The organism is Acinetobacter sp. YH01007, assembly GCF_013420425.1.
Taxonomy (GTDB): Bacteria; Pseudomonadota; Gammaproteobacteria; order Pseudomonadales; family Moraxellaceae; genus Acinetobacter; species Acinetobacter towneri.
Genome location: NZ_VOYC01000003.1, coordinates 1 through 223,356 on the forward strand (window position 1 = coordinate 1; position 223,356 = coordinate 223,356).

193 protein-coding genes, 8 tRNA genes and 4 pseudogenes are annotated in these 223,356 nt (G+C 42.5%); 89 read left to right on the forward strand and 116 right to left on the reverse strand.

Features of this window, described 5'->3' with window-relative positions; translation table 11 throughout:
* From FTT74_RS01360 to FTT74_RS01380, 5 genes and pseudogenes are all read right to left on the reverse strand, one after another.
* Positions 1–228 (reverse strand): annotated as a pseudogene (locus FTT74_RS01360) (IS982 family transposase); the annotation flags it as partial.
* Between the two features lie 86 nt (positions 229–314).
* Positions 315–890, reverse strand: a pseudogene (locus FTT74_RS01365) (YeeE/YedE thiosulfate transporter family protein); the annotation flags it as partial.
* A 236-nt stretch (positions 891–1,126) separates the two neighbouring features.
* A complete protein-coding gene (locus FTT74_RS01370) occupies positions 1,127–2,113 on the reverse strand; it encodes a malate dehydrogenase (protein ID WP_019836931.1) in 987 nt (328 codons plus the stop codon).
* Positions 2,114–2,317: 204 nt separating this feature from the next.
* Positions 2,318–2,965 (reverse strand): ribonuclease I, encoded by a 648-nt coding sequence (locus tag FTT74_RS01375; protein WP_179988453.1) that lies wholly within the window; start codon positions 2,963–2,965, stop codon positions 2,318–2,320.
* Between the two features lie 106 nt (positions 2,966–3,071).
* Entirely contained in the window at positions 3,072–4,958 is a 1,887-nt protein-coding gene (locus FTT74_RS01380) for a lytic transglycosylase domain-containing protein (protein ID WP_179988513.1), read from the reverse strand.
* Between the two features lie 358 nt (positions 4,959–5,316).
* Between FTT74_RS01380 and miaB the strand changes: the two genes are divergently transcribed.
* The 3 genes from miaB to ybeY are packed head-to-tail and all read left to right on the forward strand — an operon-like array spanning position 5,317 to position 8,410.
* The gene (gene miaB, locus FTT74_RS01385; protein ID WP_179988454.1) at positions 5,317–6,771 is read left to right on the forward strand and encodes a tRNA (N6-isopentenyl adenosine(37)-C2)-methylthiotransferase MiaB; all 1,455 of its coding nucleotides are present in this window, start codon (positions 5,317–5,319) and stop codon (positions 6,769–6,771) included.
* Positions 6,772–6,810: 39 nt separating this feature from the next.
* Positions 6,811–7,884 carry a PhoH family protein gene (locus tag FTT74_RS01390; protein WP_004976193.1) on the forward strand — a complete coding sequence of 358 codons (1,074 nt, stop codon included), beginning with the start codon at positions 6,811–6,813 and terminating at the stop codon, positions 7,882–7,884.
* Positions 7,885–7,927: 43 nt separating this feature from the next.
* Positions 7,928–8,410 carry an rRNA maturation RNase YbeY gene (gene ybeY / locus FTT74_RS01395; RefSeq protein WP_179988455.1) on the forward strand — a complete coding sequence of 161 codons (483 nt, stop codon included), beginning with the start codon at positions 7,928–7,930 and terminating at the stop codon, positions 8,408–8,410.
* 212 nt (positions 8,411–8,622) lie between these two features.
* Here ybeY and FTT74_RS01400 read toward each other — a convergent pair whose 3' ends face one another.
* Positions 8,623–9,480, reverse strand: a complete 858-nt coding sequence (locus FTT74_RS01400; RefSeq protein WP_171062604.1) for an energy transducer TonB — start codon at positions 9,478–9,480, stop codon at positions 8,623–8,625.
* Between the two features lie 275 nt (positions 9,481–9,755).
* On the opposite strand from FTT74_RS01400, the gene FTT74_RS01405 reads away from it, so the two are divergent.
* From FTT74_RS01405 to FTT74_RS01420, 4 genes are all read left to right on the forward strand, one after another.
* A complete protein-coding gene (locus FTT74_RS01405; protein ID WP_004976182.1) occupies positions 9,756–10,430 on the forward strand; it encodes a hypothetical protein in 675 nt (224 codons plus the stop codon).
* A gap of 141 nt (positions 10,431–10,571) precedes the next feature.
* On the forward strand, positions 10,572–11,285 hold the full coding sequence (locus tag FTT74_RS01410) for a DUF3108 domain-containing protein (protein WP_004976176.1): 714 nt from the start codon (positions 10,572–10,574) through the stop codon (positions 11,283–11,285).
* 128 nt (positions 11,286–11,413) lie between these two features.
* The gene (locus FTT74_RS01415; RefSeq protein WP_004976172.1) at positions 11,414–11,989 is read left to right on the forward strand and encodes a xanthine phosphoribosyltransferase; all 576 of its coding nucleotides are present in this window, start codon (positions 11,414–11,416) and stop codon (positions 11,987–11,989) included.
* Positions 11,990–12,252: 263 nt separating this feature from the next.
* Entirely contained in the window at positions 12,253–12,654 is a 402-nt protein-coding gene (locus tag FTT74_RS01420) for a hypothetical protein (protein ID WP_179988456.1), read from the forward strand.
* Positions 12,655–12,712: 58 nt separating this feature from the next.
* Here the strand turns inward: FTT74_RS01420 and FTT74_RS01425 are convergent, their stop codons facing one another.
* Positions 12,713–12,904: a hypothetical protein gene (locus tag FTT74_RS01425; RefSeq protein WP_004976167.1), complete on the reverse strand. Its 192-nt coding sequence runs from the start codon at positions 12,902–12,904 to the stop codon at positions 12,713–12,715.
* 569 nt (positions 12,905–13,473) lie between these two features.
* On the reverse strand, positions 13,474–14,070 hold the full coding sequence (gene wrbA / locus FTT74_RS01430) for an NAD(P)H:quinone oxidoreductase (protein ID WP_026438329.1): 597 nt from the start codon (positions 14,068–14,070) through the stop codon (positions 13,474–13,476).
* A gap of 114 nt (positions 14,071–14,184) precedes the next feature.
* Here wrbA and FTT74_RS01435 point away from each other — a divergent pair, with 114 nt between their 5' ends.
* Positions 14,185–15,432, forward strand: a complete 1,248-nt coding sequence (locus tag FTT74_RS01435; RefSeq protein ID WP_131261034.1) for a YihY family inner membrane protein — start codon at positions 14,185–14,187, stop codon at positions 15,430–15,432.
* A 146-nt stretch (positions 15,433–15,578) separates the two neighbouring features.
* Here FTT74_RS01435 and FTT74_RS01440 read toward each other — a convergent pair whose 3' ends face one another.
* From FTT74_RS01440 to FTT74_RS01465, 6 genes are all read right to left on the reverse strand, one after another.
* Positions 15,579–16,517, reverse strand: coding sequence for a DMT family transporter (locus FTT74_RS01440; RefSeq protein ID WP_131261036.1), 939 nt, complete (start codon positions 16,515–16,517; stop codon positions 15,579–15,581).
* Positions 16,518–16,683: 166 nt separating this feature from the next.
* Entirely contained in the window at positions 16,684–17,088 is a 405-nt protein-coding gene (locus tag FTT74_RS01445; RefSeq protein WP_004976158.1) for a biopolymer transporter ExbD, read from the reverse strand.
* A complete protein-coding gene (locus tag FTT74_RS01450; protein WP_096901723.1) occupies positions 17,088–17,711 on the reverse strand; it encodes a MotA/TolQ/ExbB proton channel family protein in 624 nt (207 codons plus the stop codon). Before FTT74_RS01450 ends, FTT74_RS01445 begins: the two co-directional genes overlap by 1 nt.
* Before the next feature lie 20 nt (positions 17,712–17,731).
* A complete protein-coding gene (locus tag FTT74_RS01455; protein WP_104853035.1) occupies positions 17,732–18,523 on the reverse strand; it encodes an energy transducer TonB in 792 nt (263 codons plus the stop codon).
* A 261-nt stretch (positions 18,524–18,784) separates the two neighbouring features.
* Positions 18,785–19,651, reverse strand: coding sequence for a formyltetrahydrofolate deformylase (purU, locus tag FTT74_RS01460; RefSeq protein ID WP_004976151.1), 867 nt, complete (start codon positions 19,649–19,651; stop codon positions 18,785–18,787).
* 91 nt (positions 19,652–19,742) lie between these two features.
* The gene (locus FTT74_RS01465) at positions 19,743–20,444 is read right to left on the reverse strand and encodes a TetR/AcrR family transcriptional regulator (RefSeq protein WP_004976150.1); all 702 of its coding nucleotides are present in this window, start codon (positions 20,442–20,444) and stop codon (positions 19,743–19,745) included.
* A 117-nt stretch (positions 20,445–20,561) separates the two neighbouring features.
* Between FTT74_RS01465 and FTT74_RS01470 the strand changes: the two genes are divergently transcribed.
* From FTT74_RS01470 to FTT74_RS01485, 4 genes are all read left to right on the forward strand, one after another.
* Positions 20,562–22,010: a coniferyl aldehyde dehydrogenase gene (locus FTT74_RS01470; protein ID WP_004976148.1), complete on the forward strand. Its 1,449-nt coding sequence runs from the start codon at positions 20,562–20,564 to the stop codon at positions 22,008–22,010.
* 163 nt (positions 22,011–22,173) lie between these two features.
* Entirely contained in the window at positions 22,174–22,410 is a 237-nt protein-coding gene (gene rpmB / locus FTT74_RS01475) for a 50S ribosomal protein L28 (RefSeq protein WP_004976147.1), read from the forward strand.
* A 16-nt stretch (positions 22,411–22,426) separates the two neighbouring features.
* A complete protein-coding gene (gene rpmG, locus FTT74_RS01480) occupies positions 22,427–22,582 on the forward strand; it encodes a 50S ribosomal protein L33 (protein ID WP_004976146.1) in 156 nt (51 codons plus the stop codon).
* A 158-nt stretch (positions 22,583–22,740) separates the two neighbouring features.
* A complete protein-coding gene (locus tag FTT74_RS01485; RefSeq protein ID WP_179988457.1) occupies positions 22,741–24,456 on the forward strand; it encodes a cation:proton antiporter in 1,716 nt (571 codons plus the stop codon).
* Positions 24,457–24,646: 190 nt separating this feature from the next.
* On the opposite strand, the gene FTT74_RS01490 is transcribed toward FTT74_RS01485, so the two are convergent.
* The 10 genes from FTT74_RS01490 to FTT74_RS01535 form a co-directional block, all read right to left on the reverse strand.
* The gene (locus tag FTT74_RS01490; protein ID WP_131261040.1) at positions 24,647–24,925 is read right to left on the reverse strand and encodes a hypothetical protein; all 279 of its coding nucleotides are present in this window, start codon (positions 24,923–24,925) and stop codon (positions 24,647–24,649) included.
* A 103-nt stretch (positions 24,926–25,028) separates the two neighbouring features.
* Positions 25,029–25,532: a DUF6586 family protein gene (locus FTT74_RS01495; RefSeq protein ID WP_179988458.1), complete on the reverse strand. Its 504-nt coding sequence runs from the start codon at positions 25,530–25,532 to the stop codon at positions 25,029–25,031.
* 175 nt (positions 25,533–25,707) lie between these two features.
* Positions 25,708–25,962, reverse strand: coding sequence for an RNA-binding protein (locus tag FTT74_RS01500; RefSeq protein ID WP_004976139.1), 255 nt, complete (start codon positions 25,960–25,962; stop codon positions 25,708–25,710).
* A 79-nt stretch (positions 25,963–26,041) separates the two neighbouring features.
* On the reverse strand, positions 26,042–28,030 hold the full coding sequence (locus FTT74_RS01505; RefSeq protein WP_179988459.1) for an ATP-dependent helicase: 1,989 nt from the start codon (positions 28,028–28,030) through the stop codon (positions 26,042–26,044).
* A gap of 147 nt (positions 28,031–28,177) precedes the next feature.
* Entirely contained in the window at positions 28,178–28,933 is a 756-nt protein-coding gene (locus FTT74_RS01510) for a hypothetical protein (protein ID WP_179988460.1), read from the reverse strand.
* Between the two features lie 14 nt (positions 28,934–28,947).
* Positions 28,948–29,916: an NYN domain-containing protein gene (locus FTT74_RS01515; RefSeq protein WP_154321061.1), complete on the reverse strand. Its 969-nt coding sequence runs from the start codon at positions 29,914–29,916 to the stop codon at positions 28,948–28,950.
* Positions 29,917–29,927: 11 nt separating this feature from the next.
* Positions 29,928–32,567 (reverse strand): type I DNA topoisomerase, encoded by a 2,640-nt coding sequence (gene topA, locus FTT74_RS01520; RefSeq protein ID WP_179988461.1) that lies wholly within the window; start codon positions 32,565–32,567, stop codon positions 29,928–29,930.
* A 34-nt stretch (positions 32,568–32,601) separates the two neighbouring features.
* Positions 32,602–33,051, reverse strand: a complete 450-nt coding sequence (locus FTT74_RS01525; protein WP_004976129.1) for an ammonium transporter — start codon at positions 33,049–33,051, stop codon at positions 32,602–32,604.
* Positions 33,052–33,312: 261 nt separating this feature from the next.
* Complete coding sequence (locus tag FTT74_RS01530; RefSeq protein ID WP_179988462.1) at positions 33,313–34,278, reverse strand: hypothetical protein; 966 nt, start codon at positions 34,276–34,278, stop codon at positions 33,313–33,315.
* Positions 34,279–34,405: 127 nt separating this feature from the next.
* Positions 34,406–34,648, reverse strand: a complete 243-nt coding sequence (locus tag FTT74_RS01535; protein ID WP_004976120.1) for a SlyX family protein — start codon at positions 34,646–34,648, stop codon at positions 34,406–34,408.
* Positions 34,649–34,683: 35 nt separating this feature from the next.
* On the opposite strand from FTT74_RS01535, the gene FTT74_RS01540 reads away from it, so the two are divergent.
* The 3 genes from FTT74_RS01540 to FTT74_RS01550 all read left to right on the forward strand — a co-directional run bounded on the left by FTT74_RS01540 (position 34,684) and on the right by FTT74_RS01550 (position 38,805).
* Complete coding sequence (locus FTT74_RS01540; RefSeq protein ID WP_179988463.1) at positions 34,684–36,591, forward strand: ATP-binding cassette domain-containing protein; 1,908 nt, start codon at positions 34,684–34,686, stop codon at positions 36,589–36,591.
* A 141-nt stretch (positions 36,592–36,732) separates the two neighbouring features.
* Positions 36,733–37,668 carry a lauroyl acyltransferase gene (locus tag FTT74_RS01545; RefSeq protein WP_104853025.1) on the forward strand — a complete coding sequence of 312 codons (936 nt, stop codon included), beginning with the start codon at positions 36,733–36,735 and terminating at the stop codon, positions 37,666–37,668.
* Between the two features lie 24 nt (positions 37,669–37,692).
* A complete protein-coding gene (locus FTT74_RS01550; protein ID WP_131261050.1) occupies positions 37,693–38,805 on the forward strand; it encodes a glycosyltransferase family 4 protein in 1,113 nt (370 codons plus the stop codon).
* A gap of 345 nt (positions 38,806–39,150) precedes the next feature.
* On the opposite strand, the gene FTT74_RS01555 is transcribed toward FTT74_RS01550, so the two are convergent.
* On the reverse strand, positions 39,151–40,278 hold the full coding sequence (locus FTT74_RS01555) for an endonuclease/exonuclease/phosphatase family protein (RefSeq protein WP_179988464.1): 1,128 nt from the start codon (positions 40,276–40,278) through the stop codon (positions 39,151–39,153).
* Positions 40,279–40,467: 189 nt separating this feature from the next.
* On the opposite strand from FTT74_RS01555, the gene asd reads away from it, so the two are divergent.
* The 5 genes from asd (at position 40,468) to truA (ending at position 46,430) form a co-directional block, all read left to right on the forward strand.
* Complete coding sequence (gene asd / locus FTT74_RS01560) at positions 40,468–41,586, forward strand: aspartate-semialdehyde dehydrogenase (protein WP_004976115.1); 1,119 nt, start codon at positions 40,468–40,470, stop codon at positions 41,584–41,586.
* Between the two features lie 169 nt (positions 41,587–41,755).
* Positions 41,756–43,174, forward strand: a complete 1,419-nt coding sequence (locus FTT74_RS01565) for a FimV family protein (RefSeq protein WP_225555799.1) — start codon at positions 41,756–41,758, stop codon at positions 43,172–43,174.
* A 66-nt stretch (positions 43,175–43,240) separates the two neighbouring features.
* Positions 43,241–44,593, forward strand: a complete 1,353-nt coding sequence (locus FTT74_RS01570; protein ID WP_179988465.1) for a fimbrial protein FimV — start codon at positions 43,241–43,243, stop codon at positions 44,591–44,593.
* A 46-nt stretch (positions 44,594–44,639) separates the two neighbouring features.
* A complete protein-coding gene (locus FTT74_RS01575) occupies positions 44,640–45,620 on the forward strand; it encodes an asparaginase (RefSeq protein ID WP_004976109.1) in 981 nt (326 codons plus the stop codon).
* Between the two features lie 12 nt (positions 45,621–45,632).
* The gene (gene truA, locus FTT74_RS01580; protein ID WP_154321070.1) at positions 45,633–46,430 is read left to right on the forward strand and encodes a tRNA pseudouridine(38-40) synthase TruA; all 798 of its coding nucleotides are present in this window, start codon (positions 45,633–45,635) and stop codon (positions 46,428–46,430) included.
* Positions 46,431–46,562: 132 nt separating this feature from the next.
* On the opposite strand, the gene FTT74_RS01585 is transcribed toward truA, so the two are convergent.
* The gene (locus FTT74_RS01585) at positions 46,563–47,570 is read right to left on the reverse strand and encodes an AraC family transcriptional regulator (RefSeq protein WP_004976104.1); all 1,008 of its coding nucleotides are present in this window, start codon (positions 47,568–47,570) and stop codon (positions 46,563–46,565) included.
* Between the two features lie 230 nt (positions 47,571–47,800).
* Here FTT74_RS01585 and infA point away from each other — a divergent pair, with 230 nt between their 5' ends.
* Positions 47,801–48,022, forward strand: coding sequence for a translation initiation factor IF-1 (infA, locus tag FTT74_RS01590; RefSeq protein ID WP_001284370.1), 222 nt, complete (start codon positions 47,801–47,803; stop codon positions 48,020–48,022).
* A 158-nt stretch (positions 48,023–48,180) separates the two neighbouring features.
* Complete coding sequence (locus FTT74_RS01595) at positions 48,181–48,588, forward strand: hypothetical protein (RefSeq protein WP_004976100.1); 408 nt, start codon at positions 48,181–48,183, stop codon at positions 48,586–48,588.
* A 114-nt stretch (positions 48,589–48,702) separates the two neighbouring features.
* On the opposite strand, the gene leuB is transcribed toward FTT74_RS01595, so the two are convergent.
* The 4 genes from leuB to leuC form a co-directional block, all read right to left on the reverse strand.
* Positions 48,703–49,782: a 3-isopropylmalate dehydrogenase gene (leuB, locus tag FTT74_RS01600; RefSeq protein WP_004976098.1), complete on the reverse strand. Its 1,080-nt coding sequence runs from the start codon at positions 49,780–49,782 to the stop codon at positions 48,703–48,705.
* A gap of 39 nt (positions 49,783–49,821) precedes the next feature.
* A complete protein-coding gene (locus tag FTT74_RS01605; RefSeq protein ID WP_179988466.1) occupies positions 49,822–50,385 on the reverse strand; it encodes a hypothetical protein in 564 nt (187 codons plus the stop codon).
* Positions 50,386–50,487: 102 nt separating this feature from the next.
* Entirely contained in the window at positions 50,488–51,138 is a 651-nt protein-coding gene (gene leuD / locus FTT74_RS01610) for a 3-isopropylmalate dehydratase small subunit (protein ID WP_004976094.1), read from the reverse strand.
* Positions 51,139–51,235: 97 nt separating this feature from the next.
* Positions 51,236–52,684, reverse strand: coding sequence for a 3-isopropylmalate dehydratase large subunit (gene leuC / locus FTT74_RS01615; RefSeq protein ID WP_179988467.1), 1,449 nt, complete (start codon positions 52,682–52,684; stop codon positions 51,236–51,238).
* Between the two features lie 325 nt (positions 52,685–53,009).
* Here leuC and FTT74_RS01620 point away from each other — a divergent pair, with 325 nt between their 5' ends.
* Both FTT74_RS01620 and FTT74_RS01625 read left to right on the forward strand, forming a co-directional pair.
* Positions 53,010–53,246 (forward strand): DUF2061 domain-containing protein, encoded by a 237-nt coding sequence (locus FTT74_RS01620; RefSeq protein WP_104853015.1) that lies wholly within the window; start codon positions 53,010–53,012, stop codon positions 53,244–53,246.
* A 236-nt stretch (positions 53,247–53,482) separates the two neighbouring features.
* The gene (locus FTT74_RS01625; protein ID WP_167845754.1) at positions 53,483–54,343 is read left to right on the forward strand and encodes a LysR family transcriptional regulator; all 861 of its coding nucleotides are present in this window, start codon (positions 53,483–53,485) and stop codon (positions 54,341–54,343) included.
* A 148-nt stretch (positions 54,344–54,491) separates the two neighbouring features.
* Here FTT74_RS01625 and FTT74_RS01630 read toward each other — a convergent pair whose 3' ends face one another.
* Together FTT74_RS01630 and FTT74_RS01635 are read right to left on the reverse strand one after the other, a co-directional pair.
* Positions 54,492–54,737 carry a DUF2789 family protein gene (locus tag FTT74_RS01630; RefSeq protein ID WP_136144729.1) on the reverse strand — a complete coding sequence of 82 codons (246 nt, stop codon included), beginning with the start codon at positions 54,735–54,737 and terminating at the stop codon, positions 54,492–54,494.
* 153 nt (positions 54,738–54,890) lie between these two features.
* Positions 54,891–55,541: an HAD family phosphatase gene (locus tag FTT74_RS01635; RefSeq protein WP_070155338.1), complete on the reverse strand. Its 651-nt coding sequence runs from the start codon at positions 55,539–55,541 to the stop codon at positions 54,891–54,893.
* A gap of 183 nt (positions 55,542–55,724) precedes the next feature.
* Here FTT74_RS01635 and FTT74_RS01640 point away from each other — a divergent pair, with 183 nt between their 5' ends.
* Together FTT74_RS01640 and ptsP are read left to right on the forward strand one after the other, a co-directional pair.
* Positions 55,725–56,207, forward strand: a complete 483-nt coding sequence (locus tag FTT74_RS01640; protein WP_004976084.1) for an RNA pyrophosphohydrolase — start codon at positions 55,725–55,727, stop codon at positions 56,205–56,207.
* Positions 56,208–56,306: 99 nt separating this feature from the next.
* On the forward strand, positions 56,307–58,604 hold the full coding sequence (gene ptsP / locus FTT74_RS01645; protein ID WP_167845752.1) for a phosphoenolpyruvate--protein phosphotransferase: 2,298 nt from the start codon (positions 56,307–56,309) through the stop codon (positions 58,602–58,604).
* A 15-nt stretch (positions 58,605–58,619) separates the two neighbouring features.
* Here the strand turns inward: ptsP and FTT74_RS01650 are convergent, their stop codons facing one another.
* Complete coding sequence (locus FTT74_RS01650) at positions 58,620–58,811, reverse strand: hypothetical protein (protein WP_004976081.1); 192 nt, start codon at positions 58,809–58,811, stop codon at positions 58,620–58,622.
* A gap of 442 nt (positions 58,812–59,253) precedes the next feature.
* Here FTT74_RS01650 and FTT74_RS01655 point away from each other — a divergent pair, with 442 nt between their 5' ends.
* On the forward strand, positions 59,254–59,745 hold the full coding sequence (locus FTT74_RS01655) for a macro domain-containing protein (RefSeq protein WP_004976080.1): 492 nt from the start codon (positions 59,254–59,256) through the stop codon (positions 59,743–59,745).
* Between the two features lie 135 nt (positions 59,746–59,880).
* On the opposite strand, the gene FTT74_RS01660 is transcribed toward FTT74_RS01655, so the two are convergent.
* On the reverse strand, positions 59,881–61,533 hold the full coding sequence (locus FTT74_RS01660; protein WP_179988468.1) for an acyl-CoA dehydrogenase family protein: 1,653 nt from the start codon (positions 61,531–61,533) through the stop codon (positions 59,881–59,883).
* 81 nt (positions 61,534–61,614) lie between these two features.
* Here FTT74_RS01660 and FTT74_RS01665 point away from each other — a divergent pair, with 81 nt between their 5' ends.
* Positions 61,615–62,247 (forward strand): TetR/AcrR family transcriptional regulator, encoded by a 633-nt coding sequence (locus FTT74_RS01665; protein ID WP_131261060.1) that lies wholly within the window; start codon positions 61,615–61,617, stop codon positions 62,245–62,247.
* 268 nt (positions 62,248–62,515) lie between these two features.
* Positions 62,516–64,036 (forward strand): catalase, encoded by a 1,521-nt coding sequence (locus FTT74_RS01670; RefSeq protein ID WP_096902685.1) that lies wholly within the window; start codon positions 62,516–62,518, stop codon positions 64,034–64,036.
* A gap of 163 nt (positions 64,037–64,199) precedes the next feature.
* Here the strand turns inward: FTT74_RS01670 and FTT74_RS01675 are convergent, their stop codons facing one another.
* From FTT74_RS01675 to hcaE, 8 genes are all read right to left on the reverse strand, one after another.
* Complete coding sequence (locus tag FTT74_RS01675) at positions 64,200–65,252, reverse strand: MBL fold metallo-hydrolase (protein ID WP_179988469.1); 1,053 nt, start codon at positions 65,250–65,252, stop codon at positions 64,200–64,202.
* Between the two features lie 247 nt (positions 65,253–65,499).
* Positions 65,500–66,408 carry a DMT family transporter gene (locus FTT74_RS01680; RefSeq protein ID WP_096902690.1) on the reverse strand — a complete coding sequence of 303 codons (909 nt, stop codon included), beginning with the start codon at positions 66,406–66,408 and terminating at the stop codon, positions 65,500–65,502.
* A gap of 88 nt (positions 66,409–66,496) precedes the next feature.
* A complete protein-coding gene (gene hcaD, locus FTT74_RS01685) occupies positions 66,497–67,723 on the reverse strand; it encodes a 3-phenylpropionate/cinnamic acid dioxygenase ferredoxin--NAD(+) reductase subunit (protein ID WP_167845748.1) in 1,227 nt (408 codons plus the stop codon).
* Positions 67,724–67,727: 4 nt separating this feature from the next.
* Positions 67,728–68,693 carry a 3-carboxyethylcatechol 2,3-dioxygenase gene (locus FTT74_RS01690; RefSeq protein WP_004976064.1) on the reverse strand — a complete coding sequence of 322 codons (966 nt, stop codon included), beginning with the start codon at positions 68,691–68,693 and terminating at the stop codon, positions 67,728–67,730.
* A gap of 71 nt (positions 68,694–68,764) precedes the next feature.
* Positions 68,765–69,580 carry a 3-phenylpropionate-dihydrodiol/cinnamic acid-dihydrodiol dehydrogenase gene (gene hcaB / locus FTT74_RS01695; protein ID WP_004976058.1) on the reverse strand — a complete coding sequence of 272 codons (816 nt, stop codon included), beginning with the start codon at positions 69,578–69,580 and terminating at the stop codon, positions 68,765–68,767.
* Between the two features lie 2 nt (positions 69,581–69,582).
* Positions 69,583–69,909: a 3-phenylpropionate/cinnamic acid dioxygenase ferredoxin subunit gene (gene hcaC / locus FTT74_RS01700; protein WP_004976057.1), complete on the reverse strand. Its 327-nt coding sequence runs from the start codon at positions 69,907–69,909 to the stop codon at positions 69,583–69,585.
* The gene (gene hcaF / locus FTT74_RS01705) at positions 69,909–70,427 is read right to left on the reverse strand and encodes a 3-phenylpropionate/cinnamic acid dioxygenase subunit beta (RefSeq protein ID WP_104853007.1); all 519 of its coding nucleotides are present in this window, start codon (positions 70,425–70,427) and stop codon (positions 69,909–69,911) included. Before hcaF ends, hcaC begins: the two co-directional genes overlap by 1 nt.
* Positions 70,424–71,791, reverse strand: coding sequence for a 3-phenylpropionate/cinnamic acid dioxygenase subunit alpha (gene hcaE / locus FTT74_RS01710; RefSeq protein WP_179988470.1), 1,368 nt, complete (start codon positions 71,789–71,791; stop codon positions 70,424–70,426). Before hcaE ends, hcaF begins: the two co-directional genes overlap by 4 nt.
* Positions 71,792–72,072: 281 nt before the next feature.
* On the opposite strand from hcaE, the gene hcaR reads away from it, so the two are divergent.
* Positions 72,073–72,972, forward strand: coding sequence for a DNA-binding transcriptional regulator HcaR (hcaR, locus tag FTT74_RS01715; RefSeq protein ID WP_168460357.1), 900 nt, complete (start codon positions 72,073–72,075; stop codon positions 72,970–72,972).
* 317 nt (positions 72,973–73,289) lie between these two features.
* Positions 73,290–73,967, forward strand: coding sequence for a DUF1345 domain-containing protein (locus tag FTT74_RS01720; RefSeq protein ID WP_179988471.1), 678 nt, complete (start codon positions 73,290–73,292; stop codon positions 73,965–73,967).
* A 63-nt stretch (positions 73,968–74,030) separates the two neighbouring features.
* Here FTT74_RS01720 and FTT74_RS01725 read toward each other — a convergent pair whose 3' ends face one another.
* From FTT74_RS01725 to FTT74_RS01755, 7 genes are all read right to left on the reverse strand, one after another.
* Entirely contained in the window at positions 74,031–74,891 is an 861-nt protein-coding gene (locus tag FTT74_RS01725; protein ID WP_179988472.1) for an alpha/beta fold hydrolase, read from the reverse strand.
* Positions 74,892–75,169: 278 nt separating this feature from the next.
* Positions 75,170–76,441 (reverse strand): OprD family outer membrane porin, encoded by a 1,272-nt coding sequence (locus FTT74_RS01730; RefSeq protein WP_154321082.1) that lies wholly within the window; start codon positions 76,439–76,441, stop codon positions 75,170–75,172.
* Positions 76,442–76,867: 426 nt separating this feature from the next.
* Positions 76,868–77,887, reverse strand: coding sequence for a 4-hydroxy-2-oxovalerate aldolase (gene dmpG / locus FTT74_RS01735; protein WP_131261066.1), 1,020 nt, complete (start codon positions 77,885–77,887; stop codon positions 76,868–76,870).
* Between the two features lie 11 nt (positions 77,888–77,898).
* Positions 77,899–78,795 (reverse strand): acetaldehyde dehydrogenase (acetylating), encoded by an 897-nt coding sequence (locus FTT74_RS01740; protein WP_004976037.1) that lies wholly within the window; start codon positions 78,793–78,795, stop codon positions 77,899–77,901.
* 25 nt (positions 78,796–78,820) lie between these two features.
* A complete protein-coding gene (locus FTT74_RS01745) occupies positions 78,821–79,618 on the reverse strand; it encodes a 2-keto-4-pentenoate hydratase (protein WP_168417527.1) in 798 nt (265 codons plus the stop codon).
* Positions 79,619–80,033: 415 nt separating this feature from the next.
* A complete protein-coding gene (locus FTT74_RS01750) occupies positions 80,034–80,702 on the reverse strand; it encodes an HAD-IA family hydrolase (protein ID WP_179988473.1) in 669 nt (222 codons plus the stop codon).
* Positions 80,703–81,055: 353 nt separating this feature from the next.
* Positions 81,056–82,018 carry an RluA family pseudouridine synthase gene (locus FTT74_RS01755; protein WP_154321085.1) on the reverse strand — a complete coding sequence of 321 codons (963 nt, stop codon included), beginning with the start codon at positions 82,016–82,018 and terminating at the stop codon, positions 81,056–81,058.
* A gap of 762 nt (positions 82,019–82,780) precedes the next feature.
* Here FTT74_RS01755 and FTT74_RS01760 point away from each other — a divergent pair.
* The 5 genes from FTT74_RS01760 (at position 82,781) to FTT74_RS01780 (ending at position 88,807) form a co-directional block, all read left to right on the forward strand.
* A complete protein-coding gene (locus FTT74_RS01760) occupies positions 82,781–86,212 on the forward strand; it encodes an Rne/Rng family ribonuclease (protein WP_179988474.1) in 3,432 nt (1,143 codons plus the stop codon).
* A 258-nt stretch (positions 86,213–86,470) separates the two neighbouring features.
* Entirely contained in the window at positions 86,471–88,312 is a 1,842-nt protein-coding gene (locus FTT74_RS01765; protein ID WP_179988475.1) for a long-chain-acyl-CoA synthetase, read from the forward strand.
* A 194-nt stretch (positions 88,313–88,506) separates the two neighbouring features.
* Positions 88,507–88,582: transfer RNA gene (locus tag FTT74_RS01770), tRNA-Lys, on the forward strand.
* A 21-nt stretch (positions 88,583–88,603) separates the two neighbouring features.
* Positions 88,604–88,679: transfer RNA gene (locus tag FTT74_RS01775), tRNA-Lys, on the forward strand.
* A gap of 52 nt (positions 88,680–88,731) precedes the next feature.
* A tRNA-Lys gene (locus tag FTT74_RS01780) sits at positions 88,732–88,807 on the forward strand.
* A 261-nt stretch (positions 88,808–89,068) separates the two neighbouring features.
* Here FTT74_RS01780 and FTT74_RS01785 read toward each other — a convergent pair.
* Complete coding sequence (locus FTT74_RS01785; protein ID WP_179988476.1) at positions 89,069–89,641, reverse strand: hypothetical protein; 573 nt, start codon at positions 89,639–89,641, stop codon at positions 89,069–89,071.
* A gap of 318 nt (positions 89,642–89,959) precedes the next feature.
* Here FTT74_RS01785 and FTT74_RS01790 point away from each other — a divergent pair, with 318 nt between their 5' ends.
* The gene (locus tag FTT74_RS01790; protein ID WP_131261073.1) at positions 89,960–90,226 is read left to right on the forward strand and encodes a PspC domain-containing protein; all 267 of its coding nucleotides are present in this window, start codon (positions 89,960–89,962) and stop codon (positions 90,224–90,226) included.
* Positions 90,227–90,454: 228 nt separating this feature from the next.
* Here FTT74_RS01790 and FTT74_RS01795 read toward each other — a convergent pair whose 3' ends face one another.
* Positions 90,455–91,558: an HPP family protein gene (locus tag FTT74_RS01795; RefSeq protein ID WP_179988477.1), complete on the reverse strand. Its 1,104-nt coding sequence runs from the start codon at positions 91,556–91,558 to the stop codon at positions 90,455–90,457.
* A 201-nt stretch (positions 91,559–91,759) separates the two neighbouring features.
* Here FTT74_RS01795 and glyQ point away from each other — a divergent pair, with 201 nt between their 5' ends.
* The 5 genes from glyQ (at position 91,760) to FTT74_RS01820 (ending at position 97,154) form a co-directional block, all read left to right on the forward strand.
* Positions 91,760–92,746: a glycine--tRNA ligase subunit alpha gene (glyQ, locus tag FTT74_RS01800; protein ID WP_019836027.1), complete on the forward strand. Its 987-nt coding sequence runs from the start codon at positions 91,760–91,762 to the stop codon at positions 92,744–92,746.
* Positions 92,746–94,815 carry a glycine--tRNA ligase subunit beta gene (gene glyS, locus FTT74_RS01805; RefSeq protein WP_179988478.1) on the forward strand — a complete coding sequence of 690 codons (2,070 nt, stop codon included), beginning with the start codon at positions 92,746–92,748 and terminating at the stop codon, positions 94,813–94,815. The genes glyQ and glyS overlap by 1 nt, the downstream gene beginning before the upstream one ends.
* 71 nt (positions 94,816–94,886) lie before the next feature.
* On the forward strand, positions 94,887–95,837 hold the full coding sequence (locus FTT74_RS01810) for a COG2958 family protein (RefSeq protein ID WP_179988479.1): 951 nt from the start codon (positions 94,887–94,889) through the stop codon (positions 95,835–95,837).
* Positions 95,838–95,903: 66 nt separating this feature from the next.
* Positions 95,904–96,293 carry a hypothetical protein gene (locus FTT74_RS01815; RefSeq protein WP_179988480.1) on the forward strand — a complete coding sequence of 130 codons (390 nt, stop codon included), beginning with the start codon at positions 95,904–95,906 and terminating at the stop codon, positions 96,291–96,293.
* A gap of 342 nt (positions 96,294–96,635) precedes the next feature.
* Positions 96,636–97,154: a hypothetical protein gene (locus tag FTT74_RS01820; protein ID WP_179988481.1), complete on the forward strand. Its 519-nt coding sequence runs from the start codon at positions 96,636–96,638 to the stop codon at positions 97,152–97,154.
* A gap of 71 nt (positions 97,155–97,225) precedes the next feature.
* Here the strand turns inward: FTT74_RS01820 and FTT74_RS01825 are convergent.
* The 3 genes from FTT74_RS01825 to FTT74_RS01835 all read right to left on the reverse strand — a co-directional run bounded on the left by FTT74_RS01825 (position 97,226) and on the right by FTT74_RS01835 (position 100,121).
* Positions 97,226–98,463 (reverse strand): IS3 family transposase gene (locus FTT74_RS01825; protein WP_179988482.1). Its coding sequence is split into 2 segments (ribosomal slippage): positions 97,226–98,127 and positions 98,127–98,463, totalling 1,239 coding nucleotides; the frame shifts between segments, so codons are not numbered across the junction.
* A gap of 68 nt (positions 98,464–98,531) precedes the next feature.
* Entirely contained in the window at positions 98,532–98,732 is a 201-nt protein-coding gene (locus FTT74_RS01830; protein WP_168417539.1) for a hypothetical protein, read from the reverse strand.
* Between the two features lie 120 nt (positions 98,733–98,852).
* Positions 98,853–100,121, reverse strand: coding sequence for a hypothetical protein (locus FTT74_RS01835; RefSeq protein WP_179988483.1), 1,269 nt, complete (start codon positions 100,119–100,121; stop codon positions 98,853–98,855).
* 120 nt (positions 100,122–100,241) lie between these two features.
* On the opposite strand from FTT74_RS01835, the gene FTT74_RS01840 reads away from it, so the two are divergent.
* Both FTT74_RS01840 and FTT74_RS01845 read left to right on the forward strand, forming a co-directional pair.
* On the forward strand, positions 100,242–101,018 hold the full coding sequence (locus tag FTT74_RS01840; protein WP_179988484.1) for a class I SAM-dependent methyltransferase: 777 nt from the start codon (positions 100,242–100,244) through the stop codon (positions 101,016–101,018).
* Between the two features lie 42 nt (positions 101,019–101,060).
* On the forward strand, positions 101,061–101,612 hold the full coding sequence (locus tag FTT74_RS01845) for a hypothetical protein (protein WP_179988485.1): 552 nt from the start codon (positions 101,061–101,063) through the stop codon (positions 101,610–101,612).
* Positions 101,613–101,618: 6 nt separating this feature from the next.
* On the opposite strand, the gene FTT74_RS01850 is transcribed toward FTT74_RS01845, so the two are convergent.
* Together FTT74_RS01850 and FTT74_RS01855 are read right to left on the reverse strand one after the other, a co-directional pair.
* Positions 101,619–102,821 carry a TIGR03862 family flavoprotein gene (locus FTT74_RS01850; RefSeq protein ID WP_179988486.1) on the reverse strand — a complete coding sequence of 401 codons (1,203 nt, stop codon included), beginning with the start codon at positions 102,819–102,821 and terminating at the stop codon, positions 101,619–101,621.
* Positions 102,822–102,827: 6 nt separating this feature from the next.
* A complete protein-coding gene (locus FTT74_RS01855) occupies positions 102,828–103,520 on the reverse strand; it encodes a tRNA (guanine-N(7)-)-methyltransferase (RefSeq protein ID WP_225543524.1) in 693 nt (230 codons plus the stop codon).
* An 86-nt stretch (positions 103,521–103,606) separates the two neighbouring features.
* On the opposite strand from FTT74_RS01855, the gene FTT74_RS01860 reads away from it, so the two are divergent.
* Complete coding sequence (locus tag FTT74_RS01860) at positions 103,607–103,780, forward strand: DNA gyrase inhibitor YacG (protein WP_154321096.1); 174 nt, start codon at positions 103,607–103,609, stop codon at positions 103,778–103,780.
* 434 nt (positions 103,781–104,214) lie between these two features.
* Here FTT74_RS01860 and FTT74_RS01865 read toward each other — a convergent pair whose 3' ends face one another.
* The 5 genes from FTT74_RS01865 to FTT74_RS01885 form a co-directional block, all read right to left on the reverse strand.
* On the reverse strand, positions 104,215–104,859 hold the full coding sequence (locus FTT74_RS01865; RefSeq protein ID WP_131261085.1) for an MBL fold metallo-hydrolase: 645 nt from the start codon (positions 104,857–104,859) through the stop codon (positions 104,215–104,217).
* A gap of 18 nt (positions 104,860–104,877) precedes the next feature.
* Positions 104,878–105,891: a ferrochelatase gene (gene hemH / locus FTT74_RS01870; RefSeq protein WP_104852985.1), complete on the reverse strand. Its 1,014-nt coding sequence runs from the start codon at positions 105,889–105,891 to the stop codon at positions 104,878–104,880.
* A gap of 65 nt (positions 105,892–105,956) precedes the next feature.
* Positions 105,957–106,985, reverse strand: a complete 1,029-nt coding sequence (locus FTT74_RS01875; protein WP_096901324.1) for a DUF4062 domain-containing protein — start codon at positions 106,983–106,985, stop codon at positions 105,957–105,959.
* 86 nt (positions 106,986–107,071) lie between these two features.
* Complete coding sequence (gene murI, locus FTT74_RS01880) at positions 107,072–107,947, reverse strand: glutamate racemase (protein WP_004975969.1); 876 nt, start codon at positions 107,945–107,947, stop codon at positions 107,072–107,074.
* A gap of 46 nt (positions 107,948–107,993) precedes the next feature.
* Positions 107,994–108,605 carry a DUF1285 domain-containing protein gene (locus FTT74_RS01885; protein ID WP_004975967.1) on the reverse strand — a complete coding sequence of 204 codons (612 nt, stop codon included), beginning with the start codon at positions 108,603–108,605 and terminating at the stop codon, positions 107,994–107,996.
* A gap of 195 nt (positions 108,606–108,800) precedes the next feature.
* Between FTT74_RS01885 and FTT74_RS01890 the strand changes: the two genes are divergently transcribed.
* Both FTT74_RS01890 and FTT74_RS01895 read left to right on the forward strand, forming a co-directional pair.
* A complete protein-coding gene (locus tag FTT74_RS01890) occupies positions 108,801–110,513 on the forward strand; it encodes an electron transfer flavoprotein-ubiquinone oxidoreductase (protein WP_004975965.1) in 1,713 nt (570 codons plus the stop codon).
* Positions 110,514–110,921: 408 nt separating this feature from the next.
* Entirely contained in the window at positions 110,922–112,055 is a 1,134-nt protein-coding gene (locus FTT74_RS01895; RefSeq protein ID WP_179988487.1) for a hypothetical protein, read from the forward strand.
* A gap of 137 nt (positions 112,056–112,192) precedes the next feature.
* On the opposite strand, the gene FTT74_RS01900 is transcribed toward FTT74_RS01895, so the two are convergent.
* The 3 genes from FTT74_RS01900 to tusA form a co-directional block, all read right to left on the reverse strand.
* Entirely contained in the window at positions 112,193–113,653 is a 1,461-nt protein-coding gene (locus FTT74_RS01900; protein WP_131261087.1) for an autotransporter outer membrane beta-barrel domain-containing protein, read from the reverse strand.
* Positions 113,654–113,673: 20 nt separating this feature from the next.
* Positions 113,674–114,330 (reverse strand): hypothetical protein, encoded by a 657-nt coding sequence (locus FTT74_RS01905; protein WP_131261088.1) that lies wholly within the window; start codon positions 114,328–114,330, stop codon positions 113,674–113,676.
* 726 nt (positions 114,331–115,056) lie between these two features.
* The gene (gene tusA, locus FTT74_RS01910; protein WP_004975955.1) at positions 115,057–115,314 is read right to left on the reverse strand and encodes a sulfurtransferase TusA; all 258 of its coding nucleotides are present in this window, start codon (positions 115,312–115,314) and stop codon (positions 115,057–115,059) included.
* A 197-nt stretch (positions 115,315–115,511) separates the two neighbouring features.
* On the opposite strand from tusA, the gene FTT74_RS01915 reads away from it, so the two are divergent.
* Complete coding sequence (locus tag FTT74_RS01915; RefSeq protein WP_004975954.1) at positions 115,512–116,351, forward strand: CBS domain-containing protein; 840 nt, start codon at positions 115,512–115,514, stop codon at positions 116,349–116,351.
* Entirely contained in the window at positions 116,348–117,904 is a 1,557-nt protein-coding gene (lnt, locus tag FTT74_RS01920) for an apolipoprotein N-acyltransferase (protein ID WP_004975952.1), read from the forward strand. Before FTT74_RS01915 ends, lnt begins: the two co-directional genes overlap by 4 nt.
* Before the next feature lie 112 nt (positions 117,905–118,016).
* Here lnt and gspG read toward each other — a convergent pair whose 3' ends face one another.
* Positions 118,017–118,451: a type II secretion system major pseudopilin GspG gene (gene gspG / locus FTT74_RS01925; protein ID WP_019836048.1), complete on the reverse strand. Its 435-nt coding sequence runs from the start codon at positions 118,449–118,451 to the stop codon at positions 118,017–118,019.
* A gap of 76 nt (positions 118,452–118,527) precedes the next feature.
* Complete coding sequence (gene gspF / locus FTT74_RS01930) at positions 118,528–119,733, reverse strand: type II secretion system inner membrane protein GspF (protein WP_179988488.1); 1,206 nt, start codon at positions 119,731–119,733, stop codon at positions 118,528–118,530.
* A 152-nt stretch (positions 119,734–119,885) separates the two neighbouring features.
* Between gspF and FTT74_RS01935 the strand changes: the two genes are divergently transcribed.
* The 7 genes from FTT74_RS01935 to FTT74_RS01965 all read left to right on the forward strand — a co-directional run bounded on the left by FTT74_RS01935 (position 119,886) and on the right by FTT74_RS01965 (position 127,414).
* Positions 119,886–122,108 carry a primosomal protein N' gene (locus tag FTT74_RS01935; protein ID WP_179988489.1) on the forward strand — a complete coding sequence of 741 codons (2,223 nt, stop codon included), beginning with the start codon at positions 119,886–119,888 and terminating at the stop codon, positions 122,106–122,108.
* Between the two features lie 72 nt (positions 122,109–122,180).
* Positions 122,181–124,022: a monovalent cation:proton antiporter-2 (CPA2) family protein gene (locus tag FTT74_RS01940; RefSeq protein WP_154321101.1), complete on the forward strand. Its 1,842-nt coding sequence runs from the start codon at positions 122,181–122,183 to the stop codon at positions 124,020–124,022.
* Between the two features lie 50 nt (positions 124,023–124,072).
* Positions 124,073–124,948, forward strand: a complete 876-nt coding sequence (gene hslO, locus FTT74_RS01945; protein WP_004975941.1) for an Hsp33 family molecular chaperone HslO — start codon at positions 124,073–124,075, stop codon at positions 124,946–124,948.
* A 258-nt stretch (positions 124,949–125,206) separates the two neighbouring features.
* Complete coding sequence (locus tag FTT74_RS01950; RefSeq protein ID WP_004975938.1) at positions 125,207–125,671, forward strand: DUF2147 domain-containing protein; 465 nt, start codon at positions 125,207–125,209, stop codon at positions 125,669–125,671.
* A gap of 209 nt (positions 125,672–125,880) precedes the next feature.
* Positions 125,881–126,342, forward strand: a complete 462-nt coding sequence (locus tag FTT74_RS01955; RefSeq protein ID WP_004975935.1) for a DUF2147 domain-containing protein — start codon at positions 125,881–125,883, stop codon at positions 126,340–126,342.
* 382 nt (positions 126,343–126,724) lie between these two features.
* Positions 126,725–127,060, forward strand: a complete 336-nt coding sequence (locus tag FTT74_RS01960; protein WP_096901332.1) for a chaperone modulator CbpM — start codon at positions 126,725–126,727, stop codon at positions 127,058–127,060.
* A 90-nt stretch (positions 127,061–127,150) separates the two neighbouring features.
* Positions 127,151–127,414, forward strand: coding sequence for a YdcH family protein (locus tag FTT74_RS01965; RefSeq protein WP_026438326.1), 264 nt, complete (start codon positions 127,151–127,153; stop codon positions 127,412–127,414).
* Positions 127,415–127,701: 287 nt separating this feature from the next.
* Here FTT74_RS01965 and FTT74_RS01970 read toward each other — a convergent pair.
* From FTT74_RS01970 to FTT74_RS01995, 6 genes and pseudogenes are all read right to left on the reverse strand, one after another.
* Positions 127,702–128,941 (reverse strand): annotated as a pseudogene (locus FTT74_RS01970) (magnesium transporter CorA family protein).
* Positions 128,942–129,164: 223 nt separating this feature from the next.
* Positions 129,165–131,252, reverse strand: coding sequence for a polyribonucleotide nucleotidyltransferase (gene pnp / locus FTT74_RS01975; RefSeq protein WP_171257431.1), 2,088 nt, complete (start codon positions 131,250–131,252; stop codon positions 129,165–129,167).
* A gap of 261 nt (positions 131,253–131,513) precedes the next feature.
* Positions 131,514–131,783 (reverse strand): 30S ribosomal protein S15, encoded by a 270-nt coding sequence (rpsO, locus tag FTT74_RS01980; RefSeq protein WP_004975922.1) that lies wholly within the window; start codon positions 131,781–131,783, stop codon positions 131,514–131,516.
* Between the two features lie 821 nt (positions 131,784–132,604).
* Entirely contained in the window at positions 132,605–134,347 is a 1,743-nt protein-coding gene (gene recD / locus FTT74_RS01985) for an exodeoxyribonuclease V subunit alpha (protein WP_218945015.1), read from the reverse strand.
* Between the two features lie 109 nt (positions 134,348–134,456).
* On the reverse strand, positions 134,457–138,176 hold the full coding sequence (locus FTT74_RS01990; RefSeq protein ID WP_179988514.1) for a UvrD-helicase domain-containing protein: 3,720 nt from the start codon (positions 138,174–138,176) through the stop codon (positions 134,457–134,459).
* Between the two features lie 44 nt (positions 138,177–138,220).
* The gene (locus FTT74_RS01995; protein ID WP_179988490.1) at positions 138,221–141,961 is read right to left on the reverse strand and encodes an exodeoxyribonuclease V subunit gamma; all 3,741 of its coding nucleotides are present in this window, start codon (positions 141,959–141,961) and stop codon (positions 138,221–138,223) included.
* A gap of 236 nt (positions 141,962–142,197) precedes the next feature.
* Between FTT74_RS01995 and FTT74_RS02000 the strand changes: the two genes are divergently transcribed.
* A complete protein-coding gene (locus FTT74_RS02000) occupies positions 142,198–142,707 on the forward strand; it encodes a hypothetical protein (protein ID WP_004975913.1) in 510 nt (169 codons plus the stop codon).
* Positions 142,708–142,862: 155 nt separating this feature from the next.
* Here the strand turns inward: FTT74_RS02000 and FTT74_RS02005 are convergent, their stop codons facing one another.
* Complete coding sequence (locus FTT74_RS02005; RefSeq protein WP_179988491.1) at positions 142,863–144,281, reverse strand: phosphate--AMP phosphotransferase; 1,419 nt, start codon at positions 144,279–144,281, stop codon at positions 142,863–142,865.
* A 246-nt stretch (positions 144,282–144,527) separates the two neighbouring features.
* Here FTT74_RS02005 and FTT74_RS02010 point away from each other — a divergent pair, with 246 nt between their 5' ends.
* From FTT74_RS02010 to FTT74_RS02075, 14 genes are all read left to right on the forward strand, one after another.
* Positions 144,528–145,232, forward strand: coding sequence for a hypothetical protein (locus tag FTT74_RS02010; RefSeq protein WP_004975910.1), 705 nt, complete (start codon positions 144,528–144,530; stop codon positions 145,230–145,232).
* Between the two features lie 168 nt (positions 145,233–145,400).
* Complete coding sequence (gene ubiE, locus FTT74_RS02015; RefSeq protein ID WP_004975907.1) at positions 145,401–146,345, forward strand: bifunctional demethylmenaquinone methyltransferase/2-methoxy-6-polyprenyl-1,4-benzoquinol methylase UbiE; 945 nt, start codon at positions 145,401–145,403, stop codon at positions 146,343–146,345.
* Between the two features lie 11 nt (positions 146,346–146,356).
* Positions 146,357–147,070: an SCP2 domain-containing protein gene (locus FTT74_RS02020; protein ID WP_154321106.1), complete on the forward strand. Its 714-nt coding sequence runs from the start codon at positions 146,357–146,359 to the stop codon at positions 147,068–147,070.
* Between the two features lie 13 nt (positions 147,071–147,083).
* Positions 147,084–148,703 (forward strand): AarF/ABC1/UbiB kinase family protein, encoded by a 1,620-nt coding sequence (locus tag FTT74_RS02025; RefSeq protein ID WP_179988492.1) that lies wholly within the window; start codon positions 147,084–147,086, stop codon positions 148,701–148,703.
* A gap of 207 nt (positions 148,704–148,910) precedes the next feature.
* Positions 148,911–149,990 (forward strand): patatin-like phospholipase family protein, encoded by a 1,080-nt coding sequence (locus FTT74_RS02030; RefSeq protein WP_131261096.1) that lies wholly within the window; start codon positions 148,911–148,913, stop codon positions 149,988–149,990.
* 126 nt (positions 149,991–150,116) lie between these two features.
* Positions 150,117–150,899: a bifunctional phosphoribosyl-AMP cyclohydrolase/phosphoribosyl-ATP diphosphatase HisIE gene (gene hisIE, locus FTT74_RS02035; RefSeq protein WP_004975893.1), complete on the forward strand. Its 783-nt coding sequence runs from the start codon at positions 150,117–150,119 to the stop codon at positions 150,897–150,899.
* Between the two features lie 22 nt (positions 150,900–150,921).
* On the forward strand, positions 150,922–152,424 hold the full coding sequence (locus FTT74_RS02040) for a UvrD-helicase domain-containing protein (RefSeq protein ID WP_004975892.1): 1,503 nt from the start codon (positions 150,922–150,924) through the stop codon (positions 152,422–152,424).
* 16 nt (positions 152,425–152,440) lie between these two features.
* Positions 152,441–153,814, forward strand: a complete 1,374-nt coding sequence (locus tag FTT74_RS02045; RefSeq protein ID WP_131261097.1) for an AAA family ATPase — start codon at positions 152,441–152,443, stop codon at positions 153,812–153,814.
* 607 nt (positions 153,815–154,421) lie between these two features.
* Complete coding sequence (locus FTT74_RS02050) at positions 154,422–157,259, forward strand: monovalent cation/H+ antiporter subunit A (protein WP_096901338.1); 2,838 nt, start codon at positions 154,422–154,424, stop codon at positions 157,257–157,259.
* A gap of 4 nt (positions 157,260–157,263) precedes the next feature.
* Positions 157,264–157,629 (forward strand): Na+/H+ antiporter subunit C, encoded by a 366-nt coding sequence (locus tag FTT74_RS02055; protein ID WP_004975886.1) that lies wholly within the window; start codon positions 157,264–157,266, stop codon positions 157,627–157,629.
* A complete protein-coding gene (locus tag FTT74_RS02060; RefSeq protein WP_179988493.1) occupies positions 157,629–159,437 on the forward strand; it encodes a monovalent cation/H+ antiporter subunit D in 1,809 nt (602 codons plus the stop codon). The genes FTT74_RS02055 and FTT74_RS02060 overlap by 1 nt, the downstream gene beginning before the upstream one ends.
* 2 nt (positions 159,438–159,439) lie before the next feature.
* Positions 159,440–159,973 (forward strand): Na+/H+ antiporter subunit E, encoded by a 534-nt coding sequence (locus FTT74_RS02065; protein ID WP_004975882.1) that lies wholly within the window; start codon positions 159,440–159,442, stop codon positions 159,971–159,973.
* The gene (locus FTT74_RS02070; RefSeq protein ID WP_004975880.1) at positions 159,970–160,245 is read left to right on the forward strand and encodes a monovalent cation/H+ antiporter subunit F; all 276 of its coding nucleotides are present in this window, start codon (positions 159,970–159,972) and stop codon (positions 160,243–160,245) included. Before FTT74_RS02065 ends, FTT74_RS02070 begins: the two co-directional genes overlap by 4 nt.
* Positions 160,246–160,256: 11 nt before the next feature.
* Entirely contained in the window at positions 160,257–160,655 is a 399-nt protein-coding gene (locus FTT74_RS02075) for a Na+/H+ antiporter subunit G (RefSeq protein WP_004975877.1), read from the forward strand.
* A 121-nt stretch (positions 160,656–160,776) separates the two neighbouring features.
* Here FTT74_RS02075 and FTT74_RS02080 read toward each other — a convergent pair whose 3' ends face one another.
* From FTT74_RS02080 to tpiA, 10 genes are all read right to left on the reverse strand, one after another.
* Positions 160,777–161,181, reverse strand: coding sequence for a ribosome-binding factor A (locus FTT74_RS02080; RefSeq protein ID WP_004975876.1), 405 nt, complete (start codon positions 161,179–161,181; stop codon positions 160,777–160,779).
* The gene (infB, locus tag FTT74_RS02085; protein WP_178866000.1) at positions 161,181–163,907 is read right to left on the reverse strand and encodes a translation initiation factor IF-2; all 2,727 of its coding nucleotides are present in this window, start codon (positions 163,905–163,907) and stop codon (positions 161,181–161,183) included. Before infB ends, FTT74_RS02080 begins: the two co-directional genes overlap by 1 nt.
* Before the next feature lie 10 nt (positions 163,908–163,917).
* Positions 163,918–165,402 (reverse strand): transcription termination factor NusA, encoded by a 1,485-nt coding sequence (nusA, locus tag FTT74_RS02090; RefSeq protein ID WP_179988494.1) that lies wholly within the window; start codon positions 165,400–165,402, stop codon positions 163,918–163,920.
* 35 nt (positions 165,403–165,437) lie between these two features.
* Positions 165,438–165,962 (reverse strand): ribosome maturation factor RimP, encoded by a 525-nt coding sequence (gene rimP, locus FTT74_RS02095; protein WP_004975871.1) that lies wholly within the window; start codon positions 165,960–165,962, stop codon positions 165,438–165,440.
* A 322-nt stretch (positions 165,963–166,284) separates the two neighbouring features.
* Positions 166,285–166,361 (reverse strand) — tRNA-Met (locus FTT74_RS02100).
* Between the two features lie 134 nt (positions 166,362–166,495).
* Positions 166,496–166,572 (reverse strand) — tRNA-Met (locus FTT74_RS02105).
* A 77-nt stretch (positions 166,573–166,649) separates the two neighbouring features.
* Positions 166,650–166,726: transfer RNA gene (locus tag FTT74_RS02110), tRNA-Met, on the reverse strand.
* A 49-nt stretch (positions 166,727–166,775) separates the two neighbouring features.
* Positions 166,776–166,860: transfer RNA gene (locus tag FTT74_RS02115), tRNA-Leu, on the reverse strand.
* A gap of 53 nt (positions 166,861–166,913) precedes the next feature.
* Positions 166,914–167,243, reverse strand: coding sequence for a preprotein translocase subunit SecG (gene secG / locus FTT74_RS02120; protein ID WP_004975868.1), 330 nt, complete (start codon positions 167,241–167,243; stop codon positions 166,914–166,916).
* A gap of 13 nt (positions 167,244–167,256) precedes the next feature.
* The gene (tpiA, locus tag FTT74_RS02125; RefSeq protein ID WP_019836081.1) at positions 167,257–168,048 is read right to left on the reverse strand and encodes a triose-phosphate isomerase; all 792 of its coding nucleotides are present in this window, start codon (positions 168,046–168,048) and stop codon (positions 167,257–167,259) included.
* Between the two features lie 277 nt (positions 168,049–168,325).
* Between tpiA and pilB the strand changes: the two genes are divergently transcribed.
* The 4 genes from pilB to coaE are packed head-to-tail and all read left to right on the forward strand — an operon-like array spanning position 168,326 to position 172,794.
* Positions 168,326–170,038 (forward strand): type IV-A pilus assembly ATPase PilB, encoded by a 1,713-nt coding sequence (pilB, locus tag FTT74_RS02130; protein ID WP_179988495.1) that lies wholly within the window; start codon positions 168,326–168,328, stop codon positions 170,036–170,038.
* 30 nt (positions 170,039–170,068) lie between these two features.
* On the forward strand, positions 170,069–171,298 hold the full coding sequence (locus FTT74_RS02135) for a type II secretion system F family protein (RefSeq protein WP_179988496.1): 1,230 nt from the start codon (positions 170,069–170,071) through the stop codon (positions 171,296–171,298).
* 23 nt (positions 171,299–171,321) lie between these two features.
* Complete coding sequence (locus tag FTT74_RS02140) at positions 171,322–172,185, forward strand: A24 family peptidase (protein WP_179988497.1); 864 nt, start codon at positions 171,322–171,324, stop codon at positions 172,183–172,185.
* A gap of 9 nt (positions 172,186–172,194) precedes the next feature.
* Positions 172,195–172,794 (forward strand): dephospho-CoA kinase, encoded by a 600-nt coding sequence (coaE, locus tag FTT74_RS02145; RefSeq protein ID WP_179988498.1) that lies wholly within the window; start codon positions 172,195–172,197, stop codon positions 172,792–172,794.
* A 5-nt stretch (positions 172,795–172,799) separates the two neighbouring features.
* Here the strand turns inward: coaE and FTT74_RS02150 are convergent, their stop codons facing one another.
* The 3 genes from FTT74_RS02150 to FTT74_RS02160 form a co-directional block, all read right to left on the reverse strand.
* Positions 172,800–173,729 carry a DMT family transporter gene (locus FTT74_RS02150; RefSeq protein WP_179988499.1) on the reverse strand — a complete coding sequence of 310 codons (930 nt, stop codon included), beginning with the start codon at positions 173,727–173,729 and terminating at the stop codon, positions 172,800–172,802.
* Between the two features lie 43 nt (positions 173,730–173,772).
* Positions 173,773–174,522, reverse strand: coding sequence for a 23S rRNA (guanosine(2251)-2'-O)-methyltransferase RlmB (gene rlmB, locus FTT74_RS02155; RefSeq protein WP_004975856.1), 750 nt, complete (start codon positions 174,520–174,522; stop codon positions 173,773–173,775).
* Between the two features lie 188 nt (positions 174,523–174,710).
* Entirely contained in the window at positions 174,711–175,034 is a 324-nt protein-coding gene (locus tag FTT74_RS02160) for a pyrimidine/purine nucleoside phosphorylase (RefSeq protein WP_004975854.1), read from the reverse strand.
* A gap of 494 nt (positions 175,035–175,528) precedes the next feature.
* Between FTT74_RS02160 and recN the strand changes: the two genes are divergently transcribed.
* Entirely contained in the window at positions 175,529–177,190 is a 1,662-nt protein-coding gene (gene recN, locus FTT74_RS02165) for a DNA repair protein RecN (protein WP_179988500.1), read from the forward strand.
* Between the two features lie 61 nt (positions 177,191–177,251).
* Here recN and FTT74_RS02170 read toward each other — a convergent pair whose 3' ends face one another.
* Genes FTT74_RS02170 through FTT74_RS02185 form a run of 4 tightly spaced genes read right to left on the reverse strand, consistent with a single transcriptional unit; the run spans position 177,252 to position 180,693 of the window.
* Positions 177,252–178,238 (reverse strand): CsgG/HfaB family protein, encoded by a 987-nt coding sequence (locus FTT74_RS02170; protein ID WP_004975851.1) that lies wholly within the window; start codon positions 178,236–178,238, stop codon positions 177,252–177,254.
* A 56-nt stretch (positions 178,239–178,294) separates the two neighbouring features.
* Positions 178,295–178,897 (reverse strand): penicillin-binding protein activator LpoB, encoded by a 603-nt coding sequence (gene lpoB, locus FTT74_RS02175; protein WP_004975849.1) that lies wholly within the window; start codon positions 178,895–178,897, stop codon positions 178,295–178,297.
* A 13-nt stretch (positions 178,898–178,910) separates the two neighbouring features.
* The gene (locus tag FTT74_RS02180) at positions 178,911–179,312 is read right to left on the reverse strand and encodes a DUF1425 domain-containing protein (RefSeq protein WP_004975847.1); all 402 of its coding nucleotides are present in this window, start codon (positions 179,310–179,312) and stop codon (positions 178,911–178,913) included.
* 16 nt (positions 179,313–179,328) lie between these two features.
* A complete protein-coding gene (locus tag FTT74_RS02185) occupies positions 179,329–180,693 on the reverse strand; it encodes a COG3014 family protein (protein WP_179988501.1) in 1,365 nt (454 codons plus the stop codon).
* Positions 180,694–181,314: 621 nt separating this feature from the next.
* Between FTT74_RS02185 and FTT74_RS02190 the strand changes: the two genes are divergently transcribed.
* The 3 genes from FTT74_RS02190 to FTT74_RS02200 all read left to right on the forward strand — a co-directional run bounded on the left by FTT74_RS02190 (position 181,315) and on the right by FTT74_RS02200 (position 183,238).
* The gene (locus FTT74_RS02190) at positions 181,315–181,869 is read left to right on the forward strand and encodes a YqgE/AlgH family protein (protein WP_004975844.1); all 555 of its coding nucleotides are present in this window, start codon (positions 181,315–181,317) and stop codon (positions 181,867–181,869) included.
* Positions 181,862–182,305: a Holliday junction resolvase RuvX gene (ruvX, locus tag FTT74_RS02195; RefSeq protein ID WP_104852952.1), complete on the forward strand. Its 444-nt coding sequence runs from the start codon at positions 181,862–181,864 to the stop codon at positions 182,303–182,305. The genes FTT74_RS02190 and ruvX overlap by 8 nt, the downstream gene beginning before the upstream one ends.
* 150 nt (positions 182,306–182,455) lie before the next feature.
* Positions 182,456–183,238 carry an IclR family transcriptional regulator gene (locus FTT74_RS02200; protein WP_004975841.1) on the forward strand — a complete coding sequence of 261 codons (783 nt, stop codon included), beginning with the start codon at positions 182,456–182,458 and terminating at the stop codon, positions 183,236–183,238.
* Positions 183,239–183,327: 89 nt separating this feature from the next.
* On the opposite strand, the gene FTT74_RS02205 is transcribed toward FTT74_RS02200, so the two are convergent.
* A complete protein-coding gene (locus FTT74_RS02205) occupies positions 183,328–183,945 on the reverse strand; it encodes an alpha-ketoglutarate-dependent dioxygenase AlkB (RefSeq protein WP_179988502.1) in 618 nt (205 codons plus the stop codon).
* Between the two features lie 142 nt (positions 183,946–184,087).
* Between FTT74_RS02205 and FTT74_RS02210 the strand changes: the two genes are divergently transcribed.
* Positions 184,088–185,890 (forward strand): ABC transporter ATP-binding protein, encoded by a 1,803-nt coding sequence (locus FTT74_RS02210; protein ID WP_179988503.1) that lies wholly within the window; start codon positions 184,088–184,090, stop codon positions 185,888–185,890.
* A 49-nt stretch (positions 185,891–185,939) separates the two neighbouring features.
* Here FTT74_RS02210 and pgsA read toward each other — a convergent pair whose 3' ends face one another.
* From pgsA to uvrC, 3 genes are all read right to left on the reverse strand, one after another.
* Entirely contained in the window at positions 185,940–186,527 is a 588-nt protein-coding gene (gene pgsA, locus FTT74_RS02215) for a CDP-diacylglycerol--glycerol-3-phosphate 3-phosphatidyltransferase (RefSeq protein ID WP_004975835.1), read from the reverse strand.
* 105 nt (positions 186,528–186,632) lie between these two features.
* The gene (locus FTT74_RS02220) at positions 186,633–187,427 is read right to left on the reverse strand and encodes a thioesterase family protein (RefSeq protein ID WP_154321121.1); all 795 of its coding nucleotides are present in this window, start codon (positions 187,425–187,427) and stop codon (positions 186,633–186,635) included.
* A gap of 224 nt (positions 187,428–187,651) precedes the next feature.
* The gene (gene uvrC / locus FTT74_RS02225; RefSeq protein WP_004975832.1) at positions 187,652–189,451 is read right to left on the reverse strand and encodes an excinuclease ABC subunit UvrC; all 1,800 of its coding nucleotides are present in this window, start codon (positions 189,449–189,451) and stop codon (positions 187,652–187,654) included.
* A 185-nt stretch (positions 189,452–189,636) separates the two neighbouring features.
* Between uvrC and FTT74_RS02230 the strand changes: the two genes are divergently transcribed.
* The gene (locus tag FTT74_RS02230; protein ID WP_179988504.1) at positions 189,637–190,701 is read left to right on the forward strand and encodes an AAA family ATPase; all 1,065 of its coding nucleotides are present in this window, start codon (positions 189,637–189,639) and stop codon (positions 190,699–190,701) included.
* Between the two features lie 91 nt (positions 190,702–190,792).
* On the opposite strand, the gene FTT74_RS02235 is transcribed toward FTT74_RS02230, so the two are convergent.
* Both FTT74_RS02235 and FTT74_RS02240 read right to left on the reverse strand, forming a co-directional pair.
* Positions 190,793–191,209 (reverse strand): PH domain-containing protein, encoded by a 417-nt coding sequence (locus FTT74_RS02235; RefSeq protein ID WP_131260939.1) that lies wholly within the window; start codon positions 191,207–191,209, stop codon positions 190,793–190,795.
* Positions 191,210–191,530: 321 nt separating this feature from the next.
* Positions 191,531–192,358 carry a hypothetical protein gene (locus FTT74_RS02240; protein WP_257221815.1) on the reverse strand — a complete coding sequence of 276 codons (828 nt, stop codon included), beginning with the start codon at positions 192,356–192,358 and terminating at the stop codon, positions 191,531–191,533.
* Positions 192,359–192,942: 584 nt separating this feature from the next.
* On the opposite strand from FTT74_RS02240, the gene fadB reads away from it, so the two are divergent.
* Both fadB and fadA read left to right on the forward strand, forming a co-directional pair.
* A complete protein-coding gene (gene fadB, locus FTT74_RS02245) occupies positions 192,943–195,096 on the forward strand; it encodes a fatty acid oxidation complex subunit alpha FadB (protein WP_179988505.1) in 2,154 nt (717 codons plus the stop codon).
* A 12-nt stretch (positions 195,097–195,108) separates the two neighbouring features.
* Complete coding sequence (gene fadA / locus FTT74_RS02250; RefSeq protein WP_004975824.1) at positions 195,109–196,281, forward strand: acetyl-CoA C-acyltransferase FadA; 1,173 nt, start codon at positions 195,109–195,111, stop codon at positions 196,279–196,281.
* Positions 196,282–196,426: 145 nt separating this feature from the next.
* On the opposite strand, the gene FTT74_RS02255 is transcribed toward fadA, so the two are convergent.
* Positions 196,427–196,699 (reverse strand): hypothetical protein, encoded by a 273-nt coding sequence (locus tag FTT74_RS02255; RefSeq protein WP_004975814.1) that lies wholly within the window; start codon positions 196,697–196,699, stop codon positions 196,427–196,429.
* A 108-nt stretch (positions 196,700–196,807) separates the two neighbouring features.
* Positions 196,808–197,557, reverse strand: coding sequence for a hypothetical protein (locus tag FTT74_RS02260; RefSeq protein WP_104852942.1), 750 nt, complete (start codon positions 197,555–197,557; stop codon positions 196,808–196,810).
* 253 nt (positions 197,558–197,810) lie between these two features.
* On the opposite strand from FTT74_RS02260, the gene FTT74_RS02265 reads away from it, so the two are divergent.
* Positions 197,811–198,512 carry a DsbA family protein gene (locus FTT74_RS02265; RefSeq protein WP_004975810.1) on the forward strand — a complete coding sequence of 234 codons (702 nt, stop codon included), beginning with the start codon at positions 197,811–197,813 and terminating at the stop codon, positions 198,510–198,512.
* Between the two features lie 172 nt (positions 198,513–198,684).
* Here FTT74_RS02265 and FTT74_RS02270 read toward each other — a convergent pair whose 3' ends face one another.
* Positions 198,685–198,885, reverse strand: a complete 201-nt coding sequence (locus FTT74_RS02270) for a dodecin family protein (RefSeq protein ID WP_004975809.1) — start codon at positions 198,883–198,885, stop codon at positions 198,685–198,687.
* A gap of 374 nt (positions 198,886–199,259) precedes the next feature.
* Between FTT74_RS02270 and FTT74_RS02275 the strand changes: the two genes are divergently transcribed.
* The 4 genes from FTT74_RS02275 (at position 199,260) to FTT74_RS02290 (ending at position 202,703) form a co-directional block, all read left to right on the forward strand.
* Entirely contained in the window at positions 199,260–199,424 is a 165-nt protein-coding gene (locus FTT74_RS02275) for a hypothetical protein (RefSeq protein WP_019836107.1), read from the forward strand.
* A gap of 328 nt (positions 199,425–199,752) precedes the next feature.
* A complete protein-coding gene (locus tag FTT74_RS02280) occupies positions 199,753–199,932 on the forward strand; it encodes a hypothetical protein (protein ID WP_004975807.1) in 180 nt (59 codons plus the stop codon).
* Between the two features lie 10 nt (positions 199,933–199,942).
* Positions 199,943–201,463: a hypothetical protein gene (locus FTT74_RS02285; protein WP_179988506.1), complete on the forward strand. Its 1,521-nt coding sequence runs from the start codon at positions 199,943–199,945 to the stop codon at positions 201,461–201,463.
* 94 nt (positions 201,464–201,557) lie between these two features.
* Positions 201,558–202,703, forward strand: a complete 1,146-nt coding sequence (locus tag FTT74_RS02290) for a hypothetical protein (RefSeq protein ID WP_179988507.1) — start codon at positions 201,558–201,560, stop codon at positions 202,701–202,703.
* Between the two features lie 140 nt (positions 202,704–202,843).
* On the opposite strand, the gene htpG is transcribed toward FTT74_RS02290, so the two are convergent.
* The 5 genes from htpG to FTT74_RS02315 form a co-directional block, all read right to left on the reverse strand.
* On the reverse strand, positions 202,844–204,760 hold the full coding sequence (gene htpG, locus FTT74_RS02295; protein ID WP_179988508.1) for a molecular chaperone HtpG: 1,917 nt from the start codon (positions 204,758–204,760) through the stop codon (positions 202,844–202,846).
* A 94-nt stretch (positions 204,761–204,854) separates the two neighbouring features.
* Complete coding sequence (locus FTT74_RS02300; RefSeq protein WP_179988509.1) at positions 204,855–205,199, reverse strand: lysozyme inhibitor LprI family protein; 345 nt, start codon at positions 205,197–205,199, stop codon at positions 204,855–204,857.
* Positions 205,200–205,370: 171 nt separating this feature from the next.
* Positions 205,371–205,982, reverse strand: coding sequence for an OmpW family protein (locus tag FTT74_RS02305; RefSeq protein ID WP_179988510.1), 612 nt, complete (start codon positions 205,980–205,982; stop codon positions 205,371–205,373).
* Between the two features lie 572 nt (positions 205,983–206,554).
* Complete coding sequence (locus FTT74_RS02310) at positions 206,555–207,931, reverse strand: Na+/H+ antiporter family protein (protein ID WP_179988511.1); 1,377 nt, start codon at positions 207,929–207,931, stop codon at positions 206,555–206,557.
* A gap of 91 nt (positions 207,932–208,022) precedes the next feature.
* Positions 208,023–208,913, reverse strand: coding sequence for an alpha/beta fold hydrolase (locus FTT74_RS02315; RefSeq protein WP_179988515.1), 891 nt, complete (start codon positions 208,911–208,913; stop codon positions 208,023–208,025).
* Between the two features lie 120 nt (positions 208,914–209,033).
* Here FTT74_RS02315 and FTT74_RS02320 point away from each other — a divergent pair, with 120 nt between their 5' ends.
* Positions 209,034–209,519 (forward strand): DUF4442 domain-containing protein, encoded by a 486-nt coding sequence (locus tag FTT74_RS02320; RefSeq protein ID WP_179988512.1) that lies wholly within the window; start codon positions 209,034–209,036, stop codon positions 209,517–209,519.
* A gap of 106 nt (positions 209,520–209,625) precedes the next feature.
* Here the strand turns inward: FTT74_RS02320 and FTT74_RS02325 are convergent, their stop codons facing one another.
* The 12 genes and pseudogenes from FTT74_RS02325 to FTT74_RS02380 form a co-directional block, all read right to left on the reverse strand.
* A complete protein-coding gene (locus FTT74_RS02325) occupies positions 209,626–209,982 on the reverse strand; it encodes a DNA transfer protein p32 (protein WP_154321133.1) in 357 nt (118 codons plus the stop codon).
* Positions 209,983–210,091: 109 nt separating this feature from the next.
* Positions 210,092–210,652, reverse strand: a complete 561-nt coding sequence (locus FTT74_RS02330; protein WP_154321134.1) for a hypothetical protein — start codon at positions 210,650–210,652, stop codon at positions 210,092–210,094.
* A gap of 151 nt (positions 210,653–210,803) precedes the next feature.
* Positions 210,804–215,003, reverse strand: coding sequence for a DNA-directed RNA polymerase subunit beta' (rpoC, locus tag FTT74_RS02335; protein ID WP_096902331.1), 4,200 nt, complete (start codon positions 215,001–215,003; stop codon positions 210,804–210,806).
* 157 nt (positions 215,004–215,160) lie between these two features.
* Positions 215,161–219,249, reverse strand: a complete 4,089-nt coding sequence (gene rpoB, locus FTT74_RS02340; protein WP_131260966.1) for a DNA-directed RNA polymerase subunit beta — start codon at positions 219,247–219,249, stop codon at positions 215,161–215,163.
* A 307-nt stretch (positions 219,250–219,556) separates the two neighbouring features.
* Positions 219,557–219,928: a 50S ribosomal protein L7/L12 gene (gene rplL, locus FTT74_RS02345; RefSeq protein WP_004975779.1), complete on the reverse strand. Its 372-nt coding sequence runs from the start codon at positions 219,926–219,928 to the stop codon at positions 219,557–219,559.
* Between the two features lie 48 nt (positions 219,929–219,976).
* On the reverse strand, positions 219,977–220,483 hold the full coding sequence (rplJ, locus tag FTT74_RS02350; protein ID WP_004975777.1) for a 50S ribosomal protein L10: 507 nt from the start codon (positions 220,481–220,483) through the stop codon (positions 219,977–219,979).
* Positions 220,484–220,804: 321 nt separating this feature from the next.
* Positions 220,805–221,500 (reverse strand): 50S ribosomal protein L1, encoded by a 696-nt coding sequence (rplA, locus tag FTT74_RS02355; protein WP_004975774.1) that lies wholly within the window; start codon positions 221,498–221,500, stop codon positions 220,805–220,807.
* A gap of 3 nt (positions 221,501–221,503) precedes the next feature.
* Positions 221,504–221,932 carry a 50S ribosomal protein L11 gene (gene rplK, locus FTT74_RS02360; RefSeq protein ID WP_004975771.1) on the reverse strand — a complete coding sequence of 143 codons (429 nt, stop codon included), beginning with the start codon at positions 221,930–221,932 and terminating at the stop codon, positions 221,504–221,506.
* Positions 221,933–222,048: 116 nt separating this feature from the next.
* Positions 222,049–222,582 (reverse strand): transcription termination/antitermination protein NusG, encoded by a 534-nt coding sequence (nusG, locus tag FTT74_RS02365; RefSeq protein ID WP_004975770.1) that lies wholly within the window; start codon positions 222,580–222,582, stop codon positions 222,049–222,051.
* 7 nt (positions 222,583–222,589) lie between these two features.
* Positions 222,590–223,030: a preprotein translocase subunit SecE gene (secE, locus tag FTT74_RS02370; RefSeq protein ID WP_004975769.1), complete on the reverse strand. Its 441-nt coding sequence runs from the start codon at positions 223,028–223,030 to the stop codon at positions 222,590–222,592.
* Between the two features lie 73 nt (positions 223,031–223,103).
* Positions 223,104–223,179: transfer RNA gene (locus FTT74_RS02375), tRNA-Trp, on the reverse strand.
* Between the two features lie 51 nt (positions 223,180–223,230).
* Positions 223,231–223,356: pseudogene (locus FTT74_RS02380) on the reverse strand (elongation factor Tu); the annotation flags it as partial.

Here is a 223,356-nt window from a genome sequence, read left to right on the forward strand (position 1 = left end):
TTTAAAGAGTTTGCTTTCAAACTGACAAAGCAAGTTAAAAAACATCTTAAAATTATGTACTTGAGATGTTTTATAGTAGATGGAGATAGCCACAATTTCTGATAAAGATAGCGTTGCTTGTCTGATACGTTGACGTTTGTTTTCTTGCTTGAGAAATTGCCAATAGATGGGTTCAAATTTTTTGAAAAAATCATCAACAATACAAAAAATTTCTGTAAAATCGTACATGGTAGTTAGAGCCTTTGGGTTGTGTCGTAACTTTCTAAATGGCTCTAACTACCTTTTTTTCAAGGGCTTTTCTTATCCGTAATTCGGGTTAGAATAAGTGCAGGAATCACCCCAAAACTTTCGACAATCGAGATTGGCGCCAAATGCGGCAGATTAAACCACCAATCTAAATGCGAAGTGGCAATCAGTGAACCTAAGCAGAAGAAAAATAGCGTAACCAACATACGCGCACTGCCACCGCCTACCGTGTATAGCGTACCCGATGCACAGCCACCCCCCAACTGCATGCCAATACCAAAAATAAAAGCACCAATCATGACCGACATCGACACAGGATTGACATTGCCCTTGACGGGATTGCCAAACAACTCACCTGCACCTAAAGCAGGAAAGAACAACAACACCGCCAAGCCCAGCATAATCATTTGAGCCCGCAAACCACGACCACGACGTTCTTTAATAAACACACGCCAGCTAGAAGTAAAACCAAAAGAGGCGTGATACAACGTCATCCCCAAAGCACCACCAATTAAAAATAACAGTGCTTGATTTAGACCCACGATTTGATAGGCGCCGATAGTACCGACAACAAGTAAGATAAAAGCCACCCAAACCGAAACATTCGATCTATGGGCACTTGCAACAATAACTTGACATGACAGAGAGAAGATTTGAAAAAGGAAACCCGCGTATTCTAAGCAATTTCCCCTACCGAGCAGGTCAATCGACCTATTTTATAGTCGCTTATCCATTCTGATATTTGATAAGCAATATGAGCTTAGCTGATGATAGGCTTTTAATTGCAAAGATAAAATCAAGCGCAAAAAAAATGCCAGTCAACTTTTAGGTTGACTGGCATCACTCCCGAAGGAGTTTTAACTTAATCTAGCAGATTAAATTATTTAATCATGTCAGCAATTGCTGCGCGTTCTTCTTCAAGTTCGTTTAACGTGAAGTTGATACGCTCACGGCTGAACTCGTCGATTTCAAGACCTTGAACGATTTTGTATTCGCCATTTTCGCAAGTTACAGGGAAACCGAACATTACGCCTTCAGGAATACCGTAAGAACCGTCAGAAGGAATACCCATAGTTACCCATTCGCCGTTTGTGCCAAGCGCCCAATCACGCATGTGGTCAATTGCAGCGTTTGCAGCAGATGCAGCAGAAGATAAACCACGTGCTTCGATGATCGCAGCGCCACGCTTACCAACTGTAGGAAGGAATACGTCTTTGTTCCATTCAGCATCGTTGATTTTGTCTTTTAAGCTTTCTCCATTTGCAGTTGCAAAACGGTAGTCAGCATACATTGTTGGAGAGTGGTTACCCCAAACTGTCATTGTTTTGATGTCAGAAACAGCAACGCCAGCTTTTTGAGCAAGTTGAGTTAACGCGCGGTTGTGGTCAAGACGTAACATTGCTGTGAAGTTTTTCGCTGGAAGATCTGGAGCAGATTTCATTGCGATGTAAGCATTCGTGTTCGCTGGGTTACCAACAACTAGAACTTTAACATCACGGCTAGCAACTTCGTTAAGTGCTTGACCTTGACCAATAAAGATTTCACCGTTTACTTTAAGAAGGTCAGCACGCTCCATACCAGGACCACGTGGACGAGAACCAACCAATAACGCGTAGTCAGCATCTTTAAATGCCACTTTAGGATCATCAGTACCGATCATGCCAGCCAATAATGGGAAAGCACAGTCGTCAAGTTCCATCATTACGCCTTTAAGCGCAGCTTGAGCTTTCTCAAAAGGAACTTCTAATAATTGAAGGATAACTGGTTGGTCTTTACCCAACATTTCACCGCTAGCGATACGGAATAATAGGCTGTAACCAATTTGACCAGCAGCGCCAGTAACGGCAACGCGAACAGGTTGCTTCATGTAATTATCTCCAATTGAGAGGATAGTCAATGCGATTAAATAGCTGTTCTATCTAATCTTAATAATCATAAACGCGAAAGATTGTACTCCAATCATTCAGCGGATGCATGCAAAAGCGCATCAAATTCCACAAAAGTCTGATAGAAAATATGAATAAAATTTCTCAAAAAGCTTAAAATTCAGAAATTACAGTCACCTAGCAAACTAGTAAGAACCTTTAATGACAAACTGATTCGGGCAATTTGATTCAATCGCTGCACCGCACTGCTTATAGCGTCCTGCGGTGTTATAACAAATTTTGATTTCAGTTAAATAACTTTTACCTTGATGGTTAGAGCACTGAAAATGCACGCTTTTTGATGACATACCTGAATTGGACTTGAGAAACAAACTCCGTAGTTGTGACAATTGCACCGTCTGCGTGTCTTGGCCTGTCAATACCGAAGGCACGTTCATCCGATCTGCATTATTAATAATCATGCGAAAATACTGACTGGCATTCATGGGCACACAGCCGCCAATACCTTGCCACAATTGTATCCGTGCAGCTTCATCAGGCATGACTCGCGCCACTACCTTCGCTTGTAGCGGCGGTAACTTTGCCGATGAATGGGTGCTACATTCACGCGTGGCTACTTCGGGATATAAACCCTCAATATTCAGTGAGTAACCTTCTAAACATTTACGCTTTTTGCTTTTGCTCGAATCGATTAAACACACGGCGGGCGTCATTTGCACGGACATCACATAGCCTTGCACGGGGGCAGAAAATGTATTTTGCGTACACAAAACCAAAGCTGTACCACTCAAACCGAGCAATGTAACTTGAATTGGCTGTAAAACTGTACTCATCCACATTTTCAATGCTTCAGCCCCCTAAATTCTTATACACCCAATGACTCACGCATCTATATATCAACACGCATGATCATCTAACTGTATCACTTGTAACATTTTCCTAAGGTGTATTCCGAGATGGAATATGTTGCATACGGCTACTCATTGATTGTCCACCCTGCCCCAACAGCACACCATAGTGCGTGGCATTGGTCATGACATGCTTGACATAGTCACGTGTTTCCAACAAAGGAATGCTTTCAGTATATTGGTCTGCCGCAATTTGCTGAAACTCTGGCTGCCAACGGCGTGCACGATTTGGCCCGGCGTTGTATCCTGCTGTGGCCAGCACAGGGCTATTGCTTAATTGTCGCTGAATGGTCGACAAATAAAATGTACCGTAGCGGATGTTGGTATTCATGTCACTGAGTGCAGCAGGATTATAAGTTTCACCCATTTGTCGTGCAACCAAACGTGCCGTGTCTGGCATAATTTGCATGAGTCCACCTGCACCTACATGCGAACGTGCAGTAGTATTAAAACGGCTTTCTTGACGCATCAAACCATAAGCCCAAGCAGGGTCAATACCTGCATTTTGACTGTGGCTCACAACATAATTACGATGTGGCATAGCATAACGGTAACTATAGTTGTGCTTATTCACAGTACGATCTGCTGCATAAATGGCACGATCATACCAACCCATATCGGTTGCACGCTTAGCCGCTGCTAAAATCAAACCATCATCCTGTCTTAAATACGCCTGACGTACCGCCCAGTTCCATTCACGGTTGACATAATTGGCAGGTGCATTAATTTCACGCAAAGTAAAGGCACGGTTAAAGTGAATATCTTGATTCAAACGCTGTAAGTCATTGGTACTTGGTTGCGTATTCGCAGGAATCGTGTTGTAGGTTTGCCCAAGACGATCTTTTGCCAACAAGTTGTGATAATCATCACCCTGCGCCAATTTTTTATAAATATTTTGTGCACTACGTTTCGACGCTGCATCATTGCGTTGTTCTGAAGCACGTGCCAACCAATATTGCCAACGATCTTCCTGTTTTTGAGTCACACTCATGCTGTCTACAGCACGAATCACACTTTCCCATGCGCCAAAACGAATCGCCTGACGGGCATAAATTTCTGCTTCTTCGGGACTAAAAGGTAAGCCATAACTGGCGTCTAAGGCACTTAACACTTCACGCTTAAAATTGTTTTTCATGACTGTAGTGCCGCCAATATATCCCACAGCACGATACAAGGCTTTTTGTACCGATTCTGGCGCACCTTCTGCACTGCGTTTTAGTGAAGAAAGTGCCGAGTCTAAATCGCTATCGGCTAAACGTCCGATCGCATAAATAAGATAGGCATGGTCTTCGTTGCTTGCTTTAGGCGCAGACCACAAATAATTCAGTGGATTGGCTTGAATGCTGTTCAATTGTGCCAAACTGATATTCATACCTAAACTTTGCGCAGTCGCTAAAGCGAGCCCTGACTGCCCTGCACGCAATTGTGCCCATAAGCGTTGCTGTTTATCTTGCTGAGTCATAATTGGACTAGAGAGCATCATTCGACCTAGACCTGTACAAGATTCAGGTTGTGAGTTCGTGGTCAACCAAACATCTTTAAATTCCGCGACCACCAAAGGATCACCCGAACGGGTACGAACTTGTGCCATGGCACAGCTTTCGGCCTGATCAGCATTACTCACATAGGCAAGCACAGGTTGTGCACTGCTAAAATCGGCCTGTTTCACTTTTTCTTCGATGTAATCGGCTGCGAGTTTTTCTGCCATCGCTGATTGTGGATGGCGCTGTGCAAACTGAACAATTGCACTGGCAGGTTGCATGCCCAAATTGGTGTTCAATGCCCAGTATTCAGGATAGTAGCCCAAAACATCATTTTGCATGGCATATTGATACTGCTGCAATAAATCGACATCACCTGAATTGGCTGCACGCAGTGCATCATTAAACTGTTCATTTGCGGCATGCGTACCCGTCATCACGGCAAGCGAAACCAGACTTAGCACAAGCTTTTTCGTTAATTTATTATTTTGTTTCATCATTTGCAGCATTCGCTTGCCTTCAGTCATTTACTTCTGCCTCGAGATCCGCATCCAATCATTCAGCTTAGTTTAATTAGTCTAGAACCCAAGTTGTGTTCTGTTATGTAACCTTATGATTAGACACTATTAATCTTGAAATCAATCTTCCAACAATTTTGCTTCACATTTCAAGTATGTGATGCACGGATTAAAGGCTGTCAGTTTATCTTGAATTCCTGCTAAAATACGCCCCTCTGTTTTATCTATTCCGTTTATTTTTATAAACGAACTCGTGAATTATCTCTTAGGAGCCTACATGACGGTTCAAACCTTCATCCCGAATGGTGCCCAAGCTGCCTCAGAAAACACTGTTACCCAGCCACAGCACACCCCAGCCGACGGTTCAGTTAAAAAACTGTATATCGAAACGCAAGGGTGTCAGATGAATGAGTATGACAGTCACCGTATGGCAGACCTTTTGGGCGACTCGCACGGCTATGTGCTGACTAGCAACCCTGCCGATGCCGATATTTTGCTCATGAACACCTGTTCAATTCGTGAAAAAGCCCAAGAAAAAGTATTTTCTGAATTAGGACGTTGGCGCAAGCTTAAAGAAAAAAATCCTGATTTGGTCATTGGTGTAGGCGGTTGCGTGGCTTCTCAAGAAGGCGACAACATTCAAAAACGCGCACCGTATGTGGATATGATTTTTGGCCCACAAACCTTGCACCGTTTGCCACAAATGCTTGATCAGCACCACGATCAAGTTGAAAAACCAAAGAAAGAAAAAATCAAACTAGTGGATATTTCTTTCCCAGACATCGAAAAATTCGACTTTTTACCTGAACCGCGTGTTGAAGGGTTTAAAGCTTTTGTGTCGATTATGGAAGGCTGTTCAAAATACTGTTCTTTCTGCGTAGTGCCTTACACGCGCGGTGAAGAAGTTTCACGTCCTTTAGATGATGTCTTAGCTGAAATTGCGACTTTGGCCGAAAAAGGCGTGCGTGAAATTAGCTTGCTCGGTCAAAACGTAAATGGCTATCGCGGTGAAACTTTTGACGGTAAAATTTGTACTTTTGCCGATTTACTGCGTTTGGTTGCCGAAGTACCTGGCATTGGACGAATTCGCTACACCACATCACACCCGCTTGAATTTAATGATGATTTGATTCAATGCTACCGTGATTTACCGCAAATGGTGTCGCATTTACACTTGCCTGTGCAAAGTGGTTCGAATGATGTGTTACAAGCCATGAAACGTAACCACACCATTGATGTGTATATCGACAAGATTGCCAAGTTACGTAAAGTACGCCCAGACATGCACTTATCTAGCGACTTTATTATTGGCTTCCCGGGTGAAACAGATCAAAACTTTGAAGAAACTTATCAGTTTATTCAAGATATGGATTTTGACCATTCTTATAGTTTTATCTACTCAAAACGTCCGGGAACACCTGCATCGGAACTCGAAGACACCACCCCTGAAGATGTTAAAAAAGAGCGTTTGTCCAAAGTTCAGCAATGGATCAAACAATCTAGTATTGATAAGACCGATGCCATGCTTGGGACGGTACAACGTGTCCTAATTGAAAATGTTTCCGACAAAGACCCGAACATTTTAGTGGGTACGGCCGACAATACACGTTTAGTAACATTTATTGGTGACCCTGCTTGGGTCGGACGCTTTGCGGAGATTGAGATTACCGAGATTAAAACTTTGAATTTAGTTTACGGTGAACTCTTGAATCTTGAGCCTGACGTGGCGTAATGTAGGAGCTAAAGTCCAATAACAGATTAAGGAATTCTCTTGACTGCAGCGATTCGACGTACAGTAACTTTTCCTGGCATTTCAATGGAACGTCTAAAAAGCATGCTCGGTGCTTATAACGGACATTTGAAACAAATCGAACAACGTCTAGACGTCCAAATTTCTCATCGTGGTGACGCCTTTTTTATAGATGGGGAAATTGATGCAGTTGAACGAGCCGAAACACTCTTGCAACGCCTGCATGAAGAAGCGGAAAGCTCTGCACAAATTAGTGCAGACACGCTCCACATGATGATTCAGGGCAGTCAGACTGACCGTGAATTACAATCGGATGATGGGCAAGAGCATACTGGATTGGATGCTGTTTGGTTGCAAACCCGCAAAGGGCGCATTAATCCACGCGGTGCCAACCAAAAGCGTTATGTGCAACGTATTTTGCAAAGTGATATTTCATTTGGTATTGGCCCTGCAGGTACGGGTAAAACCTATTTGGCTGTTGCCGCTGCCGTAGATATGTTGGAACGCAATGAAATCCAGCGGATTCTATTGGTGCGCCCTGCGGTTGAAGCGGGTGAAAAACTGGGCTTCTTACCGGGTGATTTAACCCAGAAAATTGACCCGTATTTGCGTCCCCTTTATGATGCCCTGTATGAAATGCTCGGCTTTGAAAAAGTTGCTAAGCTGATTGAACGTCAAGTGATTGAAGTTGCACCACTGGCGTATATGCGTGGTCGTACCCTCAACCACTCTTTTGTGATTTTGGATGAAGCCCAGAACACCACGCCTGAACAGATGAAGATGTTCCTGACCCGTTTAGGGTTTGGTTCACGTGCAGTGATTACCGGTGATGTGACTCAGGTGGATTTACCACGTGGTCAGCAGTCTGGTCTGGCACATGCCTTACGTGTGATTGATAAAATCCCTGAAATTCATATTACTCGTTTCCATTCTCGTGATGTCGTGCGTCACCAGCTGGTTCAGAAAATTGTTGAAGCCTATGAAGGCTGGGACAGTGAGCAACAGCGTTTAAGTGCCGAAGCGCGTGCAGAACGTAAAGCGCGCCAGGAAGCATTAATTGCGGAAAATGATGCCGCAGCAGATGCACAGCACTAATCGCTGTGCGCTCTGCAACCTACTGAAGTATTAAGGATTCATTTTGAAATTAAGTCTCAGCCTGCAACAGGACATTCAAGCGCCTGAGCTGGTGTTAAAACGTGCCTATCTGAAAAAAGTAGTCGAAACCACTTTAAGACATATAGACACCCAAAGTGATTGTGAAATTGGAATTGCCTGTGTCGATCATGCCGAAAGTCACAAGCTCAATCTGGAATATCGCAAAAAAGACAAATCTACCAACGTCTTGTCTTTCCCAAGCGATTTACCCGATGAAATGGCACAAGTTTTGCCGAGCTTCCCTATTGGGGATTTGGTAATTTGTATTCCTGTGGTTTTACAGGAAGCTGCAAAACAAGCCAAAACACCATTAGCGCATTTCACTCACATGCTAGTACATGGCACGCTGCACCTTATGGGCTATGATCATGAAACCTCAGATGAGGATGCCGAAGAAATGGAAGCTTTAGAAGTTGAGATTCTTGCCAAGTTGGGTTTGGATAATCCATACATGGAAAGAGATTGAATTTTAAGTTTTAGAAAATCATAAAAATAGCGGGCTAAGGCTCGCTTTTTTGTTTAAAACTACTCCCTCCCAATGGGAGGGAGAACATTCATTAGAGTCCCATGATTGCTAAATACCAGAAGAACATTGCTGCGTAAAGCAGAGAGTAGATTCTTGTTACTTGTCCACAAAGTCCTCTCTCCCTTTGGGAGAGAGCCAGAGAGAGGGAAAAACTAGCGCACCTCAAACTCAGCTTCAGCAGGGTCAAAACGCCACGTCCGTACAATCCGCAATTCAGAAATATCTTTCATTTTGGCATCAAATGCACCAAAAGGTGCGGCTTTACGCACCGAAGCTTTGGCTGCTTCATCTAGCATGGCATGTCCTGAACTTTCAATTAAACGAATGGCACGAATCCCACCATTGTTGTTCAAAATCACCATTAAACGTACTTCGCCTGCCAAATTCTGTGCTTTGGCTTGTTCTGGATAATAACGGTTACCATAAAATTCGACTTTTTGACGGAATTTTTCCATATAACCAGCGGTGTTGTCTTGCTTGGCCTGAATCCCATCGATGGTTTTAATTTTTTGCTGACGGCTAAAATTTTGTTGGCGTTGTAAATATTGCGCTTCAATACTGGCGACCATGGCAGCCTTAGCTTGGAATTGGCTATTCAACTCCTGCATGGCTTTTTTGCGCTGATTTTCTGCAGCCTGTTTTTGCCAACTGAGCGTGGTCATCAATACTTTTTCTTCAAAGTTTAATTCACGCTGTTGCTGCATACGCTCTAAACTTTCCAATTGCTGCTCCCCTGCACTTTGTTCAGTCATGGGTGCAGGCATATCACTCGACATGCGATGTTCTTCACGGAACGTACCTGAACCTTGCTGATCGGCTTGGGCTAAGAAATCTGCATCTTCAACTTTTGCATCGCTCATGCGTACCGATACCGCAATCTCTTTGACCGCAGCATCGCTTTGTTGCGGTGCAGCAAACTGCACGGCCAAAATTAATGCGTGCAATACAGCAGCCACCAGCAACGCTGCAGCAAAAATAGGATCTTTCCACCAATCTTGCGTAGAAGGCATCAATTGAATTTTTTTTAGCATCACATTAATCCGACAAAACGTCTGATTCCCCAAGCCGCCAAATGCGGTATAAACTAAAGAGCATATTACTTTGCTCAGTTTTTGCTTTTCTGCAAAACTGCGAAGTTCATCAAAAAGCTGACTACTGAGCCTTAAAATCTTAAAAATGGTGCAACTTATTTTGCTAAACTGCAAGCTTCTATGCCTGTATTTTTAATACAATTCGACAAAATATTTGTATCTGTAAAGAATGAATGAACGACTTGGACGGCCGTATGCAAACCCTGATCACCAATATCTCTCAACGTATCCGTCAAGTGTACCAAAAAGCGGAAGGATTTATTGAGGATGAACGTGAATTTCCATTATCTCAGGTCTTCTTAAATGCGACTTTTCAGCGCTTTGTGACCGATAATGTGAAAATGTTGCAAGATCTGCACGCAGACTTACACGACGACTGGTTACGTCTTTATGCAACCCTAGATTACAACGGCTTGAACATCACTCTGTCTGTCGATTTAAAATTAGTACAGATGGAATTGAATAAAGATACTCAGCTGATTGTGTTTGAACAAATTAGTGACACGCAGGTGATTGAAGCAAGTTATCCAAGTTTTTTGCATAAAATCGCTGTGAAGTGCGCTTTATTTTACTATCAAAAAATACGCAATGATGACCCTTTAGGCATGATTTTAGAAAAACTCAAAGTCATTAAAGTCAAAGATGATTTGCTGCATTTAGATTTAAATCGCTGGTTGGGCAAAAGCCGCTCTATCATTGACACACTCAGCAAAGTTCATGTGAATCATGCGGTATTACGTGAAGCGGAATTGGTGCTCACTGGCAACGTCAATTTAACGGCGTTGTTCCGCAAAATGTCTGAAGAAAGACTAGAAGATGTGGAAGAATCTCTTGCAGATACGCAAGTCACACCGCTGAAACAAAAATAAAGCTAAGCTGAAACTTTAGAAGAGAATACATACAGGAAAACTACACAAGCCGCATAATTCCTAATTTTCTCTTCATATTCAACGCGTATAATGGCAACAAGCAAATTGCATCTCCCTACATACAGAGGAAATATCTCAGCAATGGCAAATCATGTATTGAAAAAAATGGGTATGGCAGCCGGTGTGTCTACAGCACTGTTTTTGGCTGGTTTCTCTAGCCAAACATTTGCCATGAGTCCTTTCCAAGCCAGTTATCAATTTAACTACAATGGTAAAAACTTAGGTTCTGCAACACGTACTTTAAGCCAAACAGGTAACCAATGGAGTTATGTGTTTGCTGCCAAAGCAGGCGTGATTGCCTCTGCTACAGAAACTAGCCGTTTTAGTTTTAATAATGGCAAAATTGGCTCATCTAGCTTTAGCCGCAGCAGTAAGATTTTGGTGCATAACAACACCATGAGTATTAACTTCAATCCTTCGGCGAAAACCATTAACACCAAAAAGGACAGCGACACCCGTTCTTTTGCGTGGAAAGCGGGCGTGTTGGATGAGTTGAATGCGGAACTGCAAATCCGTGAAGACTTAAAAAGTGGCGGTTTAAAATCGAGCTACTATATTGCCGATAATAAAGAGGTGGAATCACGTCGCTTTATTAAGCAAGGTTCAGAAAAAATCAAAACCAGTTATGGTACTTTTGATACCATTAAAGTGGTGCTGAAACACAACAAACCAAACCGTGATACGATTTTCTGGTTGGCACCAAAACTTGACTACTTGCCTGTCAAAGTTACCCACCAAGACAAAGACAAGTCTTATGGATTATTACTCACAGGCTATAAAGGCCCGACCAACTAATTTAGAATATAACTACTGAGCAAAGCTTGGCAGTTATTCACCATTTGGTAAATTGTTCTTGCATTTTTTCAGGTGCTTTTTAAAATACGCTTTTGCTTTGAAAAGCACCTGCTCTTGAGGATTCTCCCGTGCATGCACTAGAACAGAAAATTTTAGCCGAAGGTATCGTTCTATCTGAAGCGGTTCTAAAAGTCGACTCTTTCTTAAACCATCAAATTGACCCTGTGATGATGCAGCAAATTGGTCAAGAATTTGCGCGTTTGTTTAAAGATGCAGGCATCACCAAAATTATTACCATCGAAGCTTCTGGCATTGCACCAGCTGTGATGGCAGGTTTAGAGCTTGGCGTACCTGTAATTTTTGCACGTAAATATCAATCTTTAACCTTAAAAGATGATTTATACCGCTCTAAAGTATTTTCATTTACCAAGCAAACTGAAAGCACGATTGCCATTTCAAACAAACATATTAGCGCTAGCGACAAAGTCTTGGTGATTGATGACTTTTTGGCAAATGGTCAAGCTGCACTCGGTTTAGCAGATTTAATCCATCAAGCCAATGCAGAAGTCGTGGGTATTGGGATTGTGATTGAAAAGTCATTCCAGCCGGGTCGTGAATTATTGCTTGAAAAAGGCTATCGCGTTGAATCATTGGCACGAGTAAAGTCTTTGGCAAACGGTACAGTTGAATTTGTACGCGATTAAGGTCGATTAAAACTGATGTTGGTTCATCATTTAAACCCGATGATCAAAGAGTGCTTAGGCGCTCTTTTTTTTTATGCTTTTTTTAAACTTAAACAACTCATTTACATATATTGAATTTACAAAATAGCCGCGCTACGCCATTCTGCACTTGAAATAACAGTGATTCAGCAGTCTAGTTTTTCTGATTGCAGCTCTAGACAGCACTTTTTAGATCGTCTGCGTGCATTGATGCATGCGGCATGAGCATAAGGCAATTTACAGTCATGACACAAGACAATCCGTTGATGCAACACAGTATCACCTGTCCGAAATGTGGTTCAACTCAAGTTGAAAAACGCAACCATGAACAAAACTTACAAAAAATTGGTGGCGTGTTATTAGGCTCTGCAGGTACGGCAGCAGGTACAGTAGGCGGCGCAGCTTCAGGAGCTTCTATTGGTGCGGCAATCGGTACTGCCGCAGGACCTTTGGGCGTGATTATGGGCGGCACCATTGGAACATTTGTCGGGGCAATTAGCGTGGGAATCACAGGTGGTTTTCTTGGGCATCGCTTTGGTAAAAAAGCAGGTGTAATTGTTGATCAGAATATTTTTCTAGATTTTCAATGCCTCAAATGTAAACACCGCTTTAAAGAAAAGTTGAAACAGCCAAGCAACTCTAAGTAACCCTAAATCAATTTCAAAAAAAGTGCTGCACATTGCAGCACTTTTTGATTGCATCTTTTTATTTTGCAGTGCTGCTTGCAGAAGTCATCACAGTTTTTTGTGCCGCTAAATACTGTGCTTCCGCAGGTTGTTTTTCAATACGTTGTTCTTCTGGAAAACTCAGACTATGCACAATTTCAGTCGCTGCAACACTCGACCATGAACACCCTAAACTCATTAGACCTAACCCAATCAGCATCCACTTATTCATTTTCACTTTCCTCAATCTCTCATTTTTACAGCAGTCCGTTGTGCTCAATACATTAGGGTCTGTTGACAATTCGTCTATGTTTGCGGCATGAGAGATATATCTCGCAAGGTTTTTTAGCTGATATAAGGCATGGGACAGGAAATTTAGTCATTCTAAATGACTGGCACATAACGCAATAGCAGCAAAAAATATGCTCGCCCCGAAAGGCTGTGGCTAAAACTTTCTCAGATTGCGTTATGAAACTTAGCAATAATCTCGCTATTCCTTGCGTTTCATGCCTGATCTGCTCAGTTTTAGCCTACAGCGCAAGCCATTTATGAAATGTCAACAGACCCTAGCCTGCAAAAAAAATGCTGCGTGAACCGTGACAGAAAACTCTGCTTTTAAAGCGGTTATTAGACGTGAAAAGAGAAAAACTGAATATCACTGCAAATGGTGATTTTAGGTGAAAAGTGAACTTATTTTTTAGCACGCTCAATGCTACATAAGCCAATCGAATTCAAGTACAAAAGATAAAAGCGTAAAACGATATCCACATTTTACGCTTCATCTTAATTAAAGAAAGAATCTCACATGCCCTGTAATTTTTTTACCATTTCACCTAGGCGTTGTCCTTGCGCTTCACAAAGGATTTTTTCATCCTGACTCAAAGCCTGATCGTGGCGCGGGCCGCTCACATGCGTTGCACCATACGGCGTACCGCCCGTTTTGGTATTTGATAAAGCAGGATGCGCATTATGCAATCCCATAATCATCATTCCGTGGTGAAACAATGGCGGCAACATGGTCAATAAGGTACTTTCCTGTCCACCATGCATCGAACCCGATGAGGTAAAAACGCAGGCAGGTTTATTGTGCAATGCGCCATTCAGCCACAGACTAGTGGTTTGATCCCAGAAATATTTCATTTCAGATGCCATATTGCCAAAACGTGTAGGTGAACCTAAAGCCAAACCTGCACAATTGGCCAAGTCATCCAAAGTACAATAAATATCACCTTCGGCAGGAATACTTGGCTCGGCTTGTTGCACCACGGTCGAGATATTTGGCACAGTTCTAATTTTAACGGGCATGCCACTAGCCTCTACCCCGTTGGCAATTAAATGTGCCATTTCTTTGGTAGAACCATATTTACTAAAGTACAAAACCAGAATATATGCTTGCATCATGCTAAGAAATCAGACTAAAAATGAAAACTATACGGTATTTTGCTGCTTTTTTGGTTAAGCTTAACCATGAAAACAGATAAAGATGATTAAAAAAGTTGAGACAGCCACTGTATGATCGTTGAGTATTTAAAGAAACTGCCTTTTTATGACAAACAATGGTTTCAATTTGTCTTATTTGTGCTGCGTCGCTTTGAAGCAGATCGCTGCCGTGAACAAGCAGGCTCTTTAACCTACACTACCCTGTTTGCCGTTGTACCTATGCTCACCGTATTTTTGGTGATCATCTCATCCATTAAGGCACTCGAACCTGCACGGCAACAATTACAACAACTGATTTACAGCAACTTTTTACCTAAAACCACCATCGCCTTTGATAAAGCCTTAAATGCCTTTACCGACAAATCTAGCAACTTAACCGTCATCGGGATTTTGTTTTTATTCGTGACCACGGTGATGATGCTGACCAGTATTGAAACTGTGTTTAACCGAATTTGGCGGGTTAAGGAAACCCGTGGCGGTATTATGGGTTTTATGCGTTACTGGACCATTATCTCATTAGGCCCTATTTTACTGGGCAGTGCTTTTGTCATTTCCTCAACTTTGGCATCTATGAATGTGCTGAGTAATAACTTTGCAGGTTATGAACTCAATGGCGCATTTATTTTATGGCTGATTTCATTTGCCCTAACCATTTTAGGTTTTTTTATTCTGAATTGGACCATTCCCAACCGCAGTGTACCTATTAAAGCCGCATTAATTGCGGGGGTTTTCAGTGCTGTTGTATTTGAATTTTTGAAAAACCTGTTTGGTTTTATTATGTCCAACTTCACCAGTTATGAAATTATTTATGGTGCTTTTGCTGCCGTACCTATTTTCTTACTGTGGATTTTCCTGTCTTGGAATATTGTGCTGTTAGGTGTTGAAATTAGTTATGCCTTGACCGCTTTTGAAGCCAGTCGCGAAAAAAAATGCCATCCGCTGCTCATGCTATTGGACTTACTGGAATTGTTTTACAAAAAACAAATGCGCGGAGAAAGTGTCACTGAAGCTGAAGCCTTAGATGTATTGGGACGTAATGAAATTGGGCGCTGGCCGTCTTATGTGCTGATGCTAGAACAACAAAATTTAATTAAACGTACTGAAAATGATGAATTTGTTTTGGTGCGCAATTTATCTCAGGTAGATTTTTGGAGTTTTTATTCACAGCTACCGTATTCATTGCCACGTCGTCAGGACTTGGCCAATGTCTATCCTGATGATGAATGGATGCAAAAACTTGGCCCCGTACTCAGTGAAACCGATGACTATTTGGCTGCCAAATTGTCGATTCCGCTCTCTAAGATTTTTGAAGAAAAATAATCTTGTACGCGCTCGCTAGATTTTAAATATCACCCATCTTCAAATTTAAACCCGTATTGAGCTACTAGGTTATTTGAAGATGATTTTTACAAGACAACATTGCTGATGTTGAGTCTTGCTCAAGTTCATGGAAAAGCTGCAAATACTTATTTTCTTTTTAGTACTTGGGTTTTATGTTTAAACCAACATTGAGCATTCACCATCAACACCCCCAGCATGACCAAAACAGCCCCAATCATAAAACTTTGGCTCAAGCTTTCATTCAACAACCATACACCAAACAATACGCCAAATAATGGCGTTAAAAATGAAAACACGCCTAAACTGGATGCTAAATATTGTTTCAGCAACCAAAACCAAGCGAGATAGCTAATAAACGAAATCAATACCGCATGAAAAATCAAACTGCCTATGGCTAAGGCTGTCCAATAAATTTCAGCCTGTCCCATCCACCATGCCATCGGCAGTAAAATCAAAAAACCACCCATCAATTGGTAAAACAAAGTTTGTGTTGCAGGGGCTTCCGATAAACGACTTAGACGTACCGCAACAGTTGTGGCTGCCCAAAGTATGCCTGCACTCAGCGCAAGTAAATCGCCAAAAAGCATCTGGCTGAAGTTTTGGTGGCTCTCTTGTTGCACAGTATCACGCCATAAAAAAGTCACCGCTATGCCAGCAAAAGACAACAGAATCCCGCCCCATTGCAAGCGAGATAAACGCTCTGCAGGTAGTTTCCAATGCAACGCTAAAGCCACAAAAATAGGCGCGGTATATAGTAAAACCACCACATGCGACGCAGAAGTATATTGAATCGCCTGCCCTAACATAAAAAATTCTGCGGCAAATAAAATACCCACCAATATGCCTGCAGGCAGATATTCAGTCGAAGCCCATTGTGTATTTCTTGCAAGCAATAACAAAGGCAACACCATCACAGCAGACAAGCCTGAACGCAGTGCCAATTGCATCAAGGGTGAAATATCTGCCGCAGCAACTTTTAGCACCACTTGTTGCAGACCCCAAAAAACACACAAAATTAGCATCATACTGCTGGCTTTTGCATCAAGTGCTTGGCGTGAACTCATGGCTGAACCTGATCTGAGATAAAAAATAGACTTTAAAGTAAGCAGCGGACTCAACCTAAATCTTTTGGATATTCAACATCATTGAGTACTTGAGGAGTTTTGGCATTATGCGCGACTTTGCATAAAAAAAGCGACCTAAATAGATCGCTAATTTTTAAGGATTAACTTAATCATCTGTTGCGAAAGCAATATCACTGAGTCCGGCTTCACTCGCACGTGACATCACTTGCGCCACAGTATCATAACGCGCATCTTTATCTGCTCTTAACACCACGGTTGGCTGTTGAGCTTGCTGACTAGCATCATTAAAGCGGGTTTGCAACTCATCTAAACTAATGATTTGATCATCCCACGCCACTTCACCATTGGCATTGATACTGACCTGAATTTGCTCAGGCGGTAAATCAACAATTTCTGCGCTGGTTTGCGGTAAGGTTAATGGTATAGATGGGTTGGCAACGGTCGCTGTCACCAAAAAGATGATCATCAATACCAACATAATGTCGATCAGGGGAATAAGGTTCATCTCATTCATGCCTGAATCGTTGTCTTCACCCAATTGAAAAGCCATTAAACCTGACCTCCCACTAAACTTTGTTGTGTTGCATTCACTTCAGTTCTTTGAACAGAAGAATCTTGTTGCAACATGGTGTCAATCAACAAACTATGTGCATGATCTTGCAAATTTGTAGATAAGGTACGGTTCACACGCGAACAAATGTTGTAAGCAATCACGGCAGGAATCGCCACCGCCAAACCGAAGCCCGTCATAATCAACGCTTCACCAACAGGCGTTGCCACTTGAGCCAATCCCGCCTGACCGCTTTTTCCAACCGCAACGAGTGCATGGAAAATACCCCAAACTGTACCAAATAACCCCACAAACGGTGCTAATGAGGCAATTGTACCCAGTACCGATACGCCTTTTTCTGCCGATGCTTTTTCTACCGAAATTTGACGCAATAAGGCTTGCTCAGCAACCGCTTTACGCTGCTCAAAATTTAAGGGCACCAGTTTTGCTTTAAGCTGATTTAAAGCCTGTGACAGTTGAGCATAAGCTTGTTGCTTCAATTGGCGCGTGCCTATCAAACGTAATGCGAAGATGGTCCATGTCGCAATCGACATCGCCAATAACACGAAATACAGCGTTTTGCTGACTGCATCTGCGTGTTGCCAATAGACGGAAAAGTTCATACTCGAACTCCTGTTGAAGGTTAGCCGTTAGGGTTCAATGTCAATTCAAAAGGCTGCTCAGCACGAATTGGATAAGCCACGCCATTTTCTTTGTACGGTTTGAATTTTGCACTACGCACTGCGCGTAAAATCTTTTGATCTAAAGCAGGTACACCACTAGAACGCGTAATTTGAGCATCGGTGATCACGCCTTTTTCATTGGCTTCAATCCGAACCACCACGTTACGGGTTTCTCCCTGTAAATCACGATTGGTATAAGAAGGTTTTGGAGAACGACTCCATTGCACGCCTGAGCCGCCAATCGACACTGTTTTTGGAGCAGAAGGTGCGACAGGAGCAGGTGCTGGCGCAACAGGTGCAACTGTCGGTTTCGGTGCAGGCTGTACCACTTTAGTTTCAGTCACCGTTGCTACAGGTGCAGGTTGCACCACACGTTCGACTGGTTTTTCTACGGGCTTCGCCACGGGTTTAGGGGCTTCTGCTTTTTTAACTTGCTGTACTTTTTCTACTTTTTTCGGTGGCGGTGGCAACGGTTTTTCTACCACAGGCACTTCTTTTACAGGCTGAGGCTTGGGTTTTTCAGGCTGTGGTTCAGCCTTAGGTTGCGGTGGCAACGGTTTAGGCTGTTCTTGAATTTTTACAAAGCGTACTTTTAAAGGTTCTTTTTCTATGGGCTTTAAGGTCGGAGTTTGCATTTGCCCCAATGCCCACAACACACCGACATGACCTAATGCAACAACAGCTAAAGCCGTCACAACTTTCTTTTTCATGGCATTGGGCATTTGTAGCATAGCGTTGGGAGATTGGTTCATTAAAGTCAGCGACCTTCAAAAGCAATTGCCAAACCATCACAATTCCGAACGATCAAACTGATCGGTTAGCACAATTAAAGTAACGCAATAATAAATGAGAAGTGTTTTCATTTGCAACTATTTTTTAATAACAAACGTGAATCATCCAATAAATTTGCTATTTTAAAAACAGTTTAAATAAATGTTATAACATTACAATTTTAGCATAAAAAAACATGCCATGTCGGCATGTTTTAATTCGATTTTTAGATAGCTTTTACCCTATTGAAATACAACAGTTTTGTTGCCATCTACAATAATACGGTCTTCCAAATGCCATTTAACTGCACGTGCCAGTACATTACGTTCCACATCCTGACCCAATTCACGCAGTTGATCTACCGTAAAGTCGTGGTTTACACGCTCTACATCTTGCTCAATGATCGGACCTTGATCTAGGTCTGCTGTTACATAGTGTGCAGTTGCACCAATCAGTTTTACGCCTTTTTCATAAGCTTGTTTATATGGATTTGCGCCCACGAAAGCAGGCAGGAATGAATGGTGAATATTGATCACTTTCATTTCCCACTTAGAGACAAACTCTTCATCCAAAATTTGCATATAACGCGCCAATACCAACAAATCATTGCCTTGCATCAATTCATCAATTTTAGCGTAAGCTTCACGTTTATTTTCTTTATTAACAGGCACTACTTCAAACGGAATACCAAAGTTTTCTACCGCTTCACGCAAGGTGTCATGGTTCGACACCACTTTGGTAATTTCACATGGTAAACCACCACGTGAATGACGCCATAATAGTTCGAGCAAAGCATGATCAACTTTAGACACCAAAATGCCGACTTTTTTCACATCGCTGACCAAAGCCAAACGCCATTGCATTTCATAACGCTCTGCCACGTTAGAAGCAAAGGTTTGCAATAAGCTTTCTTTACGGCTTTGCAAGTGATCCAGTTCAAACTCAACCCGCATGAAATAACGCCCGCCCTGAGCTTCTGTTGCGTATTGATCAAGCGCGGTAATGTTGGCTCCTTGATGATACAAAAAGCTCGATACAGCCTGCACAATACCTGGCTTATCTTCACAGGTAATCAGTAAACGTGCAGTATTCGCAGTCGTCATATTCATGTTGTTTTTAGTCACTACTTGGTTAAATTGAAAAACAAGCCGAGTATTCTAGCGCGTTTCTCAGACATTCTAAATAGCCATTCTCAGTCTCTTAGTCGGCTTGAGTATTTTTACTGGATGATAAACTCTCAAACAGTTCAGATGTGCCTAGTGTTTCTAGTAAACGCTCATAGGTTGCACGACTTTCACCCCGTAAATATGCCCCTTCAAGGAACAGCATTTGACGTAAAGCCTGCCAAATCCATTTTTCTTCCAAATGGTTTGAATCGGTAATGTGACCCGACATATATAAGAAGTTCGTCCAGTTGGTCAGCACAATCCAAATATTGATAATCAAGGCTTCAATTTCTGACTCAGTCATTTGCATCAGACCTGCATCCACAAAGGCCTGATAAATTTTTTGTCCCTGCTGCATGACCTGTCCTGCAAAACGTGGATACATTTTGCGGAAATCTTCATTGGTTTCGACCAAATGATAGACATCACGATGCAAAAAACGATAAGCCCACAGCTGACTACTGAGAACCTGAAAATAACGAATTTTGTCATTGGCATCTAAGCCACGATTTTCAGGCAAAGCCAGCATTTCTAAAGTTTCTTGCTGATATTGTTCCATCAGCTCTTTAATAATTTCGTTCTTATTGCGGAAGTGGTAATACAAGTTTCCTGGGCTCATGCCCAGTTCTGCCGCAATATGATTGGTTGTTACCGAACGCTCACCACGCTCGTTAAACAATTGCAAACTCAATTGCAAAATACGTTCTTTGGTTTTCAACGTTTTGGTTTGAGACATCCTAAAAACAACCATTCTTTAAAATTTGGGGGGCATGAAAACATAAAGTCACTTGACTGATTAGAGTAAATACTCTAAAAATTAACTTATATTGCTTTTATTGAATGGTAACATGCCATGAACAGTCAAACAAAAACAACTTCAATGACCCCACATTCACCCGATTTACAACGTCTGGATGATATTTTGGCATTGCAGAAATATGCCTATCAGCGTCATCCTGTCCCAAGTGCCAAAGAACGCATTGAACGCTTAGCCCGCTTAAAACGTGTGATTGTGAAATATCAGGATCAATTTGCCGAAGCCATTAACCGTGACTATGGCAACCGCGCCATTGCAGAAACCAAAATTGGTGAATTACTTACCTGCTTGGAACATATCAAATATTACAGCAAAAACCTGACCGACTGGATGAAGCCATCTAAACGTCAGGTTGGTATTATCCACCAACCTGCAAAAGCATGGGTACAGTATCAACCTTTAGGGGTAATTGGCATTATTGCACCTTGGAACTATCCGCTGCTGTTGTCTTTAGGCCCACTGATCTGTGCTTTGGCTGCAGGCAACCATGCCATGATCAAAATTTCCAGTGCTTCTGCGCATTTTGGTAAAGTACTGGAAAACGCCATGAGCGAAGCATTTCCACAGGAATTGGTGGCAGTAATTAATGGCGGCGGTATTATTTCCGATGCGTTCTGTCATTTGCCTTTTGACAAAATTATTTTCACAGGCTCTACCGAAGTCGGCAAAACTGTAATGGCTGCCGCGTCACAAAACCTTGTGCCTGTCATTTTAGAACTAGGTGGAAAATCCCCTGTTTTGGTGCATCCATCTAGCGATATGGTCGATGTAGCGCAGCGTATTGCGGTAGGTAAACTCTGGAATGCTGGACAAACCTGTGTTGCACCCGACTATATGTTCTTGCCTAAAGGCAAAACTGCCGAATTTATGGAGCATTTCGAACAATTTGTGACCGAAATGTATCCGCATATTCGTGATAACCAAGACTACACTTCTATTATTAATGACAAACAATATCGTCGCTTACAGGGCTATTTAGAAGATGCACGTGAGCGAGGTGCAAATATTATTGAAATTAATCCGCAAAGTGAAAATGTGGCTGCAACCCGTAAAATGGCACCAACGGTACTGACCAATGTCAGTCCAGACATGCAAATTATGCAAAATGAGATCTTTGGTCCAGTCCTGCCAATCTTAGAATATGAACAAATTGATGATGTAATCGAGTTTATTAATAGCCGACCGCGTCCTCTTGCTTTATACTATTTCGACTTTGATCAGGCGCGTGCCGACTATGTCGCACAGCGAACCCATTCAGGGCATTTCGGACTCAATACTGTATTGACCCACGTTGCACAAGATGACTTACCATTTGGTGGTGTTGGTGCATCGGGCATGGGGAAATATCACGGTCCAGAAGGTTTTTTCAGCTTGTCACATGAACGGTCGGTAATGTCTAATCCGAAGCTTTACAGCTTGAAGTTCATTCTCCCCCCATTTGATAAGCCGATTCATCGATTGATTTCGAAGACGCTTCTTCGTTAACTGATCAAGGCATGAGCTATCAAACACGCTCATGCTGTTTTTGAAGAAAATCGCTTGTCTTTTAAGCGTATTTTTGATATAAAACGCCCCTTGAATGAATTCATCCGTTTATTTTTGACTGGCCATACAGATTTGCTGTTGGCTAAATCAATGGAGTTACACCATGTCTAAGGTTTGCCAAGTTACCGGCAAGCGTCCAGTCGTTGGTAACAACGTCTCACACGCCAACAACAAAACTAAGCGCCGGTTCGAGCCGAACCTGCACAACCACCGTTTCTGGTTAGAAAGCGAAAAACGTTTCGTACGTCTTCGTTTAACCACTAAAGGTATGCGTATTATCGACAAATTGGGCATTGAAAAGGTTGTTGCTGACCTTCGTGCTCAAGGTCAAAAGATCTAAGTAAGGAGTCAGGACAATGCGTGATAAGATTCGCTTAGTTTCTACAGCTGGTACAGGTTATTTCTATACCACTACTAAAAACAAACGTACTATGCCGGAAAAAATGGAAATCAAAAAATTTGATCCAAAAATCCGTCAACACGTAGTTTTCAAAGAAGCTAAAATCAAATAATTTTAGCTTTTTTAAAAAACGACCTTATTCAGGTCGTTTTTTTTTGCACTTTTTTTGCCTAACTTGTTAAAATTTCCTCGTTTTCTTTTTTGGCACTATTTGTGCTTGTCTTATTTCAGTCTTTTGACCGCACCTTCACCATGGCTTAGGAGTTTCTCGTGCCTCATGATGTAGAACTCATCATCTTACTTGCCGTTGGTTTTAGCTTGGCACTGGTATTTGGCTATATCGCTGCGCGCTTACGCCTTCCACCGCTTATGGGCTATCTGATTGCAGGTGTCATCATTAGTCCCAACACACCGGGCATTGTGGCAGATATTCATCTTGCCAACCAATTGGCAGAACTTGGGGTCATGTTCCTCATGTTCGGTGTTGGCATGCATTTCTCGCTAAATGATTTAATGCAGGTACGACGCATTGCTTTGCCTGGTGCAGTATTGCAGATCGCCGTGGCGACCCTGCTCGGTGTAGGCGTGTCGATGATGTGGGGTTGGAGTTTTGGTTCTGCCTTAATTTTTGGCTTGAGTCTGTCTTGTGCCAGTACCGTTGTGCTCTTAAAAGCATTGGGTGATCGTGGCCTGCTCGACTCCGTGAACGGTAAAATTGCCGTAGGCTGGTTGTTAGTTGAAGACTTAGTGATGGTCTTAGCATTGGTGCTTTTGCCTGCCACAGCTGTATTACTGGGTGGACAAGCTATCGACAATGCCAGTGATGAAAATATTTGGCTAACACTCGGACTGACTTTATTAAAAGTTTCAGGCTTTATTGCCTTTATGCTGATTGTTGGCAAACGCCTTGTGCCCTTCATTATGCAAATTGTGGCTCGCTTAGGCTCGCGGGAACTGTTTACCCTGACTGTGGTCGCTGCTGCGGTATCAATTGCCTTTGGTGCTTATAAAATCTTTGGCGTGTCGATGGCACTTGGGGCGTTCTTTGCGGGGATGGTGGTCAAAGAATCTGATTTCAGTCATCGCGCCGAAGAAGAAACTTTACCCTTACGTGAAGTTTTCTCCATTCTATTTTTCGTTGCTGTGGGCATGCTGTTTGACCCGCGTATTCTGATAGAAGAACCACTGCACGTTTTAGCGGTCGTCGGCATTATCATGGTGGGTAAAACCATTGCAGCCATGGCATTGGTCTTGTTCTTCCGCTATCCACTCAATACAGCCTTGACCGTAGGCGCGAGCTTGGCACAAATTGGTGAGTTTTCCTTTATTTTGGCAACGCTAGGTGTATCTTTACAACTGCTGTCACTAGAAGGACAAAACCTGATTTTAGCAGGCGCACTCATTTCAATTACCCTCAATTCCTTTGTTTTTTCTGCGATTGAGCCTGTGCAAAACTGGATTCGGGAACGCTCTTATTTGGCGCGTTTGCTTGAACGCAGCAATGACCCTTTAGCCATGCTGCCCGATGAAGTTTCTCAAGATTATTTACGTGATCAGGTGGTGATTGTTGGACATGGTGAAGTCGGACGCCGCATTACTCAAAATTTAATGGCTGAAAATATTAAGGTCGTGATTGCAGAAGAAAACCGTGAAATTGTCGAAGACCTACGTGAAAAAGGTATTGCTGCGGTCAGCGGGGTTGCCACTGAAGCAGGTGTACTGATTCAGGCACATATTCAACATGCACGACTGCTCGTTCTCTCGCCTATGGACATTTTGGATATTCATAAAATTGTGGATATTGCCAAAACCCTAAACCCTGAAATTCAGGTTTTGGTGTGTGCAGAAAGCAAAGCCGAAGCGGAAGTAATTCGTAAAGACAACATTGGTGAAGTGTATTTTGCCAAAGAAGAAATGGCGAAAAATATGAGCAATTATATTTTAAATCAAATTGAAATTGCCCATCATCAGCCACCAACGCATTGAGCATCATTCATCTAAAACCCATAGCCAAAATCACAAAAAGCGCACCGTTTAAGCTGCGCTTTTTTGTTGATGTATAGATTGGCTTTCACTGTGTTGATGAAAAACTATCTAATACTGTCCATGATTTTAACCAAAGCAGATAGACAATCTATTCATTAAAGATATCTCATCACCGAAAGACCTTTTGGGATTAACTCATAAATTGCGGCTGTTCATCCACAATTTCGGCATGCCATTCATTGACCTGCTTTTCCAACAAGCCAAATAATGCCGCCTGAATCATGTGCTGTGCCACAACAGCCGTCTGATCGCCCAATATGGCTTTGACTTCGTCATTGAACTGGATTTTGACCAACGGCTCTTTTTCAGAGCCTGCATTACGCAATGCCAACTCGCCACCTTCAAGCTGAACCAGCTCTAAAATCGCTTCCTGATTACCAAATAATTCTTTCAATTGCTCTATAGACATATATCCTCCATGCTCGACATGGCGGCAAAGGCGCTTGCACTTTGCATCGTTCAGAATATTTATATCGGGCTGATCAGATTTTTTTCAAGGGCGTTTGGTCGGCTTAAAATTCCACCATTTCATTACGAAAACCATCAATCAACTGGGTTAAGTCACGATGCCATTCGCGCAAAATTTTCGTATCTGGTAGCCATGCTTGCGGAGATTGCGTGACTTTAATAATCAAATTGGATGACGTTTCCTGTTCAGGTTCTGGTGCACTTGGCTCGGGCGTGTACTGACATAAACGATAAGCGCGCTTTAACTCTGCAATAAAACCCGATTTGCTCAGTTGCTCCAAAATTGCCACTTCAGGGGAAATCTGCCCTTTGGCTGCCATCAATTCTTCAATTGATTTAAGGGTTGGATTACTGTCATTTAAACGATAATAGCGTACCAATTCCTGCAAAAAAGCCAGCACCGCGCCATTTAAATGAAACACCGCAGCTTCACGATGTGCCTGCGCTTGCTGAACATGCTCGGTTTGCTCGGCCTGCTGACATGAAAGACGGGCGAAATATAATTTCTGATTGGTACGATCTGCATGAAAACGAGCAACACGGGACATGAGCATTTCCTCAATTTAGCGTTCTAAGAAGCTTAGATTAAACCGATTTTCCTGCAACACCCAATAAAAAATACACTATTTTTACTGCGATAAAATCGCGCACCAATGCAGTGCCAATCTCGTATTTTTACTAAAAATCACGCATAAAAAAGGAGCATTTTTTGCTCCCTTTGAACTATTTTGATGCAGGTTTATCTTCTGCTGCTTTGACACGTATTCCATGACCATGCAGACGCAAAGTATTCAGCGCTTTAATGGCTTTTACTGCCTCACGTGCATGTGGCATTTCTACAAATGCAAAACCTTTAGATTTTCCTGTTGCAGCATCCAACACCAAATTACAAGATTCTACAGTGCCATATTCCTGAAAAAGCTTTAACAATTCTTCTTCAGTCACTGTACGCTCTAAACTACGAACTAAAATTTTCATCTTACAACCTTAAAATAGGCAAAAAATATCAAAAAGCACTCGCCTACTCTACTTTTTGCAGGAAACCATGTGGCATAGTTTAATCGAGATCTATACCAAAATCTAAATTAATCGCTTGGCGTTCCACCAAGGCACTTTTCACAGTTTGCTGACGGGTACGGTGATGAGTTTCCATCGCACACAACTGCCGTGTCAGATCACTCAAAAAATAACTGTCCAGTTTGCGCCCTTGTTCATCTACCGTATCACGCGCCCATAAATTAAAATTTTGCTTGGTTAAAATCAGTTCATTTTGGGCACGGGTCAAAGCCACGTACAGCACTCGACGTTCTTCTTCAATATCATCAAAACTGCCCTGCGCCCGTGCATGCGGGTACTGCCCTGCAGTCACATTCGCCACATAACAGACTTTTTGTTCTGTGCCCTTGGCAGAGTGAATGGTGATTAAAGTGACCACATCGGTATCAGACTGGCGTTCAATTTCAGAAATAGACACAGGATCGAGCACATATTCTTCTAAAAACTCACTTAACTGCGCATGCTTACCCGCCAGTTGTTGCACCAACTGAAAATCACCCTGACGACGATTCCAGTCTTTTTTATAGTTCTCTGCCAATTGTTCCTGAATAGCTTCAATGCCTAAACCGACGCAAGCTGCAACTTCATGTCGTAAGACATCCATTTGCTTCATGATCAATAAAGTTTTTTCTGGCAAGCGTCCAAATTTTTCCAGCTTTTCAATCACCTGATCCATTGTCGGTTCAAGCAACAATTGCTGTGCCAACTTACTCGCACCGACATCGCCCACGCCATTCCATAAAGTGAGAAAACGCATCCACGCAATATCATCTAAAGGATTGGCAATAACGCGCAATAAACTAAGCAAGTCTTTTACATGCGCAGTTTCCAAGAGCTTCATGCCGCCAATAAAACGATACGGCACACTTGCCGCAATACAGGCAGCTTCAATATGTCGCGCTGCAAAACTTGAACGCACCAAGACCATGTGATCTGACCACGGCGCGCCTTGCAAGAAATGTCGCTCTTTAATATCAATCGCAATCCATTTGGCTTCATCAAATTCATTCGGGAAAATATGCATTTTGGGTTTGATGCCATCACCACGATGCGCCTGCAACCGTTTGTTATAGCGAATCTCACTTTGATCTAACAACCAATTGGACAGGTCTAAAATTTCCTGCGTAGAACGGTAATTTTGCTCTAATTTGAAAATTTGAGCATTGGGTACGCGCTCTGTGAAATGATGAATATTTTCAAAATCTGCACCACGGAAACCATAAATCGATTGTGCATCATCGCCCACACAAAACAAACTGACCCGATCTTTTAAAGGCTCAAGCAAAGCCCATTGCAAAGGATTGGTGTCCTGCATTTCATCGACCAGAAGATGCTGACAAATTGACGCGACATAATCGACCAGACCTTCCGACTGCGCCAATGCCGATGCCACCACAGCCAAAATATCGTCATAATCGAGAAAGCCACGTGCACGTTTACGGCTTTCGTATTCCTGCATAATTTCAGCAATTTGATCTTTTAATGCCAAATATTCAGGCTGTTGCTTTTCTAAAGCCACACTCAGTTTTTGACGGGTATTCCGCGCAAAAGAATACAAATCACATAATTCTTGAGGCTTAGGCAACTGACTTGGATTTTTCTTATCATCTTTTCCGCGAATGAGGCGAAACATCATCAACTGATCATCACGATCAATAATAGAAAATTGTTCCAAGCCAAAAGCTTTAGGAATACGTCGTAACAAGTACATACAAAAAGTATGAAAGGTCGAAGCACGTAAGCCTTTGGCTTGCTCGCCCAGTGCCAACTCCACCCGTGCGACAATTTCACTCGCCGCACGGCGGGTAAAGGTCAAAATTTGAATTTGATTGGCTGGAATACCTTGATCAATCAAGTACGCTGCACGTGCCACAATGGTTTTGGTTTTGCCACAGCCTGCGCCAGCCAAGACCAGACTATGTTGATATGCTGTCGTGGCTGCTTGTTTTTGCTGGGGATTCAATTCATCAATTAGGCTGGCTAAACTCATAGTGACTCATCGTACTGGGTGGATGAATAGTTTAACAGATCGGTTTAGGAATAAACCCATGAATATAAATGGCTCGGTTCATGCCTAAACACATACTTTTACACAAGCTCTATTGTAGAGATGTGGATAAGTACATGCTTATCCACATTATTTCCAGCCCAATTCTATGGCAGTGATTTCGTTAATACGTGTCTGTTGTAACGATTCAGGCATTTTACTTTTGCTTTGCGAAAGTGGCACATAACCCGCCATCAGTTCAGCCTGTCGTTGTGGATACAATGGTTGCTGATTTGGGTCTGCATAACCAATCGGATAAATCGGCTGACCTGTGCTCAAATCGTATTTATCTGTGGCACCAAAGGTATGCAGTAATTCATGCACCATCACCATCGTATTACGCTGACTGTGCGCAGCAGAAGCAAATAAATTCACCGAGCCAATTTTGCCTTTTTGCAAAGCGGTGGAATGCTTCAAAATTTGAGTTTGACTCGGATCATAATAATTCAGGTACAGCGTCACTGTTGCTGTACCATCACTGCTTTGTCGTTGCTGCCAAGCGTAAAAGCGGAACTTTAAACTCCAAAGTACAGTGCTAAGCAGCGATGCCTGCTCAGGCACTTTCGGTGGCAACTGCTTTAATTCTCGCCCCTGCTTGAAATAGAGCGCAAGCGGTTGCCCACGATACTGCAAAGAAGCTTGTTTTAGATAGTCTTGAGCAGAATTTAAATTATTGATATTTAATGTATTGATATAGTTTTGGGTGTTTGATCGTCCATCGGCATTGATTGGGTGTAACAATACGATGATGGGCTTATTCCAGTCTTGGCTCTGATCACGCCAAGCATTGACTGCAACGACCAGCAAAACCAGCAATAAGCATAAAATTCGGATTTTTTTCCACATGAATTAGGACAACATTAAGACATCAGCTTGCCGACTTTAACACGATTGTGATCACTGGAAAATTCCAACCAACCACTGTGTATTGAAAGTATAGCTGACTGTGTATTTTCAAATCCCTGATTTTGAATATTAAAGTAGGGATCATTTTGTTCGATATGTTGAATAATCTCGGAAATTTTTGCCCAACCTGCCTGATCTGCAAGTTGCTGAATGGTTTTTTGGACAAGTTTGACAAACGTACTAAAACTACGCTTTCTCAAATACATCTGACTGCCCTGTAATTTGGTTTCAAATAAACCCAAGGCTTTAATTAAACCAGAGAGTTTATCGTAACCATAGTTTCGGGTGTCAAAGTCGGGCTTGACCGAGCTGATATACGTACCAATTGCCCCTAAATAAGCCCAACCACTATCATCGGCATTTTCTTTGACCGCTTTATAAATCAGGTTCAAGGTGTATTTATCTATGCTGAGTGCAACATCGGTAACTTTATTATTTTTCCCTTTCTGATCAGATTCTTCTGCTACCGCAGCTTTTTCAGCTTCGGACACCAAGTTTTCTACATAAATAAATTTATCGCAGGCTTTACGAAAAGCTTCAGGCGTATTACTACGCCCAAAACCATAAACGATTAAACCACTTTCACGAATGCGAGAGGCTAAAGGCGTGAAATCACTGTCGCTAGATACAATACAAAAACCATCTAAAGCACCGCTATACAACAAATCCATGGCATCGATAATTAAAATCATATCGGTGGCATCTTTGCTTTTGGTATAAGCAAATTGCTGTACAGGCGTAATGGCGTGCGGTAAAAGTACATCACGCCAATTTTTTAGACTTTCGCTGCTCCAGTCACCATACACGCGCTTTACACTGGCGATGCCATACTTCGCCACTTCTTCCAATACAGACTCAATCGAGTTGACCGATGAGTTATCTGCATCGATTAAAATGGCGAATTTTTTTGGCTTCAACTCCATAATAGATCGTGTTAAGCCTCAACCCACTTACCATCTTGGTAAACCAATGACCATTTGGTTTGTTTGCCTTCAGGCGTTTCCGAACCAATATATTGCGCTTGATTCTTACGGCTGAATTTCACCAAGGTTGGATTACCTTCTGGGTCTGCATCAGGTGCTTGCAAAATAAACTGATATTTCGGATCAAGCTGTTCTGCAACTGTGCGTAATTCCGCGACTTTCGGCGCACGGGTTTCACGTACTTTCGGGAACTTACTGGCTGCCAAGAACAAGCCTGCTGCACCATCACGCAACACAAAGAAATCATCGTGTTTGGTTGAACGTAAATGTTCCATTTTAATTGGATCAACACGCGGTGGCGCAGGCTGACCATTCTTGAGTACTTTACGTGTGTTTTCACAGCTTGTGCAGGCAAAATAAGGGCCAAAACGACCTGTTTTCAACTGCATTTCGCCATCGCACTTGTCACACGGAATGGTTGGGCCATCATAGCCTTTAATTTTGAACTCGCCTTCTTCTAGCTCAAAACCTGCACAGTCTGGGTTATTCCCACAAATATGCAGTTTACGACCACCATCAATCACGTAACTATCCATAGCCGTTTCGCAAATTGGGCAGCGTTTTTTAGACATCAAATCTGCAGTTTCAGCGGCATCATCATCCGACAATGCGGCAAGCGACTCGACAGGAGTTAGGTTCAGAGTTCCCTTGCAACGTTCTTTTGGTGGCAAGTTATAGCCTGAACATCCCAAGAATACCCCTGTTGTACCTGTACGAATCTGCATTGGACGTGAACATTCTTTACAATGTACTGCATCAACCTCTACAGGTAGATTACGGCGCATGCCTTGTTCGCCCTGTGCATTGGTCAAACGCTGTTTGAAGTCACCGTAAAAACTGTTGAGCAAGTCTTTCCAGTTACGTTCACCATCTGCAACTTTATCCAGCTGACCTTCCAAGTCTGCTGTAAAGTCATAGTTCATCAGGTTATTAAAACTTTCATCCAAACGGTCTGTAACAATCTCACCCATTTTTTCAGCAAACAGACGACGGTTTTCCAGTTTGACATAACCACGGTCTTGAATGGTTGAAATAATCGCAGCATAGGTCGATGGACGTCCAATACCTTTTTTCTCAAGCTCTTTCACCAAAGAGGCTTCGGTAAAACGCGCAGGCGGTTTGGTAAAGTGTTGTGATGGATCAAGCTTCTCTAATTTAAGAATTTCACCAACTTTGACCGCAGGCAGTAACACATCATCATCCGATTTGTTTTGCCCACGCACTTTGGTAAAGCCATCAAAAACTAGCGTACGACCTTTGGCTTTTAACTCGACACCATTGGCATCAACCAAAATGGTCGATGATAAATATTCGGCTGGTGTCATTTGGCAAGCGACGAACTGACGCCAAATCAGATCATATAAACGCTGTGCATCGCGCTCTACACCCACCAAACTGTCGCCTTTAAGCGCAACATTAGATGGACGAATCGCTTCGTGCGCTTCTTGTGCGCCTGCTTTATTGCCATAACGATTTGGTTTAGCAGGCAGATATTTTTGACCAAACTCCGCTTCAATATGCGTACGCACCATATTGACCGCGTCATCACTCAGGAAGGTCGAGTCTGTACGCATATAGGTGATAAAACCTGCCTCATACAAACGCTGTGCTAGCATCATGGTTTTCTTGACTGAAAAACCAAGACGGGTACTCGCAGCCTGTTGCAGCGTTGACGTGATATACGGCGCACTTGGGTTGACTTTGGTCGGCTTATCTTCACGTGCAGATACGGTGTATTGCGCATCTTTAATCAAGTTCAGTAAAGCATCGGTTTCAGCTTTGTTGCGTAACTTGAGGGTTTTACCCGCTTGCTTAACCGCTTCTAGACGAATGTCATCTTTTTCAGATTTAGTATCTGCAAAGACTTGCCAATATTCTTCGGGTACAAAGGCGCGAATTTCACGCTCGCGCTCCACAACCAGCTTCACCGCAACTGACTGCACTCGTCCTGCCGATAAACCACGGGCAATTTTTTCCCAGAGCAGTGGCGAAATCATAAAACCCACCACGCGATCTAAGAAACGACGTGCCTGTTGGGCATTGACTTTGTTGGTATCTAAACGCGCAGGATGCTTAAAGGCTTCTTGAATCGCATTTTTGGTAATTTCGTTAAACACGACACGTTGATAACGTGAGTCATCTCCACCAATGACTTCTTTTAAGTGCCACGCAATCGCTTCCCCTTCACGGTCCAAGTCCGTTGCGAGATAGACTTCATCGACCTGCGATGCCAGTTTTTTTAATTCAGCGACTACATTTTCTTTGCCTGGCAGCACTTCATAGTGTGCTTTCCAGTCATGTTCAGGATCAACCCCCATACGGTTGACTAATGCTTGTTGAGCTTTTTCAGCTTTCTGAGCCTCGGTCAGTTTGGTTCGGGTGGTGGTTTTCTTTTCTGTGGTTTTTGCGCCACCACTGGTTGGCAAATCACGCACGTGACCGACCGAAGACTTCACAATGTAGTCCGAACCAAGATATTTATTGATTGTTTTCGCTTTTGCAGGCGACTCCACAATCACTAAGGCACGTTTGTGACCAGCTTCAAATTTGGCTGCAGTGCTTTTGGATGTGGACCGAGGAGCGTTCGCCATAAGTAACCGTATTTCCTATTTAATGGTTTAAAAATTAACGTTCAGCCAAGCTATGTAAAAAGGCTTTCATCTCATCTAATTGAGTTGCGCGAAGATCGGCTTCTTCATCCCAATAGATTCCTACACAGTTTGCCTGCATATCAATAGCATAAATGCCCTTTAATGCAATGGGTAAGCCTTGGAATTTCTCATCGCCATGCAACAGTTCTAGCTTTTGGTCTGTCACTAAAGCACGCATTAACGGTAAACGTGCATCGGCAATGAGTACACTGTAATACGCCACCATACTGGCACGTGATTCCGTGGCTTTCGGGATTTTTGTCCAGTCAGGCGCAACCACCAAACGAGGGTGTAGTCCCATTTTTCGGGCTTTTTCACGCATCAATCCTAAAGCTTTTTCTCTTGGGCTGACACGCAGACCAAAAATAGAGCCCATCACAAATATAATGATGGCAACGGCAACCCAAATTCCAGTATTTTCCATAGTACAACCTTTCTATTCTTATATTAGAGTTGCATAAGCACAATATAAAACGCAAGATTAAAATAAGCTGTGATTTATTTATTTCAAGTGTTTTAGTCTATCTGCCTACAAACAGCTTAAAATCGTCTTACGTGAAAAGGCATCATTTTCAAAACTTTAAATGGTTGATAAATGATGACTTAAATCAGTCGTATCGATAAAAAACTATCTTGCAGATGGGTTTTAAATCGACTCATGCCATTAATCGAAAAATTCTAAAACTTAGCTTAAAAACATCTCATGACTATATAGCACTTCATGTCCATTCCAATAAATATAGCCTTTTTCAATCAGTTCTTTGAGCAATAAACGAATATCAGATTTTGGAAATAACCGTTCCAGCAAATCACGCAATTCATAAATATCTTTTGGTTTTTCACCTTTTAGCTCACGTAACTTTTTGGCAACTTCCCATTGCACAGGGTCAATTTGGCTAAAGTTTTTAAATAAACTGTGCTGAGGATGTGGCTCTACGGCTTCAGTTTGCGCCACGATTGTAGAAGTGACTGTCGCCTCTTGCGTAGATTCTTCCACGACATCTAGGTCAAGTTGAGCCCATTGTTTCAGAACTTTTTTACGAAAGCTAATTTGTTCATCCACCCGCTTTACAATTTTCAGGCTCATCAACATACCAACCACATGCTGCACTTTGTCGGCCTCAAGTTGCAAAATATTGGCAATTGAGTGTTTTAAAGCTTCTAAGTTGGTTGGCTTGCCTGACATTTTTGCCAGCGCATCACAGTACTTTTTTACCAACAGCAATTCAGGTTTGCTGCGAATTGCCATTGGGCTTGGTAAACGATTTTTGCTTTTCCCAGACTGCATTTCAGGCTGAATATGAATCAGGTGACAGGCAATTTCAGATGCTTGCAACATTTCCATTAAAATCTGAATACTGTCAGCCGCAGAAATCACTTCAACTTGTGTTTCTGGCTCTAGCAGTGCCATCAGTTGCCCAACTACCACTGCATATTCAAACTCTTTAAACTCTGCGCGCGGGCTGTCTAAAATCATAAGCTGACCGGTACTGATCCAGCCAGCCAACTCAGTTAAATCCTGCAAGTTATATTCAAATTTTCCTGCACAATTAAACAGATACACACTCGGATGATGCTCAATAATTTCTCGCAACAAAGTCGCGGTAGGCTGGTTGTTTTCAAGGTCAAGTAACACAACTTTAAAGGACATAAACTTTAGCGGACACAATAGGGTTTAAAAGATTCAGGCACAGCAGCCGAGCATTACAGCGGGAAGTACAGCAAAGGTCAAATTAAAATCAGCACGGAAACCAATACCGTTGATTAAGTACGATTGATTAATAGTGTGGTGGGCGATTGGTCATCGGGTCAAATGGTGCAATCCCATCCGACAAATCTGCCGACTCTACCCGCTGATATAACAACTGCATTTGTTTCTTTAAATCAGCAATTTCCAGACTTTGATGAACCACTTGTTCATTCAATTGCTCAACTAAATCGTCCAAAAATGCAATTCGCACTTGCAAATCTTCAATGGGTGCGGAAAATGACGCCTGATCATCTATACTTTGTTTAGTCATTTCAAATCCTCATTTGAGATTTTTTAGGAAACACTATGGCCTATATTACTTTAAGGGATGTCCAACTTGCATTTGGTGGACCTGCCTTGCTCGACGGCGCGAATTTTAACCTAGAACGTGGCGAACGAGTGTGTTTGATTGGCCGTAATGGAGAAGGTAAGTCTACTCTACTTAAACTGATTGAAGGAAGTTTACTGCCCGATGCAGGTGAAGTGTCTATTCAAAATGGCATCACCATTGCCATGTTGGCGCAAGATGTGCCCATGGATTCAGGCAAAGTCACCGATATTGTTGCTGATGGTGCAGGCGAAGCTGCTGCAGTATTAAAAGCCTATCACGAAGCCAGTGATGCCTGTGTATTGGGCGATATGGATGCCTGTGACCGTATGGGGAACTTGCAACACAAGCTAGATCAGCTTGATGGCTGGGCGCTAGAAAATAAGGTCAATGCCATTTTAAGTAAAATGGGACTTGATCCAAATGCCGACTTGGCCGATTTATCGGGTGGACGTAAACGTCGTGTGTTGTTGGCACGTGCCCTACTCACCCAACCTGACGTATTGTTGCTAGATGAGCCGACCAACCACTTAGATGTGGAAAGTATTGAATGGCTAGAAAAATTTTTACTCGATCAAAATAATTTAACTCTACTGTTTATTTCGCATGACCGTGCTTTTGTCGATAGTATCGCCACCCGCATTGTCGAGTTAGATCGTGGTGTATTACGCAGCTACGAAGGCAACTATTCACGTTATTTAGATTTAAAAGCACAGCAACTTGAAGCTGAAGAAAAACAAAATGCGCTGTTTGATAAAAAACTGGCCGAAGAAGAAGCATGGATTCGTCAAGGCATTAAAGCACGTCGTACCCGCAACGAAGGACGTGTGCGTGCCTTAAAAGCCTTACGTGAAGAATCCAAAGCACGTCGCTTCCAACAAGGCAAAGTCAATATGGCAGCGCAGGAAGCCAATCGCTCAGGCAAACTGGTCTTTGATATTGAACATTTACAAGTGGCCTTTGGCAATCAAGCTCCGATTATCAAAGACTTTTCAACACTGGTATTACGTGGCGATCGTATTGGTTTAGTTGGCGATAACGGTGTCGGTAAAACCACCCTGATTAAAGCCATTTTAGGTGAAATTGAGCATGGTGGCTCTGTCAAAACAGGCACACAACTGGAAATTGCCTATTTCGACCAATTACGCAATGTCTTGGATTTGGAAAAGTCGGTCAAAGATAACGTGTCTGAAGGTTCAGACTTTGTTGATGTGAACGGACAACGTCGTCATATCTATAGTTATTTACAAGACTTTTTATTCTCACCAGAACGTGCACGCACGCCGGTTAAAGCTTTGTCTGGCGGTGAACGCAACCGTATTTTACTGGCAAAATTACTACTCAAACCATCTAACCTGATAGTGATGGATGAGCCGACCAACGACTTGGATATGGTCACTTTAGAATTGCTTGAGGAAATGCTCAGCGACTATAAAGGCACCTTATTGCTGATTTCACACGACCGTGCCTTTATGGACAACGTGGTGACTTCAACTTGGGTATTTGATGGCAAAGGCAATATTGATGAATATATTGGCGGCTATCAGGACTATTTGCAGCAACGCCCAGACCAAACTGTGGTTGATCAAAAAAGTGATGTTAAAAAAGCCGTTGCCAAAGCCGAAGCGGCTGCAGCAGCACCAACGGCTAAAAAAGTAAAATTGAGCTACAAAGATCAACGTGCTTTAGAGCAGTTGCCAGGTGAAATTGAAGCACTGGAACAGGAACAAACCGAATTGGCTGAAAAACTGGCGGATGGTTCTTGGTTTGTAACAGATGCCAATGCAGCCACCAAAGCCTCACAGCGTTTGGCTGAAATTGATGAAGAACTGCTGGAAAAACTGGAGCGTTGGGACGAACTGGAAAACTTGGCGAATGGTAACTAGGGTCTATTGACACTTCGTCTACGCTTGTCCTGAAAGACTTCGCAAAACCGTTTTAAGCATCTTTCCCATTGGACGGATGCTTTTAAATTTTAAAATCGGTTCGTGCTAAACTGCAACGATACAACACTTTACACGGTCATTATGAGTCAACACACTGAATATCAACCAGGCGAATTTCAATGGTCTTTCCTGTTGCCAAAATATTGGGGCATCTGGATTGGCATTGTCTGCCTGATGATTTTAGCCATTTTGCCGTGGGCGATTCAGTATCGTTTGGCGCAGCTTTTAGGCAATCTTGCCTTTAACAGCATGAAGTCACGTCGCGTAACTACGTTACGCAATTTGGAAGTGTGTTTTCCTGAATGGAGCGAGGCTGAAGTACATGAAAATGCTCGCCAAGTCTTTGTTGATCAAATGCTGGGCGTATTTGAAACCTTAAATGCATGGTACTGTCCACAGTGGTTTAAAGGACGCACTCAGGTTGAAGGTTTGGAACATATTCAGCAAGCCCAAGCAGATGGTCGCGGGGTTTTATTGTTAGGCACACATTCTACTCTGCTAGATGCAGGTGGCTATGTCTGTGCACAATATTTTGACCCCGATGTGGTCTATCGTCCACAAAACAATCCCTTACTGGACATGCTGATTTACCGTTGTCGCGCCACCATTTACGGTCATCAAATTGACCACGATGACATGCGTGGTTTAATCCGCCACTTAAAAAATGGTCGTGCCATTTGGTATAGCCCAGATCAAGACTTTGGTTTAAAACAAGGTGTTATGGCGCCATTTTTTGGCGTGCCTGCTGCGACAGTTACAGCGCATCGTCGTTTACTTAAAATGACCAAAGCCGCAGCAATTCCGTTATATTTTTACCGTACAGGTGAGCTTTCCAACCCTCAATATAAAGTCTTGATTGAACCTGAACTGCTGGATTTCCCAAGCGCAGATGAAGTTGCAGATGCAACGCGCACCAATTTCATTATTGAGCAGCAATTACGGATCGCTCCTACCCAATATATGTGGTTTCATCGTCGGTTTAAGAGCCGCCCCGAAGGTTATGACAGTATTTACTAATCTGTACGGCAGAAGGAAAGATTCATGAAAGTCATGCAGTTATTACCCGAATTAAACAGTGGCGGTGTAGAACGCGGTACGCTCGAAATCGCCCGAGCCTTGGTCGCTCAAGGACATACGTCATTGGTGGTGTCGAATGGCGGACGGATGGTTAACCAACTCGAAGCTGAAGGTTCCACTCATTTAAAGTTAGCCATCCACAAAAAATCATTATCAAGCTTGTGGCAAATCCGTCCTTTACGCCAACTGATTATGCAACATCAACCTGATATTGTGCATGTACGTTCCCGCGTACCTGCATGGCTAACTCATTTTTCCCTAAAAGGTATTCCAGCCGAAAAACGTCCACACTTAATTTCAACTGTACATGGTTTTTATTCAGTTAACCGTTACAGCCAAATTATGACCCAAGCGGAAAAAGTGATCGCAGTTTCTGACAGTGTAGTCAAATACATTCGTGATCATTATCAAAACTGTCCACCTGAAGATATTGTCCGTATTTATCGTGGAATTGACCCTGCTGCATTTCCGCACGGGTATCAACCTTCGGCACAATGGATGCAACAAACCTATCAAGATTTCCCAGAACTTGAACATAAGTTTTTAATTTGTTTGCCGGGACGTATCACCCGCTTAAAAGGTCATGAAACATTGATTGATCTAATTGCGAAATTAAAAACCCAGTATCCACAGATTCATGCTGTTGTTGTAGGCGGTGCAGATGTTAAAAAAGCAGCTTATTTACAGGAACTGGAACGCAATATTCGGGATAAACATCTGACCGAAGCGATAACCTTTGTTGGACACCGTTCTGACATTCGCGAGTGGCTTGCGTTTAGCGATATTGTACTTTCACTTTCCAATCAGGCAGAAACCTTTGGACGCACTGCGCTCGAGGCTTTATCGTTAGGAACACCTGTGATTGGCTGGAACCGTGGTGGTGTGGCTGAAATTCTATCACAACTGTATCCGCAAGGACTCATCGCGGTAGATGACCAAGTCGCTTTATTCAATGCAGTGCAATTGCATCTGGAAACACCGCAAAGTGTCGCCCCTGTTGAATTGTTCAGCTTGGCAGATATGTGTCATCAAACCTTAGATTTATATCAGCAAGTTTTGCAGTCAAAATACGCCTAAAACCAAACCATAGAACTGAATCGAGCTGATTGAAGTTTAATTTTTTTTAAAAACTATGAGAGTGAAAAAAATAAGTCCCCCAAAAATCATCGCCCGAGTTCTACATCCTGTAAAACTCGGGCTCATGAGGTTGTGCTTTCAAAACTTATTGTTATTTTATTGTATGGCGTTCCTTACCTACATCATATCCTTGATGTTTATCCGTCAGCGTCGTCTTCCTTAATGGGATATTCCGTTCCCGAGTCCTTGTGCTGATGAATTAATCTTAACCAGATCAGTCAGAATAAACCATGCGTCATGTGCCTAAATCCGTGTAAGCCATTTCGTACACTTTTCGTTTAATTTCTAAACCGATTTATCCTGTGCTTTATACGGTTGTGCAATTTCATCGGTCACCAGTTTTTCTTCTCGCTCTGCTTTTTCAATCCCCTCCTGAATCGCCTGTTGTGCTTCCTGCTCATCGGCATCAGTTTGGGGCAGCTCTTCCTGAATTCGATCAAACACCCGCCCAGTTTGCAATACCACATACACAGGAAAATGGTCTGAACCGATATGCGCCAAACGCTGCATATCCACCAATGCAAAATCGGTACTATGAAATACATGGTCTAATGACCAACGCAGTAAAGGATAATCGGCATGAAAGGTATTGATATAGTGCCGCCCTACGCGCGGGTCGAGCAAGCCACTGATTCTTTGAAACAAGCGCGTAGTCCGCGACCACGCCACATCGTTTAAATCACCCATTACGATACAGCTTTCATCTAAATCTTTGATTTGATCGCCTACAATCAACAATTCGGCATCTCTTAAAACTGAATCTTTGGCTTCGGTAGGACTTGGTGGTTTAGGATGCAAACAATACAACTGTACAGGCTGCCCCGAAGGCAAAATCACACTGGTATGAATGGATGGAATTTCATCGCTGAGAATAAATTTGATCTCAGTGTCTTTTAATGGCAAACGGCTATACAAATGCATGCCATATAAATTATCTAAAGGTGCAGCGACCCGATAAGGATAATCGGCTTCAATCACAGACAAGGCTTGTTGCCATGCCAAATCAGTTTCTAAAGTCAATACCAAGTCTGGTTTTAAGGCTTGAATATGTTCAATCAACAGATGATATTTCTGATTTGGTGTCAGAACATTGGACACGATTAATGAAATTTGTTTTTCAGGATTTAGCTGTTCTGGACGAACTTGTTTGACCTGTTTTTTCCACAGCAAGGTGTAGGGCAAGACCATTTTGAGCTGATAAGCCAAAGCCGCAATCAGTCCAATTAAAATCACTTGGCTAGACACATCCCACGTCTGCTCCCAAATCAGTAGCAAAACAAAGGCAATGATGCCTAAAACCAAGATCTGTAAACGTGGAAAATCTGCGCCCCGAATCCACCATTCATCACGTGGAATCAGTGACCAAAAACTTAACCAAATGACTAATATTGCAAGCCCTTTTACCCAAATCATCTTGCTTTACTCTTTTGTATTTTTTGTCGTTTTTACATGAAAACCAAAGTTATCAATTTTGTATGTAACACAAACAAGAGATTTCACTCAATAATACTCATGTTTTGTTCATGTAATGCTTGCAGTTGCGCCCCCTTTTGATAGACTTATATTCCTTTATTGTTTTTTAACGCACCGAGGCAAAGTGGCATGAAAGTAGGTCTGGTCGGTTGGCGCGGGATGGTGGGTTCCGTCCTTATGCAACGTATGGTTGAAGAAAATGATTTTGCTCATTTTGAACCATTCTATTTCTCTACCAGTAATGCTGGCGGTGAAGCACCAGCGTTTGGTGGTAAGACTGCCCCAGCACTTATGGATGCAACAGATATTGAAAGTCTGAAGCAAATGGATGTCATTATTACCTGTCAAGGTGGTGATTACACTTCTGCCGTTTTCCCGAAGCTTAAAGCTGAAGGATGGAATGGTTACTGGATTGATGCTGCATCTACCCTACGTATGGATGATGAAGCGATTATCGTACTTGATCCAGTCAACATGAATGTCATTAAAGATGGCTTGGTGAATGGCACCAAAACATTTGTGGGCGGTAACTGTACTGTTTCACTCATGTTGATGGGCTTGGGTTCATTATTCCAAAACAATTTGGTGGAATGGGCAACTTCAATGACCTATCAAGCAGCTTCTGGTGCAGGTGCGCAAAACATGCGTGAGCTGATCACAGGCATGGGCTACTTGTATAACAACACCAAAGACTTGTTGGATGACCCACGTTCACCAATTTTAGACATCGACTCTAAAATTGCCGAATTACAACGTGGCGAAGGTTTCCCATCGGCAAACTTTGGTGTGCCTTTAGCGGGTTCTCTCATTCCATATATCGACAAACAGCTTGAAAGCGGTCAGTCAAAAGAAGAATGGAAAGGTCAGGTTGAAACCAACAAGATTTTAGGCAATCAGCAGATTGTTCCAATTGATGGTCACTGTGTGCGTATTGGCGCAATGCGTTGTCACTCTCAGGCAATCACATTGAAGCTGAAAAAAGACGTTCCACTGAACGAAATTGAAGATATGATTCGTCAATCAAGCCAATGGGCAAAAGTGGTACCAAATACACGCGAAGCATCAATGACCGATCTTACCCCAGTTGCAGTTACAGGGACTTTAACAGTACCTGTTGGTCGTTTACGCAAAATGAACATGGGTAAAGAATACCTTGGTGCATTCACTGTAGGTGACCAATTACTTTGGGGCGCAGCAGAGCCATTACGTCGTATGTTACGCATCTTAATTGATTACAAAAATGCTTAAGCTTCGTCTTGAGCACTGAATCATTTTTGATTCTGTGATCAATCTCAACAAGCCAGTCAAATTTGACTGGCTTTTTTATGTAATCAACGTGTTAATATTTTACAATCGACCTACAACTCGCTACTCTATCCTTTTCGCCTTGCGATAAATGACCGAGCTAACAATTAAGATGACTGTATATAACAAATTAAAGATCGCCATTTTATCTATTTTGGCTTCACAGCAAATGTATGCAATGAATGTTGACCCGATTCAAATTCAGTCAACAACTGGGGAATTGCTCTATGCCGAAATCAACTTTCGTCAATCGAATGTGAATGAAGCGATTGATGTTAGTTTAGCTACGGCCGAAGATCTGATGTCGATTGGTGCGAGCCACCGTCCGCCTGGTCATCTTAACTTTTTTACACGTCGTAACAGCAATGGTACAGGGGTTATCACCATTACCTCATCTCGACCGTTAACCGAGTCTGAGTTGAATATTGTGGTCAAAATTAAAGAAGGCAATGCAACCCGCCTGCAACATATTCGTACACCATTAAAACGCAGTGCACCTGCGCCATTGGCCGCTATGCAACGCAGTAATGAACAAGCTTTAACGCCTGTCATGATTGTCAATGAGCAAGATATTGCTTTAAATTTACCCGTAAGTGCGAACTATCAGGTTGAAACGCCTAAAGCAATTGAACAACAAACTTTTGAAGCACCGTTAACCATTAAACGTAATACACCACCTGCATTAAACCATCAAACAGTGACGGTGGTTCAAACTGCACCAAGCCGTAGCGCAGCAAGTGAAAATACGACTGTGATTGCCCCAAAAGTAGCGCCAGCACAGACAAATAACAACCCAACACCGACAGCATCTACAGCCACCACTTCAGTCACCGCACAACAATCGGCTGATCCATTGGTACAAAAATTTGCTGAACAGCAACGTACGAAGCAACTAGCACAAACTCAGCCTGCTGCTGCAACGAAAAAGCCTGCACAAATAGCGGCTACACAAGCTAAACCAAGCCCTGTAACAGCGAAGCCTACGGTCAATACTCAACATGTAGTGCAATCGAATGAATCATTATGGGCCATTGCCTCACGCATTGCGGGCGAAAACAATCGCCCTGTTGCCGAAGTGATGCAACAAATTAAAGCCAATAATGAGCATGCTTTTATTCAAGGCGATGCCAATCGTTTACGTCGTGGTGCGACCTTAAACTTACATGCACAAGCTAACTCTAAACCAGAGAAAAAAGCCGCAATTCCAAAACCAGAAACGGCCAGTGCACCACAATCAGGCAAAGCCAAATATCGTTTAAATCAAGCAGAAATGAGCCTTGTGGCAGAGAATCAACAAGACTCGACCCACGGTTCTGCCAAGAAGAACACACAATCCACACAAACTTCGGGTGACTTGTCATTAAAAGTTATGACATCCCGCGAGAAAACCGTTAAATTACAGAGAAACGTAACAGAATTAGAATTGGCATTACGTCAGAAGGATCACAGAATTCAATTACTCAACGCGCGCCTTGCCGAACTGCAACAACAATTGCAAAAACAACAAGCCGCAAATAAGCCAAAACACTAAATGTTACACACAATGATTTTTTTGGGATAAGGTCAAACAGGGACCACATCCTCAAGGGGTATAAACATGCTGATTTATGTGATTCCGTTTATTTTATTACTGGTGATCGCAATTTTCTTGAAAAAGCGTGAAGCAAGTAAAGAAGCCGAACCAAGCAACAAGAAAACAGCAGCGCCAGCCAAAACCAGTGGCAAGAAAACCACAACTACCAAAAAAGTTGCCCAGAAATCGGTGGTGGTTGAAGAGGTTGTTCCAACTCCACAACACTCTACCCCTGTCCCTGTAAAAATCCAAACCAACATTGAAAACCTGATCAAAGAGCGTAATTTCTTTGCTGCAGAAGCGCAAATTAACCAAGCATTAAAACGTGATAACTCATTGCATGGTTTGTATTTGTTATTGCTTGATATTCATTTACAGCAAAAAGATGAGTTTGCGATTGATCAATTACTCAATCATATACGCGCTTTGGGCCTTGATGATATTTTGGTTCAAGCAGAAGCTCAAAAACAAGTATTTGATGAGCAAAACAACAAAGCAATTGATGGGATTGATTTTCAACCAACGACTCCAGCGGATTTAGAATCGGCTCCTGTTGAACAAAAATCAACTGCTGATTTTGATGCCCTCATACAATCAAAAGATGATATCTCTTCTGATAGCTCTTCTTTTGACCAGTTACAGCACGAACTAACTTCAAATAAAACAGCAGCACCTGAAGCAGCTTTAGAATTTGACACCTCATCGTTAAATTTCAGCCCTGCAGCTACACCTGTTGTAGAAAAAGCAGCCGAACCTGAAGTCAAAGCAGAACCTGCTGCACTGGATTTTAATTTCTCACTCGATTCCACAGCAGCAGAAGCAAAAACTGAAGCGCCTGCAATTACAGCTGAACCAAGTGTAAGCCCTGCAGAGGAAGTTAAACCGCTCGACTTCACGTTTGATTTAACACCAAGTCCAGCTGAAACAACAGCCCCAGAATCAACAGTCAATGAAGCTTCTTCAGTCAAAGCCCCAAGTCTAGACTTCAATTTTTCTACACCAGAAAGCGCATCTGCGGTTGAAGCAAAAGCTGAACCTGCAACGCCTGATTTTAATTTCACATTTGACAGTGCGCCTGCTGAGGAAACCAACCTTCAGCCTGCAATTGAACCTGAAGTCATTGCTGCACCAAGTATTGCACTTGAACCTGCTGCAACCGTTGTCAGCACAGATGTTGATCTAAATGATCCATTGGTGAAATCATTCCCAGACTTATCTCAAGTAGATGAAATTCAGTTGAATTTAGACTTGGCGAACCAATATGTGGAATTGGGCGCTTATGATGCTGCGAAAGCTTTACTTAGCGAACAAGGCGCAAATTATTCTGCTGAACAACGCCAACGTGCCGATCAGTTACTGAATCAAATCGCTTCTTAATTCAAATCAGATTAAGATAAAGCAGTCATTCTTGGCTGCTTTTTTTATGATGAAAAAAATTGCGTTAATCTATATGGGCGGCACTTTTGGCTGTGTCGGTGAACCACTAAGCCCAATGCCTGCGGAGCAATTTCTGCCACGCTTGGCACAGGTCTTACCCCTAAATTTAGAGATTGAATGCTTTGTTGCCCCTGTCATTAAAGACAGTAGTGCCTGCACAGCCGCAGACTGGTTACAGCTCATTCAATATATTCAAAAATTACAACACGATGATTTTCAACATTTCGTTATTTTACATGGCACCGACACCCTCAGCTATGCCAGCGCAGTCTTGGCACGTTTTTTAGCGCAAAGTACCCATGTCATTCTCACGGGTAGCCAATATCCCTTACTCAATGCACAAGGCACAGATACCCGTGAATTTAGTGATGCCTTGGACAACCTAAATTTTGCTTTACAACAGATTCATCAAGTGACTCAGGGAGTATATCTGGCCTTCCATCAGCAACTGATTCATGCCGCAACGGCACTGAAACAACACACCACCGAGTTAAATGCATTTACAGGTCAGTCTGCTTTGGTTTACACGGAGAACAAATCGCAGAATGAGCCAGCATTCAACATTAGCACTCAACATATTGAAAAAGCCCAGCACTTTAACTGCCTGAACTGGATGTTACAGCCAATTGCCATTTCCGCTTTGGTCGATAATTTAAAAGCCTTACAGCAACAGCCACCACACTGCCTCATTTTACAGAGTTATGGTACAGGCAATATGGCCGTCAATGCCGAAGTGATTGAGTTAATTCAGGCCTTACAAGCTCAACAATGTGCCGTGATTCTCACCACCCAAGTCACTTTTGGTGGCATGCAACAACGCTATGCGATCAGCCAGTGGTTACAGGACAGTAAAATTTTAATCAGTGATTGCCAAAGTCACGCAGATCTTTATGCCAAAGCCTTAAAAATGTATTTACAATACGACAGCCTTGCACAGTGGTATGCGCATTGGCAGTCTTCAGTGTGATTTGAGGTGATTATGCAGCGTTTTGCAATCGGAATTGAGTTTTGTGGCATTCGGTATCGGGGTTGGCAAACCCAGCAAGCAGGCGTACCTAGTGTGCAGGAAACCATTGAAAAAGTTCTGAGCAAAATTGCCGATGAACCCATTATTTTACATGGTGCAGGACGTACCGATGCAGGCGTGCATGCAACCAATATGGTGGCACATTTTGATACGCATGCCATTCGCCCTGAACGCGGTTGGTTGATGGGTGCCAACAGCCAACTACCCAAAGACATTGCAATTCAATGGATTAAAACGATGGATATGGACTTCCATGCTCGTTTTAAGGCTCAGGCACGGCGTTATCGCTATGTCGTGTATAACAATCCACAACGCCCTGCCTTGCTGCACAAACAAGTCACTCACGCTTATTATCCCTTAGATGTCGATAAAATGATTGCGGCTGCGCAGAAATTTGAAGGGACACATAATTTTGAAAGCTTTCGTGCCGCGGCGTGTCAGTCCAATCAGCCTGTCCGTCATGTCAGCCATTGCCGCTTAATTCGTCACGGCAATTATTTAGTGTTAGATATTCAAGCCGATGGTTTTTTGCATCACATGGTTCGCAATATCATGGGTTGTCTATTGGAGATCGGGCAAGGTTTGTATGACATTGCACATATTGACCAAATTTTTGCAGCTCAAGACCGTAAAGCAGCAGGAATTACTGCCCCGCCAGATGGCTTGTATTTTATTCAGGCACATTATCCTGAACAGTATGATTTACCGAAAGTTCCTTTAGGGCCACATTGGTTAAACATGCCGGAATAATTTAATCCCTCCCGACCTCCCTTTTCCAAAGAGAGGAGCTCCATTTCGAGGCGTTAAAAACGAAAGTCCCCCCCTTTGAAAAAGGGGGATTTAGGGAGGATTCTGTTTAGGAAAGGTTTTAAATTTTCAAACTTAACGCTGTTTACGTTTTCTATATTCCACTGGAGTTTCATTGGTCCAGCGTTTAAAAGCACGATAAAAAGTACTTGGCTCTGAAAAACCCGTTAAGTACACAATCCGCTCCACGCTTTCATTGGTATTCGATAATAATCGTTTAGCCAAACGACATCGATAATCGGACAGAATTTGCTGAAAACTGGTATTGGCTTCACTCAATTGGGTACGCAAACGACGTGGCGTGATATTCAATTGTGCCGCCACTGTTTCTAGTGTCGTTTCTCCACTTTCTAAGGTCGAACCAATGGCACGGCGCACTTCACCAACCAAATCATAACGCGCCAGTTCCTGCAGTTTTTCCAATGCCAACTGTTCGTGTAATTGCAATAACTCAGGTTCTGCCTGCCACAGTGGATAATCCAAAATACTCGGATCAAAATACAAACGCGTTTCTTTCTGCCCCAAACTCACAGGACATTCAAAGACACGGAAATATTCATCATCTGCAGCACCATCACTAAAGTTAAAGTCAATATAAATAGGCTGAAAACGACCTTCGGTAATGAATTTAAAGAAGCGTAAAACACCCGACATGGCGCATTCAGAAAAATGACGATTGACGATATTTTCTGACCACGGCTGCACGCCATTGGTTAAATAGCAGCGTCCATCTTCCACCACCAATTTGGCATCAAAAGCATCACTAATCAGGCGTTGATAAGCCAAAGCACGTTTTAGGCCTTCACCAAAGTTTTCTGAAGAAATAAACAAATGTTCAATCACCTGCCCGCGATAAAGTGGCAAATGTTCCCCCAGATGTAAACCAATATCAGGGTCTTTACTGACTTCCTCAGCCGCAACCCAAAACGCATATTGTGCATTTAAAGGCGTACGTTCATTGGCTTCGACCTGATTTAAGGCCACACCTGCTTTTGTTAAAATATCTTCGGTTGGCAACCCCGCACGACGAATCGCTTGGTAGCCTAAACGCAATACAACCGATGCATCAGTTAGCTGACCCACGCAAAAACCTTCCTTGTATGTACTTCATTTATACTTAAAAAGATTGAAATTAGATTAACTGCGATTGACCGAACTGACAACCTACCCAAGCCCATTTTTACAGAAAAAGTATAAACCGATGATTCGCTTATTTTACTAACAGATGCGCTGTGTATAGGGTAAAGCATCTTGTTTTTTTCAGAAAAATTGCCTATAATTTGCGCCTTTCCAATTTGATACTCAGGTAGGCTATGGCCAATAAAGAGGAACTCATCGAGTTCGAAGGCGTTGTCACCGAAACGCTTCCTAATACTATGTTTCGTGTACGTTTAGAAAACGGTCATGAAGTGATTGCTCACATTTCTGGTAAAATGCGTAAACACTATATTCGTATTTTAACAGGCGACAGTGTGAAAGTTGAAATGACACCTTACGACTTAACCAAGGGTCGCATCACTTACCGCGCACGCTAAGTTTTAGAGTAAGCTAAAGCCACTTTCGGAGTGGCTTTTTTACGTTCACTTAAAAAAATTCTGTTTAGCCTTTAATTCGTCCCCGCCGCTTATCGAATCACCACATTCTTTTCTTGCATTGCCTTCTACAATAAAGTTTTGAGCAAGGGAGAAAAAGCATGTTATTTCGATCCTGCGTTGCTTGTATAACAGGTCTTTTTGCGCTCAGTTTAGTGGCGTGTAGTAGTAATCCACCGCATTCCACTTTAAACCGCGATGCGTATTTACAGCAATTTATTGGTCAATCTAGCCAATATATCCTGACCCATTTGCAATTAAGCCAAATTGGCTATCAACAGCTTGGTACAGCTCAAGCTACCCCTCAATTGCTACATTACCGTATCATTCGTCCTGTACGTGTTCCGATCCCTATGGCGCAGCATCCCACTACAGGTATTGGTGCTGTTCCGTTAAATATCGGTATCCCGAGTCATGAAAGTTACGATGTTGCACTGACTTGTGATTTGTATTTTCGCCTACAGCAGGGTATTGCTACCGCAGTGTATGTTTCGGGACAACGCTGTTAAGTCTCCTAGCTAAAACACTCTGAAAGTACAAAACCAATAAAAAAACGCAGCCCGAAGACTGCGTTTAATGATTTGATTTTGAGCTGTAAGCGATAGGTTAAATCGCTTAAATTTTTAGTTGAGTGCCGTAACGACTGCTTGACCCATTTCAACAGTACCAACTTTATTCATGCCTTCAGACATAATATCGGCAGTACGTAAACCTTGATCTAATACATTGCCTACTGCATCTTCAATGGCTTTTGCTGCCGCTTCTTCGCGGAAGGTGTAACGTAACATCATTGCCACAGAAAGAATGGTTGCCAATGGGTTTGCCAAGTTTTGACCTGCGATATCTGGCGCTGAACCATGGCAAGGCTCATACATACCTTTGCCATTTTCGTCTAAAGACGCAGATGGCAACATACCAATAGAACCTGTCAACATCGCCGCTTCATCAGACAAGATGTCACCAAACAAGTTACCTGTCACCAATACGTCAAATTGTTTTGGCGCGCGTACCAATTGCATCGCTGCGTTATCGACATACATGTGCGACAAGTTGATTTCTGGGTACTGTTCTGCATGTAACTGAGTCACGGTTTGCTTCCACAATTCAGTCACTTCCAGTACGTTGGCTTTATCCACCGAACATACTTTACCGCCACGCAATTTCGCCATTTCAAACGCTACTTTTGCAATGCGTTTGATTTCTGACTCAGCATATACGTCGGTATTAAAACCTTGTTTTTCACCATTTTCTAATTCACGGATACCACGTGGCTGACCGAAATAGATACCACCTGTCAATTCACGCACGATTAAGATATCTAAGCCTGATACGATTTCAGGTTTTAAGCTTGAAGCATCTGCCAATTGTGGATACAAAATTGCAGGACGTAAGTTAGCAAATAAATTGAGTTCTGAACGCAATTTTAATAAGCCACGCTCTGGACGGATTGAACGCTCAATGTTGTCCCATTTTGGACCACCAACTGCACCCAATAAAATTGCATCGGCTTTTTTCGCTTGCTCAGATGTCACTGCTGGGTACGGTTCGCCATGTGCATCAATTGCAGAACCACCCAATAAACCTTGTTCCCAAGTCAAACCCAAATTGAATTTTTCATTGACACGTGTCAGCACTTGTTCAGCAGCTTTCACAATTTCTGGACCAATGCCGTCACCAGCTAAAATCAAAATATGTTTTGACATGAGAGTTTCCATTGTTCATGACAGTCAAAGACTGTGGGATTAAATTTTTTGTTCTACAAACTCACCCAAGCCATTTAAGACATTGTAGGGTTTGCAAAAACGTCGAATGGTTTTGTTGTTTTGCACCAAATCTACACATAAAGGATCTGGCGCAGACACATTTAATAAGCTGCCTTTAGTACGACTTCGATCACGATACATTCTAAAGGTATATTTTTGCTTGGCATTAAACTTATGAATTACATGCAGTTTTTCTGCACGATCTTTAGAAATGGGATAAAAGCGAATCACCAATTCATGTTGTTTAGGCGGTACAGATAAATACAAGGCTTTGGATTTATTTAAGGATGATTCCTGTAAACGCACTAAACCCTCCTGAATGGCAGCACGTGTAACACGATGTTTTTCTGCATCGACAATTGTGACCGTATTTAAACGCTCAAACTCACAATCATCTGTACCCGCACAGTAAATCAGTGCATTGGATTTGCTTTGTTCAGTTTCTTTCACCTGTTTAATGCGTGCTGTATTCCACGTTTGGCATGCGCTTAGCGTGGTGATACATAATCCAATGACAGCAAGCCGACCGAAAATTTTAGTCATTGTTCGCGCCCAACCTCACCTGTTAGATACAAAATATAAAAATTATTGTGTGCCGATGTTAGCAAGAGTTAGGCAGCGATGCTATGACAAATTTCAGCGAATTTATGCCTGAATTTCGGCAAAAACCCATGGACGCGACTGCTTAGTTTTCTCTTCATAAGCACGAATGTCATCGGCTGCTTGTAATGTTAAGCCAATATCATCCAAACCATTCAATAAACAGTGCTTACGGAATGGATCTACTTCAAATTTAAATGCCGTACCGCTTGGTGTGCGTACTTCTTGCGCGTCTAAGTCGATGGTTAATTGATAGCCTTCAGTCGCCGCACATTCTTTAAATAATTGCTCGACCTGCTCTTCAGACAAGATCACAGGCAACATGCCGTTTTTAAAGCAGTTATTGAAGAAAATGTCGGCAAAACTTGGCGCAATAACGGTACGGAAACCATATTCATTCAACGCCCAAGGCGCATGCTCACGGCTTGAACCACAACCAAAGTTGGCACGTGAAATTAAGATTGAAGCACCCTGATAACGTGGCTGATTCAATACAAACTCAGTATTAATCGGACGTTTTGAATTGTCCTGCCCCGGATAACCTTCATCTAAATAACGCAATTCATCAAATAAGTTATCGCCAAAACCTGTGCGTTTGATAGATTTCAAAAACTGTTTTGGAATGATTAAGTCTGTATCGACATTGGCACGGTCTAATGGTGCAACGATACCTTGTTCAACGGTATATTTTTTCATGTTTAATTCTCACTGAATCCGTAACCTCTCCCTTACCCTCTGCTATAGCGAGAGGGAACGCCATCTCTCTGAGAGAAGGCTGGGATGAAGGCATAACTTAGAATGAACGTACGTCTACAAAATGACCTGCGATTGCTGCCGCAGCTGCCATTGCTGGACTCACCAAATGGGTACGACCACCGTTACCTTGACGACCTTCAAAGTTACGGTTTGAAGTCGATGCACAGTGTTCACCCGGTTGCAATTTGTCTGCGTTCATTGCCAAGCACATTGAACAACCTGGTTCACGCCATTCAAAGCCTGCTTCTACAAACACTTTGTCTAAGCCTTCTTGTTCCGCTTGTTGCTTAACTAAACCAGAACCTGGAACCACCATCGCCTGTTTAATACTTGCTGCAACTTTACGACCTTTAATCACTTCAGCGGCTGCACGAATATCTTCAATACGCGAGTTGGTGCATGAGCCAATAAATACGCGGTCTAATTGAATATCTGCCAAAGACTGACCTGCAGTTAAGCCCATATATTGATAAGCACGCGTCCAGTCATTGCGCTGTACATCATCTTTCGCCTGCTCTAAAGTTGGTACGGCTTGTGATACTGGAATGACCATTTCAGGTGAAGTTCCCCAAGACACTTGCGGCTCAATTTCTTCGCCTTGTAATACCACTACGGTGTCAAAGTGCGCGCCTTTATCTGAGTGTAAAGTATTCCAGTAAGCAACTGCTGCATCCCATTGCTCGCCTTTTGGTGCATAGTTACGACCTTTCACGTATTCAATGGTTTTGTCATCCACAGCGACCATACCTACGCGCGCGCCTGCTTCAATCGCCATATTACATACTGTCATACGTCCTTCAATCGACATATCACGGAATACTTGACCACCAAACTCAATCGCGTGACCTGTACCGCCTGCAGTACCAATTTTACCAATGATCGCTAAAACGACATCTTTCGGTGTAACACCTTGACCTAATTTGCCATCTACACGCACTAGCATGTTTTTCATTTTCTTTTGAACTAAGCATTGGGTTGCTAATACGTGTTCAACTTCAGACGTCCCAATACCATGCGCTAAACACCCAAATGCACCGTGAGTCGCTGTATGTGAGTCACCACAAACTACGGTCATACCTGGCAAAGTTAAGCCCTGCTCAGGCCCAACCACGTGCGCAATCCCCTGACGGATGTCGTTGATGTCAAACTGCACCACGTTAAAGGTTTTACAGTTGTCATCTAAAGTTTGTACCTGAATACGTGAGGTATCATCTTCAATACCTGCAATACCGTCTGCACGTTCTTTCTTAGACGTTGGTACGTTATGGTCAGGCGTTGCCACGTTGGCACTTAAACGCCACGGCTTACGTCCTGCAAGTTGCAAACCTTCAAAGGCTTGTGGAGAAGTCACTTCATGCAATAAATGACGGTCGATATACAATAAAGCTGAGCCATCATCACGTTGGGTGACCAAGTGATCATCCCACAATTTGTCGTACAAAGTTTTTGCAGCTGGATTTTGTGCTTGTTGGTTTTCGCCTGCCATGTCAGATCTACTCCACTGGACTGGGTAATTTTTTCATTAATTTGATTATAACCGCGAATTTGTATAAATCTAATTTATCATTTTTATTAATTTAAAAACTTTTAGGAATTAATATTTACATCCAAGCAAAATATTTTTTATTGGTTTAACCTGTTTTGTTTTCAGGTTAAGTTCAATCAACATCGTTTCATCTAAAAAATAATCAAGACTAAAATCTAATTTCCCAATCAAAAACACAAAAATATTCGTTTTTACAAATTAAATAAGAATAATTATCCTTTAGCTATCACACAGAGAAATGTCAAAGCAGCACAGGAGTATTCACATGAGTCATATTCAAAAATTTGTTGCTAACAATCAACGCATGTTCAAAAAGACCTTGAGCTACTACATTATGCACATCACCGTAGCAATGGTGGTTGGTTATGTGGTCACGGGTAATATTTGGATGGCCATTACCTTAAGTTTGGTCGAACCAACAGTTCAAGCGGTGGCTTATTTTATTCACGAACGTATTTGGGAAAAGAAAACACAAGCTGAAGAGTCCAACATTATCGCGTAGTTAACATATCGTTATGCTCTAGTTATCCTCCTCTCAAGTGAATACTGCTGTTCTATTTCTTCCTCTTAGATCATCGTAGCGCAAGCGACGATGATCTTTTTTTATGCCCTTTTTAAACCTACTCCTTTGAGGATGTTTCTGCCTACAGTTTCAAAATATGTAGAATTTGTTTTGATTAATTCTAATTTTTTCTAAATAATAAACACAGTGATAAAAAATACTTATAGGTAATTCAGATGAATCTTGCAGCCTTCGAAGCTTTTGTAAAAGTCATGGAAACGGGTTCTATTTCTTTGGCAGCAGATCAACTGTTTATTACCCAGCCGGCCGTGACCAAACGCATTCACAGTTTGGAAGATTATTTTGGTGTAAAGCTGTTTGAATCGGCAGGACGTGGCGTACAAGCCACACATGCGGCACATTCATTGTTACCTAAAGTTAAAAACTGGCTGAACGAATTGGGTGATATTCATCACACCCTCAGCCATGAACAAGGGCAAGTTCAAGGCAAACTGAAAATTGGCACCAGTCACCATATTGGTTTGCACCATTTACCCAATCATTTACGAGAATACGTGCAGGAATTTCCCAATGTCACGCTCGATGTGCATTTTGTCGATTCTGAACAGGCACATGAGCAGGTTTTGGCGGGAGATTTAGAACTGGCTTTTCTGACCCTTCCACCTAAACTGGATGAACGCTTGGCTTATGTCACCATTTGGAATGATCCTTTGGTCTTTGTCGTGGCGCCATTTCATCCTCTAGCAGGTCAAAAAAACCTACAATTGTCCGACTTACTTAGCTACCCAAGTTTGTTGCCCGCTGCGCAAACCTATACCAGTCAAATCACCTTGGCAGAGTTTGAAAAGCAAGGGGTAAAACCTAAAGTCACCATGAGCAACAACCCGTTGGAGTCAATTCGGATGTTGGTGTCTATTGGTTTGGGTTGGTCTGTTCTACCCAAAACTTTGGTCAATCAGGACTTGCAACAGTTAGATATTGATTTAGAAATGAACCGTCAACTCGGTATGGTATGGCACCCTGGCCGGACACAATCACGTGCAGTTTTAGAATTGATTGAGATGATGAAGCATTAAGCATCACGAGCGAAGCTATATAAGCAATGAAGGCTCAAAATTTTTTTATCTATAAACTTACTTTCTAGACTCAATAAAATACCCTCAAGTGATTTATCACTTGAGGGCTATTTTTATCAGCATTTCAAAATGCTGCGTGGTCTATTTCTTAACGATTCACCGAATCTTCATGTAAAGATTCATTCAATTGATCTACCACAATTGCCCATGAACCATCCGATTTCATTTTTTCGACGATAAACTGACGCTGTGCTTCCGTCCAAAATTCTGCCTCGGCAATTGTTGTTTCCGCATTCAATTGATGCGTTTCAATAAATTGCTGAATCGCGGCTTCACTGGCATCCAAACCCAGTTGTTCAAATAAATGTGTCATTCTTGGGCGTACACCACTCATTTTTTCACTCCTGATCATTTTTAATTCTTGTCTTACCTTAGCATGCCTATTCTAAAAATGAATGACATAATCCAACATTGCAATAAATAAAAACAAAAATAAATCAATAAGCTAGTAAAAGCCAGAGTAGCAACACCTCAAAAAAATTCAGACTTAAATTGACCAGTCCTGCACATCCCAACCTTGCTCTTCAGCCAAAGCCTGTAAACGTGCATCAGGATTTACAGCAATGGCGTGATCTGCATATTCCAACAAGAAACGATCATTAATCGAGTCTGAATATGCCCAAGATTCTGTCACTTCACGCCCTGCAAGCCATTGCTCCAAACGCACCAACTTGCCTTGTTGATAACACGCAGTATTAATGACTTTGCCTGTATATTTACCATCGACCACTTCGGCATTGGTGGCAATAATTTCACTAATACCAAACTCACGGAAAATAGGTGCAGTAATAAAGTCAGATGTTGCTGTAATCCCCACCAATTCATGCCCTAATTCTTGATGACGCTGAATAGCTTTAAACCCTTCAGGGCGCATTTGTGGACGAATCACCTTTTGCATAAATAATTCATGCAAATCTGTGAGGTACTGATTGTCGTGCTGGGTTAAAAACTCAAATACAAATTCGTTATATGCAATTGGGTCGAGTTGCCCTGCTTTGTAGTCTTCATAAAACTTGTCGTTCATGGCGCGATGGCGAACAGGATCGACCAAGCCTTCACTTACCAAAAACTCACCCCAAGAATGATCTGAATCAGTATTTAACAAGGTGTGATCGAGATCAAATAGCGCCAATTTCATGAAAATACTCGTAAAAACTGAAATTTAAGAAAAAAATTGTAAATCTATCTCCGCTAGTCGATAGAAATTCGTTAAGATCATAGCAATTTTAACATTATTTACACTTTGCGTTTTCGAGTTGGAGAAAAGAAATCATCATCCCCGAGTGCAAAGTCATAAATTAAACAATATTTAGGTAGCCAAATGATCGACTCAGAAGGTTTCCGACCCAATGTCGGGATCATTTTGGCAAACGAGTTTGGACAAGTTTTATGGGCAAAACGCATTGGTCACAATGCATGGCAATTTCCGCAAGGAGGTATCCAATATGGAGAAACCCCTGAACAGGCACTTTATCGTGAGCTGAGAGAAGAAGTTGGCTTACTGCCCGAACACGTCCAAGTTATCGCGCAAACTAAAGGTTGGCTGCGTTATCGTTTGCCACATCGGTACATACGCACGGATTCAGACCCAGTATGTATTGGTCAAAAACAGAAGTGGTTTTTATTGCAACTGACAGCGTCAGCGCATCATATTCGGCTGAATTTGTCAGACCCACCCGAATTTGATCAATGGCAATGGGTCAGTTACTGGTATCCGCTTGGTCAGGTCGTCAATTTTAAACGTGACGTCTACCGTAAAGCGATGGTGGAATTGTGCAATCAATTGCCCCTGAAAAAACCTTAAAATTTGCATGAAGATGTAGATTTTTTAGCTTATTGTTATAGGGTCATCTGTGGTGTAAAACTGACCTCAAATCATTGATTGGAATATGGAGTAGCGCGTATGTCGAACATGCAACTGGATACCCTTAGACGCATTGTACAAGAAATCAATGCGTCCACCAGTTTGCATGAATCACTCGATATTATGGTCAATCAGGTCGCAGAAGCCATGCATGTGGATGTCTGCTCTATTTACCTGCTCGATGAACGCAATCAACGCTATTTGCTCATGGCATCAAAGGGTTTAAATCCTGAGGCTGTGGGGCATGTGTCTCTACATACCAGTGAAGGTTTGGTCGGTTTAGTCGGACAACGTGAAGAAATTGTCAACCTAGACGACGCACCTAAACACGAACGCTTCATGTATTTGGCCGAAACAGGCGAGGAAATTTATAATTCTTTCCTTGGCGTGCCTGTCATGTATCGCCGTAAAGTTATGGGCGTTCTTGTGGTGCAAAACAAGGACAAACAAGACTTTTCTGAAGCCGCAGAATCCTTTTTAGTCACACTTTGTGCTCAGCTTTCAGGTGTCATTGCGCATGCGCATGCCGTGGGCAACATTGATGTGTTCCGCAAACCCAACAACCTGCCTGCCTACAAAACCTTTCAGGGCGTATCAGGTTCGGGCGGGATTGCACTGGGTCGTGCGGTAATTCTGTATCCACCTGCAGATTTGGCGGCTGTGCCTGATCGTGAAGCTGAAGACATTAGTGAAGAGTTAGAATTACTAGACAACGCACTAGATGCAGTGCGTCAAGAAATTCAGGCACTAGATGACAAAATGCAGGATGCCTTAATGGCAGAAGAACGCGCTTTATTCAGTGTGTTCCTACGCATGTTGGATGAAAATGCCCTGCCTGCAGAAATTAAAGAACTGATTCGTGAAGGTAACTGGGCACAAGGTGCAGTGCGTATTGTAATTGACAATCACATTGCCCTATTTTCACAAATGGAAGATGACTATTTACGCGAACGTGTTTCTGACCTGAAAGATTTAGGGCGTCGTATTCTCGCCTCTTTACAAGAAGCCGATGCCAGTCACCGAGAACTGACCGATGAAAGTATTTTAATTGGCGAAGAAATTTCCACAGCAGCTTTGGTAGAACTGCCTGTCGATAAAATTGCAGCGATTGTTACCACCGAAGGCGCAATGAATTCTCACATGGTCATTGTGGCACGTGCTTTGGGTATTCCAACCGTAGTTGGCGTAACTGAATTGCCGATCAACAGCCTAGACGATGTGGAAATGATTGTAGATGCGCACCAAGGTCGGGTGTTTATCAACCCGCCACGTCGCATGCGGACGCGCTATAAAGAAATTCAAAAAGAAGAAGAACAGATTGCCAAAGACCTCAAGCAATATGAAACCAAAGACGCGATTACCCCTGACGGCGTAGCGGTAAAATTGTATGTCAATACAGGCTTGATGATTGACGTAGTGCGTGGCGTACAACGCGGTGCTAAAGGTGTTGGTTTATATCGTTCTGAAATTCCATTTATGCTACGTGACCGTTTCCCGGGCGAAGAAGAACAGCGTGCTATTTACCGCCAACAGCTCAGTCACTTTGCCAACAAACCTGTGGTGATGCGTACGCTAGATATTGGCGCAGACAAGGACTTGCCGTACTTTTCGATTGAAGAAGAAAACTCAGCCTTGGGTTGGCGCGGGATTCGCTTCACGCTAGATCATCCTGAAATTTTTTCTTCGCAAATTCGTGCCATGCTCAAAGCCAGTATTGGTTTGAATAATCTGCATATTTTGCTGCCAATGATCACCAGTGTCAGCGAGGTTGAAGAAGCCTTGTATTTGCTAGATCGTGACTTGCAAGCAGTGCAGGAAGAAGAACAGGTTAAAATCACCAAACCGAAAATTGGCATTATGGTAGAAGTACCGAGTGTGCTGCTGCAAATTGATGAATTTGCCCCGTTGGTGGATTTTTTCTCGGTAGGATCAAACGATTTAACCCAGTATTTATTGGCAGTGGATCGTAACAATCCGCGTGTGGCCAACGTCTATTCACACTTTCATCCTGCAGTACTGCGCGCCTTAACCCGCTTGGTGAAAGAATGTCATAAATATGACAAGCCTGTGAGCGTTTGTGGCGAAATGGCAGGAGATCCGCTGTCTGCGGTAATTCTGATGGCAATGGGCTTTAATACCCTGTCGATGAGTTCAAGTAATATCTTGCGGGTGCGTAAAGCAATTTGTCATGTACCGATGACCGATGCGCAACATTTATTAGATCAGGCGTTAAAAATGAATAATCCGCTGATGGTGAAAAGTCTGATGGAATATTATTTTAAAACCCATGGCTTGGGCGATATGGTGAAACTAGCGACACGTATCGTATCTCCATAAAACTTAGTTTAAGCCTCAAGCAACACACCATTCACTCCAAAAACAACAAGGGCGATAATCATCGGAATATCGCCCTTGTTTGTGTTTGCTATAGCCTCGTTTGGCATTTTTCTTACGGTCTACAAAAACCTGACTTTTGTTGACCTCGTGCATGTGCTTGGCCACAAAGTTATGCTGAATAAGCTCAGGCTGTTTTTTCTTTGCCATTACGCTGTTCCTTTCGGTTGATCATGGAAATGAGCAGTGTCGCTACTCTTTTAGATGGAGATGTTGAGGGAAAATTCAAGCCAATTGCTTCTGCATAACCTGACTATTCTCTCACCAATGTTCCATATTAAATTGGGAAGCCGATCATACGCTTTTTTGTACATTTTACAAGCGATTTTCACTCAATAGTGCTAAGATAAAAAGAAGGGTAAATAAATTATTGCCGCCACTTTATCAGATTTTTCTGACGGTTATTTTTGAAGGCTATTTTAAAGAACACTCAGCGGCTTTACCCATACAATTATAGCATAAAATTCTAAAAAATTTTATTACTTTTCAAATACTTATTAGTTATAAAATCCACTAGAAAAACTGCAATGATTGGCTAATATGAATATAGAAGATCAGTTTAACAAGACCATTAAAAACAGGAGTCAAATTCATGATTTATGAAGTTTCTGGAGATATTTTACTGAGCGAAGCACGTGCGATTGCTCACGGTGTTGCCCCTAACGATAACTTTGCAACAGGTTTGGCTTTAAGTCTGCGTGAGCACTGGCCTGCGCTATATAAAGACTTCCGCAACTATTGTCATATTTACCATCCTAAAGCGGGTGAGCAATGGACTTGGGTCAATGCCGAAGGTCAACGCATCGTCAACCTGATGACTCAGGAAGCGGCTTATGACAACGGTTCAAAACCAGGTAAAGCATCGACAGAATACGTCAACCGCACTTTGAAAAACTTAAAACAGTTGATTGAAGAAGAGAAAATTGAAAGCTTGGCGTTACCGCGTCTTGCAACAGGTGTAGGCGGTTTAGATTGGGAAGATGTACGTCCACTCATCTACAAACACTTAGAAGATTTGGATATTCCAATTTACATCTACACTCTATATCAAAAAGGTGTAAAAGCTGAAGAGCCTGCGAAATAAGTTTCGCTGAAGCAATCAGCTTTGCTACAAGCGAGCGTGATTGATCACGACTCGACTGCAATATACGGTTCAATTCACCCGTTTGGTTTTACCAAGCGGGTGAATTTTTTGTGCAGAATCAAGTAGCAAGGGATGCTATGCTGAAAATGCACGCTGCAAGATGGATGCAACATCGACCTGTTTAGGTTTAAGCATACCCACCACTTGCCCATGCAATGCACTATAACGCGACTGAATAAAACCTTCTGCCACAAAACTTGGCGCATAACGCAACAACAAAACCGCTTGTGCCAAAATCACCAAACGGCTCACCAAAGCACGTGCCATAAATTGTAAATCGTTGCTGTTCGTGGTCTGCAATAACTGCTGCAAACCATCTAATTCACTGCCCAAAATAGGATGAGTAACGGCAGTGCGAGCAAAATCCTGCAATAACACCTGAATCAGCTCAGGTTCTCGCTGCATAGCGCGTAGTACATCCAGACACATGACATTGCCTGAACCTTCCCAAATGGTATTTACAGGTGCTTCTTTGAAAATACGTGCCATGATGCTGTTATCGACATAACCATTGCCACCAAAAACTTCCATCATCTCACCTGTAAGTTCCACCGCGCGTTTGCAAATCCAGAACTTTGCAGCAGGGGTCATTAAACGCTTCCATGCCAAAGACACAGCATCATCGCTTTCATAACAATGTGCCAAATGAAAACTGAGCTGTACCGCAGCTTCAGTTTCCAAAGCCAAATCTGCCAAGACTGCCTGCATTAATGGCTGATTCGCCAAAGTCTGTCCAAATGCTTGACGTTGTCGAGTATAGGCAAGGCATTGCACCAAGGCTTGACGCAGCATGGCACTACTGCCCACAGCACAGGTTAAACGAGTGTAGTTCGCCATTTCAATAATGGTGGGAATACCGCGCCCTGCTTCGCCAATCATGATGCCCCACGCCTGCTGAAATTCGACTTCAGAACTGGAGTTACTCCGATTTCCCACTTTGTCTTTTAAACGCTGTACCTGAATATTATTTTTTCTGCCATCTTCTAACCAACGCGGTACAAAGAAACAAGCCAAACCATCTTGTTCGGTATTGGCGACCACCAAATGTGCATCACACATTGGTGCAGAGAAAAACCATTTATGACCTGTGAGCAAATAGGCTTGCCCACGCCCTGTTGCTGCGACTGGAATGGCAAGCGTTTGGTTGGCACGTACATCTGAACCACCCTGCTTTTCGGTCATGCCCATGCCCAACCAAATAGATTTCTTTTGTGAAATCGGCACATCACGCGGGTCATATGCATGCGATAACAGTTTTTCGCCCATGCTTGCCCATAATTCAGGTTCACGCTGAATGAGCGGAATACTGCCTAAAGTCATGGAATTTGGACATAAATTGCCACACTCAACCTGTCCCGCCAAATAAAAGCGACTGGCCCAATCGACCCATTTTGCCGTAGATTGCGGTTGTTTAAATGGATGTGCATGCGTGTCAAACTTGCGATTCAGCGCCATCCAGTGATGCCATGCGGGATGAAACTCCACTACATCTTTACGGCGTCCACGTGCATCGAAGGCATGTAAAATAGGCGTATGCCGATTGGCTAAATCGGCATAGTGATAATATTCTGCCGATGCTGCAATATGTCCCAATTCGCTCAGTCGAGTCTGATCTTGACTGCCATAACGGGTTAAAATTTCTTGTAAAACCGTATCGGTTTCAAATAAGTTATAGTCTTGTAATTCATCAAACTGATTTTGAATTTGATGGGTCATCCATGTCTGCATTGTGTCACTCCTAGACAAACGCGATGCTATCATTGCATTTAGTATAGAGAAAAATATGTGCTCAGGTGTTCGGCTTTATTTATGAAAAATTCTGAGGTTCAAGTGCGCCGTAAGCCGCGCCAATCGCGGGCTAAACTGACTCAAGAGGCTTTACAGGAAAGTTTTGTTCGGCTTTTGCATGAACGCTCGGCAGCTGAAATTACCATTCGTGAAATTACTAATTTGGCAGGTGTCGGTTTAGGCACTTTTTATGAATACTTTGCCAAGAAAGAAGATTTACTGGCATTGACGATTCACCTGCAAGTCAAACAGCATGCAGAACACTTAAAAAGTTATGCCCAACAGCAACTTGAGTTATCCACAGTTGTTGAAATAAACCGCTATATTGCAACCATCATTCAGTTTCAGCTTCAGCAAATTCAGGCACAACAATGGCTTTGGGCGCAGACTTTTTTACTGGAACGGCAGGTATCACACATTGAAACTTACCAAAAAAGTTACAGCATGATGCTACAGATGTGGCAACAGATTTTCGCACCTGTCATACACAATGCCGAACAACAACTGCGCCTTGCTTTGAATCTGCATCGCATCAGTTATGGTTTTATTTCGCAAAGTTTATTAATCAATCCACATTATCAAGATTGGGATGCCTTGCACACCGATATTTCATTGGCGATTCAACCGTTTTTAGCAGCAGTTTCAGACATTTAGTGCAGCAAAACTGATTATTTAGTTTACAAAGATCTATCGAATACACCAATCATAAACAATAAATTTATCTATTTGTAAAATTATAAAAATCGTTTTACATTAAAATGGTGAGATTTGAAAAGCTTTCATCTACAAAGCCCGATCTGCATGGTATTGTGGTGTTGTAGTTGATTTTTTAAACAAACAAAACGGTTCATGGCCGCTTGTTTTAGAAGCTAAATTTCTAATACAGCCCACCACATGATGATCACAATAATGGAGAACAACGATGAGCCAAGAGATAAAAAAATGCCCTGTAACGCATTTAACCACCGATGCAGGCGCACCTGTTGTAGATAACCAAAATAGTATGACTGCGGGCGCACGTGGCCCACTCCTTACTCAAGATTTATGGCTCAATGAAAAGTTGGCAAACTTTGTACGTGAAGTAATTCCTGAGCGTCGTATGCATGCCAAAGGTTCAGGTGCGTTTGGTACGTTTACGGTCACGCACGACATCAGCCAATATACCCGTGCCAAAATTTTCTCTGAAGTTGGCAAAAAAACTGAAATGTTTGCTCGTTTCTCTACCGTTGCAGGTGAGCGTGGCGCTGCCGATGCAGAACGTGACATTCGTGGTTTTGCTTTAAAATTCTATACTGAAGAAGGCAACTGGGATTTAGTCGGTAACAACACACCAGTGTTCTTTTTCCGCGACCCACGTCAATTCCCTGACCTGAATAAAGCGGTAAAGCGTGACCCACGCACCAACCTGCGTAATGCGACCAATAACTGGGATTTCTGGACTTTGCTGCCAGAAGCACTGCACCAAGTCACCATTGTGATGTCGGATCGTGGTATTCCTGTGGGTTATCGTCACATGCATGGTTTTGGTAGCCACACCTATAGTTTTATTAATGCCAATAATGAGCGTTTCTGGGTGAAATTCCACTTCCGCACTCAACAAGGCATTCAAAACCTGACCGATGCAGAAGCAGCAGAATTGATTGGTCGTGACCGTGAAAGCAGCCAGACTGACCTTTACAATGCCATTGAACGCGGTGATTTCCCGAAATGGACGCTGTTCGTGCAAATCATGCCTGAACTGGATGCAGAAAAAGTCCCTTATCACCCATTTGACCTCACCAAAGTTTGGCCGAAAGGTGATTATCCACTGATTGAAGTGGGTGAATTTGAACTGAACCGTAACCCTGAAAACTACTTCCAAGATGTTGAACAGGCTGCCTTTGCACCAAGCAACCTTGTACCAGGAATTAGCTACTCGCCAGATCGCATGTTACAAGCGCGTTTGGTCAACTATGCCGATGCTGCACGTTACCGTGTTGGTGTGAACCATTCACAAATTCCAGTGAATGCTGCACGCTGCCCTGTGCACTCAAACCGTCGTGATGGTCAGGGTCGTATGGATGGCAACTATGGCAGCTTGCCACACTATGAGCCAAACAGCTTCCATCAATGGCAAGAGCAACCACAATACCGCGAACCACCGCTAAAAATTCGTGGCGATGCAGATTTCTGGGATTATCGTGAAGATGATAGCAACTATTTTAGCCAGCCGCGTGCCTTGTTCAATTTAATGAACCCTGAGCAAAAACAAGCACTGTTTGATAACACGGCACGTGCGATGGGTGATGCTTTAGACTTTATTAAGTATCGTCATATTCGTAACTGTTATGCATGTGACCCTGCTTATGGCGAAGGCGTTGCAGCAGCTTTAGGCATGACCGTTGCCGATGCGCAAGCAGCACGTGCTAGCGACCCTGCACTTGGTCAACCAGGCGTACTGTAATCTTTGTAGTTAAAGATCAAGTCAGTCTGAACAGCAAGACTTTAAACACCAAAACAAAGCCCCTATTTCGATAGGGGCTTTGTGTTCTATATCTATCATTGCCACTTTTCAGTAGCGTGAAAAGTAGCGTGTCACTTTTATTTAAGGTCAAGTTTTTAAAAGATTAAACAATCAACTTCTTACCTTCACGAATACAATAAAACGGATTCATTAATTTAGATGAACGCTTCATGGCATGATGCAAGTCTGCCTCTGGTTGCTCACGCCCTTCATCGGTCAGCTCAAAAGTGCGGTAATGAATGGCCAATGAACATTTGGAATGTAAGTCTTTATGTGCCTGAAAAGCATCTTCAGGGTTCATATGCATATAACGCATCAGATTCCGTGGCTCGTAAGAACCTATAGGTAAAAGTGCCACACGTGGTGCGCCCATACGGGTTTGAATTTCTTTAAAGTGTGGCGAATAACCCGTATCACCCGCAAAGAAGCAATGATCTTGCCCATGTAAAATAGAAAAACCACCCCATAACGCCATGTTCTGATCGCGTGCGCCACGTCCAGAACCATGTTGTGCAGGAGTGTACACAATTTTCAACTCTTTAAACAAAGCCGACTGCCACCAATCCATTTCAATCACATGCAAGTCTGGTGGTAAATACCAAGCATTGCCCAAACCTGTATAAATAGGCATGGCAAATTGATGATTCAGCCATTTTAAGGTGGCTAAATCCATGTGGTCATAATGATTATGGCTCAAGAAGACGGCATGAATGGTCGGTAAATCTTCCAGTGCAATCCCTGCAGGACAGGCACGTTTAGGCCCTCGCCCCTGTTTCGGACTGGCATGCTCTGCCCAGACTGGATCGGTTAAAAAGTTATACGGTCCAATTTGAATCAGCACCGTTGCATGCCCCACAAACCAAACTTGCCAATCATCCAAACTGGCGTGTGGACGTAATTGTGGCAAAGCACTTGGCGCTGTAAAAAATTGCTGTGCTTCTTGTTGCGGATTGACATTCCAACTGTTCGATTTGCGTTTTAGCAACCATTTCAATAAATCAGTTTGGCTGCGCCCCTCAGGACACGCAATCGGATTAAAAAACTGCGCTCCATCATAATGATTTGAAGGCAAAAACTGCAGCTTGGGTTTACGCCAAGTATGCGACCAACAGGCTTCCGTTGGCAGTTGAAAATGCTTTTGTTCCACGTTGTTCATGTAAGCCCAATAATATATAGCGCATCTACCATGATGCTTTTTATCCTGATCTGTTCAGAAAAAAACACAGCTTTGGTTCATGTGTTGACTCTATCACGCATAGTAGCGAAATCAAGCAGGCAATTTCCTTTATGTTTTTGTTGTTTTGAGAAAAAAGTCGTATCGACAGCGGGTTAATGATCGGAAATTTACACCTCAGATAAACGAGGCTTTAGAAAAACCTAAACACGGGTATAGCAATGCGGGCTTAGCGTTTAGCAAAATATTGTTCGCGCCATTCTTTCCAGAAATACATCACAATCCCGAACATCACCACGGCAATGCCAATAAACGCATTCATGCTGATGTGTTCATTATTTAAGGTCGCACCTAAAATTAACGCGATGATGGGAGTCATCACATTACTTAAAGATACGGTTGAGGCATTTAAACGACGAATCAGCCAGAAATAACACAGCATGGCGACAATAGACGACATGATCATGGTAAATACAAAACCAATCATGGCTTGGCTGCTTGGCATTTGAGTCGGGAAATGCGACCAAATAAAGGGAATTAATAACAATGACCCTGCCGATGATACCAATAAAGAACCTGTGGCTTGTGACATCGGCTTTAAAGGAGCATTGATTTGTTTGACCCAAAAAATTGAGCTGATATAGGACAGCATACTGATAAACATCAACACCACGCCCCATGGATTCACTTTGCTGTCGGCAGAGTCTGCAAAGACAAAGCTGAGTCCTGCAATCGCAATTGCCATCCCTGTCCACTGTAAGGCAATCAATTTTTGCGTGCGTAAAATCACATGACCAATCAAGCCTGCGATTAAAGGAGAAAAACCAAAAATCAGTGCCATTAAGCCTGAAGTTAAATAATTGGCGGCCAAGTAAATAAATAGCTGTGCACCAATTAAATTCAGACTACCCGCCAAATAGCTTTTCATTGAGGTGTGATCAAAAGGCAGTGGATCGCGCATGAGTTTAAGCACGCACAGCGCAATCACGGAAGCCCCAAAGTAGCGGATAATCAAAACCCACATTGGATGAATTTCCTGCACACTCCAGACAATCGCCAATGGCGTGGTCGCCCAGATGAGTACCAATAAGGCATAAATACTGGCGGTTACCACAACAGGAGATGTATTCGTATTCATCGCTTGCTCAACATAAAATGGACACTTTTCTTCGGCAGATAAAAAACAGACCCAAGTTGCCTCAGGTCTGTTTTTCATCAGTTCAAGCTTACTTCACCAATTTGCGAAGGTCTTGGCTCACATCTAAATATTTGTCTGCTTCAAAAGCAGCTTGTTTAGCAATCAGCTTTTTCAAGTGACGCATATCTTTGGCTGAGTTGACGGTAATTCCGCCGACAATCACGCCATCGGTCACACCAAACAATACGAATGAAGACTCACTGCGTTTGGAAGCATCCATCTCACCACGCACATGCCATTCTGCTGCTGACATATCTCCTACAAATTGGTAGTTAATGTCGAGTTGATCAGTCCAGAACCAAGCGGGATTGGCTACAGGATGTTCCACGCCCATCACATGACGCGCGAATATGCCTGCTTGCAGGTTGGCATTTTCCCAAGTTTCTACACGACGATGATTGCCACATTCACGCAGTTGTGATGCGACATCGCCCGCAGCATAAATGTCTGGGTTTGAGGTTTGACAGTTTTCATTCACATGCACGGCAAAGTCTGCATCTAAGCCTGCTTCAACTGCCAGTTGTGCGTTTGGAATAATCCCAATACCGTAAATCACCGCATCGGCACGTAGTTCTTCGCCACCTTCTAGGGTCACGACAATTTCTTCACCATCTAGCTTGCAATCTGCAATTTGCGTAGACAGACGTACATCAACTCCTGCCAATAACTGCTGTTGCAGTAAAAACTCACTCAAGATGAGTGGTGATGAACGTCCCATCACCATTGGTCCCATTTCAATGACAGTTACCTGACAGTCTTTAAAACGTGCTGAAGATGCCAACTCTAAACCAATCACACCACCACCAATTAAGATGATGCGACGACCCGCTTGCAATACAGGGACTAAGGCTTGCGAGTCTTCAAGATTACGCAACGTGTAAACGTGTTTACCTAAGGCATCAAAATTTGGCAAGCGACGTGCAGCACCGCCTGTGGCAAGTAACAACTTGTCGTAGGCAATAACCTCACCATTTTGCAATTCAACCGTATGTGCTTCGGCATTGATTTTGCTCACGCCATTGCCACGAATAGTGGTCACACCTAGTTCTGCCAATTTTTCTTCCGACAGAATCTCGATTTTGGTTTCTTCAGGACGCAAAATCACATCTTTAGACAGCGGTGGACGCTCATAAGGCAAATGTATTTCATCGCCAATTAAGATGATGTTGCCTGCATATTGATTGCCGCGCAGCTCAAGAATGGCACTTGCCCCTGCCTGACCTGCCCCCACAATCACAATTGTTTCTACACTCATGGGCTTAACCTTTTAACTCGGCAGATACGATGCCAAAGCCCGCAATCCACTCACTAATATCTTCATAGCAATGCGTGGTCATTTCATACGCACCCAGTTCATCTAACGCAGCAAAAGCAGCCATCCACGAACGGACTTCCTGACCACCACGACCACCATCTCGACGAATTTCAGCTTCGGTCATGGCTTCCATAGCTGCAAAGTCTGCCTGTTTGAATTTTTCAAGCAAGGCAATATCCCACTCAGGGCTTAACGGTACAGCCACAGAAGTATCGCCTGCAGCAAGTTTCTGACCGACTGCAATCACTTTGGCCTGACGTGCATGACGTGCTTCAGGGCTTGGATTACGACCTGCAATTAAAAATTCTTCAACTTCAGGCGGTACTGAACCCATTTGTGGCGTTGGTGGATCGTGTGAAAGACCACCTGTACCCAAGACCAAAACGCGCTCATTTTCAAGATTCAACGACTTGATGAATTGACCCACAGCACGACCCAAAGCAATGGTACGCTTGGTGGTTGGCATCGGTGCTGCAGCGCCATTAATAAATACGGGAATGGTTGGATAACGATCTAGCTGCCCCTCACACAAAAAGTGTAATGGCTGAGTCACCCCATGGTCGGCCTGCATACGATACGAATATGCAACATCTACACCTTCATCCAACACACGGCGCACCATCGCCAAGGCTTTGTCTTCAGGCACATCAATACGGTTGTTGTCTTTGCCGTAGTCCCAGTCACCCGCAGCCGTAGCACGAATACCGACACAGAAACTTGGCATCAAATCGTAAAAGAAACCGTTGAAATGGTCTGGACCAAAGGTAATGATCAGGGTTGGATCGTATGCTTTGACTTCGGCAGAAAGTTGCTCAAAGGCAGCACGAACTTTTTGTTCTTTAGATTGATCTTGCGGTGTTGCAAATTCCATTAAAGGACTGTGCGATGCACAAATGAGTTTAACGGCCATGAAAGACTCCTAAATAAGGAAGGCAGCCCAGAGAAAGGCTGCCGATTCGTCTATTGAATTTAGACTCAATTTTATTCGTCAAAAAAACCTGCACGTGGTTGACGCAAACCACGAATACCCAAACCACATTCTGCATTGATCAGAACGCCAGTCAGCGCACGGTTATTTTGACGCGATGCCAAGAGCACATACGAACCAGTCATGTCTTCTGGCTCAGGCAAGAAATTCAGCGGCATACCGCGTGCAATTTTTTCAGGGTCACGTGCATCGAGTAAGCCTAGGTTTTCCTGACCTAAAGATGCTGCGCCCTTAATATTAACATTCATCGCTGAAGGCGCAACAGCATTGACACGTACTTTAGGTGCCAATTCATAAGCCAACTCTTTCATGATGCCAACACCTGCATGTTTAGATGCAGTGTAAACAGGACCACCGCCTGAAGAATACAGCGCAGAATTGGATAAGGTTAAGATGATAGAACCTTCAGATTTCACCAATTCATCCAGTGCTGCTTTTGCCCCCAAGATTAACGCCTTGGTATTGATGCCCATGATTTCATCAAAGGCTTTTTCAAGCTGCTCACCAGAAGTATTGACGATATCTGCGTAGTGATCCCAAATCCCTGCATTGCCAATAAAGCAATCCAGCTTTCCAAAACGCTCCACAGTGGCCTGCACAGCACGGACATTGTCTGCATAGTTGGCAACATCACCAGCGACTGCCACGATTTGATCACCAAAACGTTCTTTTAAGGCATCGACTTTAGATTGTGAGCGCTGTAACACGCCCACATGCGCACCTTCTTCAAGAAAGCGCTCGACCAAAGCCCAACCTAAACCAGAACCGCCACCTGTAATCAGTGCCACTTCGCCTTTTAGCCAACCCATGCTTACTCTCCTGCCATTTCTACATATAACGCGCCGTCTTCAACCACCACAGGGAAAGTTTGAATCGGGTCGGTGGCTGGCAAGCATAATGCTTGACCAGTCTTTAAACAGAAACGTGCAGAATGCAGTGGGCATTCAACTGTGCCATCATCTTCAAGATAACCTTCAGACATTGAGGCATTGCCGTGTGAACAACGGTCATTCATGGCAAAGAACTCACCACCGTTGTTGAATACTGCCAGTGCTTCAATACCGTTCACACCGCAATCCACTTTTAACGCTTCGCCTTCGTCTAATTCGTCAACTTGGCAAACAAAGATTTTATTCATTAGAAGAATACACTCAGGTTGTGTGAGTTATAGGTTACTTGGTCAAGTACAATCTTACGGTTGAAGATCTGGAAGCCTAAGCCACCTTCAACACGACGGATTTTGTCATGGCGCTTACCACAGTAAATAGTCACGTCTTTCTCTTTTTGAGTACGGTACAACAAGTAAGTTACGTGTACGTCGTATTCACCTTCGACCTCTGTCGCTTCAACAATCACGTTGCTGACCATATGCGTGGTACGTGACGGAGGTTCTTCAGCCCATGCCATACCTGTTTCCAGACGTGCAACACGGCGCTCAAGCAAGTGTTTGTTGTCGTTGAACACCCAAGTTGTAGGTGGTTCAACTGAACGACGACGGTCACGGGTTTGCGCATTTGGTGTGGTACGCAAGGTATAAGAAATGTCTTCTGCCATGAGGTCTAACCACTCACGGAATTTCCAGTCGTCCAGCAATTTTGCTTCGCGATACAAGAATTGGCTCACTTCATGTTGAAGTTCTAAACTGATTTGACTCATTTCATTAGCTCCTTCTCGTATTCGTCAGCTGCTTTTTCAACGTCTTCCCATTTTTCATGGATCAGCAAGTCTGCCCAACGGCGGTACATACCACGTGCTGCAGTTTCAGAGAAAATGTAGTTGGTGATTCCTGGAATACCATCTTCACGTACTTTTTCGTTGCCTTTACCCATTTCGACAATGAGCTTGTTTTGACGTGCTTTATAGCCGCGCAATACTTTTTGAATTTCAATCCAGTTTTCAGAGTCATCTTGCTCTAAGAAACCTGCAGGACCGAAGGCACGTGTCGCAGAACGCTCAAATGCTTCTTTCACGTCTTGAGGTGCTTCAGCATCGGCAATACAGAATGCCCATACTTCAGTTTTGTTTGGACCACGTGGATGCCATACGCGCAGTGTTGCAGTACCGTTCAACCAAGACAGTGTTGGGAACATGGTGTTGTGACCAGCCAAACGTAAGGCACGAACTTCACCTAAACGCTCTTTAACTTCGTCATACGTTTCACGGAAATAGTTAGCAACTTCGCCATCTACCCATACGTTTGCATCTGGTTTTTCTGTAAAGAAGAAACCTGAACCGTGACCACGTGAACCGTATTGAAGTGCGTCTTTCGCAGTTTCCCAAACAGGACGAGCGGTTTGTGCAGCACCCAGTTGTTTACTGCTGTCATCATCTGGTTTTGCACCCAAAACCTGAATAGCAGATGCGTGAGAGAACAATGCATGGTATTGGTCAGAGGCAAACTGTTCTGCAGCAAATTTCCAGTTACAGTCAATTTCCCACTTGTGTACACCACCAATAATTTCTGTACCACCCGGACGACGATCCACCACACCATCTAAGTACCAAGCGATGTCGCCCATGTATTCTTCTAGGTCAGGAGTCGTTTCATCCCAACAACCGAATACCAAGCCTTTGTAAGACTTCACACGATTCACTTCCACCAAGCCCCATTGCTCTTTACAAGCACCTTGAGGATAAGCACGTTCTTCTAATGGAATATCTTTGAGTGAACCATCAATACCGTAAGACCAGCCGTGGTATGGGCAAGTAAATGCACGCGTATTACCACAGTCTGCGAAGCTCACACGCATTGAGCGGTGACGACACTGGTTTAAAAATGCTTTGATTGAACCGTCTTTTTGACGTGCCACAATAATTGGATCTTCACCCATGTAGGTGTTGAAAAAGTCGCCAGCTTTAGGAATTTGGCTTTCATGACACAGGAACAACCACGTACGGCCGAACACGCGTTCAAGTTCTAATTCGTAGATATCTGGATCTGTATAAATAGATGGAGTGATACGTCCATTTTGTGCATCGACCAAAGCGTCGATTTCGCGCACATCAATTTTTCCACTCATGAAAAGCTCTCCTGTGACCAACAACGGCACAAAGTAAATAGACTCAACTTTGGATGGATAATGATTTTTTAGGGACGTTTAGTGAAATATTTTTTTTGTTTCAATTAATAGATTTTATGGATTAATAAAACTTTATATTATGCGATTAAAACATTACACAATGATAAAACCCTATTTATTTCCTAAATGACACAATAATTTTCATCTGATGGTTGTTTATAGATTATACTTTTATTAATCTATAGTAAGACATATTTTGAATTAATCTTTGGAATGGCTGTATGGAATTACGTCACCTTCGCTACTTCATTACCGTGGCTGAAGAACTCAACTTCAGTAAAGCGGCACTTAAGCTTTATACGGCTCAACCTTCGCTGAGTCAGCAAATTAAAGACTTAGAAGAAGATGTTGGCGTTAAACTGTTAAACCGTACCAAACGCAAGGTTGAACTGACCGAAGAAGGTGCTGTATTTTTGGAACAGGCTCGCCTGACCCTTGCCCAAGCCGACAAAGCCGTTGCCATGGCACGTCAGGTTTCACAAGCCAAACAGCAAATGCTGCGTATTGGCTTTGTACCTGTGGCGGAAATGAAAATTTTCCCCTTTGTTTTACCAAACTTACGGGTACAAAATCCAGATTTAAAAATTGAATTGCTCAGCTTGAACAATACCGAGCAAATGAAGATGATCAAAAAAGGTGAGCTCGACATCACCTTTACCCGACACAATATCAATAGTGATGAAATTGAAAGTCAGTTTGTGCTACGTGAGCCGCTGATTTTTATTTTGCCTAAAGATCATCCATTAGCAAAATATGAGCGTATTCCTGTTAAAGCTTTAAATGGCGTAGATTTTATTATTCCTGCGGCAGAAGCATCTTATACCTTGCACCATTTGATTGTCGATTTTTCCAAACAACATAATATTGAACTGAATATTGTGCAAAAAGCAGACAATATTTTATTTAATATCAACTCTGTAGGCATGGGTTTGGGCTGCACTATTTTACCGGGCTATGTTGCACCGCTGACCATGGAAAATACTGTAATTCGCCCCTTAGATGTGGAATTACCGTATTTGGACTTATATGTGAGTTATGGCAAAAACAGTAACTCACCAGCTGTACAGAAGTTTTTAGAGCTGCTCACTCGCGTGTTCTATTTGGACATAAACCGCGAATAAGCCACAAGTCTGAAATACCCAATCATAAAAGTGCTTTTTCTCCACCTAGGGAAAAAGCACTTTTTTTTATTGCTTCTGCATCAGTACTCAGCTTTAGACTTAAGTCTAAACATATTTTTGAAAGATAATGCAAAATGAATGCTCATTGACTTCAAATATCACAGCACATTTTTATACAAAATTGCTGCCATCAAGCACCTTAAATTACAACTTAAGTCTAATAAGTAAACCTACCTGAAATACCCAGAATTACTTAGACTCATGCCATAAAACAGCGCACAATCAAGTGAGAACAAAAGCCTTAATAAGGAATAAGAATGCTAAAAAATCCACTCACACGCATGCGATCTGGTATTCAGTCTCGCCCTTATTTCTTTATTAGTTTTGTGATTACCATTGTGCTGTATGCCATATTTCAAACTTTGAGTACATGGGCATGGTCAAGTTGCTTATTACTAAGCTGGAATATTGCCATTTCCTGCTATTTACTGCTGACCATGCTTAATCTGTGGCACAGTGATCATGCACATATTTTGCAACGCGCCCAACAGCAAGATGCCAGCAAATGGCTGATTCTATTTTTGGTATTTTTAACTTTGGTGATGTGCTTTATTGCGATCATTATTGAGGTGAATTTATTTGCACAAAGTGAATTTGTGCGCATGGGACATTTTATTTTATCTATTACCACCATCTTATGTGCTTGGTTTTTTATGCACACCATTTTCGCCATCCACTATGCCCATGACTACTATTTAGCATTACAACAGCAGCAAGAAGGTGGACTGGATTTTCCTAAAACACCCTACCCGACTTATCCTGATTTTTTATATTTCAGTTATGTGATTGGTACTTCAGCACAGACTGCAGATGTTTCAATTAGCTCACAGCCTATGCGCATACTGAACACACTACACATTATTTTGGCCTATAGTTTTAATACCACCATTTTAGCCATTTGCATTAATTTGGTGGCCAGTTTTATCCAACACTAAATGCCCCAAATATTACTCATAAAAAAGGATGGCATGAAGCCATCCTTTTTCACATCATGTTGCTTATTTTACGCCACGTGCAGTTAAATAATTTTTAATTACAGTGTTAAATTCTTCCGCTTTTTCAACTTGTGACCAGTGGCCGCATTGGCTGAAAATGTGTGCATCGGCATGTGGCACAATATTTAAAATATCCCATGTACGCGATACTGGAATCACCACATCTTGTGTACCGTGAATCAGCAATACAGGCACAGTGATGTCTTTCATTTTGTCAAAGTCGAGTGGGAACTCGAAACGGTCACGGTCACGCGCGCCCACAACATCCATTAAACGGTCTGAAGCATAGTCATTTTTTGCAGAAGCAAAACGGACTTTGACCAACTCATCTGTAATCAAGTCTTTATTTACCACGAACATTGAAAGCGTCTTTTTAATGCCTTCTTCAGTCAATACAGGATTTGCATGCGCTTTGAGGGCTGCAGTCTGTTTTGCACCGCCTGTACCCATTGAGATAATACCAAGAACACGCTCTGGGTAATCCAATGCCAACTGGAATGCCAACCAGCCACCCAACGAGTTACCCACCAACCAAGTTTTTTCAATGCCCAATGCATCTAAAGTACGTACAGCATGATCTACCCATGCACGGATGCCATATTGTGTGCCCGGTGCAACCACAGTTTGACCATAGCCGATGGTATCAATGGCGATACAACGTGCTTGCTCACCAATTTGTGGCAAGTTTAACCACCAGTTTGCAGCAGCCGATACGCCTGTACCTGAACCGTGTAAAAATAGAATAGGTGTACCTTCACCCACTTCATGATAATGCGTTAATTCGCCTTCTGCTGTTTCAATCCATTTATCTTCTAAGCCAAAGAATGGATCTGTTGTATAGTCAGGGATTTGAACAGTGCTCATATATACTCCTCGTACAGTCTTTAGCTTGCGTTTGGCTCTAGGTATAGAATTTGACGTCAAGTGGACTCATTCAACATTACTTTTACAGGCTTATATTACCTGTTCACACGGCATCAACTGATACAAATTTACGATCACAACCTACAAAAAAACGATTAAACAACTCTTTGAATTTTATAAATTTAATAAAATAAAAGTCTTAATTTATATAAGGTATTTATTCAGTAAATATTAAAAAAAGAGCGACTATAAAAAGCCGCTCTAATTTTTATCTAGCTTTAGAATTTATAAGTGTAAGTCGTGGCGATACGGTGTTCTTCTAAGTCATTCGCAAAGTTAAAATTGGTATCGATGAACATATAATTAAAGCCTAAACCTTTAAGCTTACCTTCTGGCACAACATAGTTCACAATGACGTTATTTTCGTTTTCTTTACCTTCTGGCTTGCCTGCGCCCAGATCGATATTGTCACCGCGGAAATGACGTACTGTCGCTGTTAAACCAGGAACACCCACATCAGCAAAATTATAGGTATAACCCAAACTCCAAGAACGCTCATCTTTACGAATGAAGCTCGCCACAGACCAGTTGTCTAAGTAAGGCTGCGGCACCCACCCGCCCAAGGTCGGGAACATTGGGGCTTTTGTACCGTGCTCACCAAACATTTGTTGATAACCTAACTGTACAGTGTGCATCCCATTGTTGATTTTTGCACCCGCAGACACGGCCTGGCTGTCAATATTGCCATACAGCTTGTCACCCGATTCGCTGTTGTCAAAATAGCGTACATGGGTATCCAGCTTAGTTTTTTCAGCCAAAGTCGTTTTATAGTTTGCAGCGACATAATGTTGTTGATAGATGTTGGTTACATCCGCATACCAATAACTTCCACCTACTTTAGGGGTAAATTGATGATCTACTCCCACAAGATACATGCCATCGTCTGTGCTTAATTTATTCGCTTCAGCAGCAGAAAAATTATTTTGAGGGAACAACGTAAAATCTTGGTATTGGTTATCATAACGTGCATTAATACCGTCTAAATAAGCCAAAGTTAATTTAGTATCTTTTAAATCCTTTGATTCTAACCATGCACCGCTATAAGTCGTTAACAATTGACGCGATGGGTCAAAAAACACCACAGGTGACATTGGTAATAAGTCACCTACTTTTAATTCAGTTTCAGAAAATTTAACTTTTAGAGTTGCACCGACCTTACCAAAATGATCTTTTGACTCTTTACCATCATGCGGCAAAACCCAGTCTGCATTTTTATCACGACCATTGAGTTTTACTGCGTGTTGAACCAGAAGATCAGCACCCACCTGAATTACGCCTAAATCGTGATAACCCGATTTAGCATCCAAGGTGACTGCTTGTGACCATGAACCAAAGTTCCCCGCAGGGTTGTCTTTAATTTGACGATCTAAATAAAAATTCTTAAATTTAAGTTGAACATTGCTGTCGTCAATAAAATCTGCCTGAGTTGCAGTTGTCCCTAAAGTTGCTGTCGCAGCAAAAAGTGCTATCCATAAATTGTGACGATGCATGCGTTTTTCCTATTCATCCAATAAGCGAATCTGGGCATCATGCAAAACTCTTGTCATGAAAAAAATCCGACCACAGTATTAAGCTTTTCTACAAATTCAGCACTTTCTGTATCGAGCAGCTTTTTTCCAAGTTTTTTAATTCTTTTTAACGATAAAAAATTAAGCTCAAAATCCTCACTAAATGAATTTTTATTTGAATTCACTGCTTAATTTAGGTGAAAAACGCTGTTATTTTTTGCATCATGTGAAGGATTAATCTTTTTTAACTTTAAACCCATGTGTTAGCGTTATTTTCTATAAACCCAACTTATAAGAAAAACATTTTAATCAGCACAAAATTCAGCACATTTTACATCTTTCACAGCATAAAAAAGCACCCCAAACGCATTTGGAGTGCTTAATTCAAGTCTGCTTTATATTAAAAACTTAGGCTTGCATTTCACGTGCTTTAGACATAGTCAATGCCAAGTCTTCAATCATATCTTCCTGACCGCCCACCGTACCGCGACGACCAAGCTCAAGTAGAATTTCACGCGCAGATACTCCATATTTTGCTTCGGCACGTTTTGCGAACAATAGGAACGATGAGTAAACACCTGCATAACCTAAAGTTGCTGCATCACGGTCTGCACGAATTTGATGCGTCATCATTGGAATGATCAAGTCTTCAGCAATATCCTGCACTTTAAACAAGTCCACACCTGTTTCCATTTGCATACGGTTTGCGACCGCTACAAACAATTCAAGTGGTGTATTACCTGCGCCTGCACCTAAACCAGCCGAAGCCAAGTCAACACGGGTTGCACCTGCGGTCACAGCCGATACAGAGTTCGCAACGCCCATGCCCAAGTTATGGTGACCATGGAAACCAATTTCGATGTCTGAGGCGAGGTTGGCACGTAAAATACCTACGCGATCAGTCACATCTTGAGGCAACATATAGCCTGCAGAATCTGTTACATAGATACAGTTTGCACCGTAAGACACCATTTTTTGTGCTTCTTCGAGCAATTTTTCTGGAGAAGCCATGTGCGCCATCATCAAGAAGCCCACAGTGTCCATACCCAGTTTACGTGCTGCAGTAATGTGCTGTTCAGAAACGTCTGCTTCAGTCGAATGTGTCGCCACACGAATGGTTGCCACGCCTACATCATGCGCCATTCTCAAATGATCAACTGTTCCAATACCTGGCAGTAATAGTGCAGAAACTTTTGCCTGTTTCAGGTTTGGAATCACTGCTTTCAGATATTCTTCATCAGTAGCGGCTGCAAAACCATAGTTCACAGAGTTACCACCTAAGCCATCACCGTGTGTGACTTCAATTAAAGGCACACCTGCATCATCCAAAGCAGTGGCAATCGCAACCATTTGCTCTGGCGTGGTTTGATGGCGCATTGGGTGCATACCATCACGTAAAGTCATATCATTAATAATAATCTTAGACATTTTGGTATTCCTTAAGCTTCAGCAGTTTTGAAAACGTGTTCTGCAAACATTTCTGCAGTACGTGCAGCCGCTGCAGTCATAATGTCTAGGTTACCTGCATATTTAGGCAAGTAATCACCCAAACCTTCAACTTCCAAGAAAATTGAAACACGGTTGCCATCAAAAACAGGGCCGTTTACAAGTTTGTAACCCGGTACATATTTTTGCACTTCTTTGATCATGGCATGCACAGATGCTGTAATCGCTGCCTGATCTGGCTCACCTTCCACTAAGCAGTGAACGGTATCACGCATCATTAAAGGTGGCTCAGCTGGGTTAATGATGATGATGGCTTTACCTTGTTTTGCACCGCCAACTTCTTCAATCGCGCCTGCAGTGGTACGGGTAAATTCATCAATGTTTTTACGTGTACCCGGCCCCACAGATTTAGTTGATACCGTTGCAATAATTTCACCGTATTCCACAGGTTGAACGCGAGAAACTGCAGCCACCATAGGAATTGTTGCCTGACCACCACAAGTCACCATGTTGACGTTTGGCACTTCGCCCGCTTCAAGCAATGCTTCAAGGTTCACTGGCGGTACGCAGAATGGGCCAATTGCCGCAGGCGTTAAGTCAATCATCAACACGCCAAGCTCATTCAGTTTGCGGCTATTTTCTGCATGCACATAAGCAGAAGTTGCATCAAAAGCAATTTTAATGTCATCTTCAAGTACGTGAGGAAGAAGACCATCTACACCGTCACTTGTGGTTTTTAAACCCATTTTTGCCGCACGAGCTAGACCTTCAGAGGTTGGGTCAATTCCCACCATCCACACAGGCTCTAACCATTCACTGCGTTGTAATTTATAAAGCAAATCTGTACCAATATTACCTGGACCGATCATTGCACATTTAATCTTTTTCATGCATGTACTCTCTTAGAATCTCGATTTATTCCGCAGCAAACGCAGCTGTCACTGAACCAAAGCCTTCAATTTCAACTTTGAATTCTTCACCCGGATGCGCAACAACCATTGGGCCTAAAGCACCTGTTAAGATGATGTCGCCTTTTAACAATGGACGACCACGGCGTACCATTTCATCGGCCAACCACACCGCAGCATTGAGCGGGTTTGCCAAACATGCTTTACCCACGCCTTGAGAAACAACTTCTTCACCACGTGTCATGACCATTTTACAGTTCACCAAGTCTAGATTTTCTAACTTGACGGGTTGTGAACCTAAAACAAACGCAGCAGAAGATGCGTTATCTGCCACGGTATCAATCAAACTGATTTTCCAGTTTTCAATACGGCTATCGACCACTTCAATGGCAGGCAAGGCATATTCAGTCGCACTGATAATGTCTGCATAGGTGTGTTTTTCTTTGGTCAGGTCTTGGTTAATCACCAACGCTATTTCTGCTTCTACTTTAGGCTGAATCAGCAAACCTGCAGGAATTGCTTCACCATCGCCATAAGCCATATCGGCAAACAACATGCCAAAGTCAGGCTGATCTACACCCAGTTGTGCTTGAACCACTTTAGAGGTCAAACCAATTTTACGCCCCACCAAACGACGGCCTTCTTTTAAGGCACGTTCGGTATTCACTTCTTGAACGGCATAGGCAATATCTACGTCAGCACTTTCACCACCAAGCTCTGGGCGGATTGGCGCGATCGCAGTTTGAGAGAGTTCGGCAGTACGTAATGCTTGCGCAACTGATTCAACAACAGCAGAATTCGACATCAATGTTTCCTTAAACTGCAAAAATTGGGCTTATACCCCGAGGTGTTGGAAAGGTGATAAAAGAAGAAAAGGCACCATGACCCTGATCTTGACCGTCAGCGTGATAAGCTGTCCATCTCAGAGGTATGTATAAACTGATTTAGCATCTGAAAAATGGCGTTTTTATGCCAATACTTATTTTCTTTTTTTCAATAGCTATTAGCTATTAGTCTGTTTTTGTAAAAATCAATCAAAACAGCTGCCTGCGGGCTTTACTATTATTTTCCGAGTAGATGACTCGACTATTTGTAGCAATCTTAAAATGTCTTAATCCTTACTTTAGACTAAAAGCTAAGCATTTCCTGTCAGCACAATATATTCAATAAAAAAGGGCAACTTGCTTGCTGCCAAACTGCCCTTTTTGTTGTGCTGTAATTTAGCCTGCCCGACGCAAACGGTACTGTTGTAATAAAAATGCATGCAAACTCGGTACGTCATGTGCAATAGTCAAAGGCTGATAACGCTGCAATACCTCTACACTATGCACGCCATAGCTCACACCCACACGTGGCATGGCAATATTCTGCGCCATTTCCAAATCATAAGAGGTATCACCCACCATAACAGCCTGCTCGACCTGCACCTGAGTACTGCTTAAAATTTCCTGCAACATTAAAGGGTCAGGTTTAGATTTGGTTTCACTGGCTGCACGTGTTGCCACAAATAAATCCTGACTTTTGGTTTGAGCCAATACACGGTCTAAACCCTTACGGCTTTTACCTGTTGCCACGGCCAGTTTCAAACCTAAGCCTGACAATTCATCTAGCATTTCTGCCACACCATCAAACCAAACATCAGTTTTTGAGTGTTTCACATAGTGTTCTGAATAGCACTGCAAAATATCCTGATGCAGTTCAGGCACCTGTGGAAACAGGCGCTGCGCCACTTCTGGCAAACCCAAACCAATAATACTTTTGGCAGCAGCATCGGTCAGTGGCTGCTGAAATTGTTGTGCTGCAAACTGCAAACTCGCCACAATTTGACCGACGGAATTAAATAACGTGCCATCCCAATCAAAAATGATGAGTTCTACAGGTTTGTTCATATTAGATTCCTAGATTTGATTCGGCTTTTAAATTCCCTCGCTTTACCTTAACTCAAAAGGATAAACGACCAAGAATCAGCACATATATCACAACAAATATTCGATACGCGAAGGGCGACATGGATGTCGCCGTTTCGCTGTGGCACAGAGATGTTCCATCAGCGAAACAAAAGTTTTTTGTTACTTTTCATCTTTGAAAAGTAAGGCATAGCCTATACACCAAAAATTTAAATTAAAAACTATAAAATGTGGCTGTGAATTACCCCTAAAAACCTCATCTCCTTGTTGCGGAACAATGTTCCTCATCTTTAAAAAGAAGCAAGCTGCTATCGCACAACAGAGAGTTACAAAAATTAAAACTCAGGTGGCGCCGTCGGCTTATCCGCCTTTTGCGCTCTCAACTGCGCCACCAAACTCTGCATATCTTCAGGTAAAGGCGCTTCAATCACAGGATAGCCTGGAATTTCCAAACGCATGGCATGTAAGCACAAACGACGTGGCGCAGGACCCCGATATTCAGTTTGATGACCATATTTATCATCACCCACCAACGGATGCCCAATGCTTAAACCATGCACACGAATTTGATGGGTACGTCCTGACAACGGCGAAGCATATACCAAGCTTGCATGCATAAAACGCTCAGCCACATTCCACTGGGTTTTAGACTCTTTACCTTCTTTAGATACACGTACACGACGTTCGCCATTCGCCAATTCATAACGATGCAACGGCGCATCAATCAATTGTTGATCCAAACTCACCTGCCCTTTGACAATCGCAGCATAAGTTTTTTGGATTTTATGTTCGCGCAATAAATCTTGCAGGGTTTTTAAGGTACTGCGTTTTTTGGAAATCATCACCAAGCCTGAAGTATCACGGTCAATACGGTGAATCAATTCCAAATATTTTTTACCTGTCGCAGCACGTAAGCCTTCAATCAACCCGTAGGCAACGCCACTGCCGCCATGGACTGCAATGCCCGAAGGTTTATTCACCACCATCAAGCCTTCATCTTCATAAACCACACGGCTCAATAAACCCTGTGCCACCTTGTCTGAAATTGGAGCAGCACTGTCGTCTTTTTGTTCATAGCGAATCGGCGCCACACGAATTTGATCGCCAATATTCAGTTTGGTTTCTGCTTTAATGCGCTTTTTATTGACCCGCACCTGCCCTTCACGAATCAAACGATAGATGCGACTTTTAGGCACCCCTTTTAAACGACTAAACAAAAAATTATCGATGCGTTGACCCGCTTGATGCTCATCCACTTCAAACCAAGTGACACTTTGCCATTGTTGGGTAGAATTCATACAGTTAAGAGACCTAATAAAATACTAAAATTGATTAAAAACTGATCATTTAGGCTATGCTTTACACAAGAAACATAAGCTTAGCCCATAGGCAGATGATGCAAGGTTTGATATAGTCAGCGCACGGAAACCATCGTCAGTGGGTTCACGTTGAATCTTTTCAGGTTTTTCTGAAATAGAGCAATCAACCAACATCCCACTACATACGAGCAGGTCCCAAAAGAATTATGCCGACGCCGAAGGCTTATTATATCGGCAAAAAAGCAAACTGTTGCGTTTAATTGTACCTCAGGTACATAAATCAGTTTGCCTGAAAAAATATGTCGCCAACTCTAGTTGGTTTTTAAACGTAAACTGATACACATCAGATTAGTCGCACCCTGAAAACCACTTCAGGCTAAAGCGTTTGATGTATTGGATCTGCACAATTTGTAAAGATACGACGATAATTCCGTATCAAGACACTCTATCTATGAAAGAAGAGATGATCTTCGAGCAATGTGACAGTGAAAGTTACACACATCCAATACACCGCTCGTCCGCCAGTGAAGCGATCAGGTGACTTTATCCGTTTAAAGGTTAAAGCCGTATTGCCATCATCAATACGTGAATCATACACCGCAGCCCCACACAAAAAGGCCGGTAAAAAAAACTCAGACCACAATTGGTTTTTTTGAGATCTGAGCAGTTGATCCGTGATGCTTGATGTTCGCTACGTGTCTAGCGATTTTTTGCTGTGTATCACTATTAGGTGTTACACCCATGAAACGTATGTTGATTAATGCAACACATGCCGAAGAAATTCGCGTTGCACTTGTCACTGGTCAGCGTCTTTACGATTTCGATTTAGAAAATCGTACCCGTGAACAAAAAAAATCGAATATCTACAAAGGTCATGTGACCCGTGTAGAACCTTCTTTAGAAGCCGTATTTGTTGAATACGGTGCAGGTCGCCAAGGCTTCCTGTCGATGCGTGAAATCGCAAACTCTTATTACAAAGCCGACCCTCGCCAAACTTCTAATATTCGTGAACTGATCACTGAAGGCACTGAGCTTTTGGTACAGGTAGAAAAAGAAGAACGTGGCAACAAAGGTGCTGCGCTCTCTACCTTCATTTCTTTGGCTGGTCGTTATTTAGTGCTTATGCCAAATAACCCGAAAGGTGGCGGTATCAGTCGTCAAATTTCAGGTTCTGTGCGTGAAGAACTCAAAGAAATGTTGGCATCTTTAAACGTGCCACGCGGCATGAGCGTGATTGTACGTACTGCGGGCATTGGTCGTTCACAAGAAGAATTACAGCTTGATTTACAACACTTGCTTGACCTTTGGGCGCAAATTCAAAACACCGCAAGCTCTGGCCCATCGCCAATGTTGGTACACCAAGAAGCAGGTGTGGTGACACGTGCGATTCGTGACTACTTACGTGATGATGTTGCCGAAATTTTAATTGACTCAGAACAAGCTTATAACGAAGCCTATAACTTCGTAAAAGCCGTGATGCCACGTCAGTTAGACAAGCTAAAAACCTATACTTTAAATGAGCCGCTATTCGCGCATTTTGGTATCGAAAGCCAAATTCAAACAGCTTATGAGCGTGAAGTTAAATTGCCTTCAGGCGGCTCAATTGTCATTGACCAAACTGAAGCATTAGTTTCAATTGACATCAACTCGGCTAAGTCTACCCGTGGTCAAGATGTTGAAGATACTGCGCTTAATACCAACCTTGAAGCTGCCGAAGAAATTGCGCGTCAATTGCGTTTACGCGACATCGGTGGTTTGGTGGTCATCGACTTTATCGACATGACCAAAGACCGCAACCAACGTATGGTTGAAGCCAAACTTCGTGAAGCAACACAAAGTGACCGCGCACGTATTCAATTTGGTCAATTATCACGTTTTGGTTTAATGGAAATGAGCCGTCAGCGCTTACGTCCATCACTTGAAGAAGCGACTGGTTACGTTTGCCCACGCTGTCACGGTACAGGCATGGTACGTGACCTACGCTCTCTTTCACTTTCAATTATGCGTAAAGTGGAAGAAATTGCCCTGCGTGAACGTCATGGTGAAGTTCAAGTCGAAGTACCTGTTGAAATTGCAGCATTCTTACTGAATGAAAAACGTCACAGTCTGGTTTACCTTGAGCAAACTTCAAATGTGCGTGTGACTGTATTACCTCACCCACACTTAGAAACCCCGCATTACGAAATTTCGTATAATCCTGAAGGCTTTGCACCAACCAGCTATGAACGTACTGAAGCAACTCGTTCAAGCGAAAAAGAGTTGGGTTATGAATCTTCTGAATGGCATTTAGAAGAAGCCGATCAATCGCACAGCCACGCTGCTGCACCTGCGGCAGAAAAAACTTCTGCAAGAAAACCACAAGCAGCACAGCAAAATAAAGCATCTGCACAACAGCAGCTTGCACCTGCGGCAGCCACAACAGCTGCAAGCCCATGTGCATGGTTAGAAAACCTGTTTGTTCAAAAGCAAGCCAGCACCATTGATCAAGCACGTAGTGCCAACAATGCGGCGGCAGCCATTGAGCAAATGGTAAATAGCGGTGCCGTGAGCCGTGGTCAGTTTGGTCAAATTGCAACTGCATCTGCTGCCCCTGCTGCAAGCAGTCAAAATGTATACCTTGCACCATCGACAGTGGCACAAAAAACTGAACGTGACTCTGCAGAGAAATCTGCTGAACGTGAAGACAAACCGGCTCCGCGTCACAACAACAAAAAGCCGCGTCATAGCAACAACAATAACAACAAGCACAAAGAGCAACGTGAGCCACAAACTCAGCACGACAATCAACAACATCAAGTGCATGAAGAAGTGGTTCAGATGTCGCGTCAGGAGCAACGTCAGGAAGCGCGTGAAAACAAACGCAATTCTCGTCGTCAGCACAGCAATGACCAAGCACCGCAGCAGCAAGAAGCTCAAAATAACAATGAGCAGCAAAATGCCGTGCCACGTCGTGACCGTCGTAACCAGCCTCGTCCAGAACGCCCAAATCGTCACCGCGACCCAAGCGTATTGAATGAGCAAGCACCTACCGCAGTGGCTTCTAATCAGCCAAAAGTGGACTTAATTGATGCACCGCGTCAAGAGTTCAACACGACGGCTTTGGTAGTGAATGTCGATCAAGCTCAAACTGAAATTGTGGCATTGAATGCTGCGCCAGTAGCGGCTGAACCAGTGACAGCAGTAGAAGCAACTGTGCTTGAAACGGTTACTGAACCAACTCAAGCTGTTGCAGTGGTAGAAGCTGCAGCCGTTGTTGCAGAAGAAACAGCTGCACCTGCGGAAGCTCAAGCACAACCGACTGCGCCTGCAAAACGTGCCAGCAATGACCCGCGTCAGCGTCGTCGTCAGCAACGTGAAGGTCAAGCGCAGCAAGTAACTGCACCAAAGTTAACGCCTTCACAGGTGCCAACTTTAGCGCAATACAGCATTGGTAGTCTGATTCGCCACGTCTATGGTGAAGATTGCTCAGTCCTGATTGAACAGTTTGGTTTAATTCCAACGTTCAATCGTGCTTTGCAAAAGTTCACCGATGAATATGCGGCAACGCTTGCAACAGCTGCGCCTGTGGCAGAGAAAAAACCTGTCACACGTGATGTGGAAGTTGCGAAAGCCGCACCAGAAGCAGAACCTGCACCTGTGTTAGATCTGACTCCACCAAAACCTGTGTCAGATAAGCGTGTTGCCAACGATCCGCGTGAGCGTCGTCGTTTAGCCAAACAAGCTGCTGAGCAAGCCTTGGAACAAGCCAAGCAAGCACAGGCAGTAGAAAAAGCTGAAGCAGAAAGCACACCTGCAGCAGAGCCAACGACTGACGTTGTGGCAACTACCGACGCATCTGTAGAAGCAAACTCTACTGCAGAAACGTCTGTAGCGCTAAGCACAGAAGTCGAAGCAACTACAGAAGTAAACCCTGAAGTAGAGGCTACAACTGAAGCTACTCAGCCAGAGTTGAACGCGCAAGACGACCTTGCACAAACTGTCACTGAAACTGCAGCAGCGCAAGAAGAAACTGCCGTTGAAGTGGTCGCACCTGTACAAGTGGAATTAGCAGTAGATGACCCAGTCGAAACTGCTGAATCTGAACAGGACAAAGCAGAAAAAGAGAAAACTGCACGTCCGCGTCGCCCACGTGGTCGTCCACCTAAAAAAGTAACTCCGCCAACTGAGTCTTAATTCGCACTTTTGCAGCGGAATAAAAAAATCCAGTCATTTTAATGACTGGATTTTTTTTGCTACTTTAGAGCAAATGCAGTGGTGACTTAAATTTAAGCAAGTTAATTTGGTGTTAGGTGTTTTTGATTTTTAACAGCTTTTATAAAAACATCAGTCAAAGCTAAAAATTAGGTTGATTGCACTAGGACTAAGGGATTACAAAACAATAAGACGCGATGCTTTGCAGATGCAACGGATGATGACAAAAACAGGATTCTTATGTACCAGATGACAAAAAGCGATTTAATTGGCTTAACGGATGTTGCGGCAAAAATTCCGCAGTTTATGACTAAAGTGCCCCACCTGATCACAGGGTTAAAGCAAGCCTATTTACGCACACCCAATACGCCTGCAGGCTTAGGTCTTGCGTTTGAAAAAGCCGTGCATCGTAACCCGCATGGTTGTGCCTTGATGTTTGAAGATCAGCAGTACAGCTATTTGCAGCTCAACGCATGGGCTAACCAAATTGCACATTACTATTTAAGCATTGGCGCACGCAAAGGTGATGTCATTGCGGTGATGTTGGAAAATCGCCCTGAATTAATTGCCAGTGTCATTGGCTTGGCAAAAATTGGCGTTATCGCGGCTTTGGTCAATACCGCACAAGTCGCCAAAGTTTTGGCGCACAGCATCAATTTAGTCAAACCAATTGCCGTGATTGTGGGGGAAGAATGTCGCCAAGCCATTGCCGATATTCGCCAAGAACTTGAGCTTGCAGAAAATCGTCTGTATTGGTTTGCAGATCAAAATACCCGTACCGATGCCGGCACTGCGCCTGAAGGTTTTCAAAATTTAGCGCAATGCATTGCATCATTCCCAAGCTTTAATCCTGCCACCACACAGTCGGTACAGAGCAAAGATGGGCTGTTTTATATCTATACCTCAGGTACAACAGGCTTGCCTAAAGCGGTGATTTTCACCAATAGCCGTTGGACACTAGCCTACGGCACTTATGGGCACGTATTAGGCTTAAATCAAAACGATGTCATGTATTGCACCCTACCGTTGTATCATGCGACAGGTATTGTGGTGTGCTGGTGTGGCGTGATTGCTAGCAGTGCAACTTTTGCCATTAGACGTAAATATTCCACCTCTTGTTTCTGGCAAGATGTGCATAAATTCAATGCTTCAGCCATTGGTTATGTAGGTGAATTATGTCGCTATTTAATGGATGCACCTGCTTCAGACTTAGAGCGTGGACACCGTGTCACAAAAATGATTGGCAATGGCATGCGCCCAAATATTTGGAGCAAATTCAAAGACCGCTTTGGTGTTCAGGAAATTTTAGAACTGTATGCATCTAGCGAAGGCAACGTCGGCTTTAGCAATGTGTTTAACTTTGACAACACGGTTGGTTTTTCACCGACACCTTATGCGGTCATTCAGTTTGATAAAGAAAAAAATGAACCCGTACGCGATGCCAAAGGCAAATGCATGAAAGTCAAAAAAGGCGAAGTCGGCTTATTGATTGGAAAAATCACCCGTCGCTCACCGTTTGATGGCTACACCGACCCTGAAAAAAACAAGGCGGTGATGATGCAAAACGTGTTTAAACAAGGCGATGCCTATTTTAACACGGGCGATTTAGTCCGCGACATTGGCTTCCGTCACGCCCAGTTTGTTGATCGTTTAGGTGATACCTTCCGCTGGAAAGGTGAGAACGTATCCACCACAGAAGTAGAAAACATTGTCAGTGACTATGAAAAAATTGCTGAAGCTGTCGTGTATGGCGTTGAAATCCCACATACCAATGGTCGTGCAGGTATGGCTGCGATTACCTTAAACGAAGGCTGCCAGTTAGATGAACAAGACTTGCGTCAAATGCTGGTGGAGTTTAAAAAAGCAATGCCCGCTTATGCAGTACCCGTTTTTTTACGCATTCAAAAGCAAATGCAAACTACAGGTACATTTAAATATCAGAAGAACACCCTGAAAACTCAAGGTTTTGATTTAAAACAGTGTGATGAAAAAATTCTGGTGTTATTGCCAAACCAATCTGCTTATTGCGAACTGACCCAAGAAATTTACGACAATATTCAACAGTATCAATATCGCTTCTAAGCCACCAGGTTGCCTATTTTTTGATTAGATACGACAAATTTGTTGCATTTATAATCAAACATAGGCAACTTTTTTATTTTTTACTTGCGCTCGCTTCATATCTTGCTACAATACGCTCCATCAAACGAAGTGGTGCTTAAAACCCTCTGGTTTTTCTTGCACTTCACAATCAAGCCTGCTTGATTGCTGGTTCAGGGTCGTTAGCTCAGTCGGTAGAGCAGCGGACTTTTAATCCGTTGGTCCCGCGTTCGAATCGCGGACGACCCACCATTTCCTTGATCAACCTTAGATGGGTCGTTAGCTCAGTCGGTAGAGCAGCGGACTTTTAATCCGTTGGTCCCGCGTTCGAATCGCGGACGACCCACCATCTTCTTCAAGGTTGATATTCTAAAAATGATCATCATCATTTTTACTCCTCTGGGTCGTTAGCTCAGTCGGTAGAGCAGCGGACTTTTAATCCGTTGGTCCCGCGTTCGAATCGCGGACGACCCACCATTCCTTCTAAAAAATCCTTTAAATTACCAGTCATCACAGCACTGTTCTGTGGATCATACTGTTTCATAATTTACTATCAAATTCCCGTATTCTGCCCTGTTTGAATCACAGCCTTTTATCCACTACACCTTGCTCAATTCAGTTGTAGAAGATGTACCATCATTGGCAAATCATGCTTTACACATCCCAAATAAAAACTTGAGGCAAAACAAAAGCCCAAAAGTTTTTCACTCATAGGCTAAGGATTGAATGAGCGAATAATTAACTTGCTCTGATTAAATGATAATTTTGCGAAGGTAAGGGATTGGTTTTAAAGTATTCACGATTATTTTCTGTCGCAATCGCAATTTTGTTTTTATCCATAATTAAATTATGGTCTTGATCAATATTATAGTAAAAGTTCACCCCAGAGGCGCGTGCCACCACAATTTGATGTGCGTCTTCATCATAGAACCATAAGTCTTTGCGGTATTTTTTTTCATTGTCATAACTGATTTGCCCCGCATTGACAAAAATACGATGCGCTGTCCCATCAGGTAATAAGGTCAGAATATAATCGACTGTTCCGCGTTCGCACATAACAAACTTATCTTCACAGCTAATCTGAATAGTATAGCGTCCCACATAAGTCAGATGATTTTCGGGAATATGATGTTCTGTTGCAGCCGTTTGCATGGGTGCGGTTGCCTGCCCTGCTACTTCAGTCAGTCTTTTGGTTTCTACCTGTTCTGTATATTTTTGCACTGCAGCTTGCTCAAGTTGTGAATCATCGCATCCAAGCAATGCCACTGCACTCCATATAGAAACTGCGCAAATATTTAATTTAGCCGACACACTATCCCTCATATAGAGTGACCAGACCGAGTATTCAGTCCTATTCAAACCACCGAATAGACAGCTCAATGTAAGGCATGCTTTTCCTCAATCCTTTGTGGTCAAGCGCTTACTCTGCCCATCGCTTCTCTCTGATATTTTAGGTGGATGCTGGTTTAAGCAACACCAAAAGTTACATAACTTTACTAATTGCCTTGCTCACCGCCCTTTAAAAACCCAAGTGCATCACCATTTTTATTCTATATACAGATGATGTGCTGTGAAGCTAAACATCGGCATGTATTTATTTTGAATTTTAGATCTCTTAAGGAGAATTAGATGGCCAATGTTGGTTTATATCGCTCTAACCGCTCAAATATGATTGCTGGGGTCATGGGTGGTATTGCTGAACGTTTTGGTTGGAACGCAAATTTACTGCGCTTAATTTTTGTGATTGTTTCCGTGATGAGCGCTGCCTTTCCTGGCATTTTGGTGTATTTGGTGTTGTGGTTGGTGATCCCTAAACAAAACCAGTCGAATACAACAAACTATACTCAGGGCTACACAAGACCTGTGCGCACGGTCAATCCTGATCAAGACCGATAAACGGTATTGAAATTTTAAAGACTGACCATATTTAAAGATTCATAGGCTTGAATCATTTACCGATTCACTTGTAGACACCACCCTATTCACACAACTTTCTTCTTTTTCGCTACGATTGCTCCCCCAAGCATCGTAGCTTTTTTTTGCCTTTCAACCTGCAATATATTTTAAAAGTCACAGCATTTCAGGATTGAGTCGTGTTGAATACACATCGACAATGCGAGTCTATTAATTGGTCTTTACAGCAAGCTGTTGATTCAAGACGGCAATCATATCGGCACGGCTAATGATCCCCACCAAACGCTGCTGCTCTACCACAGGAATGTAGTTAAAAGAGCGCTCGACAAAGTACGGCACAAGGTCTTGAATACTTTGTTGCGGTTGCACCGTGACCACTTGGCGTAACATGATATGTTTCACTTGATGTTTCCAGCTATACGGCAAATCTGTTGCGTGTTTAAACCATTCCACTACTTCATACAGCGCCAAAGTTCCAACCAAATGTTGCTCTGTATCAATGACAGGTAAACTCATTAAATTCATGTGTTTGAATTTTTCTAAAGCACTGTGAATATCCTCATCTTGCTGCAAACTGACCACATCTTTACTCATAATATCGGCACAAGTCAGTGCTTGAGTTTGTCGTTCACTGGCTTTGTGTTGCGCTTCTAAAATGATTTTTTGTAAGTCGTATTCACTAATATCTAGCAACTGGGTTTGTGCATCTAAAACATCTTGAATATCTTGCGGCTGAATAGTGGCTTTTTGAGTAGGCGTTGGGTCTTGGGTACGTTGATTCAACTGTGGCGTTTGAGGATAAGGCTTGCCAATCATGCGGTTAAATACAATTGCAATCACCATCAGCAAAACTGAATTAAGCAGCACAGGATAAAAGATGAAGTGATAACCCAGCTCACGCACGGCATCTCCGCCAAGCACTGCGGTAATGGCCACTGCTCCACTCGGTGGATGCAGCGAATCGGTGGTCATCATCAAGAAAATAGATAAAGCCACAGCCACACTAAAGGCTTCGGTTAAATTTGGAATATATAAAGCACAGCTCACGCCCATAATTGCTGCAATACTGTTCCCAACTACAATATTCCACGGCTGCGCCAAAGGACTTGCAGGCACAGCGAAAAGCAAGACTGAAGACGCTCCCATCGGTGCGATATACCATGCATTAATATCGCCCAACACCCACAAACTGATCAGTGAAGATAGTGCTAAACCCAGCAACGCCCCCAACCCACACAGCAACCTTTCTTTCAAAGGTAAAACTTTGAAATTTGGTTTCAGCGTATTCAGCCAATCAAGTTGTGAATGAAACACGGGCAGGCAATCCTGTGGTGACAATTGGACAAGATTATAAGGCAATCATTTAGTAAGGTATATTTGTTTTATATCTTTCATTTATCAGTGAATTTGTAAAACCCCAAACAACCAGCCGCTAGTTGTGCTTTAACCTTTGCCAGCACCCCGCAAAATCCTTATAATTGAGCACAATTTTTCTCTAATTTTAAGTGGATGACCATGAGTCGCGCCATATCGCATATTGATACCTTTCAAGGCTTAATTCTTGCCTTACAAAACTACTGGGCGGAGCAAGGCTGCGTCGTTTTACAACCTTATGATATGGAAATGGGTGCAGGGACATTCCACACCGCAACCTTCCTACGTGCTTTAGGGCCTGAAACCTGGAATGCAGCATACGTGCAACCGTCACGTCGTCCTAAAGATGGTCGTTATGGTGAAAACCCGAACCGCTTGCAACACTACTATCAATTCCAAGTGGTGCTTAAACCAAACCCAGACAACATCCAACAATTATATTTGGATTCTTTAAAAGCCATTGGGATTGACCCATTGGTGCATGACATCCGCTTTGTAGAAGACAACTGGGAATCTCCAACATTAGGTGCTTGGGGCTTGGGCTGGGAAGTTTGGTTAAACGGCATGGAAGTGACTCAGTTTACCTACTTCCAACAAGTCGGTGGTGTTGAATGCTACCCAGTAACGGGTGAAATCACTTATGGTCTTGAGCGTTTGGCAATGTACCTACAAGGTGTAGATTCGGTTTATGACTTGGTTTGGACCAAAGGCCAATTTGGTACAGTCACTTATGGCGATGTGTTCCATCAAAACGAAGTTGAACAATCGACCTATAACTTTGAATATGCGCCTGTTGATAAAATGTTTGAACTGTTTGACTTCTATGAAGTAGAAGCGAGCCGTTTAATTGCCGCAGAATTACCATTACCTGCGTATGAACAAGTGATTAAAGCATCTCACTGCTTTAACTTGCTCGATGCGCGTGGTGCAATTTCTGTGACTGAGCGTCAGCGTTATATTTTACGTGTACGCACCTTGGCACGTTCTATTGCTCAAAGTTATGTAGCCGCACGAGCAAAACTAGGTTTCCCAATGGCTGAACCGCATTTACGTGATGAAGTCTTGGCGCAGTTAAAAGCACAAGTTGAAGCGGAAGCTAAAGCGCAAAATACTGAGGAAAGCAAATAATGTCTAAACATACAGTTTTATTTGAACTCGGTTGCGAAGAACTCCCACCGAAAAGCTTAAAAACCTTACGCGATGCCTTATTTGCAGAAACTGAAAAAGGTTTAAAAGATGCAGGCCTTGCGTTCGATTCGATCGAAGCTTATGCAGCACCACGTCGCTTGGCACTTAAAATTGTCAATGTAAATGGTGCGCAAGCAGATACCCAAAAACGTTTTGATGGCCCTGCTGTTCAAGCTGCCTATGATGCCGAAGGCAAACCGACCAAAGCGCTTGAAGGCTTTATGCGTGGTCAAGGTATTACGGTTGATCAGGTCTCTACTTTCCAAGCGGGTAAAGTTGAAAAAGTCTGCTATTTAAAAGATGTGAAAGGTCAAAGCCTTGATGCGTTATTGCCACAAATTCTACAAACTGCGTTGGATAACCTACCAATTGCAAAACGCATGCGTTCTGCCGCAAGCCGTACTGAATTTGTGCGTCCTGTTAAATGGGTGGTGTTGCTTAAAGACAACACCGTGGTTGACGCCACGATTCAAGATCATCAGGCAGCGAATGTAACCTATGGTCACCGCTTCCATGCCCCTGAAGCAATCACACTACAACACGCCAATGACTATTTAGATGCGTTACGTGCTGCTAAAGTCATTGCTTCTTTTGAAGAACGTCAAGCGATTATCGACCAGCAAGTAAAAGCATTGGCAGGTGAAGTCAATGCAATTGCGATTGTGCCTAGCGACCTACGTGATGAAGTGACTGCACTGGTAGAATGGCCTGTTGCACTACGTGCCAGCTTTGAAGAGCGTTTCCTCGCTGTACCACAAGAAGCTTTAATTACCACCATGCAGGACAACCAAAAGTATTTCTGTTTGGTCAATAGCGACAACAAATTACAGCCTTACTTTATTACGGTTTCAAATATTGAGTCGAAAGACCCGACTCAAATTATTGAAGGTAATGAAAAAGTGGTTCGTCCACGTTTGTCTGATGCTGAATTCTTTTTCTTGCAAGACCAAAAGCAACCGCTTGCATCACGCAAAGAAAAATTGGCCAACATGGTTTTCCAAGCGCAACTGGGCACACTTTGGAACAAGTCTGAACGTATTGCCAAACTGGCTGTTGCTTTAGCGCCAATTACAGGTGCAAATCCGCAAGATGCTGAAAAAGCTGCTTTGCTTGCAAAATGTGACTTAACGTCTGAACTTGTGGGTGAATTCCCAGAACTACAAGGCATTGCGGGAACTTATTACGCGCGTCTTGAAGGTGAAAATGACGAAGTTGCAGAAGCACTCGGTGAACAATACTTACCTAAATTCGCTGGCGATGTACTTCCAAAAACTAAAACAGGCACGACCATTGCCCTTGCAGACCGTTTAGACACGCTCACAGGTATTTTTGGTATTGGCCAAGCACCTACAGGTTCTAAAGACCCATTTGCATTGCGTCGTTCTGCCATTGGTATTTTGCGCCTTGTGACTGAAAATGGTTTAGATGTTTCAATTGAAGACTTAATTAAGTTGGCTTTGGCTGCTTATGGCGATGTCTTGAAAGATCACGACAAGACTTTGGCAGATGCTGTTGCATTCCTTGAAGGTCGTTACCGTGCTAAATACGAAGACCAAGGCGTTGCGGTAGATGTGATTCAAGCTGTTCAAGCTTTATCACCAAAATCTCCACTTGATTTTGATAAGCGTGTAAATGCAGTTAATCACTTCCGTGCCTTGCCTGAAGCGGCTGCATTGGCGGCTGCGAACAAGCGTGTTGCCAATATTTTAGCAAAAGAAGCTGCACCTGAAGGTGCTGTGGTTGAAGCAAACTTGGTGGAAGATGCAGAAAAAGCGCTATTTGCTGAACTTGCAAAAATCACACCTGTAGTTGAGCCATTATTGGCAGCAAAAGATTACACCACTGCACTTTCTCAATTGGCTGCATTACGTGCGCCTATTGATAGCTTCTTTGACAACGTGATGGTCATGGCGGATGATGCTGAATTGAAAGCCAACCGTTTACGTTTACTGGCACAGTTACGAGACTTGTTTACACGTGCTGCAGATGTAAGTGTGTTGCAGCACTAAAGTCTTAATTACTTGTAAGTTAAAAGAAACCCCGCTATAAGTTAGTGGGGTTTTTTATTTTTCTCAAAAGTATGAAATTATCACAAGCTCAAAAAGCATTAGAATTTTTAAAATCTAATCCTAATCAAAAATTTACAGCTAGATTTATTGCTGATAAATTAATTGCTACATATCCTCAAGATTATATCGAGAAAAGAAATAATATTAAATTTGAAAACAATGAGGGTGCTTTTAAACAACAAGTTATTCGAGAGTTATATAGTATTTTCCCAGACTTAATTCAAAATAATCCTTGTGTAAAATATCAAGAAAGACCACGTCCACGCCAATATTGGTATGACCCCCCTTCAAATCTTTCACCAACAACAGGAATTGACTTCCATAATTCATTAATTATTGATGCAGAAGACAATAATCCACCACCAATTCAAGAAAAAATTTTTTCAGAGTACGACTTATATCCTATTCTCATCGAATATTTGTCTAAAGAGCTAAACCTCTATAGCCTGAGAATTGATGAAAAAAAGTCTTCAAATAATCGAGGACAAAATGGTAATCAATGGTTACACCCTGATATTGTTGCTATACAGCCTATTGATAAAAAGTGGCATGAACTAGTGAAGTCCTGCGTTAAACATGGTTCAGGTCAGAATGTTCGCCTTTGGTCATTCGAGGTAAAAAAAGAACTAAATAACTCAAATATTAGAAGTAGCTTTTTCCAAGCAGTCAGTAATTCCAGTTGGGCAAATGAAGGATATTTAGCTGCGACCTCAATTTCTACCAATGACGTTGAAGAAGAACTGCGTATGCTTTCAGCTTTACATGGTATAGGTGTAATTTTACTCAACCCAGAAAATCCAACTGAAAGTGAAATCTTACTTCCTGCTCGCAGAAGACCCGAAGTGGATTGGCAATCAATAAATCGAATTTTGACTGAAAACTTGGATTTTAAAAACTTTATAGAGTTGGTTTCTATCTACTATCAAACTGGACGTATTCGTTCACAAGATTGGAATCATTAATCTGTAGGCATTTCACTTCAGATTCCCTATACTCAACCTAACAACACTCAACAAGAAAACAAGCTTATGAAACTTAAAACACTCATTTTATCGGGTTTAACTTGCCTTTCTCTTAGTGCGTGTACTTCTGCACCTGTCATTCCACAGCTCACAGCAGGTGTTTTACAAGAAGTGAAAAACATTGAAGTTTACCCAGACACTGTCAATAACAGCGCCAAACTCACAAAATTTATTGATAAATGCGTGATCGAATTTACAGGCACGCTGCAAGCAGGTCGTTCTATTGAACAGTGGGCATTTAAAGGCAATAGCTTAATTTCAGCAGGTTCTGCAACATTTGCACAAGATGGAACCAGCACAGCAACTAACTTTGACTTACATGATGCAACCGTGCAAAAAAACTTTATTACCCTACGCAACCATTTTCATAAAGATGCGCTTGCACAATGCAACTAAGCTAAAAACAGCTTTGAATGTATCTTGATGTAGCAAGATTGTTGGACTTTCAATATAAATGCAGCATCGCTGGATATTTCAAACTAAGATGATAAAAGCAGTGTAGCCATTGTTGCCCTGCTTTAAAAACTCTCCAGAGTAACAAGACCCACAATTTTATGTGGGTCTTCTTCTTTAAGCCTGAAATGCTGCCATAATTTTAAATATTGTAAATTTCACCTAAAAATACATCATACTTGCGAAAAATAAACACTGCAGATCATCTAGGCTTTATACAATGCAGTACATTCTATTCAAAACCTTTCAACGACCAGTATTCGGCATCCTAAGAGGCGCAGCACAATGAAAAAGATCAATGTCAGCATTTGTATTGGACTATTACTCAGTAGTGCTTCGGTGTGGGCACAAAATAGTGATGCGCAAATTCAAAGCAATAAACCAATTCAGCCTTATGCAGACAATCCAAACCTTTTGCATGTTTGGGCATATAAAACTCAGGAAGGCGTGATTCAAGCTGCACAAAAAGTAGGTGAAGTCACAGAAAAAGGCATTGAGAAAATTCGCCCATCTGCACATCAGGCTTTAGACAATGCCAAAACTTTGGGCAGTCAGGGTGCAGCGCAAGCCAAGCAAACAGGGCAGCAACTGGCGGGTCAGGTCAACAATAAAATTCAGGAAACCAAAGAAGTGATTACAGGGCAAAGTGATCAAGCCGTGCCGATCTATCAAGCGCCATTAAGTACACCATCACAAAATGTAACGCCTGCGCCAACCACTACAACGCCACAGACACAGGAAGCACAGACTCAGGCTGCCCCAAGTGACGAATCTGAAGAAGAAATTAAAGTGATTAAACTATAAAAATATTGGGTTGATGATTTGCTTTATGTCTTGTCCTGAAATAGATTGACAGTATTCCACTTCAAACTGAGTTAAGCAATTAGCTCGGTTTTAGTTTGCTCATACATCTGATTCGGGGTGTTCATATTTAAACTTAAATGTGGTCTATAGCAATTATAAATCATGATAGATTCCGCAATTAAGTGATCTAACTCCTTCATGGTTTGACATCGCGTGGTTAAAAACTCCTGCTTTAATATTCCATTAATCCGCTCTGCTAATGCATTCTGGTATGAGAAACACTGTTTCGCAAGGCCTCCATCTGTCATAGAAGGACATACCCCATAATGGCGTAATGCCGATTGATATAGTTCAGAGCAATACTGAGAGCCTCTGTCTGAATGGTGAATCATCCTGGCTGCCCGATCTGTCACATGCTGCATCGCCATATGTAGTGCCTGCACAACATTCTCTGCACGCATATCATTCGATAACTTATAACCTTTAATCTGGCGGGTATAAGCATCTGTCACTAAGGATAAATAATGTACGCCTTCAGCACTCTCAACATAGGTAATATCACTGACAAAGACTTCATTGGCTTGCACCGCTGAATAATCCTTTAATAAATTTGGATGCTTCTTCATCCAATGCTTGCTATCCGTAGTTTTTGTATAACGACGCTTGGGGCGAATCAATAAATTATTTTCTTTCAATATTTTAAATAACTGATCCCGTCCACACTTTAAACCACGCTGCAACAATTTGCCTTTAATAAGCCAATACAGCTTACGTGTTCCGATACTTGGCATGAGACAGCGATACTCCATAACCAACTCGAGTATTTGTTCTGTTACTTGTGCAGTCATTTGAGCACGTTTTTCTGCTTGATAATAAGCTTGTCGAGTGATTCCTAACCACTGACAATAACGTGAAACGCTTAGTCTTCTTTGGCTTTGCCAATCTTTGAAACGTGCTCGGTATACTTTTTTCCAAGATCAGTCCCACACTCTTTATCAATGTGATAAATCACATCCTGTATAAATTCAGTTTTGAGCTTTTCTGCGGCTAACTGTTTTTCTAATTGGCGGATTCGTTGTTGGGGTGTCAATTGGCGTTTAGAAGAAGTCGGCATATTCGAAGTCCAATCCTGTTGTCCGTGCTTGCGTAACCATACCAGCACAGTTGATCTTCCTTGAATACCATATTTTGCCTGAGCTTGTTTATAAGTAATTTGCCCTTTTTCTACTTCATGTACCACCATCATTTTAAAGGCGAAGCTATAATCACGTTGTGTGCGCTTAACTCGTTGTTCTCGTGCATGTTCCATAAAATAAGTCTCTTAAGGTGTAAACTTATTTCAGGACGGGACATTAAAATTATAAAAAAAGCCTGCAATTATTCTGCAGGCTTATTCATGTGAAAACGAATAGAGTTTTGTATTTGTCGGAACACATATAGGCCTAGCCCAAGTAATACCAACACAGCTAAAGCAAAGAATAAATAGGCTTTAGGCTCTGGCGCATCGACAAAAGCCGTTGCAGATACAATTAAACTGAACAACAAAACAAGCACAGCAGGCATTAACAACTTGGTCATACACACTACCCTTGGAATGATCAATAAAACAAGGTTTCAAGACCATCTTAGCCCAATAGCAAAACAATACAAGTGTCTAAAATTTAAACTCTATAAATTAAGGCTTTAAAACTTTGCAAACTACTGTTCAAGTTCTAGGGTAAATTTGGCAGTATCTGGTAAATCTTCTACAAAGTCGTTGCCGCCAAACTCATCGCTGCTCAGGTTTAAATCCTTATAACTCAAGACAAAATAGTCGCTATATTTTTTCAGTATTAAGGGATGCATGCCTGCCGCAAGCGCATCTTGCTCTTTGCATAATTTCATGACATGACGATCATTCATACTAATTAAGTAGCGCTCATCGTTTAGATAAATTTGTACCAAGCCACTGCCTTTGGCATAAATCGGAATCAAAAATTTATGGTTTAAGGCAATTGCATTTGCTGCATAGCTCTCAATTTTTTGGCTGATGATGTTAAACACCAAACCATGACCAAAATAATCGAGCAATACATTCCGATTTTCATACGGTAACTGGATTTGCAGACCCAATTTGTTTAGGTCGTGCTGATCGACCTGTTTATTGCTCAATAAAGAACGAATCAGGTTTTGTTTCAGCTTGGCATCAAAGAAATTACTGTCTAGCTGTAAATTGTTGTATTTTAAAATACGACCTAAAGACCAACGGTGATTCGGTAAGACATTTTCAATCACTTTACGGTAGTAAAACTTACTGTTCTTTTTCACCTTGCGAATTTTTTGGTAAAAAAACGGCGCATCAAAAGGATGGGTCAAAAAGTCATTTAATAATTCTGAGTTAGCCAAAATCGCAATCGCATCATGCCCTGTAAATGGCAAATGCAAGGTATGTAAATGCGGAATTAATGGCTGTATTTTTAAATAATGCCCACGATCTTCTGGATAGTATTGGTCATAAACCACAATATATTCACGCTGTGCCGATACATCCTGCGCTTGAATACGCATATTGGCATTCACATCGGCATGGTAAAACATATTGTAGCGTGCGTCGTGAATATCTTCAGGGTCAATCGAGTACTGCGGCACCAAAGCCACAATGCGGTTTAAATCCAGTAAATTAGAATACTTAATTGCCGCATAGCCTCCCATAGAGCCGCCATAGCCGACACGGACTTTAAACGGGGTAATGAGCTCTTGAATGGCTGCCAACATGGCACGCATAGATGCTTCAGGAAACCATGATTTTTCCTTTGGCATCACCCCAATCACATTAAAATGAAACTTTTCCAGTGATTTTTCGGCGTTAATAGACGTTCCTTTGGCACGAGTGATTAAATCGCCAAAAGAAAAAATCAGCTCCTGAGATGAGCCTTTCATGAAAATAGCGCGGATATGTCCGTCTTCAAAAATTATGTGTTTGTCCATTCCCACACCGGCGCCAAGGCGCTGAATTAAACCGTTACTTTAAACTTGAATACACTGTACGCAAGTTCAAAAGTGAATATGTTATTTTATAGATGCACAGCAGATTAAAAATCGCAAAATATGACACAATCTCTACATCCTGCCGCACAACAAGGCTTTGGTTCTGGTGCAAGCCTATACCAACAAGTTCGCCCCAGTTACCCGCAAGAAGTCGATACTTTCCTGCAAGATCAGCTCAAAGTTCTACCCAATAGCCATATTGTAGACTTGGGTTCTGGCACAGGAAAGTTCCTGCCGCATTTGCTCAAACTAACAACGCAGCTTACAGCAGTTGAACCCATTGCTAGCATGTTAACTGAATTACGCCAACTTTACCCACAAGTTGCAACCGTTCAGGCACGAAGTGAGCAATTGCCCTTGCCTGCCCAATGTGCTGATTTAGTCAGCTGCGCACAATCTTTTCATTGGTTTGCCAATCTACAAAGTTTAAAGGAAATTCATCGTATCTTAAAACCTCAAGCTCACTTGTTACTCATCTGGAATCAGCGTGATATTTCAGTGAATTGGGTCAATGCCCTCGCAGAAATGATTCTCCCTTTTGAGGGCGATACACCACGCTTTCACAATCAAGACTGGCGTCAGGTCTTTGCAGATACAGATTTATTCCAACTTTGCCACGAACAGCAATTTCACCACAGGCATGTTGGCACAGTCGAGCAAGTGGTTTCCAAGCGTCTACTCTCGACCAGTTTTATCGCTGCAATACCTGCCGCTCAGCAACAACAACTCAAAACACAATTTGAACAATTGATACTGGAATACACCGGACTACATGCGCAAGATACAATTGAATTTCCTTATTGTACCCATGTGTTTATCTATCAAAAAATTGGGTAAAAACCAAGCCATAAAAATCAACCGAAAATGGAGCACATTTCAATGCAGATTACTTTCAAACACGTCCTTGCTCCCATGCTCATCGGTCTAGCTTTTGGTCTAACTGCCTGCGAACAAAAAAATGTTGAGCATGCAGACCAACTCAGTCCTGAAGATCAAATCATGCAAAATCAGGTCGAACAGGCTGCGATTCAGCCCTTTGAAATGACGGCAGATGACCCGCATGACATTCAATTGCTGAGCGATTATGAACAGCGTCACGAGCAAATGAGTGAAGATATGTTGGATGAATTGGAACGCTTGCATGAAGCCAAGCAACTTGATGCAGCCTTTGCTCAAAGCCGCTTACAGGACAATATGCAATCTGCCTTAACCATGCTGAAAGACTTAGATTTAAAAACCCCACAAGGACGCTATATTCAGGGTTTAATGAGCAATTATTGGGAACAACAAGCAGCTTATCTAAGCAGCCAAACATCTACAGCAGCTTATCCAATTCGTGCAGAACAGCGCCAGCAAGGTTTGCAAGATTTATTGCAGGCACAGCAACAACTTGAACATTGGCGTGAGCAATATCCTCAGCTTGATGAATAATGCATTTTAGGGATGCTGCTGTAAATACTGATGTACCCCTTCAGCAGCAGCACGGCCAGTGGCAAAACAGGCTGTCAGCAAATAACCGCCCGTTGGCGCATCCCAATCCAGCATTTCACCACAGAGAAAAACGTGTGGATTGGAATTTAACTGCAATTGTGCAGATAAAACCTCACGTTTGACTCCGCCCGCACAGCTAATTGCTTCTTCAATAGGACGAAAACCCTTTAAAGGCACCGTTAAATTTTTAATCTGCTGCGCCAATTGCATAGGTTGCTGCCAAAGGGCTTTATCCACCAACTCACGCACGACTGCAGACTTCACGGCATCCAAACCTGCCTTACGCCAAATATTGCTTACAGACTGTTTTTTGGAAGGTTGCAACTTTTGGTAGAGTTGCTCAACGGTTAAATCGGGTAGCAAATCGAGTTGTAACTGCAGCGGTTGTTGAGCGTGCTGCAACTGTCGCAATGCTCGCCCTTGCTTATAAATTAAGCCACTTTCCAAACCATAATGGCTAATCACAATATCGCCCATGCTCGCTTCAGCGCCTTTCACCCATGCTTGCACACGTTTTAAAGGTTGTCCAAAAACTGGCTGCATATAGTTAGACCAGTGACATTCCACCCCTGCATTACTGGCTTGAAAAGGCTGAATTTCATTGGCAGATAACCAACGCTGCCATGCACCATCACTACCTAATTTTGACCACGACACTGCTCCACATGCCATCACAATAGCGGCAAACTGCTGTTGTTCAACTTGCGCTGTACTTAGATTTTGAATACTGAGTTGATTGTTCTTTAAATCACATACCTGATGCCGATAATGAAACTGCACGCCTGCATCAACCAAGCGTTTTAACCATGCGCGTAGCAAAGGTGCGGCTTTCATTTCTTGTGGAAAAATTCGCCCCGATGAACCTACATAAGACTGAATACCTAAACCCTGCATCCAGTTTTGAATCCAAGCCGCATCCCATTGTTGAATCCACGGCGCCAACCATTCCGCCCGATCATAACGCTGAATAAATTGTGCAATCGGTTCGGCATGTGAAATATTCAGCCCCGTTTTACCTGCCATCAAAAACTTACGTGCCGCTGAAGGTTTCTGCTCATAGACATGCACATCATAGGCATACTGACTCAGCACTTCGGCAGCCATTAGCCCTGCTGGCCCTGCTCCTATAATTGCAATGCGCTGTTTCATGCCTGTTTACTCAGTTGTTGCACTTGAGTCTGCAGAAACTTTCGCCTCAACTGCAGCAGGTGTTAAAGTCAGCTGCTGTCCTTGCAAAGGCTGAAAATCATCAAAACGGGTTGTATAAGCTACTGGTTTGGTGATCAACAGTTCCTGACAACGCTCGCCACGTGCTAAATATTTGATTTCAAAGTGAGTGCGTGCTGAATCTACTGGAACATCCTGCTGAATAAATGGCAACTTCCACACTTCAATCAGCTGTTGCTGTGCTTCTGCAATATATTCAGGAATATTACTCACCAAAGTAATGCTGCCACCTGCTTTTAAGCGTGACAATAAAAACTCAAAAAACGGCATATTCAACCAACGCTGGGTGGCATTATGCGGTTCTGGATTCGGATATAAAATAAAGAATTGCTCGACTTGAGCAGGAAATAAAGCATGCACAATCCATGGAATCGCATCGGCATGAACAATCTGTAAGTTCTGCTGACCTTCAAGCTGATGCTGTTTTTGCATCGCCAAAAATTTTTCACGGGTGCGCTCAATTGCAATCAACTTGTGCTCAGGATGCTGCCCGCTAAACAATAGGGCGTGTTTACCTTTTCCGGCCCCAATTTCCACACAAACCGATTCATTGGCAATGGCTTGAAAATCACGAGGGGCATGCATACGCTGTGCTTGAAATTGACGAATTGGCATAATCAGATCAAACTTACAAAATTCGGCACAAGTCTATCAAGTCAGGTGCTATTTGCCTAATCCAATCCTGCATTTTTCATTTGGAGTTGATCATGCCACGTACTTTCCCTTGCCCACGTTGTGGCGAAGCTACACAATGGGAAGACAATCCTTTTCGTCCATTTTGTTCTGAGCGTTGCAAGCTCATTGATTTAGGCGCATGGGCAAATGACGAGTATCGTTTACCCACCCAAGATGCTCCGCAAGCAGAAAACTCTGAGGAATAAGCAATAAATTTCCACGCCAAATATTGCCTAAAACTACACACAGTTTCATGGAATTTTTCACATTTTTAGAAAAATTATTCAAAATTTAGTTGTTCTATAATTGCTTTCAGCAGAATTAGCACAGGTTATACTTTGCACTATTCGTGACTCCGTCACTGCACATAACAATAAAGAAAGCAAAAAATAACCTAGGAACATTTCACCATGGAAATCATGTTAAAAGGAATTGTAATGCTGTGTATTTTACTCTCTACCAGCAGTTTAGGCTTTGGACTGTACGCGCATGATTTACTCATGCTGTGCATAGGCATCTTACTGACAATTTTCACAATGCTGTTTGCAATTGAAAGCAAACAAATGCTGAATAATCCCTTTCGCAAATAAAAAAGTCAGCGACTGCTGACTTTTTCTTAAAGCATAAATACACACTGCTTTTAACCTGCTTGCCCCGCCACAAAAGGGTTGTTCTGTTTTTCAAATCCAATGGTACTGATGGGACCATGCCCCGAAATAAACTGAGTGTCATCGGGCAAACTAAAACACTCGCGCTGAATTGAATCTAATAATTGTTGATGATTCCCACGTGGAAAATCGGTGCGTCCAATCGAGCCTTTAAATAGCACATCGCCTGTCCACAAGACGCCATATTTTGCATTATAAAACATCACATGGCCTGGGGTATGCCCTGGTGCATAACGCACTTCAAAGCTTTCTTGACCCAATTGCAGCACTTCACCACCCTCTAACCACTGTGTAACCGTGACTTGTTCAGGGATAGGAAAACCATAACGTGCAGACACTTCTTGCAGTTGATCTAACCAAAAAGCATCTTCTTTCTGTGGACCAATCACAGGAACATTCCAGTAATGTTGCAACGCACCAACAGCCCCCGCATGGTCTAAATGTCCATGAGTGAGCCACAAAGCTTTCACCGTTAAACCCAACGCTTCAACTTCGGCTTTCAGCTTTTCAGGCTCACCGCCTGCATCAATCAAAATTGCTTCTTTGCTTTCTGCATCCCACACAATCGAGCAGTTTTGCTGAAAAGCGGTGACGGGAACAATTTTGACTTGCAACATGGTGGCGAACCTCAAAAATTAATGGCTTAGGTTAAGCTTTACAGCATCAAGATTAGCTTGAAGTAAATGTTTGAGCAAATCCAAATGATCGGCACGGGTATTCAGTGCAGGAATATAGGCATATTCTTTGCCACCTGCTTGTAAAAACAATTCTGCGTTTTGAATTGCCAATTCTTCTAGCGTTTCCAAACAATCTGCAGAAAAAGCAGGACTCATAATTTGCACCGACTTCACGCCCTGCTGTCCCCATTCTTCAAGTAAGACATCGGTATAGGGTTTGACCCATTCTTGTTTGCCAAAACGTGACTGGAAGCTAATTGCCCACTGATCATCATTTAAATTTAAAGCATCGGCAAGCAATTTGGCCGTGATCCGACAACGCTCTGCATACGGATCACCCTTATCGGCATACGGCTGTGGAATGCCATGAAACGACATCAATAATTTTTCTGCCACACCATGCTCGGCTTGAAATTCACGCACACTTTGCGCCAACGCCTGAATGTATAAAGGATGCTGATAATAATCACGAATGATGGATAAGCCCGGCAAATTACGCTGCTGTGGCACCCATTTGGCAACGGCATCATATAAAGGTGCAGTCGAAGTTGCCGAATATTGTGGAAATAAAGGGAACAAAATCACGTGATCTTGAGGATTTTGACTCAAAGCTGCCAAAGCCTGTTGAATACCCGGATTGCCATAGGTCATTACCGGTAGAATATTCAATTCAAACTCAGGATATAGCGGCAATAACTGCTGTTTTAAAGCATCAACCTGTTGCAACAAAATTTCCCGCATCGGTGAATCTTGCTGCCAGACCATGGCATAAGCATGTGCAACACGCTTAGGACGAAATGGCAAAATGAATAAGTTCAAAATGATTTGCCAAATCGGTTTTGGAATTTCAATCACGCGCTGATCAGACAAAAACTGCTTTAAAAAACGGCGAACCGCTGCTGCAGTCGGTTCATCAGGCGTACCTAAATTGGCTAAAAGAACGGTTACTTTGGGTTTTGCTGTAGACAACATCCAGCCCTCGTGTCTGATGATTGAGCCCGACTACTTTAACAGTTTTTTCACTCTGTATTGAGAGATTAATACGGTGTTTTAAATGAATAAACCCGATCGGTATCTAGCAAATTGCTCTCTAAAAGTTTTTGCGCTTTTGCCGTGGTTTGCCACAACATCCGCTGACGATCATCACGCCCCGCCTGCACAATCCAGTCATTTTGACGCATTTGCATTTTAATCTGATGCAAGGCCCGAATATTGATTTGGGCACGTGCAACTGCATGCGCACGTGGCATGATCCGACGTGCATCCTCCAAACCAGTTTCATTCAAATATTCATTCATGCGTTTCGAAAAATATTCTTCAGGGGTTGGATGAATAAAAGTATTGCCTAAAATTGCCAACAACTGCGCCCAACTTAAACTTCGCTCAACTTTCAGCTCTCTAAAGTTACCATCCTGATAGGCATGCATGCGATATTCAAAACGATATGATTCATTCATCGACACTTTAGATACGCTTAGAAACGGGTCTGCTTCGCGCTGTCCCACATCGGTTTCCAGCTGACGTAACTTACTTTTTAAACGTTCAATTTCATCATGCAAAGCTTGTGTATTTTGCGGGCGCACCCAACCAGAAGTCGGATAACGCTCTAGCATTTGCGACATATTAAAGCGGACAGCAAGCTCTAAATCACGCAGAGTGCGGTAGCTAAACACCTGATCGACTTCTTGTTGTAATAATTTACGGAACTCTTTGAATTTTTCACGCAATTCAGGTTTTTCATCATGTAAAGATGAATCACGTGAATCTGGGTCTTCGTGCATAAATACAATGATCGGCTTTTGCTTGGTGACTGCATAAATATACTCTAAATGCATATACCCCACGCCCGACACCGATTGCTCACCGTACTGGCTGCCCAATAGAATCACCACATAATCACAATCATCAATTTGACGGCGTGCAAATGCAGTGCTGAGTGGGGTACGTTGTTCTAAACCCCACGAAAAAAAACCCATTCCCACCAATGTTTGTGCCAAGATCACTCGTTCTGGCTGCATATCTGCCCCAGACGTCGAGATAAAGACCTGATAGCGCTTATCGAGCATTGGTTTCCCCTCTCCTATTGCCATTACAAGTCGGTCACCGTCTACTTGTAATGCCTTTCCCCAATCATAAAAAAATTATCTTAAAGTCAGTCCACAGTACTCACATTTGCGATACTCCAAGAAATATTGCCTGGAATAAGATGCTGCAACACGGGCTTTAATTGTTCTGCATTGTTCCCGCTGACATAACACGCAATTTGTAAAGTATCTGCCAAACTTTGTTCAAATAATAACTCATTTTTAATTAAAATGCGGGAAGTTTGACGCGCAACGGCAATTCCTGAGTCAATTAATGTCAGTTTCTGACCAAAAATGGACTCAATCGCAGGTTTTAGGAAAGGATAATGGGTACAACCGAGCACCAAATAGTCCGCGCCCTGATCGACCACAGGTTGCAAACTCTGCTGTAAGGAACTTAAACATGCCTCACTCATTTGCGCCCCTTGCTCAACAAAAGGCACTAAATCTAGATTGGTGACATTCAAGACTTGCACTTGAGCAGGAATCGCAAAACGCTGCATCACATCTTTAATAAGTTGTCCGCGAAAAGTCGCAGGCGTCGCAAGTACAGCCACAGTTTTGCTTTGGCTATTTAATACGGCAGGCTTTAAAGCAGGCACTAAACCAATAATGGGAAAATCTTCGCCGTAATGATCGCGCAGATAATCTAGACTAAAAGCAGAAGCAGTATTACACGCCACGACCGCAACTTTACAACCTTGTCGATATAACCATTCGATTGCAGCTGCAGTGAGTTCTCGAATATTTTGATCATCACGTGGGCCATACGGCACATGTGCAGTATCGGCATAATAAAGGATGCGCTCATTGGGCAAATATTCTGCAATTTCAATGGCAACTGACAAGCCTCCTATGCCCGAATCAAAAATACCAATTGGCGCACTGGCTTGTGCTTTTGGCATGGCTTGATTTAAGGGAGAAACAGGATGAATGGCTGTCATAGCAAGAGATTCAGCAATACAAAATGGGATGAATAAAGCTTAAACCTCAGCTGCTTAAATGCAAGTGCAAATCACCACTTTTCAACGATAAAATCGTTTCGCCCTGCGCATTTTCACTCAGCTCGCCCAATTCCACCAAATGTAAAAAAGCCGCACGCTGAATCAGGGCATTAATACCAAAACGCACATGCACATAAGGACGCAGCTCACCTGCATATTCACGCATAAAAATAGGATGCTCGGCATCAACAATCACAATATCCTGATGTGTAGTGATAAGTTGAATATAATTTTGCTGTCCGATTTCGACCACATCAACCTGATTGATGAACAAAGGCTCATCTTCTACCTGGATTTCAATTTGTTCCACTGGGGTTTTTAAATAAAACTTGCCCTGCTCTTTCCATAACACACTAGAAAACAGATCAACCAATGCCTGACGTTTGATCAATTGACCTTCGTGCCACCATTCTCCATTGGCTTTGACCAGCAAATCCATTGCTCCACAATGCTTTGGATGCCATTGCTCCAAAGGAGGGATTGATCTTTTGTGACCTGACTGTCCAGTTTTTATATATTGTGCAATGTGCATTAAATTTTTATTATCAGCCGTAGCTACATTTTCTGTCGGTTTGATTGAATTATCGTCATGCTTCATGCTGCAGTACCTTACTGACGGAAAAATAATACGATTCAGCCAATTGGCTAAGACTCGGTTTAAAACTATACTAGCTCACAATACTTACCCATACTGTAAAAGACACGATTAAATTTGTGTCTGGCAACTAAAAATACTCATGGCAGCACCGTTGCTTGATGCGGTTGCCACCTTCAATTATATGAGGAGTCCTACATGGAACACATCGAACGTGAATCGATGGAGTTTGACGTAGTCATCGTAGGCGCAGGCCCTGCGGGTCTTTCTGCTGCGATCAAAATTCGTCAACTTGCAATTGAAAACAATTTAAATGATCTGTCCGTTTGTGTGGTCGAAAAAGGCTCTGAAGTTGGTGCGCATATCCTTTCGGGTGCAATTCTTGAGCCTCGCGCCATCAACGAGTTATTTCCTAACTGGAAAGAAGAAGGTGCGCCTTTAAATGTGCCTGTGACTGAAGATAAAACTTTCTTCTTGATGTCACCTGAAAAAGCTCAGCAAGCACCGCATTGGATGGTGCCTAAAACCATGCATAACGATGGTAACTACGTGATCTCGTTAGGCAACGTGGTGCGTTGGTTAGGTCAAAAAGCCGAAGAATTAGAAGTTTCTATTTTCCCTGGCTTTGCGGCATCTGAAATTCTTTACCATGCCGATGGTACGGTTAAAGGCATCCAAACTGGTGACATGGGCATTGGTAAAGATGGCGAGCCAACGCATAACTTCACACCGGGTTATGAACTACATGCCAAATACACCATTTTCGCAGAAGGCTGTCGTGGTCATTTAGGTAAGCGTTTAATCCAGCAATTCAATTTGGATAAAGATGCCGATCCGCAACACTACGGGATTGGTATTAAAGAACTTTGGGAAATTGACCCTGCAAAACACAAACCAGGTTTAGTCATGCACGGTGCAGGCTGGCCATTAAGTGAAACAGGTTCTTCAGGCGGTTGGTGGTTATACCACGCAGAAAACAACCAAGTGACTTTGGGTATGATTGTGGACTTGTCGTATACCAACCCACACATGTATCCATTTATGGAAATGCAGCGCTGGAAAACTCACCCTCTAATTAAACAGTATCTAGAAGGCGGCAAGCGTATTTCTTATGGTGCACGTGCTGTGACCAAAGGTGGCTTTAACTCATTGCCAAAATTCACCTTCCCAGGTGGTTCTTTAATTGGTGATGATGCAGGCTTCTTAAACTTTGCCAAAATCAAAGGCTCTCATACCGCCATGAAGTCTGGCATGCTTTGCGGTGAAGCAGTATTTGAAGCGATTGCTGCAGGTGTCGCAAAAGGCGGTGACTTGGCGATTGCTCGCGTAACTGAAGGCGAAGATTTCTTTGTGAAAGAGCTAACGGCTTACACTGAAAAATTCAACAACAGCTGGCTGAAAGAAGAACTTTATAGCGCACGTAACTTTGGCCCTGCAATGCATAAGTTTGGTCAATGGATGGGTGGTGCGTTTAACTTTATCGACCAGAACGTGTTTAAAGTACCATTTACTTTGCATGATTTAGTGCCTGATTTCAGCGCACTCAAAACTGTAGATGCAACCAGCTTTAAACCGAACTATCCAAAACCAGATGGCAAGCTGACTTTTGACCGTTTATCTTCAGTGTTTGTATCGAATACCGTACATGAAGAAAATCAGCCAGCACACTTAAAGTTGACAGATACCTCTATTCCAGTGAACGTAAACTTACCTAAATGGGATGAGCCTGCACAGCGCTACTGCCCTGCGGGTGTTTATGAAATCATGGAAAATGATGATGGTTCAAAACGCTTCCAGATTAACGCAGCCAACTGTGTTCACTGTAAGACTTGTGACATTAAAGACCCATCACAGAACATCACTTGGGTAACACCTGAAGGTGGCGGTGGTCCGAATTACCCGAATATGTAATTGCGAATCGCAATTGAGAAACCCAAAAGCAGTGCCTCGGCACTGCTTTTTTATACACAGTTTACAAAATTACCAAGGTCTCATAATCCCTTACATTTTTCAGGTATTTCTCTATTCAAAAGCAGGCGATTGAATAACTTTCCTTGTTATGCTGTTTTTGCTTATTTTTTATCTTTTCTATTTTTAGTTTTTTATTTCGTTTTTTTCAGACTTGAACAACCGAAAATGTTGTTTTGTCAGCTTTTATACAATGCTATTCGGCATTTTATGCAGCACTTAGCACGGTAGCAAAATGTTGTAGATGCTGACTAAAACTGACTTGAGTGGAGTATAAAGCAGTACTTTGAGTTTTATCTTGCTCAAGCATTTGGTTGTTCTTCTTATTTTCATTAGAAGAGGAATTCCAACATGCTTAATTTAACAGACACCCTCAACCAACTTAAAAATGTGCAGGCACAACCTGCAGTCAGCTTATTTCTACCCACACATCGTACCTTTCCAGACAATCAGCAAGATGTGATTGCTCTTAAAAACCAACTTAAACAACTCGAAGAACGCCTGTTGGCAGACTATGACAAACGTCTGGTGGCACAAATTTTAGAACAGATTCATCATCAAACCAAAGATTTGAATCCCAACTACCATTTAGACAGTCTGGCTATTTTTGCCACAGCCGACAGTGCACAAGTACTGCGTCTGCCATTCCCTACCCAAGAACGTATTGTGATTGATCAACAATTTTCAGTGCGTGATTTTATTCGTGAGCTATCTTATGCAGTGCAATACTATGTGGTAGTGATCAGTCGTGAAGTTGGACGTCTGATTAAGGCCTCCAATGATCGTGTAATCCATGAGTTTTCTGTAGATGACAGCGACTTGAATGAACGACTGCCACATGGTGCATTTCCTGTTCAAAATGATAACTTATATAGCACCAGCGGTGCAGAACGTGCCACAGCCGCCAATGAAGACCGTTTACTCAAAGAGTTTTTAAACCGTGTCGATAAAAATGTGCAAACTGTACGTGCCAGTGAGCCATTGGGCTTGGTCATTGTGGGTGATCGACGCAATATCAGTTTTTATGAATCTATTTGCGACCAACCCAATGCCATTATTTTCAGTGTAGATAACGTCACTCAGCTAGAACAAGGCAGCGCACAACACATTATTGACAGTATTCAGACCGAGCTAAAAAGCCATCAACAACAATTGCATCAGCAACATGCGCAGCAACTGGATGAACTCTATGCCAGTGACCGTGTTGTGACCGATCTGCAGCAAATTTATCAGGCAGTGTTGCAAAATAATGTCGATACTTTATATGTTCAACAAGGCTACATGCAGGCGGGTTGGGTCGATACCGACCAGCAACGAATTTATCTAGATCAAGCGCACGCACCTGACAGCGCACAAGCCACAGACGATGTGATCAACCATATTATTGATGCAGCACAGCAACACGCTGCCAATATCGTATTTATTCCTGCCGATTATTTACAGTCCAAAGCACCACTGACTTTAATGAGTCGCTATGCGGTCTAAAACTCAGTCCATTTGACTGTGATCTAAAAAACAGCCATGCAGATTTATCTACATGGCTGTTTCAATCAAGATTCAAACTTCTCATTCATACGCAAATCTACGCTTTTTCATGACTTTCTCATGAATAAAACGATCAATTAGAATCGAGTCGTTACCGCCAACTGTACCCGATGACTGTCGCTATGTGATCGCCCGCTATATTCATAATTCAAATTGAGAAAACTATGTTGTCCAAAGTGAAGTTGTGAACCTAAGGCAGCATGATATTGACCTTGATCGGCATGCCATGCATCAAACTTCAGTTTCTCCGCTGTGCCTACATAATGGGTATCTAAATATGCTTTTTCCTGAATCGGTTGGCTGTAATACAAGCTGCCTTGCAATTGCCATGCTGGATTCAACTGGTAATTGGCTTGCAAACCTGCACCAAAATTCCAGCGCTGCATCACCAAATCATCTAAGCTGTTGACACCATCCTGCTGAGTTTGTTCGGCATGAACATAATGTTGGAACGAAGCGTCTAAATACGGTTGAATCTGCATTTTTTGACTGAGTGGATAGCTATAATCTAGACGCAAACCTGCGGCATACATTTGTCCATCAAACTGTATTTTTTGTGCTTGAGCATGACCACGCTGCGCGTCAACATCCACCTGCATGCCTTTTAACCATGCCGCGACACTTAAATCACGATTAAGCTGCTGTGCTGTCCCCATAGTTAGTGCATAGGCTTTGCTCTGACTGCTATTTTTTGAGCCTGTTTGTACGGCATCATCTAAGTTCAGTTGACTGAAATCGGCCTGCGCTGCCAAGGTCATCCCTGCCAGTTTTGTTGCCACACCAACACCTTGATGATGACTACGGCGCTCACTATTTAAGCCGACATAATCCATATCATAACTTTGGTAATCACCCGAAAACCAAAGCTGTTTGGGTTGTGCGGTTGCCAAACGCTGTGCAAACTGACGTTCTTGCTTGCTGCTTTCTTCTGCGACATTTAAAACGGTATTGGCATAAAAACTTGGATCAAGTTGATGAAACAGTTGATTCAATGCCTGCGTAGAAACTGTACTTTCAGCAGCATTGCTATAACGTATAGTTTGAGCAAAATTGTTAAATAAGCGATTGGCAAAAACTTTTTCAGCATCTTCCAGCGTTTCTAACTGTTGTTTCTGATCAAGACTTGCTAAAACTACATCTAAATTACGGGCAACCTGAGTACGTCCTTCAAGTTCAGCAGCAAGAGCCGCCACCGTTTCAGTCGATTTACGCTTTGCCGTAATCACCACATCGGTATTGATTGTATCTGCCGCACGTACAGGCTCGCCCGTTGCATTCAGTTCAGGACGATAACTAACTTGTGTCAACTCAAATAATGGATTGCTTGAGCGATAAGCATCGAACTCACGCTGTACGCCTTGTTGCGCACGTAATACGGTAGTTTGTGAACCTTGTGCAGTAATAAGTGGCTGATCAAGTGGCACTTCATCAAACAGGTTCAAAGTCCCTGCCAAATTGGCGGTTCCCGTTACCGTCAGCAAATTGCCAAAACGTGCTTTAAAACCCGCATGTTGCTGCTGATCTGCAGCAATCTGCATCGAATAGTTGCCTGTGATGGTTAAATTGCCTTCCTTTCAAGAAATGCACTGCCTGTTTCGACTTCTAAAGTGTTTTGTGAGGGTTCAAGTTCTTGAATCGTACTACCCATCTCAACTTCAGATGTATCTTGTGGTACTTCAATATCTTGAATTGCACTATCGACCAAAACGGTGTCGGTTAAAGCAGGCTCTACTGCAGGTGGAGCTACCACATCGACAGGTTGCTCTGCTTCTGACGGAGGTGATTCAAGTGTAGGTATCGTATCAGGCTGATTGACATCATTATTTTCTAAAACGGTAGCATCATCGCTAGGTACAGCATCATTGCTGTCTAAAAGTGAATCTTCAGTTGGTGATGTATTGCCATGATCTGTACTGCCACCACTCAAACCACCACCATTGGATGATACATCGCCATGATCTAGCTCTAAATTCACAGGAGGTTGATCGGTAATGGGTGCAGATGGTGCGACAGGTTGCTCTACTCCGCTGCCAATGCCTTCATTTGTAGTCGGTTGATCTTCTTGGCTGACATTTTCTGCCCCCAACACATCAGTGACTTGAACCGTGCTTGACTGAGAGCCTGAACCCGATGAACAGCCTGAGATACTCATGGTCAATAAACACGCCACACTCAGTGGCTTTAAAGAAAAGTTTTGCTTTTTATCTAAAATCATACCGTACTCAATCAAAATGATGATAACGCAAGATTTATTGATGATTGATCACGTAAAAAATTAAGCAGATTTTGCTCAGTCTAAATGGCATATTTTTTTAAGATAAAGACAATCAGTTAAGCCCCCCAAAATTATTTTTCTTAACTTGACTACTTTAATGCGACAGCTTAATCAGCTTTTTCAGCCTTATAAAACATAAACACTGCCATATAACATTCAAACCAAGCAAAACCCCAAATCTGCTTAATTTCACCCCCAAATGTTCTGCAATCGAACTCAATAAACTGATCGCATTATAGGCTAATTTTTCCATATATTAAAAAATATTTAAAATAATTTTGTTAAAAATCAATAACTAAACAATAGACTAAACTCACACTCTAAAAATTATTTCTTATACAACACACAGAGCTTTGTTAGATTTTGCACAAGCACACAACTTGCCCTATAAATGCAGAAAAGTTGAAAAGTCCCTTAAAAAATGTGTAGCAGATAACGCAACTCGTGGATCGTTTCGCCATTTTTTAACTCAAACTGTGAAGCAGGTTGGATTGATGCAAAATTGATGAAAAATTAAAAATAAAGTTGAACGTCATGGCTAAAAACACAAAAGGCATATTTCAACTTGCATGAATTGCAAATGAAATATGCCTATATGGATCACATGACTATTTTATCGTGTTTAAATTATAGTGTTCTAAAAGTGCTGAGGCTAATTTTTGCCTATTAGCCTTTTTTCACCAAATAATGAAATTCTTTATTGCCTTGCTCATCTAAGCGTTCTTCTTGCAATAACAACTCATGCCCCAAATGCATGCAAAATTTTGGAATATCCCAAGACGTCGAATTGTCAGTTGCAAACACTTCAACCACATCGCCAGACTTAGATTTGCGAATGGCTTGATGCAGCATCATCACAGGTTCAGGGCAACGCAAACCGCGGGTATTCAGTTGAATACTAGGTGTGACAGGAAGTTCAGACATGCACAGACTCGATATTAAAACATCGGGCTAGTTTAGCATAAAGCGCAGCCTTGTTTTATGTGTTCCCGCTACGCACAGCAACACATCTCGTGACGTAATTGCCGTCATTTTCTCCCAAGATTAGCAATAGACAACTGTATTTTCTAAGGTATGATTAAGCTAAGTTTTTTAGATATAAAGAGTCTTTAGGAAAGATCATGCACGAGGAATCAGGCCCATCGTGGGGTATGCGTGGCCTAAGAAAATGGTTAGGCACTGCACCAGAAACCCGCGATGAATTGCTAAAATTAGTACAAGATTCACGTCGTTTTTTAGAACCCGATACGGTGGCAATGCTCGAAGGTGTTCTGGATTTACCTGCCACCAAAATCCGTGAAGTCATGACCCCACGTACCGCCATGATTAGCTTACAAGAAGATGATGAGCTACTCGACATTTTGCATGTACTGGTCGAATCGGCACATTCACGTTTTCCTGTGTTCTCATCTGACCAACCCGACAACGTGGTGGGGATTTTATTGGCAAAAGATTTATTGCCTTTACTGACCGAACAAAGAACCAAAGTCGATATTCGCGCCTTAATGCGTCAGCCGTTATTTGTGCCTGAAAGTGCTCGTTCAGACCAAGTATTGCGTATGCTCAAAAACACCCAAACCCATATTGCAGTGGTGATTGATGAGTATGGCACCACTTCGGGCTTGGTTACTTTAGAAGATATTTTAGAAGAAATTGTCGGTGAAATTGAAGATGAACACGACAATATTGACGAAGAAGCAGAATACATCATCCCCGATCACGACCCAAAAACGGCAAATACTTGGTTAGTACAAGCACTTACACCAATCGAACATTTTAATAATGTTTTAGATGCAGATTTTTCTGACGATGAAGTAGAAACTGTGGGCGGTTTATTGCTTCAGGAAATTGGTTTGGTGAGTGATTTGCAAGGACAAGTGATTGTGATTGGCAACTGGGAGTTTACCATTCTTGAAGCAGATGCCCGCACTATTCATCTGATTCGAGCCGTACGTCAATGAGGACTTTTTTTTCCAAGCTGTCTAATCCTGCAGAACATCAACAACTGCCCTTAATTTATCCATTAATCATTGCCCTATTGGCAGGTGCAGTGTTTAGTTTGGCACTTGCTCCCTATCATTACTGGTGGATTGCCTTACTTTCACCTGCTTTGCTGTATGCGACTTTAAGCAAACGCACCCCGAAACAGGCCTTTTTGATTGGTTGGTCTTACGGGATTGGGTTGTGGTTTGTCGGAGCATTTTGGCTCTATACATCCATTCACGTCTATGGCGACACCAATGCCTTTTTAAGCGTGCTGATGATTGTCATTATGGCGCTGTTGATGGGTTTGTTTACTGCCGTACAAACGTGGTTATATCGTCGGTTTTTCCCTGAAACACCACTGACTTTTGCACCGCTATGGGTATTTTTTGAATGGGCGAAAACTTGGGTCTTTACAGGTTTTCCATGGCTGTTTGCAGGTTATGCCTTCACCGAACGCTTTTTGGATAGCTATGCACCGTTGTTTGGTATTTTCGGGGTGTCTTTTGTGGTCATCTTGCTGGCCTGTGCGTTGGTTGAAGTCCTTAAAAAGCGTATCTTCTGGCTGATTCCATCGGCAATTTTACTTTTGGGTGCATGGGGTGCAGCACAACTCAGTTTTGTAACTGCAAAATCTGAAAAGCCACTCTCGGTTTCTCTGATTCAAGGCAACATTCCTCAAGACTTAAAGTGGCTAACCGAATACCAAATTAAGACCTTGGAAATTTATACCCGCTTGACCCGAACTGAATGGGGACGCGACATTATTGTTTGGCCTGAATCATCCATTCCAATGTTCCAGACCGATATTGAACCGTTTTTGGATGCCATGAAAACACAGGCTGAAAAAACGGGCAGTTCGTGGGTGACAGGTATTCCGTATTGGGACTTGCCTGAATCACAAGTGCAGCAACATCCAATGTATTACAACAGCATTATGGCAACGGGAGATGCGGCTGAAGGCTTGTATAAAAAGCAGCGTCTGGTGCCTTTTGGTGAATATATTCCGCTTTCAGGCTTACTGAGTTGGGTACTACCTGCGATGCAAAATGACCCATCCATGAGTGGTTTTTCACGTGGAGCGTCTGAGCAAAAACCGCTTGCAATTAAACAGCATCATTTGGGGGCAGCCATTTGTTATGAGGTGGCTTATCCGAACCTGACCCGCCGCAATGCTAGCCAAAGTGACTTTTTGGTAACAGTATCCAATGATGCTTGGTTTACGGGTACTGCAGGGCCATTGCAACATTTACAAATGGTACAAATGCGCGCCAAAGAAAATGGACGCTGGTTTGTTCGTGCCACCAATACAGGTGTGACCGCATTTATTGACCATCATGGGCATATTGTCAAACAAGCGCCAATGGATCAGGAATTTGTGCTGCGTGGTGATCTGCCTGCCATGCAAGGTCAAACACTGTATACCCAACTCAGCGATTGGCCTGTGCTGATTTTCTCATTGCTGTTGTTAATTATGGGGTGGATTTATCGACCACGTCAGGTGGATGTGTCGTTTAAATCACGTCGTTAATAGTACTGTTCAATAGCGGCTAGAAATAACCATTCATAAAAAAACCGAGCATTAAGCGCTCGGTTTTTTTTGGAGTTCACTGAATCAATATATAGACTCAACTCATCTTCTATTAAGGCTGATAATAAATGTCGGCATCGGTACCTTCACCACCCTGCTGACCATCTGCACCAAAAGAATACAAGTCAAACGGACGACCTTCTGAACCCGGAATCACATATTGAATGTCATTATCCCAACTGTCTTTCGGATAGCCTCCTTTCACATAACCGCCTGGTAACCAGTTTTTAGCCGAAGCAGGCTGATTCACCAAGGCATCTAAACCACCATCTTGCATAGAGGGATATTTTTGATTATCAAGTTTGTATTGATCGAGTGCACCTGCCACACCTTTTAAGGTAATTACCGTGGTATCGACTTTGGCTTTTTCACCACGTCCCATTACATTCGGTACGATTAAAGCCGCCAACACACCTAAAATTACAATCACCACCATGACTTCAATCAGGGTAAAACCTGACTGTTTGCTCGATTGCTTCTGTTTCATTCAATCTCTCTCATTTATTGATATCAATTCGACATTTATTTTCGGTTCAGTCTGAAGAACCATGCTTTAAATTGATTTAAATCATATTGTTCATATTCACAATTGGCAGCATGACCGCAATCACAATCACCAATACAATACTCGCCATCAGTACCAACATCAACGGTTCTAATAGTGCCAAAAGAGTGGAAATAAGCGTAGTCACTTCACGGTCTTGCATGTCTGAAGCACGTGACAGCATACGGTCTAACTCGCCCGAAGCTTCACCACTTTTGATCATTTGTACCATCATCGGTGGGAAATAACCACTACGCTCCAATTGCGTCGCCAAGTTGCCACCTTCGGTGACTTTTTCTGCCGCCAAATTGACCGCATCTCGAATGACCCAGTTGTTACTGACCGCAGCACCAATTTTTAGCGCATCTACCAAAGGCACACCCGACTGAGTCAAAATAGACAAGGTACTGGCAAAACGCGCAGCATTAATCCCACGTGATAATTTTGCAAATAACGGCAACTTTAAGGTTAAACGGTCAAAGGCATAATGCCCTGCGGTGGTGCGTAAAAAACGCGCCAACAACAATACTCCGACCACAGAAACCACCAGTAAAAACGGCCATGCAACACGAATAAAGTCACTGGCTTTCATTAATGCCACGGTGATCCACGGCAAGGCATCTTTGCTCTGATCAAAGGTTTTAACAATATCGGGTACGACATAAGTCATTAAACCCATCACAATCGCAAAAGACATCAGCATTAAAATGATGGGATAAATCATCGCCCCTTGAATTTTTTTCTGCATGGCAAAGCGGTTTTCGGTGTAATCTGCCAATTGTTCCAGAATTAAATCCAAATGCCCCGAACGCTCGCCTGCGGCAATGGTGGCAATATATAAGTCTGGAAAACGCCCCGATTGTTGTAAAGCATTGGCCAGTGAATAACCTTCCAAAACTTTGGAACGCACCGACATCAGCAAATTTTGCACATGGGCTTTTTCACTTTGTTTACCCACAGCGCGAACGGCTTCTTCCAAAGGAATCGCAGCAGCCACCAAAACCGATAACTGACGGGTCAGCAAAGCCAAATCATAGGCGGTGATTTTTTTCTGAAACCATTGTTTGCCACTGTGTTTATCTTTTTGTTCAACGGTATCGACACTGACAGGAATCCATTCTTTGTCACGTAATTGCTGACGGATTTGTCGTGCAGAATCACCCTCTAAAACACCTTTTTGCTGCTTCCCTGAAGCGTCAATGGCAGTAAATTGATATGCTGGCATTGTAATGCTCTAATTTTCCAAAATTTCTTGCAACGCAGTTGCGTCTGACCACTAAAATCATTCATATTCTTAGATATAAATTCTGTGCTCACTCTAACACATGCCAAAGTCGAGCACGAAGCCATTTTTCACAGGACGATACGACTTTTTCTATGCCAGATTCCACTTTAGACCCACAGCCTGTTTATCGTATTCGAGTGGCTGTACCCGTATATCTTTACGACTGCTTCGATTATATGCTCAGTGCAGCACAATATCAGCAAGCAGAAGTGGGCGCGCGGGTCTTGGTTTCTTTTGGTCGGCAAAACTTGGTCGGAATTATTGTCGAAAAACTGGCACTCGACACCCCAATTGATCCACGTTTTAAACTCAAAGCCATTAGCAAACTGTTAGATGAGCAAGCGATTTTAGACCCTAAAGTTTTAACTTTGTTGACATGGTCGGCACAATATTATCAATTCCCGATTGGTGAAGTGATGCAAAGTGCCTTACCTAGCTTATTGCGCCAAGCCAAACCCTATAATTTATTGGCACGTACTTGGAAATTGTTGGATGCACATGCCGAAGCTAAAATTACACGCTCAGAAAAACAACAAGAAGCCTATAAAATTTTAAAGCTGCATCCTTCGGGAACTTCTGAAAATATTTTAAATTTGGCAGGCATTGAAACAGCAACCCTAAAAGCCTTGGCGAATAAAGAAATTTGCGCATGTGTTTTGGAAGCCCAAGATTTTAGCCCAATGCCAGTGACTTTGGCGCAAATGCCTTTAACCCCTAATCCAGATCAGAAAAAAGCCATCGACAGCGTACTTAAAGTACGGCAGCAATATAAGGCATTTTTACTGGATGGTTTAACGGGTAGCGGTAAAACTGAAGTGTACTTACACATCATGCATGAGGTACTAAAACAGGGCAAACAAGTGTTGGTGTTAGTACCTGAAATTGGTCTAACGCCACAAACCATTAGCCGTTTCCAATCGCGTTTTCACTGCCACATCGCCCTCTTACATTCAGGTTTAAATGATTCCAAGCGTTTGCAGGCGTGGCAAGCCGCACAAACGGGCAAAGCCTCGATTATTTTAGGTACACGTTCTGCGATTTATACCCCATTGCCAAATTTAGGCTTGATTATTTTAGATGAAGAACACGACCTGTCTTTTAAACAGCAGGAAGGTTTTCGCTACCATGCCCGTGATGTTGCGCTCTATCGTGCCCATCTGGAAAATTGCCCTGTTATTTTAGGTTCGGCAACTCCAAGCATTGACAGCTATGCACTAGTCGATCAAGGCAAAATGCAATGTCTGGAATTAAATCAACGCGCGGGCACGGCACTCATGCCTAAAATCCACCTGATTGATTTAAAAATTGCCAAAAAACAGCACGGTATTAGCCAACAATTGATTGATGAAATCAAAAAACGCTTGGCTAAAAAAGAACAAGTTTTGGTGTTTTTAAACCGACGCGGCTATGCACCCGTATTGATTTGTGAGAGCTGTGCATGGCAAGCCAAATGCCCGAATTGTGATGCCAACTTTACCTTGCATCATCAACCTTATACACATTTGCATTGCCACCACTGCGGTACGATTCATCGTAAACCTGAGCAATGCCCTGCCTGCAACCATGCAGAACTCAAACCAATTGGCATGGGCACTGCCAAAGTCGAAGACAGTTTAAACGAGCTGTTTCCCAATGTAGATGTGATTCGGGTAGATCGTGACTCAACCAGTCGTGTTGGCAGTTGGCAAAAAATTTATGACCGTATTCAACGCAGCGAACCACTGATTTTATTGGGCACGCAAATGCTGGCCAAAGGGCATCATTTTCCGTATGTGACATTGGTGGCAATTTTAGATATTGATTCAGGCTTACTTAGTGTGGATATTCGCGCACCTGAACGCACGGCTCAACTGATTGTGCAAGTGGCGGGACGTGCAGGGCGTGGTGAGCATAAAGGTGATGTTTATTTGCAAAGTGTGCGTCCTGATCATCCACTTCTCACCACATTGGTCGAGGGAGATTACCGCAAGTTCGCCAAACAAAGTTTAAAAGAACGCAAAGCTGCACAATTACCGCCTTATCGTTACAGTGCTTTGATTCGCTGTGAATCTAAAAGTCAGGAATTAAACCAGCAATTTTTACAACAACATGCACAATGGCTTAGAGAACATTCAGAACAATTAATTGAAATTTGGGGGCCGATTCCTGCGCCAATGGAACGTAAAGCAGGACGTTTCCATGCACACATGGTGTTGTTGTCTAAAGATCGGGCACGCTTACATTTTTATATCAGGAACTGGTGGCAAAATATGTTGCATGAAAAGCCATCCAGCATGAAACTAAGTTTAGATATAGATCCGCAAGAATTTAGCTAATACTGTAAATTGAAACTTAGCTGTATCAGCACTTATTTCAATAATCCACCGCTTTAAACTTTGGATGACCACATGTCCTTATTGTTACAAATAACCATTTTTCTAGGCGCTTCATTGGTTTTGGTTCCCTTACTAAAACGCTTTGGTATTGCGACCGTATTGGGCTATTTGTTTACAGGCATTTTGCTAGGGCCTAGCGTATTCAATATTGCCAGCGACCCCGATGATATTCAGGAACTGGCAGAATATGGTGTGGTGTTCCTGATGTTTATTATTGGCTTAGAACTGCGTCCACAACGGCTGTGGGAAATGCGCAAGCCCATTTTTGTTTTGGGTAGTTTACAGGTCGGCATCACGGGTATTCTACTTGCAATCTTGGCTTTTTTTGCCTTACAGCAAGGCATTGCCTCAAGTGTGGTGATAGGTTTTGCACTGGCACTTTCCTCTACAGCCTTTGTGCTACAAATGTTGCAAGAAAAGCAGCAACTCAACAGCAGTTATGGACAACAATCCTTTTCCATTCTGCTGTTTCAAGATATTGCCGCCATTCCTTTAATTGCCATCATTCCCATGTTAGCAGGTGCAGAATCGACTCATCATGGCATTGCTTATTTTGCTGCAATCATGGCGACCTTTAGCGGTTTGTTCTTATTTAGCCGTTATCTCATGCGTCCATTTTTTCGTTTTGTGGCTAAAAGTGGCGCACATGAACTGATCACTGCTGTCGGTTTATTCATTGTACTTGGCGTGGTCAGCATTATGGATGTGCTGGGCATTAGCACCACCTTAGGTGCATTTTTAACAGGCGTATTGTTGGCAGATTCCGAATTTAGACATGAGTTAGAAGCCAGTATTGCCCCATTCAAAGGCTTATTGCTAGGCTTATTTTTTATGACCGTCGGGATGAGCACCGAACTGGCAATCTTAATGAATACCCCTTGGCTGATTGTAGGCGGTGCATTGCTGCTCCTGCTCATCAAACTGATTAGCCTCACGGCCATTGCCCGTTATTTCCAATATTCTTGGCGCAATAGTTTGTTGTTGGCGACTTGCTTGGCACAAGGCGGTGAGTTTGCCTTTGTGGTGCTCAGTGTCGCACAAAGTGAAAGTGTGCTCAGCCAGGCCATGCTGCAACCACTGACCTTAATTGTGACTTTGTCGATGGTGTTGACCCCAATTTTATATTGGTTGATGAGCAGTCAAATTATTCCTCGCTTAGAACGTGAAAAATCGCCTGAATATGACGAAATTCCCGATACACATCACCCCATGATTATTGCGGGTTTTGGTCGTTTTGGACAAATTATTGCCCGTGTGGCGTACTTGCAGCATCTGCACTTTACTGCCATCGACAGCAATATGGATAAAATTGATTTTGTGCGGAATTACGGCGGTAAAGTCTATTATGGCGATGCCACTCAACCTGAAATTTTACGTGCCGCAGGCATCGAGCATGCCAAAATCTTTATTCTAGCCATTGATGATATTGAAGACTCAATGAACGTGGCACGGCATATTCGCCTGAATTATCCAGCGCTAAAATTACTGGTACGCGCTCGTGATCGTCATCATGTGCACTTATTGCGCGATTTAGGCGTTACCTATATTTGGCGTGAAACGTATTTATCCTCTTTAGGCATGGCCTATCAGGCTTTGCGCGATTTGGGCATTAATGAAAAAGATGCCTATAAAAGCATTGAGTTGTTCCGTGATTATGATGAACAACTCTTGGCACAACAGCAGCACATTTATACCGATGAACAAAAAGTATATGAAACCCATCGTAACGCTTTGGCAGAACTGGAACACCTGTTTGAAAGTGATGCACAAAACCGTGAAATGCCCTTGGGTGTCGATTTAAAACGCGGCTTGCATAGCAGTCATATTGATGTAACACGTGATGCAGCAAACTGACTTGTGTTTTACAATATTGCCACCATTAAAACAGGGTTATGGAGAATTTTATGTCTGATTTACGCCAACGCTTTTTTATTGAAGATAGCCCTGTTCGTGGTGAAGTAGTTCATCTCGAAGAAGCTTTGCAAACCATTTTGAAACAACGTGATTATGTGCCTGCGGTACAAGTGTTGTTGGGAGAAATGCTTTGCGCCACTGCCCTACTGGCCAGTACCCTAAAAATTAAAGGGCGTATTAGCTTACAAATTCAGGCATCTGGCACATTTAAATGGGCCATGGCGGAATGTAACCACTTGGGTGAAGTGCGTGCGTTGGCAGACTACGAACAAGACCCGCGCTTTTTAAGCGCTGAAGACAGCAGTACCGTCCTGAAAAGTTTGGTCAGTCCTGTACTGTTTATTAATATCGAGCCTGAATTTGGTGAGCGTTATCAAGGTATTGTGCCTTTGGACAAAGCCAATTTAGCTGAATGTTTAATGCAGTATTACGACTTATCGGCACAAATTCCAACTCGTATTGTGTTGGCAAGCAATGCCGAACGTGCGGGCGGTTTGCTGATTCAATTGTTGCCGCGTAACAGTGAAGAAGAACAACAACGGGTCGATGAAGATTTATGGCCGCGTGTGACCATGCTGACTGAAACCTTAAAAGCGGAAGAATTGACTGATTTAGACGTCAATGAAATTTTGTACCGTTTATACAATGAAGAACAAGTGCGTTTGCCTGAAGTGGAAGCCTTACGTTTTGGTTGCACTTGCTCCAAAGAGCGCTGTGCCAATGCCTTAATGCAAATTGGTGTTGCTGCGGTACGTGAAACTTTGGAACATCAGAACCCTATTACTATGGATTGTCAATTCTGCAGCACACAATATAGCTTTAGTGCCGAAGAAGCCTTAGGTTTATTTGGAGAACATCTCAGTTAAATGGCATGGTGAATACCATGATTAATATGTGATGTAATGCTGAAAATTCATCAAAAATGAGCAGTACATTCTGCTCATTTTTTATTTACGTGATGACCATCGTCAAAACCTATTATTTTATTACTTTTCATGTGATTAATTTCACAAAACTTTCATGCAATTACTAGAAAATACCGCGTAAATTGGGTATAAATAATCCCATATTTTTTTTATGCCTTTATATATTTTAGACTGCTTCTTCTCTGGGATATTGATTTTATGAACACCCTGTTCTTTTCTCGTTTAGCATTCATCAGCGCGATTTGCTGTTCAAGTTTAGCTTATGCAGCCAATGCAGACCCACTTTTGGGCAAATGGAAAACATTAGACTACCGCACAGGTTTTTCATTGTCTGACGTAGTCATGAGTAAAGATAAACAAGGTGCGTATGCCGCTACGATTATAGAACTACGTGCGGTTCCTGGCGCACCGCGTTTGGAAAATTGCACACTCTGTACGGGTAAAAATAAAGATAAGCCACTGTTAGGTTTTGTGCCATTAAGTCACTTAAAAGCTACGCCAAGCAATCAAATTGAATTTTATGAAGGTGACTATTTAGACCCGCGCACAGGTAAACAATATAAAACTCGTGCACGTTTAAGCAGCAATGGCAAACATTTAACCCTTTATAATGTAGACCTTGCCACCAATGCCAGCCGCAAAATGACGTGGGTGAAATACTGATTTTATTCCTCACCAATGCGATAAAAGCTGTGTTCTGCACACTTTTATCGGAATGATTAGATTTAAATTACCAACTCCATAACACTTATATCTTTTCCTGCCTGACATCTCACACTGCTCAATTTGCTTGTTTATTACATTCTTGCTATAAAACCCGAAATAGAATTTTTACTCTATTTTTTAAAATAACAATTTTGGGGATGCTGTTCATGAAAATAAATTTCAGAGGGATTTTTGCGGGTTTCGTTTTAACAACCCTCTCAAGTGTTGGCTTTGCAGAAAGCGATCTACTGGTCGGTAAATGGAAAACCATTGATGACCGCACAGGTTATTCACGTGCCGATGTCGAAATTCGCAAAAAGCCAGATGGCACTTATGAAGGCATTATCGTGGAAACCCGTAATATTCCGGGTGCAGAAAAAATGGTGATTTGTAGCAATTGTCCAGGTAACTTAAAGAATAAACCTTTTATTGGCTTGCCATTTATTTGGGGCTTTAAACAAGATGCTAAAAACCCACGTGAATTTAACCAAGGTCATGTTTTAGACCCAATTGGCGGTAAAGTTTATAAAGGCAAAGCTCGTTTAAGCGCTAACGGTAAGCGCCTCACCTTACGTGGCTATGTAGGTGTTTCAGTGATTGGTCGCAGCGTGACTTGGGTAAAATACTAATTCCAAAAACTAAGATATTGATTTACAGGGTTCTTTTTAAAGAGCCCTTTTTATTACCAAATTTTGAAACAATCCTTTTAAACACCGTACGACCGTTCAATCCAAAATATTGAAATAAAGGATGGCATTGAATAAAAAATAGACTAATATCTATAAGACATCTATACGCACAAGCCAAATTGACACATCAATATAACAGGCGTGAGCACAGCAAAGGGTTGGCTGAATTTCACCAAAGGAATACAAATAAAAGATTCTATTACAGCGTACACAGGCTAAATTAAAGAGAATCACTTATTGGATATCCACCAATTATTGATGTAAAGCAATCCCTCATTTCAGGCGAGCCAACTCGTTTGAATTCGATCAGAAGGAGTATGCCATGACCACTATTTTATATCGTGAAATCACTTCAGACGGACAGCACACAGAAATTATTGAAGAATTTACCCAGTTAGATTTAAAAAAATTTGCCGAAGCGTGTGGGCAAAGCCCTGAATGGGTCTTACAACTTTTAGAATATGACATCCTGCCTTCCCGCCCTGCCGAACGTATCCACCAATTTTTTGGTGAAGATATCAACCGTGCACGCCAAGCCTATCGGCTGCAACGTGATTTTGATGCCAGTTTTTCAGCTGTCGCCATGATGCTTGACCTGATTGATGAAGTGCAAAAATTACGTAAAGAAGTTAAACATCTGAATTTTCAACATAGTTAATCCTCACGCTCTAGTTGTGTGATTCATCACCTTGCTAGAGCGTTTTTCTTTCTATGCCCGTAAATTTTTTTGATGAGAATGATCTACACAATGAAAACTAAAGACTGCAACAAGAAGATTAAAAATATGTTTCCTGAGTTTCGTGATTTAATTCAGGGATTACGCGACAGCAATCCACATTTTTCAAAAATTTTTGAAGATCACGAACAGCTAGACCGTGAAATTAGCCAGTTAGAGCTTGATCCTGTGCATCAGATTAATGATGACATTGAAGCGCTGAAACGCAAAAAATTAAGACTAAAAGATGAAATGTATCACTTGCTGCGTAATGCACAAAATGATCAATTGGCTTAAAAATACATACAAGTCTGAACTGCAAATCCTCATACGATCAAATGCAGGACACAGCAAGAAAAGACAAAAAGCAAAACAAGATGGCGTATTCAAGTCTGAAAACAGCATTCAAAAAACTGCCATCTTGAGCTAAGTGTCTGCCTATCTGGTTCAATCTGTGTATAAGCTTATCAGTCCTATGGATAACTTTTGAGGTCTGTGGACAACTTTTATCAACGAATTATCTTGTGACATATATTGGATGTGGAACTCAATTTATCACCACATCTGCAAGTCTATCTTCTGGATTATTTAATTTTAGTCAGTTTTTCGACTTCTTTAATGGTGCCTTTCACGGTTTGCTTAATGGGTTCATAGTCTAAAAACCAAAATAAATTCATGGGTTGGTCATTATGTTGCTGTGCCAACATATCAATCACACTTTTTTCACCCAGACCGACAAGGTGCCTACGATAAAAAATAATACAGCAACAACAAAGTAGTCATCACCATTACCCCAAGCATGATCCAAAAGGCCTGTGCGTGTTTCAGCCCCGGCATAAACTCAAAGTTCATACCATACACCCCTGTAAATAAAGTCAAAGGTGCAAAAACTGCGGTAATGATGGCTAAAATCCGCATGTTTTCATTGGTCTGGTTGGCAATAGCAGAAAAATGCAGATCAATTGCGGTTTGCACTGCAGAGCGTAAGCGAATGGTATGCTTTTGAATTCGTTCAATGTGACTGGTCAAATCATCCAAACGTACCAAAATAATATCCTGCCGTTCACTACGTTTTTTGCCACGTAAATGTGGGTAGTTATCGACAATTTCATCACGCAATTCCTGCAAGGCTTCTATTTGCTCTTCACATAAATTTTCAACTTGCTGAAACGCCATATTTTCTTGCAGCAATTGATGCCAACGGGTAAAACGACGATGTCCCTGCAACAACTCTTGTTGCCAATATTCCACACGGCGGGTTAGCGGCATGCGAATATCCAAGTAATCATCCGCTACCAAATTCAGTAAACGTAATGTTAAATCTAATGGTGTTGCTGCCAGTTTGCGTGCTTTATTCTGTTCTTCAATCGGGCGTTGTACCGCTGCTTCCACACGTGACAAATAGCTTTCCATGACTTTATTGCCCTGTTCCCGCACACTAATCAAAATCTGCGGTGTCATAATAAAGCTCATCGGCGTAGTGGCCAGTCCAAAAATCCGTTCATGTTTCTCCCCGACTTGTTGCCCTGTTGCAATACGGTCTTCGGGGGTGATCAGTTTACGGAAAATCAATAAGTCATAATCATCTAAAGTATCAAACGCACATGGATGCTCTATATTTAAAATATCGCGCACATGATATTCATTGAGCGATAATTGACTGTACTGAAAAATCTCTTGTTGCCACTGTTCTGCACGGTTAAGCACATCATCACGGGTGCAATCAATCCAGATAAATTCAGGCTCAAGCTCTTCAATTGGCTGTTTTTGCACATAAATATTGGTTTTATGATTGGTATGCAGATAAAAATAATAACTTTGCATAGAACGGGCACTCTATTTCAGTTTTCTTGTACGGTTTTTTGAGATTCTAAGATGTACTCAGTTTAAGCATGGATCAGGCTTCTTTTCAAATACATGCTGTAATTTATGCCGCTTTTCATACAACAAAGATGGTTTGTACGATGCAACAAAATTTTTAGCATAAAAAAACCCGCATTCAGATTGAATACGGGTTTTTTGACCATTTCAGATCATCAACACAGCATTACGCTTGTTCGATATCTTTCATAGTTAATTTGATACGACCACGGTTGTCTACATCAGCAACCTGTACTTTCACTTCCTGACCTTCTTTCAACACGTCTGCAACATTGGCAATACGCTCATTTGAAATTTGAGAAATGTGAAGTAAACCGTCAGTACCTGGCAGGATATTGACGAACGCACCGAATTCCACAATACGGATCACTTTACCTGTGTAAATTGTACCTGGCTCGATTTCAGCAGTTAAAGCCTGAATTTTTGCAACAGCAGCTTGTGCAGCAGCTTTGGTTTCACCAAATACACGCACTGTACCGTTGTCTTCAATATCAATTGCGGCTTTAGTTTCTTCAGTAATTTGACGGATGGTTGCACCACCTTTACCAATTACATCACGAATCTTGTCTGGGTTGATGTTGATGACTTGGAAGGTCGGCGCGTGCATAGAAATTTCTGGACGTGCACGTGAAATCACTTGGTTCATTGCATTCAAGATGTGCATACGACCTGCATAAGCTTGGTTCAATGCAACTTCCATGATTTCTTCAGTGATACCTTCAATTTTGATGTCCATTTGCAATGCAGTAATACCGTTGGCAGAACCCGCAACTTTAAAGTCCATGTCGCCAAGGTGGTCTTCATCACCCAAAATGTCAGAAAGTACAGCGAAACGCTCGCCTTCTTTCACTAAGCCCATTGCGATACCCGCAACTGGTGCTTTCAATGGAACACCTGCATCCATAAGTGATAACGATGCACCACAAACAGACGCCATAGAAGATGAACCGTTTGATTCAGTGATGTCCGATACGATACGAATCACATACGGGAAGCGATCTGCTGCAGGAAGAACTGCTTGCACACCACGACGTGCCAAACGACCATGACCAATTTCACGACGTTTAGGGCCAGATTCACGACCTGTTTCACCTACTGAATATGCAGGGAAGTTGTAGTGCAACATGAAGTTGTCAGTTTTAGTACCCGATAAGGTATCAACCATCAAGGCATCACGTGTATTACCTAAAGTGGTGGTAACCAAAGCCTGAGTTTCACCACGGGTAAACAATGCAGAACCGTGCGCACGGTCTAGAACGCCAACCTGTACGTCAAGCGCACGAACGGTTTTGGTGTCACGACCATCAATACGTGGTTTACCAGACAAGATGTTGTCACGTACGGTACGGTATTTAAGATCTTCAAAGAGTTCGTTCAAGTCATCTGCAATGCCAGTTTCGTCATTTTCAGGAACGAATTGCGCAACTGCTTCTGCTTGAAGTGCATCTAATGCAGCATAACGGTCTTGTTTGATCGCAATGGTGTACGCTTCAGAAATTTTTGCTTCAAACGCTTCTTTTAGTTTTGCACGAAGGTCTTCGTTTTTCTCTGGAGCAGTCCAAGTTGACTCAGTTGCACCTGCAGCCGCAGCAAATTCTTTGATCGCTTGAATCGCGATTTGCATTTCGTCATGACCGTAAAGCACTGCGCCTAACATTTGGTCTTCTGAAAGTTCTTTTGCTTCAGACTCAACCATCAATACAGCAGATTCTGTACCTGCAACCACAAGGTCAAGGTCAGATTGCGCCATTTGCTCAAAGTTCGGGTTAAGCACGTATTCGCCGTTGATTAAACCCACACGCGCCGCACCAATTGGGCCACGGAACGGTGTACCTGCAATTGCAAGTGCAGCAGACGTACCTAACATTGCAGCAATGTCAGCTTCCATGGTTTTGTCAGAAGATACAACAGTCGCAGTAACTTGAATTTCGTTGTAGTAACCTTCTGGGAACAACGGACGAATTGGACGGTCAATTAAACGTGAAATTAAAGTTTCTGCTTCAGAAGCACGGCCTTCACGCTTACCATAACCACCAGGGATACGACCTGCAGCATATTGTTTTTCTTGATAGTTAACAGTCAGTGGGAAGAAATCTTGACCCGCTTTTGCTGTTGGTTGAGCAACCACTGCAACCAATACAGTCACGCCACCCATAGTAATCATTACCGTGTTGGCTTGACGCGCTACACGACCAGTTTCAAGTACAACTTGGTGCTGACCAAATTGGAATTCTTTACGAATAATATTAAACATCGACATGTTTTATTTTTTCCTAGTTCTTGTGAACAATTATTCTCGTGGAGACCCCTAAGGTTTGGCATTCACAATACAATTGTTTAGGTAAATGACAAAGCTTAGAAGCCGACCTCACTCGAATGAAACACGATTTTTAAACACAAAGAAGGAGCGAATCATTCGCCCCTTCCACTGATCTAGCCAAGGCTAGATATACTTTAGTTTTCAGTAATACAGCATTCAACATGCAATAGTCCGAAAATAAAAGCTTAAATCGAATTAACGACGTAAACCTAAAGCAGCAATCAATGCGCTGTAACGAGTCACATCTTTGCCTTTAAGGTAGTCAAGTAACTTACGACGTTGGTTAACCATACGGATTAGACCGCGACGGCTATGGTGGTCGTGTTTGTGCTCTTTGAAGTGACCTTGTAAGTCATTGATTTGAGCAGTTAAAAGCGCTACTTGAACTTCTGGTGAACCAGTGTCGTTTTCAGCACGAGCAAATTTAGCGATGATCTCTGCGCGATCTGCGTTTGTTAAAGCCATTCGATTTCTCCGAGATGCTTAATAAAAAGATTTGATACCGATCAATTGATTGCTCAATTGACTGCCGTGCATCACTACAGCAAGGGCATTATTTTAAGGCAAAAACGTGCCGATTGCAAAACAGAACGACAAACAAGCACTTTTAATTTTGAGATGTACCAATAAAAGTATGATTTATGCTAAGGGTATACACATCATGTTAGGTATAAAGTGTCTAAGGAAAATAAATATACAATTGTATATGATTGATAATATGTAATATTTTGCCAACTGCTTTTCATCCACTGGAATATTTTGCCGTTAAAATAAAACAGCCCGAGCATAGCTCGGGCTGTTTTTTGCGCTGTAGTTTCTTGTCTTATTATTCTTATTGTCTTGTTTATTGTGGTTATTTGCGCGTTTTCGCGTCTTATTCTCTGAACATTCCTGTTCTTGCTTTCACGTCCTTGTGTGGTAGATTTTGCCACAATACTAAAGTGAAAGAAGTCGTATTTCTCGTATCTGTTTGTAAGCTTTTTCTTACAACAGGTAAGCATTGTCAGCATTTTGCAAATCACCCAAACTTACAGGCATAAAAAAGCCCTGTAGTCTCTCCCAAAACTACAAGGCTTAGCGGCTGTAAGTTTCCTCTTCTCACTCACGTCCTGTCAGTTCGCTGTCTTTCGACATTTATCGTTATTATTATGCGATTATGCTCAACTATCCCTATTGAGCTTTTTATGTGAAGTCATCTTCTCAAAAAGATCTTGAAATCTCTATGCGCAAATTTCTCGAATCAATGTAAGCCATTTCGTACAAAACCATCTCTTATTCAGTTTTACTTAACAATCCAAAGCGTCATTAATTCTGGCTAATAAACCACTGCTGCGACGGGTACGAATCATCAAAGCTTGCTGCAAAGCTTGCGCATCAACCAACAAACTTACGACTTTTTTAGCACGGGTAATGGCAGTGTAGATCAGCTCCTTACTCAGCAAGTTTTTTGCCGCAGCATCCAACACCACAGCTGTATGAGTAAATTCAGAACCTTGCGATTTATGAATAGTAAGTACAAATGCGGTTTCAATATTTTTAGGTAAGCGTGTTGCAGGCACCCACTTATTTAAACTTGGAAAATATACTTCAAACTGGCGCTGATCATTCTGCTCTCGCATAAAACAGATGCCAATATCACCATTCGACAACCCCAGTTGATAATCGTTATAGGTCATCATGACGGGGCGTCCTGCATACCAATCGCCATGTTTGGTTTGTTTTAACTGTTGCAACAAGCGTTTTTCAATCTGCAAATTCAGTTGTTGTAAACCCAAATGACCATGACGAATTGCGGTTAAAATACGGTAATCATCAAATACATTCACCACATTCTCAACATGCGCTTGAAATGCTGTACTTGATTGTTCCAAGCCCAAAGTATGTGCTTTTAATACCGCTACATAAGCCTGATAACCATACATCAGCTGATCATAATAATGCGCTAAATTTTCCGCTGAAATTTGCCCATTTTGCTGAGGTAAATATTGCAGTTGTAGGGCATCTATTTCGACTTGCTTAAATTGAATTGGCTTTAATTCACCTGCTGCCACGACTTGCTGTTCAAACTCAGCCAAAACCTGTGCAGGAGAATGTTCTTGCTGAATAAACTTCGCCATTGCGCCAATTTTTGCACCTTCAGCAAAACGACGTGTGGTCACTAAATTGACACGGTTATTTGCGAGTTCAGGCACTTGCTGTAAATCGGCCAATACTGTACCGACATCGACTGAAGCCAATTGATTGGCATCGCCCAACAGAATTAAACGTGCCTGCGCAGGAATGGCAGCCAATAACATCTGTGACAGGCTTAAATCCAGCATCGACGCTTCATCGACCACAATCACGTCATAAGGTAGAGGTTGTTTAGCGTGAAAACGTGGCTTGCCTGTATTGCCTAAGCCCAATAAACGATGCAAAGTCACGGGTCGTAATTGACGTAAAGCATCGACATTAAACATTTGTAAAGCTTGACTATTCAAGGCATTTTGCAAAGCTTCATCCATCCGCTGTGCCGCTTTGCCTGTTGGTGCAGCCATCGCAATCCGAATATTTGGCAAAGCTTGATTAAGCACCGCAACAATATGCGCCAAAGTATAGGTTTTTCCTGTACCTGGCCCACCAGTGATAATACTTAAACTTTGAGTTGCCGCAGTCTGTAACGCTTTTTGCTGCTGTGGATCTTGCAATAAATTAAGCTGTTCGGCTTGTAATTCAAAGGACAAAGGCGGCTGCGCCTGAATCCGTAAAATATCGCTAGCAACCTGATGTTCCAGTTTCCAGTAGCGATACAAATACAAACGCTGCCCATCAAATACAAACGGTGCAATTTGTGGATCAGGATTTAAAGCGCTACGCTGCAAGTTCATGTGCAAATGTTGCAATGCCGCCACTTGTTCTGCGGTTGCAGGAATACAGCTATCCCCTTGCTGAATAGCATCGAGTACCTGTTGCATCAAAATTTGCGCTGAAGCATCAAAAGTGACATTGCTAAATGGCGGCTGACATAGGTAATCCATCCACGCCTGCATTGGCGTTTGAGCTGAATTTAAGTGAATATGCTTGTTTTCCACACAGTTATCCTCAAAGTTATCCACAGGATAAGCAATTGTTTTATTAAGTCGATAAGCTGACTTAGCGTTATTTTTTAAGTTCAAAGTAACCCAATATTTGATCTAGTTGCAGAATAAATTCCGCATCTGGCCGCCAATGACAAACCCCTTGCCCTGCTTGCCCCTGCATACCACGCAAATACAAATAACTGGCTCCACCCAAATGTTGCCGAATATCATAATCTTGCAAACGACTGCCCAAATAACGGTGCAACGCCACCAAATACAAGGCCGCTTGTAACCAATAACTCGATTGGGTCATGTTGTGTTCAAGGTTGGTTTTTTCATAATCGCGCTGATCGGCACCCAAATAATTACTCTTATAGTCGGCAATGTGATAACACTGCCCATCAAAATAAACCAAGTCAATTGAGCCTGTCAGATAACGCGCAGTAGCGGCTTCATTTAAATCTTGAATAGGATGTCCCGCATCTTCAAACAATTGCTGAATTGCTTGAATAAATAAGCGCTGATCTGCCAACGCCAAATAGAATGGAAACTCTGATAAATAATGTGCAGTAGATAAGGCGGAAAGCTGGAAAGTATCGTGCAAAGGAGTATTCAACACATCCTTCAGCCACTCGGTCATGTGCGCAAAAATATCTGCTTCCTGTACAGTCGCGCTGCCTTTGGCAGTGTCGAGTTTTGCAATCAAATCTACCAATAACACATCTGAATTAAACTCTTTGTCGTTATGAAAACGGCGTTTGACTTCTTCAAAAATGTCATCATGACTGGCTTGAAAGTCGATATATTCAAAGAGTTTATGTAAAAAACTCCCCGCTTGAGTACCACGCTGAAAATTAGCTTTGATCCATGCAATCGGTTGAGCCACCTGTACGATTTCCTGTTCCGTTTCGACAGGTTCCTGATTGATTTCGTCGGCAGCAGCAGCCTGCTCCTCGCTTGCCAATGCCAAAGTATCGCTACGCATGGCGGCAGGTAAATGTTGTGCCAAGCCACTAAAACTGGTTTTGGTCCGTGGATAAAAGCGACGCTGCGGAAAATCTGCAGCTTCAATCTTAATTTCTTGCACTTGTTCAAGTTGTAATGCTGCCGCCAATTGTGTCAGAGGTGCTTCATCACAGCTCCATGCTGCTGCAATTTCTGCTGAACTTGGCGCTTGTAAACGCCAGACATTTAAACCAGCAGATTTTGGTGCAGCCTCTTTTTTACCTTCTTTTGCAGGCGTAGGCTGTTTTAGCATCGCATAGACCCGATAACTGGCACGGGTGAGTGCCACATACCAAAGCCGATTCAACTCTGCCAAACGGCGCTCACTGTGCTGCTGCATTGCTGTGGCATCTATGTCTTTATGTTTAATGGCAATGATACGTTGCTCAATGCCTTGCTCTTCCTGCGTTGCAAACACCAAAGCAGACTTGTCAGATTTGGGCGGCTGATCTGCCGACATCAAAAAGACCACTTTAAACTCCAAGCCTTTGGACTGGTGAATGGTCATCAATTTCACGCCTGCCGCATTAGAAAGTTTTCGTTCAATTTCCCAATCGCGTTTGGCAGGTGATTCAACTTGCTGTAAATACCAGTAATACAGCATGTAAGCCCCTTGATGGCGTTCACTTTGACGACTCAGCAATTCGGTTAAATGGCGTAAATTCACCACATGCCGTTCATTGTCAAAACTGCGTTTTGCCACCAAATTTTCCCAAATTTTAAATAAGTTCAGGCAGTAATTCCATGCGGTTAAAAAGCCTTTATTGACCCACATTTCCCGAATGCAGTCGAAGTCATAAATAAACTGACCTAACCCCTGTTGCTCAAGTTCAATCAACTGTTGCAGGTTATAACCCAATAAACGTGTCAGTAAGGCACGCTTGACCTTGGCTTCATCATAAGGATGTAAAATTGCAGTTAAAATTGCCGCCACATCTTTGGCTAAAAAGCCTGTAAAAACACTGCGCTGACTACTTCTATTGACCTGAATTCCAATCCGTTCAAGCTCGTATTGGGCTTGATCAAGCTTTTGATGACTGGTCGATAAAATGGCAATATCATCGGCTTGTAAAGCGACTTTGCCTGAAGAGTGATCAAAATATAAATCGCCTGCAATGCCTTGATTTAATAACTCGCGAATTTTTCGTGCAATTTGAATGGACTCATCCTGATCATGTTCCACCGTTACCCAACGCAGCGGTGCGGGATTGGCCTGTTGCCGATCCATTAAAGCAGGATGAGGACGTGAACCTGCAATGACAGGATCATAAATCACTTTTTCACCAAAAGCGGGTTGGCGTTGAAATAACTCATCCACCACACTGACCAGCTCTTTCACTGAACGATGATTTTGTCTGAGTGAATAAATGCGACCTTGCTTTTTCAGCACGTCATCACGGGCATTGTTATAGGTCAGCATATCGCCACCGCGAAAACCATAAATCGCCTGCTTAGGATCGCCCACCATAATCATGCAACCGCGCGCATACCACTTCGGATTACGCCAAATTTGCGCCAGCATGTCGTCTTGATCTTGGTTAGTATCCTGAAACTCATCCACCAAAATCAGTGGATAACGGGTATGCACAAACTGCGCAAAACGCTGCCCACGTTCGCCCTGCAACGCTTCGGCTAAGCTGCGAATTTGTTGGGCAAAAGTGGTTTCCCCTTTTTGCTGTAAAAGTTGCGGTAAACGCTGCTTGACGTGTTGTACCAAATAGAATTTTAAATTGGTATCCACCAATTCAATTTGACGCTCAAAATTAAGTTTGGCATCCACAACTGCTTTAATTTTTCGGATTACAGGATGATCAAAAAAAGCATCTTGCACCTCTTGCGTACATGGCGCTTTCGCTTTGTTAAAAATAGATTTTCTGAGCTTACCGTCTTGATTCAAATATAGTGCAAAGACCGCATTAAACAATGCGGCAAGATGTGAATTAAAATAATGTTCTAAAGGGCTGTGCTTAATTTTTTCAATCAGTTTTGGCAAAGTCACTGTAAATAGTGGCTGCAACCCCTTCTTATCACTCCCCGCGACATAATCGGAAAAATTAAAGCTATATTCACCATCATAATATTCTTTTAATTCTTCAATTTGCGTCATGGTGATACTGGCTAAATTCTGCAACGCCTCTGCTAAATCTTGTACATCCAATTGTGCCTGATCTATGCCCTGAATCTCTGCCGATGCAAAATTCAAACTGGTATTGACCAACCCCTCATAGTCTGCTGCAGATTTCAACCGCCCACATAACAGCATATAGTCCACAACATGCTGAGGCTGTGCCTGAATCCATTCACGCAGCACATCATGCACCAATTGTTCGGTATAGACCGATGCTTGGTCAGTAATATTGGCGCGCTCAATTTTGCCACTTTCAAAGGAAAATTCACGCAATAATTTTTGGCTAAAGCTATCTAATGTTCCTACAAATAGCTCATCCAGTTGCGCACTCACCAACTTCAAACGTGAACTGGCATAGTCCAGTTTTAAACGATATTTCTGCAAAATATGTTTGAGTAAAGGGTCTTGTAGTTGTGTAATTTTCTCTGCAAGGGCACGCTGATCTAAAGACTGGTTTAAACACTGATCGATATATTGTTGGGTTTCAAGCAAACGTGCACGAATGCGACTTTTTAGCTCGGCTGCTGCGGCACGGGTAAATGTGGTCGCAATCACCTGATTAGGCAAATAATCTTTCAGGAAAATCCGCACCATCAAACTAGATAAAGTATAGGTTTTTCCTGTACCTGCCGATGCTTCAATCCAATGCAAGCCTTTAAATTGCATCTCTTGAATTGGGTCATAACAAATTGGGAATGGGCTAGATGAGTTCACGCAGATTCCCCTTGTTTTTGAAGATTTTTCGCAGATTCATAATTTTCAATGATGGGCTGATACAGTCGATGGCTATATTGCTGAAATGCCTCAATCAACAACGGTTCAGTTTCACTGTCTTGAAAAATAAATGACCAGTCTGGGTGATTTTTCTCACTTTCATCAATAAAGCTCCTCCTAGCACCGTCATGCCAATGTTTTACGAAGCTTTCCATATTCAAAACTTGATCGGACTGAGCTTCATCCCACTGAATTTCAAATTCTTTTTTATCTTTCATTTTTAAAACCAAAGCCGCAGGCAATAACACAGGATATTGCTGTGCGTGTTTCCAGAACTCAAACCACTGGGCTAAATACTCGTGTGCTTGCTGTGCATGGATATTGGCAAAATGAATCACCGCATCTTTACACACCACAATCCGCTCTAAATCTTGCTGTTCTGTGTTCTGATAAGCCACCCAGAACAGATATTCCAACCATACTTCGGCATATTTTTTTGGTCTGGCACTCGCTGCCACCACGCTACACCAAAGCTTTGTAGGCTGTTCAGGCACTTGAATACGGATATGCAAATGCGGATTCATTTTCCAAAGCTGTTGCGTTGTTGCGGTTGCCTCATCTGCAAACTGCTGCAGTATGTCACGTAAATATTGCTGTTCTTGCAGTCCCGTTTTAAACGTGGCATTTAAAGTTTTGCCCACAGGTAAAGTATCTTGCAACAAGCTTTCTGCATCTTGCGTGCCATGTTGGAGTAAAAAATCACGCACACTATATTTTTCCAAGCCATTTAAAATCAGTGGCTCATGGTTCATTGCAGCAGTGTCGGATTGTAAATTTTCGACTCCAATCGCTTTTAAATAGGCACGTGCAGGGAAACATACATCTCGAATCCATTGCATACTGTCGAGTACCACCACGTCTTGTGGCAATAATGGATATTCACCAAACCATGCTTCGCGTGGTGTGGTTTCTTGCTGCATTTGTTTGGCAACCCGATACCATTGATCTTTAAAGCGAACTTCACGGCTTTCGGCAAAACGCAGTTGATCAAAAGGTTGCAAACTATGTAAGTGATAAAGAGATTTCAATTGTGCGGGAATCTCGACACCATTCAAATTTAAGCGTGAATCGCTAGCTTCATCGGGATGTTTCACAATCAACTCCAAATGCTGCACAAATTCCTGCACCAGCACGGATGGATCGCGCACCTCGCCATCACTGACATCAAAACCGTTATAAAATAACCAAACACTGTCTTGCGCCAACAATAAACTATCTAAAAATGCCCCTTGATCATCCTCAATGCGTGAACGATCTCCCAGTTGTGGTTTTAATAATTGCATCAAATCAAAAGCCAATTGCTGGTCACGACTTGGGAACACGCCATTGTCCAAATTCAGCATCACAATCAGCTTATACGGCAGTGGACGAATTGCACCAATTTGGCTAAAGGTAATGGCGCCCGATGGACTGGCTTGTTCGAGTTGGGTTTCGAGCTGGGCTGAAATTTCTTGCAGAATATAATCCAGCGGTAAGCTTAAATGACGCAAATCTTGACCCGACTGCACATCAAAATAACTGGCTAAGGTCAGCATACGGTCATGTTTTTGCACCAAACTAAACACCGATACCAACACATCTACCCCTGCATCCTGAAACTCACTCAGGTCTTGCATCAGTTGTTTAAGCCAATATTCCACCGTTTTGGCTTGCCCCAATTCATGCTGAATTAGCCAATCACGGCGCTGTGCAAAATCCTGATAAATTTGAACCAGTTTAAAAATCAATTCAAAATCGCTACTTTGCACATCGGCATAACTTAAAGTGTGCTGAACCACGCAATGCTCTGGCACTGCAACGCCCAAAGCCAAACGATCTAAAGCAAACTTTAAGCTGAACCGATAATCTTGATCATCTGCACTCAGGCTGCGTTTTAAATGCTCGGCATCTAAACCACGTTTAAAACCTGCATTGGCCAACAACTCATTCATGCGCTCAATATTGTTTAAATTCAAGGCATAACGCTGTTGTGTGGCAGCTAAACTCAACCAGTCACCAAACTCCTCAAAGCTAAAACGTCCTTGTACCAACGCTATACGCCCAACCACCGCACGCCAAGCATTGTGAATATCTAAAGAGCTGATACCTGCTATTTGAATAGGCAAATACACACTATCTTGACTGAGTTGATGCCCTAAAGTAGCTTGATTCTGCTGTGCTTTTTGTTGTCCTTTCTGATAGAGATCACGCTCACTTGGCGGTGCAGCAAATACGCTGCGAATTAAAGACTCTTGTTCTTTGAGTTTCGGACTCAATACCAAAATATCACTGGCTTGGCGGCTGTCATCTTGTCCTAGCCATGCAATTAAACGATCTTTGAGTACCTCAAGCTGACGTAAACTTGAATGACACACATGAATTTGCAATGACTCATCGGCAGGATCTAAGTCATACGCCTGCGCGACTGGCTCAACCAAATTCAATACATCCGATTGAATTTTACCCAGTAAATGCTGCGGCTCTTCTTCAGGGAAAAGATCATACCACTCGCCTTCATCACCACTTGACAACGCCGCCAATAAAGAAAAGTGATCACGTGCCTGTTTACCAAAGCGTGTCAGCAAAGGATGATGTGACTCGCGCATATCGGCATTAAATTCGCCATTATATTTTTTGATATATGCAGCAATATCATCATCACTTACGGTTTTATTTTGACTTTCCATCTCACGAATAAAACGACTTTTGATTCGCGCATCCATGTTTAATTTCCACTTAGGATCGACCATGTCTGCCCAATATTCTTGCGATGGGTTGTAATGCAGAATAAAAATATCCATATACTGCGCCAAACGGCGGATAAACAGCAACTGACTTGGCGGCAAATCCAATAAGGTAAAAATCACCAACTGTTTGGGTAATTTGTTAATACACGAATTTGGATTTTCAGGCTCGCCCAAAGCTTGCCAAAATTGCAGATCAATCTCCTGCATTTTTTCAAAATCTGCATGAAAAATATGCAACCACAACCAACTTTGCCATTGCTCTAACTCTTCGGCCTGCTCTTGAGTAAATGCGGCTATTTCCAATGCCGCTTGTTTTTCTTCTTCACTCTCAAAGTTTTTAGGGATATAAATTTGCTGCTTTAAATTCAGGCGTTTTTGCTGTCCCCAAACCGCCAACCAATTGCTTTGGCATTGGCAGACACCTTCGCAGCCTTTTTGACAAAAACCACGATAAACCATGTAATTGCTAAATAAACGTGAAACTTTATCTGCCACCCAATACAGCATGTTTTGCTTTTTGAGCTGCTTTTCTAAACCCTGTGACAATTGCTCTGCGCTGTCATAAATTCGCTGAATCAAACGATGTAAAGCATGCTCGGCAGGAAGTGGGTTTTGTTCGTGTTGTATCCACGGTTGCAAGTCATAAAACACACGCCATTGCATCACAATACGCGGAATATTTGCCTGACGTACCCGATCTTTATCGTCTAAAACTGCCTGATAAGCCGCCCATTGAAAGGCACGAATACGATGATGAAATTCAGTATTGGCACTAATGCCTTTTTGTTCAGCAATTTTTTCCGTTAGCCACTTTTCGACTGCCACCGAAGGCACAATAAAATGCTGAGTTTGTAGCACCTGAAGCGGATTCGATGTCGGTTGACGTATGGTTTTCAGCATTTCATTGACTAAAACTTCTATACGTTGGCTTTGTATGACATGAATCGCCATAAGGTATCCTTTAATTTATTTTGAATAAGAATGTACTAAATGTACTAAAAGGCTGTTGATCGATCACTTGCCCCAAGCACAACAAAAGAATAAAGATTATTGGCTATACACTTACAACGGTGTATGCCACTTTACAAGCATACTTTTATTGCCTACTTTATTCAAAAAGTGCTTTGAATAAAGTGGTTTAATTTACCAAACAGCATACGATTATCCGCCATTTTAAGGTTGTACCTATGATAAAAAGAGAGACTATTCCAGACAGTATTGATCCAAGCCTAGACTTGGAAATGATTCGTGCAGAATGCCTAGAACTGGTCAAAAAACGTGCCTACTTTTCTGCAGGTGCAGCCGTCATTCCTGTGCCGTTTTTAGACGTCGTCATTGATGTGGGCATCTTGTCGCAACTGATTCCAGAAATTAATGCACGTTTTGGCTTATCTCCTGAACAAGTCAGCGTGTACGATCCTGAAACCCGAAAAGTCCACTGGAGCGAATTGCGTAAACGCGGTGTGGAGTTTTCAGGCTTAGTCGTGGCGCGTACTGCAGTAAAAAAATCCCTGAATAATGTCGCAGCCAAGTACATCACCAAACAAGTGACCAAGTTTATTCCATTGGGTGGACAAATGGTGGCAGCAGGTTTGGGTTATTTTATTATGAAAAAAATTGCCGAAACACATGTTGAAGAAAGCTATAAACTAGCAAAAAGCATTCAGCTTAAACAAGCCAAAGTTGTAAATGCATAGGGTCTGTTGATCATTCACCTATGTTTTTGGTGTGAGAGATATATCTCGCAAGATTTTTTAGCTGATATAAGGCATGAGGCAGGAAGTTTAGTCATTCTAAATGACTGACTCATAACGCAATAGCAGCAAAAAATATGCTCGCCCTGAAAGGCAGATTATTCTGCCTTGAGTTGTTTCAAGATAGTTCTTAAAATTTCCAAACGTGCTGCATTTTTGTCATTACTCGGAATGATGTGCCACGGTGCATATTCGGTACTGGTACGTTGCAACATATCTGCCGCAGCCACCAAATAATCATCCCAACGGCTGCGGTTACGCCAGTCTTCATCTGTAATTTTAAAGCGCTTATGTGCAGTTTCCTGACGTGCTTTAAAACGCAGCTCCTGCTCATCTTTACTAATGGCTAACCAAAATTTAATGACAACAGTTTGATGGTCATTTAAGTCTTTTTCAAAGCGGTTGATTTCGTCATAAGCACGTTGCCATTCCAGTGGGCTAATCAAACCTTCTACACGCTCCACCAATACCCGCCCATACCAAGAACGGTCAAAAATATTGATTTTTTCTTCAGGCAGAATTTTTGTCCAAAAACGCCACAAATAAGGACGACTAATTTCAAAGGCTTCAGGTGCGCTAATGGTGTAAATTTCGTATTCACGCGGATCCAGTTTTTTTACAATCCGTTTAATCGCGCCGCCTTTGCCTGCTGCGTCCATTCCTTCAAAAACAATGCTGACATTACGGTTATCAAAACGCAGTGCATCTGCCACTTTTTTCGTGAGTTTCTTTAACTCCGCTTTATAATCATCATCATTGACCGATTCAGATACAGGGTTAAGCAAAACTTCTGGAATTTCTGCAGCTTGCCAAGTGATGCCCGAACTGGTCGGATGCACAGGACAATGCTCTAAGGCACGTAAAATATGCTGTGCAAATTGTTGATCGCGGATGGTTTCATCTTCGCAATCAATCATAATCCAGTCATCGGTAAAGCGTTGGCGCAGCTTCTGCAAGCTGTCATATTGCTTTTTATTGCGCCAATCCAAACCGTGCAATTTATGCCAATGCACTTCGCTCGGTTCCATATCATCCAGTCGTTTTTGTAGTGATTTCCACGATAAATCGAACCAGATTTTAATGACATCCACATGGTTATTTTTTAAGTCTTCTTCATAGGCACGCATTTTTTCGACATAGTTATCAAACATGGTGTCATCAATTTGTTTAGACACATGCATGGCTGTGCTTAATAAGTCACTATACCAATTGCCAAACATCACCATTATTTGACCTTCGGCAGGAATAAAACGTGCATAAGGCTGCCAAAGTGTCTGTTTGGGATTAAACGGGTGTGGCGCATCGGCTTTTACCCTTAAATAACGCGGATCGACCCACTCCCTAAGTTGTTTGACCGACTCTCCTTTCCCCGCCAATTCAATGCCGCTCACTAAAATCAGCAAACTTTTGGCATTTTTTTCACCTTTGGTATTTTTTAAAGCATATTGGGCTTCAATTAGCTCGACTGAAAGTTGTTCTTCTTCCATGAGTTTAAATTCAGTATGTGCTTGTGACATCATCTACCCTATTGTTGTGTTATTTAAGCTCTGCTGATCATTCGTCTATATTTACGATATTAGAATGAGCGACAGACTTTGATCAGTATACGAATATCGACCCATTTTTTAACAACTTTTCGCGTATTTTTGTAGATTAATCTCACACACTGACCTTTGCCGTTTGGAATTCTGTGTAATTTGTCATAGCGACGAGATCAAACTCACATTAAGATTTGCCCATTCAACTCAATAATGAGACACCCTATGTCTAAACTTGCTGCTTTAGATGAGCTGTTAGAACTGTATTATCAATTTAAATATCATAAAAATCCTATGCTTTTTCAACGCTTACAAGATGTTCAAGCATGGCAAAAACAGCGTATGCAACGCACCCATGCCACACAGTTTGCCGAAAAGCACAATGTCTTGATGGCTGAATATTTTTTAAACCGCTTATATGGCGGTCCAGATTTTGACGCTTTGGCAGGTCAAATTGCTCGCCTACTGAAATATGCACACAAAGCTGAAAAAATCATCCCTGAAAATGCAATAAAAACAGGGACTTCTGGGGTAAGTCTGGCGATTTTGGCAGTGCAGTTAGATGAACAAGTCGCGATACAATTGCTACAGGACTATCCTGAAAATATGCCTTTAAATGATGAGATGATGCGTCTGACTTATTTAAAGCTCGATCAGGGCGAAGCACGCTTAAAACAATTAAATATGTTGGATGAACTGGGTAAAAACCTAGATAAATATATGCGCTCTTTTGTGGTCTATACCGCTTTTAAAATGTGTAAAGGCGCGGCGCAAAAATACAGTTTTCAAATTATGTATGAGTTTATGCAAGATGGCTTTTTAGCCATGAAACCATTAAAGTCCGCAGAGAAATTTGTGAAGCAATTTACTACCACAGAACGGGAAATTATTGCCAAAGTACATGCAGGTGATTTACATCCATTTTCATAATCCCAATGTGTGAAATAACCAACACTTATTCAGCACACTTACGCTATCTTTGGTTTTTTCTGTATATTATTCATAACAATTGCATGATGATTACTGTACAAGTGCTTAGAATCTGTCATCATGCATACACTGCAGCCTTAAGCCTTTTTATCCTGAGGAGTGACTCCAATGTCGAATGAAAATCAAACGCCTACCGCTACTCCCGAGTCGGCACAACCAACAGACAAAGTGAGTCCATTCTTAACCGAACCTCTACCGCAAGGCGCTCCACAAGGTCAGCAACAATCTTTAGAACAAAAATTAACGGATACACCTGTTACGGGTTCAGTGCCAAAATATAATTTGCCGCGCGGTGCCAACACAGGCAATGTCGGTGCAACCACACACTTCGGCTACCAAACCGTCAGCAGTGAAGATAAAGCCCAGAAAGTCGCAGAAGTCTTCCACTCGGTTGCAAGCAAATACGACATTATGAACGACTTAATGTCATTTGGTATTCACCGCTTATGGAAACGCTTTGCGATTAATATGTCAGGTGTACGTCGTGGTCAGCGCGTACTGGACATTGCAGGCGGTACGGGTGACTTAGCCAAAGTCTTTAGCCGTGAAGTTGGCCCTACAGGTCATGTGGTACTGTCAGATATTAACGAATCTATGCTGAATGTTGGCCGTGACCGTCTAATTGATGCAGGCTGTACCAATGTCGATTTCGTGTTGGCGAATGCCGAAACTTTAGAACCATTTGAAGACAACAGCTTTGACTTACTGACTATTTCATTTGGTTTACGTAACGTGACCGATAAAGATGCAGCTTTGGCAGCGATGTACCGCGTACTCAAGCCGGGTGGTCGTTTATTGATTTTAGAATTTTCAAAACCAGTATTTGAACCGTTCTCAAAACTCTACGATTTATATTCATTCACAGCATTGCCATTGATGGGTAAAATTGTCGCAAACGACTCAGAAAGCTACAAATACTTGGCTGAATCTATTCGTATGCACCCAGATCAACGCACTTTAAAAGGCATGATGGAACAGGCAGGCTTCCAAAACTGTGATTACCACAACCTGACTGGTGGTATTGTTGCCGTTCACCGTGGTTTTAAACTCTAAGGCGTACCGCAATGTGGTCAATTCTCGCCCTTGGTGCAGTTGAGAAACTGATTCATCATGTTATTGATTTGGATGCGATTACTCGCATCCAGCTCAACCAACTACACGGCAAAATGTTGCGTGTGGTGCTCGATTCGCCACAGCTTTCTGTAGATGTCTTTTTTGATGACAACAAAGTTCGTTTAGAACCTACTGCAACAGGTCACAGCGAGCAGCCTTCTATTTTTGAGCATGAGAAGCGCTCTAGCTTCGCAAGGTTTGATCAAGCGCAAAATATCAGCCCCGCAACGACCACTTTGCATGTTAAAAATGTGGTGCAATTGCTCAAACTGTTGCTATCCGATGAAGTGGGCAATATTCCCCTACAAGGTGACTATCATCTTTTACAAGATATTCAGCGCATTATGCAGCAGGCTGAACTAGACTTGGCCGCACATTTAAGCCCTTGGATTGGTCCTGCTTTGGCTCATGAAGTTGGCAAAATTCAGCTTGCACCCAAGCATTTAAAACGCAGTCTACACAGCCATTTGTTCTTTGCTGAAGATGCCCTAAAAGAAGACAGTGGTCTATTTGCCCCACGCTGGCAAATGGATGACTTACAACAAGACACGCGCATTTTTCAACAAAATTTAGACCGCGCCGAAGCCAAAATTCAACAGCTACAAGCGCAGCTTGATGCACAGCCAGATACCGCTTCTGACACCTTAAACTCCACTCAACCCTAGGGAATAAGTCTTTATGATTCCGCACGTTTCACGTTTACTCGAACTTTGGCGCATTGCCGCGCACTATAGACTCGACACGTTGTTTCCTGCGGAAGAACTACCAGAAAAGGCACGTCATGCGCTCAGTTTTATTCGCATGCACCCTGCGGCTTGGTCAAGTAAAGAACGTAAAAACCCGCTGAAGCTCAAAGAAGCTTTAGAAGAAATGGGACCATTGGCAATTAAACTTGGGCAATTGCTGTCTACGCGTCGTGACCTGATTCCGCCTGAAGTTTTACAGCAATTGGTGTTGCTACAAGACCGTGTCAAACCATTCGGTTCTGACGTGGCACAAATGCGAATTCAGCAATCGCTCAAGGCAGACATCAACACCCTGTTTGCCCGTTTTGATGAGCAACCTTTAGCAGCAGCCTCCATTGCGCAAGTCCATACCGCTGCCTTGCATGATGGTCGTGAAGTCGTCGTTAAAGTCACCCGTCCCGATATTCGCCAGCAAATTCTACAAGATTTTGAAATTCTGGAATGGCTCGGTGCAGCACTGGAAAAACGTCTGGAAGCGGCACGCGCTCTACATTTATCTGAAATTATTCAGGACTATCGTCAAATTATTCTCAACGAACTGGATTTGACCTTAGAAGCGGATAACACCCGCCGCATGCGTCACTACTTTACAGGCTCAAGCATGATGTACGTGCCTGAAGTCTATATGGACAGTAAAGATGTGATGGTGGCAGAGCGCATTACAGGTGTGCCAATTTCCGACACGGCAACCTTTGATCGTTTGGGTATGGATCGTGCCGATTTGGCAGAAAAAGGCCTCACGATTTTCTTTACCCAAGTGTTCCGTGACAACTTTTTCCATGCCGATATGCATCCTGGCAACGTCTTTGTGGAAACCATCAATCCGAATAATCCGCGTTTTATTGCGCTAGATTGTGCGATTATGGGCGAGCTGTCCAAGCATGACCAAATGACCGTAGCACGTATGTTGCTGGCGGTGATGAACAGCAACTTTATGCAGCTGATTCAAGTGGTACACCAAGCTGGCTGGATTCCACCGGGCACAGATCAAGATGCTCTCGCCCGTGAAATGCGCCGTACTGTCGGGCCAATGGTGTCTAAACCGATGCACGAATTGGACTTTGCAGGCATTCTGATTCAGGTCATGGATATTGCACGTCGTTTCCATTTGGAAATTCCACCGCAATTGATGCTACTCCTGAAAACATTGGTGCATGTTGAAGGCTTGGGCACAGACTTATATCCAGAACTGGATATCTGGAAACTGGCAAAACCAATTTTAACGGATTGGATTAAAGCCAATATGAATCCAGTCAAAAATGTCAAAGAAATTGGGCAGCAAATTCCCGACCTGTTACTGGGTGCGCAAGACTTACCAAGTTTAATGATTGACAGTTTAAATGGTTTAAAAAACCAATCGGCTTGGCATTCCAAACAATTGCATGAATTACAAAGCATGCGTCTACAAATGGAACATCAGCAAAAACGCAGCTGGATTTTTGGCAGCATTATGGCCATTTTCCTCTCCATTGCGATTATTGCACCGTGGTATGTCTCTATTGTTTTAATCGCGTTGGCAAGTTTCTTGGCGATTTGGCGTATAGCTAAATAAAGCCACATTGCTTGATAACAAACTGATTAGACGATAAAAAAATTAGAAAGCCTGTTTTAAAGCAGGCTTTTTTATCACGCTGATTTTCTCTAACTCATCCTAAAAACTACCGCATGACTCATCAGTCACCAAATGATGCCTCTCGCCATTGTTGCAAAAATCACCACGCCTACAATTAATGCACATTTGTAGCGTTATAGATCAAGCATGACTCAGCTTTTGCATAAACGTGCCCCTGCACTCAGTATTCGCGCAGGACATCTGGCACGCCAACTGATTGAACAAGAAGGCTTACATGCCCAACACGTCGATATTATTCCAGGTGCAGCAGGCGGCCCCAAAGGTATTGGCATTCAAGGCTTAGACCAAGCTATTTTTGGCGAGTTTTTTGCCCAAGCCCCAAAGCGTCGTACTGTGGTCGGTTCTTCAATTGGCAGTTGGCGCTTTGCCAGTATTTTGGCGTGGGGCGCAAAACAAGGCACTGAACGCCTGTCCGATTTATATACCAACTTGTATTTTCATAAAAAAATGTCGCGCCAAGAAGTCGCTGAGATTTGTCAAAATATGCTGTTTGAACTGATTCAGGGACAGCAACAACAACTGATTCAGCATCCTGACTATCACCTCACGGTCATTTCCGTCAAAGCTCAACATATTTTCCAAAGTGACCAAGCCTTGCCTTTGCTAGCATCTGTGGCTGGAATTATTGGTAGCAATGCCATTGCGCGCAAACATAACCGCTTATTTATGCAACGCGTCATCAGCCAACCTGCGCAAGGTCAGCAGTTTATGGTAGAGGATGATTTTGTCACCCATTACCAAGCCCTGAATGAGCAGAATGTCGCACCGTGGCTGCTCGCCTCAGCGTCTATTCCCGGGGTGATGTCTGCTATTCGTGACATTCCTGATGCGCCCGTGGGCAGTTATCGGGATGGTGGCTTAATTGACTACCATCTAGATTTACCTTACCAAAGTCAGGGCATTGTGCTGTACCCACACTTTACCGACAGCATTACCCCTGGCTGGTTTGATAAAATGTTGAAGCATCGTAAAGCCAATCCTGAAAATCAGGCCCGGACACTCTTGCTATCACCTTCGGCAGAATATTTAAGCAGCTTGCCTTTAGGCCGTTTGCCCGATCGTAAAGACTTCACCTTAAAAGGTTTAGATCAGGCACAGCGCATTCGCTTATGGAAACAATCGGTGGCAGAAAGTCAGCGTTTGGGCGATGAATTTCTGGAAATGGTGGAAAAACAAAACTTCCCTCAATTTATGCAAACGCTTTGACAGTACAAATCTGGCAAGATAATTTAGGTAAATTGTCTTGAATCACGTACACTATAGGGACGATGCAAAATCGTGCGCTCAGAAAATAGCGTCCATACAATTTAAATTAATTTTGGTGAACAACTCATGAATAACTTGCAATGGCTCGATGAAGTAAAATTTAACGAACAAGGATTAGTGCCTGCCATTGCACAGCATCATCAAACAGGACGTGTGTTGATGGTGGCGTGGATGAACCGTGAAGCCTTGGCACTGACTGCCGAAAAAAATCAGGCGGTGTATTTTTCACGTTCACGCAATAAATTGTGGCACAAGGGTGAAGAATCTGGACACTTTCAAACTGTGCACGAGATTCGTCTGGACTGCGATGCCGATGTGATTATCCTGCAAATTGAACAACATGGTGGAATTGCTTGCCACACAGGGCGTGAATCTTGTTTCTATCGCAAACTCACCGCCAATGGTTGGGAAATTGTAGATGCACAGCTGAAAGACCCGAATCAAATTTATGGTGAACAAGCCGCCAATGCTCACACCTTAGCCATGAGCCAATCAAAGGCACAAGCTGAACAGGTTGAAGTTTTGGCTTATTTAGGGCAAATGATGAGCGAGCGCAAAACCGCTAATCCTGACTCATCTTATGTAGCCAAGCTATACCATAAAGGCTTGAATAAAATTTTGGAAAAAGTCGGTGAAGAAACCGTGGAAGCAATTATTGCCGCCAAAGATTTCAACACCGAAGCCAATGCCAACAACAAAAATGACCTGATTTATGAAGTGGCCGATTTATGGTTCCACAGCATTGTCATGTTGGGTTATTTCGATATTGAACCGCAAGTGGTACTGAATGAATTGGCTCGTCGTCAAGGTTTATCAGGCTTGGTTGAAAAAGCCAACCGTAGCCATTAACGCGAAAAGCCAACCCTGATCTGTGTCTGTAATCACCAAGCCTCGCCCGACCTATGAGCAAGCCACTGCTATAGATAATGCACGTCTGGGCAAATCTTTTAAAGTGATTGCCTATGCAGGTACAGGTAAAACCACGACCTTACAAATGATCAGTGATGCCATGCCAGAACGGCGTGGCATGTACTTGGCATTTAACAAAGCCATTGCCGCAGAAGCACAAAGTAAATTTCATCGTCAGGTCGATTGTCGTACATTTCACTCGCTTGCATATCGCAGCGTTCCACGTGGAGTCACCGACAAATTACGCCTACCCCGTTTAAGTCCAAGTTTTATTGCCAAAGAGTATCGTTTAGAACCGATTACCCTTAGACGTATGATGGGCGGACGCTATGAAAAATATGTGTTGATGCCAAGTCGTTTAGCCAGTTTGGTGGCCAATGCCGTGAGTCATTTCTGCTCGACCAGTTCGCAATACCCTGCCCCACGACATTTACAAGCACCCAGTTGGTTGCATCCAGATGACATCGACACCTTACAAAAGCATCTTTATCCTGCGGTAGAACGACGCTGGTTGGAGTCAATTGACCCGAATCATCAGGCAGGCATTGGACACGATATTTATCTGAAACTTTGGGCCTTGTCTGAACCCAACATTCCTGCCGATTATGTGCTGTTTGACGAAGCTCAAGATGCCGACCCGCTCATGCTGGGCATTTTACTCAAGCAACGTAATACTCAAGTGATTTATGTGGGCGATGCGCATCAGCAAATCTATGCTTGGCGTGGTGCAATCAATGCCATGCAGCAATTACCTTTGCCTGAATCACGACTGACCACATCGTTCCGTTTTGGTGAAGAAATTGCCCTGACCGCCAATGCCATTTTAGGTGGGCTGAATGAAACCGTGCCACTCTTGGGCAATCCAGAATTACATTCCAAAGTGGTCAACAAACCGCATACCAAAATGCGTGATGCGATTTTATGCCGTACCAACGCCCGTGCCATGGAACTGCTACTGGCAGGTTTAGTGCATGGCGATAAAGTCAGTCTGCAAGCCGACCATGTGCGCTTAAACCGTTTTGTGGATGCTGCCGCGATGCTCAAACAAGGCAAACGTGTGACCGACGTTCCAGAACTGGCATGGTTTAACTCTTGGCATGATGTACATGAATATTGTGAAACCAACGATGGCAGCGACATTAAACCTTTGGTCAAACTGGTGGATGATCATGGTACTAATCCACTCAAACGGGCGTTGGCAAAAATCACCCCAATTGACCAAGCCGACTATATTATTTCGACAGCGCATAAAGCCAAAGGTTTAGAATGGAATCGGGTACATATTGAAGACGACTACCAATTTAAACTGAACGACAAAGAGCATAAAATTAGCGATGAAGAATTAAGATTACTGTATGTGGCATGCACACGTGCTAAAGTCAGTTTAAATATTCATCATATTTACGATTTGGTACAACAACTGAAAATAAAAATGCCGACATCGTTACGCAAAGCGGTGGGGTAATTGCAGCAGGTGCGCTATGAAAATTACATCGGTTCATTTCAGACACATCACCCATTTTGCAGACCTAAAACTCGAACTCAATTATCACGATCTTCCCATCACCCTTATTTTAGGAGACCAAAGTGCGGGGAAGACTTCGCTATTACGCTTTAGTTATCAGGCACTAACCTGGTTTGCTGCACGTTATAAAGATTTACGCACTGCGGGCTTGGTCATGCAAGATCAAGATATTATGCAAACGCGCTTACAAGCAAAAATTGATGTGTGTGTGGAGATTCCAGCAGAAATAGGCAGTTTGGCAGAATCAAGCAACACGCAAATTGAAAGCACCCAACATTGTGACTGGCAATTATATAAAACCCTGAATAGTAGCGGCGTAGGAGTAAGCAAAGCAGAAACCGCCAAGCTTGAAAAAATGGTGCAGCTCTATCAACACGCCATTAAACACGACCCGATGCAGGGACTACCGCTGATTGCCTACTACCCTGCAGAACGCTTCGTGAATGAAGTCAATTTACTCAATAAAAATAATCCGCTGATTTTACAACCTGGACATGCCTACGAAATTGCCGCGATTCCATTCACGACATTCACTCGTTTTTTTGAATGGTTGCGGGAAATTTCCGATATTGAAAATGCCCAAAGTGCGCAGCTTTTACACAAGCTATATCAGCAACAACAAAGCGAACTCGCACAAACCCTGAATCAGTCCTTATTGCATGCCTATACCCAAATGCATGCACCGAGTTTACAAGCACTGAAAGATGCCTTACAAATCGTGCTGCCTGAAATTGAAGACCTATATCTACAACATCTGCCTAAATTACAACTCATGGTGCGCTGTCAGGGCAAAGATATGCTGTATCAGCAATTGTCGAACAGTCAGCGCAACTGGATTGCTCTGGTAGGCGATATTGTACGTCGCCTCTGTTTGCTAAACCCAAACAGTTTGTATCCGTGTCGCGAGGGAGATGGTATTTTGTTGATTGACCAGATTGATCATCAGCTCGATCAACAACAGGCCGCACAAATACTGACCCGTTTACATCAAGCTTTTCCGCGCTTACAAATTATTGCCACAGGCAACCGCAGCGAACTTTTGGAACAAGCGGAACGCTTTCAATGTTTAAAACTGGAACATCAACAGCTGCATCCCATCGCATGGCAAAGTTTACAACCGCAGTTTGCAGAAATTTATGCTGATGTGCTAGAAACCACTCACACGACAGAAGACGTCAGCCTACAAGAACAAAACCCAACACAATTAGGCACGGCTGAAATTTTGCAGCAGATTCAAAACCATTTAACTGCCGAACAAAAACAGGAATTGCTGCAACGCTTACAGCAATTGGATAGTGAGCCAACACCTGATCAATTGCCTGAATCTTAATTGCCGAAGTCTTTCAAGGCATACTTGGCCAAAAAGCAAGGAAATACTTTATCCCGCATATAACAGACGGTATATAATGACTTTGCTGTATGCAAAAAAAATTGATGTTGTTTTATTCATGTAATAAAATCAGATTAATTTTGAACTTTTATAGTAAAATCCGATTTTGCTGTAGTTTTTAAAGTTGCGCAATACAACTTTTTTTATACCTTGAATAGTGTCTATTGACCTTTCAAACACGGTGAATGCTGTAAAAATGCAGCAGATGCAGATCAACTTCATCCATAGTTCAACTAGGTTGTAGATTGACGCATCTAAATATTTTTAACACAGCTTTAACCAAACCAAGCACAACCTTATTCGCTGCATCGTCAGCGAAAGATCAGCATATTTTTTGCTGCTTGAGCCGCCTAGCCATGTAAAATTATTTTTGCATGATCTTGTTTTGAGTTTAAGTTGCGACAATACGCTCATCAAAACAATAGACTACGTGTTTACTGACACGACTGATTGGCTTTCAAGATTGAATCTTTTGGATGGTGTGTTGCTGTCCTGTAATCCTTGGAAGATAAGATTCATCCTTTAGGTTTTCAACCTATTCACGACAATGGATATGAGTGTGCTACCGATTATTATATTGTTACCGTTAGTACTGGGCACAACCCTTGTCTCGTGGCTGAAACAATTTTCACGCGGGGTAACGGCTTTAGGGGCGATTGGCGTCAGTCTGAGCAGTCTTATTCTGCTCCTGACTCAAGCAAAAGCAGTCTTTAATGGCGAAACGATCATTCAAACATGGTCTTGGCTGCCACAGTTGGGGATTGATTTAAGCTTTCGTCTAGATGCGCTTGGTTTATTATTCTCCTTGCTGATCACGGGGATCGGCACACTCATTTTTATTTATGCCTATTATTATTTAAGTCCACAAAACTCGCTCAGTAAACTCTATGTTCTCCTCATGCTGTTTATGGCTGCCATGTTGGGAATTTCGCTCTCCAATAACCTGATTTTGTTGCTGACTTTTTGGGAACTGACCAGTATTTCCTCTTTCTTATTGGTGGGTTATTGGAGCAATTACGAGGCAGCACAACGCGGCTCACGTATGGCACTGACCATTACAGGCATGGGCGGACTCGCCATGCTCGGTGGTTTTGTGTTATTGGCGCAAATCACAGGCACCTATCAAATTGACCAAATCTTAATGATGACTGAACAAATTCAAAGTCATCATTTATTTGTACCAACTTTATTGCTGATTTTATTGGGTGCATTTACCAAAAGTGCGCAATTTCCGTTTCACTTCTGGCTACCCAATGCCATGGCTGCACCCACGCCTGTTTCTGCCTATCTACATTCGGCAACGATGGTCAAAGCAGGGATTTTCTTGCTGGCGCGCTTATTGCCAATTTTTGCAGGCGCAGCGTTATATCACAACCTAGTCACCTTTATTGGTCTATTTACCCTGTGTATGGCAGCATTCTTTGCCATTTTCAAAGAAGATTTAAAAGGCTTATTGGCGTATTCCACCATCAGTCATTTAGGTCTGATCATGTGCTTACTCGGCATTGGTTCACCGTTAGCAGTAGCTGCTGCAATTTTCCACATCATCAACCACGCCACCTTTAAAGCGGCCCTGTTTATGATTGCAGGAATTATCGACCACGAATCAGGCACACGTGATTTACGCAAACTTAGTGGCTTATGGCAACTATTACCCTTTACCGCCACCCTCACTATGATTACCGCGGCTTCTATGGCTGGCGTACCGTTGACCAACGGCTTTTTGTCCAAAGAAATGTTCTTCACTGAACTGGTAGCAAACTTATCTGGCCCTGTACTGTTGGTTTCTGCAATTGTTGCGACACTGGCGGGTATTTTTGCAGTGGCCTATTCAATACGTTTGGTACACGGCGTTTTCTTTGATGGTCCAATTGGTAAAGATGTCCCAAACAAAGAAGCTCACGAACCTCCGTTTGGCATGCGTGCACCCGCAACTTTATTGGCTGTTTTATGTATTTTAGTCGGCTTGATGCCTGCCTTATTGGTCGAGCATATTGTCAATAGCACGACTCGTGCCAGTACCCAACTGTCGCAGTTTGAAGGCACACATCTGGCAATTTGGCATGGCTTTAATCTTCCCCTGCTGATGAGTGTTATTGCACTGCTTGGCGGGATCATTTTCTATTTCTCGCTCGCCAAAGGTGGAAAAATCCGTGAAATTGACCTCGACCCACATTTAGGTCAATTCCAAGGCAAACTGCTGTTTGAATTATTCTTAAAACATTTGCTACAAGTTTCACGCAAAATCAAACGTAAAACCGAAAATGGTTCACTGCAAAGCTATTTGGTGTGGATCATTGCTTTTACGGTATTCATGGTCGCGCTACCATTATTCAATCAGGGATTAACAACTGGCACACGTGAACTCACACATGCGCCTATGATTGCCATTGTTTTATGGTTATTGCTGTTCTCTGCCTGCTGGATGATGCTGTGGTTCCACCATGAGCGCATCAAAGCTGTCTTAATCAGCGGTGCAGTTGGCTTGGTCGTCACCATGATGTTTGTCGGACTGTCTGCTCCCGACTTGGCACAAACTCAAATCACGGTTGATGTCGTCACCACTGTTTTATTGCTGATGAGTCTATCGCTGCTCCCACAATTGACCCCGTATGAATCTAGCCGTTCACGTCGTTGGCGAGATGCCTTCATTGCGATTGGTGGCGGCATTGGTATCGGCTGGATTGCGTGGCTGGTTATGACTCGCGACCACAATTCAATTTCATGGTTCTTTAATCAGCAATCCATTCCACTCGGTGGCGGAACCAACGTGGTCAACGTCATTTTGGTGGACTTCCGTGGTTTCGATACCTTTGGTGAAATTACCGTCTTGGGCATTGCTGCGATTGGTACGCTGTGTTTAATGGATGGTATGCGTGCGCACGGCACTATCATGACCCAAGGTTTAACCTATCGCTTTAATCCTTCACCGTTGATGCTGCGGATTACCGCCTCATGGATTTTACCTATCGCCCTTGTGGTCAGCCTGTATATTTTCTTGCGCGGTCATAACTTACCAGGCGGTGGCTTTATTGCGGGCTTAATTACCGCAATGGCGTTGATCATCCAATACATTGCGCTTGGTCAAGACCACACCGAACAAATGCTCAAAGCTAAATCTGGACGTTTATACGAAATCTGGATTGGCGTGGGTTTAAGTATTGCAGGTCTGACAGGACTTGCCGCATGGTTCTGGGGACGTCCATTCCTCACCAGCGCACATATTTATGTCAATCCTCCGATTATTGGTGAAATGCACCTCGCTTCGGCTGCCTTATTTGATGTAGGCGTGTATGTCACGGTGGTTGGTGCGGTAATGTTGATGATTTCTGTCTTGGGCGACTCACGTCACTCAGGCATGTCTGGCCCACTTCCAAAGGAGTAATGCAATGATTAGTATTGAGTTTTTAATTGCGTCTGCCATTGGAATGTTAGTCGCGACAGGAATCTATTTAATTTTACGTGCCCGTACCTTTCCTGTGGTTTTGGGCTTGGCGATGATTGGTTATGCCGTCAATATTTTCTTATTCAGCATGGGGCGTATTCAGCTCAATGCACCTGCAATTTTGACTGAAGCTTCAAAAGTCACCGACCCATTACCACAAGCCTTGGTATTAACCGCAATTGTGATTGGTTTTGCCACCACCGCATTTATTGTGCAATTGGCGCTGCGTAGCCGTTATGAAACAGGGACAGACCACGTCGATGCCAAAGAAGAACATCCACTGCTTGACCCACGTGAGGATGAGCCATAATGACTGATTTCCTCCAATTTTGGCTACAGCATTCACCTATTTTTAGCATCCTGATTCCAACCTTTACCGCATTTATTTTAGTGCTATTAGGCAATCCGGGCTTTGGTTCACTCTCACATGACTGGCGTCAGCCATGGCGTCGTGGCATTAGCTATCTTTCTGCCACACTCGGTTTAGTCACTGCAATTAGCTATTTAATTCAAGTCAGCAGTGGGCAAATTATTATTTATAACTTGAGCGAATGGGCCGCCCCGTTTGGCATTATTTTAGTGCTAGATCAACTGTCTGCCCTCATGTTGGTACTGACTTATTCACTTGCCTTGCCATTACTGTGGTTTTCCAGCAAAAAATGGGATGAACGTGGTCGCTATTTTCATACCATGGTGCATTTCCTACTCATGGGACTTTGCGGTGCATTCCTCACAGGCGACTTATTTAACCTGTTCGTATTTTTTGAAATCTTGTTGCTCGCCTCGTATGTGTTGTTATTGCACGGTCAAGGCAAAGCACGTTTTCAACTCGGGATTCATTACGTCACCATCAACCTGTTGGCCTCTGCCCTGTTCCTAATTGGTTTGGGGATGATTTACGGCAGTGTCGGCAGTTTAAACATGACCGATGTGGCACGTCTTATTCCGCTACTCGATGCTGATGCACATAAAATTGCGGTGGCAGGTGGCTTACTGCTATTTGTGGTATTTGGTATTAAAGCCGCTATGCTTCCTGTCGGTTTCTGGCTTCCTAAAACCTATGCCGTGGCGACAACCCCTGTGGCAGCCTTATTCACCATCATGACCAAAGTGGGTGTGTATGCCATTTTGCGGGTCAATGGAACCGTATTTGATGATGCACTGAGCCATAAAATCCTACAAGACTGGTTGCTGCCGATTGGTCTAATTACCTCACTATATGGGGTCATTGGCGCAATTGGTGCAGAGCGCTTACGTCGTTTTGTCGGTTTTATGGTGCTGTCTTCGATTGGTACGATCCTGATCGCCATTTCGATGCTGAACACACAGGCATGGTCAGCCGCACTGTATTACTTAGTACACAGTACCTTAATTGCAGCGGCTTTCTATTTGCTGTGTGGCTGGATTACCTCACAACGTGGCGCATTTAAAGATCACTTCAATATTGCCCCGCAAATGAAGCAACACAAAGTACTTGCAATCACATACTTCATGATTGCCTTAATGATGGCAGGTTTGCCACCGTTTAGTGGCTTTTTGGGCAAGGTCTTTATTTTGCAAGCCACCGCCAATATGGCACATCAAGGCTGGATTATTGGCATTATTCTCTTGGTCAGCTTGCTGAGTATTATTGCATTCACCCGTGTCGGCTTTATTTTATTTTGGCGCGCGACCAAACCTGAAGATGATGCGCAAACTGAAGCCTATTATGAATATCAGGCACTACCTGCGATTGCACCGCCCCGTAATGACCGTGTCATTTATTTTCTCCTAACGGGTTTAGTGCTGTACGTGATATTTGCCAATCCAATTCAACAATATATGCTGAAGACTGCACAGCAGATTCAACATAATGCGGCCTATGAAGCACTGATTCTGAAAAAAGACCGTGCTGCAAATGTGATTAGCGTACAACCTTATGATCCATTGTACTTACCTGAAACCAAGTACGGTGGCGAAGCAATTGACACCAATGCACATTTAATTCCCTATGTGATTGATCCAAACACCTTGGAAGGCGAGCATATTTCTGACTATAAACAACGTCAGATTCAACAGCAAAATCGTGAGGAAGCACAGCAACCTAGCGATACTCAACTCAAACCTGCGGAGCCCTAAACATGCAAAAAACGAGACCAAAAACTTCGTTTTGGGATAACCTGCTGCCACACCCGTTTGTATCTGTCTTGGTGGCACTGAGTTGGCTAATGTTGGCGCATAGTGTTTCTGCAGGGAATCTGTTGATGGCACTGGTCTTGGCGCTCTTGATTCCCAAACTGATCCAGCCCTTTATTGCGCGTACACCAGACATCAACTGGACTGCAGCCATTCGCTTATTCTTCGTGGTGGTCTGGGATATTATGATTTGTAATATTCGTGTCGCAAAACTGGTACTTGGCCCAACAGACCGTATGCAGCCAAAATGGTTCCGTGTCCCTCTCGAAACACAACACGAACAGGTCAACAGTATTTTGGCGATGATCATTACCACCACACCAGGCACGGTTACAGCAGGTATTGACCAAGACCGTGGCGATATTTTGGTGCATGCCTTAAACACTGCAGATGAAAGTGTAGATATTCAAGACATCAAAAATCGTTATGAAAAACCGCTGATTGAAATTTTTGGTGCACAGTCAGGAGAAAAGCAATGATGATTCTGCCTTATGCACTTGGAATCTGCATGGTTGCGATTACGCTGTCCATGTTTATGTGCCTATATCGCCTGATTATTGGCCCTTCAATTGTAGACCGCCTGTTGGCCTTGGATACCTTGTTTTTAAATGCGACCTGCTTGGTGGTGGTTCTGGGTATCTATTGGACCAGTACCTCATTATTTGAAGGTGCGTTATTGGTGGCGATGCTAGGCTTTGTGTCTACTGCAGCACTGGCGCGTTACTTCACCAGTGGTCATGTGATTGATTAAGGAGAATGAACATGCAATTACTCATGGAAATTTTAGTGTCATTCTTTTTAATTATTGGCGCATTTTTCATGTTGGTGGGCGGCATTGGCATGGTTCGCCTACCCGACTTATTTATGCGACTGCATGCCCCTACAAAATCCAGCACTTTAGGACTAGGCAGTTTCTTAATTGCAGCCATTATTTATGCGGCATTTGAAGGACGATTTGGCTTTGCAGAAGTATTAATCACCCTATTTGCGTTTATTACCGCGCCTGTTTCTGCCAATTTAATGGCACAGGCAGCACTGCATTTACGTTTACGTTCGATGAGTGGCAATGTGCCTGAAACCTTAGACCGTCCATTACCGTGGCAACGCCAACGTCGTAATTTACGTCGTTATGAAAAAAAGTCCCATGATGATTTGGTCTAGAATATTAGTCAGGCATTAAAAAAAGCATCGTATCCGATATAACCTTGCTTACATTGCAAAAGCTCAAACATGATAGACAAAAAAATGCCACCCGAAGGTGGCATTTTTTATCATCACTGATTTATTCTTCATCTTGCTTAGGTGCTGCAGGAGGTAAATCTTTTACCGCTTCTGCAATCAAACCAAACATATAGTTACCATAGGCATTGGTTTTATCGTAGTGAAAACGCAAACGCGGGGTAATACGTGTCTTAATACGACGGCTTAACTCATGGCGCAAGAAGCCTGATGCTTTATTCAACACATCCAAGGTTTCTTTATTTGCCGTTTCGCTTTGCTCATCGCCTAATTCACGTCCCATGACGGTCACGTACACTTCCGCATATCCTAAGTCTGGGCTCACCTTCACTGCAGAGATGGTCACAAGACCACCTAAGCGTGGATCTTTCAGCTCTTGGCGAATCAGTTCTGACAGCTCACGCTGTACTGTATCCGCCATACGCTTCAGACGTTGACTACCCGCCATTAAAGACTCCGTTTAATCAATTGAACATCGTACACTTCAATCTTATCAAGTGGTTTGATGTCTTTATAGCCTTTTACTGCAAGACCACATTCCATACCTGCGCGAACTTCTTCCACCACGTCTTTATAACGACGAAGTGACTCAAGCTCACCTTGGAATACCACCACATCATCACGTAATACGCGAATTGGTTTGTTACGGTGAAGTACGCCTTCAAGTACCATACAACCTGCAGCTGCACCGAACTTACTTGAGTGGAACACTTCACGCACTTCTGCAACACCCAAAATAGTTTCACGGTGTTCAGGTGCAAGCTTACCGCTCATCGCATCTTTCACATCATCAATTAATTGATAGATGATGCTGTAGTAACGAATGTCAATACCATCGGCATCGGCTTTTTGACGCGCAGTATTGTCAGCACGTACGTTAAAGCCCAGTAATACAGCTTCTGAAGATTCTGCAAGCGTAACGTCAGACTCAGTGATCGCACCTACGCCTGAACCAATCACACGTACACGTACTTCATCGGTAGACAACTCGCCCAATGCAACAATCAAGGCTTCCAAAGTACCTCGTACATCGGTCTTCAATACCACATTGACAAATGGAACGTCTTTTTTGCCCATTGATGCCATGATGTTTTCAAGACGCATTGCGCTTTGACGCTCAAGACGTTTTTGACGCTCACGATCCATACGCGCATCGGCAACTTCACGTGCTTTCTTCTCGTCATTTACAACAAGAACTTCGTCACCTGCCATTGGCGCTTCAGGTAAACCTAAAATTTCAACTGGAATTGAAGGACCTGCAGATTTAATACGCTTACCGTTTTCATCGGTCATGGCACGTACGCGACCATAAGATGAACCTGCAAGTACCAAGTCACCTACATTCAAAGTACCGTTTTGTACCAGAATTGACGTCACTGCACCGCGACCTTTATCTACACGCGCTTCAATCACCACACCTTGCGCTGCACCTTCTTCAGATGCTTTCAATTCCATCATTTCTGCTTGAATTGAAATTAAGTCAAGAAGTTCATCAATACCTTGACCTGAATGCGCCGAAACCATTGCAACAGGTACGTCACCGCCCCATTGTTCAGGTACGATTTCTTTGGTGGTCAATTCATTCAATACGCGGTCTGGATCAGCCGATTCTTTGTCCATTTTGTTAATGGCAACAATAATTGGTGTACCCGCTGCACGCGCATGGTCAATGGCTTCTGCAGTTTGTGGCATCACACCATCATCTGCCGCAACGACCAATACCACGATATCTGTCGCTTTCGCACCACGTGAACGCATTGCAGTAAACGCTGCGTGTCCCGGTGTATCTAAGAAGGTGATAATGCCTTTATCGGTTTGTACGTGGTATGCACCAATGTGCTGGGTAATACCACCCGCTTCGCCTGCAGCCACTTTGGCACGACGAATACGGTCAAGTAATGATGTCTTACCATGGTCAACGTGACCCATGATGGTCACCACTGGTGGACGTGTCGTTTGAACACCACGTGCCTCTTCAGCAGCTTCAAGTAAGTTATCTTCAGCTTGCGTATCAGATACTAGAACTGGGTTGTGGCCCATTTCCTCAACTACAAGTGCTGCAACTTCTTGCTCAATCGCTTGGTTTTGCGTAACTAACTCACCCATTTTCATGAGTGATTTAATAACTTCGCGTACTTTAACTGCCATTTTTGCAGCCAAGTCCGCAACCACAATCGTTGCACCAATTTCAACATCATAAACTTGTTTTTTAACTGGTTTTTCAAAGCCGTGCTTGTTGGCTTGGCTCGTTTTCAAACCGCGTTTATGTGAGTTTTGGCTGAAAGACTGTTCTTCCTGACCACGACGACCACCTTTTTTCGGTGAACGTGTATTGGTGGTGCTGGTACCACGCTTGATTTCACGGTCTTCTTTGGCAAATGAATCTTCATAAGCCTGACCCACAAGACCAGCCGCCAATGGAGAATCATCTACCACACGAATGGTAGCGGTTGCATCTTCATTTGAGTATTTAGATGCCATCTGACGCATTTGCTCAAGCGTACGTTGCTGCGCTTCTTCAGCAGCTTTACGACGTGCTGCTTCTTCAGTCGCTTTCAACTGAGCTGCTTGCGCTTCACGCGCTTTCTTTTGCTCAGGTGTTTCAGTGACTTTCACTGCTTGCTTCACAATTGGCTTGTTGGTTGACTTACGTTTCACCACAACCGCAGCTTTTGCAACTTCTTGCTTGGCTGTTTCTTGCTTGGCTGCTGCACGCATTGCATCTAAAGCTTGTTTCGCTTTTGCGGCACCTGCTTGAGGCGCGTCTGCTTTCGCTTTGCTCTTTTCTGCCACGTCACGTGCTTGCTGTTCTGCTTGCGCTTTTTCAGCTGCTTCCGCCTGTGCTTTTGCCAGTGCTTCCGCTTTAATCTGTTCAGGATCTGGCTTTACAAATGTATGCTTCTTGCGAACTTCTACATTAATCGTTTTCGCTTTGCCCGAAGTACTTGCCACTTTAGCGGTACTGGTGGTTTTACGTTTCAACGTGATTTGTCCTGCTTTACCCTCTTGACCGTGAACCTTTTTTAAATGGTTCACTAGGGTACTTTGTTGTTCCGTGGAAATAATATCGTCAGCGTTACGCTGTGGTAAACCTGCGTCACGAACCTGTTCCAGGAGTTTCTCAACTGGACGACCTACACTGAGCGCTAACTCTTTAATCGACTTGTCCGTCATATATTACCTCCTAGTTAAACCATGATTCGCGCGCTTTCATAATCAATTGACCCGCTTTTTCTGTACCTAAACCTTCTATATCTTCGATATCGTCAGTCGCTTGGTCAGCTAAATCATCAACTGTAATGACACCACGAGCGGCAAGCGCATAAGCGATCTCTTGTGTCATGCCTTCCATTGCTAGAAGTTCTGCACTCGGATCTTGGATATTTTCTTGCTGTTGCAATGCTTCTGCCAAAGCCACTTCTTTGGCACGGCCTTGTAACATTTCAACAAGTTCTTCATCTAAATCAATTTCGTCAAATGTTTCCGCAGGAACATACGCAATTTCTTCTAATGAAGTGAAGCCCATTTCTACCAATGCCATCGCCAAATCTTCAGCAATGTCTAGACGTGAAACAAACAAGTCCAAGTATTGTTGCGCTTCATTTTGCTGACGTGCGTGATACTCTTCTTCAAGCATCATGTTCAGCTTGTAACCTGTGAGTTCAGAGGCTAAACGTACGTTTTGACCTTGTGAACCAATTGCACGTGCCAACTGATCGCTGGTTGCGAAAATAATGTCGGCAGTACGTTCTTCTTCATCAATCACAATACCCGATACATCGGCTGGCTCTAAAGCACTGGCGATATATTGTGCTGGATCATCAGACCACACCACAACATCAATACGCTCACCATTTAACTCTTGCTGTACCGCTTGGATACGTGTACCACGCATACCAATACATGCACCTACAGGGTCAATACGATGGTCGTTGGTTTTTACTGCAATTTTTGCACGTACACCTGGCTGACGCGCTGCTGCTTTAATTTCGATGATTTCTTCAGAAATTTCTGGAATTTCTTTTTTCATCAATGCAATCAGCATTTCAGGCTTGGCACGTGACAACAACAATTGTGCACCACGACCTTCACGGTTCACGCTGTACAAAATTGCATTCACACGCTGCTTAGGACGCAAAATTTCTTTGGCGATCATTTCTTCACGCGCCAAATATGCTTCTGCATTGTCGCCCAAATCAATAATAAAGCCATCTTTGGTTTGCTTTTTCACTTCACCGTAAATCAGCTCGCCTACTTTGGCTTCATAAGCATCTGCAACCAATGCGCGTTCTGCTTCACGAATTTTTTGCACAATCACTTGCTTGGCAATTTGCGCAGCAATACGACCGAAGTCAATTGACTCAACTTCAAGTTCGCGAATATCGCCAATTGACCACTTTGCAGGGTCTACATCAGAAATTGCATCTTGGCATGCAGGCATTTCATGATCTTCATCTGCCACCACTTCCCACTGACGGAAAGTGCTGTAGTCACCTGTTTTACGATCAATTTCCACACGTAAACGTGCTTCTTCTGAGTTTGTGCCTTCGTAGAATTTCTTTTTCGTCGCAGCAACAAGAGCCTGTTCAAGCGCCTCAAAAATTGCCTCACGACTTACACCTTTTTCGTTACTAACCGTTTCAACGACGGTAAGAATTTCACGTGCCATAAGTCACCTATTCGTTCAGATTCTTATTAATTTGATTAATCTTGGTAAATCAGGTTTGCTTTATCAATATTGTGACTGTCAATCTCCAATACCTGCTGTTTTTCCACTTCGACCTGAATGGTTTCATTTTCCAGATCTACAGCAACCAATTTCGCTTGAAATTTACGACGGTTTTCTACAGCACTGATTAAACGTAACGCAATGGTTTGCCCAATATATGCAGGCAATTGCTCTAATTGGAAAAATGGACGATCCCAACCCGGAGAGGATACTTCAAGTGCATATTCACCTGAAATTGGATCATGCACATCAAGCATTGCACCAACTTGCTGGGTTACACGTACACAATCTTGCACACCAATACCACGACCTTGCTCTAATTCGCCATCTTCATTTAAGACAGGTTCTGCATTTTCATCGACAGCTTTGTCGATATAAATACGTAACAAAGAACGCTTACCTTGTGGAATAAACTCGATTCCCCAAAGATCCACATCACATGCTTGCACTGCTGGCGCAATTAAGTCCTGAAGTGCTTGAGTTTTATTTGATAGCTTCATTTACTCTCGTCATTCTGCTGCGGTTCAATGGTCTTATTTGACCACTACACATTCATACAAACTATAGTAGTAGTGAAACATGACACTTTGACTTTAGGCCGCGCACGGCTTGTATCGACACTACACGATAGCCAATAAAAAAGGGCGTAATCGCCCCTATTCTTGCACAGTAAAACCAATATCCACTGTGCAAAAAGGCCCACCTAGTTGTGAGCCTCTTTAGAAACTTGGTTGCGGGGATTAGACTAAATCTAACCATCTTTGCTAGTTTATTATGCTGAATTCAATCAACTAAAACTAACGTACCACACCATTAGAAACTTGGTAGCGGGAGCTGGATTTGAACCAACGACCTTCGGGTTATGAGCCCGACGAGCTACCAGACTGCTCCATCCCGCATCAACGTGCAAAAATTATATACAAATATGAATAAGTTTTCAATCAAACTTAGCATTTTTGCCTGACTTAAGTTGCACCTTAGTCAGTATAAAGCGTAAAACTCATATTAGAGCATAATCACACTTTTAAAATATTGGTAGCGGGAGCTGGATTTGAACCAACGACCTTCGGGTTATGAGCCCGACGAGCTACCAGACTGCTCCATCCCGCAACAACATGTAAATACTTATCTCAACCTAAAATAATTTAAGTTGCCTACGCTTAATTCACGATAAGCTTAGGATTGATTGGTAGCGGGAGCTGGATTTGAACCAACGACCTTCGGGTTATGAGCCCGACGAGCTACCAGACTGCTCCATCCCGCATCAACAGATTTGCTGCTTAACACCAACTTATGTTTTCTGGATTATAAGTTGGTGCGGAAGGGGGGACTTGAACCCCCACGCCCGAAAGCACTACCACCTCAAGGTAGCGTGTCTACCAATTCCACCACCACCGCAGCTGTGACGCATTCTAGTCGCATCATGCGAAAAAAGAAAGTGCTAAATAAAATTATTCAGCGCTTTTAGGCGCAGTTGGTGAAGTTTCAGGCGATACTGGCTGTGCAGGTGCAGTCGTTTGTACAGTCTGCAAACTATATGCACCTGTGGTTTGTTTCTTGGCAAACACCGCTAAAGTTAAACTGGTTGCAAAAAACAATGCTGTTAAAATTGCCGTTAAACGGGTTAAAAAGTTACCTGAGCCTGACGCACCAAATACGGTTGCCGCACCACCGCCACCAAAAGAAGCGCCTGCATCTGCACCTTTACCATGCTGAACCAAAATTAGTCCAATCATTAAAATGGCTAAGATAATATGTACTACCAGCACAAATGTTTGCATGCTGAACTCCTCATTATTGTGTATTTGCAAAGGCTTGCGCAATTTGATGGAACGATGCCGCATTTAAGGATGCACCACCGACCAAAGCACCATTAATGTCTGGGCAGGCTGCTAACTCTACGGCATTTTCTGGTTTTACACTACCACCATATAAAATCGGTAGAGTCACCGCATAAGCGGTGATTTGGCTTAAACCTTCACGGATTTTTGCATGCATGGTTTGCGCATCTTCAGGTGATGCGGTCTTGCCTGTACCAATTGCCCAAATAGGTTCATACGCAATCACTATCTGTTGCCATTGCTCAGCGTCAACCACAGCAGCAATATCACAAATTTGTTGCAAAACAACTTGCTCTGCCTGACCGCTTTCACGTTGTTGCAGACTTTCACCCACACAATAAATAACTGTCAAACCTGCCTGCAAGGCATTTTTAACTTTTTCATTCAAAATGCTTGGTGTGTCTGCAAAAAGTTCACGACGTTCTGAATGCCCAACCAATACATAATCAATTTGACTGTCTTTTAGCAATTCTGCACTGACTTCGCCTGTATATGCACCCAAACCCGCAATACGGGAAAGGTCTTGTGCAACGGTATAGACAGGACGTACTGCTTCGCTCAATGCAGCTTGAATTTGAGTTAAAGCCAAAGTGACAGGTGCAATCCCCAAATGACACTTTTCAGCCTCTACAGGGCTGTCTTGTAATAATGTTTTAAATTCAGAAATAAGTTGCTGAGCATCGGCATGTATCGGATTCATCTTCCAATTGCCAACCACCCAAGGCTTAATCGTCGTAGCCGACATAGAATAACCTGCAAAAACAATTCATTTAATCGCGCACATTCTACACGCAAATCACATTTCTGCTGAGTTTTTTGTACAAGCTTTGCATCAAACTGCTGCATGAAGTATCTTTTCATGGCAGGACTTACAATTTTTTTAGCAGATTAATGTAACTGGTTCATGCTTTTAGGCGATACTTAGGTGGTGACAGCACTTTCAGATATGGTATTTTTGTGCAACAAAAGTATAATTTTAAGATACCAATTATAAACAATCTTGATTTTGAGGACGTTGGGGAATGTCAGTACAACAAGCTACACCTAGATTTACAGGTTTTATTCGACGTTTGGTCGAAGATGGGCTCGTTTCTGCTGAAAATATGCAAACTGCCATTAAAGCCGCACAAAAAGATAATGTTGATATTGTTCCCTATCTCATTCAAAACCTAAATATCGCGCCTTTAATCATTGCTGAAAAAATTTCTAATGAGTTTGGCGAACCTATTTTTGATTTAAGCGTGTATGACTCTGCGCTCATCGTGCGTGAAGGCATTGATGAAAAGCTTTTCAGCAAATATAACCTTTTACCTATTTTTAAGCGCAATCACCTGCTTTACGTTGCGACCAGTAACCCGACCAATATCGAAGCAATGGATGCCATTCGTTTCAACAGTAAAATGAATATTGAAGCCATTGTGGTCGAACACGATAAATTGATAAAACTGATTGAACAAAACTTTGCGAGTGAGTCTGCTTTTGAATTTGAAGATGATGACTTCGATCTCAACTTTGAAGATGGTAACAGCGAACCAGAACAAGCTGCAGAAGATGAACCGCAGGGTGATGAATCCCCAATTGTTAAATACATCAACAAATTACTGATTGATGCAATTCGCATGGGTGCTTCGGACTTACACTTTGAACCGTATGAAAAAACCTATCGAGTGCGTTACCGTGTCGATGGTGTATTACGTCAAATTGCCACCCCACCCTTACAGTTAGCTAACCGCTTGGCATCACGTTTAAAAGTGATGTCCCAAATGGACATTTCTGAAAAGCGTGTCCCGCAAGATGGTCGTATTAAATTAAAACTATCTAAAAACAAGTCCATCGACTTCCGTGTGAACTCGTTGCCAACCTTGTTCGGTGAAAAAATTGTACTGCGTATTCTTGACCCATCTAGCGCGATGCTAGGAATTGACGCTTTGGGCTATGAACCAGAACAAAAAGAATTGTTCATGGAAGCCTTAGAAAAACCGCAAGGCATGTTACTGATTACAGGTCCAACGGGTTCGGGTAAAACGGTATCGCTATATACAGGCTTAAATATCTTAAACAGAGAAGATACCAACATTTCCACCGCCGAAGACCCTGTGGAAATTAACTTAGAAGGCATCAATCAGGTTAACGTCAACAATAAAGTAGGCTTAACCTTCGCTGCCGCCCTGAAATCTTTCTTACGTCAAGACCCTGATATTGTCATGGTGGGTGAGATTCGTGATCTTGAAACTGCAGAAATTGCAATTAAAGCTGCCCAAACAGGTCACATGGTTTTATCTACCCTACACACCAACAGTGCGCCAGAAACTTTAACGCGTTTACGCAACATGGGCGTTCCTTCCTTTAACATCGCAACTTCGGTAAACCTCGTCATTGCACAGCGTTTGGCACGACGCCTATGCCCGCATTGCAAAACTCCTTCCGATATTCCAAAACAAAGCTTATTGGAAATGGGCTTTACTGAAGCCGATTTGAGCAATCCAGAATTTCAGGTCTATCAACCTGTAGGCTGTTCTGAATGCCGTGAAGGTTATAAAGGACGTGTTGGTGTTTATGAAGTGATGAAAGTCACACCAGAAATTTCTAGAATTATTATGGAGGATGGTAATGCCATCCAAATTGCTGATGCGTCAGCAAAATCGGGGTTTAACAATCTGCGTCGTTCGGGGTTACTTAAGGTCATGCAGGGGGTGACTTCATTGCAAGAAGTCAATCGTGTGACCAGTGAATAGTTGTAAAATTTAAAATAAGGATAAATACGCATGGCTGTCAAAAAAGCACAGATGATGCCCACCTTCGTTTATGAAGGGATTGACCGCAAAGGGGCTAAGTTAAAAGGGGAAATTCCAGCGCGTAATATGGCCTTGGCAAAGGTCACATTGCGTAAACAAGGGATTACCATCAAGACGATTCGCCAAAAGAAAAAGAATATTCTTGAAGGCTTAATGAAAAAACGGGTGTCGACCTTAGACATCACTATTTTCACGCGTCAGCTTGCCACTATGATGAAAGCAGGTGTGCCTTTGGTACAAAGCTTTGAGATTGTTGCCGAAGGTCTTGAAAACCCCGCCATGCGTGAAGTGGTTTTAGGCATTAAAGGTGAAGTGGAAGGCGGGAATACCTTTGCTGGCGCATTGCGTAAATATCCTCAATATTTTGACAATCTGTTCTGCTCTTTGGTTGAATCTGGTGAACAATCGGGTGCACTAGAAACCATGCTGGATCGTGTTGCGATCTATAAAGAAAAGAGTGAATTACTCAAACAAAAAATTAAAAAAGCCATGAAATACCCTGCAACGGTCATCGTGGTGGCCGTGATTGTGACCATTATTTTGATGGTGAAAGTCGTACCTGTGTTTGAAGAGTTGTTTAGCTCTTTTGGTGCGGACTTGCCTGCCTTCACTAAAATGGTGGTCAACATGTCACAATGGATGCAGAAATACTGGTTTATTCTGATTATTGTGATTGGGGTCATGATTGCAGGTTTCTTGGAAACTAAAAAACGCAGTAAAAAATTCCGTGACTTCTTAGACAAAGCGGCACTGAAAGCGCCTATTTTTGGTGACTTGGTCTATAAAGCCATTATCGCGCGTTATAGCCGTACTTTAGCCACTACTTTTGCTGCTGGTGTACCCTTAATTGATGCTTTGGAATCGACCGCTGGGGCAACCAATAACGTGGTCTATGAAGAAGCGGTGATGAAAATACGTGATGATGTCGCGACAGGACAGCAGCTACAATTCGCCATGCGTGTCACCAATAAATTCCCTTCTATGGCGGTGCAAATGGTCGCCATTGGTGAAGAATCAGGTGCGCTAGATGCCATGCTGGATAAAGTCGCAACCCACTATGAAAACGAAGTCGACAACGCAGTAGATGGCTTAACCTCAATGATGGAGCCGTTGATTATGTCAATCTTAGGGGTTTTAGTTGGCGGTTTAGTTATTGCTATGTACCTACCTATTTTCCAAATGGGTTCAGTTGTTGGCTAATTATATTTTAAAGGCTGAGTAAATTGCTTACAGAATTAATCGCGTACTTGATCCAAAATCCAACTGCGCTCTATATCGCAGTTGGACTTTTTAGTTTATGTATTGGCAGTTTTTTGAATGTGGTGATTTATCGCACCCCAAAAATGATGGAACAGGAGTGGCGTAACGACTGCCAAATGTTGTTACATCCTGAACAAGCCATTATTGATGAAAGTAAAATCACCCTCAGCAAACCTGCATCGACCTGTCCCAAATGTCACAACCCAATTCGTTGGTATCAAAATATTCCTGTGCTGAGTTGGTTGGTATTACGCGGTAAATGTGGCAACTGCCAAAACCCGATCAGTATACGTTATCCACTGATTGAGGTATTAACTGCTATTTGCGCTCTGATTGTGCTTGCGGTATTTGGCCCAACCGTACAAATGCTATTTGGCTTGCTACTCACTTATACCTTGATTGCGCTCACCTTCATTGATTTCGATACACAACTCTTGCCAGACCGTTATACCCTGCCTTTGGCTGCACTGGGTTTGGCCGTCAACAGCTATGCCATCTATACCTCACCAACCTCGGCAATTTGGGGCTATGTGATTGGCTTCCTATGTCTATGGGTGGTGTATTACCTGTTTAAAATCGTCACAGGCAAAGAAGGCATGGGCTATGGCGACTTCAAGCTCCTTGCCGCTTTAGGTGCATGGATGGGGCCGATGATGTTACCCCTGATTGTGCTGCTATCGTCCTTAGTTGGGGCGATTATTGGCATTATTCTGTTAAAAGTACGTAAAGAAAATCAACCCTTTGCGTTTGGTCCGTATATCGCCATTGCGGGCTGGATTGCCTTTTTATGGGGCGAGCCAATCATGAAAGTATATTTGGGACAATAAGGACAGCACATGCGTTTTGTTTTGGGTCTAACAGGAGGAATTGGCAGTGGCAAGTCTGCAGCCAGTGCGTGGTTTGAGACCCAAGGCATTGTTGTGGTCGATGCAGATGTGGTTGCACGTGAAGTAGTCGAAAAAGGACAGCCTGCCTTAAAGCAAATTCGACAACACTTTGGCGATTGGGTTTTACTTGAGAATGGTGAGCTTGATCGTCGTGCCTTACGTGAACACATTTTCAAAGAACCAAGTGCACGACAAGCACTTGAAAAAATCACCCACCCTGCAATTCGTGAATCGATTATTCAACAATTAAATGCTGCCAATAGCCCCTACGTGGTTTTGGTTTCACCACTCTTGTTTGAAACCAATCAACATCAATTGACCCGACATACATTATTGATTGATGCTACTGAAGCCCTACAAATTCACCGTGCTTCACAACGTGATGGTCAAACGGTTGAGCAAATTCATAAAATTATTCAAGCACAAATGCCACGTGCTGAAAAACAACGCCTAGCCGATGACATTGTGCTGAACGATGGGCATTTAGATCATTTGTATAGCAAACTTGAAGTATTGCATCAGCAGTATTTAAAGCGAGCGATGCAGTAAGCAAATTAATCTGACTGTTTTTTTTGCTGTTCAAGTTGGGCTTTTAAGCTGTCAGGTCGTGCCCACCAACGCCAAGGTTGCAAAGCGCCAATCCCCATACCCATCAAGCCACATAAAATTGCCAGACTCAACGGCTCGCCCAATAAAGGGACAGCAAGAATCGCAGCAATAAACGGCGCCAAGGTCACAATACTACCAGTTTTGAATGCCCCCAAACGCTTAATTGCCTCGACATAGCTAAGTGTTGCGATGATTACCACAAATACCCCATGAAAAACAGTTTGCAGCAATAAATGAATCGGTTCGGGTGCGGTGAGTTGTTTCGGGAAAAACAGTACGTAAATCGGGACATAGACGATTGCCGACCAAATTGCGACACCTGCCATAGCATGCCAAGCGGAGAGCTTCCATTGTCTTAATAAAACCGTAAACACGCCCCACCAAATGGCACTGATAAAAAACAGTCCATCCCCAAGTCCAAAAGCAACGCCTGTTTCTTGATACATTAGCGCACTCATGCCCGCAATGGCGGTCAGCATAATTACAATACTGATCCAGGTATGGCGGTCAAAAGGCACTCGAAATAACATCCAAGCAGCAATGGCGGTACAAACAGGAATACAGCCATTCAAAAAAATGGCAGCATGCGCAGCAGGTACATAATGAAAAGCACTATACGCAGTCAGGCAATAGCCCACTCCACCAATCATTGCCAAAATAAAAGGCTCTTTTTTCCATAAAAATGCCGTATCTTTTTTCCAGATAAGAATCGGCATTAAAATACAAAAAGCCAAAGCAAAGCGTAAGGCGGTAATATCCCAAGCACTGATCTGCCATTGTGCATTCAGCCGAGCAGTTAGGGTAAAACCACCCCAAATGCACATGGTAACAAGCACCAAAGCATAACCTTGCTTTTGGGGAGATAGACGAATCACGGTGTTGAAAGCATCAATAAAATAGCAAATACAAAATCAGCAATTAAGCCTGACGCTGACGACAAGCTTCATACAAGGCCATACCTGTTGCAACACTGACATTCAGACTTTGCAGATTTCCTGCCATTGGAATAAATACGGTTTGATCACATTGTGACTGGGTAATTGGGCGTAAACCTGTATCTTCTGCGCCCATCACCACGCATACTGCTGTGCCTGTAAAGTCAAATTGCTGAATTGGCAAAGCTTTTTCATCCAGCATCGTACCCACCACGCGCACATTAAACTCTTGTTTCAAATGCGCCAAAGTACGTGCCAAATTGGTCACTTGGATAAATTTGACTTTTTCTGCACCACCTGCAGCTACTTTGCGTGCAGTTGGGGTCAAACTTGCTGAACGATCACGCGGCACAATCACGGCAGTAACCCCCATCGCAGCGGCAGTACGGATACACGCACCCAAGTTATGCGGGTCGGTGACTTGGTCGAGCGCCAAAAGTAAAGGCTTGCTATCAGCCTGCAACAAGGCATCCAAGTCTTTTTCATTCAGAGTTGGATGTGGGCGTACTGCAGCCACCACTCCTTGGTGAAAAGGCAAACCTGCCAGTTTTTCCAAGCTGTCACGGCTGGCTTTTTGCACACTAATGCCAAATGGTTCGGCAAGTTCTAAAATCTTTTGTAAACGCTGATCATCACGCCCTTTTAAGGTAAAAAGAGTTAAGACACGCTCTGGCTCAAGCTCCAATAATGACTCCACCGAGTGAACGCCATAATAATATTCAGGTTTTGCCATGAACGACCTCTAATTAATGCACCAATAAACCAGCGAAAACGAAAAATCCTGCAAAGCTGACTTTACAGGATTTCAATAAGATCTAGTTTAACCGATTCGGGTGAAAATTTCTTGATTCAATTCCGCTTGATTGGGTGCTCAAGCAGGAGAAAAATGAAATCTTAATTCAATACCCTATTATCGGCTGATTAGCCTTCTAAGTGGCACACGTAATCGAGCACTTCATCGGTTTCGATGCTGAAACGGCTATTGCCAGGCACATAGAACGATTGACCCGCGCGGAATAATTCACTTTCTTCGCTATCGGCAATTTTGACACGACATTCACCTGAAATAATTTCCATACGTTCAGGTACATGCGTTTCGAAAGTCAAGGCTTGTTCAGTCGGTAAAATTACCCCTAAGGTTTTTTTGGTACCGTCTTCAAATTGCACCGTGTGACTGATGCATTGCCCACCAAAATAGACATTCGACTTTTTCACAACTGATACATGATCAAACTGAGCTGACATGCGTATTCTCCAGGTAACGCGTTTTTATATTTTTGACTGATGTAGTTTAATTCTGTCCTCAGAACTAATCAATCTGTGTTTACAGTGGGCTTTGCGTAAATTGAACAATGTTTTCAATACGCAGCATGCAACACGCTGACAGCACAGTCTAAGCCAATGCCAGCGGCATGCAAAGTACTCTGCTCTAGATTCTTCCCCACTAAAGTGCTAAATCTGAATGTGAAACAGATCACAAATAGTATGTGTATCATTTAAGTTTCACCCGATCAGGCAGCACCTAAAAACTTCCTAAGCGAATATACTGCAATTTGATGACTATCAAATGAAATGGTCAACGAGTCTTGCGTTTTATATAGGATGCTTATCGGGTACATTTTTTGTTGTTTGTGCTGCAATTTAAGCTAGAATTAAACAGACGAAAATAACAGCCTTGTTATGGCATTTCCAAAACTTAACTCTCTTTCACTGACACTTTTCGCAGCTTGGATGCGTTTATGCTGACTCATTTAACACTGATTAACTTTGCCCTTGCCGACCACTTAGCACTGGATATTGAAACAGGTTTTAACGTTCTAACAGGGGAAACAGGTGCCGGTAAATCCTTACTATTAGATGCACTCTCTGCCTGTTTAGGTGAACGTACCGATACCAATTATGTGCGTTTTGGCTCAGATAAAGCCGATGTGACTGCGAGTTTCAGTTATCAGAACAATAGCCCTGAAGCACAATGGCTAAAAGAACATGAATTAGATGATGAGTCTGGTGAAATCCATTTACGTCGGGTAATTTTTGCCACAGGACGCAGCAAGGCATGGATTAATGGACGCCCAAGCAGTTTGGCAGAGCTGAAAGAAATTGGACGCTTACTGGTACAGTTATACAGTCAGCACAGTCAGCAACAATTGCTCGAACCGCCTTATCCAAAACACTGGCTTGATCGTTATTATAATTTTTATGCCCCTGCCCAAGCAGTACGTGATGCTTACAGTACATGGCAAAAAAATATCCGACAGCATCAGGCAGCGCTGGATGCACAGGCAACTCGCAAGCAACGCATCGAAACCCTAAACTTACAGCTCGAAGAACTCGAAGAACTGGTACAAATAGATTATAAGGAGATTGAACAAGAGTTTGATCGCCTAAGCCATCATGAACATATCATGCAGGATTGCAGTTATAGCTTAAATGCCTTGGATGAAGCCGAGCAAAACATCACTCAGGAAATTGCTTCAATTATTCGCCGCTTGGAATCGCATGCGGGGCGCAGTGAGCAATTATCGGAAATTTATAATTCATTGTTAAATGCGCAAAGTGAATTAGATGATGCGACAGCCAATTTACGTCAGTTTATTGATCGTCAAAGCTTTGATCCAGAGCGCATGGAAGAACTGAATCAGAAGCTGGAAGTTTTTCATCGTTTGGCACGTAAATACCGCACTCAGCCTGAATTACTGAAACAAGAGTTCGATACTTGGCAAGCCGAACTCATGGCTTTACATGAACTGGAAGATCCTGAAACTTTGGCAGAACAAGTAGAAGTGGCACATCAGGACTTCTTAGCCAAAGCACAACATTTAGATGACATCCGTCGTGAAGCAGCCGCACCACTTGCCAAACAACTGACCGAGCAAGTCAAACAGTTGGCACTGCCTGAGGCACATTTTGAATTTAAGTTTGAACCTTTAGAGCAGGTTTCTGCGGAGGGGTTAAGTTTTATTCAATTATTGTTTACCGCCAACAAAGGTATTCCTGCACAGCCATTGGCACGCGTGGCTTCTGGTGGTGAATTATCGCGGATTGCCTTGGTCATGCAAGTCATGAATGCCGAAAAAACCGAAGCTGAAGTTTTGGTTTTTGATGAAATTGATGTCGGGATTAGTGGTGGTACCGCAGAAATTGTGGGGCGCTTACTCGCAGGTTTGGCGCAACACGTTCAAATTTTATGTATTACCCACCAAGCACAAGTGGCAGCACAGTCTGATCAACACCTTTTAGTGAAAAAACGTCAGACCGATCCTGCCAGCAGTACCATTGTTGAATTAGAAGAAGATGCGCGTATTTTAGAATTGGCACGCATGACAGGCGGTGTTGAAATTAATGACACTACCTTGCAACACGCCAAACAATTACGCCAATTGAAGTTTCAACAGGCTTAAAAAATAAATCCCCTGATTTTCAGGGGGATTTATTCAGGTCTAAAACAAGCTTAATCATTATTTACCATTTCACAGGTTGGTCACTTGAACCAGGTGTCATTTCATAACCTGGAGAGGTATCATAAAATTGACTGCTAGAAGATTGCACAGGTTGTAGTTTAAGACCCTGTAAAATTTCAGGATTTAAACTTTGGGCAATCTTATCTGCAGTACTATCATTTAAACTATTATTTAAAAGATTCTGTGTCATCAAGTTCGATAAGGTACGATTAAAAGTCCCTGCCGCAACTACCTTACTGGTATTCGCTTCAATCACTCGCCACGTTAAACGCACCTGCTCTGCACCAGCATTTAACCCATACATTTGTTGACCGCTAGCAACTGACAAATCGTTAATACGCCCCACGAGTAAATAATCAGCACCTACTTTTTGACCAATACGCGCTAACTCATGCGGTGCACCATCCCAATACAGGAAGTCATTTTCAAATTGCATTTCATCTATGTAATGACGATCAACAACACTTAACTGCCCTGACTGTGCCAAATAAGTACCTAAAGTATCTGATAATTCTTGACTAAACTCAGAAGCAGAAGCACCGCTGGCTAAGCGGTTATTTTTTTCTGCCATTTGAAATGGCAAGACTGCAATACGGCGCATGTGTTGATCTTGTACAGTAGATTCAAACTTCACCACATGTGCGCGAACTTTAGCGCGATAATTATTTTTAGCACCAGAAACACTCAAGACCTGAAACTTGGTGACAGAACCCGAACCTTGATTGGCTACACTAAATACAGGTGAAACTTTACCCGTATATGTCCAGCCCTGATTATTTACAGATAAAGAAACTGTTTCTTCATAATTCATTTGTGACGATACCGAAGCACCATTCACCGATTGAACTGCAATCAATAATGCTTCAGAAATAGCTTGGTGTTGTGTTGGACCACTACCCGTTGCCTCTTTAATCACTTCTTTAATCGCAGCAAAAGCAGGACTGCACAGTAATCCAGATAATAAGCCTGCAAATAATATTTTTTTCATGTTCTATTCTTCAACAGCAACTGCGCTTATCACAGCGCAGTTGCTTTCAGATTAAATTAAAGACCAAAAGTTGAGCGCTTTGCTGCCTTACGGATTTCTTTTTCGCCTGTCCACTCTACAATGCCAGTTTGTAAGTTCTGCAATTTAAATGTGAACTTGTAATACACATCGCTCTTACCACCTGCATTTTTTACAATACTAGATAGATTGCCATTGAGCATATATTCAGCACCGATATGTCCACCAGTACGCACTGCAGTCGCTTGATTGACCATGCCGCTTTGCTTTTGATAGGCAAGTTGCTGCGCCATCGCATTGACAGATTTCATATCTACAAAACGAAACTTCCCTGAATTAATTAATTTGTTCTGAATCGTATCTGTAATAGATTCTGTATCGATATGTTCTTGTGTCTTGTTATGAATACGATCAAGCACAATGACTGGACGACGAGTTTGCGTCATTTGCACCACAGGTGGGAAGGTCAGCATATCATCCACCATCTTTGCAGCAATCATTTGTAGATCTGTCGATCCAAAATCTTTCGTTAAAGTTTCTACAGCTTGAGCATCACCATAACTCACTGCACTACCCGTTGTTGCACAACCTGTTGCCAAAACAGAAGTTGCTACCACAGCCATGATTAACTTTGCATTCATTGCTCTATCTCGCTTATTTCTTTAAATACACAACAACATCTACAGCCGATGGATTTGGTGCTAAAGATTGCACGCCCTTCACCTCTCGACCCGTTAACTGAATTGGTTTCCAAATCGCACCTTCAGGGTTCACTTCTGCCCCATGTGCATCGACCCATACGATTTTGTAGCTAAAATCTTTGTTATTGAAACGGCGGTTTTTAATGGCAATTGATGCCTTTTTTAAGTCGCCTGCCATAGACATTCCCACACGCTCAACAAATACCTCAGTGGTTAAGACTGGGTTATTGGTAATGGTGCGAATACTTACTTCGTTATTCGCATCTGTCTGTGTAGACAAAGCATTAGGGGCTGTACATCCAACCATCGCCGCAGCACTAAGACCGAGTAATGCGAGTTTTAGCTGATTTTTCATAAAGTTCTCTTCAATATTATTGGCGTGGAATACTACTTACACTTGCTGTAATTTTGTCATTTACATGATGTGCATAAACAAATACTGTTTCATTGGCTTTTACATCCAACTTCACAGAGGAGCTTGACAAATTACCTGACGATAACTGTAAGTTGTGTGTCCCTGGTGTTAAGTTCAGACGTGCAATTTGCGTATTACTTGGCAAAGTTGTCCAAGCTCGTAAATCTGCTCGCTCGGTTGCCATATTGAGCACGTTACCTGCCAATTGCCCTAAAACACCAAATTGGTTACCAAGCTCTTTTTGAGCAGCATATTTGGCTGTGGCACGAATCACTTGGGTTGTTAAAGTTCCAACGACTTTTTCTTTTAAGTCTTTGACAGCCAATGCACCAATATCACTAATCACATAACTGTCTTGCAAAACTCGGTTATTCAGCTTCACTTTCAGGCTTTTAGGTGCAACATAAGTGCTAGGTTCATAAGTCGCAAAAGCAATGTTGATAATGCCGCCCGGAGTCGGAATATCTAACTTATTTTCAATTTTCTGTGGAACGATACCTTGTTCAATAAATACAATAACAGGCACACTACTATTACTTTGTTTTGCAACCAATTGATCTAAACGCTTTACATCCTTAGCAATCTGCTCATCAGGCTGTAACTCATAAGCTTTTTTGTAATCCACCAAAGCATCGTTATATTCGCCTAAGGTTTCCCACAAGTTAGCTGCCATATAAAAAGCATAGGCATTTTGATAAGTATTCTTAATCTTGCCCGCAATTGGATCTAAGCCAACAAATGCCTCATCTAAAACATGCAATGCGGCATTTGAAGATGCATTTGCTTTTGTATTTTTCTCTTTTTTCTTTTCAAACTCAGCCTGATGTGCCAGTTCAATTTCACGCTGAATACCCTGTGCAACACGCATTTCTACTGCAGCAGCCTCAAGGTTTTTTAGAAAAATATAATTTTTGGCTTGAGAAATATGTGCCAATACCTGTTCATGAGGTGGTACCAAATAAGGCACCACCGAATCATTACTCACCATAGAAAGTGCTTTAAATCCGACCCGACTCAGACTAATTTTTGCACGACTTTTTTGTTTATCTAGCAATTCAAAAGCCTGCTTATAATGATTCAAACTTTCTTCATACTGATGATTGACTTGTAATAGACGTGCCTGCTCCAGTAAATATAGTACGCCGTCTTTTGAATCTACTTTATCTTTAAATTTAGCAACTAAATCTTCAGATAAATGATTATTCAAATGACTGCGAAATAAATTACCTTCATCATTATAAGTTCCAAAAATTGCTGCTTGAGAAAAAACTGAAGCTGAAAAAACAGCAGCAAACAAACTTCCCTTTATTAAATAATTCATATTAAACCATCAAAAAAAGCTATAAAAGATGAAAATTTCACCATCTTACAAACAATCATTTTTTGTTTCAATATGTATTTTATGTATATTTATTGAAACATATCAAGCTATAAAAAACACAAACTTTACACTAAAGTACAAAACTTACAAAAGAGATAAACAAACTTATAGATTTTTTATATTAAAAAACCACTACTCATTAGACAAACTTAATATTTAATAAAAGAGAATCTAAATGTAGTAAAACCGCCTATTTTGCAATTAAAAAACAGAAATCACATTCGTTAAAATTAAAAAAGTAGATTAAAAAATATACACTAAAACATTTAACAAACCCACCTCACAAAGATAATAAAGCAATCAATTATTATGTTCCTATATCTTCAACTTTGTAACTAAATAGATAAATTTAATGACATCATTTTTTCTAAATTTTAGATTTATTCTTTTATTTATTCTTTGTCTCACTTTTACCAAAGCAAAGTTGTCATCAGAGTGGTTTTATGGGATAAGTACAGCTAAGAAATGTATATTTGCATGATTTGGCTGTAACTCGTTTACGTTTCCAAGTCGGTTTACAGTTCTGTTTGCCACCACCTCAGATTAAGGAGAATTGCTTAGGTGACTAAACAATATCTGACGCATCGCTGTCTCATAGCCCCGCCCGATATGAATGATGAGTTTTTTGCAAACACCGTCATCTATTTGGCACGTCATGATGAAGACGGTGCGCAAGGCATTATTATCAACCGTCCATCGGGTATCCAAATCAAAGAATTACTCAATGATTTAGATATAGACGCAGATAATGTGCATCCTCACGAAGTTCTACAAGGTGGTCCATTACGACCTGAGGCAGGTTTTGTTTTACACACAGGGCAGCCAACTTGGCATTCATCTATCGCTGTTGGTGAAAATGTCTGTATCACCACCTCTAAAGATATTTTAGATGCAATTGCCCACAACGAAGGCGTTGGACGTTACCAAATTGCCTTGGGCTATGCCAGTTGGGGCAAACAGCAACTGGAACAAGAAATTGCCCGTGGCGATTGGCTCATTTGTGAATCGGACATGGACTTGATTTTCAATTTACCTTATGACGACCGTTGGGATGCCGCTTATCGTAAAATGGGCGTAGATCCAACATGGTTATCTTCAGAGATTGGTCATGCCTGAAACAACACAAGCCCAAACCATTATGGCATTTGACTTCGGTACGCAAAAAATGGGCATGGCTGTGGGGCAGGCACTGATTGAAAGTGCGACCCCTCTCGCCCTCTTTCCCATGAAAGATGGCATTCCGCAATGGGAAAACTTGCTAAAAATTATCAAGCAACATCAGCCACAATTATTTCTAGTGGGCTTACCTTTAAATATGGATGATAGCGAGTCGGAACTGTCTACCCGTGCACGTAAGTTTGCCAGACGCTTACGCCATCAAAGCAATATCAACACCCTAATGGTCGATGAACGCCTAACCACACGTGAAGCACGTGATGAGCTTGATCATTATCAAGCCCAAGGGCGTGGCAAAAAGCTCGCAGCCGACAGTCTTGCCGCAGCACTATTGATTGAAAGCTGGTATCGTGAGCCTCACGGCATTCAGCCTTAAATCCTGTTTCTGAATAGATAACAACGACAAACGAAAGAATTGGGATATTGATCGTTAGAATGCCTAAGACCATCTTTAAAAAGTCTATTGGTCTGGCGATTTTTTGATATAAAGTGACACCATCCTTTTGGTGTGAATGGGTAAATCCGCATGGCACTGTCTAGCTTTGGCAAGATTCTCACAGTCTTAGACTTATTTTCAACCGCACGTCCTGTCATTAATGTAGATACCATTAGTGAGGAACTTGGTTTATCTAAGCCTACCAGTTACCGCTATTTAAAAGAGTTGGTTTCAGCAGAGTTGTTGCAGCGCATGAGTGGCACATCGGGAGATTACACCCTTGGGCCAAAAATTGCGGTATTGGATTTTATCTCTCGCACGACCGATCCTTTGGTCACCATCAGTATTCCGTTTATGAAAAAAATTGCGGAACGTACAGAATTTTGCTGTTTATTGACCCAACTCAATCAAGATTCCTGCATTGATGTGCATCACGAAATCTTTAAAGATACGCCTTTGCTGTCTTATGGTCGCGGCTGCCCACGTCCTGTTTATGTCGGCTCATCGCCAAAAATTATTATGGCACATCTGCCTAAAGCTAAAATTTTAGACTATTACCAACGTTTTTCTAACGAATTGGCACAAGTCAATTTTGCACAAGATGAAGATGACTTTTTGCAGCAAATGCGCAAAATCAAAAAACAAGGCTATTATTTTTCTAACGGCGAACTCGATGCAGAAATTGCAGGCTTATCTGTACCGATTCGTTTTTCATCTAAAGATGCACCTTATGCATTGACGCTGCTGGCATCTAAAAACCGTTTTGAATTTGTCAATTTGCAAAAACTGATTGAAATTTTGCAGGACAATGCAGAACAAATTGAAAAACAGGTGGAAGTACTGAATACCAGTTTTAGTATAGAACTCACTTAAAGATTTAGGTTACTGATACCTTAAAGCACTGAATTTAAATACAATTAAAATTTATTCCTGAATAAGGATTTAGAGTGCTAAATCAAGTTTTATTCAATAGCCGTGTGAAAATAGCGAAAGGTCAGATTAATTCTGGGTTGTATAATTTTATTGGACTTCATTAAGGCATGTTTCCAATAGTGTTGTGTCGTGCCACGCATGACCAACAACTGACCGCTGTGCAACAGTAGCTCAACCTTGTTGGCGCGGTGTTTATGCTGAAAACAAAATTTACGGGTTGCCCCCAAACTCAAAGATGCAATGACAGCGTGTCTGCCTAAATTCGGCTCATCATCACTGTGCCAACCCAAGCCCTGCGTACCATCTTGATATAAATTGGCCAAACATGAATTAAAGGGATGCCCGACCCATTGTTCAATTTGCTGTTTCAATCGCCACAAAGCAGGCCGCCATAGCTGTGCCTGCTTAACTGCTCCCGAATAACGATATTGATACTGCTCATCTCCATACCATGCCACTTGGCGCTGTGTCCGATAATACTGACCAAAGAGCACACCTTCATCAGGCTGCCATGCCAAATGTTGCAGAAAATACCGTAAATAACGCTCACTATGCTCCGCACTCAGCACCAAACCATAGTCCTGCGCAATGCCGTCATAAGGCAGTACGTTGTCACAACGCTCAGGTGCAAACAATTCTAGATTCATGGTCATTCCTATGCTGAATAGCTTATTGTTTAATCTAAAACAAGGATCAGGACTGCTCACAAAATGACACAGCTTTTTGGCTTGTGAGTCGTGAAGTTCATCCTTAGACTTAAAATCATCGTTCTTATAACAATAATAGCTTATGAATTTATGGCATTTATTTCAAAAATTGCGTCCCTTCGTTCGACCTTATCAGCTCTTGGTGATTGCTACCTTAGTTTTAACGCTCATCGGCTCATTAACAGCTCAAGTCAATGCACTAACTTTACAATACGCTGTTGACCGTATTAACGCCTTAATTGAGGCAGGACAAGGTCTGTCTGCAGGCTGGCACATTTTAAGCACCATTTCAGCCATTTTGCTGGGTAAAGAAATCATCAATGCCTTTGTGCAGTTTGGACAGAAGTTTTATGGTGAAAAACTACGCATTTTTGTGTCACAAGATTTGGCACAGGGCATTATTGAGAAATTTTTGCGTTATCGACTGGCCTTTTTTAATCAGGACAACAACCAAGCAGGTAAATTACAAACACGTATAGATCGTGGCATTGGTTCGCTCACCCGCTTAGTGCAAATTTTCTTTATTGATATTTTGCCACTCTTTACCAGTGCAATTGTGGCTTTGGGCTTAATGTATTATGCCAATGTTTACGTGGGTTTGGTCGCGACACTCATTGTGCCTATTTATTTTTGGCTAACCTACCAACAGGCACAAAAACTAGGAAGCTGGCGACGTAATTTACGTGATGGACGTGAGAAAAAAAGCCAAGGGATTCTCAGCATCATCAACTCAATTACCGTGATTAAATCATTTAACAGAGAAAGCATCGAAGCAGAAAAACAACTCACCCTGCAGAAAAAACTGACCCACAATCAAATGCAGACCCGCCAAACCAGTTTTTTATTTGATGGTTTAAAAAGCTTTATTGAACAAATTGGCGTGGTGCTGATTATTATTTTAACTGCTTATTTTGTGTTAGATAGACAAATGAGCATCGGCATGATCATGTATCACGTGTTGCTGTTTGGCAATGTTTCTGCCCCAATTCGCTCATTGCATCGTATTTATGATGAAGTCAATGATGCAATGATCTATTCAGAAAGCTTCTTTCAAATTTTGGAAGCCGAGCATGAAATTGAGCCAAGTGGTACGCTTAAACCAGTTATTCGAGGGCAGTTTGATCTGCAACAGGTAAACTTTTTTTATCCGAATGGACATCATGCACTCAAAGACATTCAAATGCAGATTCAGCCCAATAAAATTACCGCATTGGTGGGATTGTCGGGAGCAGGAAAATCTACCCTGATCAGTTTATTAGATAAATTCTATGAACCACAACAGGGAACAATTCAGCTCGATGGGATTGATATTAACCACATCGACACTCAATATTTGCGTGACCATATCGGCTTGGTTTTACAAAAAAATCATATTTTCCAAGGCTCTATTTTTGAAAATATTCGTTATGGCAAAACTGATGCAAGCTTGGAAGATGTGATTCTGGCAGCCCAAAAAGCCTCTATTCACGAACAAATTTTGCAATTGCCTCAGGCTTATGACGCAGATGCCCTCATGCTTTCAGGCGGTCAACAACAACGGATTGCCCTTGCACGTATGTTCCTGAAAAATCCACCTATTATTTTTTTAGATGAACCGACTGCTAGTCTGGATGCCATTGCAACCGAACAAATCAAACAAAGCCTCGATGAAATTAAACAAGGGCGTACGGTCATCATCATTTCACATAGCTTATCGCAAATTATTGATGCCGATTACACCTATGTCATGAAAGATGGCAGGATTGCGGAACATGGCGAACATGATGCGCTTTATCATCAAAATGGGGTTTATAAAGAAATTTTTGATGCGATGGCAAAAAGTTTAAATATTGAAAAAATTGCCAAAACTTATGAGGATGATGCCGAGGAAGAAACCCATAGTTAATCAAAAAGTGCTTCAATCAGAAGCACTTTTTAATGAAGAATCACGATATTTAAGGTTGTTTCAAATATGGCCATGCCGCTTTTAAATAAATAAACATCGACCAAAGCGTTAGAATTACAGCAGTATAGAGCAACAAATAAGCCACCATTTCCAATGGTTGCCAGTTCAATAAGAACACTGAAATCGCAATCATTTGGAATGCTGTTTTATATTTCCCCACTGTAGACACCGCCACACTGGTACGTGCGCCGAGTTCAGCCATCCACTCTCGTAAGGCAGATACGGTAATTTCACGGGAAATAATTACAATCGCGGCAAAAGCCATAGAAATAGTCGGTTGCCATTGCACTAAAACAATCAATGCCGCAGCGACCATAAGTTTATCGGCCACAGGGTCTAAAAAGCGCCCAAATGCAGAGGTCTGATTCAAAGTACGCGCCAAATAGCCATCAAACCAGTCGGTCACAGCAGCAATCACAAAAATAGACGTCAAAATAATATGACGCGTCATGCCACCATCATAACCATTTACGCCCATTGCAGGCGGCCAATACGCCACCAACAAAAAAACAGGAATCAAGGCGATTCGAGCCAAAGTTAATATATTTGGAATGTTCAGGATACGACCTGTTGTCATAGACACCGCCAATGTTTCCCCTCTTTACGCTGCATATTCACAAGTTTTTTGAGGATTTGTCATCGTGAATAGGCTTCACTTTATACGAAATGCTAGTAGGTGTCACTAGGCAAACACGGTGATGGTCTGTCGGGCAATCGCTATTAGCCGATCCTGATCATCCCATAAGTGCGCATATTCTGTGGCATAACCACCGCTAGCATGATCGGTAAAAACTTTATATTTCATCCAATCTTGCAGCTGATTTTGCAAAGGATTGACATAGGTCACATGCCAAGTCAGTGAACTGGCAGGAGCGAGCTGCTCAAACATCGGCAGTACTCCAGGCGGCCACATATCAAAAGCCACCATCAAATCGGCAATGGTCATGGCACGATTCGTATGCTGTTTTGGGTTAAAACGCATCCAGCCTGCAAAATCAGGTTTATGACTAGCAGTAAACGGATATTGTCCTTCAGACCAAACCAAATCCATCTGCTGAAAACATTCAGGTGCTAAAGGATGATGCTGTGTAACAGGCAATTCCGTTGCAGGTGGAAAATTGGGCGCAGTACGTTCTTGTTGCACCACAATGCTGGAGTCACGTGCCGCACCAAAACTAGCAATTAAAATGCTTTGTACTGCATCATCCTGCCATAAACGAACTTCGACACTGGTCACAGATTTGCCTTCACGCAGAATTTCCGCCGTGAGCCGTGCCCGACCTTGTTGCACAGGTCCGACAAACGTGACACTGCTGCTTAGCAAGCGCTTTTTCGGATCGGCAATACAAAGCTGGGCTTTTTGCATCATCAAACCTGCCACCAATCCACCATAAATAGTGCGCCCCTGTAACCACCCAAGCGGGATGTCTATCCATTCTTGCTCGGCAATGGCTTGATAGGTCTGTAGCAACGACATAGCTTTTCCTTAAACAATGTTGTGGTTGATATTACAGGGTTTCGATCTGATGTGAATGTTCAATGACGACAGAGTCAATGCACTTTTTTGCTATTTACCTTTGTAGAAAATACTGCTTTTTATGCAGTAAATAGGGTCTGTTGACAATTCGTCTATGTTTGCGACGTGAGAGATATATCTCGCAAGATTTTTAGCTAATATAAGGCATGAGGCAGGAAATTTAGTCATTCATGCAGCACTTTATAAATCGTACGCGCCATTACTTCACCCAGTCCGGGTACTAAAGTCAACTCTTTTTCAGAAGCTTTCAGGACACCTTGTATGCCACCAAAATGGGTGAGTAAATCACGACGACGTTTTGGCCCTAAGCCCGGAATCACTTCAAGTATTGATGAGCCACGTTTTTTATCGCGCTTGGCACGGTGCTTGGTAATTGCAAATCGGTGTGCTTCATCACGTACCTGCTGAATCAAATGCAGCGCCTTATGATCTTCAGGCAGCTGAATTTTGCTGCCATCGGTAAAATGTAGCGTTTCTAGACCAGGTTTGCGTCCTTCGCCTTTGGACACCCCAATCATAAAGGCATCCAATCCTAACTCCTGCATGACCTCCATCGCCATATTCAACTGCCCTTTACCGCCATCAATCAGCAATAAATCGGGCAGCATGGCTTTTTTATAACGGCGCGTTAAAGCTTGGCGCATGGCAGCATAGTCATCTCCAGCCTGAATATCCTGAATTGAAAATTGTCGATAATCACGTTTGCGAATACCACCACTGTCAAATACCACGCAAGATGCCACAGTGTCTTCGCCCATAGTGTGCGAAATATCAAAACATTCAATCCGATCAATCGGGCGTCCAACCACTTGCTCTAACTGATGAAAACGCTCATTTAATTCAAAGTGATTGGCGAGTTTACCTTTAATGGCATGCTGCACATTCATTTGTGCCAATTCTTGCCACTCGGCACGGGTTTCACGCACTTTATGTTTAATTTGAATTTTTTTATCGAAGTGTTGCTGTAAGGCTTGTTCCAACTCTTTGCAATCTGCCACTTCCACATTAACAATCAATTCCGCTGGAATTTCATCGGCCACCTGAAAGTAAAAGTTGGCAATAAAATCGGCCAACATTTGCCCCAAATCATCGCCCAACATATCAGGAAAATAGCTTTTACCGCCCAGCATTTTGCCATTGCGCACATGCATAATTTGCACACAGGTCACACCTGCCTGATAAGCAATTGCGATAATATCGGCTTCGCCTTTGAGTTTATAAATGGCTTGCTGTGCCTGCACATCACGCAACAAAGCCATACGGTCACGGTAAAAGACTGCTTTTTCAAATTCCAACGCTTCGGCTGCAGCTTCCATTTTGGCAATCAATTGCTGATTCAGTTCTTTACTATCGCCCTGTAAAAATCGAATCGAATTATTAACATCTTCTTTATATTCTTCGGGCGAAATCAATCCTACACACGGTGCCGAACAGCGTTTGATCTGATATTGCAAACACGGACGCTGCCGTTGAGCAAAATAACTGTTTTCACACTGCCGCACATTAAACAGTTTTTGTAACACCACCAAAGTATCGCGGGCATTGTACGCACTCGGATAAGGCCCAAAAAACTTGCCTATCTGATGCTTGCCTTTGCCGCGTCCACTGGCAATACGCGGATAAGGCTGATCTGCCGACACAAAAATATAAACATAGGACTTATCATCGCGCAGCATAATATTGTACGGTGGACGATGCAGCTTAATCAGATTTTGTTCAAGCAATAACGCTTCAGTTTCGGAACGCACCACCAAAGTTTCAATATCATAAATACGCGCCACTAAAGCCTGCGTTTTAGGATGCTCGATGGTTTTGACAAAATAACTCGACACTCGGTTTTTTAAATTTTTGGCTTTGCCGACATATAACAACTCCCCGTCTTTACCCAACATACGGTAAACCCCTGGCAATTGGGTCATATTTGCCAAAATTTTCTCGATATGCTCACCTGCGTTTGGGTTCACGAGTCATCCTATTCTTGCTACATTCTTTACATGATGTGCTGCTTTATCTGATTTTTTCAAGCTTTATCCTGTGGCATAGCGCATGATCTATCCACTAAAACGATCAGCTCAGTGCTAAAAACGATCAGTCGGCAACACAAGATTTGCTATGCTCAGGCATCTTGTCAGCAGAAGGAAAGTGCAGGATGACGACCGCACCACACGGCATACCGACCATTCAATCCGCAACGTCCCAGCCGATCAGTACACATCAGTATGTATCCGCCAAAGACCGTTTGATTGGCAAGCCGCGCTTTCATTTTGAACCTACACAAGTCATGCAATTGTTACGTCAACGGATTATTGGACAAGATGCAGCGCTGAATGAAATCGAAAAAATGCTGTATGTGGTCAAGGCCGATTTCTCCAGCACAGAGCGACCACTTTCAGTGACTTTAATGCTTGGCCCGACAGGTGTTGGCAAGACCGAAACGGTGCGCCTGATTGCCGAAGCCATTTATGGTCGCCCCGATGCCTTCTGCCGCATTGATATGAATACCTTGGCGCAGGAACACTATGCGGCTGCACTCACAGGCGCGCCTCCTGGCTATGTCGGCTCTAAAGAAGGCCATAGTTTATTTGATGAAACTGCGATTGCAGGTTCGCACACCCGCCCAGGCATTATGCTGTTTGATGAACTGGAAAAAGCCTCAAGCGAAGTGATACGTGGCTTAATGAATGTGCTAGATACAGGCAAACTGACCCTGACTGCAGGCACCAAAACCATCGACTTTCGCAATTGCATGATTTTTATGACCAGCAATGTGGGTGCTCAAGCCGCACAACAATACTTAGATAAATTGAATCTGTTACCGCAAAAAGTACAACAACTGTGCTTAAAACGCATGCCCACACAACGGATCATTGAAAAAGTCATGCAGCGTAAATTTGACCCTGAATTTTTAAATCGGATTGACCGTAGTTTGCATTATCAAGCGGTATCTGCTGATGCCCTGCCGCAATTGGTTGAAATTGAATTGGAAAAGTTAAACCATCGCCTGCAGCATCAACAGCGCCAAGTCGAACTCACTGCAGCAGCTAAAGCCTATTTTTATCAGGGGCATGATATTCGTTACGGCGCGCGGCATTTGGGGCGTAAAATTCGTACTGAACTTGAACCCATTTTAGCTTTATATTTTTTAAAGTATCCTGAAAAATCGGAAATATGTGTAGATTGCAGTGCAAATCAATTGCACCTCAAAATAGAATAAGCCCGTGACTTATGCTGCGTGAATCTTGAGAATGCCGCTCTGCTCATCCTCAAAGTTTTGATGCTTATTTTTTGCTTTAAAAGCCTAGGGATTAGTCAGTAATTTCCATTCCCAAGGCTTGACTAAATTTGGTCTGATCTTTAGGTGAAACCAATACAAATTTTGGCTGCCCCGCTAGAAGATAATCAATTTTTAAACGCTTCAGCGACAAAGCAGGTGACGCTACCGAATTATTGGTTTTAGATATTTTTTGAATACTGTCGCGTGGAATATCCCATTTTAAAAACATGCAACGGATCTGCAAGCGTTCTGCATCGACCTGATAGCGCGTATTGAACACAGGCCACCACAACACAAAAATGGTAATGAAATACACCCCTGTGTGCACAGGAAATGCTGGCATCGTGCCTTTGGCGTACATGGTCAGCAATAACTGAATCAATAGACCAGACATACAAATCACAAAAGCCAAAACCCACCAATCTTTTTTAGAACGAAACGTTTGCATAAAAATTCCCCTATTTGCTTCATTCTATACATAAAAGTAGGCGGGAATTAAAGCACGTTGCTGAAATTTCTCAAAAATGTCATAAAAAACGCCCCGAAAGGCGTTGTGATGCTTTTAAACGCACTCAGTAGCCACAGATACAGGTAAGTCATACTTAATACGACTATCTTTTGAATTAATAAAAGCGGTATAAATATTAGGGGCTATATGTTCACATGCTGAAATCTTTACTACCCCTGTACTTGTCGCAAGGCTTCGATAACTCGCTAAATTAGAGCCTATTGTAGATGCACAAGTTGCAGCAGCCGCAGCCATAGAGACTTATTGCGCGGCACTACTGGGAGTATCAGATCCCTCAATTAAACGAGTTTCAGTAGAAGTTATCTCCGAAAAATTTAATAATTTTATTATCCGATTTCCTGTTTTAGTATTAGCACCTTTATCTACTTCGGCTAACTTAATCTTAAGGTTATTCCTTCCCTTGATATAAGGATATATATCAAGCATTGGAAATTTCTTACCTACGTTATGCTCAGCGATAGTAAATAGTTGAGGTTGAGCCAAGAATTTAGATGGAAAAGTAATCGTACTTTTACTATTCAGATTAATTGACTGATTAAACTTTGGATCAATTAGATAATATTTTAGTTCAGGGTTAAAAGGTAACGCAGTACTGGCTACTGGAAAGTAGCGCAATACACCATTTCCTTTACTGGTTTTATCTAAAACAATATATAAGTTCTGTCCTTGATATTCAGGATCAATTTTTACAGTTTCTTTAAACTTTAAATTCCCTTCAATTGATTGTTTACCTGTAGTCGGTTCAAAGAAAACTTCTCTAATTTGTTCATTATTTGGAATTAATACGTCTGCGACTAGTTGCCCTCTCGTGGTACTACTATTTACAACAGGTACATACTTATTAACATCGGCTTTCCAACAAGCAGTTGCTGAACACAAAGTGAAATTAGAAATATTAATCTCCCCAGCATCATTATTACTAGAAACTATTAGATTAACCCTCAAGCGAGACATACTATCTCTTTGAATGCCCTTGTATCCTTCTAGATTTTGGGATGTAAACGGAGGCAAAGCTGCTAAGACGGATGTCGATGATACTAGTAAACTCAATGCGAATAGTTTTTTCATTTTTTATCACTTATTTAATTTTGCTCATTAAATATTAAAGTTTTTATTTAACATTTCCTTTAATAAATGTAATTTGATTGTTACCTACCAAATCTCATTCCATAATTCTTTTTAGGCTCGTTTATTTCTTTAACTTGCTGACTTACATTTCCAATGCCTGTAGAGCTAAGCAAAAAATAAAAGACCACATTGCAAGTCACTGCCTAAACTACCCATATCTACCGACTTCATGCTTTAAAACTTATAATCAAAACAAGGGATTGACTTTTCTGCCCACAACAACCCACTGATAACATCTATTTATCAAGCTTTTCTAAATCAAAAACACAATACAACCTGATTAAAAATAAAAGAGAAAACAATCACTTTCATCTTGCTTTAAACATAGGATTTTAAGATCGGGTCAAAAAGCAATTCCGTGCTATGAGAAAAATCATGACCCTTGCGTCACGGCTTGATACAACTTGCTATATTTTTTTTCGATATAGTTATCGTAAGATTAGCGAGGCATATATGTGTGCAGGACTATCGCACACGCTTCATAACATCAACTTAGAAGTCCTCCAAAATAAAGGAGATCAGGCATGATCCACGCTGGCAATGCCATTACCGTCCAAATGCTTTCGGACGGAATTGCAGAATTCCGCTTTGACTTACAAGGTGAGTCGGTCAACAAATTTAACCGTGCAACGATTGAAGACTTTAAAGCTGCGATTGAGGCTGTTAAAGCAAACAATGAAGTGAAAGGTTTAATCGTCACTTCTGCAAAATCAACCTTTATCGTGGGTGCAGACATCACCGAATTTGGCGCAAACTTCGCTCAAGGCGAACAAGCTATTGTGGATTGGGCATTGCCTGTTCACGACATCTTCAATGCTTTTGAAGATTTAGAAATTCCTAAAGTTGCTGCAATCAATGGTATGGCATTGGGCGGTGGCTTTGAAATGTGTTTGGTATGTGACTACCGTGTCATGTCAGACCAAGCACAGGTGGGCTTACCAGAAATCAAACTCGGTATTTTCCCAGGCTTTGGTGGTACGGTTCGTTTAAGCCGCGTTATTGGTATCGACAATGCGGTTGAATGGATGGCAATGGCTAACCCTAAACGTCCTGATGCTGCACTTAAAGACGGTGCTGTAGATGCTGTAGTTGCTGCAGATCAATTACAAGCGGCTGCGCTTGATTTGGTTAAACAAGCCATTGCAGGTCGTTTGGACTGGAAAGCAAAACGCCAAGAAAAATTAGACCCAGTGAAATTGAACCCACTTGAACAAATGATGGCGTTCAACACTGCAAAAGGTGCGGTATTAGCCAAAGCGAATCCTGCACAATACCCTGCACCAAAACTCATGCTTGATTCTTTACAAGCAGGTGCAAGCTTGCCACGTAATGACGCACTCAAAGCGGAAGCGGAAGGCTTTGCTAAAGCTGCGGTAACGCCACAAGCAGGTGCATTGATTGGTTTGTTCATCAACGACCAAGTGGTGAAGAAGACCTCGAAAAAATATGAAAAAGGTGCGCATCCTGTTAACCAAGCGGCTGTACTCGGCGCGGGTATCATGGGTGGTGGTATTGCTTACCAAGCGGCAAGCAAAGGCACACCAATTATCATGAAAGACATTGGCAATCCACAATTGGCATTGGGGATGTCTGAAGCAAACAAATTGCTGACCAAGCAAGTTGAACGTAAAAAAATGACACCTGCCAAAATGGGTGAAACTTTGGCACGTATCCGCCCAACTTTAAGCTATGACGAGTTTAAAGAAGTAGATATCGTGATTGAAGCCGTGACTGAAAATCCGAAAGTCAAAGGCATTGTGTTGGCTGAAACTGAAAAATCAGTACGTGAAAACACCATTATCGCGTCAAACACATCAACCATTTCGATTACACGTTTGGCAGAAAACCTACAACGTCCAGAAAACTTTGTCGGCATGCACTTCTTTAACCCAGTGCACATGATGCCATTGGTAGAAGTGATTCGTGGTGAAAAAACTTCACCTGAAGCGATTGCGACTACTGTGGTGCTTGCTCAGAAAATGGGTAAAACACCAATCGTAGTGAATGACTGCCCAGGCTTCTTGGTGAACCGCGTATTGTTCCCTTACTTTGGTGCATTCGACTTGTTACTTAAAGATGGCGCAGACTTCCAGCAAGTTGACAAAGTCATGGAAAAATTCGGCTGGCCAATGGGTCCTGCTTACCTGATGGATGTTGTTGGTATCGACACGGGCGTTCACGGTGCAGAAGTCATGGCAGAAGGTTTCCCAGACCGCATGAAGCCAGACTATAAAGGCTCAATCCAAGTCATGTACGAAAACAAACGTCTTGGTCAAAAGAATGACGTAGGTTTCTACAAATATGAATTGGATCGTAAAGGCAAGAAAGCCAAAGTGGTCGACCCAACTGCGTATGAGCTTGTAGCATCTGTCGCAACATCTGAAAAGCACGAATTTGATGCACAAGAAATCATTGACCGTATGATGTTGGCTTTCTGTAATGAAACAGTACGTTGCTTAGAAGACAACATCGTGGCGACACCATCTGAAGCAGATATGGCGATGATTATGGGTGTAGGTTTCCCTCCATTCCGTGGTGGCCCATGCCGTTATATCGACCAAACAGGTGTTGCTGAATACGTTGCGCTTTGCGACAAATATGCACACTTAGGAAAAGCTTATGAAGCGCCACAAATGTTGCGTGACATGGCTGCTAACAACAAAAAATTCTACGGTTAAGGAGCAACGTGAATGGCTACTTTAAATCCACGTGACGTTGTCATCGTTGATGGCGTACGTTCTGCAATGGGTAAAACCAAAAACGGTATGTTCCGCAATGTACGTGCTGACAGTCTATCGGCTGAATTGGTTCGTGCTTTAGTTGCTCGTAACCAGTTTGATGTCAACGAAGTTGAAGATGTGATCTGGGGCTGTGTTAACCAAACCCTAGAACAAGGTATGAACATTGGTCGTAATATTGCTTTATTGGCTGATCTTCCAAAAACAGTAGCGGGTCAAACTGTGAACCGTCTGTGTGGTTCTTCAATGCAAGCGATCCACACCGCTGCGGCACAAATTGCAACCAATCAGGGTGATATTTTCATCATTGGTGGTGTAGAGCACATGGGCCATGTGGGCATGATGCACGGTATCGACATCAACCCTGCTGCATCGAAGCACTATGCCAAAGCCTCAAACATGATGGGCTTAACTGCTGAAATGTTGGGTCGCATGAACGGTATTTCTCGTGAAGAGCAAGATGCCTTTGGTGTGGAATCACACCGTCGTGCATGGGCTGCAACGCAAGAAGGCCGTTTTAAAAACGAAATCATTGGCATTGAAGGTCATGATGCAAACGGCTTTAAACAACTATGTGACATCGACGAAGTGATTCGTCCAGATGCTAACCTTGAAGCATTCCAAGCTTTACGTCCTGTATTTGATCCGAAAGGCGGTACCGTAACTGCGGCGACATCTTCAGCATTGTCTGATGGTGCTTCTGCTATGTTGCTTATGTCTGCTGAACGTGCACAAGCATTAGGTTTGAAACCACGTGCGGTGATTCGCTCTATGGCCGTTGCAGGCTGTGATGCAGCAATCATGGGTTATGGCCCAGTACCTGCAACGCAAAAAGCACTTAAACGTGCGGGCTTGTCAATTGCAGACATTCAAACCTTTGAATTAAACGAAGCGTTTGCTGCACAAGGTCTATCTGTTCTAAAAGGCTTAGGCATTTATGATCAGCAAGATCGTGTGAACTTGAACGGTGGTGCAATTGCACTCGGTCACCCATTGGGTTGTTCAGGTGCGCGTATCACCACCACGTTATTGAACGTGATGGAACAACAAGACACGCAAATTGGTCTTGCGACCATGTGTATCGGTCTTGGTCAAGGTATCGCGACAATTATTGAGCGTGTGTAAAAAGTCTTCGTAATAAAAAAATCCTCGCATCATGCGGGGATTTTTTATTTTGTTGTTTTGAGCTGTTCTAATTTTTAAATTTTATTCTTTTGCATTGTTATCTTGAAGACTAGATGGCTGATCAGTTGTGATTTACCTGCACGGCTTAAACCAACAACTCCCCCATCAACCATGTCATATAGCGTTCTTTATCCATAAAGTCTGGGGCGCTGCCTGTATCCAAGCAATAATATTGTTGATTAAATTCAATCACAATTTGTTCAGTCTGATGCCAATCTTCAACCAAACGAAAGTGCTGATTAAAGAAGTAACGGTTCTTGCCCCAATTATTTAAATTTTCGAGTTTCGGGTAGTTTTTATTTTCTAAGAATTGCAAATACAGTTGTTGAATATCATCAAAGACTTGAATGCTGTTCATATTGGACCTGCCTAGCTGAGCAATTAAATCAACAGGCACAGTTTAGGCAAGAGATTTGAACGGCAGATGACATTCTTTTGACAATTTGATGTAAGGATTTGCCAGACCTTACAACTTGCTTTCCAGTGCCCGCTGATGCTGCTGAGTGATCTCTTGCATTTGCGTATTGAGCTGCACCATCTCTTGATATACCGCATTAAATTCTTTCAAGGCTGCATCTTCATAGAACATGAAGGTATTGTTTTTGAGCTCCCATTTATTGTTTTTTAAAATTGCAAACAACACATACGCCTTACCCAAATTTTTCTTTTCCAATTCAAATAATGCGTGTCCTTGGTCATTATGGCGGCTTTCTAGCAAAGATTCTGCTAAATGACGGCGCAAATTATGATTGATTTCAAGATTCTCAATCTGCTCCAAAGCCATCGCTTCATGCTGTTCTAAATGTTCCTGATACAGCTCTACCATGGCACGTACTTGCACCAACATGGCTTCGGTATCGGCATAGTCTTGTTTTTTATCTGCAGCAAGTCGTTGAGGATCTAAAAACTGATCCCAATTCAAGGCTTTTAATTCACGTAAATAGCTATTGCGCGCTTCGGCACTTTGCACCATGTGACTCAAGACAAAACTCGCCATAATTTGATAGTCGCCATCTAAACGATTATCTTTTAAGTCAATTTGAATCGGCTTAGACCAATCCTGTGCCTGTACAAAAATTTGTTCGGCTTTTTCATAAATCACATTTTGATAAGCATGCAATTGAGTGACTTGTTTTTGCTGCTGTTGATATTGATAAAACATCCCGCCAAAAATCAGCAGCGTTGCACATCCTATAATTAGCACTATACGTCGCATGCGTGCCCTCTTATTTTTTAATATTTGCAATATCTTAGCGTGAAGCCTGTCACATTTGTATAGCATTTTATGCTTATTTTCTAATGCAGCCATTAGAATATAGTGAAATAAATCAATTCATTTATACCTTTATATGATTCTGTATCCATGACGCTATTTGACCAGATGCTCAAAAATAAGTTTAGCATCGCTTTATGCTTTAAATTTTATGTAACATCCCCATCTTAGTAAAAAACAGAATTTGAGATTGTTCATGCGCGTTGATATTTGGTCAGATATTGTTTGCCCGTTTTGCTATATCGGCAAAAAACGTTTAGAGGCTGCTGCTGAAGAAGCAGGTGTAGAATTAGAAGTGCATTGGCACAGTTTTGAACTCGATCCAGATGCGCCACCGCGTCAGGAAGTGTCCAATTCAGAGCGTTTGGCACAAAAATATGGGCGCAGCCTTGCCGAAGTAGAAGACATGCAGCGTAATATTGCCGAAATGGCAAAAGCTGAAGGCATTGACTTTCAATGGGAAAATGCCAATTCAGGCAATACCTTTAATGCCCATCGTTTGGTGCATTTGGCGCAAAGTAAAGGCTTGGGCAGCGAAGCCAAAGAAGCTTTTTTCTATAGCTATATGACTCAAGGTTTGGCAATTGGCGAGCGTGAAACACTAGAAGATGTTGCATCACGTATTGGGCTGAACCCTGTAGAAGTGGATGATGTTTTGGATTCTGACGAATATGCCGACTTTGTAAAATTTGACCAAGAAGTTGCACGTGAACAATTAAACGTCACTGGCGTACCGTTCTTCGTATTTGATCAGCGTATTGCTTTAGCAGGTGCGCAGCCACGCGAAGTTTTTGTGCAAGTTCTGCAAAAAGCCCTTGAAACAGCAAGCGAGCTAGAGCTTGAAGATGCAGCAAGCTGCGATGCAGAACAATGCGATGTATCTGAACCTAAAGCTTAAGATTGAAATACAGACAAGGCTGAATAGTGTTCTTCCGGCTGATTAGACGTACAAAAAAATCCCATTACGGGATTTTTTTGTGCTTTTAAAATGGGTCAAAGTTCCAGCTTTGCCCCGCAACCATGCTTCGGTTAGTTGTCATCTTACTATGCTTCGTTAATGAAGCGAGGTGTTATTCAACCAAGAAGCTGATTTTTAAATTGACCCGATACTCCGTGATTTGATTGTCTTTAACCACCACTTTTTGTTCGTTAATCCACGCCCCTTGGACATTTTTAATTGTTTCTGTCACTTTAGCGATTCCAGTCTGAATCGCGTCTTCAAAACTTTTTGTACTGCTTGAATTAACTTCAACTACTTTTGCAATTGCCATGATTTTCTCACTGTCCTTTATCGTTATTGGAATTCCATCATAGATTAAAAAAACCGCATTTTTAGACTGTTTAACCAATCACAGCCAAAACATTACATGATTTCACACTGTCAAAAACTGTCACCATTCACCCGCATTTCAGACTTATCTAAATACAAATTTTGCAGACATCTCAACCATTTAAGCCTACACAAAAAATTAGAGCTAAAACTCTAATATATTGTTTTATATTGCTATTTTTAAAATAATTGCCGAAATGATCATTTTGTAAATTTTAAACTTTGTTATGATTCATGTGAATTTTTTATTTCGTTTGATCTCCCTACGATGTCTATTCTTCTGCCTAGACATTAACACTTTGGATGGATATTCCCATGAATATGTTTAAATCTGTTTTGATGGTTTCACTTTTAGCAATTGCTGCAAATGTATCTGCTCAAATTGTGCATGTACCTGATTTTCCAACTCAAAAAGTGAATACAGAATCGGCTGCATCTGAAGCTGTTGTAAATGAACCAACTTCGCAAAAGGCAGCTTAAGTTACGCGTTTTATCCACTAATTTTAGCTGTATTAATCTCTCCCATTTCTCTCCCCAAACAGCAGTCTAAAGCAGGCTGCTGTTTGTTTTTCTAATGCTAAATTTGCTTTAAATCGTCCATGCAACATCTAAAAACTGTGTTCTACCCAATTGCTAATACTTTTTTGGCACTGCGATTTAATTTTTTTTGATTATTTTTCATATAAAAAGCGCATTTTTTGTCAATAATGTCTAAAAAAGCACAAAAGCTGACAATTTTTAGCATGTATTTTTTAATTAAATCCATATAATTAAAGTGATTTTGTTTTCATTGCTATAGCAGATGCCTATGCAACAACTTCAAGCACTTATACAAAGAAAAATTCCACCTCAAGCGATTGAGGTCAGCCATTTAATCGAATTAGCCAAACGCTATCCTCAACCACAATCGGCAGAATATAAATTGATTGAATTGGCTCTGAATATTGTCTTGGCAGATTATTTGGAAAAAGCACAACAACATATTTAAGTATGCATCAATGAATACACTAGAAAAATCACTGTTGATTAAAGAATTACGCGACTTAATTGATGCTTTAACGCATAAAAGACTCAGTCTGTATGAAACAGCCAAAGCCAAAGCACGCATTAAAGAAATTTTTATGCTGTGCGATAAACCGATTTTTCAAAAACAGTTGCTCACATTTAAAGCCTCACAAAATCCAATTCAAACTGCGGTAACTTTTGCAGAACAAAGTTTATATGCACAATCTTTTCGTGGCGTATTTACACAACTTGAAGCACTTGAAACAGCACTTTATCAACAGCCTGAAGCAGGTTGGGCGATTTTGTATCAACCGAGAGCAGGTTGGCAAATTTGGTTAATTCCTGCTGCAGACCGCACTGCTCTGCTAAGCGAATTTCAAGATTTAGAGCAGGTCTATCGCTGGATGTTGGAACAGCAGCAACAGTATCACTGCCTTCAAACCGATGCAGAACTGAAACAAGCTGCTGTGCTAGAAGCTGCTCAAACTGTAACGACAGAAGCAGCACAAACTCAACCAATTTTTGCCACTGTAGACCCAGAAGAAAATAAAGCTGTAGATTCGCCAATTCAATTTGAATTCATTACAGACCACATCGCTACAGAAGAAGTTGCCTCGTCTGATACTCAAGTTGTGGACGTGGCTAAAGATGAACTTACAATTGAACCGACAGCAGACCAAACGATCATTTCCAACGCAATACTGAATACAGCTCAGCCTGATGCAACGACAATAGATACTGCCCAGATGACGGCTGGCACGCAAAAACCAAGCGTCAACCCAGCTTATAATCTATTGTTAAGCCAATATAGTTGCCCCATTTCTGCGCTCAATCTTAGCCAAAATGAGTCAGCACAGTTGTATCGGGTCTTTTTGCCTGAAGCGCTAGAAGTCACGCAATATGCCGATGTATTGGTGCATTTGTCTGATCCCGAAGAAGATCAGCAACAGGTGTTGGCGCGTACGGTATATTTGGCAGAACAAACCAATACGCAAGGACGCTTTATTAAATATGTGGTACTGCTTGGCGCATTAGATCAAATGCAAGCGATTCGTTTGACTCAAAACTTTTGCCAACAGTTTGAACATGAAATTGCAGCAATACGTGAAATTTCTTGGGAAAAATTACAAGAACATTTATTTGATTTCGATCAGCTTTTTCAATGCTATAGTCATGATGCTCAAATCGTGTGGCAGCAAGAACATTATTTTCCTTTCATTCCGATACAGCACATTCAAACTACTAAGTTTATTCAGTTTGAAGAAAGTGAAGCACAGAGTCATACCCCTTTGATTTTACTGAAAGAACGACAAAAAATTCGTGTGATTCATGGTCAAAAGCGCTTACAACTGTCCCGTACTGAACAAGCTATACCGCACATTTTATTAGATCGACAACAAGGTATTAGTTGGCAAATGATTCAAAAAGTCATCTCCCAATTACAGCAACCGATTGATGCTTTGCAGTTATGCCAAGCACTTCAAATGTATCAAGAAAAAGAGGTTTCTGCCTAAAAACTGCCGTTTATATTATGATTTTGTAGCCAAGTCTTGCTTTTATCTCATAGATTTTCAACACTAACAAAAATGGCTTAAAGATCAGTAAATAATGTCAAGAATAAAGCACACATCGCCTTTTATATTAAGCTGTCTCTTAAGTGGGGTCGCAGGCATCACTTTTGCACAAGAATCAACTCAAGCAGTGGATCAAGCCCATACGTCACTGCCACCTTATGAATTGCCTGTCGCTCCGCCAAGTGCAGCAGATAAAAACGGTTTTTATTACACGATTCCACGTTGGATTGATGCTACACCGACGGTGTTACCCGAACAATCCAATGAACCCATTGTACCTGCCACCGCAGAAACGGAACATTTAACTTGGTTCGATCAACGTCAAAAAAATATTCGCAATTGGGCAGATAAAACAGCACATAAACTGGATAACTGGTTTGGTGAACCAAGTCCTGAACAGCCTGCCTCAGCCACTTTGCGGGTTTTGGTCGATAGCAGTTGGGATAAGTATAATGAATATGAAGTCAAACCTCGTATTCGCGGGAAAATCAAACTGCCTACGCTTGAAAATAAACTCAGTGTGGTCTTTGGTGATGACTCGCTCGATAACGAATTGCAAAATAACGTCGCCATTACCAACGAAAACCCAGCGCATGATGCAGACAAAACTGTAGACAGCAAACGTAGCCGTGAAGACAACAGTTCTCTGGCATTACGTTGGTCGAACTTTGCCGAGCGTCTACCTTTTGAAACAGATGTCGATTTAGGGGTACGTTCTGGCGATGATATTTATCTGCGTTTAAAAGCCTCTAAAGACTGGACTTTGGAAAATGATTTCTCTTTTCATGCCGAACAAATTTATCGTTATGGCATCGACAGTGAAAATTATCTCAGAACCAACTTGGAGCTCACGCACGCACGCCCCAATCAGGCTTTCTTGTCCAATCAATTTAGCCTGACCTATGCCGATGAACAAGATGATGATTTGGTTTGGGACAACTACACCTTTAGACAACATCAATTCTTTGCAGGCAACCGCTTTAACTATGGCATTTATACAGGCGGTTATTATCACGATGATGACTTACGTTTAAATCGTTGGGGGCCATTTGTCTCTTGGCGTCAACCATTTTTACGTGAATGGTTCTTTATTCAGGGCGATGTCAATTATTTAAATGATGATCGCGCAGATCGTAATCATTATCTCGGTGCTTTAGTGCGTTTAGAAGCCATTTTCTAAACAGGTAACATCTACAATCAAGCCAAATTAAAAAACCAAGTCTTGCGAACAGGACTTGGTTTTTTTGCAAGATGATCTTGCAAGATGACGATGCATTATTTGTACAACGCATCATCGATCATGTTCATGCGAAAGCAGACTTACTTTAACAGTAAGCTATTAATACGTTTCACATATTCCGCTGGGTCTTCAGGCAAGCCACCTTCAGCAATCACAGCTTGATCAAAAATCACATGCGCCAAATCATCAAATTGATTGGAGTCCTGTAATTTTTTCACCAAAGGATGCTCTGGGTTGATTTCCAAAATTGGCTTCATATCAGGTACAGCTTGCCCTGCATCCTTCAACATACGAATCAATTGTGGTGACAGTTCACCTTCACCTGTTACCAAACAAGCAGGGGAATCAACCAAACGTGTAGTCACACGCACTTCTTTGGTTTTACCGCTTAAAGATGCAGACAATTGCTCAACCACAGGTTTAAATTGTTCTGCAGCCGCGTCTAAAGCTTTCTTCTCTTCAGCATCTTGTAGATCGCCTAAATCAACCGCACCTTTAGATACGTTTTGCATTGGCGTGCCATCAAACTCCTGCACAAAGTTCATCGCCCACTCGTCTACGCGTTCTGCCATCAACAACACTTCAATGCCTTTTTTCTTAAACAACTCCAACTGTGGAGAATGCTTTGCTGCGTTCAAGTTGTCTGCCGTAACGTAGTAAATGGCTTTCTGACCTTCTTTCATTCGCGCTTTATAGTCCGCCAATGAGGTACTGATGTCATCATTACTTGAAGTAGCGTAGCGTAATAATTTCAGGATACGTTCACGGTTGCCAAAGTCTTCGCCTAAGCCTTCTTTTAAAACTGAACCAAATTCTTGATAGAATTGCTTAAATTTTTCTTGGTCTTTTTCATCTTCAGACTTGGCTAAATTGTCCAACATGGTCAACACACGACGGGTATTGCCTTCGCGGATGGTTTTCACATCACGGCTTTCTTGCAATAACTCACGGCTCACGTTCAATGGCAAATCGGCGCTGTCCACCACACCTTGTACAAAACGTAGATAGTTCGGGATCAGGTTGTCTGCCTCATCCATAATAAATACGCGCTTCACATACAATTTAATCCCCGCTTTGGCTTCACGAGTAAAAATGTTGTGCGGTGCTTTACTTGGCACATACAACAACTGGGTGTATTCAGTACTGCCTTCAACACGGTTATGCGCCCATGCCAATGGTGCGTCAAAATCGTGGCTGAGGTTTTTATAAAACTCAATGTACTGTTCTTCACTAATTTCGTTTTTATTGCGCGTCCACAACGCACTGGCCGAGTTAATTGCTTCCCACTCATCAGTTTTCACATACTGACCTGCTTTCGGTGTTTCACCTTCAGCTGCTTCTTCTTGCTGCCATACTTCTTTCTGCATTTGAATTGGCAAACTGATGTGATCAGAGTATTTATTGATGATCTGCTTAACTTTGTAGCTTTCTAAATAATCCAGCGCATCTTCACGCAAGTGCAGAATAATATCGGTACCCCGTTCTGCTTTGTGAATTTGCTCGACATCAAACTCGCCAGTACCCGTGCTGCTCCAACGCACGGCTTCATCTGCAGCCAATCCTGCACGGCGTGATTCCACAATAATTTTATCCGCCACGATAAAACCTGAATAAAAACCCACACCAAATTGACCAATCAATTGCGCATCGGCTTTTTGATCGCCTGTCAATTTCGACATAAAATCTTTGGTGCCCGATTTGGCAATGGTACCCAAATGCTCAATCGCTTCCTGCTGACTTAAACCAATGCCATTGTCTGAAATGGTCAGGGTTTTCTTGTCTTGATCTAAGCGAATACGCACACGTAAATCAGGATCATTTTCATAATATTCAGGATGGTTGATGCCTTCAAAACGTAATTTGTCGCAGGCATCCGATGCGTTAGAAATCAGTTCACGCAAGAAAATTTCAGGGTTGGAATAAAGAGAATGGGTCACCAAATGTAATAACTGCGCCACTTCGGCTTGGAAACTATGTTTTTGGCTTTGCTCGCTCATTCATCACTCCTTAAATTCATAAACATGGTTATTGTTGGATGTGTTAATGAATTGGAGTGATTGCCTGATTTTTCAAGCCTAAACCCAGAAAAATTTAAAAAGGCGCGCGTTGATAGACCTGATTTAAATGATCCTCTAATTTCTGCTGGCGTAAATTATACACTTGGGTTAAACAATCAACGGAAGCGCCACAACGATCACGCAACTCTAACCAGCGAAATTGTTCATCACGAATTTGTGAACGTGTCCCCATAGCGACCAAGCGGCTGACGATACGATAGGTGGTTGCCATTTTCACATCGGCATCATTGACCGGACGATGTTCACAAATAGCATGTTCCGTTTGTGTTTTGGCGTTTTCACAAGAAAAACTCGCCGCATGCCCTGCGACACTCAGCATTAAACCAACACATATAGGCCAACCGTATTTTATCAACATGAATTAATTCCTTCTTTATCATTCTTTACTTTATCGTTCAGACTGTAAATGAACATGGCACATGCACTCAATTTTTTCATTCGATACATTTGTTATTTTTTGCAATAAAAAACCCCATCATAAAGATGGGGTTGCGCTGATTTTTATTATTATAAAGAGCTACATTTATAATTAGAATTTGTAGCTATAACCGATGGTGTACACCATTGGATCGATGTCTAAATCGATTTTTTTAACTGTAGTGCCACCCGCTTTAACAGTCACTTCAGGACTCAATTGTGCATAACGAGCATCAAAGAATACGCCCCAGTTTTTTGCATCGGCTGGCTGGAAGTTAAAACCGATTTGACCTGCAAAACCAAAATCCTCTTTCACTTTTACATCTAAATCAGCTAAATTACCTGATGTTTTTTCATCCCAAGCAACAAATGCCGTACCACCTACACCAATGTATGGTGTAAAACGGGTTGAATTTTTAAAGTGATATTTAGCAGTTAACGTTGGTGGTAAATGCTTAATTTTAATTTTATTCTCACCCTCGTGAGCTACATCATGGCTAATTGGTGTCGCCAACAATAACTCAGCAGAGATATTGTCATTAAAGAAATATTCTACTGAAGGTGTAAATGCATATTCATGATCTGCTTCAAAATGACCAAGATCTGGATCTGTAGTATCTTGAGTTGGAGAAATTACAGAACCACCAACTTTAACTTGCCATTGACCTGCCATAGCAGAAGCAGACATTCCCATTAATGCAATTAGAGCAACATGCTTTAACATTTCAAAACCACCTTTAGAATAAAAATCTTAACGCTTAATTAATATTAAACATGACCACTATTAATATGCAACACATATTAAACATAATATTTTAATTATTTTATAAGCTATTCATTATTATATAAATTTATTTTAAATAGACCAAATTACTTGGTTTTAAAATCCGAGTTAATTAATAGAGTTTATATTATTATTTCCCGACTATATTACTCAATTTTATTTTAAAAATATATTAAAAGATTTATTTAAAATACATCTTATATTTATTTAAAAACTAACACAAATTTATTTTAAATAGATTAATTCACTCAGACTTTCTATTTTTAAATCATAGAAAATCAATAAAATTATCCAAATTAAATAAAGAGAATTAAAATCATCTTCATTCTAATATTAGAAGTTGATGACAACGAAAAATGGATCATTTTGTTAGAGAGTTTGAATTTTGTATTGGGTTTCAATCGGCAGATGTAAGGATGAACTTGAGGAAGATTCTTCTTGTCGTTTTAGCACGATGCTGCAACGTGCCCAGTCTATTCTGAACACGTGCGCTTAAAAATTTTGGTGATAATTTACAGCACCATCGCTGCAATCCAACCAAAAATCATCAATGGAATATTAAAGTGAATAAAAGTCGGTACCACACTGTCCTTCATGTGGTCGTGCTGCCCATCCATATTTAAACCCGAAGTTGGCCCCAAGGTTGAATCCGATGCTGGAGAACCCGCATCTCCTAAGGCTGCTGCTGTACCAATAATCGCAATGGTTGCTGCAGGGCTAAAACCGAACTGCAAACATAAAGGCACATAAATAATCGCTAAAATAGGCACGGTAGAGAAAGATGAGCCAATCCCCAAGGTGATTAACAAACCAATCAATAACATTAAAAATGCAGCCAAAGCTTTGCTATTGCCAATCCATTCCACCGACGCTTCTACCAAAGCAGGCACTTGATTAGTCGCTTCAATCACTGAAGCGAAACCTTGTGCAGCAATCATAATAAAGCCGATGAGTGCCATCATACGCATACCTGTAATGATCACATCATCTGCTTCTTTCCATTTGAAAATTCCCGCACAGCTTAAAATGGCAACACCGACCAAACCTGCCAGAATCATCGAATCTGAATACAATTGCACCGCCAAGGTTGCAATAATCGCAAACACTGCCATCCACAGCGTAAATTTAGCAATTTGTGGTGCTTGTAAGCTTGACCCTGTTGTGTCTGCATTGAGTTCACTCGAAATGCTTTGGGTACGCTCTACCTGCACATCTTGATAATGTCGAGGCTTACGATAGCTCACAAACAACGCGATCAATAGCCCAATAAACATCCCAAACACAGGAATAAACATGGCAGCAGGAATATCTTCATTTTGAATGGCAAAACCATACGGAGCACCAAAGGTGTTGATATTGTGCGCCAAAATATCATTCAGAAAGATTGCACCGAAACCCACAGGAACAAACATATAGGTGGCAACCAAACCAAAAGTCAGCAAACAAACCACTGCACGACGGTCTAGGTTTAAATGATTGAAAACACTTAATAAAGGTGGAATCAATACAGGAATAAATGCAATGTGTACAGGGATTAAGTTCTGTGAAAATACCGCTGCCAAAGCCACAGTAAAATAAATCAGATATTTAACGCGGTTCTGTACCTTAGTATTACTGCTACCTGTTAAAGTGCGAATCAGTTTGTAGGCCAATAAGTCAGGCAAACCTGAACGTGCCAAAGCCAAAGCAAATGCACCTAAAATACCGTAAGCAAGAGCAATTTTTGCACCACCACCTAAGCCATTATTAAACGCATCTAAAGTGCCTTGTAAGCCTAAACCAGCCAGTAAACCACCTGAGACTGCACCAATAACCAAGGCAAAAACCACAGGCACACGAGCCAACGACAATCCGAACATGATTGCAATGGCAGCAAGAATTGCGAACATAAGAGATGAAAATTCAAAAAAGAAGCTATTTTATCAGAGATTATGCAGATTGGAGTTGACCAAACATTCAACTCCGACAAGCGTTTCTGATTTAAATTACTGCAGCATGTGAATTTGAATGACCTAAGGCAAAATCACGGATGGCAGTAGCAACCGCTTGCGGCTGACTAAGAATCGCCCAGTGATTAGCTGCCAACTCCACACGTTGAAAATCATCTACCCAATGCGACATTTCATCAATCAATTCAGCACCCACAAATTGATCATATTTCAAGACAATAGCTTGCACAGGGCAAATTGCGTAACGCTGCCGCGGCTTAAATAAACGTGGCATAAAATTGGCACGATATAAATTGACGCCATATCGCCCATCTTTACTGATATTAGGATTGACCGGAATATCTTGATCACGTTCTAAACGCATCACTACCTGACGCCACTGCTTTGGTTGAAAGAACTGCCAAACTGCAGGCGCAAGTGCAGGAAGTTGGAAAGCAGCAATATACCAAGATTTACGCATTTGTTTGAAAAATTTAATTTTATTTTCAGAAAACTGCTTACGCATCCAAAACGCTGCATGATCCAAACATGGGCCTGAAATAGTACTGTAAGATAAAATTCGTCCTTTTAAATCTGGATCAGTTACAGCTTCCCAAGACTGAATTGAACCCCAGTCATGAGCTGCCAAGTGAAATGCACGCTGCCCCAAAACGGCATTAGCAACAGCCATTAAATCTGCAGCCAATTGAGCCAAGCTATAGGCACGAATGGATTTGGGAATGGAGGATTGTCCCGCACCACGTACATCGTAACTCACCACATAAAAATCTTGTACCAACACGGCAATCACTCGTTCCCAGACTTCTTGGTTATCTGGATAGCCATGCAGCAAAATCAATGCAGGTGCCGTTTTTTCCCCCCAAGTTTTGACATAAAGCTGTTGATAATCTGAGGTTTCAATCCATTGCGTTTGTGCTTGCATAAACATCCTGTTGTTTATTGTTGACATGATTGCTCTTGAGAATAACAAAATATGCCATTGGCTTGCTCAAATTTCATACTAATATAAGAAAAATCTACTTAAGGCTCTATAAAGTTTCCCATGAACCTCATCAAAAAATTGCAGCAACTTCCTATCGTTTCTAAATACTTTTTAAATCGGTACCCACCCTATCGGGGTGCAGGTATTGAAATTGATCAAATCGATTTAGCCAACCACCATGTCCGTGTCAAAATGCCACTGACCCGCAAAAATCAAAACATTGTCGGGGTGCATTTTGGCGGCAGTCTCTATTCCATGGTCGATCCCTTTTATATGTTAATTCTGATGCATCACTTGGGTTCAAAATATATTGTTTGGGATAAAGCTGCGACGATTCATTTCCTAGCCCCTGGGCGCAGTACAGTCTATGCCGATATTCGCCTAAGTGCTGCTGAAGTCGAAGAAATTAAACAACTCGCAGAAGACTATGCGCCTGTTACACGTCAATATACGCTCAATATTGTCGATGAATCAGGCGTACGAATCGCAGAAGTGCATAAAACATTATATATCCGACGCAAAAAGCCCAAAGCTGCTGCACACTAAACAGCGCAGTACGCATCCACAAAAAAGCGCAGCCTCACGAGATGCTGCGCTTTATAGAAACAATTTGAGTTTTCAGTTAATCGATCAAGTTACTGGTCAGATCAAATTAGCGTTTTTGCTCAATTGCAGCGCCTGCACCGCCACCAACAGCACCGCCAATTGCAGCACCCGCATTTCCGCCAATCACTTCTTTACCTAAAATCGAACCAATTGCACCACCAATGCCGCTATAGGTTGCATTGCGGTTCGAGCCGTCTTGTGTCTTACTTCCTACTGCCGCACCCGCACCTGCACCTGCTGCTGCACCAACGCTACCGCCAATACTATTCCCAGCTGCACCACCTACAGCACCACCTAAAGCTGCTGCACCAATACGCTGGTCATTTGAACTCATGCTCTCACAACCCGCCATTAACATGGTCGATACAGTTGCAACTGCCAATACGCTAAATACTTTTTTCATCGCGATGTCTCCCCGCTGTTGTTGATTTTAAGTGTAGTGCATCTTGCGGCATCAACTTTGAAAAATCTGTTACCAAGCACAGTAAGATATGAGTATTTCTGTAAAATGCTTAAGGCATCATAAAGGATTCTGTACCCTCTTCTTCAAGTACCACCACATCACGTGTGGTTTTACCATCTTCAGTAAACACAGCATGAGAAACTGTTTCTTTGCTTTCAGGCGTTTTGACCCGATCCAGTTTTAATGTGCGATGAATTGGCGCCTGCCCCTGCTTATATTCCATGCCTTCTGCATCAATCGTTTTCACTTCAGAAATGACTTTACCATCCTGCTTTAGGGTTTTATTCAACTCAATTTTTGAGGTTGGTACAATCACCCCACCTTTTTGAATCACAGGAATACCCAATTGTTTCTCTGAAAACTGTGCTTGATCATCATCAAAAACAACTTCCTTTGCCACAATATCTTTACCCTGATTGCTCACTTCAAAAATCGTGGCTTCTACATGGCGTATAGGCTTTTCACCTGTCACTGTACGAATCACTTCAGTTTTTAGAATAGGCACAATGGCTTTGTCTTTCACCACAATGCTGTTTGGCATTGGTGCAGCCGAAACAGACACACTCAGTAGCATTGCCGATAAACACAGTGTCAGTCCTCTAAATTGCATAAGCTATCCCCTTAGTTTTCTTGATATTTTTAAATTGTTCTTAATTCACTATATGCAATATTGCGGCTTTATTAAAGCAAAATATGCAACTAAAACGTTGGCAAAAAAAAGACGCCTCGAAAGGCGTCTTTAAATGATGCTTTAAAACGAATTAGAGATCGTTAAATTCATCGCTAAATGCTTGGCTTAATGCTTGATCTACATCAGAGAAATCATTCACTAATGCCAATTCAGCAGCTTCAGCTTCTTGACGACGACGCTCTAAGTGGTAAGCAAGACCCGTACCTGCTGGGATCAAACGACCCACAACAACGTTCTCTTTCAAGCCACGTAAATCATCTTCTTTACCTGTTACAGCCGCTTCAGTTAACACACGTGTAGTTTCCTGGAACGATGCAGCAGAAATGAACGAGTCTGTTGAAAGCGATGCTTTGGTGATACCCATCAATTGACGTTCAAACTTCGCTGGGAACTTGTTTTGTGCAAGTACAGCTTGGTTTTCTTGTACCACGCGAATGTAATCCACTTGTTCGCCTTTGATGAAGCTCGTATCGCCACCATCGGTGATTTCAACTTTACGCAACATTTGACGCACGATGACTTCAATGTGCTTATCGTTAATTTTTACACCTTGTAAGCGGTAAACGTCTTGAACTTCGTTCACGATGTAGTTGGTTAATGCCACTTCACCTTTCAAGCGTAAGATGTCATGTGGGTTTTGTGGACCATCAGAAATGGTTTCACCACGGTTCACATGCTCACCTTCAAACACGTTGATGTTACGCCATTTTGGAATCAACTCTTCGTAAATCTCAGAGCCATCATCTGGTGTAATCACTAAACGGTTCTTACCTTTGGTTTCTTTACCAAAGCTCACGATACCTGACACTTCTGCAAGAATCGCATGCTCTTTTGGTTTACGTGCTTCAAATAAGTCTGCAACGCGTGGTAAACCACCGGTAATATCACGAGTACGTGAAGATTCTTGTGGTACACGACCAATAACGTCACCCACACCGATATTTTCGCCATCACGGACAGAAAGAATCGTGTTCTGTGGCAAGAAGTAGAACTGTTCGCCACCATCCACAGTGTCTAATACCACAGCAGGACGTAAGTCTTTACCTGACGCAGGACGTGAAGTCACTGGCAAGATTTCAACTGTGGTCATACCTGTTGCATCATCAGTTTTCGAGGTTGCAGTCACGCCATCAGCAATTTGGCTGAAACGGATTTTACCCGCAACTTCGGTCACAAGTGGATGCGTGTGTGGATCCCAAGTCGCCACAATACCGCCAGCTTCTACCGCTTCGCCATCTTTGAGCAAGATTGACGCACCGTATGGCAGTTTATAACGCTCACGCTCACGACCTAACTCATCGGCAATACCAATTTCACCTGAACGTGAAACAGATACCAAGTGACCTTTAGCGTGTTGTACAGTTTTCACGTTATGGAAACGTACTGAACCTTTGTTACGCACTTGTACGCTATTGGCTGCAGAAGTTCGGCTTGCCGCACCACCCACGTGGAATGTACGCATGGTTAACTGTGTACCTGGCTCACCAATCGATTGAGCAGCCATTACACCCACAGATTCACCTGGATTCACCAAGTGACCACGTGCTAGGTCACGACCATAACACTTCGCACATACACCAAAGGTCGATTCACAAGATACCACTGAACGTACTTTTACTTCATCGACACCTTGCTCTTCTAAGAAGTTAGCAAGTTTTTCATCAATGAGTGTGTTACGTGGCAGAATAACTTCGTCTGAACCCGCTTTCTTCACATCTTCTGCAGTTACACGACCTAATACACGCGTACCAAGGTTTTCAATGACATCACCACCTTGAATGAATGGTGTCATCACTAAACCGCCATAAGTACCGCAATCTGGCTCAGTAATTACCAAGTCTTGTGCAACGTCAACCAAACGACGTGTCAAGTAACCTGAGTTCGCTGTTTTCAATGCGGTATCGGCCAAACCTTTACGCGCACCGTGAGTTGAAATGAAGTACTGAAGTACCGTCAAACCTTCACGGAAGTTCGCTTTAATTGGCGTTTCAATGATCGAACCATCTGGTTTCGCCATCAAACCACGCATACCCGCCAACTGACGAATCTGTGCCGCACTACCACGCGCACCTGAATCCGACATCATGTAGATCGAGTTGAATGATTTTTGCTTCTCGTCTTCACCCTGTTTGTTTTTCACAGTTGTGAATGACAAGTTGTCCATCATCGCTTTAGCAACTTGGTCGTTGGTACGTGCCCAAATATCGACCACTTTGTTATAACGCTCACCCGCAGTTACGAAGCCTTGCTCGAACTGTTGTTCAATTTCACGAACTTCAGTTTCTGCTTTTTCAATAATTGCTTGTTTTTGTGGTGGAATAACCATGTCTTCCATACCCACAGAAACACCTGAACGTGTCGCTTGACGGAAGCCCAAGTACATCAATTGGTCTGCAAAAATAACCGTGTCTTTTAGACCTAATTTACGGTAGCAAGAGTTGATTAACTTTGAGATGTTCTTTTTGTTCATCTCTAGGTTAATTTGCTCGAAGCTTAAACCTTCAGGCACAACTTCCCAAAGCAAGCAGCGACCTGGTGTCGTATCTACAACAATAGTTTGTTGCTCACGCTCACCATTTTCATTGATTACGGTTTGGTGTACACGTGCTTTTACGCGAGCGTGTAAGTCAACTTGACCCGTTGCAAGTGCACGGTTTACTTCGTGCGTATCTGCAAACACCATGCCTTCACCTTTGGCATTGATTGCATCACGCGTGATGTAATACAAGCCCAAGACAACGTCCTGAGATGGTACGATGATTGGCTCACCGTTCGCAGGAGACAAGATGTTGTTGGTCGACATCATTAACGCACGCGCTTCTAATTGCGCTTCAAGTGTTAATGGTACGTGTACCGCCATTTGGTCACCGTCGAAGTCAGCGTTGAACGCAGCACAAACGAGTGGGTGTAAACGGATGGCTTTACCTTCAATCAGGATCGGTTCAAATGCTTGAAGACCTAAACGGTGAAGTGTAGGCGCACGGTTCAACATCACTGGGTGTTGACGAATTACAGAGGCAAGTACATCCCAAACTTCTGGGGTTTCGCGCTCAACCATTTTCTTCGCAGCTTTAATGGTGGTTGCTTGACCTGAAGCTTGTAATTTTGCAAAGATGAATGGCTTGAACAGTTCAAGTGCCATTTTCTTCGGAAGACCACACTGGTGTAAACGTAGGTTTGGACCAACGGTAATCACCGAACGACCTGAATAGTCAACACGCTTACCAAGTAAGTTTTGACGGAAACGACCTTGCTTACCTTTGATCATATCTGCCAAAGATTTAAGCGGACGCTTGTTTGAACCTGTGATTGCACGACCACGACGACCGTTATCTAACAAGGCATCAACAGACTCTTGTAACATACGTTTTTCGTTACGTACGATGATGTCTGGCGCTGCAAGGTCAAGAAGACGCTTCAAACGGTTGTTACGGTTAATCACGCGACGATAAAGATCGTTCAAGTCAGAAGTCGCAAAACGACCACCTTCAAGTGGAACCAACGGGCGAAGATCTGGTGGAAGTACAGGCAGTACATTCATCACCATCCATTCAGGCTTGTTGTTCGACTCTTTGAACGCTTCCATCAACTTCAAACGCTTAGAGGCTTTTTTCAGCTTAGTTTCTGAAGTTGTTTGTGGAATTTCTTCACGTAAACGAGCAATTTCAGCTTCAAGATCGATGTCTTTTAACAAGTCTTGAACTGCTTCAGCACCCATTTTCGCAGTGAATTCATCACCATGCTCTTCTAGAGCATTGAAGTATTCTTCGTCATTGAGAAGTTGATATTTCTCAAATGGCGTCATACCTGGGTCAGTAACCACATAAGATTCGAAATACAATACGCGCTCGATATCACGTAAAGTCATATCAAGTAATAAACCAATACGGCTTGGTAATGATTTCAAGAACCAAATGTGTGCAACTGGAGAAGCGAGTTCGATGTGACCCATACGCTCACGACGAACTTTTGCAGTCGTTACTTCAACGCCACATTTTTCACAAATGACGCCTTTGTATTTCATACGCTTGTATTTACCACACAAGCATTCGTAATCTTTTACTGGACCAAAAATTTTGGCACAGAATAAACCATCACGTTCAGGCTTAAACGTACGATAGTTAATGGTTTCTGGCTTTTTAACTTCACCGTGAGACCATGACTTAATCATTTCTGGTGACGCAAGACCAATACGGATGCGGTCAAACTCTACTGGAGCATGACCGTCTGAATCCGTCTTTTTGCGCATGATATCGAGCAAGTCTTTCAATTTTTTTCTCCGTGTGCTGGGAGGCTGTTTTCACATCCCAACTGGGTCACAAATATTGTTTTTTAACTGAGTTTTAATCCCCCTTAATCCCCCTTTTTCAAAGGGGGAAAAGTCCCTCTTTTATAAAGAGGGATCTAGGGAGATTTAATGGAGATGCTTAGTCACCATTTTTCAGTTCAATGTTGATACCTAAAGAACGGATCTCTTTGGTCAATACGTTAAACGATTCAGGCATACCTGGGTCCATATAATGGTTACCATCTACAATGTTCTTATAGATACGGGTACGACCTTCAACGTCATCCGACTTCACAGTGAGCATTTCTTGAAGTGTGTATGCAGCACCGTATGCTTCAAGTGCCCAGACTTCCATCTCACCGAAACGCTGACCACCGAATTGTGCCTTACCACCCAACGGCTGTTGCGTTACAAGTGAGTAAGAACCTGTAGAACGCGCGTGCATCTTGTCATCCACTAAGTGGTTGAGTTTGAGCATGTACATATAACCTACAGTCACTGGACGGTCGAATTTCTCGCCTGTACGACCATCGTACAACACGGTTTGACCTGAACGTGGTAATTCAGCCAGTTCAAGTAATTCTTTAATTTGACCTTCTTCTGCACCATCAAATACAGGAGTAGCCAACGGAACACCTGCACGTAAGTTGCCAGCCAATACCAAGATTTCATCATCAGTTAAGCTGTCAAGATCTTCTTGCTCGCCACCAACTTTGTTATAAATCTTGTCTAGGAACTCACGTAGTTCAGCAATTTCACGTTGTTGTTTGAGCATTTTATCAATTTGCTCACCCAAACCTTTGGCTGCCATACCCAAGTGTGTTTCAAGAATCTGACCCACGTTCATACGCGATGGTACGCCTAGTGGGTTCAATACGATATCTACTGGTACACCGTTAGCATCGTGCGGCATGTCTTCTACAGGCAAGATGTTTGATACAACACCTTTGTTACCGTGACGACCCGCCATCTTGTCACCCGGTTGGATGCGACGCTTAACAGCAAGATAAACTTTAACAACTTTCAACACGCCCGTAGTGAGTTCATCGCCTGTAGAAAGCTTACGTTTCTTCTCAGCGAATTTCTCATCAATTTCAAAGCTCTTCTCTTTCAAGAAAGTTTGAATTTGAGTTAAACGCTCAGCAATTGCTTCATCACTTGGTTGAATTTCAAGTAGATCAACTAACTCTAAACCAGACAACACATCTTCAGAAAGTTTGTCGCCACGTTTAGTTGTACCGCCACCGTTAGATTCTTGACCTTTTAATAAGCGGATAATACGTTCACGCGCTGCTTCTTCAAAGATTTTGTATTCTTCTTTCAAGTCTTTGCGGTATGCATCAAGTTGTGCTTTTTCAATCGCTTGTGCACGTTCGTCTTTTTCTAGACCATCACGGGTAAAGACTTGAACGTCAATCACAGTACCTTTAGTACCTGATGGAACGCGCAATGATGAATCTTTCACATCTGCTGCTTTTTCACCGAAGATTGCACGAAGCAATTTTTCTTCAGGCGTTAACTGAGTTTCACCCTTAGGCGTTACTTTACCAACAAGAATGTCGCCTGCAGTCACTTCAGCACCAATGTAAACGATACCAGACTCGTCTAGTTTAGACAGTGCAGCTTCGCCCACGTTTGGAATATCAGCTGTGATTTCTTCCGCACCCAATTTGGTATCACGTGCAACACATGACAATTCTTGAATGTGAATCGAAGTTAAACGGTCTTCTTGAAGTACACGCTCAGAAAGCAAGATCGAGTCTTCGTAGTTATAGCCATTCCAAGTCATGAACGCGACACGCATGTTCTGACCGAGTGCAAGCTCACCGCCATCTGTAGATGGACCGTCAGCCAATACATCACCACGACCTACCTTATCACCCATCTTCACCAAAACTTTTTGGTTAATACAAGTGTTTTGGTTTGAACGTGTGTATTTGATCAGGTTGTAGATATCTACACCTGCTTCACCCGCGATCATTTCTTCTTCGTTCACACGAATGACTACACGTGAAGCATCGACATATTCAATACGACCACCACGGTTTGCAATCACACATACACCTGAGTCATGTGCTACGTTCGCTTCCATCCCTGTACCCACAAGTGGTTTATCAGCGATAAGCGTCGGAACAGCCTGACGTTGCATGTTCGATCCCATCAAGGCACGGTTGGCGTCATCGTGCTCAAGGAATGGAATCAGTGATGCTGCTACAGATACAACCTGCTGTGCAGAAACGTCCATGTGCGTCACGCGCTCTGGCGGCATACGCACGAAGTCACCTTGGTGACGTACAGATACGAATTCTTCTGTTAAATTGCCATCTTGGTCTACGCTTGAGTCCGCTTGCGCAATGATCGTGCCCACTTCTTCAATTGCAGATAAATACTCAACCTCATCGGTTACACGACCATCAACCACTTTACGGTATGGCGTTTCCAAGAAGCCAAAATTATTACATTTTGCATAAACAGAAAGCGAGTTGATCAAACCAATGTTTGGACCTTCAGGCGTTTCAATTGGACACACACGACCATAGTGAGTTTGGTGTACGTCACGTACCTCAAAGCCTGCACGTTCACGTGTCAAACCACCTGGACCAAGCGCAGATACGCGACGCTTGTGGGTAATTTCAGACAACGGGTTGTTTTGGTCCATGAACTGAGACAATTGGCTTGAACCAAAGAATTCTTTGATTGCAGCAGCCACTGGCTTCGCATTGATTAAATCTTGCGGAGACAGGTTGTCTGTTTCAGCTTGTGACAAACGCTCTTTTACAGCACGCTCAACACGTACCAAACCAACACGGAATTGGTTTTCAGTCATCTCGCCCACTGAACGTACGCGACGGTTACCCAAGTGGTCGATATCGTCGACTTCACCTTTACCGTTACGGATTTCGATCAATGTTTTAAGTACATCGGTAATGTCTTCGTTAGACAAAATACCTTCAACTTCACGTGATTTCTGATCTGTACCCACTTCGTAAGGACGACCCAAACGACGGTTGAACTTCATACGACCTACTGGCGATAAATCATAACGCTCAGAAGAGAAGAACAAGTTATTGAACAGATTTTCAGCGGCTTCTTTCGTCGGTGGCTCACCTGGACGCATCACTTTGTAGATTTCTACCAAAGCATCTTCACGACCAACAGTTGTATCTGCACGTAAGGTGTCCGCAATGAACGAACCACGGTCAATGTCATTGGTGAATAGGATGTTAAATTGTTTAACACCACCTTCTGCAAGTTTCACCATGATTTCATGGCTTAACAAGGTGTTTGCAGCAATCACATCGCCATCTTTTAGCTGGATGTCTTCTGCAGTAATACGTTCGTACAAGTACTCATCAGGAACTGAAAGCTTCTCAAGACCAGCTGCTTCCATTTGACGTACGTGACGCGCATTAATGCGTTTACCTTGCTCAACAATCACTTTGCCGTCAGTATCAGTGATGTCAAATTGTGCCATTTCGCCACGTAAGCGTTCTGGGACAAGGTCAATTTGGTAGCTACCCATGTCTAAATAGACAGGTACTTTCTCAAAGAACAAGTCTAGGATTTGTTCATTGCTATAGCCCAATGCACGCAACACTACAGTCGCAAGCAATTTACGACGACGGTCAATACGCACATAAACGAGGTCTTTGGCATCGAATTCAAAGTCTAACCATGAGCCACGGTAAGGAATAATGCGTGCTGAATACAACACTTTACCGCTCGAGTGGGTCTTACCTTTATCGTGGTCAAAGAACACGCCTGGTGAACGGTGTAATTGAGAAACAATTACACGCTCAGTACCGTTAATCACAAAGGTACCGTTATCCGTCATCAATGGCATTTCGCCCATGTAGACTTCTTGCTCACGCACATCTTTGATTGATTTCGTTTCACGATCTTTAATGATCAAACGAATTTTTACGCGCATTGGTGCCGCATAAGTTGAGCCGCGAAGAATACACTCACGTACATCAAACTCAGGCTTACCAAGACTATACTCAACAAATTCTAAAGCAGCATTGCCAGAATAACTTTCTATAGGAAAAACTGAACGAAATGCGGCTTGGAGACCGATATCTTCGCGGCTTTTTGGAGTTTTGCCATCTTGAAGGAAAGTACGGTACGAGTCGACTTGAATCGAAAGCAAGTACGGTGCATCCATTACTTGGGGCAATTTACCAAAATTCTTACGGATCCGTTTCTTTTCGGTATATGAGTATGCCATCTGGAGTCCTCGGAAAGTAAACTAAACCCGCCTGCAGAACGGGTTTAGAAGGAATTACGCAGGCCGATATGGCCACCACTCTTTACAAATGCTGCAATTTTTAGTGGTATTAAAACGCTTAACAATATTTTTAAATGTGGAAAAATATTGGTAAGCGTTTGATTTTATTGATTTATATTGTTTTCGATGGTTTTCCCATCATTCAAACAAAAATCGAGCCGATAATTGTAACGCAAAAAGGCTGATGACCCAAGAGCCATCAGCCATTTTTTGGAGTCGATTATAAAAAAATCGACTCCCCTTAAGATTACTTAAGTGTAACTGTAGCACCAGCTTCTTCAAGTTTCTTCTTAAGCTCTTCACCTTCTTCTTTAGAAACAGCTTCTTTGATCACTGAAGGAGCGCCTTCAACGATGTCTTTAGCTTCTTTAAGACCAAGGCCAGTAGCTTCACGAACTGCTTTAATTACAGCAACTTTGTTCGCACCGAAAGAAGTCAACTCAACGTTGAATTCAGATTGCTCTTCTGCAGCAGCAGCGCCAGCGCCTGGAGCAGCAGCAACAGCAACAGCAGCAGCTGATACATTGAATTTCTCTTCAAAAGCAGAGATAAGTTCAACAAGTTCAAGAACAGTTTTTTCAGCAACTGCGTTTAAGATTTCTTCGTTAGTTAAAGCCATGAGAATAACTCCAAATGGAAATTGAATGGTGTGGAAATAAATTTAAGCTTATGCAGCTTCTGACTCGTTTTTCTCTTTGAGCGCAGTAATAAGGCGACCCAATTTCGAAATAGGAGCTTGAAGAACGTTTGCAAGCATAGTAAGCGCTTTTTCTTGGTTCGGAAGATTCGCAATTACGCTAACTTCAGCACCTTTATAAAGTTTGCCGTCAAATGCAGCAGCTTTAAGTTCAAATGCTTTATTCGTTTTAGCGAATTCTTCGAACAAGCGTGCAGCTGCACCCATGTCGTCTTCAGAAGTTGAGAAAGCTAAAATTGTTGGGCCAACAAGGTTGTCGTTCAAGATCGTGAATTGCGTATCTTGAAAAGCACGTTTAGCCAAAGTATTACGTACAACACGTGTAGTAACACCTAATTTACGCGCTTCAACACGTAGAGCCGTTAATTGCTCAACGCTCATACCTTGATAGTCAGCAACAACAGCAGAGAACGCTTTAGAAGCAACTTCGTTAACTTCTGCTACGATCTGTTTTTTGTCTTCGATAAGAAGAGCCATTGTAAAACCTCCTAACGGTGATTTATGTGCTTACGTGAAGCACACTCCCAATTCGTAAATTCATTGCTGAACTTACACGCGGAGGAGGAATAAATCACACCACCGCGTCTACCCAGGCTGGAAGATTAAGAAAGCAGCATAAAACTACTCTCGCCTGAGGTCTTTGACGCTGATAAATTCTCATTTACCAATTCAAAGTCCGCCTGAATGTCCCCCTCTCCTGCTAGGAGAGGGTTAGGGAGAGGTTTAACCCTCATCCCGACCTTCTCCCAGAGGGAGAAGGAGACTTTTCAGGACTTTAAAATTCTTTCTAAGTCAGACTTAGTTAGAAACGTTCTGTACATCAATAACAAGACCAGGACCCATAGTAGAGCTCAAAGTGATCTTTTTGATGTATACGCCTTTAGAAGTTGCAGGCTTTAACTTTTTCAAGTCAGCAACTAAGGTTTCAACGTTTGAACGAACTGCTTCAGCAGTAAAGCCAACTTGACCAATCGCAGCGTGGATAATACCCGCTTTGTCTACACGGTAACGCGCTTGACCTGCTTTTGCATTTTTAACTGCAGTCGCAACGTCAGGAGTTACAGTACCCACTTTAGGGTTTGGCATTAAGCCACGTGGACCAAGAATCGTACCCAACTTACCTACTACGCGCATTGCATCCGGAGCTGCAATCACAACGTCAAAGTCAAGGTTACCCGCTTGAATGCTTTCAGCTAAGTCGTCGAAACCAACTACGTCTGCGCCTTCAGCTTTAGCAGCTTCTGCAGCAGCACCTTGAGCGAAAACAGCTACACGTACAGTTTTACCAGTACCTGCAGGAAGTGTAGTCGCACCACGAACAACCTGATCAGATTTACGTGGGTCAACACCTAGGTTTACCGCAACATCCAAAGATTCTTTGAATTTAGCAGCAGGAAGGTTGTTTAGAACTTCAACTGCTTCTTCCAAAGTGTAAACTTTGTTTGCTTCTACAGCAGCAGCAATGGCTTTTTGACGTTTAGTTAACTTTGCCATGTCTTATAGCTCCACATCCAAGCCCATAGAACGTGCAGAACCAGCAATGGTACGCACACGTGCTTCTAAATCAGCACCAGTTAAATCTGGTTCTTTAGTAGTCGCGATTTCTTCTAATTGAGCACGAGTCAACTTACCAACTTTGTTTTTGTTAGGTACAGCTGAACCCTTTTGAATGCCTGCAGCTTTCTTAAGAAGAATTGCAGCAGGAGGAGTTTTCATGATGAATGTGAACGACTTGTCGTTGTACACAGTGATCACTACAGGAATTGGCAAACCTGGTTCAACTTTTTGTGTAGCAGCATTGAATTCTTTACAGAATGCCATGATGTTAACACCACGTTGACCTAATGCAGGACCAATTGGTGGAGATGGATTCGCTTTACCAGCTGGAACTTGCAGCTTGATATAGCCGTCAATCTTCTTAGCCATTTCAAATTACCTCTGGGTACAAACGCCGCTAGGCTCCCCAATATTTTAAGTAACGATACCGTTACAACAACAATGCCCGATTCATCATAAATCGGGGGTTTTCCAACCACTCAAACTTAAACGGATTTTTCGACTTGACGAAATTCCAGCTCAACCTGAGTAGGTCGATTAAATACATTAATTGTCAACGTTAAACGTGACTTCTCGTATTGAACTTCTTCCACCACGCCTTTAAAGTCGGTGAATGGACCATCAATCACAAGTAATTCTTCGCCTGGTTCAAACATCGTCTTCGGACGAGGTGCTTCACCAGTATTGCGTACACGTGCAAGAATCGCGTCAGCTTCTTTTTGCGTAATTGGGGCAGGCTTTTCTGCTGTACCACCAATAAAACCTAAAACTTTTGGACACTCTTTAACAATGTGCCAAGTTTCATCGTTCATTTCCATTTCAACCAATACATAGCCTGGAAAGAACTTACGCTCTGACTTACGTTTCTTACCATCCTTCATTTCTACCACTTCTTCGGTAGGAACAAGGACTTCACCAAAGCTATCGGCAACAGCGCTACGCTGGATTCGATCATTAAGCGAACGCATCACTTGTTTTTCATAACCTGAGTAGGCATGAATAATGTACCAACGTTTCATAGCTCTTTTACCCGATAATTAACTTGATTGCCCAGCCTAACAAATAGTCAAAACACCACAATACAATTGAAGTGACTACAACAACAATCAATACATGCCATGACGTTGTTACAGTTTCCTGTTTAGTAGGCCAAGTGACTCGACGTAACTCAATACGTGAATCTTTAAGCAAACGAACAAAGCCTTTGCCTTGATGGGTGGCGTATAATAAACCTAAAGCCACAACGATACAAGCCAAAATTACCCCAACACGCACCCAAATATCATTGGCTGGTGCCCAATACGCAGGAAGATGCTGATTCACCATCATCGAAGCGATGAATAAAATCAAAGCGATACCCCACAACACGTAGTCTAATGGAGAACTCGATTGAACAACTTCAGCAGAATTATTTCTTTGAGGGATTGGCGCGTCGCTTAATGCGTCACGCGATTTATCATTCGACATTTTTGTACTCGTCGTAGAATTCGCGACTTATTATATGACTAGATTAGCCGACATCAAGCTTTTTTAAAAAAAGTGGCAGGCCAGGAGGGACTCGAACCCCCAACATTCGGTTTTGGAGACCGACGCTCTACCAATTGAACTACTGACCTACAAAACAGAACGAGAGCCAAAGCTCTCGACCTGTTTAACACATTCTATAATTATGCTGTTACTTTAGCAACAACACCAGCACCTACAGTACGACCACCTTCACGGATCGCAAAACGTAGACCTGGGTCCATTGCGATTGGGTGGATTAATTCTACTGACATTTCAACGTTGTCACC

Excerpts from the sequence above, each read along its gene's own strand:
- gspG (WP_019836048.1), bottom strand. The coding sequence starts at position 118,451 with ATGAAACAGAAGCAATCGAGCAAACAGTCAGGTTTTACCCTGATTGAA.
- rimP (WP_004975871.1), bottom strand. The coding sequence starts at position 165,962 with ATGAAGCTATCAAATAAAACTCAAGCACTTCAGGACTTAATTGCGCCA.
- FTT74_RS01950 (WP_004975938.1), top strand. The coding sequence starts at position 125,207 with ATGAACACCCTGTTCTTTTCTCGTTTAGCATTCATCAGCGCGATTTGC.
- rpmB (WP_004976147.1), top strand. The coding sequence starts at position 22,174 with ATGTCTAAGGTTTGCCAAGTTACCGGCAAGCGTCCAGTCGTTGGTAAC.
- FTT74_RS01540 (WP_179988463.1), top strand. The coding sequence starts at position 34,684 with ATGGCCTATATTACTTTAAGGGATGTCCAACTTGCATTTGGTGGACCT.
- FTT74_RS01740 (WP_004976037.1), bottom strand. The coding sequence starts at position 78,795 with ATGAAAAAGATTAAATGTGCAATGATCGGTCCAGGTAATATTGGTACA.
- FTT74_RS01860 (WP_154321096.1), top strand. The coding sequence starts at position 103,607 with ATGCCACGTACTTTCCCTTGCCCACGTTGTGGCGAAGCTACACAATGG.
- murI (WP_004975969.1), bottom strand. The coding sequence starts at position 107,947 with ATGACAGCCATTCATCCTGTTTCTCCCTTAAATCAAGCCATGCCAAAA.
- FTT74_RS02060 (WP_179988493.1), top strand. The coding sequence starts at position 157,629 with ATGACTGATTTCCTCCAATTTTGGCTACAGCATTCACCTATTTTTAGC.
- purU (WP_004976151.1), bottom strand. The coding sequence starts at position 19,651 with ATGAATATGACGACTGCGAATACTGCACGTTTACTGATTACCTGTGAA.
- FTT74_RS01955 (WP_004975935.1), top strand. The coding sequence starts at position 125,881 with ATGAAAATAAATTTCAGAGGGATTTTTGCGGGTTTCGTTTTAACAACC.
- FTT74_RS01660 (WP_179988468.1), bottom strand. The coding sequence starts at position 61,533 with ATGCAGACATGGATGACCCATCAAATTCAAAATCAGTTTGATGAATTA.
- FTT74_RS01835 (WP_179988483.1), bottom strand. The coding sequence starts at position 100,121 with ATGGACAAACACATAATTTTTGAAGACGGACATATCCGCGCTATTTTC.
- recD (WP_218945015.1), bottom strand. The coding sequence starts at position 134,347 with ATGCAGGCGTGGATGGATTACCTATGTCAGCCGCCATTTAGCAATGTC.
- FTT74_RS01820 (WP_179988481.1), top strand. The coding sequence starts at position 96,636 with ATGAAAAAGATCAATGTCAGCATTTGTATTGGACTATTACTCAGTAGT.
- rpoB (WP_131260966.1), bottom strand. The coding sequence starts at position 219,249 with ATGGCATACTCATATACCGAAAAGAAACGGATCCGTAAGAATTTTGGT.
- FTT74_RS02170 (WP_004975851.1), bottom strand. The coding sequence starts at position 178,238 with ATGAAAAAAATATTATTTGCAGGCTTATTATCTGGATTACTGTGCAGT.
- FTT74_RS01490 (WP_131261040.1), bottom strand. The coding sequence starts at position 24,925 with ATGTCTATAGAGCAATTGAAAGAATTATTTGGTAATCAGGAAGCGATT.
- FTT74_RS02330 (WP_154321134.1), bottom strand. The coding sequence starts at position 210,652 with ATGCAATTTAGAGGACTGACACTGTGTTTATCGGCAATGCTACTGAGT.
- fadB (WP_179988505.1), top strand. The coding sequence starts at position 192,943 with ATGATCCACGCTGGCAATGCCATTACCGTCCAAATGCTTTCGGACGGA.
- FTT74_RS01965 (WP_026438326.1), top strand. The coding sequence starts at position 127,151 with ATGAAAACTAAAGACTGCAACAAGAAGATTAAAAATATGTTTCCTGAG.
- hcaE (WP_179988470.1), bottom strand. The coding sequence starts at position 71,791 with ATGAGTGGAAAAATTGATGTGCGCGAAATCGACGCTTTGGTCGATGCA.
- FTT74_RS01940 (WP_154321101.1), top strand. The coding sequence starts at position 122,181 with ATGTCCTTATTGTTACAAATAACCATTTTTCTAGGCGCTTCATTGGTT.
- FTT74_RS01505 (WP_179988459.1), bottom strand. The coding sequence starts at position 28,030 with ATGAGTTTAGCCAGCCTAATTGATGAATTGAATCCCCAGCAAAAACAA.
- FTT74_RS02315 (WP_179988515.1), bottom strand. The coding sequence starts at position 208,913 with ATGCAAGCACAAACGCAATGGATTGAAACCTCAGATTATCAACAGCTT.
- lpoB (WP_004975849.1), bottom strand. The coding sequence starts at position 178,897 with ATGAATGCAAAGTTAATCATGGCTGTGGTAGCAACTTCTGTTTTGGCA.
- recN (WP_179988500.1), top strand. The coding sequence starts at position 175,529 with ATGCTGACTCATTTAACACTGATTAACTTTGCCCTTGCCGACCACTTA.
- FTT74_RS01665 (WP_131261060.1), top strand. The coding sequence starts at position 61,615 with ATGAAAAATTCTGAGGTTCAAGTGCGCCGTAAGCCGCGCCAATCGCGG.
- FTT74_RS01550 (WP_131261050.1), top strand. The coding sequence starts at position 37,693 with ATGAAAGTCATGCAGTTATTACCCGAATTAAACAGTGGCGGTGTAGAA.
- FTT74_RS01555 (WP_179988464.1), bottom strand. The coding sequence starts at position 40,278 with ATGATTTGGGTAAAAGGGCTTGCAATATTAGTCATTTGGTTAAGTTTT.
- FTT74_RS01595 (WP_004976100.1), top strand. The coding sequence starts at position 48,181 with ATGTTATTTCGATCCTGCGTTGCTTGTATAACAGGTCTTTTTGCGCTC.
- FTT74_RS02270 (WP_004975809.1), bottom strand. The coding sequence starts at position 198,885 with ATGGCAATTGCAAAAGTAGTTGAAGTTAATTCAAGCAGTACAAAAAGT.
- FTT74_RS02300 (WP_179988509.1), bottom strand. The coding sequence starts at position 205,199 with ATGTTGATAAAATACGGTTGGCCTATATGTGTTGGTTTAATGCTGAGT.
- FTT74_RS01635 (WP_070155338.1), bottom strand. The coding sequence starts at position 55,541 with ATGAAATTGGCGCTATTTGATCTCGATCACACCTTGTTAAATACTGAT.
- FTT74_RS02230 (WP_179988504.1), top strand. The coding sequence starts at position 189,637 with ATGACGACCGCACCACACGGCATACCGACCATTCAATCCGCAACGTCC.
- infB (WP_178866000.1), bottom strand. The coding sequence starts at position 163,907 with ATGACGGACAAGTCGATTAAAGAGTTAGCGCTCAGTGTAGGTCGTCCA.
- FTT74_RS01440 (WP_131261036.1), bottom strand. The coding sequence starts at position 16,517 with ATGAGTTCACGCCAAGCACTTGATGCAAAAGCCAGCAGTATGATGCTA.
- fadA (WP_004975824.1), top strand. The coding sequence starts at position 195,109 with ATGGCTACTTTAAATCCACGTGACGTTGTCATCGTTGATGGCGTACGT.
- FTT74_RS01690 (WP_004976064.1), bottom strand. The coding sequence starts at position 68,693 with ATGGCCGTTAAACTCATTTGTGCATCGCACAGTCCTTTAATGGAATTT.
- htpG (WP_179988508.1), bottom strand. The coding sequence starts at position 204,760 with ATGAGCGAGCAAAGCCAAAAACATAGTTTCCAAGCCGAAGTGGCGCAG.
- FTT74_RS02000 (WP_004975913.1), top strand. The coding sequence starts at position 142,198 with ATGATAAAAAGAGAGACTATTCCAGACAGTATTGATCCAAGCCTAGAC.
- FTT74_RS02135 (WP_179988496.1), top strand. The coding sequence starts at position 170,069 with ATGGCTGTCAAAAAAGCACAGATGATGCCCACCTTCGTTTATGAAGGG.
- FTT74_RS01380 (WP_179988513.1), bottom strand. The coding sequence starts at position 4,958 with ATGACGGGTACGCATGCCGCAAATGAACAGTTTAATGATGCACTGCGT.
- rplA (WP_004975774.1), bottom strand. The coding sequence starts at position 221,500 with ATGGCAAAGTTAACTAAACGTCAAAAAGCCATTGCTGCTGCTGTAGAA.
- FTT74_RS01405 (WP_004976182.1), top strand. The coding sequence starts at position 9,756 with ATGCAAACCCTGATCACCAATATCTCTCAACGTATCCGTCAAGTGTAC.
- wrbA (WP_026438329.1), bottom strand. The coding sequence starts at position 14,070 with ATGCAAGCATATATTCTGGTTTTGTACTTTAGTAAATATGGTTCTACC.
- FTT74_RS02025 (WP_179988492.1), top strand. The coding sequence starts at position 147,084 with ATGATTCCGCACGTTTCACGTTTACTCGAACTTTGGCGCATTGCCGCG.
- FTT74_RS01815 (WP_179988480.1), top strand. The coding sequence starts at position 95,904 with ATGAAACTTAAAACACTCATTTTATCGGGTTTAACTTGCCTTTCTCTT.
- rplJ (WP_004975777.1), bottom strand. The coding sequence starts at position 220,483 with ATGGCTCTTCTTATCGAAGACAAAAAACAGATCGTAGCAGAAGTTAAC.
- truA (WP_154321070.1), top strand. The coding sequence starts at position 45,633 with ATGCAGCGTTTTGCAATCGGAATTGAGTTTTGTGGCATTCGGTATCGG.
- pgsA (WP_004975835.1), bottom strand. The coding sequence starts at position 186,527 with ATGACAACAGGTCGTATCCTGAACATTCCAAATATATTAACTTTGGCT.
- FTT74_RS02235 (WP_131260939.1), bottom strand. The coding sequence starts at position 191,209 with ATGCAAACGTTTCGTTCTAAAAAAGATTGGTGGGTTTTGGCTTTTGTG.
- FTT74_RS02070 (WP_004975880.1), top strand. The coding sequence starts at position 159,970 with ATGATGATTCTGCCTTATGCACTTGGAATCTGCATGGTTGCGATTACG.
- secE (WP_004975769.1), bottom strand. The coding sequence starts at position 223,030 with ATGTCGAATGATAAATCGCGTGACGCATTAAGCGACGCGCCAATCCCT.
- coaE (WP_179988498.1), top strand. The coding sequence starts at position 172,195 with ATGCGTTTTGTTTTGGGTCTAACAGGAGGAATTGGCAGTGGCAAGTCT.
- FTT74_RS01905 (WP_131261088.1), bottom strand. The coding sequence starts at position 114,330 with ATGATTTTAGATAAAAAGCAAAACTTTTCTTTAAAGCCACTGAGTGTG.
- FTT74_RS01530 (WP_179988462.1), bottom strand. The coding sequence starts at position 34,278 with ATGTCCTTTAAAGTTGTGTTACTTGACCTTGAAAACAACCAGCCTACC.
- FTT74_RS02185 (WP_179988501.1), bottom strand. The coding sequence starts at position 180,693 with ATGAATTATTTAATAAAGGGAAGTTTGTTTGCTGCTGTTTTTTCAGCT.
- FTT74_RS01790 (WP_131261073.1), top strand. The coding sequence starts at position 89,960 with ATGGCCAATGTTGGTTTATATCGCTCTAACCGCTCAAATATGATTGCT.
- FTT74_RS01445 (WP_004976158.1), bottom strand. The coding sequence starts at position 17,088 with ATGGCTTTTCAATTGGGTGAAGACAACGATTCAGGCATGAATGAGATG.
- FTT74_RS01575 (WP_004976109.1), top strand. The coding sequence starts at position 44,640 with ATGATGAAAAAAATTGCGTTAATCTATATGGGCGGCACTTTTGGCTGT.
- FTT74_RS01725 (WP_179988472.1), bottom strand. The coding sequence starts at position 74,891 with ATGAGCACTGTTCAAATCCCTGACTATACAACAGATCCATTCTTTGGC.
- glyQ (WP_019836027.1), top strand. The coding sequence starts at position 91,760 with ATGAGTCGCGCCATATCGCATATTGATACCTTTCAAGGCTTAATTCTT.
- FTT74_RS02005 (WP_179988491.1), bottom strand. The coding sequence starts at position 144,281 with ATGTCACAAGCACATACTGAATTTAAACTCATGGAAGAAGAACAACTT.
- FTT74_RS02010 (WP_004975910.1), top strand. The coding sequence starts at position 144,528 with ATGTCTAAACTTGCTGCTTTAGATGAGCTGTTAGAACTGTATTATCAA.
- pilB (WP_179988495.1), top strand. The coding sequence starts at position 168,326 with ATGTCAGTACAACAAGCTACACCTAGATTTACAGGTTTTATTCGACGT.
- FTT74_RS01960 (WP_096901332.1), top strand. The coding sequence starts at position 126,725 with ATGACCACTATTTTATATCGTGAAATCACTTCAGACGGACAGCACACA.
- FTT74_RS01895 (WP_179988487.1), top strand. The coding sequence starts at position 110,922 with ATGCTTAATTTAACAGACACCCTCAACCAACTTAAAAATGTGCAGGCA.
- FTT74_RS01535 (WP_004976120.1), bottom strand. The coding sequence starts at position 34,648 with ATGACTAAACAAAGTATAGATGATCAGGCGTCATTTTCCGCACCCATT.
- FTT74_RS01545 (WP_104853025.1), top strand. The coding sequence starts at position 36,733 with ATGAGTCAACACACTGAATATCAACCAGGCGAATTTCAATGGTCTTTC.
- FTT74_RS01570 (WP_179988465.1), top strand. The coding sequence starts at position 43,241 with ATGCTGATTTATGTGATTCCGTTTATTTTATTACTGGTGATCGCAATT.
- FTT74_RS01410 (WP_004976176.1), top strand. The coding sequence starts at position 10,572 with ATGGCAAATCATGTATTGAAAAAAATGGGTATGGCAGCCGGTGTGTCT.
- FTT74_RS01900 (WP_131261087.1), bottom strand. The coding sequence starts at position 113,653 with ATGCAGATTGCTGCAGATCAGCAGCAACATGCGGGTTTTAAAGCACGT.
- FTT74_RS01935 (WP_179988489.1), top strand. The coding sequence starts at position 119,886 with ATGCCAGATTCCACTTTAGACCCACAGCCTGTTTATCGTATTCGAGTG.
- FTT74_RS01765 (WP_179988475.1), top strand. The coding sequence starts at position 86,471 with ATGTACCAGATGACAAAAAGCGATTTAATTGGCTTAACGGATGTTGCG.
- FTT74_RS02200 (WP_004975841.1), top strand. The coding sequence starts at position 182,456 with ATGGCACTGTCTAGCTTTGGCAAGATTCTCACAGTCTTAGACTTATTT.
- FTT74_RS02080 (WP_004975876.1), bottom strand. The coding sequence starts at position 161,181 with ATGGCGGGTAGTCAACGTCTGAAGCGTATGGCGGATACAGTACAGCGT.
- FTT74_RS01470 (WP_004976148.1), top strand. The coding sequence starts at position 20,562 with ATGAACAGTCAAACAAAAACAACTTCAATGACCCCACATTCACCCGAT.
- FTT74_RS02240 (WP_257221815.1), bottom strand. The coding sequence starts at position 192,358 with ATGAAAAAACTATTCGCATTGAGTTTACTAGTATCATCGACATCCGTC.
- FTT74_RS02160 (WP_004975854.1), bottom strand. The coding sequence starts at position 175,034 with ATGTCAGCTCAGTTTGATCATGTATCAGTTGTGAAAAAGTCGAATGTC.
- FTT74_RS01720 (WP_179988471.1), top strand. The coding sequence starts at position 73,290 with ATGCTAAAAAATCCACTCACACGCATGCGATCTGGTATTCAGTCTCGC.
- infA (WP_001284370.1), top strand. The coding sequence starts at position 47,801 with ATGGCCAATAAAGAGGAACTCATCGAGTTCGAAGGCGTTGTCACCGAA.
- FTT74_RS01625 (WP_167845754.1), top strand. The coding sequence starts at position 53,483 with ATGAATCTTGCAGCCTTCGAAGCTTTTGTAAAAGTCATGGAAACGGGT.
- FTT74_RS02280 (WP_004975807.1), top strand. The coding sequence starts at position 199,753 with ATGCAACAACTTCAAGCACTTATACAAAGAAAAATTCCACCTCAAGCG.
- FTT74_RS02065 (WP_004975882.1), top strand. The coding sequence starts at position 159,440 with ATGCAAAAAACGAGACCAAAAACTTCGTTTTGGGATAACCTGCTGCCA.
- hcaD (WP_167845748.1), bottom strand. The coding sequence starts at position 67,723 with ATGAGTGTAGAAACAATTGTGATTGTGGGGGCAGGTCAGGCAGGGGCA.
- FTT74_RS02050 (WP_096901338.1), top strand. The coding sequence starts at position 154,422 with ATGGATATGAGTGTGCTACCGATTATTATATTGTTACCGTTAGTACTG.
- FTT74_RS01425 (WP_004976167.1), bottom strand. The coding sequence starts at position 12,904 with ATGAATAAGTGGATGCTGATTGGGTTAGGTCTAATGAGTTTAGGGTGT.
- FTT74_RS02275 (WP_019836107.1), top strand. The coding sequence starts at position 199,260 with ATGAATATGTTTAAATCTGTTTTGATGGTTTCACTTTTAGCAATTGCT.
- FTT74_RS01655 (WP_004976080.1), top strand. The coding sequence starts at position 59,254 with ATGATTTATGAAGTTTCTGGAGATATTTTACTGAGCGAAGCACGTGCG.
- FTT74_RS02205 (WP_179988502.1), bottom strand. The coding sequence starts at position 183,945 with ATGAATCTAGAATTGTTTGCACCTGAGCGTTGTGACAACGTACTGCCT.
- FTT74_RS02030 (WP_131261096.1), top strand. The coding sequence starts at position 148,911 with ATGACTCAGCTTTTGCATAAACGTGCCCCTGCACTCAGTATTCGCGCA.
- FTT74_RS01745 (WP_168417527.1), bottom strand. The coding sequence starts at position 79,618 with ATGTCGAATTCTGCTGTTGTTGAATCAGTTGCGCAAGCATTACGTACT.
- FTT74_RS01455 (WP_104853035.1), bottom strand. The coding sequence starts at position 18,523 with ATGAACCAATCTCCCAACGCTATGCTACAAATGCCCAATGCCATGAAA.
- FTT74_RS01995 (WP_179988490.1), bottom strand. The coding sequence starts at position 141,961 with ATGGCGATTCATGTCATACAAAGCCAACGTATAGAAGTTTTAGTCAAT.
- FTT74_RS01675 (WP_179988469.1), bottom strand. The coding sequence starts at position 65,252 with ATGAACAACGTGGAACAAAAGCATTTTCAACTGCCAACGGAAGCCTGT.
- leuC (WP_179988467.1), bottom strand. The coding sequence starts at position 52,684 with ATGGCAGGCGAAAACCAACAAGCACAAAATCCAGCTGCAAAAACTTTG.
- dmpG (WP_131261066.1), bottom strand. The coding sequence starts at position 77,887 with ATGTCTAAGATTATTATTAATGATATGACTTTACGTGATGGTATGCAC.
- rplK (WP_004975771.1), bottom strand. The coding sequence starts at position 221,932 with ATGGCTAAGAAGATTGACGGCTATATCAAGCTGCAAGTTCCAGCTGGT.
- FTT74_RS02260 (WP_104852942.1), bottom strand. The coding sequence starts at position 197,557 with ATGCGACGTATAGTGCTAATTATAGGATGTGCAACGCTGCTGATTTTT.
- topA (WP_179988461.1), bottom strand. The coding sequence starts at position 32,567 with ATGGCGAACGCTCCTCGGTCCACATCCAAAAGCACTGCAGCCAAATTT.
- FTT74_RS02305 (WP_179988510.1), bottom strand. The coding sequence starts at position 205,982 with ATGTTAAAGCATGTTGCTCTAATTGCATTAATGGGAATGTCTGCTTCT.
- FTT74_RS02255 (WP_004975814.1), bottom strand. The coding sequence starts at position 196,699 with ATGAACAGCATTCAAGTCTTTGATGATATTCAACAACTGTATTTGCAA.
- hisIE (WP_004975893.1), top strand. The coding sequence starts at position 150,117 with ATGAATAACTTGCAATGGCTCGATGAAGTAAAATTTAACGAACAAGGA.
- FTT74_RS02180 (WP_004975847.1), bottom strand. The coding sequence starts at position 179,312 with ATGAAAAATCAGCTAAAACTCGCATTACTCGGTCTTAGTGCTGCGGCG.
- lnt (WP_004975952.1), top strand. The coding sequence starts at position 116,348 with ATGAGGACTTTTTTTTCCAAGCTGTCTAATCCTGCAGAACATCAACAA.
- FTT74_RS02220 (WP_154321121.1), bottom strand. The coding sequence starts at position 187,427 with ATGTCGTTGCTACAGACCTATCAAGCCATTGCCGAGCAAGAATGGATA.
- FTT74_RS01890 (WP_004975965.1), top strand. The coding sequence starts at position 108,801 with ATGGAACACATCGAACGTGAATCGATGGAGTTTGACGTAGTCATCGTA.
- ruvX (WP_104852952.1), top strand. The coding sequence starts at position 181,862 with ATGCCTGAAACAACACAAGCCCAAACCATTATGGCATTTGACTTCGGT.
- FTT74_RS02310 (WP_179988511.1), bottom strand. The coding sequence starts at position 207,931 with ATGTTCGCAATTCTTGCTGCCATTGCAATCATGTTCGGATTGTCGTTG.
- FTT74_RS01420 (WP_179988456.1), top strand. The coding sequence starts at position 12,253 with ATGACACAAGACAATCCGTTGATGCAACACAGTATCACCTGTCCGAAA.
- FTT74_RS01565 (WP_225555799.1), top strand. The coding sequence starts at position 41,756 with ATGACTGTATATAACAAATTAAAGATCGCCATTTTATCTATTTTGGCT.
- nusG (WP_004975770.1), bottom strand. The coding sequence starts at position 222,582 with ATGAAACGTTGGTACATTATTCATGCCTACTCAGGTTATGAAAAACAA.
- FTT74_RS01670 (WP_096902685.1), top strand. The coding sequence starts at position 62,516 with ATGAGCCAAGAGATAAAAAAATGCCCTGTAACGCATTTAACCACCGAT.
- FTT74_RS01875 (WP_096901324.1), bottom strand. The coding sequence starts at position 106,985 with ATGCTCGATAAGCGCTATCAGGTCTTTATCTCGACGTCTGGGGCAGAT.
- leuB (WP_004976098.1), bottom strand. The coding sequence starts at position 49,782 with ATGTCAAAACATATTTTGATTTTAGCTGGTGACGGCATTGGTCCAGAA.
- hcaC (WP_004976057.1), bottom strand. The coding sequence starts at position 69,909 with ATGAATAAAATCTTTGTTTGCCAAGTTGACGAATTAGACGAAGGCGAA.
- FTT74_RS02320 (WP_179988512.1), top strand. The coding sequence starts at position 209,034 with ATGAACCTCATCAAAAAATTGCAGCAACTTCCTATCGTTTCTAAATAC.
- FTT74_RS01630 (WP_136144729.1), bottom strand. The coding sequence starts at position 54,737 with ATGAGTGGTGTACGCCCAAGAATGACACATTTATTTGAACAACTGGGT.
- FTT74_RS01370 (WP_019836931.1), bottom strand. The coding sequence starts at position 2,113 with ATGAAGCAACCTGTTCGCGTTGCCGTTACTGGCGCTGCTGGTCAAATT.
- FTT74_RS01810 (WP_179988479.1), top strand. The coding sequence starts at position 94,887 with ATGAAATTATCACAAGCTCAAAAAGCATTAGAATTTTTAAAATCTAAT.
- hcaF (WP_104853007.1), bottom strand. The coding sequence starts at position 70,427 with ATGAGTCAAATCAGTTTAGAACTTCAACATGAAGTGAGCCAATTCTTG.
- hcaB (WP_004976058.1), bottom strand. The coding sequence starts at position 69,580 with ATGGGTTGGCTAAAAGGCGAAGTGGCACTGATTACAGGTGGCGGTTCT.
- FTT74_RS02055 (WP_004975886.1), top strand. The coding sequence starts at position 157,264 with ATGATTAGTATTGAGTTTTTAATTGCGTCTGCCATTGGAATGTTAGTC.
- FTT74_RS01620 (WP_104853015.1), top strand. The coding sequence starts at position 53,010 with ATGAGTCATATTCAAAAATTTGTTGCTAACAATCAACGCATGTTCAAA.
- FTT74_RS01865 (WP_131261085.1), bottom strand. The coding sequence starts at position 104,859 with ATGTTGCAAGTCAAAATTGTTCCCGTCACCGCTTTTCAGCAAAACTGC.
- asd (WP_004976115.1), top strand. The coding sequence starts at position 40,468 with ATGAAAGTAGGTCTGGTCGGTTGGCGCGGGATGGTGGGTTCCGTCCTT.
- FTT74_RS01915 (WP_004975954.1), top strand. The coding sequence starts at position 115,512 with ATGCACGAGGAATCAGGCCCATCGTGGGGTATGCGTGGCCTAAGAAAA.
- tusA (WP_004975955.1), bottom strand. The coding sequence starts at position 115,314 with ATGTCTGAACTTCCTGTCACACCTAGTATTCAACTGAATACCCGCGGT.
- FTT74_RS01680 (WP_096902690.1), bottom strand. The coding sequence starts at position 66,408 with ATGAATACGAATACATCTCCTGTTGTGGTAACCGCCAGTATTTATGCC.
- hslO (WP_004975941.1), top strand. The coding sequence starts at position 124,073 with ATGTCTGATTTACGCCAACGCTTTTTTATTGAAGATAGCCCTGTTCGT.
- FTT74_RS01605 (WP_179988466.1), bottom strand. The coding sequence starts at position 50,385 with ATGACTAAAATTTTCGGTCGGCTTGCTGTCATTGGATTATGTATCACC.
- FTT74_RS02075 (WP_004975877.1), top strand. The coding sequence starts at position 160,257 with ATGCAATTACTCATGGAAATTTTAGTGTCATTCTTTTTAATTATTGGC.
- FTT74_RS02265 (WP_004975810.1), top strand. The coding sequence starts at position 197,811 with ATGCGCGTTGATATTTGGTCAGATATTGTTTGCCCGTTTTGCTATATC.
- FTT74_RS01885 (WP_004975967.1), bottom strand. The coding sequence starts at position 108,605 with ATGAAGCATGACGATAATTCAATCAAACCGACAGAAAATGTAGCTACG.
- ptsP (WP_167845752.1), top strand. The coding sequence starts at position 56,307 with ATGTCGAACATGCAACTGGATACCCTTAGACGCATTGTACAAGAAATC.
- rpsO (WP_004975922.1), bottom strand. The coding sequence starts at position 131,783 with ATGGCTTTAACAAACGCAGATCGCGCAGAGATCATCGCTAAATTTGCT.
- gspF (WP_179988488.1), bottom strand. The coding sequence starts at position 119,733 with ATGCCAGCATATCAATTTACTGCCATTGACGCTTCAGGGAAGCAGCAA.
- FTT74_RS01515 (WP_154321061.1), bottom strand. The coding sequence starts at position 29,916 with ATGGAGTTGAAGCCAAAAAAATTCGCCATTTTAATCGATGCAGATAAC.
- glyS (WP_179988478.1), top strand. The coding sequence starts at position 92,746 with ATGTCTAAACATACAGTTTTATTTGAACTCGGTTGCGAAGAACTCCCA.
- FTT74_RS02285 (WP_179988506.1), top strand. The coding sequence starts at position 199,943 with ATGAATACACTAGAAAAATCACTGTTGATTAAAGAATTACGCGACTTA.
- tpiA (WP_019836081.1), bottom strand. The coding sequence starts at position 168,048 with ATGTCGGCTACGACGATTAAGCCTTGGGTGGTTGGCAATTGGAAGATG.
- FTT74_RS01840 (WP_179988484.1), top strand. The coding sequence starts at position 100,242 with ATGACACAATCTCTACATCCTGCCGCACAACAAGGCTTTGGTTCTGGT.
- FTT74_RS01760 (WP_179988474.1), top strand. The coding sequence starts at position 82,781 with ATGAAACGTATGTTGATTAATGCAACACATGCCGAAGAAATTCGCGTT.
- FTT74_RS01640 (WP_004976084.1), top strand. The coding sequence starts at position 55,725 with ATGATCGACTCAGAAGGTTTCCGACCCAATGTCGGGATCATTTTGGCA.
- FTT74_RS01845 (WP_179988485.1), top strand. The coding sequence starts at position 101,061 with ATGCAGATTACTTTCAAACACGTCCTTGCTCCCATGCTCATCGGTCTA.
- rpmG (WP_004976146.1), top strand. The coding sequence starts at position 22,427 with ATGCGTGATAAGATTCGCTTAGTTTCTACAGCTGGTACAGGTTATTTC.
- ubiE (WP_004975907.1), top strand. The coding sequence starts at position 145,401 with ATGTCGAATGAAAATCAAACGCCTACCGCTACTCCCGAGTCGGCACAA.
- FTT74_RS01400 (WP_171062604.1), bottom strand. The coding sequence starts at position 9,480 with ATGCCTTCTACGCAAGATTGGTGGAAAGATCCTATTTTTGCTGCAGCG.
- FTT74_RS01510 (WP_179988460.1), bottom strand. The coding sequence starts at position 28,933 with ATGTGGAAAAAAATCCGAATTTTATGCTTATTGCTGGTTTTGCTGGTC.
- nusA (WP_179988494.1), bottom strand. The coding sequence starts at position 165,402 with ATGGCACGTGAAATTCTTACCGTCGTTGAAACGGTTAGTAACGAAAAA.
- FTT74_RS02020 (WP_154321106.1), top strand. The coding sequence starts at position 146,357 with ATGTGGTCAATTCTCGCCCTTGGTGCAGTTGAGAAACTGATTCATCAT.
- FTT74_RS01450 (WP_096901723.1), bottom strand. The coding sequence starts at position 17,711 with ATGAACTTTTCCGTCTATTGGCAACACGCAGATGCAGTCAGCAAAACG.
- FTT74_RS01830 (WP_168417539.1), bottom strand. The coding sequence starts at position 98,732 with ATGACCAAGTTGTTAATGCCTGCTGTGCTTGTTTTGTTGTTCAGTTTA.
- pnp (WP_171257431.1), bottom strand. The coding sequence starts at position 131,252 with ATGTTTAATATTATTCGTAAAGAATTCCAATTTGGTCAGCACCAAGTT.
- rlmB (WP_004975856.1), bottom strand. The coding sequence starts at position 174,522 with ATGGCAAAACCTGAATATTATTATGGCGTTCACTCGGTGGAGTCATTA.
- FTT74_RS01850 (WP_179988486.1), bottom strand. The coding sequence starts at position 102,821 with ATGAAACAGCGCATTGCAATTATAGGAGCAGGGCCAGCAGGGCTAATG.
- FTT74_RS01730 (WP_154321082.1), bottom strand. The coding sequence starts at position 76,441 with ATGCATCGTCACAATTTATGGATAGCACTTTTTGCTGCGACAGCAACT.
- FTT74_RS02325 (WP_154321133.1), bottom strand. The coding sequence starts at position 209,982 with ATGAAAAAAGTATTTAGCGTATTGGCAGTTGCAACTGTATCGACCATG.
- FTT74_RS01650 (WP_004976081.1), bottom strand. The coding sequence starts at position 58,811 with ATGGCAAAGAAAAAACAGCCTGAGCTTATTCAGCATAACTTTGTGGCC.
- FTT74_RS01465 (WP_004976150.1), bottom strand. The coding sequence starts at position 20,444 with ATGTCTCAAACCAAAACGTTGAAAACCAAAGAACGTATTTTGCAATTG.
- FTT74_RS01375 (WP_179988453.1), bottom strand. The coding sequence starts at position 2,965 with ATGAGTACAGTTTTACAGCCAATTCAAGTTACATTGCTCGGTTTGAGT.
- FTT74_RS01990 (WP_179988514.1), bottom strand. The coding sequence starts at position 138,176 with ATGCAATTTAAAGGCTTGCATTGGATTGAAGCATCGGCAGGTACAGGA.
- FTT74_RS01435 (WP_131261034.1), top strand. The coding sequence starts at position 14,185 with ATGATCGTTGAGTATTTAAAGAAACTGCCTTTTTATGACAAACAATGG.
- FTT74_RS01495 (WP_179988458.1), bottom strand. The coding sequence starts at position 25,532 with ATGTCCCGTGTTGCTCGTTTTCATGCAGATCGTACCAATCAGAAATTA.
- hcaR (WP_168460357.1), top strand. The coding sequence starts at position 72,073 with ATGGAATTACGTCACCTTCGCTACTTCATTACCGTGGCTGAAGAACTC.
- FTT74_RS02290 (WP_179988507.1), top strand. The coding sequence starts at position 201,558 with ATGTCAAGAATAAAGCACACATCGCCTTTTATATTAAGCTGTCTCTTA.
- FTT74_RS02210 (WP_179988503.1), top strand. The coding sequence starts at position 184,088 with ATGAATTTATGGCATTTATTTCAAAAATTGCGTCCCTTCGTTCGACCT.
- FTT74_RS01525 (WP_004976129.1), bottom strand. The coding sequence starts at position 33,051 with ATGGAAAATACTGGAATTTGGGTTGCCGTTGCCATCATTATATTTGTG.
- miaB (WP_179988454.1), top strand. The coding sequence starts at position 5,317 with ATGACGGTTCAAACCTTCATCCCGAATGGTGCCCAAGCTGCCTCAGAA.
- rplL (WP_004975779.1), bottom strand. The coding sequence starts at position 219,928 with ATGGCTTTAACTAACGAAGAAATCTTAAACGCAGTTGCTGAAAAAACT.
- FTT74_RS01500 (WP_004976139.1), bottom strand. The coding sequence starts at position 25,962 with ATGAAAATTTTAGTTCGTAGTTTAGAGCGTACAGTGACTGAAGAAGAA.
- FTT74_RS01755 (WP_154321085.1), bottom strand. The coding sequence starts at position 82,018 with ATGAATTCTACCCAACAATGGCAAAGTGTCACTTGGTTTGAAGTGGAT.
- hemH (WP_104852985.1), bottom strand. The coding sequence starts at position 105,891 with ATGTTGTCTACAGCAAAACCCAAAGTAACCGTTCTTTTAGCCAATTTA.
- FTT74_RS01750 (WP_179988473.1), bottom strand. The coding sequence starts at position 80,702 with ATGAACAAACCTGTAGAACTCATCATTTTTGATTGGGATGGCACGTTA.
- secG (WP_004975868.1), bottom strand. The coding sequence starts at position 167,243 with ATGCAAACATTTGTGCTGGTAGTACATATTATCTTAGCCATTTTAATG.
- leuD (WP_004976094.1), bottom strand. The coding sequence starts at position 51,138 with ATGAAAAAATATACCGTTGAACAAGGTATCGTTGCACCATTAGACCGT.
- FTT74_RS02045 (WP_131261097.1), top strand. The coding sequence starts at position 152,441 with ATGAAAATTACATCGGTTCATTTCAGACACATCACCCATTTTGCAGAC.